Genomic DNA, 229597 nt, shown 5'->3' on the forward strand with positions numbered 1-229597 from the left:
CGGTTTCGTCTTAGCAGCATTGCTTGTTCGTCTTTACTGGTCAGTGATTACTGGTTCGGCATTACGGGTCAGTGATTACTGGTTCGGCATTACGGATTTCTTATCTGGTCTGTGAGCGCATTGCTCGTCTCGTAGGTGCCCGCAATCGCCTTCCGGGTACGCTCTTGGCTCGACGGCATGAGGTGCGCGTAGACCCGAAGCGTCAGCCCTGGATCCGAGTGGCCGCGGTACTCGGCCAGGGCCTTGATGTTCTCCCCGGCGTCCAGGAGCACCGACGCGTAGAAGTGCCGGAGCGCGTGCATGCCGTTCTCGCGGGACTCGGCGTGCGGCTGTCCACGCTCGGGGGCCGGGATTACTCCGGCGCCGGCCAGCGCCCGCTTCCACGCCTCCTCGTTGAGCGACGTGCGCCAGACATGACCCCCGCGCGGTCCGGTGAAGATCAGCCGCTTGGTCACCGGAGGACCATCCGCGACCTTCCACGGCAACGTGACCTCGACCGGCGGGAACTCCTTCATGTGCGCCCGGAGAGCGTCAGCGACCGGCCCAGGGAGCGGAACGTCCCGAAGCTTGCCGCCCTTCGGCGGGGCGAACACGGCCTTGCTACGGCTCAGCTTCAGTTGCTGGACCACATGAAGCGTGTCCGACTCGAAGTCGATCGCGTCGACGGCGACACCGAGGATTTCGCCCTGGCGGAGCCCGCAGCCACCGCCCAGATCGACCATCGCTCGGAAGCGTTCAGGCATGGCGGCGCGAACAGCGAAGACCCGTTCCGGCGTCCACGGCTTGACGCGCTTGGTGTCGACAACCGGCGGCCGGACCGAGCGAGCCGCACATGGATTGCGGGGGAGATGCCCGTCATCCACGGCCGCGCTCAACGCAGCGCGCACGTTGGAGTAGATCGTCCGGGCGTACGAGCCCCGGACGCCGTTCTTCTGAAGCTGTCGCACCCAGTCGCGGATGTGGGTGGGTTGGAAGGACCCGAGGGGGCGCGTACCCAGGTACGGGAAGGCATGCAGTCGAAGCTGCGACTCCATCGAGGCTTGCGTGTTCGGGTCAGCGCCCTGGGCCTCCACCCAGCGTTCGGCGTACTGCTGGAAGGTGATCCGGGCCGCGCGAGGGTCGATGTACTGCCCGCGCGCCATGTCCGCCTCGATGTGAGCGAGCCATTGGTCGGCAAGCCGCTTCTGCCGGTCCGGGAAGCTCTTGGCTTTCTCGGTGCCATCCGGGCCGATGTAGCGCGCCCGGTAGCGAAGTCCAGAGCCGTAGCGATCGCTCTTGACCTTGCGGACCTTGCCGTCCGGACCCGTCTCACTCTTGTACCAGCGGTCTTGGATGTGTCCGGCCATCAGGCAACGGCCCCTTCCATCAGGGACTCGACCCAGGCCCGGACGTCATTGGGGTCGTAGCGCAGGTGCCGGCCGACCCGGAAGCCGCGGGGGCCGGTGCGCTTCCGGCGCCATTGGTAGACCGTCTCGATCGGCACGCCCAGAAGTTCGGCGACGTCCAACGGAGTGAGGTACCGCGCTGGAAGAGGGCGCGGCTCGTCGGGAACCCGCGCCACGGTAAGGCGCCGCTCAGCCATGGGTGGGTTCTCCTTCTGTTCCGGGGGCGGGTTCGAGGGATGCGGCGAGCCAGGCTTCGGCGGCGGACAGGCCGGTTCCGGCGAAGACCCAGTGCGAGACGACGAGGGTCGTCGTGTCGGTGTCGCCCGCGGTGGCTGCTGCGGCTTGTGCTCGGCGCCATTCGGCGCGGGCGGTGCGGAGGGCACCGAGGGTGGTGGAGTAGCGGCGGGACTTGGTGGAGAAGTGGCCGCGGAAGCCGAGCATGTGGGCCCAGGCCCGGAGTCGGAGATCTTCTAACTCCTTGCGCATGCCGAGCGTCCAGGCCGTTCGGATCAGCCGGCGGGCGTGGTCGCTGATGTCGAGTTGGGCGAGTTCGGCGAGGAACTTGAGCGGGCGGTCGAGAGCTCCCGTGGCGGTCTCGGCGCCCTTGGTGGCGTACTTGGCGATGTACGAGGCGACAGCCCGCTCGGTCAGTTCCTGGCCGCCGTCGAAGTCGGCGGAGCGGATCGTGCGGACGTCGAGCTGACGGCCGAAGGTGAAGATGTGCGCGCGTCCGTCGATGACCGGGCCGTCCACGCGGACGTGAGCAGCAGCGGCGCCGATGGCGTCGGTGAGCAGTTCGGCGGTGACCCAGGCCGGAGGTGGGGTGTCGCCGCCCTCGGGGCCGTCGATGCGGATGACCGCGTGGAAGTGGACGGCGCCGCGCTTCTGGTACTCGGCGACCTTGGCGAAGGAGACGCGGGCGTACTGGCGGAACGTGCGCTGTGAGAGTCCGGCGCGCTTGGCGACCTCGCGGCGCAGGTAGGTGGAGAAGCGACGCCACAGCGGACCGGCGTGGGCGTTCCAGAGGACGGCGGCTTCGTAGTCGTACGTGTCCGGGTCGAGCGGGGTGCCGGGTGCGGCGTCCTCCTGGTCGTGGCGGATGCCGCAGCGGCAGCGGCGGATCGAACCGGTTGGGCCGGTGGGGCGGTTGTGGACGGGGCCGAAGCTGGGGGCGGTGAAGGTGGCGAAGACGCGGGGGTGCGCGGCGACGCGTTCCGTGATGCCCTTGCCGCCGCGCAGGCCGCTGGTGATCAGGTGGAAGGTGTCGCGGCGGTAGACCTCGGCGCAGGCTTCGCAGCGGGTCACGCGGCGGTTGTTGCAGCGGACCAGGAGGTGACCGGCCGGGAGGCCAGCGGAGTCGAGTCGGTGGAGGACGTCACCGATCTCGCCGGTACGGGTGTTCACGTCGTACTCGGTGCGGTGGCCGTCGAGGCGGATCGGATGGGTGCAGCCACCGAGGCCGGAGAGTTGCCGCAGCAGTTCGGGCATGGTGCCGAGCGAGGCCAGTTCGGCGAGTTCGGGCAGCGGGGGTGGTGTGGAGCGGGTGATGATGGCGTTCTCCTTCTGGCTTCGGCTAGGAGGGGTAGGGCCCCCGGGGCGGCGGATGCTTGGCGGTATCGAGGCCGTCCCGGGGATCTGTTGTGCAGCGGCTTTCAGCGGCGGTGCTGGTCGCGGAGCATCGATCGCAGGACCACGGCGGCTATGGCCACGGAGATGGCCGTGACGGCGACGGCGGCCAGGAGCGCGGTGAGGACGACTCCACCGACGAGGACGGCCGCAACCGCTCCGGTGCTGATGGAGATCTGCGGGACCGCACGTCGTACGGGTGCCGGATCGGCCGGGGTGTGGGTGTGCGCGGGCGGCGGTGTCGGGTTCTCGGGGTACTTGGGCAGGAACACGGCGAACCTCTCCTTGCCTACTCGTCTAGTCGTGTGAGCCGTTTATGACGTCCACGCCGGAGCGCGTGCCGGAGTCGATGGCCGGGGCCAGGAAGGTGCGCGAGAGCAGGAAGCCGAAGAGGGCGATCACGACGACGACCCAGGTACGGACGCCGAGGAACTTGATCGCTCCCCAAGCGATGAGCCCGAGGACGAGGACAAGCGGCAGGCTGACGGTCACGGGAGTCAGGTCCTTTCAGCGGACGGGGCAGCGGTGGGTACGTGCGGCCAGTTCGGCGGCCGCACGACTGTCGTAGTCGGCGGAGAAGCCGCAACGCGGAGCGGTGCAGGCGGCGGTGTGCTTCTCGCGACCTCGGGCGTCGTAGGACGTGCCGACCTGGACCGCGCCGATGCGGGTGACGGAGCGGAAACGGCGGTTGGCGGTCACGCGGATCTCCTTTCAGAGCTGAGCGGCGATGGCGTCGGCCATGGGGGCAGGGACGCCGAGTCGGGCGCGGAGGGTCGGGTTGTCGATGGCCGCGCCCGTACGGGTCTGGTGTTCGGCGGCGACCTTGCGCGCGTGCTCGACCAGGGCGGCCGGGACGGACACGACGGGCGGAGCTGGAGTCGGTTCGGGTGCCGGTTGCGCGGGGAGCTCCGGTACGACTTCGGGCGCGCCCTCGGCGTCCTCGGTCTCCTCGTGCGGTGCTTGCGGCGAGTGGGCGAGGAGCGTGCCGCCGAGGAAGGCGACCGCGGGCCAGCCCGCGACGAGGATGCGGAGCCAGGCCGGCACCTGGTCCAGGTCGAGGAGCCCGGCGGTGGCGACGTTCGCGCCGAGGGACGCTACGAGCGCGATGACGAACCAGCACCACCCAGCCGCTTTCGCGTCACCGGTCCGCAGCCGACGCCAGGCGGCGACGAGCAGCAGGTCGACCGAGACGGGATACGCCCACGCCTTCCACCCGTCCTGACCGGCCGCCGAGGCGACGTCGTGCAGGTGGGCCAAGGACAGCGCGGCGGCGATGACCGCTTGGACGAGGACCGCGTCGACACGGGCCAGTTGGGCACGCATGCTGCGGCTCCTTCCGGATTCAGGCATGGCAGGGGTAGGGACATGGCGCGAGACGGTCACGCCGGCCGAGAGGGAGCGGGAAAGCTCAGTCGGTCACAGGGCGAGGCTGGACAACCGGGGCCGCAGACTCGACGGGCCGTACGGGCACGTCGGGCCGGAAGGGCTTGAGCGCGGGCAGGTCGGGCACCAGGTGCGCCGACTCCCGACAGATCTCGGCGGCATCGCCGAGGGAGAGGTACGGCGTACGGATGCGGGACCAGCCGCCGGAGGAGTCGCCCGCGACGGCGAGGCCGGGCCGCTCAGGGGCGATGGCGCAGGCGGCGGAGACCGCTTCAGGCGCGATGTCACCGAGGGCCATTTTGGCGGAGGCTTCGTCGTTGACGCGGTGGCAGACGCGGCCGGTCAACTGGGCCCGGAGCATGGTCGCTCCCTTGCCGAGTTCGGCGCCGAAGCGCTGTCCGCAGACTTCCAGGTAGATCCCGGCAGCACGGCCGAGCTGGGCGAGGCGGATGAGCTGGGTGACCATCTCGTCCCGCCGTTCCTCGTCCTTGCGGGTGGCGACGAGGAAGAGTTCGGCCACCTCGTCGACGAACAGCACGATGGGAACAGGGCGTTCGTCCTCGGGGAGCCCCCAGACATCCGAGGTGATCTCCTCGTCGGGAGTACCCGGGGCGAGACCCTGACGGGCCTTGATCAGTTCGTAGCGCTTCTCCATCTCCTGGATGAGCACGGGCAGCAGTTGGGCCGCCTGCTCGGGGTCGGTGGCGAGCGCGGAGAGCCTTGCCGCGAAGGGGGACAGTTCCACTCCGCGCTTGCAGTCGATGCCGACCAGGGCGACGGGTTGTGGGGCGAGACCGGCGACGAGGTGGCGCAGGTACATGGACTTGCCGGAGAGCGTTGCGCCGAGGGTGAGTTGGTGAGGGATTGCGCGGTAGTCGCGTACGAACGGGGTGGCGTCCTCCCGTAGGGCCACGGGCACTTTGAGAAGCCCGGACGTGACCTTGCGAGGCATTCGCACGCTTCGCAGGACGTCGAAGCCGACGAGCCGCAGTTCGACCACGCCCGACTTGACCGTGCTGACGTACACGGCGTGAACTCCCCAGGCGTGCCGCAGCCGTTCGGCCGATGCGGCCACGTCGGCCGGCTCCTGTCCTGGGGCGAGCCGAAGACGCAGGCGTAACCCGGTCGAGGTGGGGCGGATGATGCCCCGGCGGGGCGGTACCGGCCGAACCTCACGTCGAGTGGTGGCCTTGACCGCCAGGACCCGCAGCCGGGACGGAGCCACGGTCAGCCCGCACGCCTCCATGACCGAGCTGTACGAGCCGAGCAGCCGTGCCGTGGATATCGGCAGGCCGACCGTGGACCAGTAGACGCCGGGGTGCTTGGCTCGGGCGTAGGCAGCCCCGCCGCCGAGGGCGGCGACAGGACCACCCACCTCCAGGAGCGTTGTCAGGTCGGTCATCAGGCCGTGGCCCCCATGGCGGCCGGGAACACGGCCGGAGTGACGGCGGCGGAGCGGTAGGCGATGCCGTGCCGCTGCTGCCCGTTGAACACGCTCTCCCACGGCCGGGCCACCAGCCCCGGCAGCGACACCGGCGCCCCGAGCGCGAGCCCTTCGGACACCCCGCTCTCCGGAATGGTGACCTTGATCAGGGACGACTCTCCCTCCTCGATGTAGACGACGCCGATCGTCATCAGTGCCTCCCCGCTGACTGTGTCCTTCGCGATCTCGCCGGTCTGACGGTCACGGACCTTGGGCTCGGGCGCCTCGGTCAGGAGGATCGTCGCGGCCGAGGTCTCCACACGGATGGTGCGCAAGATTTCTTCCCATCTACTCGTCTAGACAAGATGCTCTTCAGGCCCGATCACTTCGGGAACGCCAACCACCCTGTCACGCAGCTTGGCCACTCGTCTATACGAGTAGGCCTGTTGAGGTGTACGAGTCCGAAAAGTGGCCTCGCGCACCGCCGATCAGGTCGCCGGAAGCTGGTAGGAGAGGACGTACGCGTCCGCCGCCATGACGGTGTCGCAGACTTCGACGGCCCGCCCCTCGGTGTCGTACGCCGTACGGACGAGGTGGATCACCGGCACACCGGAGGCAAGCCGGAGCGTCTTGACCTCGGTCGGCGAGGGCATTCGGGCGCGGATCTCCTCCTCGAAGTGGTCGAGGTGATGGCCCAGCTCCTCAAGACGGGCGTAGATGCCGCCGGGGCCGGGGTTGGGTTCGGCGATCTGCGTACCCCGCGCGATGTCGAGCGGGAGATACGAGGTGGCGAACTCGACCGGACGGCCGTCGAGCAGGTATCGGCGACGCCGGGCGAGCACGCGGCGTACGGACCCGAGCCGGGTGGAGATGTCCTGACTGGCCTTCTCCTCCTTGACCTCAAGGCTGTCGACCTGGGGGTGACTGCCCGCGGCGTCCGCTTCGACGATGAACGCGGACTTTCCCTGCTCGCGGTGGCGCCGGGCGAAGCGGTCGGAGGCCAGCCGGCGGACGGGCGGTCGCGGCCGGACGAAGACACCCTTGCCGTGTTCGGCGGCGACCAGGCCCTCGCCCTGGAGGATGGAGAAGGAGTTGCGGACAGTCATCCGGGATACGCCGTAGTGCTCGACAAGTTCGGCTTCCGAGGGGAGCTTTTCGCCCTCCTTGAATCGCCCACGGTCGATGGCCTCGCGCAGCTGGTCGGCGATCTGTCGGAACACCGCACGATCGCTGGTGGGGTCCAGAGCGCCGAGCAGAGACGGAAGTGAGGTCACGAGTGCTCCTTTAGGTATCTAGACGAGTGGGCGAGTGTTGTTGCTACGGTGGAGAGCCTAGCCATCCGAGAGGGCCGAGGAACGTGACCACTGACCGTCCGCACTCCGTGAGCGTTGCCGGAGTCATCGTCGACGACCAGGGCCGGGCCCTCTTGATCCAGCGACGCGACAACGGACGGTGGGAACCTCCGGGTGGCGTTGTCGAGCGGGAGGAAACCCTCCCCGAGGCACTTCAGCGTGAAGTCCTCGAAGAAACCGGCATCAAGATCGCGCTTCCGGCGACCCTCACCGGCGTCTACAAGAACATGACGGGCCTGATCGTCTCGCTGGTCTTCCGCTGCCAAGCTGCCGACGGCTCGCCCACCACCGGGGACGAGACCCGCGCACTGCGTTGGGCCACCCGCGAAGAAGTCACCGACCTCGCCGACGAGGCGTACGCGATCCGCGTCCTGGACGCACTCGACGCGGCATCCCCGCCGGCCATCCGCGCCCACGACGGCGTGAAACTCGTCTAGCCCGAACCCGCTGCACATGGCGGCCTACCAGCACGAAGGAACTTGTATGCACGAGTATACGAGCACTGCGCGGGTCTGGGGACTCACTTGCCCAGGATTTCCGGAAGAGGTGAGCAGGGCCCGCCGTTGGACGCGCGACATCCTGCGCGACTCGCCACTAGCGGAGGACGCGGAACTGATCGTGAGCGAGCTGAGCGCGAACGCGATCCTCCACACGGCCAGCGGCAAGGAATCGGGCAGCTTCCATCTCGCGCTCGCGGTCTCCTCGCAGGTAATCGCCCTGTCGGTCACGGACGACGGAGGCACGGGATCGGCCCCGGCCATCGAGCACCAGGACCAGGAAGCCGAGCACGGCCGGGGGTTGGGCATGGTCAGCGTGATCGCGCACCGCGTCGTCGTCCACGACAGCGACGGCGGCCACACGGTCACCGCGGAGCTCTTCACCGGGGCCCGCAGGGGAGGCCACCCGTGCTGATGGACAAGCCGCTGCGCGGTTACTGGTGCGAGTGCTGGACAGAAGAACTCGCTGGAGGCGAACCGCCAGAGCTCCGGGCGTCCTTCGACGCCTACACAGCACCCCAGGCCGACAGATGGGTCGCGGTCGCACTCCGCACCATCTCCCCGGCACTCGACGCCGATGCCTCGGACGAAGCGTGGGCCTGGCTCTATGAGGGACGCATCCGGACCCGGAGAGCCCTCGCACGCATGGAGCCCTGCACAGTCTCAGTGACCCACGTCGGCACACGCATCACTTGGACGATCCGCCCAGTCCTCTACGTGCCGCTCGCCCACCGCCAGGGCATCGAACTCCCGCCCTGCGCATATGACTTCAAGCCCCAACAGATCTACTGAGTTACAACTTTCTCTACTGGTTCAAGTGCTCGCTTCGCTCGCTCCAGGTGGGCGGAGCCCAGGGGGAAAGAGCACATCGACGGCGGCGGGGCCACCTGACGATTCCCGGCACCTCAAGGACTGATCAGTCTTCTCACGTCGTTCGAAAAGGGGCCGCGCGCAGCGCGGCGGCGCCCGCGCCCGCAAGGGGGCGAAATACATGCCGGGGCTACAAGGGGACAGCTACACGGCTCGCCCACCAGGCACAGGCAAGGACACATGCCTCCGGCGGGGGCGCTCAGGCTCCAGGATGGCGGGGGCACCGTTCGCGAGATCTGGGTCATGGATGCGGCATTTCGGCGCCGTAGCGGCTGGGAGCTGCTCGACGTAGTGCCCCTGACCCACGAGGAACAGACCGTGGTCCATCTGTTCAGCAAACAAGATCCGCTCAGCGCCGGCATCACCGTCTATCACTCAGATCCGGTCACCGGAGCTAGCAGTGAATCACCCGCGACGCTTGAAGAGTGCCAGAAGCTGGAGCGCGCTGCCGTCTGGAGCCCCGAGCACATCGAAGATCGGCTACGGGACCATTTTGACGGCCGCCCGAACAAATGGGTGGAATCTTTGCGCCTGAAGCCGTGATGCCAGGACCCACTTCTGTGCGCAGGCGGTCGCCGAGTACGACCTTGGGCCAGCCGCGTGATCAAGGCCACCGCCCCGTGCCACGAGCGTGCCAGATCGAGGGGGAAACCGCGGGGGAATCACGGAGACTCGCGGTAGCCGTAGACGAGATCAGCCCCCGACCAAACTTGCTGGTCAGGGGCCGATTCCCGTTACAGTGGCGGCGCCAGGATTCGAACCTGGGAAGGCGAAGCCGGCAGATTTACAGTCCTCTCACGATCGCCTGGATACACGTCCTCTGACCTGCGGCTTCTCGCGCATCGAAAGCCGGGTAATGGGTCATCGTCCGCGACTCGTCCACATCCAGGGGATCATGCGATGACCCACGGCAGCATGACGCACCTGAAGGGCACGGTCTATGCAATGGCCGCAGCCTGAGATCCTGGGCTTGAACCACTGGGGGAATCTCCCCGTCGGCGGGCCCCGGGCGGGGGGTCCCCTGGCCCACGCACATCTTCCAGCACCGCTTGCCCGCGCCGGTCAACGAATTTCGTGAACAGCTCCTGCGAGTACCCGAAGATGATGGCCCAGGCGATGATCTGCGCGGATGAGTCGAGCGCACTGAGACCTGGAACAAATCCACCGCGCATGAGGAGAAGACCTCCGACAGCCGTCAGAGCGCCCGCTGGCAGCTTCAATGCTGCCAGAGCGACTGGTACCCCATAGGGGGTGGCTGTACCTCTGATCTTCCGCAACGCTGAGGCTGAGGCGAGGCCAGCCGCTACAAGGCCAGCGACTTCAACAACGAAATAGTCTCGGCGTATGGCGGTCTTCTCGAAGTTGACGTCCAGATCTGGGGAGGAAGGCAAAGGATCGCTTCCTGTAGGGCAGACCACCTCGTACATCACTGGTGACTTTGCCCCCGGCTTCTCCGATTCTGCTGAAAGGGCTTCCATCGACTTCGTTGGGTTAAAACAGAGTGGTACTGCCTCCGGCCAGATGGCACTGAGCGTGCAGATACTCACCGCCAGAACAAACAAGAACCCAGCCACCACCCATACGATGCGCACAAAGCTCTTGGCGCGCAGTTTTTCACGGAGGCTAACCGCCTGAGCAGCTTCAACCGCCTCGATGATCATTACCACGTCGATATCGCTCAGGGAATCGACGCGCCGGACATTCTCGACGGATTTCCTGCGCTCGTCGCCCGAGGGAAGATGCTCCTTGACGACTGCCAGCAAGCTAGGCAGATATGGCTTAATGGCCTCCGGAGACGACAGGAAGGACTTTACCCAGAGCAGTCGAGCAGCACTAAGGTGGATCTGAGCAGCAGTTACATGTGACCCCAGCGGCATCCTGTGATGTTTCTCAAAGTCGAGCAACTGGTCTGCGGAATCCAATTCAGCACGGGCCGCTGCGAGTAGCTTCTTACCAGCATCAGGATCAGAAAGGCTGTCATCTTTAGCCTCTACGAGAGCTCTCATCGTGCGAATAGTGGCGCGAGCCTCTTCACCAAGTTCCCAAGAGCGGCGCTCCCGCCACCACTCAGGGAAGCGCCCAAAATACCTATCGGCCAACTTTGCCATGCCGCTCTACCTACCCCGACATGCGATTGAAATCGCCCTAATTGACCTATCCGGCGCATTCCTTTCGTTCATCTTGGTGACGGCTATTACAACCGTAAGCCAGGAAAAGACATCGTCCGAGCTGCTACCGACAGGACGTCCCGATGCTTCGTGCGCGGCTAGCCTCTGGCGAGTACGCCCCTGGTGACAAGTTCCCTTCCGAGCGGACGCTGGATCAGGAACTTGGCATCCGCCGGACGGCGCTACGTCAAGTCGATCCAGATCGGCGAGGGCTACTACCTCGCCCCCGACGGGCAGGTCGCGGCGAAGCCGTACAAGTTGTTGGTGCAGGTGCTGAGTCGATCGTCGAAGGTGGCGGTCGCGAAGTACGCGTGGAGTGGGCGCGAACGGCTCGGCCTGCTGCGGATCCGCGATGACGTGATCGTGCTGCATGCGATGCGTTGGCCGGACGAGATCCGCGCCCCAGGCGTCGTCGACCCGCCGCACGAGACGGTGTCGGAGGAGGAGATCGCAGGGGCGCTCGCCTTGATGGAGTCGAAGGCGCGCGACGACCTTGACGGCTACGAGTGCGCAGACGGATGGCCATCAGACTCCATTGGCCGCCAAGGAGCCTGCAGCCATCACGGGGGCGTTGTCTCCGTATTTGAAGGAGACGACGGCACAATCCTCAGGTGCGGAGACAACGAGCACCCACCTCGCCCGGACGAACTACAGCAGCAGATCGAAGACTATGAACGCGTCGCCTGTGTGTTCAGGTGACACCGGGTCTACCACGGGTGATCACGGACGCACCACAAGCGCACCAGATCGAGCGGGGAACAACGGGGAACCACGGTAAATGCCGCCGAGGCCAGCGGGGCAGCACCCATACCGTTCGCGCAGGTCAGCAAACGAACCCGTTATAGATGCACGCAGCTTCCCAAGCTGAGAGCGTGACGGGTGCACATCGAGTGGCCGCATCGCCCTTTTTCCAAGGCGTGTTGCCTTCGGTGTGTCAGCAACGGCCATCTGCACGGGTGCAGCCTGTCGTCACCGTTCCGTCACAAGTAGTCGCCGCACGGAACCCTGCCGTTCTCCCGCCCTATCTGCACTCACGCACCACGACCACGCGTACCGCGGGGCAACAACCGACGACCGAAACCCGCGGACGAGACGACTCAGGGGGACGACAACATGCGTCACAGCAACGGCATTCGCAGGGCGGCTCTGGCGACGACGGCGGTCACGGCCGTCGCGGCGGCGGTGACCGGCATCCTGCCCGGCACCGCCATGGCGGCGAGCACCACCACTACCTCTACCCCGCCGCCCGCCTGCCCGGCCTCCGCCCTCCAGGTCAGCGCCTGGCAGGCCGCCCACCCGCCCGTCGGGACCGGGACCGGGGCGGCGGTCGTGCAGTTCACCAACGTCTCCCGGAAGACGTGCGTCCTGAAGGGCCATCCGACGGTCTCGGGCGCCGGCAACGGCTCCCCCGCCCACAACACCCCGCTCAAGGTCACCCCCACCGGCAGGGCGGCCACCGTGACGGTCCGGCCGCACGGGAAGGCGTGGGTGAAGCTGACCTTCGTCCAGGTCCAGGGGGAGGGCGACGGCTACTGCGTGTCGGGCAAGACCCCGGCGGCGTATCCGACGATGGTCATCGGGCTGCCGCACTCCGGGAGGCACCAGGTCGCCCTGAACGACGGGTGGTGGGCCGAGTGCGACAACAAGGTGACCGTCACCCCGGTCTCGGCGGTCAAGCCTTCCTGACCCCCCGTCCCCACAAATCGAGGAGCCTGCATGACGATCGCAAGGCTCTGACCTACATGTTTACGAGGAACTGCACATAAGTGCAGGTCAGCGACTCAATGCACCTTCGGTGCGCTGAGTCGCTGACCTGCGGTGATCAAACTCCGATGACACAAACTCGCGTCCGTCAAAGTCCGATGGCAAACGGTCAAGATCCGGTGGCGCAGGACAACCCAGACGCACCTTCGGCGGCACGCCTCGCCCCCAACCCGCGCCGAAGCCGAGACCGCGTTGGCGAGCCATCTCTGAGCGCTCACCTGGGCAGGAGCACGCGACCGGCCAATCGCCACCGTCTCAGTTTCCGTCTCATTCACCACCGTTCACGGATGTTCAGACGAGACCACAAGCCCACTCCCCCGAGCCGACCAGCCGCGCATGAACGCAGGTGAACGTCCCCGAACGCGGCCCAAGACCCCATCAACACAGTTGGAAAGCGTGTTGGCATCGGAGTTGGGTTACGGCCCGCGGGAGGGCGGCGATGCGTGATCAGCTTGGGGCGTGGAGACCATCATCGCCAGCGGCATAGCCGTCCTGGGAACGCTGCTCGGGTCGGGGATCACTCTGGCGTTCCAGCAGCGCACCGCCGACAGGAGCCATCAGTTCACCCGTCGCGAGAAGCAGCGGCAGGAGCGACTCGATGCCTACTCTGCCTACGCCGGCGCGTTGGTCAACTACCGTCGCTGCCTGGTGCACCTCTGGTTCTGCGAGCACGAACAGCCACCACCGGAGGATCCTGACACGGTGCGGATCCGTGCCTACGACCTACGCTCCAACGCCCAGGAAGCGCTGTTCCGAGTGCAGATGCTCACCGATGACGAAACGCTGAGCCGGTCCGCGGAGGACGTACTCGCAGGCGTTACGGCGCTGTCCAAGACAGACAGCAGAACAGAACTCGACAACGCCAGGGTACGGACCCGCGACGACATCAGCCGACTGGTCAGAGCAGTCAAGCAGCACCTCTGAGGCACTTGCAGACGTGCTGGTTCGTAGACCCTCACACTGGCAGCGGCCGCACCGCAAGCGCACCAGATCGAGCGGGGAACAGCGGGGAATCACGGTGAACGCAGCCGGGCCCAACGAGGCTACATCGCGGCCGTTCGCCCAGGTCAGCGGCCGAGTCGACCCCAAATGCCCGCAGCTTCCCAAGCTGATGTCACCGCAGCTACGCAGGCGAGGGACGTTCTGTCAGCGGCGACCAGTAGCCTGCGACGATCAGCCGTCGCGCGCCTGGAGATGCCGTGGAAGCTACCGCTCTCGTCAGTCCCGATCAGTTGTGGTCGGCGCAGGAGGTCTTGGTGCGTCCGAGTCCTGTACCGGCGGCGGCAGGGGTCTACGGGTGGCACTTCGAGCAGCCGCCCCACCCCGACCTGGACGCTGGTCGCCTGCTGTACGTCGGTATAGCCCCGCGGTTCATGGCGAACCGGACCAGCACGCAGAACCTTCGCAAGCGGGTGCGCTACCACTACCGGGGCAACGCGGCCGGCTCGACGCTGCGGCTCACCCTCGGATGCCTGCTCGGCCTTGAGCTGCGTCGCGTGGGCAGCGGCAAGCGGATGACCTTCGGCAAGGCCGGCGAAGCCACCCTGAGCCAGTGGATGGCGGACAACGCGCGGGTGTGCTGGATTGAGCAGAGCGAACCATGGGACCTGGAGTCACAGCTCATCTCCCAGCTCGACCTCCCGCTGAACCTCGACCAGAACCGCCACAACGCGTTCCACGGTCGCCTGAAGGAGATACGAGCCCAAGCACGCCAGCGAGCACGAGAGTTGCCCATTAGCTCGTAGGCCGCCGAACGGGCCGTTGCCTGGGCCGTCTCTGGGCCGTCCGAGGCCGCTGAACAGTGGCCAATGACGACCAACGACGACCACCAGGCGCACATGCCCACCGCTCCTGAGCAGCGAAAACGCAGGTCACCAAGGTCTCTGACAAGACCCAGGGCAAGAAGAAGTAACTTTTGTGATCATGACTCTCACCTGTGCGTATGGCGCGGGTGGGAGGCATTTTCGTGACTCTTTCATTTGCCGCGCCGCCTGGAGTGTCGGCGGACCCGCTGGGCATCAACGGCCGAGTTGCTCCTGCGCTACGCCACGGTGGACTTCGCTGGCGCGGTCTTCGCGTACCCCCTCACGATCGCCACGGAGGCCGCCCCTTTCGTGCTCCTGGGGGTCGGTGGAAGAGCAGACTTTTGCCGACACACCCGACGCCACGGTGCACATGGCTTCGCTGCGTGGGGTGGACGCGGCCCATCCGGTCCTCCTCGACGTCGACCTGTCAGGGTGCCTGTTCACCGGGACCGTGCACCTGGACCAGCTGCGGCTGGAGGGCACTTGTTCCTTCGGCGGAGTCCCGCCCCGAACGCAGACTGCTGCACGGCTACTGGCTGCTGTCCGGTTACGGCCTGCGCGCTTCCCGGACCCCCGGGCTTCAGGGGCCCGGCCGCACGGTTACGAAGCCATGACATCGGGGCGTACAACCGGTGCGCCCCAGCCCGGGTCGAACACATGGACGCGGCGCATCCGCGGTCCTGACGACCGACTCGAAAGGCTCTCGCATGTCCCGTGCACGACGCAGAACCCGCAGCGCCCGGCTCACGGCGCCCCTGGCCGCCGCCGCGCTGCTGGCCGGAGGGGCCGGCGCCTGGGTGTTCACCGGGGCCACCGCTCAGGCCGCCACCGGATCGGCGGACGCCCGGGACGACTTCAACGGGGACGGGTACGCGGACCTGGTCGTCGGGGCCCCGGACGCGACCGTTTCGAGCAAGGCCCGCGCAGGCTACGTGGCCGTCATGTACGGCTCCGCCGACGGGCTCTCCACGGCGAAGAAGAAGATCGTCAGCCGCTCCACCACCGGGGTTCCCGGCGCCGCCACGGCGAACCAGCGCTTCGGGGCCACCTTCACCAAGGGCGACCTGGACCGCGACGGATTCAGCGACCTCGTGATCGGGGGCGGCACGGCCGGCTCGGTCGTCCTGTGGGGCTCCGCCTCCGGGCTCACCGGCGGCACGGCCCTCGCCGGGTACGGCGCCTCTCCGCAAGCCGGCGACTTCGACGGCGACGGGAAGACGGACCTCGCCCTGTTCTCCGCGCAGAACGTCGGCGGCGACGACCCCGCGGGCGCTCCGGCCGCCCTGTGGAAGGGCCCGGTGTCGCGCGCCGGCAAGCCGGCCGCCGTTCTGAACCTGCTCGACACATCCCTGTGGTGGGGCTACGAGGCGGACGACGAGACCTGCGCCACCAACGGCGGCTGCGAGGACGGCCCGTCCTCGATCACCGGCCCCGTCACCTCCGGCGAGGTCGGCGACGTCAACGGCGACGGCAAGGACGACATCGTCCAGTGGAGCTACGCGGGCGACGGCGAGTGGGCCAACCGCCTGCTGTACGGCGGCAGCGCGGGCTTCACGCGCGGCCAGGTACCCGGGGCGGACACCAACCACACCGGCACGGGCACGGGCATCGGTGACGTCAACGGCGACGGCTTCGACGACGTGGTGGTCGGCGCCGACAGTTGGAACAAGAAGGTGAGGGTCGCCTTCGGCTCGGCCTCCGGCCTGTCCGACGCGAACGTGCAGTCCTTCGACCAGGACCTGCCGGGCTTCCCGGGTGCCCAGGAGCAGGGCGACGCGCTCGGCACCGCCGTCTCCGTCGGCGACGTCACCGGCGACGGCTACGCGGACATCGCGCTCGGCATCCCCGGCGAGGACTTCGACGGCCTGAAGGACGCCGGTTCGATCGCCCTGCTGCACGGCAGCGCCTCCGGGGTCACCGGCACCGGCGCGCAGACCTTCCACCAGAACACGGCCGGGATCTCCGGGGCCGCAGAGAAGAACGACAGGTTCGGCGTGAGCACCGCGCTCCTGGACGTCAACGGCAACGGCCGCCTGGACCTCGCCGCCGGCTCGATCGCCGAGAACAGCGACAACGGGGCCGTCTGGGTGCTGCGCGGCACGTCGACCGGCCTCACCGCCAAGTCGTCCCTCGCGTTCGGCGGCGGAACCCTGGGCGCGCCGGCCACGGACGCCCGGTTCGGCACCGACCTGCGCTGAACGGTCCGGCGGGAGGCGGGGCGGCCCACCCGGGGCCGCCCCGCCTCTGTCGTCTCCGGCCCGGGTTCGTCAGTCCAGGTGTGTCGGCGGGCGGATCGGCTCCCTGCCGGGCAGGCCCGTCCTCCGCGGCGGCGGACGGCGCGCCGGAACAAGATCAGCACGCACCCCGGACACCCTGCCGACCAAGAAACGATCAGTTAGAGGACCCGTATGGCCACGCCGGAGCAAGTGAGGGAAGCACTCACCCAAAGGCTTTCAGGACTCCAGGGGCAAGGGGGAGAAACCTCTCTTGAGGTCCTTGAGGTGAAGGTGCCCTCCGTCTTCCCGGAACTGCTTCTGAAGATCCGGGTCCGTGTCTCAGGGCAGCTCTGGGAAGTCTCACTCGACTACCAGGGCCATGAAGCGAGCCTGGTGAGCGGAGACCTCGCCGAGGACACCCTGAACTACCTCGGGTTCCTCGTACGCACCCACCTCTTCGAGTGGTGGCACACGAAGGACACGGAGAAGTTTTCGGCGCGCATGGGGAAGAGACTGGACTGAGACGCCTTCCGATCAGTGATCACTGCTCACTGATCACCGCTCGGCGGCCAAGCCTCATGTTCAGGTCCCGGGCCGGTCCCGGGCAGGCCTAGCAGTCCCTTCCCGGGGCGAGGTCCGGCAGAGCCGTGCGGAGCCAGTCGGCGAGCACGGAGAAGTCGTCGTCCTTGAGGCCCTCGGCCGGGTCGACGCGGTGAAGCAGTGAAGGGCCTCAGGTCCGGAGAGTACGAGCCCTCGGCCGCCGTGTCGCCCCGATTCCGCCGCCGGGACGATCTGCGCGGAAGTGTCGGCAGATGTCTGATCGAGCCCTCTGGCCTGCGCGTTCTCCAGGAGTGGGCGCGCTTGTCGGGAGAGACGGGGCCGTGGCTGCCGGGTGGGGGGCTCGTGCGTACACTGCGCGCAATCATGGCGGCCTGCCGGGGGGCATCGACAGGTCAGTCCTTGAGTGATCTCACTTTCGCTGTGGACAACCGCGTTCGCCGTGGGTCCTTCCCCTGCCCGGCCCCCTCGACCCGGCTGACTGTTTCTGGAGAAAAATGCGCATACGTACTGCCGCGGCCGCCACCGTCGGCACCTTCGCGCTGCTGTCGTTTCTGACGCCTGCGGCGCATGCGGACACGAAGAAGGGGGACACCACCTTCACCTCGCTGTCCTTCAGCAGGACGACCGTCAACGTCGGCGTCAGCGCGACGCAGAAGCTGACGGTCACCGCCACCGCCAAGGACGGATCCGGGATCAAGGAGATCTACGGCGCCAAGCTGCTGAGCCCCGACAGCCGGATCATCCACACCGGCTCCAGCACCTGCACACGGCCGTCGTCGACGACCAGGAAGTGTGTGTACACGTACAACCTGGACCCCGACCGCACCGACTACTACGACCTCAAGAACAGCTCGGCCGGTACCTGGCACTTCACCGCGGAAGCCTCCTCCATGGACGGGGACTTCTACGACCTCCAGGACAGCGCTCCGTTCAAGGTCAAGCGGTACGCCCGGCTGGCGAGCACGCAGGCGTCGCCCGAGCCTGTCGTCAAGGGCCACACCCTCACCGTCACCGGGACGCTGACCCGGGCCAACTGGGACACCAACGCGTACGCGGGGTACAGCGGCCAGTCGGTGGCGCTCCAGTTCAAGAAGTCCGGCTCCTCGACGTACACCACGGTCAAGACCGTCAGCACGGACAGCAGCGGCAAGCTCAGGACGACGGTCACCGCGAATGCGACCGGCACCTGGCGCTGGAAGTTCGCCGGCACCGGTACCACCAGCGGCGCGACCGCCTACGGCGACAGCGTCACGGCGCGCTAGACCGACCCTCCGGGGGCGCTGTCCCCGAACCCGCCGGATTCGCTCCGGGCCCTGCCCTCGTCGCGTCGCGGCCGAGCCGTCGAGCGCGAAGGGCCCCGTCGTGATGACGGGGCCCTTCTGTACGTACGTAGCTCAGCCGCACTGGCAGGGATTGCCCGACTGGCAGCCGCAGCCGCAGCCGGAGCCGCAGCCGCAGGCGCCGAACAAAGGGAGACTTTTGATCTCGGCGGGCTGTTGGGTGTCGCGGTCCCGTGTCGGGTCGGGCGTGCTGGGGGATTCGGCCATGGGTCCCTCCTTCAGGCACGGAAGCGTGCGAGGCACGCTGCGCCGCACAGTTCCTGTCGCCCATCTCATGCCCACCCGGACGGGCGCATCAACGGCGCACTGAGGCGTCCCGCGCGCCCGGGAGGCGAATCCCACGCGGGGCGGGCCGGGAACCGAACCCGTCCCCTCCCCCTCGCCGGGGAGAGGACGGGGACGGGAGGAGGGGAGAGGAGAAGGGAAGGGAAGGGAAGGGAAGGGGAGGCGAGCCCGGGCTCGGGCTCGGGTGCGCCCGTCGGGTGGAGAGAGCTACGCCCCCTCCACCCCCGTGACCGGCTGGATGTCCTGCTGGAGTTCGTCGGCGTGCTCGCCGGTGACCAGGTAGACCACGCGCTTGGCGACCGAGACGGCGTGGTCGGCGAAGCGCTCGTAGTAGCGGCCGAGCAGGGTGACGTCGACGGCGGTCTCGATGCCGTGCTGCCACTTGTCGTCCAGCAGGTGCTGGAAGAGCGTGCGGTGCAGGAGGTCCATCTCGTCGTCGTCCTGCTCCAGCTGCATCGCCAGGTCGACGTCCTTGGTGATGATGACCTCGGCGGCCTTGGCCATCAGGCGCTGGGCGAGCTGGCCCATCTCCAGGATCGTCGCGTGCAGGTCGTGCGGGACGGCACGGTCCGGGAAGCGCAGCCGGGCCAGCTTGGCCACGTGCTGGGCCAGGTCGCCGGAGCGCTCCAGGTCGGCCGACATACGGAGCGAGGTGACGACGATACGGAGATCCGTCGCCACCGGCTGCTGGCGGGCCAGCAGGGCTATCGCCCGCGCCTCCAGCTCGTGCTGAAGATCGTCGACCCTCTGGTCGGCAGCGATCACGCTCTCGGCCAGCTTCAGGTCGGAGTCGAGGATCGCCGTCGTGGCGCGCCCGATCGCCGACCCGACGAGCCGGGCCATCTCGACCAGGCCGTCTCCGATCGAGTCAAGTTCCTCGTGATACGCGTCACGCATGTGGTTGTCCCTCTCCTACGTCAACTTCGGGGTCCGGGGTCCGGGACCTGGCTGTTCCGGCCGCCGTACCGCCGCCGGACGGACCCGTGAACCCCACGTTCCCACGGTCGGGCCCCTACGCGTCCGTTTCCGGCACCACAAATGAACCACTACTGGCTCCTGGGTGAACTCTGGGCGACGAGTGTTCGAGGTCCCACTCGGATGGCTGTGGCCAGGAGCGACGGCATGCCTAACCTGGGTGCATGGACGTGAACGCGGCGGTCGCCGCAGCGGCAGCGATCGCCGGAGTACTTACCGGTGTCATCGCCATGCTGGCGTTCCGCTGGAGCGAGCGCGACCAGAAACGCCCGACCCGCACTTCTCTGCACACGGACGCGGTGCTTCCACCGGGTGTCGACACCGTGCTGTCCGTGCTCAGGTCCTCGGCGGTCGTACTCGACGAAGCGGATGCCGTGGTCAAGGCCAGTTCGGCGGCGTACGCCCTCGGACTGGTTCGCGGCGGCAAACTGGCTGTCGAACCGATGCTCCACATGGCGCGTGACACCCGTCGTGACGGGGAGATACGTCAGGTGGAGCTGGACCTGCCGAGAAGGGGGACGGGGAGGGGTGAAGCCCTCGCCGTCTCCGCGCGTGTGGCGCCCCTCGGATCGCGGCTCGTCCTCCTGCTCGTGGAGGACCTGACGGAGGCGCGCCGCATCGAAGCGGTCCGGCGCGACTTCGTGGCGAACGTGAGTCATGAGCTCAAGACTCCCGTCGGAGCGCTCTCCCTGCTCTCCGAGGCCGTCATGGACGCCTCGGACGACCCGGAGGCCGTCGAGCGTTTCGCCGGGCGCATGCAGATAGAGGCCACCCGGCTCACCAACCTCGTCCAGGAGCTCATCGACCTGTCGAGGGTGCAGAACGACGATCCCCTCGAGGACGCCGAGCCGGTCCGGGTCGACGAGCTGGTCGCCGAGGCGATCGACCGCTGCCGCCACCAGGCCGGCACGAAGCAGATCACCATGGCGGCCGGCGGCACCGCCGACCTGAGCCTGTGGGGGAACCGGGGCCAGCTGGCCGCCGCCCTGGGCAACCTCGTCGAGAACGCCGTCAACTACTCGCCCGCCCGCACCCGCGTCGGGATAGCCGCCCGCCGGGTGACGGCGCCCGGTGGGGAACACATCGAGATCGCCGTGACCGACCAGGGCATCGGCATCTCCGACAAGGACAAGGAGCGCATCTTCGAGCGCTTCTACCGCGTCGACCCGGCCCGCTCCCGTGCCACCGGCGGTACGGGCCTCGGGCTGGCCATCGTCAAACACGTGGCCGCCTCGCACGGCGGGGAGGTCACGGTGTGGAGCTCCGAGGGTCAGGGCTCCACGTTCACCCTGCGGCTGCCGGAGGCGAGTGCGGCCCGCGAACGCGTGACCGATCACCACATGCCCGGACTCGACGAAGAGGACGAGTCCGTGCAGCCCGACGGGACGACCACCGTCACATCCCCGTACGAACCGCTTCCTGCCCCGGAGGTCCTTCCGTGACCCGTGTGCTCGTCGTCGAGGACGAGGAGTCCTTCTCCGACGCCCTGTCGTACATGCTCCGCAAGGAGGGCTTCGAGGTCGCCATCGCGACCACCGGGCCCGACGGACTCGACGAGTTCGAGCGCAACGGCGCCGACCTCGTCCTCCTCGACCTGATGCTGCCGGGCCTGCCCGGCACGGAGGTGTGCCGCCAGCTGCGCGGCCGCTCCAACGTCCCGGTGATCATGGTCACCGCCAAGGACAGCGAGATCGACAAGGTTGTCGGGCTCGAAATAGGAGCCGACGACTACGTCACCAAGCCCTTCTCCTCGCGGGAGCTGGTCGCCCGCATCCGGGCCGTCCTGCGCCGCCGCGGGGAGCCGGAGGAGGTCGCCCCGGCGGCTCTCGAGGCCGGTCCCGTCCGGATGGACGTCGACCGTCACGTGGTCACCGTCTCCGGCTCCAAGGTCGACCTCCCGCTGAAGGAGTTCGACCTCCTGGAGATGCTGCTGCGCAACGCGGGCCGCGTGCTGACCCGGATGCAGCTCATCGACCGGGTCTGGGGTGCCGACTACGTCGGTGACACCAAGACCCTCGACGTCCACGTCAAGCGGCTGCGCGCGAAGATCGAGCCGGACCCGGGCGCGCCCCGGTACCTGGTGACGGTGCGCGGTCTCGGCTACAAGTTCGAGCCGTAGACCGGCCCCACCTCCACGCGCGTGTCTGAGAGCGCCCCACAGAGCGCGACACGGAACGCGACGTAGAGCACGACGTAGAGCAACGGCCTAGAGCAACGGCCTAGAGCAACGGCGTAGAGCAACGGCGTAGAGCAACGGCGTAGAGCGCGACGAAGGGCGGGACCCCTGGCCAGGGGTCCCGCCCTTCGGTGCTTACGGATCGATGCGGCCGGTACGCCGACTGCCACCGGTACGCCCGCCGACGACCGCCGGGAGCGCGTACGGGCCCTGTGCAGGTCCGCCGCCTCACGTCACTGGTCGGCGGACTCCGACGCCGACGCCGTGGCGGTGCCGGTCGCGCTCGACGACGCGGTGGTGCCCGGCTCGCCCGACGCGGACGCGGACGGAGAGCCCGTGGCCGACTCGGAGGGCGAGGTGGACGCGGCCTCGGACGGCGCCGCCGGGATGTCGCTCGGACCCCACTTGGTGAAGTAGCTCTCCGCCGGGACGACGAAGGCGCTCAGACTCACGTCACCGGTCTTGCTGAGGCCGAAGGTGACCTTCTGGACGCTGCCGTTCAGGACGGTCTCGGAGGGGCTGGCCAGCGCCGCGGAGGCGTTGCCCTTGCCGCCGATGACGACCGAGCCGCCGGCCGGGACGGTCAGCTTGCCCTTGCCGCCGGCGGGCGTGATCTGGGCGGTGCCCTCACCCTCGACCTTGATCGAGTCCACGGTCTGCGCGGTGGTGCCGCTGTTGAACAGCGTCGCGGAGATCACCGCCGGACCGGTGGCCTCCACGTCGGGCTGGGTGATGACGAGGGCGTTCTGGACCTTGATGTCGCCCACGGAGGTGGCCGCGTTGTCCGGCTTGACCTCCAGCGTCTGGGCGTTGTTGCCGGCACCGCACGCGGCGAGCGAGGCGATCGAGAACGCGATGACGGCGGCGGCGAGAGCGCCGCGTCGAAGGCTGCTGCTCACGGCGGCGGCAACTCCTTGAACGTGGGCGAAGCAGGACGACTTCTGAGTAAAGCCGCCCTAAGGGTCTGTCAGCGGCCTTAGGTTACCGATCCGTTCCCGCGCGACCGCACCCGACCCTCCCCAACCGCCGACTTTGCTCGTACGAGGGGTGACGGACGAAGGAGCGCTCCGGCCGCTCCGGCCGCTCCAGGGACCCGGGGTGCCCAGGGTGCTCGGAGTGCCCAGGGTGCCCGGAGTGCTCCGGGCACCCCGGAACGGCCGGAGTGCTCGGGGCACTCGGGGCGCTCGGGGTGGGGACGGGCCGGAGCGGGGCATGCGACCGCGGACTCCCTTGCGCCGGGTGTGCGCCCCGCTCTACGCACCCTGCTCGCGGAGCCCTTCCGCTACTTTGATCGCGCGCTCGTCCGTCATTCACATAAGTTCCGGAGTCTTAGGCTTGCGCATTTCGTGGAATGAATGCCCGGCTCTCAGGGAAATGGATCACGAGGCCATCGGGAGTGGATCAACGGGTGATCATCGAACGTCTTGATCAATTCCGGATTCGTCTCGTACTCGGCTCCGTCCGTCGAACGGAGTAGCGGAAGTCGCGCTCCTGGAGCCGGACAAAACGGGATGTTCGGACCTTGGTCACGGCCTCCGGGTGTGTGTAACGTACGCGTTTCACTCCGCAGGGACAGCCGCTCCGACCTGCGAATACCCTCTTCCGCTCGCCCCTCGCAGCACGTTCCTGTTGCGGTTGTCAAGCCCCGAGATATGCCCTGACCTGCGAAAACGCCATTCAGAAGACGCCGTTTCCGTGTTACTCTGGATAGCCACGGAAGGGGTACCTGTCACATGACGTTCAAGGTTGGCGACACCGTGGTCTATCCCCATCACGGGGCCGCGCTGATCGAGGCCATCGAAACTCGCCAGATCAAAGGCGTGGACAAGACCTACTTGGTGCTGAAGGTCGCCCAGGGTGACCTGACGGTACGTGTGCCAGCGGACAATGCGGAGTTCGTCGGCGTACGTGATGTGGTCGGTCAGGACGGGCTGGACCGGGTCTTCGAGGTGCTGCGCGCGCCGTACGCCGAGGAGCCCACGAACTGGTCGCGTCGCTACAAGGCAAATCTGGAGAAGCTCGCCTCCGGCGATGTCATCAAGGTCGCGGAAGTCGTGCGTGACCTGTGGCGTCGTGAGCGCGAGCGCGGACTCTCCGCAGGTGAGAAGCGCATGCTCGCCAAGGCGCGCCAGATTCTGGTGAGCGAGCTCGCCCTCGCGGAGAACACCAACGAGGACAAGGCCGAGGCCCTGCTCGACGAGGTTCTCGCGTCCTGACGCCGGCTCAGTCGCCGAGACGCCCGCCGTCTTGACGTACGTACAAGCCCGCGCAGTTGCGCAATGAAATGCCGCGGTGCCCGATGACGCAATTGCTGTCGCCGGGCGCTGCGGCATGTTCGTACCCGCGCCATTCGGTAAACCGGACGTTCACCCGGCATCGGCTTTCACGCGGTATACCGGCGTATCCGATACTTGGCGTGCCGACCCGGGCAGTCGGCTCGACCGGATGTCACGGAAGGGTCCGGTCAAGGCGTCGCGCCCGGCACTCCCCCAGCTCGCCGAGCAGGGGGTACCCCCAGGCCATACCCATACCGGTCGAGCACACAAACCTGACAGGAACCGATGTCTGACGTTTCGCTCCCTTCGCCGTCGGGGGCCCGTACCGCCGCCGTGATTCCGGCCGCCGGACGAGGTGTGCGCCTCGGTCCGGGCGCCCCCAAAGCGCTCCGCGCGCTGAACGGCACGCCCATGCTCATCCACGCGGTCCGCGCGATGGCCGCGTCCCGAGCCGTCTCCCTGGTCGTCGTCGTGGCTCCGCCGGACGGCGCGGCCGAGGTGAAGACGCTGCTCGACGCGCACGCGCTGCCCGACCGCACCGACTTCCTCGTCGTCCCGGGCGGTGACAGCCGCCAGGAGTCCGTGAAGTACGGGCTCGACGCGCTGCCGCCCGGTATCGACATCGTCCTCGTGCACGACGCGGCCCGGCCGCTCGTCCCCGTCGACACCGTGGACGCCGTCATCGAGGCCGTACGGGACGGCGCGCCCGCCGTCGTACCGGCGCTGCCGCTCGCCGACACCGTCAAGGAGGTCGAGCCCGCGGCCGTCGCCGGGGAGCCCGAGCCGGTCGTGGCCACGCCCGAGCGCGCACGGCTGCGTGCCGTGCAGACGCCCCAGGGCTTCGACCGCGAGACTCTGCTGCGGGCCCACGAGACGGTCACCGACAACGTGACCGACGACGCGAGCATGGTCGAGCAGCTGGGTGTGCCGGTCGTGGTCGTGCCCGGGCACGAAGAGGCGTTCAAGGTGACGCGGCCGCTGGATCTGGTGCTGGCGGAGGCGGTTCTCGCACGGCGGAGGCTGAACGATGGGTTCTGAGACTCCGGCGCGGACGGCCGGCCAGGGCCCGGCTCAGGTCCCGGCGCAGGGTCCGGCTCAGGGTCCGGTGATCCCGCTCGTCGGGATCGGCACCGACATCCACGCCTTCGAGGAAGGGCGGGAGCTGTGGTGTGCCGGCCTGAAGTGGGAGGGGGAGGGGCCCGGACTCGCCGGGCACTCCGACGCGGACGTCGTCGCGCACGCCGCCTGCAACGCGCTGTTCTCGGCGGCGGGCCTCGGTGACCTCGGGGCCCATTTCGGCACCGGGCGCCCGGAGTGGTCCGGGGCGTCGGGGGTCGTGCTGCTGACGGAGGCGGCGCGGATCGTCCGCGAGGCCGGCTTCACCGTCGGCAATGTCGCGGTCCAGGTCGTCGGACCCCGCCCGAAGATCGGCAAGCGGCGGGACGAGGCCCAGAAGATCCTGTCGGACGCGGCGGGGGCGCCGGTGTCGGTGTCGGGCGCCACCACGGACGGGCTCGGTTTCCCGGGCCGGGACGAGGGGTTGATGGCGGTCGCCACGGCACTGGTCGTCCGTACGGGCTGACACCGGGGAGGGTCCGTTCGCCCGGAAGGCTCGTTCTCGAAGGCCGGACGGGGCGGGCGGTCCCCCGTTTGTCACGAATACGTGGCCTAGCGGGGGAAGGGTCGCGGGGCACTACCCAGGGCCCACTACCCTGGAGTGGTGACCATTCGCCTGTACGACACCAGCGCCCGGCAGATCCGTGACTTCACCCCGCTCGTGCCGGGTTGCGTCTCGATCTACCTCTGTGGCGCGACCGTGCAGGCCGCACCGCACATCGGGCACATCCGCTCGGGCCTCAACTTCGACATCATGCGCCGCTGGTTCGAGTACCGCGGCTACGACGTGACGTTCATCCGGAACGTCACGGACATCGACGACAAGATCATCGAAAAGTCGGCCGAGCAGGGCCGCCCCTGGTGGTCCATCGGCTACGACAACGAGCGCGCCTTCAACGACGGTTACGACGTGCTCGGCTGCCTGCCGCCCACGTACGAACCCCGTGCCACCGGCCACATCCCCGAGATGATCGAGATGATGCGCGGCCTCATCGAGCGCGGTCACGCGTACGCGGCCGACGGGAACGTCTACTTCGACGTGCGGTCGTACGACGGCTATCTCCAGCTCTCCAACCAGGAGCTCGACAACCTGCTCCAGCCGTCGGGCGAGGGCGAGACCGGCAAGCGGGACCCGCGTGACTTCGCCATGTGGAAGGCCGTGAAGCCGGGCGAGCCGAGCTGGGAGACGCCCTGGGGCCGCGGCCGTCCGGGCTGGCACCTGGAGTGCTCGGCCATGGCCCACAAGTACCTGGGCAGCGCCTTCGACATCCACGGCGGCGGGATCGACCTGATCTTCCCGCACCACGAGAACGAGATCGCGCAGGCCAAGGCCTTCGGGGACGAGTTCGCGAAGTACTGGGTGCACAACGCCTGGGTCACGCTGAGCGGCGAGAAGATGTCGAAGTCCCTCGGGAACTCGGTCCTCGTCTCCGAGATGACCAAGGTGTGGCGTCCCATCGTGCTGCGCTACTACCTCGGCACCCCGCACTACCGCTCGATGATCGAGTACAGCGAAGGCGCCCTGCGCGATGCCGAGTCGGCGTTCGCGCGCATCGAGGGCTTCGTGCAGCGGGTCGTGGAGAAGGCGGGGGGCGTCGTCGAGCCCTCCACCGAGGTGCCGCCCGCGTTCGCCGAGGCGATGGACGACGACCTGGGCGTCCCGCAGGCGCTGGCCATCGTGCACACGACGGTCCGGCAGGGGAACTCCGCGCTGGCCGCCGACGACAAGGAAGCCGCCGTGGCGCGCCTCGCCGAGGTGCGGGCCATGCTCGGCGTCCTCGGACTCGACCCGCTCGACCCGCAGTGGGCCGGCGAGGGCGACCGCGGCGAGGATCTGCACGGCGTCGTCGACACCCTCGTCCGGATGGTCCTCGACCAGCGCGAGGCCGCCCGCACCCGTAAGGACTGGGCCACCGCGGACGCCATCCGCGACCAGCTCAACCAGTCGGGACTGGCGATCGAGGACGGCCCGCAGGGGCCGCGCTGGACGCTCGGACCGCGCTGAGAGGCCGCTCCGGCGGCCCCGGCCGACCTCCGTCGGCCTTGATCGATTGTGCCGCCCGGACCTCCGGGCGGCACACTTCATATACGTACGTACGCACGCCTCACACAGACAGGTAGGTCATGGCTGCTAACAACCGCCGCATGTCCGGCAAGAAGGGCGCGCAGGTCGGCAGTGGCGGCCAGCGACGCCGGGGCCTGGAAGGCAAGGGTCCGACCCCGCCCGCCGAGGCGCGCAAGGGCCACAAGAAGAACCGCGTCGCCAACGCCAAGGCGAAGCAGATCGTCCGCCGCCCCGCCCACCCCAAGGGCCGTGGCGGCAAGGGCACGTCCGAGATGGTCGTCGGGCGCAACTCCGTCGTCGAGGCGCTGCGCGAGGGCGTCCCCGCGATGACGCTGTACGTGCAGCAGTTCATCGACAACGACGAGCGGGTCCGCGAGGCGCTCCAGCTCGTCGCCGAGCGCGGTGGCATCCACCTGATGGAGGCCCCGCGTCCCGAGCTCGACCGCATGACCAACGGGCTCAACCACCAGGGCCTCGTCCTCCAGGTCCCGCCGTACGAGTACGCGCACCCCGAGGACCTCGCCGCCGCCGCGTACGACGAGGGCCAGGACCCGCTGATCGTCGCCCTCGACGGGGTGACCGACCCGCGCAACCTCGGTGCCGTCGTCCGTTCCGCCTCCGCCTTCGGCGGCCACGGCGTCGTCGTGCCCGAGCGGCGCGCGGCCGGCATGACCGCCGGCGCCTGGAAGACGTCGGCCGGTGCCGCCGCCCGTACGCCCGTCGCCCGCGCCGCCAACCTGACGCGGGCCCTCGAGTCGTACAAGAAGGCCGGCCTCGTCGTGGTCGGACTCGCCGCGGACGGCGAGGTCGAGGTCGGTGAACTGGAGGCCCTGGGCGGCCCCGTCGTCATCGTCGTCGGCAGTGAGGGCAAGGGCCTGTCCCGACTGGTCGGCGAGACCTGCGACTTCCGCGTGCGGATTCCGATGCCCGGTGGCGCGGAGTCGCTGAACGCCGGTGTGGCGGCGGGAGTTGTGCTCTACGAGGCCGCGCGGCGACGCGCCTGAACAAACGTCCTGGCGATCACCCCCGTGGGGTAATCGGGAAGTTCTGAACGATCTTGACGCGGTCCGGACAGTTCGGCGCGGTCAAAGCAGTGTCCTAACCACACGTCACTCGGTTAGATGAGTGTGGACACCAGAACACCCCGCACACCCACGGGGGACCGCTCGTCGGGATTCGACGACGCTCCCGCGCTGAGCATGGTGAAGGTGCCGAGCGATCCGGCGCAGGTCATCGTCAATCATGCGAGCTTCCGCGTTCAGCTGGGGGGCGCGTCGCGTGGCCAGTCCCCGCGCATCGCACGGCACTTGAGCTCCGGCGACCCCTCGCGGATTCCCGTCGCGGGTGCGCCGGGCAGAGCGGGCGGGGCCCGCCGCCGCGCCCCCGTCGTCTGGAGCGGGAAGTCCGCGCCGGACGACACCGGCGCCCACCGCCTGCTCCAGGCCGTACGGAGCGCGGGTGTGGCCCACGGCCCCGCCGGGCCGACGGCCGACGCCGGCTCGACCCAGGTCATCCCGCGCATCGGCGAACAGCCCGGCTACGCGGGCGATCTGACCGTCGACACGGTCGAGACGCCCCTCGTCGGCAGCCAGCGCAACCCCGTCGCCGAAGAGCAGCGACTGCTGCCGCAGATGCGCAGCGTTGGCAGCGCCTACGACGAACCGGCCTACACGGACGCCGACTTCGAGGACGACGACCTCGACGAGCCGGAGGACGACGCCCCCGTCAGGCGGAGTTCCGATCCGGTCCGGCACGCGTACCACCCGGGCCGCCGGATGAACCTCGGTGTCGTGCTGCTCCCGCTGCGCGTCTTCCTCGGCTTCATCTCCATCTACGCCGGCATGGGCAAGCTCTGCGACCCCGTCTACTTCGACGGCGGCAAGCGCGGCTCCATGGTGAAGTGGCTCAACACGCTGCACCCGTGGGAAGTCGCCGAGCCGCTGCGGCAGTTCGCGCTCCAGCACCCCGTCGGCTCCGGCCTCGTCATCGCCTTCTTCCAGGTCATCGTCGGCGTCCTGACCGTTCTCGGGCTGTGGCAGCGGGTGGCCGCCGTCGTCGGCGCGATGCTGTCGGCGGCGCTCCTCGTCACGGTCAGCTGGAAGACGGTGCCCGCGTACGACGCGCCCGACATCATCTACCTCGCCGCCTGGTCCCCGCTGATCATCGCGGGCGCCCCGGTCTACTCCGCCGACGGGCGGCTGGCCAGTGAGGCCTGGCGCAGGCTCGGACCGCGCGCCGACATCTGGGACCTGCGCGCGCGGGTGCTGCGCCGCGGCGCGCTGGCCACGGCCATCGTCGTCGGACTCACCCTGCTCGTCGGTTCGGTCCTCGGCGGCGCCGTCCGCGACTCCGGCCGGGTCGTCGTCCCCGGCCCCGGAGAGGCCCCGCGCAACGAACTGCCCGGCTCCCCGCTCCCCGAGACGCCCGGCAAGCGGCACCAGAAGGCCACCCCTTCGGCCTCTCAGACGCCCACCCGGAGCGCTTCCGCGACCCCGTCGCAGGCGGCCACCACGCCGGGAGTGACCCAGGAGACCGGCCAGGTCGGCGGCGGGCAGCCCAGCCAGACCCAGGGCAGCGGCCAGGCCCCGCCCCAGCAGTCCTCGCCGGTCGACCAGGCCCCGAGCACCAGCGCGGGCCCCACCAGCAGCGGCGGCACGTCGGCCGGCGGCACCGGAGGCACGGGCGGCGCCGGTTCCACGGGCGGCACCTCCACCGGCGGGAGCTCGTCCACCGGCGGCCAGCCGGGCCTGGTGGGCGGCCTGCTGGGCTGACGGGCCACGCGACCCCGCACGACGACGGCAGGGCCCCGCACGAAGGCGTGCGGGGCCCTGCCGTCGTGCGTGGGCTGTCCCGTAGGGCGGTCTCGTAGGGCCGGGAGGGCGTGCGGCCGGGAGAGCGTCCCTAGCGGCCCAGGGCCGCGAGTTCCTTCGCCGCCTCCGTGAGGTCCTTGGCGGTGTCGATGGCGCGCCAGTAGGCGCCATGCGGGATCGGGAAGCCCGCCAGCTGCCGTTCGCGGGCCAGGCGGGGGAAGGTCGTGCGCTCGTGGTCGCCGCGCTCGGGGAGCATCTCGGTGAACTCGGGGGAGAAGACGTAGACGCCCGCGTTGATCTCGAACGTGGAGGGCGGGGCCTCGATGAAGTCCGTGATGTGACCGAAGCCGTCCGTCTGCACGGCGCCCCAGGGGATGCGGGGGCGGGCGAGCGCGAGCGTCGCGACCGCGTCGCGCTCGGCGTGGAAGTCCGCCATGTCGCGCAGCGAGAAACGGGTCCAGATGTCGCCGTTCGTCGCGTACCAGGGCCTGTCGGGGTGCGGGAGGTGCGCCGCGGCGTACTTGAGGCCGCCGCCGCGTCCGAGGGGCTCCGACTCGACGACCGTCGTGACATTGACCGGGAGGTCGGCCGAGTCCAGCCACTTCTGCAGGACCTCGGCGAGGTGCCCGCAGGAGACGACGACGTCGGTGACGCCCTCCTCGGCGAGCCAGGTCAGCTGGTGGCCGATGATCGGTGTCCCGGTGCCGGGGATCTCGACCATCGGCTTCGGCCGGTCGTCGGTGTAGGGACGCAGCCGGGAACCCTGGCCGCCGGCCAGGACAACGGCTTGAACGGGGCGCGACGCGGCGTTCGGATCGGTCATGCCCGAACTGTACGTGGCGCCCCGCCCGCGGCTTCCTGTGGCAACCGTTCCTTAATCAGCTGTTGCCGGGCGGCCCGCAATCGGGTGATTCGTGCCGCCGTGGGGGACGGCCGCGGAAAGGTGTGCCCCTCGGAGGGAGCTGTGGCCTCCGAGGGGAGCGTGTCCCGGGAAGGGGGCAGTGGCCTCAGAAGTGGGTGGCCGCGACCCCCGAGGCGAACGATGTGTCGCAGACGGGGCGGGCGAAGGACTGCGCGCGGGTCGGGCCGTACGCGCGGACCGCGGCGCGGCCGAGGGCACGGGCGATGGACACGCAGTGCTTCGCCAGCGACGGGCGGCCGTTCACCGCTTGCTGGAGGTGGGTGAGGGCGACGCCCGGGTTCTTCTCCTGGAGCTCCAGGAGCAGCTTGTCGCGCAGGAGGTCCTGCGGGGCACGGGAGACGGCTCGTGTCGAGACGTCTTCGGAGGACGCGGTGAGCACCGAGCTCGAGGGGTTCCCCGACCAGTTGACTCGGGTGACCGCGAGAGTCCCGGAGAGCACCAGGACGACAGGCAGAACGAGGGCGAGGGTGCGGCCGATCCGGCGGGCGGGGCCACGGCCACGCCGGGTCCGTTGGTTAGTGGTGGAGTGCTTCACGCGAGTGAGGGTAGCGCGGGGTAATGATTTGGCGACATTTAGTCACCGGTTCGGGGGACGGGGAAGCGGTGTTTTCTGGGTAGTGCGTTGACGTACAGATATCGAAATGCCCGGTCTGCCGGGGTATTTGTCGACAACGAAGAGGGCCCCGCAGCAGGCTGCGGGGCCCTCTTCGTCAACTTGGGTGAATTCCACCCCTACGGGGTGTGCGTTCGGCCCGGATGACGCTGACGTCAGTCGGACAGGCGCTCGCCCGTCGAGGTGGAGAACACGTGGATCTCGCCCGGGCGCGGCACGACGTGCAGCGTGGCGCCCTTGTCCGGGACGGCGCGGCCGCTGACGCGGACGACGAGGTCCTTGAGGTCGTCGTCGACCTTGGCGGAGCCGTAGACGTAACCGTCGGCGCCGAGCTCCTCGACGACGTTCACGGAGACGGCCAGGCCGGCCGGTGCGTCCTCGGTGTCCTTGGTGAGCGACTTGGCAGCCTCGCCGTTGTGCTCGACGACGTCGAAGTGCTCGGGGCGGACGCCGACGGTGACCGTGCGGTCGCCCTTGTCGGCGGCGGCCGAGAGGGCCTCGCGGCTGACCGGGACGACGCTGTTGCCGAACTTCACGCCGCCGTCGGTGATCGGGACCTCGACCAGGTTCATGGCCGGGGAGCCGATGAAGCCGGCGACGAAGAGGTTGGCCGGGCGGTCGTACATGTTGCGCGGCGAGTCGACCTGCTGGAGCAGACCGTCCTTGAGCACGGCCACGCGGTCGCCCATGGTCATGGCCTCGACCTGGTCGTGGGTGACGTACACCGTGGTGATGCCGAGGCGGCGCTGGAGCGAGGCGATCTGCGTACGGGTGGAGACGCGGAGCTTGGCGTCGAGGTTCGACAGCGGCTCGTCCATGAGGAAGACCTGGGGCTCACGCACGATGGCGCGGCCCATGGCGACACGCTGGCGCTGACCGCCGGAGAGGGCCTTCGGCTTGCGGCCGAGGTACTCGGTGAGGTCGAGGATCTTCGCCGCGTCCTCGACCTTCTGGCGGATCTCGGTCTTGTTGACGCCGGCGATCTTGAGCGCGAAGCCCATGTTGTCGGCGACCGTCATGTGCGGGTACAGCGCGTAGTTCTGGAACACCATGGCGATGTCCCGGTCCTTGGGCGGCAGGTGCGTGACGTCGCGGTCGCCGATGTGGATCGAGCCGCCGTTGACGTCCTCGAGACCCGCGAGCATGCGCAGGGAGGTGGACTTTCCGCAGCCGGAGGGACCGACGAGGACGAGGAACTCGCCGTCCGCGACGTCGAGCTCGAGCTGGTCGACGGCGGGCTTGTCGCCACCCGGGTAGATGCGGGTCGCCTTGTTGAACGAGACAGTGGCCATGGTGATGGGCCCCCTTCACCGGCAGGAACGTGCCGGACGATCCGTTGTAAAGGTGGTGATCCACTATGGAAACGCCCATAGTGGTGTAGTCCACATGAGTGAACCGACTCAGGACGCTACCTGGCGTTCATGCGTTCTGTCAGTACCCCGAGACCGGTGAAGTTCGCGGAAACTTTCGACAGGGGCCCGCCGCGACGTGGGTACACTGCACGGGCACGTACGCCGCGCGCGCGGCAGGCCTCCTTAGCTCAGATGGCCAGAGCAACGCACTTGTAATGCGTAGGTCGTCGGTTCGAATCCGACAGGGGGCTCCCTTGCAAGCCCAGCTCAGACGGTGTCTGAGCTGGGCTTTTGCGTTCAGTGGACCGAGTCCGGCGACCGCGACCGCGCAGTGCGAGGGGAAGGCCCGCACGCTCTGGGTGCAGCCGTCGCCGATGCACCGGGAGTGACGCCGGTTGCCGCGCTGTCAGGCGCGTCCGAACCGCCCTTGTGCTCTGGGGTGTCGAGGTCGACGACCAGGAGCCCGGAGGGGCCGGTGGCGATGCCGAGTTGAACGGTCAGTCCATGCGACCAGGTGGCACGGATGCGGTCGGGGTCGGTCGTGGCGCGTTGCTCCCACTTCCGGTGCCCGTTCTCGCACGGGCCCGTGCCGGTGTACGTCCGCTCCCCGTGCAGAGCTGGGAGCTTGAATGCCGGGGCGCAGGGGGAAGACGTGCCAGCCGCGTTCAGCGGCCGTCAGAGCTGCGGCGAGTAAGGACCCTCGCCGAATGTCGGTCGGTTGCGTCATTCTGGGAGACCTCCAACAGGTCTGTAGCGGGCTGGTTGGAAGGGGCGGCCCGGGTCTTTGGCGAGATGGGCCCCCCTTTGACGCTTCGGGGGAGTCGGTGGACATGACCGGAAGGCAACCGCGCAAGGGCGGGACGGATCGCGGTTGGAGGAGTCGCCCGTGGTCGCGTTATTTGGCGGGGCTCTGTGTGTGGGCACCGCTGTACGGGCTGTATGTGCTGGCGTCCCACGTTGTGTTCGGCAGGCCGTGGGGCTCTGCTCTGCCGGTGGCCATAGGGATGACAGTGGCCTTGCCCGCGTACACCGTGTGGTCCGAAAGGCGAGGCCACGGCAGGCGAGAGGACGACGAGAGGTCGGCGGTCCCGGCGAAGGTGCCACCGCCTCCGCCACCCCCACCGCCGTTGGGTCCGTAGCTCAGCCGTGGAAGTGGTTGCGCTTGATCAGGCTTTGCGGATGTTGACCGTGGTCCCGGTCTTGGAGCCGGAAGCGGAGAAGATCTGGACGGCGATCCAGCCGCCGAAGATGACGGCGGCGAGGGTGATCAGTTGCGCGGTGAGTGCGGCCGAGAGCGCCCGTCCACGTACCGCAGCGTCTGTCGTGCCGTGAGGACGACGGGCTGAGGTTGGACCGGCCTGCCTTCTCATCCCTCTGCCTTGCTCGGCGTGCCCACCCCGAGTGGTGAACGTAGCGTGCCGATATGAGCGCGATACGTGGCAGTCAGGTCGTGGCTGGAGGCGTCGACCGTAGGCCTGGGCTGCCGCTTCGACGCGAGCCCAGTCGGCCTGTGGGCACTTTGGTCTGCGTGCTCGGCATGGGACGGGTGGCGTTCCCATGATGAAGAAGATCTTGGTTGCGCTCGGGATCGTGCTGGTCCTGCAAAGCCTCTTCGCGCTCTGTCTGGTCAGTTCGCTGCAACTGCTGGTGCTGCGCAACGCCCCGATCGGTGTGACCGGCTCGTCCCCGGTCGTGAACGCGGTGCGATCGAAGGTGTCGCTGCAGACGATCAACTATGCGGACGAGTCCGCGGTGCTCGATGCGATCGGCCAGAGCAAGCTCTATGGCGCCTACCTGCCGGGCCCCAGGAGCGACACCCTGATCGTGGTCCCGACCAAGAGCTTCTTCGGCCGTGTGGAGCTGGAAGCCGCTTTCGGTGACGCGTCCAAGAAGCTCGGCAAGCCCATGACGGTGAAGACCGTCAAGCCGCTCCCGAAGAGCGACCGACTCGGCGGTGTCGTCGGGTTGCTCCTGATCCCCTTGCTCATCGGCGGATATCTGGCCGCCGTCCTGGTGCTCAAGGCGACCAGGACGGCCGCCGCTCCGTGGCATGTGGCGATGCTCGTCGGCTACTCAGCGGCTGGAGCTCTGCTGACCGACCTGATCGCCGGGCCCGGCATCGGCGCGTACGCGAACAGCCACTTCTGGCCGCTCCTGCCGTGCTTCATCCTGATCACCGCCTCCGTCACCCTCGCCGCCGCGGCCTTCCAACGCCTGGTCGGACCGCTGGGCACTCTCCTGGTGGCGACCCTGTTCATCATCGTGGGTGGCTCCGCCGCCGGCGGGATCGGGCTCTTCCTCCTCCCCGTCTACTGGCAGCACATCGGCGCCATCTTCCCGCCCCAGCAAGCCGTCACCCTGCTGCGCAACGTCATCTACTTCGACGGCAACAACATCACCACGCCGCTCATCGTCCTCGGCCTGTACACACTGGCCGGAGGCGTCATCATCGGCTACCTGGGCCGCTGGCGACCGGTCAAGAAGGTCGGTGGGGCAGCTCCTTCCCACCGAGCGGGCTCCACGCCCGAGCCGTCCTCCGGGCGCCCCGTCGTGGCGGCCCTGGCCGCTCTGGCCGTCGTCGCCGTGATGCAGTGCCTGTTCACCGCGAACTACATGAGCTCCGGGCACGAGCCCGTCGCGACCGACCTCCCGATCGGCTCCACCGGCGCGTCCCCGATCCTGAACGCGGCCCAGAGGAACCTCTCCCTCAAGGTCACCCAGTACCCCGACGAAACCGCCGTGAAGGACGCGATCGACCAGGCCAAGATCTACGGCGCGCTCATCCCCGGACCGACATCGACCACGCTCCTCGTCGTCCCCACCCTCAGCGACGTCGCCCCCCTCGACCTGGCCGGTAACTTCGAGGAAGCCGCGAAGAAGCTCCGGCAGCCGCTCCACGTCGAGCAGTACGCACCCCATCCCCTGGCGAAGAAGGACCCCTTCGGCCTGGTCTCGTCGCTGATGCTGGTCCCGCTACTCGTCGGCGGCTACATGGGCGCCACGATGCTCCGAGCAACGACCGGAACCTCGGTCGGACGCTGGCGCCTGCCCGCACTCGCCGGGTTCGCCGTCCTCGCCGCCCTGCTGGTCAACGTCGTCGTCTGTACCTGGCTCAAGGGCTACCCCGCGCCCAAGTTCTGGATCGTCTGGCCGATCCTCGCCCTGGTCATCGCGGCCGTCGCCCTCGTCGCCGCCGTCCTGCAAAAACTCCTCGGCGCCGCCGGAACCCTCGTGACCGTCGTCGTGGTCATGCTCTTCGGCAATCCGTCCTCCGGCGGAGCGAACGGAGTCCCCTACCTGCCGGCCTTCTGGCGAGCCATCGGCCCCTACCTGCCACCCCGCAACGCCTACATCCTGCTCCGCAACACGATCTACTTCGACGGCCACGGAACCACCCAGGCCCTCATCGTCCTGCTCCTCTACCTCGTCATCCCCGCCGTGGCCCTCGTCCTGCTCTACCGCTTCCGCACACCCGACAGCCCCGTGACCCCGGAGACCGAGGCCGAGGCGACCGCGATGACCGCCCCTGTAGGCGGCCTGCCGTAGGGCAGCGGCGTGGGGCTTCCGGGTCAGGGGCTCAGGCCTGGTTCCCCAGGGCTTCCAGTGGCTCGTCCGTCAGCCGGTACATCGTCCACTCGTCCTGCGGGCGCGCGCCCAGCGACTCGTAGAAGTCGATCGAGGGCCGGTTCCAGTTCAGGACGGACCACTCCAGACGCTGGTAGCCGCGTTCCCGGCAGATCCGCGCGAGTTCCGTGAGCAGCGCCTTGCCGTGGCCCGCGCCGCGCGCCGTGGGGCGTACGTACAGGTCCTCCAGGTAGATGCCGTGGACGCCGCGCCAGGTCGAGAAGTTCAGGAACCACAGCGAGAAGCCGACCGGCTCGCCCGTGGTGTCGTCCTCCGCCATGTGCGCGTACGCGGCCGGGTTCTCCCCGAACAGTGCCTCGCGCAGCTGCTCCGGTGTCGCCCTCGCCTCCTCCAAGACCTTCTCGTACTCCGCGAGTTCACGGACCAGGGCATGGATGACGGGGATGTCGTCGGGGGTCGCGGTACGGATCATGCGGCGAGACTAGCTCCGGCGGTCCCGCAGCCGCCGTCCGATCTCCAGGTGGTCCGGAACGCCCGCTTCGGCAACCTCGCGACGAAGTCCCGGCCCGCCGCTCCACCGGACCTCTCCTGCCGCGGCCGGACCGTCCGGAATGTCGATCGCGTCAGGGACACTGCCGGCATGGGTGAATCGGGTCATGCGTTTTGACCGGGGCTTCCACAGGGTGTGGATGTACGTGCGCGGCGCCCCGGGCACGTACGTCTGGCTGACGATTCTGTTCATCACCACCGTGGCCATGCACCACATGTCTCCGGATTTCGAAGAGGACTTCCTGCGGCAGCGTTCGACGAACATCCATGAGCTGTCGAACAACCCGGTGCGGGTGCTGTTCGCCAGCGCGATGTGGATCGACGGCGGGCACTGGCTGCCGTACGCCGTCCTCTACACCGTCTTCCAGGCGCCGGCCGAACGCTGGCTGGGAACCGCGCGCTGGCTCGTGGTGTGCGTGGCCGCGCATGTGCTGTCGACGCTGATCAGCGAGGGTGCGCTGCTCTGGGCGATCCGGCACGGCATGGCCCCGCACTCCGCGGTCGACACCCTCGACATCGGGGTGAGCTACGCCCTGGCGGGGGTGATCGGCGTGCTCACGTACCGGATCGCGACGCCCTGGCGGTACCCGTATCTGGTGGTCGTGCTGGCGGTGTACGGGGTTCCGTTCGCGACCGCGCGCACCTTCACCGATCTCGGGCATTTCACCTCCGTTCTGATCGGTCTCGCCTGCTATCCGCTGGTCAGAGGGCGGGGAAAAGCATGGAATCCGAAGGAGACAGTGACCGCTCATCGGGGTTAACGTCCCGCTCATGAGCAGTTCGACGAGCAACGTCGTGAACGGCGGCATCTCCTTCTGGTACGCGGACGACGGCCTCCCCGCCCCCCGGGAGCCCCTGCCCGGCGACGCCACCGCCGATGTCGTGGTGGTCGGCGGCGGCTACACGGGACTGTGGACCGCGTACTACCTGAAGAAGGCGGCCCCCTTCCTGCGCGTCACCGTCCTGGAGCAGAAGTTCTGCGGCTACGGCGCCTCGGGGCGCAACGGAGGCTGGCTCTACAACGGCATCGCGGGCCGCGACCGGTACGCGAAGCTGCACGGCCAGGAGGCTGCCGTACGCCTTCAGCAGGCCATGAACGACACCGTGGACGAGGTCGTCCGGGTGGCCGCCGAGGAGGGCATCGAGGCCGACATCCACCAGGGCGGCGTCCTCGAAGTGGCGTACACGCCCGCCCAGCTGGCCCGGCTCAAGGCCTTCCACGCGCACGAGCTGTCGTACGGCGAGAAGGACCGCGAGCTGTACGGCGCGAAGGAGACCGCCGGGCGGATCCGGGTCGCCGACGCGGTGGGCTCGACCTGGACCCCGCACGGGGCCCGGCTGCACCCGGTGAAGCTGGTCAAGGGCCTCGCCGCGGCCGTCGAGGCGCTCGGCGTCACCATCCACGAGCAGACGCCGGTGACCGAGATCCGCCCGAAGCACGCGGTGACGCCGTACGGCACCGTCCGCGCCCCCTACATCCTGCGCTGCACCGAGGGCTTCACCGCGAACCTCAAGGGCCAGCGGCGGACCTGGCTGCCCATGAACTCCTCCATGATCGCGACGGAGCCGCTGACCGCCGAGCAGTGGGCGGAGATCGGCTGGGAGGGCCGCGAGACGCTCGGCGACATGGCGCACGCGTACATGTACGCGCAGCGCACCGCCGACGACCGCATCGCGCTCGGCGGCCGGGGTGTCCCGTACCGCTTCGGCTCGCGCACCGACAACGACGGCCGCACCCAGCAGGCGACCGTCGACGCCCTGTACGAGATCCTCGTCCGCTTCTTCCCCTCGCTGACCGGCGTCCGGGTCTCCCACGCCTGGTCGGGCGTCCTCGGCGTCCCGCGCGACTGGTGTGCCACCGTCACCCTGGACCGCTCGACGGGCCTCGGCTGGGCCGGCGGCTACGTCGGCTCGGGCGTCGCCACCACCAACCTCGCCGCCCGCACGCTGCGCGACCTCGTGCAGTGGGACTCCGGCCAGGCGGGCGCGACGGACCTGACCGCCCTGCCCTGGGTCGACCACAAGGTCCGCAAGTGGGAACCGGAGCCGTTCCGCTGGATCGGCGTCCACGGCATGTACGCGACCTACCGCACGGCCGACCGCCGCGAACTGACCACTCACAGCGCGGAGTCGTCGCGGCTGGCGCAGCTCGCGGACCGGCTGGCCGGACGGCACTGACCGGGCCCGGCGGCCGGGAGAACGGGCTCGGCGGTGAGGGGACGGGCTCTGCGGGCGAGGGGACGGGCTCGGAGGTGAGGGGACGGGCTCGGCGGCCGGGAGCATGGTTCCCGGCGGCCGAGGGGGCCCCCTGGTGGAACCGGCCGGTGCCGTCAGACGGCGGATTCCGGGACGGTCGCCTTCGAAGGTGTGTGCCGCGGGGCCTTGGCCGTGACCATGAGGCCGGCGACCAGGCCCGCCAGCAGCATGATGCCGGTGGCCCACCAGATGGCCACGGTGTAGCCGTGGACGACGCCCTCGCTGACGACCTGTGCCTTCTGCGCGGGGTTGCGGAGATGGGCGGCGATGTAGGTCGCGCTGGTGGTGGTGGCGATGGTGTTCAGCAGGGCCGTGCCGATGGAGCCGCCCACCTGCTGCGAGGTGTTGACCGTCGCGGAGGTCACGCCCGCGTCCTGCGGGGCGACTCCGGCGGTGGCCGTGGCGAAGACCGGCATGAACGTCAGGCCCATGCCGAGGCCCAGCAGGAGCAGCCCCGGCAGCAGCTCGCCGGCGTAGTCGGATTCGACGGTGAGCTGGGTGAAGAACAGCATGCCGCCGGCCGCGAGGATCATGCCCGGGACCATCAGCATGCGCGGCGCCACACGGGGCAGCAGCCGTGCCGAGATCTGCGTCGAACCGATGATGATCGCGACGGTGAGCGGCAGGAACGCGAGACCGGTCTTCACCGGTGAGTACCCGAGGATGACCTGGAGGTAGTAGGTCATGAACAGGAAGACGCCGAACATGCCGATGACCGCCAGACCCATCGTCAGGAAGCAGCCTGCGCGGTTGCGCTCCTTGACGATGTGCAGCGGCAGCAGCGGGCTCGGCGCCCTGTTCTGCCACCACACGAACGCGACCAGCAGCGCGACTCCGCCCGCGACGAGGCCCAGCACCAGCGGGTCCGTCCAGCCGCGCGACTCCGCCTCGCTGAACCCGTAGACGATCGCCACCAGCCCGCCGCAGCCCAGCACCGCGCCGGGCACGTCGAGCCGGACGTTCTTGTGGCCGGGCCGGTCGCGCAGCAGCCCGAACGCGCCGATCACCGCGATGACCGCGATGGGGATGTTGACGTACAGGCACCAGCGCCAGTTCAGATACTCCGTCAGCAGGCCGCCGACGATGAAGCCGATCGCCGCCCCCGAGCCCGCCAGCGCCCCGTAGATGCCGAAGGCCTTCCCGCGTTCCTTCGGGTCGATGAAGGTCGTGGTCAGCAGGGACAGCGCGGAGGGGGCGAGCAGGGCGGCGAAGGCGCCCTGGAGGGCGCGGGCGGCGAAGAGCATGCCGGACGTGGTGGCCGCGCCGCCGATCCCGGACGCGACGGCGAAGCCGATCAGCCCGATGACGAACGTGCGTTTGCGGCCGACGAGGTCGGCGATCCGGCCGCCGAGCAGCAGCAGCCCGCCGAAGGCCAGCGTGTAGGCGGTGATGACCCACTGCCGGTTGCCGTCGGATATGCCGAGATCGTGCTGCGCGGACGGGAGTGCGATGTTCACGATGGTCGCGTCCAGCACGACCATCAGCTGGGCCAGCGCGATGATCACCAGCGCCCACCAGCGGTGAGGGTCGGGACCCACGGGCGCCTCTTGTTCACCTGTCCGGGTGACACTCATTCGCTCAGAAGACCATGAAACGGGATGAGTCGCATCTTCGGGTGGGACGGCGTCGCGGGACGCGTTCCTCGGGTTCGTGGTCATGGTTCCAGCACCACCTTTCCGATCGTGGCCCTGTTCTCCAGGGCCCGGTGCGCGGCGGCCGCCTCGGCCAGCGGGAAGCGGGTGACGGCCGGGGTGAGGCGCCCGGCCGCGGCCTCGGCCAGGGCCCGAAGTTCCAGGGTCCGTACGGGGTCGGGGCCGCCCGCCTTCCGCATCATCACGGGGCCGAGCACCTGCTCGGACACCCCGTCCACGAGGTACGGGGAGCCGTCGCGGATGCCCTCGCCCGACCAGCCGAAGACGATGTGCCGGCCACCGGGTCCGAGCAGGGCGACGGCGTCCCGGGCGACATCGCCGCCGACGCCGTCGAGCACGACGGTCGCCGCCCGGCCGCCGAGGTGCGCGCGGACCTTCTCCGGCCAGCCGGGGTCGGTGTAGTCGACGGCCGGATCGGCGCCGTTCGCGCGGGCCCGCGCCACCTTCTCCGGGCCGCCCGCGAGGCCGACCACCGTCGCTCCCGCGTGGTGCGCGTACTGCACGAGGAGTGTGCCGATGCCCCCCGCGGCCGCGGGCACGACGACCACGGAGGAGGGGCCGAACTCGGCGAACTGCACGATCCCCATGGCCGTACGTCCTGTTCCGATCATCGCGACGGCCTGCGCGAAGTCGAGGTTCTCGGGGATGTCGTGGAGGCGCTCGACATCCGTGACGGCCAGCTCGGCGTAGCCTCCGGGGGCGAAACCGAGGTGGGCGACGACACGCCTGCCGAGCCAGAGTTCGGCGACGCCCTCGCCGAGGGAGTCGACGGTTCCGGCGACCTCGCGGCCGGGGACGGTCGGCAGGGCGGCGGGCGCGGGGGCCGGGCCGCCCCGCATTCCCTCGCGCAGGGCGGCGTCCAGGAGATGGACGCCGGCGGCGGCCACGGCGATACGGACCTGGCCGGGGCCCGGCTCGGGGTCCTCGGTCCGCTCGTGGACGAGGTTCTCGGCGGGACCGAAGGCGTGCAGGCGGATCGCGTACATCGGGGGCTCCTCAAAATCTACGAGGTCCGCGAGGACCGCGGGTCTGTGAGGCTCGCGCGACCGCGAAGCCTGCGAAGTCTGCGGGACCGCGAGACGCGGGAGGTCCGCGGGAACACCTCGTGAGGTCGGTGGAATGCCCACTCTTCAACCTCAAGCTCGCTTGAGGTCAAGGCGCTCCCGGATCCGCAGGGCCAGGGCCACGGCCTCCATCGCGCTGTTGAAGGAGACCTCCGAGAGCACCCCGGGAGCGGCGACCTGGTCGCCCACGAGGTAGACGCCGTCGCCGCGGTCGATGCGGGGGCGGTCCCGCCAGCTGGTGCCGGGCAGATCGACCGCGCCCGTACGGCCGTTCGCGACGCTCTCGCGCCGCCAGGTGACCCGCTCGCGCCAGCCCTCGAAAGCGAGGTCGAGCAGACGCTCGGCGCGCGCGACGCCATCGGCCCCGGACTCTCCCGGCGCGATCGGGATCTGCCCCTGGAGCAACTGCTCCCCGGCCGGAGCGAGGGTGCGGTCCCGCGCGGTGAACCGCTCGATCCAGCCCGGCGCGTCCAGGTCGGAGACGGCGAACGCGTCGCCGCGCCGGCTCCGCAGCCAGGTCGACGAGGGCGGTACGGCCGCTCGTCCAGGTCAGCGACGCGTCCTTGAGCAGGCGGCGGGCGGAGTCGAGCGAGGTGGCGACGACGACCGGGCCCCGGTCCAGCGGGAGCGTGTCCACCCGGGCCAGCGTCTCCATCCGTACGCCGAGGTTCCAGGCCCGCGCCGCCATCCGGTCGATGACGTTCGCCCAGCCGCCCCGGGGACAGTGCGCCTCCGGCGGCAGTTTCATGGCCCGGCGCAGCCGCTCCTGCACGAACGCCGCGGACAGCGACCCGGGATCGTGATGGAAGAGGGCGACGGCGGAGTAGTGGGCGGCGGCCCGCGCGCCCTCCGCTCCGGCCTGTCCGGTCGCCCAGGTCATGAAGTCGACGTCAGCGGGAGCCTGTTGGCAGGAGCGCCGGAGCAGCTTGAGCATCGCGAAGGGCGGGGTGCGGCGCAGCACGCCCTTGTGGCGCAGCCGCAGCCGCGCGGCCTCCAGGGGCGGGATCGGGGCGAGCGCCCCGATCAGGTCGCGCTGTTTGAGCCAGGTCCAGTGCGGGCCGGCGCTGTAGAGGGCGTGCGGTCCCTCGTTCGTCCGGTACGGGCCCTCGGCGGTCCGGGCGCGCCCGCCGAGGGTGTGGTGCGCTTCGTACACGGTGACCTCGGCCCCCGCTTCGGCGGCGGTGATCGCGGCGGTGAGTCCGGCGAAGCCGCCGCCGACGACGGTGATGCGGTACATGGCTGGAGGTCTCCTCTGCTCGGGGTCCGACGGGGTCTGACTGCGGGCCTTCCTGTGAGTACGACTGGTTGGGGCGCCGGAATGTGACATGCGGGGAGTTCTCGCAGGCCAGGGGCGGTTGTCAGTGGGGGCGGGCAGGATGGGGGCATGGCGAGGAGAGTGGCGGGCGGGCAGGGTGGGACGGCTGCGAAAGCGCTGGGGCCGAAGGCGGCACGGCGGCCGGAGGTGCGGCTGCCCGCGCTGGAGCCGTACGCCGGCGCGGAGTTGGAGCCGGACGGTGATTACGACGGGCTGGAGTTCCGGGACCAGGGCTTCGCCGGGCAGGACGGCGGGGGAGCCCGCTTCATGGACTGCGCGCTGACGGGCTGCGCGCTGGACGAGACGCGCCTGCACCGCGCGCGTGTGCTGGACTCGGTCCTGACGGGCATACGGGGTGTGGGCACCGATCTGGCCGAGTCGACGCTGCGCGATGTCGAGGTCGTCGACGCCCGCCTCGGCGGCGTGCAGCTGCACGGCTCCGTCCTGGAGCGGGTGCTCGTGCGCGGCGGGAAGATCGACTATCTGAATCTGCGCAAGGCGCGGCTCAAGGACGTCGTCTTCGAGGGCTGCGTCCTGGTCGAACCGGACTTCGGGGGCGCCCGCCTGGAGCGGGTGGAGTTCGTGGACTGCGTCCTGAAGGGGGCGGACCTCACCGGGGCCACCCTCACGGACGTGGACCTGCGCGCGGCGGCGGAGCTGGACATCGCGCGGGGCGTGGACCGGCTCGCGGGCGCGGTCATCAGCACGGCCCAGCTCCTGGATCTGGCACCGGTGATGGCGGCGGCGCTGGGGGTGCGGGTGGACGGCGGCCCGGAGGGGGACTGAAGCTCCCGCCCGGACGGGGCGGCGCTGGGAGCACGGGGGCCCCGAGCCGTGGGCCCGGGGCCCACCGGTGAAGGCCGCCGGAGCGCGGGGCGGGCCCCGCGACGCGGAGGGAGTCTCCGGGACGTGGAGGAGGTCTCCGCGACGTGGAGGGAGTCTGCGGGACGCGGAGGGGGTCTCCGGGGCGGCCGCCATCGCCTGCCCGTGCCGTTCAGCAAGGGAGCGAAGGAGGTCTCCGGGGTGTGCGGCCGACAGGACCGTGGCGTGATGGGAGGCCGGGTCCGGCGTTTGCCGGACGGGGTCTAGGAGATGCGCGGGAAGCGGGCCTGGAGGGTCCAGATCGCCGGGTTCTCGGCGAGGTCGTCGTGCAGGTCGGTGAGGTCCGCGAGCAGGTCGTGCAGGAAGTCGCGGGCCTCGCGGCGGAGCTCGGTGTGGGAGAACGTCAGCGGCTTCTCGTCGCCCGGCATCCAGTCGGCCTCGATGTCCACCCAGCCGAAGCGGCGCTCGAAGAGCATGCGGTCGGTCGACTCGGTGAAGTCCAGCTCCGCTTGCTGGGGGCGGGAGGCCCGGCTGCCGAGCGGGTCGCGGTCGAGCTGCTCCACGATGTCGCACAGCGCCCACGCGAAGTCGAGTACCGGCACCCATCCCCAGCCTGTGGACACCTCCCGGTCCGCCTTGGTGTCGGCGAGGTAGACGTCACCGCAGAACAGGTCGTGCCGCAGCGCGTGGACGTCCGCGCGGCGGTAGTCGGTCTGCGGGGGGTCCGGGAAGCGGTTGGAGAGGGCGTAGCCGATGTCGAGCACGTAGGTGATGGTGTCACGCCGGGGGTACCGCTTCCCGCTCGGCGGTTTCCTGTCGCCGGCCAGGGGTGCGGGGCCCCCGCGCCGCGGGGCCGAGGGGGCCCGGGGCCGTCTCGCGGGTGCGCGAGGTGCGGGGCCGGGGGGTTCGCCGGCTCGGCGGCACAGGGGCGGCGGCGGCTTCCGGTCGGGTCGGGGGCCTCCGGCCGGTGGGTGCCCGCTCGCCCCGCGGCCGGGGCGTGCGGCCGCCTAGGATCGCGGATGTGCCCCGATCTTCCGTCACCGTCCCCTTTGCCCTGGCCCTCTCGCTCGTCCTCGGCGTCAGCGCCTGCGGCGGGGACGACGTGCACGGGAAGCCCGGCGCGTCCGGTGTCGGCGACCCGGTATTCCCGAGGATGGGCAACGGCGGGTACGACGTCACGCACTACGGACTGACCCTGGCCTACGAGCCGCGGGGCAAGCGGCTGAAGGGGACGGCCGAGATCACCGCGCGGGCCCTGCAGGACCTCAGCGCCTTCCATCTGGACCTGCTGGGGCTGAAGGTCTCCGACGTCACCGTCCAGGGCCGCGACGCCGGCTGGAGCCGGGCGGGTCAGGAGCTGACCGTGCGCCCGCACGACGACCTCGACAAGGGGGAGACGTTCCGTGTGACGGTCCGCTACTCCGGAACCCCCAAGACGATCACCGACCCCGACACCTCCGAAGAGGGCTGGCTGCGCACGGCCGACGGCGCCCTCGCGCTCGGGGAGCCCACGGGGTCGATGACCTGGTTCCCCGGCAACCACCACCCCTCGGACAAGGCGGCGTACGACGTCAGGATCACCGTCCCGGAGGACCTCCAGGCCGTCTCCAACGGCGAGTTGAAGAGCGAGACGACCGCGAAGGGCCGTACGACGTACTCCTGGCACACGGCCGAACCGATGGCGAGCTATGTGGCGACGCTCGCGATCGGCCGGTACGACATCACCCGCTCCACGACGAAGAACGGGCTGCCGGTGTACGTGGCGGTGGACCCGACCCAGGCGGAGGCGAGCAAGAAGGTGCTCGGGGGGATTCCCGGGATCATGGACTGGGCGGAGGGCAACTTCGGCCCCTATCCGTTCTCCTCCACCGGGGCGATCGTGGACCGCGGCGAGGACGCGGGTTACGCCCTGGAGACCCAGACGCGCCCCGTTTTCCCCGGTGCCCCCGACACCGCGACCCTGGTCCACGAACTGGCCCACCAGTGGTTCGGCGACTCGGTCACCCCGAAGTCCTGGCGGGACATGTGGCTCAACGAGGGGTTCGCCACCTACGCGGAGTGGCTGTGGCAGGAGGACCACGACGGCGACACGGCCGACGAGATCTTCAACTCCCTCTACCAGGGCGACTATCGCGAACCGGCCGACAACAGCGAGATCTGGGCCTACCCGCCCGCCGAGCCGCCCGGGGCCGCGCAGATCTCCGACCCGCCGGTCTACTACCGGGGCGCGATGGTCCTGCACAAGATCCGTGAACTGGTGGGCGACGACACCTTCTACGACATCGTCCAGGGCTGGGCCGCCACCCACCGCCACGCGAGCGCGGACACGGCCGACTTCACCGCCTACGTCGAGAAGGCCGCGCCGGACAAGGACTTCAGCGGGATCTGGAAGGACTGGCTGTACGGGGAGGGCAAGCCGGACCACCCGTGAGCCGCCGGGCTCCGGGCGCGGTATGTCTTCCGGGCCGCACGAGAGGAGCCCCCGGCCGAAGTCCGGGGGCTCCTCTCGATGGTGCGTGTGCTCAGGATCAGACGCTGACGCCGAAGTCCTGCGCGATGCCCACGAGGCCCGAGGCGTAGCCCTGGCCGACCGCGCGGAACTTCCACTCCGCGCCGTTGCGGTAGAGCTCGCCGAAGACCATGGCGGTCTCGGTGGCGGCGTCCTCGGAGAGGTCGTAGCGGGCGATCTCGGCGCCGCCGGCCTGGTTCACGATGCGGATGTAGGCGTTGCGGACCTGGCCGAAGTTCTGCGAGCGGTTCTCCGCGTCGTAGATGGAGACCGGGAAGACGATCTTCTCGACGTCGGCGGGGAGGCCCGCCAGGTTGACGTTGATCGCCTCGTCGTCGCCGGCGCCCTCACCGGTCCGGTTGTCGCCGGTGTGGACGATCGTCTGGTCCGGCGTCTGCTTGTTGTTGAAGAAGACGAAGTGGCCGTCCGAGTAGACCTTGCCCTGGGGGTTGACCGCGATGGCCGAAGCGTCCAGGTCGAAGTCGGTGCCGGTGGTGGTGCGGACGTCCCAGCCGAGGCCCACCGTGACGGCGGTCAGGCCCGGAGCCTCCTTGGTGAGCGAGACGTTGCCACCCTTGGACAGGCTTACAGCCATTGTTGGGAGTCCCTTCCCTCGTTGACGTACGGGCTTCGTACTGGGGACGAAGCTACCGTCACCCCTATGAACGCCGAGGGGGGTCCCCGAGGTTCCGCCTGTCTTTACTTTCTTTACCTGGAGGCGCATCTTCACCCGGAGGGACGCCGAAAACCGGGTGACGCGGACCGGACGGACACGGGACCATGAACACATGTCCGGTCCCTATGTCATCCGCGGCTCCGTCTCCCTGCCCGAGGCCGAGCTCATGTGGCGCTTCTCGCGCTCGGGCGGGCCGGGCGGGCAGCACGTCAACACCAGCGACACGCAGGTCGAGCTCCGGTTCGATCTCGCGAACACCGAGGCGCTGCCGCCCGTGTGGAAGGACCGCGCCCTCGCGAAGCTGGAGGGCCGGCTCGTCGACGGGGTCATCAGCGTCCGGTCCTCCGAGCACCGCTCCCAGTGGCGCAACCGCGAGACGGCGGCCGTACGGCTGGCCTCCCTGCTCGCCGAGGCCACCGCGCCGCCGCCCAAGCCGCGCCGTGCCACCCGCATCCCCCGGGGCATCAACGAACGCCGCCTGCGCGAGAAGAAGCAGCGCTCCGACACCAAGCGCGGCCGTACCGGACGCGACTGGTAGACCCCGCTCCGGGCCGGGCTGTCACATCCTCGGCCCGCGATCCGTCACCCTCATGACGGCCCGCGACGAGGAGTGGTGACCAACGATGAGCGACAGCGCCCACGAGGGCCTCCCGGAAGACGTCCCGGAGGACGCGCGGACTACGCCCGACGCCGGGGGAGCGCACGCGCAGGACGGCACCGACTTCCTCGCCGCGCGGTTCGAGAGCCACCGCGGTCATCTGCGGGCGGTCGCCTACCGCATGCTCGGCTCGCTCACCGAGGCCGACGACGCCGTGCAGGAGGCGTGGTTGAAGCTGAGCCGCGCCGACTCGAGCCGGGTCGACAATCTCGGGGGCTGGCTGACGACCGTGGTGGGGCGGGTCTGCCTGGACATGTTGCGTTCGCGCAGGACCCGCGGCGAGGAGCCGCTGGAGCCGTCGGCGGAGCGGCAGGGGGTGCGGATGCCCGAGCCGGTGGTCAGTTCGGCCGGCGGTGTCGACCCGGAGCAGGAGGCGCTGCTCGCCGACTCGGTCGGTCTCGCCCTGCTCGTCGTCCTGGAGACGCTGACACCCGCCGAGCGGCTCTCCTTCGTACTCCACGACCTGTTCGCCGTGCCGTTCGACGAGATCGCGGCCGTCCTGGGCCGTACGCCCGCGGCGTCCCGTCAGCTGGCCAGCCGGGCCCGCCGCCGGGTACAGGGCGGCGCGCCGGTGTCGGACGCCGATCCGGGCCTGCAGCGGGAGGTCGTCGAGGCGTTTCTCGCGGCGGCCCGCGAAGGCGACTTCGAGGCGCTCGTCGCCGTCCTGGACCCGGATGTCGTGGCCCGCTCGGAGAGCGGCGTGACGGCCGGCGCGATCGCCGTGGCGTCCGGCGCGAGCAGCTTCGCGCGCCTGGCCCGCATCGCGCGGCCCGCCCTCGTCAACGGCGTCGCGGGTGTCGTGGTGGTCGCCGAGGGACGCCCGGCCGGGGTTCTCGCCTTCACAGTCGTACACGGCAGGATCGCCGTGATCGACATCGTCAACGACCCGGAGCGGCTGGCGGGCCTCGACGTCACCGTCCTGGACCACTGAGCCGGTCGGTTCGGCTGCCGGGCGGGTCGCGCGGGCCAGGCGGATCGGGCGGGGCGGGGTCAGCCCAGCTGCCGGTAGCGGCCCTTGAAGTACGCCAGCGGGCCGCCGTCCGCGCTCGGCACGTGGGCCGTCAGGACGCGGCCGATGACGAGGGTGTGGTCGCCCGCGGGGATCCGCTGCTCGGTCCGGCACTCCAGGGTCGCCAGGGCACCGCCCATCAGGAGCGTTCCGGTCGCCTCGCCGCGGACGTACGGGATGTCCTCGAAGAGGAGCCGGTCGCTGATGCGGCCCTTCATGGAGAAGCGGCCCGCGATGTGGCGCTGGCTCTCCGAGAGCACGGAGACGCCCCACAGGGGCTGTTCGTCGAGCAGGTCGTCCATCCGGGAGCCCTCGCGCAGGCTGACCAGGACCAGCGGCGGGTCCAGGGAGACGGACATGAAGGCCGTCGCGGTCATGCCGACGTCCTCGCCCGCCGGTCCGCCCGGGGCCAGCGCGGGCTCGTGCGCGGTCACCAGGACCACACCCGCGGTCAGCCGGGACATGGCGGCGCGGAACTCGTCGTTGCTCACCCCCTCAGCATGCACGGACGGGGTGAGGGGAACGGCGGCGGGAGTCGTGAGCACGCCGAAACGCTAGTCCCCGCTCCCGGGGCGGCACATCGGACCTCGGCCCTAGCCGGGACCTAGGTCCGGGGGCGGAGAGAAGGCGGCGGGAAGGCGAAGGACGGGGTGGACGGAGGCGGGGGGCGGGACGGCCGTACTCTCATCCGTACGCATTCGGCGGGCACAAGGGCGCACAGGTTCTGCACAGTCGCCCCATAATGCGTTCAGTAAACGCACGGTGAAATGCAGAAACTCCACTCAATTGCTCATCTTCCGCTGTGACTTGAGTCACAGGGGCCATATTTTGTTGACCCTGTGTACCGAGTGGGCAGCGCGCTGTGATTCAGTGGCGGGGGCGTTGCACAGGAAGCTACCCAGCAGTACGGCGTGAGGCGGTTCAGGGGGAGCGCCGAGCAGCCGGCACGGAACGGAAGAGCACCTAGTACGCCGAGAGAACCCTGGAGTTGCTGCGAGGTCTCGAGGGGAGGGCGAATGGAGACCGAGTCGGAGCCCTACGTCCGTCTTGCGACCCTGCGGCAGCTGCATCAGGTGATGGCGGACATGAACACGGCCCGCAGCCTGGCCGACACGCTGCAGACCGTCGCCGACGGTGTGGTCACCGGGCTCGGCTACGAGCTGGCGTGCGTGAACCTCGTACGCCCCGACGGCGACCTCGTCGTCGCCGCCTTCGCCGGCAACTCCGCCGCCGAGGCCCTCATCACCGGCCGGGTCGGCTCCCGCACCTCCTGGGACCGCCGGCTGACCATGGGCGAGGCCTGGGGCGACCTCCGGTTCATACCGCACACCGAGGGCTGGGTCCTCGACGAGGACGACGTGCCGCAGTGGTACACCGACGGTCCCGCGCCCCGCTTCGAGGACGAGTGGCACCCCTCCGACCGCCTCTTCGCGCCGATGTACACCCCGAGCGTCTCCGGCGGCGGCAGCGGCCACGGCGAGCTGATCGGCGTGCTGTCGGTGGACCGGCCGCGCAACGGCCGCAAGCCGGGAGCCTGGGGCCGCGAGGCGCTCCAGATGTACGCCTTCCAGGCCGCCATCGCGATCAGCAACGCGCGTCTACGCGCGAATATGCAGCGTGCACTGGTCCGCCTGGAGCGTGAGCAGCAGGCCCTGCGCGCCAGCGAGGAGTCGTTCCGGCAGGCCTTCGAGTACGCCCCCTCCGGCATGGCGATCGCCGAGATGGGCGGCGACCAGCACGGCCGCATCCTGCGCACCAACGACGCCCTGTGCCGGCTCCTCGGCCGGCCCGCGTCGGCGATGCGCCGCTACTCCTTCTCCGATCTCGTGCACCCCGAGGACATCGGCACCCTGCTGCGGACCTCCGCCGAGGGCGGCCGGGCCGAGCTGCGGCTCGGGCGCCGCGACGGCACCTACGTCTGGGTCCATCTGCGCAACTCCGTCGTCGCGGACGCCGCCGACGGCCCCCGCTTCCTGCTCACCCATGTCGAGGACATCGAGGAGCGCAAGCGCCGTGAGCTCCAGCTCGCGCACCGCGCCTCGCACGACGCCCTCACCGGCCTGCCCAACTCCGCCGAGCTGCGCTCGCGGCTCAGCGCCCGTCTCTGCCAGCGCCCGCAGTCCCTGCCGCCCGGCGCGGTCGCCTCGCTGGACGCGGCGTACGGGCACGCGGACTTCGCGGAGCTGCCGGGCGCCGAGTACGACGGCGGCGGCCACCCCGCCTACGACGGGAACGGGCACGGCTTCGACTTCCACTCCGGCTCCGAGGCGTTCGACGCCTTCGACCACCATGTGCACACCATCGCGCCCGAGGGCGAGACGGACGACGGCACCAAGGGGCTCGCGGTGCTCTTCTGCGACCTCGACGGCTTCAAGTCGATCAACGACCGGTTCGGGCACAACGCGGGTGACGAGGTTCTCATCGAGGTCGCCCGGCGCCTCACCCACGGTGTCCGGGACGGCGACACGGTGGCCCGGCTCGGCGGCGACGAGTTCGTGGTGCTCGCCGACGGTCTCGGCCGGGCGGACGCCCAGGACCTCGCCGTACGCCTGCGGAACGCGATCATTCCGCCCATCAGGGTCGATGGACGAGCCGTCCGCGTGGGCGCGAGTTTCGGCATCGGGTGGGCCCACTGCGGCATGACGGCGGACGAGGTGTTGAAATCCGCTGACGAGCGGATGTACGTCGAGAAACGGTCTCGTCCCAAACAGCACAGGCGTGCGGGATAAGGCGCAGGTCACTAGGTTGATGCGGTGAAGGCCCCCCGTTCGGCCCAGCCGGACCGGGTAGGCTCGCCATTCATTCGTGTACCGCATCTGTACCGCACCCGCTGAGGAGACCAAGGGATGACGCCCGGCAACAACGGCGCGAGCACGCCCGAGGAGGACGACCCGTTCGGCTATCTGTACGCCGACGGTCAGGCCAACGGAGCCACGCCGCCCTCTGGAGGCGGTGGCTACGGCTACCCGGGCTCGGTCAACCGGGTGCGGGCGGTCGGCGAGCGCAAGTACGGCCAGCAGGCGGCTCAGGGCGCCTACGGCCAGCAGGCTCCCACCGCCCCGTACGGCCAGGTGCCGCAGCAGACCGGCCCCGGCCAGCCGAACGCGCACTACGCGGCCCCCGAGACCGTCCCCGGCGGCGCCCAGACGACGCGGTCGCCGATGCCCGGTCACGGTGACGGCGGTGGTCGCGGTCGCGGCCCCAACACCAAGGGCCTGCTCATCGGCGCGATCGCCGTGGTCGCGGCCGTCGTCATCGGCATCGGCATCGCGATGATGGGCGGCGGCGGGGACGACGACAAGGGCGACAACCAGGCGAGCACGACCCCGACGGCCTCCCAGAGCGCGTCCCCGAGCCAGGAGCCGACCAAGGGCTCCGAGGACGTCGTGGAGCTCCCGAAGGTCGACGCGAAGGCCCTGAAGCTGGGCACCGGCGTGACGACGGCCTCGGACGTCAAGGGCGCCAAGGCGGACGGCGGCGTCTACGTCACGGGGTTCAATCACGCCGGCGCGTCGGTCACCTGGAACGTCAGCGGCATCAAGAAGGCCGGCAAGTACACGCTGTACGTCAACTACGGAGTGCCCGGCAAGGACGCCAACGCCACCCTCACCGTCAATGCGAAGGCCCAGGACCGCCCCCTCAACCTGGAGAACTTCGCCAGGGCCGCGGAGGGCGACTACGCGAAGGGCTGGACCAACACCTGGGGGGACATCATCCTCAACAAGGGCACCAACACGATCGAGATCTCCTGCGGGGACGGCAACCAGTGCGACGTGAACTTCGACCAGCTCTGGTTGGAATCGGGCTGGAGGTAGTCCGTAGCCGGTAGGCGATCGCCGAGGGGCGTCATGGCAGCGCGGCTGCCATGACGCCCCTCGGCCTGTCGGGTCAGATCCAGTTCGTGCACGAGTTCAGGAGGGTGTCACCCTCGTACCTGGCCACCTGGACACCCCAGTCGAAGATGCCCGAGCTGTTGATGGCGTAGGAGTTCAGGTCGAGGCTGGTGTTGTTGCCGCCGTAGTTGGCGTGCCACGGCCAGTTCTTCCGCACGCCGTTGACGTCCTTGGTGATGAGCCGGGCCCTGACGTGGTGCCCGTCGGCCAACGAGTCGAAGACGGTCATCGAGAAGTCGAGCCGGGTGTCGGCTCCGTAGAAGTCCGAGTAGACGTACCCGTACGCGCCAGTGGTCGCGCATTCCGCCTGCGTGGGGTTGGCCTGGGCGACGTTGGATGTCGCCACCGTCAGAATCAGGGCTCCCAGGGCAGTGCCCCCAAGCTGAACGGTGCGTCGCAGATTCGACTTAGATATAGACATGCTCATGACATTAATGGATCTTGAGTCGGTTCGGCGGGGATTTATCTCACGCCCGGCGGGCCGGGTCACGCCGCCGTCGCGTCCTCGGTGACCGCGATCTGGTTCACCAGCGTCTCGTAGGCCGACCGGTCGAACTCGCCCGCCGTAGGGGCCAGTACGGTCGCCATGGACAGGGCCGCGGCCCGGGCCAGCCGCTCCGGCCAGGGCAGCCCCTCGGCCAGGCCCGACAGCAGGCCCGCCACGGCCGAGTCGCCCGCGCCCGTGGGGTTGCCGGGGACCCGGCGCGGCGGGGTGGCGCGCCAGTGGCCGTCGGGGGTGTGGGCGAGCAGCCCGTCCGGGCCGAGCGAGGCGACCACCGCGTGGGCGCCGCGGCGCCGGGCGTTGCGGGTGGCCTGCAACGGGTCGTGGGTGCCGGTGAGTTCGGCGAGTTCCTCGGCGTTCGGCTTGATGATGTCGGGGCGGGCGGCGACGCCCCGGCGCAGCGGCTCGCCGCTGGTGTCCAGCAGGACCGGGACGGCCAGGGTGCGGGCGGTGCGGACGAGTTGGGCGTAGGCGCCGACCGGTACCCCCGGGGGCAGGCTGCCGCACAGGGCCACCGCCGAGGCGGAGCGCAGCAGATGCTCGTACGTCTCCTGGAAGGCCGACCACTCGGCGGCGGTTATCGCCGGTCCCGGTTCGTTGAGCTGGGTCGTGTCACCGGTGCCGGTGTCGACCACGGCTATGGTGCGGCGCGTCGATCCCTCCACCGGGACGAGCGCGTCCACCACCCCGGCCGTCCCGGTGAGCTGGTCCCGCACCGTGCGGCCCGTCGCGCCGCCGGTGAAACCGGTGATCGTCACCTCGTGCCCGAGCGCGGCGAGCACCCGCCCCACGTTCAGGCCCTTGCCGCCCGGACGTTCGGTCACTTCGGTCACCCGGTGCGCGCTGTGCGGCCGCAGTGCCCGCACGCGATAGGTGATGTCGAGAGCGGTGTTCAGCGTGACCGTGAGGATCACCTGGGCCGACCTCCCCCGAAGAGTTGTGTGACGTGCGCGCCGGTCCGGCGCCCGCCGATGGTTGCGGAGGTCTGATCATGCCAAAGACAACGGCGGTCGGCCCAGTCCCCCCGGGCCAACCGCCGTACGGCAACAAAGGGGTGAATCACCCCAGTTGGGGATCGACCACCCAGGCGCCCTTGCGCATCACGCCCTTGAGCGCGAAGCCGGCGTCGAGGACCACGAGGTCCGCGTCCTTGCCCGGCTCCAGGGAGCCCACCCGGTCGTACACGCCGAGCAGACGGGCGGGGTTGGCGGAGATGGCCGCCACGATGTCCTCGACCGGCAGCCTGTCGACCGTGACGGCGCGCTGGAAGGCGCGGTCGAGGGTGAGCGTGGAGCCGGCGATCGAACCGCCCTCCACCAGGCGGGCGACACCGTCCGCGACCTCGACCTCGAGCGGGCCGAGCATGTAGCGGCCGTCGCCGAAGCCCGCCGCGTCCATCGCGTCGGTGATGAACGCGACCCGGCCCGGACCCGCGTGATGGAACGCCAGCTCCAGCGAGGCGGGGTGCAGATGCGTGCCGTCGTTGATCAGCTCGACGGTGATCCGCTCGTCCTCCAGGAGGGCGGCGATGGGGCCCGGCGCCCGGTGCCCGAGCGCCGGCATCGCGTTGAACAGATGCGTCGCCACGGTCGCGCCCGCGTCGATGGCCGCCTGCGTCTGCTCGTACGTCGCGTCGGTGTGCCCGATCGCGGCGATCACCCCGTGTTCGGCGAGCAGCCGCACGGAGTCGAGGCCGCCCGGCAGTTCGGGGGCGAGCGTGACCATGCTGGCCCGGCCGCGCGCCGCGTCCACGAGCTTGCGGACCTCGGCCGGGTCCGGGTCGCGCAGCAGTTCCTCGGAGTGCGCGCCCTTGCGGCACGGCGAGATGAACGGGCCCTCGAAGTGGATGCCCGCGAGGTCGCCCTGTTCGGCCAGCTCGGAGAGCATCCCGGCGCGCTCGGCGAGGCCGTGCATGTCACCGGTGACGGTCGAGGCGACGACGGTCGTGGTGCCGTGCAGACGGTGGGTGTGGATGCCCCGGAGGACGTCCTCGACCGTTCCCGAGGTGAAGGACGCGCCGCCACCACCGTGGTTGTGGATGTCGACGAAACCGGGGACCAGCCAGTGGCCGGACAGGTCGGTCACGGGCGCGTCCGCGGGAGCCTCCCCGCCGGAGATCCGCGCACCGTCGATGATCACGCGGCCGTCGTGCACGATCCCGGTGGGCAGTACCACCCGGGCGCCGGCGAGAACCTTGCTAGGGGCCATCGGGTGGTTACCTCCGGGGAGTCGTAGAAGTGGTGTTCAGGAGGTCCCGGGCGAGCAGCCCGGCACCGAGGCATCCGGCGGTGTCCCCGAGAGCGGCGGGGACGATGGACGGCAGCTTCTGGAAGGTGACGCGTCGCTCGACCGCGGCCCGCAGGGGTGTGAACAAGGTTTCCCCCGCCTCGGCGAGCCCGCCACCGATGATCAGTGTGCGCGGGTCCAGGAGGGTGAGCGCGGTGACCAGCCCGTCGGCGAGCGCGTCGACGGCCTCCTGCCAGACGGCCCGCGCCCTCGGGTCGCCCGACGCGACGGCCTTGGCGCAGTCCGCCGCGTCCGCCTCCGGGTCGCCGGACGCCTCGGCCCAGGCCTGGCTGACGGCCGCCGCGGAGGCGAACCGTTCCAGACAGCCGCGCTGCCCGCACGGGCACGGGGCCCCGCCGGGCCGTACGACGATGTGGCCGATCTCGCCCGCGAAGCCGTGCGCGCCCTCCTCGACGCTGCCGTTGATGCCGATGGCGCCCGCGATCCCGGTGCCCAGCGGGACGAAGAGGAAGCGGTCCGCTCCCTGTCCGGCGCCGACGCGGCCCTCCGCGAGCCCACCGGTGCGCACGTCGTGCCCGAGCGCGACGGGTATGCCGCCGAGCCGCTCGCCGAGCAGCCGGCGCAGCGGGACGTCGCGCCAGCCGAGGTTGGCGGCGTAGACCGCGATGCCGTGCCGGGCGTCGACGATGCCGGGGACGGCGACGCCGGCGGCCAGGGCGCTCTCGCCGAAGTGCTTCTCGCCGTGGGCGCGCAGTTCGGCGGCGAAGTCGAGGATGTCTTCGACGACGGCGTCGGGCCCGCGCTCGCGGCCGGTCGCCCGGCGGGCCTGGTGCAGCAGCGCGGGGGGCCCGGAGGTCCGCTGCGGCGGCACGTCGGGGCGGTCCGCGGAAGGCTCGGCGTCCACCCCGACGAGGGCTGCCTTCATCCCGGTGCCGCCCACATCGAGGGCGATGACATGTCTCACGGGGGACAGTGTCGCCCCTTACCCCTAGAGAGGTCTAGTCCACTCACGTGGTGTAGACCTTGTATCCGCATTCCGAGACGGGTGCAACGGACGCAGAAGCAAAGAAGCAGCCGATACGGCTCAGGGGTTGGGGAGTGCAAGCGGTGCAGCGGCGCAGGACAGGAACGATCGCGGCGATCTCGGTTCTCGGCATGACGGCGGCCCTCGCGGCCTGCGGCGGCCCGAGCGGCGGTTCCTCGGACGTGACCCTGAGACTCGTGGCCGCCGACTACGGCGCGTCCAGGGCCAACAGCTCCCAGAAGTACTGGGACGACCTGGCCGAGGACTACGAGGCCGGTCACCCGGGGATCAAGGTCGAGGTCAGCGTCTACCCCTGGACCGACGTGGACCGCAAGGTCAAGGAGATGGTCGCGGCGGGCCACGCCCCGGACGTGGCGCAGATCGGCGCCTACGCCGACTACGCCGCGCAGGGCCGGCTCTACAAGGTCGAGGACCTGCTCTCCATACCTGTTCAGGCCGACTTGGTCCCGGAACTCGCCGACGCGGGGAAGACGGACCGGACGCAGTACGGCATGCCGTTCGCCGCGTCCACGCGCCTGCTCTTCTTCAACAAGACCCTGTTCTCCGAGGCCGGCATCACCCCGCCCACGACCTGGAGCGAGCTCGCGGCCGACGCGAGGGCGCTCAAGGCCAGGGGCGTGAAGTTCCCCTACGCGCTGCCGCTCGGCCCCGAGGAGGCTCAGGCGGAGACCATGCAGTGGCTGCTGAGCGGAGGGAACGGCTACACGGACGACGTCGACTCGTACTCCATCGACTCTCCGCAGAACATCCACACGGTCACCTGGCTGAAGGACGAACTGGTGGGCAAGGGGCTCACCGGACCCGTCGCACCTGCCAAGCTGAACCGTGCGGCCGCCTTCTCGGCGTTCACCCGGGGTGAGGTCGGGATGCTCGTCGGGCACCCCACCCTGATGAAGCAGGCCGCCGCCGAGGGCGTGAAGTTCGGGATGGTGCCGATGCCCGGCGTCGAGGGCAGGTCCAAGGCCACCATGGGGGTCGCCGACTGGATGATGGCCTTCAAGAAGAACGGCCACGGCGAGCAGGTCGGCGACTTCCTCGACTTCGTCTACCAGGACAAGAACGTCCTCGCCTTCTCCCGCGAGTACGACCTGCTGCCGGTCACCTCCTCCGCGTCCGACGCGATGGTGTCCGACCCGGACGACGCGGACCTGGAGCCCTTCCTCGCCGAGCTGCCCTCCTCGGTGCTCTACCCGGTCGGCAAGACCTCCTGGGCCGAGGTCAGCGCCGACGTGAAGAGCGAGATCGCCAAGGCCGTGAGCCAGGACGGCGACCCGGCCGAGATCCTCGGCTCCCTGCAGACCAACGCCACCATGGCGGAAAGCGGCTACTAGGACAGGCCCGGTCCCGCCCGCCGGCTCCGGTCCCGCTCTCCGGCTCCGCTCCCGGTCCCGGCTCCGTCTCCGGCTCGGCACTGTCGGTGCCGGGGGCTACCGTGCTGTCCATGGAAGAGCTGCCCGCCCGCGAACGGAGCATCCTCGCCCTGGAGCGCCGCGGCTTCCCCGGCCCCGGCGCCAAGGAGCGCGCCGTACGAGAACGGCTGGGCCTGGCCCCGGTCCGCTACTACCAGCTGCTCAACGCGCTGCTGGACGACCCGAGGGCCCTGGCGCACGACCCGGTGACGGTGAACAGGCTGCGCCGGGTACGGGAGGCCCGCCGGGCGGAGCGCTGAGACGAGCCTCCGGGCCGGGGATTCGGCTCGGTGGAGTTGTCGGGGCGTGGCATTCCGGCCGGGTGGGTAGCCCGCTCGGCCATGAGCCATGGGTGTGTCCGCCCCCACCCGGATAGGGTCGCCCCATGGGCAGCCATCCCGAATCCAAGGACTCCTTGCCGGCCCCGGTCACCCCCGCCGGGCGCGACGCTCTGGACGCGATCCTCACCCGCCCCACCCGGACGGTCGTCGCACTCGACTTCGACGGGACCCTCGCCCCCATCGTCCCCGACCCCGACCAAGCCCGTGCGCACCCCGACGCGGTGCCCGCCCTCGCGGCACTCGCCCCCAAGGTCGCCTCGATCGCCGTGGTCACCGGCCGCCCGGCCGGTGTGGCCGTACGTCACGGCGGCTTCGCGGGCGTCCCCGGACTGGAGCACCTCGTCGTCCTCGGCCACTACGGCGCCGAGCGCTGGGACGCGGTGAGCGGCACGGTCACCGCCCCCGCCCCGCACCCCGGTGTGGCCGCCGTCCGCGCCGAACTGCCGGGATTCCTCGACAGGATCGGCGCCTGGCAGGGCACCTGGATCGAGGAGAAGGGCCGTGCGGTCGCCGTGCACACGCGCCGCGCCGCGGACCCGCAGGCCGCCTTCGAGGCGCTCCGCGAGCCGCTGGCCGATCTGGCCACCCGGCACGGCCTGATCGTCGAGCCCGGCCGCATGGTCCTGGAGCTGCGCCCGCCGGGCATGGACAAGGGTGTCGCCCTCCTGGAGTACGTCCGGGAGGTCGGCGCCGAGGCCGTCCTCTACGCGGGTGACGACCTGGGCGACCTGCCCGCCTTCGCCGCCGTCGACAAGCTCCGCTCCGACGGCGTCCCCGGACTCCTGGTGTGCAGCGGCAGCTCCGAGGTCGGCGAACTCGCCGAACGCGCCGACCTGGTGGTCGACGGCCCGTCCGGGGTCGTACGCCTGCTCGCTTCTCTCGCGGCCGAACTCGCCTGACCGGCCGCTCGTCGCCCGCGCGGGCGGGGGCGGCGGAAGGCTTGCTTCGCCCCCTCCGCCCCTACCCGTCCGGTACCTGGGGCTCCGCCCCGGACCCCGCTCCTCAAGCGCCGGAGGGGCTGAAATCCCTTCCCCGGCCGGAGGGGCTGGAGTGTGTTCAGGTCTCCAGCGCCCGGAGTTGGTCCAGGAACCACTGGGCCGGCGGCAGAGCGGTGGCCGCGGCGGCCAGCCGCTTGGTGCGCTCGGCCCGTTCGCCCGGCTGCATGGTCAACGCCTCGTGCAGCGCCCGTGCCGTACCGATCACGTCGTACGGGTTCACGGAGATCGCGTCCTCGCCCAGTTCCTCGTACGCCCCGGCCTCCCGCGAGAGCACCAGCACGCAGCCCTCGTCGGAGACGACCGGGACCTCCTTGGCGACGAGGTTCATGCCGTCCCTGATGGGGTTGACGAGGGCGACGTCGGCCAGCCGGTACGCGGCGAGCGAGCGCGCGAAGTCGTCCTTGACGTGCAGCACCACCGGGGTCCAACCGGGCGTTCCGTAGCGGGAGTTGATCTCGTCGGCCACGCGCTGCACCTCGGCCGTGTACTCCCGGTACACCGCGAGGTCCTGCCGCGAGGGGTAGGCGAAGGCCACGTGGACCACCCGCTCGCGCCACTCCGGGTGGTCGTCGAGCAGCTGCCGGTACGCCAGCAGTCCGCGCACGATGTTCTTGGACAGCTCGGTCCGGTCGACGCGCACGATCGCCCTGCGGTCCTCGCCGATCTCCGCGCGCAGCGCGGCCATCCGCTCCTCGACGTCCTCCCGGTGGGAGCGTTCGCGCAGGAACTCGGCGTCCGCGCCGAGGCCGTGCACGCCGACGAGGGTCTCGCGCACGGGCGGCCGGGCGCCGTCCAGGTGCTCGATCGCCCTGGGGGCGCCCGAGGGCCGGGTCGCGGAGTAGCGCTCGGGGTCGGCCTCCTCCGCGCAGCGCATGAAGGCCGTCGCCCACCGCCAGGTCAGGAACGCCACCCGGTCCGCGCCGAGCATGCCTCCCACCAGTTCCGCGCGGATGTCGTCGGGGAGCATCCGGAAGTAGTCCTCGGGCGCCCACGGCGTGTGGGAGAAGTGGCCGATGCGCAGGTCGGGGCGCAGCTCGCGGAGCATCCCCGGCACCAGGCACAGGTGGTAGTCCTGGACCAGCACCGCCGCGCCCTCGGCGGCCTCTTCGGCCAGCGCCTCGGCGAAGGCGCGGTTGTAGGTCCGGTACGACTCCCACTGGCGCCGGAACTCCGCGTCGAAGACCGGCTCCAGCGGGGTCTGGTACAGCATGTGGTGGACGAACCACAGGACGGAGTTGGCGATGCCGTTGTAGGCGTCGGCGTGCACGTCGGCGTCGATGGCCAGCATGCGCACGCCGTCCTCGCCGGCTCCGCGCGCGACGGCCTCCCGGTCGCCGCCGCCGAGGGCCGAGCACACCCATAGGGCGCCCGCGTCGGGCCCGATCGCCGAGAGGCCCGAGACGAGGCCGCCGCCGCCGCGCCGGGCGTGCAGAGAACCGTCCTCCCGTACCTCGTAGGTGATCGGGCCGCGGTTGGAGGCGACCAGAATCCGGTGGGCACCGTGCGTTGAAGCCATGCCTCGAAACCTAGCCCCGTGTCGAAACGCTCAAACGTTCCCTTCGGCCGTATGCGATCGCGGGCCGGGAGGGCTGGTCTACGCGGCTCTGCGCCGCTGGTACTCGGAGATTTCGCTCATCGGGGGCCTTTCCTCCGTGTCCACCGAGTACGTGCGCGGCTGGAAACCGTCCCGGCCGCGCTCGAACTGGGTGAGGGCGGGGCGGATCAGGTGGCCGCGGGCCAGCCGGAGCTGGGCGGTGCGGTAGATCGCGGCGGCCATACGGCCCAGGGCCTGGCCGTCCTGGTGGCGGTGCTTGCGCACGCCGACGTCGACCTGGGCGAGGGCGTCCAGGCCCACCAGGTGCAGGGCGTCGACGAGCATGCCCAGCTCCACGCCGTAGCCGACGGGGAACGGGAGCTGTTCGAGCAGGGAGCGACGGGCCGCGTACTCGCCGCCGAGCGGCTGGACGAAGCCCGCCAGCTGCGGCCAGTGCATGTTCAGCAGGGGGCGGGCCATCAGCTCGGTGACCCTGCCGCCCTGTCCCGAGGCGCCGCCCAGCGGGCGGTCGTACATGGCCTTGACCAGATCGACCCCGGGGTCGGTGAGCAGCGGGCCCACGATCCCGGTGACGAAGTCGGACGAGAACTCCTTGAGGTCCGCGTCGATGAAACAGACGATGTCCCCGCTCGTCACGAGCAGCGACCGCCACAGCACCTCGCCCTTGCCGGGCACCGCGGGAATCCGCGGGAGGATGTCGTCGCGGTGCACGACTCTCGCGCCCGCGGCGGCGGCGACCGCCGAGGTGCGATCGGTCGAGCCCGAGTCGACGACGACGATCTCGTCGACGAGGGGCACCTGCTGCATCAGGTCGTGGCGGATGATCGCCACGATCTCGCCGACCGTCTCCTCCTCGTTGAGCGCGGGCAGTACGACGCTGACCGTCGATCCGGTGGAACGTTTCGCGGCCATGAGCTTGTGGAGCGGGCGGTCGGTCAGGGACCAGGAGCGTGTGCTCAGCCAGCTTTCGACATCTTTCAGCACGGTCTGCGGCTCCTCACTGTCTGATCACACGCTCTCATCAGCGTGCCCGCTGCGGCCAGCGGCAGATCGATTGCCGTCGTCTCGCGGTTCGGACGACTATCTCAACTGTCCTGGCCTTCGGTTACAGTCTTGAACAACGCGGATGACCATCGCATGTCCTGGATCATCGGCGCGTATCGTGTTCAACAGTTCAACAATCAAATACCGCTCATCCAGAGGGGCAGAGGGATACGGCCCGATGAAGCCCCGGCAACCCTCCAGCCGGTCTCGTACCGATCGATGTCGATCGCGTCGCGAGGCTCCCGGCTAGGGAAGGTGCCAAATCCGTCTCACGGCGAAGTGCGTCGTGAGGAAGATGAGGAGAAAGGGCCTCGCCTCCATGGCTGCGCAGACAGTTGAAAGCACCACGAACTCCGTGAACTCCGCCGACGCGGTGGACCTCGGCCCGGCAGCGGCGCTTTCCTGCCGCGAGTGCGGGCACCGCGTCCCGCTCGGCCCGGTCTTCGCCTGCGAGGAGTGTTTCGGCCCGCTGGAGATCGCCTACGACTTCTCGGCCTACGAGACCGAAGAGCTCCGCAAGCGCATCGAAGCGGGACCCGCGAACATCTGGCGCTACGCGCCCCTCCTGCCCGTCCCCGCGGACGTGGCGCAGAAGCCGAACATCAACCCCGGCTGGACCAAGCTCGTCCAGGCCGACAACCTGGCCCGCGAGCTCGGTGTCGACGCCGGCAAGCTCTTCGTCAAGGACGACTCCGGCAACCCGACGCACTCCTTCAAGGACCGCGTCGTCGCCCAGGCCATCGAAGCGGCCCGCGTCTTCGGCTTCACCACCCTCTCCTGCTCCTCCACGGGCAACCTCGCCGGTGCCGTGGGCGCCGCGGCGGCCCGTGCCGGCTTCCGCTCCTGCGTGTTCATCCCGCACGACCTGGAGCAGGGCAAGGTCGTCATGGCCGCGGTCTACGGCGGCGAGCTCGTCGGCATCCAGGGCAACTACGACGATGTGAACCGCTTCTGCTCCGAGCTGATCGGCGACCCGGCCGGCGAGGGCTGGGGCTTCGTCAACGTCAACCTGCGGCCGTACTACGCCGAGGGCTCCAAGACGCTGGCGTACGAGATCTGCGAGCAGCTCGGCTGGCAGCTGCCGGACCAGCTGGTCGTGCCGATCGCCTCCGGCTCCCAGCTCACGAAGATCGACAAGGGCCTGCAGGAACTGATCAAGCTCGGGCTCGTCGAGGACAGGCCGTACAAGATCTTCGGCGCCCAGGCCGAGGGCTGCTCCCCGGTGTCCGTCGCCTACAAGGCCGGTCACGACGTCGTGCGCCCGCAGAAGCCGGACACCATCGCCAAGTCGCTCGCCATCGGCAACCCCGCGGACGGGCCGTACGTGCTCGACATCGCGCGCCGCACCGGCGGTGCCGTGGAGGACGTGAACGACGAGCAGATCGTCGACGCGATCAAGCTGCTCGCGCGCACCGAGGGCATCTTCGCGGAGACGGCCGGCGGCGTGACCGTCGGTGTCACCCGCAAGCTGATCGAGAACGGTCTCCTCGACCCGACCCTGACCACGGTCGTGCTGAACACCGGCGACGGCCTCAAGACTCTGGACGCGGTGGCCTCGGACACCGGGCTGACCGCGACCATCCGCCCGAACCTCGACTCCTTCCGAGAGGCAGGCCTCGCATCATGAGCGTCAACGTCCGCATCCCCACCATCCTGCGCACCTACACCGGGGGCGTCGCCGAGGTGACGGCCGAGGGTACGACCCTCGCCGAGGTCATCGCCGACCTGGAGAAGAACCACACGGGCATCGCCGCGCGCGTTCTGGACGACCAGGGCAAGCTGCGCCGCTTCGTCAACGTGTACGTCAACGACGACGACGTCCGGTTCGAGCAGGGCCTGGAGACGGCGACCCCGGACGGTGTGGGCGTCTCGATCATTCCGGCCGTCGCCGGAGGCTGATCGTTACCCTCGGTAATGCCGAACACGCTGAGTTCATCGAATTGCCCCCTCCGTGAGAGAAACGGAGGGGGCAATTCTGTAGGGTTGAGCGCGCTACAGTTGGGGAAGTCGCTTCGCTTTCGATGTTGGTTTCATGCCGGACGCATATGAGTCCTCGCCCGGCATCCGACAAGAAGTAGCCAAAGTGCCCCGCCTTTTTGAGCCGTTTATGGCATTTACGGGGCCCGACTTGCCCTGAATCCTTGCAAATCCTCCGCATATCAACGATCAGCCATGCCCAGAATTCTCGTCCGATTGACCTGTTGCAGACGGCAGTTGGACAGATACATTCAGCCGCGGTCGACGCGTTCCGGCGCACACCCCCAACCATTGGGGGGTGAGGTCTGACCCGGATCCGCGAAGTGTGGATCTGTGCAAGGGCCAGTAATAGGGGAGTTAGGCATGGCTCAGGGCACCGTCAAGTGGTTCAACGCGGAGAAGGGGTACGGCTTCATCGCGGTCGACGGTGGTGCGGACGTCTTCGTGCACTACAGCGCGATTCAGATGGACGGCTACCGCACCCTTGAAGAGGGTCAGCGAGTGGAGTTCGAAATCTCGCAGGGCCAGAAGGGTCCGCAGGCGGACATGGTCAAACTCGCCGTCTGATCCGGGCGCGAACGGCCACCGACGCACTCACGCCGAGGGGCCCGCATCCCACCAGGGATGCGGGCCCCTCGTGCGTCCCCGGCCACCCTCCGGGGTGCCCTGTTCCGTCTCGCGCGCGCCCGCGGGCGCGCTCCGTCCGGGCGCCGTGCGTGCGCTCCGCCAGGGGCCCGTTTTCATGAGAGGCGCTCGCGCCCGCCCGTCGCCCGACCGCCACCCCTCAATGAGCTCGCTTCGCGAGCGCACCTTGCACTCGACGGGGTCGAGTGCTAATCATTGGCGTTAGCACTCTCCCAGTGAGAGTGACAGAACTTGGATCGGGCCGGCGAGGCCCGCGGGCCTGTGGGGCAAGGAACCACAAGGCTTGCAGGCCGTCCGTCGCGGGCGCGGGCACGATCCGGAGCAATCCACCCCGTCCGGGAGGACCACTTCACATGGCCAAGATCATCGCGTTCGACGAGGAGGCACGGCGCGGTCTCGAGCGCGGGATGAACCAGCTCGCCGACGCCGTCAAGGTCACCCTCGGCCCCAAGGGCCGTAACGTCGTCCTCGAGAAGAAGTGGGGCGCGCCCACGATCACCAACGATGGTGTTTCCATCGCCAAGGAGATCGAGCTCGAGGACCCGTACGAGAAGATCGGCGCCGAGCTGGTCAAGGAAGTCGCCAAGAAGACGGACGACGTCGCCGGTGACGGTACGACCACGGCGACCGTGCTGGCCCAGGCGCTCGTGCGCGAGGGTCTGCGCAACGTCGCCGCCGGCGCCAACCCGATGGCCCTCAAGCGCGGTATCGAGAAGGCCGTCGAGGCCGTCTCCGGTGCCCTGCTCGAGCAGGCCAAGGATGTCGAGACCAAGGAGCAGATCGCTTCCACGGCCTCCATCTCCGCCGCCGACACCCAGATCGGCGAGCTCATCGCCGAGGCGATGGACAAGGTCGGCAAGGAAGGCGTCATCACCGTCGAGGAGTCCCAGACCTTCGGTCTGGAGCTTGAGCTCACCGAGGGTATGCGCTTCGACAAGGGCTACATCTCGGCGTACTTCGCCACCGACATGGAGCGTATGGAGGCCGTCCTCGACGACCCGTACATCCTGATCGCGAACTCCAAGATCGCGAACGTCAAGGACCTGCTTCCGCTCCTCGAGAAGGTCATGCAGGGCGGCAAGCCGCTGCTGATCATCGCCGAGGACGTCGAGGGCGAGGCCCTGTCGACCCTGGTCGTCAACAAGATCCGTGGCACCTTCAAGTCCGTCGCCGTCAAGGCTCCGGGCTTCGGTGACCGCCGCAAGGCCATGCTCGGCGACATCGCCATCCTCACGGGCGGCGAGGTCATCTCCGAGGAGGTCGGCCTCAAGCTGGAGAACGCGGGTCTGGACCTGCTGGGCCGTGCCCGCAAGGTCGTCATCACCAAGGACGAGACCACGATCGTCGACGGCTCCGGCTCTGCCGACCAGGTCGCCGGCCGGGTCAACCAGATCCGTGCCGAGATCGAGAACTCGGACTCGGACTACGACCGCGAGAAGCTCCAGGAGCGTCTGGCGAAGCTGGCCGGCGGCGTGGCCGTCATCAAGGCCGGTGCCGCCACCGAGGTCGAGCTCAAGGAGCGCAAGCACCGCATCGAGGACGCCGTTCGCAACGCGAAGGCGGCCGTCGAGGAGGGCATCGTCGCCGGTGGTGGCGTGGCTCTGCTCCAGGCTTCCTCGGTCTTCGAGAAGCTCGAGCTCACGGGTGACGAGGCGACCGGCGCGAACGCCGTGAAGCTCGCCCTGGAGGCCCCGCTCAAGCAGATCGCCGTCAACGGTGGTCTCGAGGGTGGCGTCATCGTCGAGAAGGTGCGCAACCTGCCCGTCGGTCACGGCCTGAACGCCGCGACCGGTGAGTACGTCGACATGATCGCCGAAGGCATCATCGACCCGGCGAAGGTCACGCGCTCTGCTCTGCAGAACGCCGCCTCCATCGCCGCGCTGTTCCTCACCACCGAGGCCGTCATCGCCGACAAGCCGGAGAAGGCCGCTGCCGGCGGCGCTCCGGGCGGCATGCCGGGCGGTGACATGGACTTCTGATCCCTTCGCGGATCAGCGGTTCGTCGCAGTACGAGACCGAGGGCGGCACTCCCACTTGGGGGTGCCGCCCTCGGGCGTTCACGCTCTCCCGCCGCGGCTGTCCGGGCCGCGGCGGGAGAGGCGATCAGGAGTTGCCGAACGCGTCGCGCAGCCGCATCTCGTTGAAGCCGTTGCCGTCGTAGTCGTCCGAGTACGTCAGCGCGAGCCGGCCGTTCGAGGCGACGGCCACGGCAGGGCCGCCCTGGCCGCCGCCGGTCACCACGTTCATCCGGGTGGCGGGGAACCTGCCGGTCGTCGTGCCGTCGGCGTTGAAGCCGCGGGCCCACACGTCGTCCTGGCCCGCGTACAGGGTGGCCGGGTTGCCGACGAGCACGTCGAAGGCCTCCTTCCACGCGACGACGAAGGTGCCGTCGTCGGCGACCGTGACATCGGCGTCCGCCTGGTCGGAGATCGGTCGCTTGCCGTCGACGTAGGGGCCGGGGCCCGTGTCAGCGGTGCCGTCCTCGGTGGTCCGCCGGTCCGCCGCCGCGGGAGTTCCGGTCGCCGAGAAGAAGCGCTGGTTGATCCGCTGCGGCCGCACCAGTGTGCCGGTGCCCGTGGTGTACTCGTCCGTCCAGGCCACGACGAACCGACCGTCGCCCGTGGATGCCACGGCGGGCTTGGTCTGCTGTCCGTCGGTGAGGGAGTTGCCCACCTTGCGGGCCACGGAGAAGCCGCCCGAGGTGTTCAGCTTGGCTACACCGATGTTGAGGCCGCCGTTGCCGTCCGCGTCCTCCTCCCAGGCGATCACGGTGTTCCCGGCGTCGTCGATCGCCGCGTCGGGTCGGCGGTTCGATCCGGCGGCACCGGAGTTGATCGTGCTGACCTGGACATCCTGGTAGCGCAGCGCACCGGTCGGGGACCAGCTGCTCGCGTACACCTGGTTGAGGGTCGAGCCGTCGGCCGTGCTCTCCCAGGCGACGCTGTAGGAACCGTCGCCGGCCACCGCGACCGTCGGCCGCAGCTGGTCTCCGTCACCGGAGGCGTGCGGGCGCGGCAGGGTGGTGACCGTGCCGTCCGGGGTCACCTTGCGCACCGCGATGTCGGCGTACTTGTTGCCGTCGTCGTCCTTGGCCCACACGACGATCGCGTTGCCCTGGTCGTCCACGCCGACGTCGGGCTTCTGGTGCGACCAGGTCGTGCCGGTACCGGTGTTGCCGTTGCTCAGCAGCTTCTCGTCCCACAGCGGCGCACCGTCCTTGTACAGGCGCAGGTACACGTCGGTGCCCAGCTCGCTGTCCGAGGAGTCGTGCCGGTCGCCCTGCTCGTAGGCCACCGCGGTGTAGACGGACGAGGTGCCGCCGGAGGCGATGGCGCTGTAGTGCTGGTCGCCGTTCGCGTTCACGTTGACCCGGGAGTAGTGCTGGGACGTCGAGCCGTACTTCGCGGCGTCGAGGTCGACCGCGCTCGCGCGTATTTTGTTGAAGTTGGCGACGTAGGCCTGGTAGGTGCCCGCGTCGTCGATGCGCAGAATCGTCTCGTCGTTCGTCTTCAGCGAGCCCGCGGTCCAGTTGTGGGAGCCCGTGTACACGTGCTGGACCTGGGTGCCGTCGCTCTTCTTCCACTCCGTCAGCAGGTACTTGGAGTGGGTGGTGCCGTGGTTGCAGGAGGACCCTGCCGCGGTCTTGTAGCGGCAGCCGCCGGGGCGGTTGCCGTAGGCCGCGATGTCGAGGGCGGTCAGGTCGTTGATGCCGTCGTTGCCGCCGCCGTCACTGAGGTCGCGGGCGTTCGCGTCGACGCTGCATCCCTGGGACCGCTTCGTCGCCAGGGCGTCGTAGACGGCCGGGCGGGTGGTCCGCTGGTCGAGTTCGGCGGCCGAGATCCTGATCTTTCCGTCGATCGAGCAGTCGACCTGGTCGATGAACGAGGCGAGGATGTCGGCGTTGCCGTAGTGGGAGGCGTCCGAGGCGGTGTCGCGCGGGGAGAAGTACGCCTCGACCGGGGAGGTCGGGTCGCCGGTGGTGTAGTCGTACGTCGTGTGCAGGCTGTCGCCGGCGTGCCTGACCTGGTCGTTGAAGTGCGCGCGGTACCGGGAGGCGAGGGTCGCGTTGCCGGACACGACGACCGCGTTGTTGATCTCGCCGTCCTGGCCGCCCGCGAGGTTCTGAGAGCCCTGCCAGACGACGTTCTTGCGTCCGTCGGTGAGCGAGTCGAACACGAGGTACTTGTCGTGGTCGATCGCCTTCGTGTCGCCCGAGCCGTTGCCCAGGCAGCCGCGGGAGCACCAGGTGAGGGTGGAGTCGCCGGTCAGCGCGAGGCTGTCCAGGTCGCTGCTGGGCTGGTTCGCCGACTCCGAGATGATGCGCAGCGTGACCCCGCGGCTCTGGGCGGCGGTGAGCTTCGCCCGCAGGCCCGAGCTGTTGAACCAGTACATGCCCATGTACAGGGTCGAGCCGGGGGCCGCGAGGTCGATCAGGTCGCCGACCGAGGTGTTGATCGAGGAGTCGTAGGTCGTGGGCTTGGGATACGTGAAGACCGAGGTGTAGTTCCCGGACACCACGGTCTCCGCCTGGGCGGTGGCCGGAGCGAGCAGGGTCGCGCCGAGAGCCAGGGGCGCGGCGAGCGCTGCTATCCGTCTCAAGTTTCTGCCCATCAGTTTCCTTTTGTTCGGGGCCTGTTCGAATCGATCACACCCTATAGACAGGCGTGGACCGCTCTTCGCTCGATGTCTGGCACGCATGGCCTCTCGGCCCGGTCGGTCATGGCCGTGCGGGCCGCGGCGGCGTGGGCGCGGATCGCCGCGGATGCGGGGACTCCCCCGGGTACGTCGCTCCGGACGCCCCCTCCGCGGGCCACCGCCCTCCCCCGGTCCGTCCGCCCCCGGACCACCGGCACGAGAGCCCCGTGGCGCCGGGCGCCCTCCGCGGGCGTGGCCCGGATCACAGCGTCAGGTGCGGGAGCGGCGGAATGCGGCGCCCGGCGAGGCGGTTGAAGCGGGCAGGCAGTCGATGCATGTGCACATACCGCACGGGATCTCCTGCCCCGCCGACCGCACGACGTCATACCGACCACCCCTCCGAGGAGCCCCCACGTGACGACTGACGCCGCGTCCCGCGCAGCCGAGATCCTTGCCCGTCCCGTCTCCCTGAACGGCCTGACCGTCCCGAACCGGATCGCGATGGCGCCGATGACCCGGCAGTTCTCGCCGGGCGGCGTACCGGGGGAGGACGTGGTCGGTTACTACTCCCGCCGCGCCGCCGCGGGCGTGGGCCTCATCGTGACCGAGGGCACCTACGTCGGCCACGACTCGGCCGGGCAGAGCGACCGGGTGCCGCGTTTCCACGGTGAGGACCAGCTGGCCGGATGGGCGAAGGTCGCCGACGCCGTGCACGCGGCGGGCGGCACGATCGTGCCCCAGCTCTGGCACATCGGCATGGTGCGCAGCGCGGGCGAGCCGCCGTTCGCGGACGCCCCGCCGGTCGGCCCCTCCGGCATCGGCTCCGAGGGTGCCGAGGTCACCGGCAGGGCCATGACCCAGCAGGACCTCGACGACGTCATCGAGGCGTTCGCGAAGGCCGCGGCGGACGCGGAGCGCATAGGCTTCGACGGTGTCGAACTGCACGGCGCCCACGGCTACTTGATCGACCAGTTCCTGTGGTCCGGCACCAACCGGCGCGAGGACGCGTACGGTGGCGACCCGGTGGCCCGTACGAAGTTCGCGGCGGAGATCGTCGCGGCGGTGCGTGCCGCCGTCTCGCCCGAGTTCCCCGTCCTCTTCCGCTACTCGCAGTGGAAGCAGCAGGCCTACGACGCCCGCCTCGCCGAGACCCCGGAAGAGCTGGACGCGATCCTCGCCCCGCTGGCGGCGGCCGGAGTGGACGCCTTCCACGCCTCCACGCGCCGCTACTGGCTGCCCGAGTTCGACGGTTCCGACCTCAACCTCGCCGGCTGGACGAAGAAGCTGACGGGCAAGCCCTCCATCACCGTCGGCTCGGTCGGCCTGGACGGCGACTTCATCAAGGCCTTCCAGGGTGAGGGTTCCGCAGTCAAGGGCATCGACGACCTGCTCGACCGCATGGAGCGCGACGAGTTCGACCTCGTCGCCATCGGCCGCGCGCTGCTCCAGGACCCCGAGTGGGCGGCGAAGGTCCTGGCCGGACGTTTCGAGGACCTGGCCCCCTACGACGCGGCGGCGCTGCGCTCGCTCAGCTGACCGGCTCCCCCGTACGGGGGCAGGGGGGAGGGACGGCGCCCGCTACTCCGCGGGCGCCGTCCCTTTTCGCTGCCCCGCGCCGGTCAGCCGGTGGTGCGGAGATGGCCGACGAAGGCGGCCCAGGCTTCGGCCCCGAAGGTGATCGCGGGGCCGGGGTTCTTGGAGTCCCGGACGGGGACGAGCGTGGGGTGGCCTTCGGCGACCTCCAGGCAATCGCCGCCGCTCGCTCCGCTGTATGTGGACTTGCGCCAGCGAGCGACCTCCAGGCAGTTTCCGCCGTCCCCGCCGCTGTAGCTGGACTTGTACCAAGCTGCGGCGCTCAGATCGTGCTCATGGGCCTTGTTCTCCATGCTCGCAATCCTCCGCCACGGATTCGATCAGAGCCAGGGAATCGTGCGGGGAAAGCGCCGAAGCCTGGAGGAGGTTGAACGTGAGGATGTGGCGGGTGACGGTCGCCGGGTCGTCCAGCAGCTTCCCCATGTTTGGCGCATCCACGAAGGACAGCGGGGGCGCGTCAAGGAACTCCATGAGCTTCAGGGATCCGTGCATCGACGCGTGAGCCCCCGTGCCGAACGGCAGCACCTGCACGATGATCCGGTGTGCCTTGGCCAGGCCCGTCACATGGCGGAGCGCCTCCGCCATCACCGGCCCGCCCCCGACCCGTCGCTGTAACACGGCCTCGTCTACAACCACCCACAACAACGGCGTTGTTGGATCGTCGATGAGATGCGCACGCTCCAAGCGTGCTGCCACCAGTGCGGCGATCTCCGCATCGGGCGCTGTCGGCGAGTACGCGCGGAAGACCGCTTCCGCGTACCCCTCGGTCTGCAAGAGCCCCGGGATCAGCAGCGTCGAGTACTCCCTGATCGCCGAAGCGACCGCCTCCGCCTCCGCCGCCTCGGCGAAGTGGTCCGGGTACTTGGACCTGGCCAGGGCCTTGCAGTTGCGCTCGAAGAACCCGTTGGTCCCCAGGATCTCGTCCAGCTGGACGGCGTATTCGAGGTGCAGGCGGCGGGTCCCGGACTCCAGTTGGCCGATGAACGAACCGCTGACGAAGAGCGGTTCGCCCAACTCGGCCTGGCTGAGGCCGGCGTTCTCGCGGGCGTGCCGCAGCTCCGCACCGATCATGGCGCGCGGCGAGGAGGACGGATCGAGGTCCTTCGGTCCGGGCATGGCAACTCCCTGTCACACAGGTGGGGTTGTTGGAGCGCCGTCTCTGGCCAGGTTAGAGGGGTGATGGCCACGCTGGGTGGTGAATGCGAACACTCAGCGTGGAGGGATCGGTGCGATGGAGATGACGTCGAGTAAGCGCGTACGGCCGACGGAGGAGATCGTGGAGGAGCTGCGGGCGGCGCTGACCGGAGTCGGTGTGGTGCTGCCGTCCCTGCGGGTCGATCCGGTGACCGGCGCGAGCGACGAGCCGTTCGCCCTGGTGGCGCTCGGCCGCTGCAACGTGGGCACCGCGCGGCGGCTGACCGAGGTGCTGCGCGGGTGCGACGTGCGGGACGGCGGTGGCGACGCGTGAGCGAGGAGTACGCGATCGACGTGCGGGACGGCCGGCTCGGCCAGGTGATGGGGCGCGAGGGCGGCTACGTACGACTGCGGGCGCCCGGCGGCGGATGCGAGTGGGACTGTCCTCCCGAGGCCCTGGGGGAGGCGCCGCCGGGGGAGGTGCTGCGGGCGCGGGTGAGGCGGCTCAACGCGGAGGGGCGCCTGCCGTGACCGCGGGGCGGGGGAACGGCCCGCCCCGGGGCCCTTCCCGGGCCTGCCCCGCCGATTCCCCCTACAGGTTGCCCATCGGCTCGATGTCGACCTTGACGGGTGTGCCCCAGATGCGGAGCACCTCGTAGTCGGTGAACTCGTGGACGAGGCGGTAGGCCATGCCGGGGCGGGGGGTCCTGCGCTCGGCGGCGAGGTAGCGCTCGGCTTCGTGGCGGTCGCGGCGGGGGGTGCCGCACAGGTGCCACTCCTGGCCGGTCCAGACTTCCGGGAGCCAGCGCTGCTGGGGCTGGGGGCGGTCTCCCCGCACCCCGTAGCGGGACATCGCGCGGTCGGGGAGCTCGTCCGGGGCGGGCGCCCGGCCGTGCGTGTACGCGTCGTTGACCTCGGTGCGGCGGGCGGTGCGGCGGCGGGTCTCGCAGAGCAGGCAGCGGTCCGGGGCGCTCTCGTCCACCGGGCCGTTCGGATGCTCGGCGCAGCGAGTGGTCGGCGCCGCGGTCGTCACCGTCTCGTCGAGCAGGTCCAGGGCCCGCTTCAGGTCCGCCTTGACCTCGTGCAGCTTGGCGTCGGGGGTGTCGGCGTTCAGAGCGTCGCCGTGCTCCCCGAGCAGCCGCAGGGCGCGGCCTAGGGCGGTCAGCTGTGCGTGGTTCATGGAACCAGCCTCGCACGCGCCACCGACAGTCCGGCCAGGACAGGTCCTAAACGGCGGCCTGTTCCGTGGCCTGTTCCGCCCGGCGGGCCGGTGTCACGCCGCCGAGGCCGAAGAAGTAGGTGGCCGTGAATCCGACGGCGTACCCCGTGAGCAGGCCGCCCGCGTAGATCGCCGCGGTCAGGGCGAGGCCCCGGTTGCCGGACAGCAGCGGGAACAGGGCCCAGCCCGAGGGTCCGATGGCCGTCGAGCCCACCTGGTCGCCCAGCATCGAGAAGAAGCCGATGAAGGCGCCGCCCGCCGCTCCGCCCGCGCACGCCGTGAGGAAGGGGCGGCCGAGCGGGAGGGAGACGCCGTAGATCAGAGGTTCGCCGACGCCGAGGAGACCGGCCGGGAGCGCCGACCTGATCGTCGTCCGCAGCGAGGTGTCGTGGCGCAGCCGGACGTACACCGCGAGGGCGGCGCCGACCTGGCCCGCGCCCGCCATGGCGAGGACGGGCAGCAGGACGGTGTAGCCCTGCTGCTCGATGAGCGTGGTGTGGATGGGGATGAGCGCCTGGTGCAGGCCGAGCATCACCAGGGGCAGGAACAGCGCGCCCAGGACGAGCCCGGCGAAGGCGCCCGTGGTGGAGAGCAGCCAGTCCGCGGCCGTGCCGATGGCGGAGGACAGCTCACCGGCCACGTACATCAGGGCGTACAGCGTCACCAGGCCGGTCAGCAGCACGGTGACGGTCGGGGTGACCAGGACGTCCAGGGTCGGCGGGACCCGGCGGCGGCACCACTTCTCCACGTACGTCCCGAGGACGGCGGCGGCCAGGGCGCCCAGGACGCCGCCCTGGCCCGGGGCGAGGGTCACGCCGAGGACCGTCACCTTGGCGACTCCCGCGTACACGACGACCGAGGCCACCGCGCCGCCCAGGATCGGTGTGCCGCCGAACTCCTTGGCCGTGTTGTAGCCGACGAAGACGGCGATCAGCGCCATGAATCCGGAGGCGATCGCGGTCAGCGCGGGGGTGAGGCCGGTCAGCAGGCCGAGGTTGATGAGCAGGCCGTTGAGGCCCGCGATCACCCCGCAGCCGATCAGGGCGGGGATCAGCGGCACGAAGATGTCCGCGATCCGCCGCAGGAGCAGTTTGAGCGGGGTGGCGTTGCGCCGGCTCCGGTCGGCCTTCAGCTCGGCGCCGCGCAGGGCGAGCCGGTCGGCCGTGGTCGTCAGCAGCGCCTCGAACTCCGGCGTGACGCGGGCGACCGTGCCGGGGCCCAGCACGATCTGGTAGGTGCCGTCGTCCGCGACCAGGCCGAGGACGGCGGGCAGGGCCCGCAGGCCGCCCTCGTCCACCAGGCTCCGGTCCCGCAGACCCAGCCGGAGCCGGGTCATGCAGTGGGCGACGGAGAGGACGTTCGCGGGGCCGCCCACGAGGGGGAGGATCGCCGCTGCTGTGAGGGAGTCCGGTGTGCGCACTCCCCGAGCGTGCTGGTCAGCCGGCCGCCGCCGCCAGCGCGGCGCGCAGATGGCCCTCGGACTCCTCCAGAAGGCGGGCGGCCGTCGGGCCGTCCACGTCGCCGAGGATCGTCAGGATGGCGTTCTTCACCTCGCCGTCCGTGGCGGCCAGCGCGCGCTCGATCTCCTCGTCGGAGGCGCCGGTGGCGAGCGCGACGATCCGGCGGGAGCGGGCCCGCAGCTTTTCGTTCGAGGCGCGTACGTCGACCATCAGGTTCCCGTACGTCTTGCCGAGGCGGATCATCGTGATCGTCGAGAGCATGTTCAGGACGAGTTTCTGCGCCGTGCCGGACTTCAGCCGGGTGGAGCCGGTGAGCAGTTCGGGGCCCACCACGACCTCGATGCCGTGGTCGGCCGCCGCCGCGAGCGCGCTGTGCGCGTTGCAGGACAGGCCGATCGTGAGCGCGCCCTGCTTCCGGGCGTGCTCGACCGCGCCGACGGCGTACGGGGTGCGGCCCGAGGCGGAGACACCGACCACGGTGTCGTCGGCCGTCAGCGCGAGGGCGTCCAGGTCGGCCGCCGCCAGCTCCCTGGAGTCCTCGGCGCCCTCGATCGAGGTGACCATGGCGGTCGGGCCGCCCGCGATCATGCCCACGACCTGGGAGGGATCGGTGTTGAAGGTGGGCGGGCACTCGGAGGCGTCCAGGACGCCGAGGCGCCCGGCGGTGCCCGCGCCCGCGTAGACGAGGCGCCCGCCGCGGGACATGCGCTCCGCGATGTCGTCGATCGCGGCGGCGATGAGCGGGAGCTGCGCGGCGACGGCCGTCGGGACCGTCGCGTCCTCCCCGTTCATGAGCTTCGCGATCTCCAGCGTGGGCAACCGGTCGATCTCGGACAGCTCAGGGCGGAACGCCTCGGTGGTCAGCGTCTCCAACTCTGCTCGAAGATCGCCGTAGTTGGACATGGAGGTCATGACGGAGCGGCTCTTTCCGGTGAGGTGTTACCGCGCCCCGGGGGCGGGACGCGGGCGGGGGCGACGTGCGGCACCGCCCCGCGGGCGCGACCAGCCACCCGCGGACCGCGGTCTGCCCGCTGAATCAGGTCCCCCGGTCGGTCGTGTGCCGCGGCTATCGGCCGCTGCGCGGGGAGTGGCGGTGCGCCAGGGCCTCGTACGAGGCGGACAGCGCCGGTGCCGCCGTCTCGTAGGTGCGCTGGGCGACCCCCACGAACAGACAGTCCACCACCAGCAGCTGGCTGGTGCGCGACGACATGGCCGCCGGACGCAGCTCGCTCTCGCGGGCGGTCGAGGTGGTGAGGATGTGGTCGGCGTACTGCGCGACCGGTCCACTCGGTCGGCCGGTGATCGCCACCGTCGTCGCCCCGTGCTCGAAGGCGACCCGCAGGGGTTCGATGACGTCGCCGGTCGAGCCGGAGTGCGTGATGGCTATCGCCACGTCCTTGGCGCGCAGCTGCACCGCGTTGGTCACCGCGAGGTGCGGGTCGCTGTGCGCGTGGGCTATGAGCCCGATCCGCATGAGCTTCTGCAGGAGGTCCTGGGCGACCAGGCCGGACGCGCCGACGCCGTAGATGTCGATGCGGCGGGCGGTCGCTATGGCGGTGACGGCGGCGCCGAGCTGGACCATGTCGAGCGCGGCGGCGGTGTCGGCGAGGGTCTGCTGCTCGTCGTAGGCGAGCTTCGCCACGACGTCGGCGATGGGGTCGTCGACCGCGATGTCGGCGGTGACGGCGGGGGCCCGCCCCGACTGCTGCTGGGCGGCGAGCCCGGCGAGCGCGAGACGCAGGTCGCGGTATCCGGGATAGCCGAGGAGCCGGGCCGTCCGCACGACCGTGGCCTCGCTGGTGCCGGTGAGCTCGGCGAGGCCGGTGACCGTGAGGGCCGCGCAGCCGGCCGGGTCGCCGGCGACGGCCTCGGCGACCCGCTGCATGGAGCGCGTCATCGAGGGGGCGAGGGTCCGCACCTTGGCCGCGAGGGCGGCGGGGGCGGGGGGCGCCTCACCCGCGAAAATTTCCTTCACGTCATGGGTCACACATTGAAAGATATTTTCCTTTGGGGCATACGGTCAAGGGTGCGCACAATAGGGGACATGGACCCCACCGGCAGCCCCCTCAGTCCCCTGGAGCAGGCGTTGCACGCGGCGCGCGCCCGTGTGCTCGCCGACCTGATCGCGGGCCAGGTGGCCGAGGCGGACGTGGTCTCCCTCGTCGAGGACTCGGTGGTGCAGCGCCGTTGGTGGGTCGAGCAGTGGCCGGAGGGCGCCGGATTCGTCGCCGGGCTCGTCGCCCAGGACGTACAGGACGCGCTCCTGGAGCGGCACGGGCGGTGGCCGCTCTGTCCGGTGTGCGGCAGCGGCGACCCGCACGCCCTCGACGTCGAGCCCGAGTTGGGCCCCGACCCGCACTGGGTCTGCCACCAGGCGGGCGTGAAGGTCGCCTCGGTGGGTTCCCTGCACTCGGCGACCGGCGGAAACCCTCCCTCGTGACCGTCTACATCGATCCTCCCGCCTGGCCGGGGCACGGCCGTGTGTGGTCACACCTGATCAGCGATGTCTCCTACGACGAACTGCACGCGTTCGCCGAGGAGCTGGGCGCGCCCCCGCGCGCCTTCGAGCGCGACCACTACGACATTCCCTCGCACCGCTACGCCGACGCGGTCGCCGCGGGGGCGGTGGAGGTCAGCAGCCGCGAGGTCGTACGGCTGCTGCACGGGGCGGGGCTGCGCCGCCGCAAGCGCGCGGGCTGACCCCGCGCGCGGCGCTCTCACGGCGTGCTCAGCTCTCGCGGGACGCTCAGCTCTCACGGGCGTACAGCCGCAATGACCTCTCCAGGCCGTGCAGTTCGTAGGCGGCCCGCTCCTGGTCCTCGCTCACGCGAGTGAAGCCGGCGCGGGCGATCACGCGCTGGGACGGAGCGTTGTCCCGGTCGATGGCGGCGAACAGGAGCTTGACGTCGTCGCGGGCGAGGGCCCGCTCGGAGAGGGCGCGCAGGGCCTCGGTCGCGTAGCCGTGGCCGCGGGCGTTCTCCGCGAGGTCGTAGCCGACCTCGGCGCGTCCTTCCTCGTCGGGCACGCCGTGGAAGCCCATCCCGCCGACCGCCGTCCCGTCCTCGCGCCGTACGAGGACGAACATGCCCCACTCCGGCCGGTGCACCCCCTCCTCGTACGCGCTCACGATCATCCCGGCCGCGGCCCGGGTGCCTTCGAACGGGCCGCCGTCGATCCACTCGAAGCCGCCCGTGCCGCCCGCGCTCAGATCGGCGGCGGCGGCCGGGGTGACCCCCTGGAGCGTGAGCCGCTCGGTGTCGATCACCAGGTTGTTGCTCCAGTGCCACTCGGTGAGCGGGGCGCGGCCGGGCAGTTCACCGCGCCCGGTGGCCCACAGGAGCGTGCTCCACGGGGCGTCGGGCTCGGGCCGGACGTGCGGGAAGATCCGGGTGAGGACCCAGGTGCACAGCTCGGCCGGCGGCCGGTACGGCAGGCCGAGTCCCTCGGCGATGTCGTGGGTGTGCAGCAGGACCTCGGCGACCCCCATCGCGGCGAAGCCCTCGCGGTTCGCGCTGCGGAACGGGTACGGATGGAAGGCGCGCACCTCGCGCGGCGTCGTCCGGACGGCGGCGGCGAGCAGCCCGCCGGTCGCCTCGATCACGTCGACGACCCCCGCGTTGCCGGTGCCTTCGTCCAGCGCGATCTCGAACGGGACGTACGCCGTGGTGGCCCGCCCGGCCAACTGCCCCGCGTACGCGATGAGATCACTGGCGATGTGCTCGGCGGTCCGCCGGCAGCTCCACTCCAGCCGTCCCGCCCGGACACCGTTCCAGTCCCGCCCGGCCGCCGGCCGGAGCAGCGCGGCACAGTCCGCGACGGCTTCCTCCACCTGATCCCCACCCATGTCTGCCATGCGGCCGAGAATAGGACGGATCACGCCTGGGAACGTACGGGATTTTTCGCCGCGCCCGCCTTCCTCACGACCCGCGAGCCCGGCGTGCGCCGGTGCAGCCGCAGCGAGACGGCGGCCAGGCCGATGGCCGCGGCCGTCAGCACCGCGCCCGCCCAGGCGGTGGCCGTGTACCCGAGCCCCGCGTCGATGACGGCGCCGCCGAGCCAGGGACCGGCGGTGTTGCCCAGGTTGAAGGCGGCGGTGGTGGTGGCCGCGGCCAGCGTGGGGGCGGCCGCGGCGACGTTGAACATCCGGGCGTTCAGGGCCGGGGCGGTGCAGAAGCAGGCGACCCCGAGGAGGAAGGAGAGCAGGACGGCCGCGACGGCGTACCGCCCGAGGAGGGCGAACGCGACGAGGATGACGGTGTCCGCCGCCATGCCGATGATCAGCACCCCGAACAGGTGCGCGTCGGCGAACCGCCCGCCGATGGTCGTCCCGATGAGCGCGCCCACGCCGAACAGCGCCAGCACGGTCGGGACCCAGCCGTCGTCGAGGTGGGCGACATCGGTGAGCAGCGGGGCGAGATAGCTGAACGCGCAGAAGACACCGGCCGCGGCGAGCGCGATCGTGCCGATGGACAGCCAGACCTGCCGGTCACGGTAGATGAGCACTTCCCTGCCGAGCCGCGGCCGTTCGTCCGGGGGCGGAATGCGCGGGACGAGGGTCACGATGCCGACGAGCGCGACCGCGGACGCCGCTCCGACGGCCCAGAACGCGGACCGCCAGCCGAGCCCTTCGCCGAGGAAGGCACCGGCGGGCACGCCCAGCACGTTCGCGATCGACAGGCCGCCGATCATCACGGCCAGCGCCCGGGCCCGCGAGGTCACCGGCACCATCGCGATGGCCACGGCGGCTCCGACCGCCCAGAAGCCCGCGCAGGCGAATGCGCTGACCACGCGTGACGCGAAGAGCACGGCGTACCCGGGCGCGAGGGCTCCGGCCACCTGGCCGAGCCCGAAGACCGCGATCAGGGCGACGAGGGTGGTCCGCCTCGGCAGGCGCAGCGTCGCCACGGCGAGCAGCGGCGCCCCGACGACCATGCCGATCGCGAACGCCGAGATCAGCAGGCCCGCTCGCGGGATCGTCACGCCCATGTCGTCGGCGATGGGCGGCAGCAGCCCGGACAGCATGAACTCGCTGGTGCCGAGGGCGAAGACGGAGAGGGCGAGGATGTAGACGGACAGGGGCATCCGGGGCCGGTCGTCGGCGGAGGCGGTCGCGGGTATGTCCGGCTTCAGGGGGCCGGGGCTCGGGGGCATGTCTCCTTCGTACGTGCTCCGGCGCCCGCCGTCGAACGCGTTTTCCCCTGTGCCCCCCGGCCGACGCTCGGCGCCGCCCGTCATGCCTGTGCCAGAGCCGCGAGCTCGTCCCCCATGTTCCGGCGGGCCGGCCGCGCCCACTCGCGTTCCCCGTACGGCGTCCTGAACAGCCTGGGCAGGTCGAGGAGTTGGCGCAGCACGGCCGCCCGGCCCGCGCGGAAGGCGTCCTCGGGGACGAAGGCGTACTCCTCGCGGACGGCGGCGGTGTAGGCGGCGTACGCGGCCGGGGGCGACGCCAGGACCGCCAGGTCGGCGTCGCACAGGACGGCGCCGTTCGTGTCGTCGTCCGCGGGGTCGTGGGAGACGGTGAGCCGGACGAGCCGGGCGACCTCGGCCGTGCGGTCCGCGCCGACGCCCAGCTCGGTCAGGGCGCGTTCGGCGAGACGGGCGGAGCGCTCCTCGTTCTCCGAGCGGTCCGGGAGGTACACGGCGTCGTGGAACCAGGCCGCCAGGCGCACGGCGGCCGGGTCCTCGGCACGCTCTCCGTGCGCTTCCAGCACGTCGATGTGGTCGAGGACCGCGAGGAGGTGGTCGGTGGTGTGGTACCGGCGCCGGGGTTCGGCCCAGCGGTCCAGGAGGTTCGCCGCGTAGGGGAGCGGTGAGGGGCCGGACCCGTCCTCGCCGCCACGGGCGTCCCGGACGGTGTCCGCCCAGCGCTTCGTCAGGTCCTCTTGGGCCGGGTGGCGGGTGCTCTCTGCTGCCATGACGCCATTGTCCTCGCCGCGCGGCCTTCGCCTTCCTACGGTGGAGTCATGATTCCTGGAGACGCACACGATGTACGGGACCCGGAACTGCCCGGTCTGCTCCTGCGCACCGAGCGCGACGCGCTGATCCCGCTGTTGCGGGCCAGGCCGGAGGGCGACTTCGCGCGTCCGACGGCCGGGTGTCCGGCGTGGACGGTGCGGGAGCTGCTGGCGCACTGCTCGGCCGCGCTGATGCGGGTCGTCGAGAGCCGTTTCGAGCCAGGGGTGTTCAGCCCCGAGGCCAACGACCGCGACATCGCCGAGCGCGGCGACTGGCCGACGGAGCGGGTCATCGACGAGCTGGAGCGCGGGATGACCGAGGCGGGACCCGTGATCGCCCGGGCCGGCGGTGTCCTCGACGCGGTCGCGCTCGGCGAGTGGGTCCACGCCGGGGACCTGCGCGAGGCGTTCGCGGAAGCGGGCGCCTACGAGGGCGCGGGACTTCCGCACGCCCTCACGCTCCTGGTCCGCGTCAGCCGCGAACGCGACCATGTGCCGCTGCACGCGGACCTCGACGACCTGGACGACCCCCTGCGCCTGGGCGGCGTTCCGGGCGACCGGCCGCCGGCCCGCTACATCGGCGGGGCCGCGACCCTCGTACGGCTCTACTCGGGGCGGCCGGTCGCGGAGGCGACGCAGTACGAGCTGGTGGGTGCGAAGGAGGAAGAGCTGAATCTCTTCGGGTGAACGGCGGGGGTGGGGGAGGGGCCGCGGGGGGAAAACCCTCGACGGCCCCTCCGCCCGCCGTGATCTTCTCGCGCCGCCGCTCCCGCGCGCGTACTCTTGGATTGGACTAGACCTGTAGCCGCCCAAGGGAAGAGGTCCGATGAGCGAGCGGAAGAGCGCAGTCCTGGAGGTGATCGCCCTCGGCGTGGAGGACGCGGTCGCCGCTCAGGCCGGCGGTGCGGACCGGCTGGAGCTGGTCACCGACATGGCCGCCGACGGGCTGACCCCGTCGGTGGAGACCTTCGCCGGGATCCGCGCCTCCGTCGACATCGCGCTGCGCGTGATGCTGCGCCTCTCGGACGGCTTCGCGGCGGGTGGCGCGAAGGGTGTCGACGCTCTCGTACGGGTCGCGGGCGAACTGCGGGACGCGGGCGCGGACGAGTTCGTGCTCGGCTTCCTCGACGAGCACGGCGGCCCCGACCTGGCCGCCGTGGAGCGGGTCGTGGCCGAACTGGACGGCTGCCGCTGGACGTTCCACCGCGCGATCGACCGCGCCGCCGACCGTGACGCCCTGCGCAAGCAGCTCGCGGACCTGCCGGGCCTCGACGCGTATCTGACCGCCGGGTCCCCGGCGGGCGTCGACGACGGGCTCTCCACCCTCGTGACCGAGGCCGCCCGCCACGGCGAACCGGGATACGAGCCGACGATCATGGTCGGCGGCGGTCTGCGCCTCGACCATGTGCCGCGGCTGCGCGCCGCGGGCCTCGACGCCTTCCACATCGGCGGCGCCGCCCGTCCGGAAGGCTGGACGGGACCGGTCTCGGCGGAGGCGGTACGGGAGTGGCGGGCGGCCCTCGACGCGTAGGACGTGCCCGCAGGGTCCTGTCTCGCAGGGCCCTGCCGTGCGGCGCTCACCCCGCGATGCCTGCCGTGCGGCGCTCACCCCGCCACGCTCGCCCCGCCATGTCTGGCACCCGCCCCCCGGGCTCTCTGGTTCGCTCGGGCAGGGATGCTCCCGCGGCACCGCGGGATCCGTACCTCGGGTGGGCGACGGGACTTCGCGGACACGTTCCGGGCCCGGTCCCGTCCTCCCGTCGTCCGGCCGGAGGGGCCGGGCCGTCAGGTCACGGATCCATCTCCGCCAGGTAGTTGTTGTGTTGTGAGAGTCGCGCGGCGATCACCGTCCGCCCCCGTACGTGCATATTGGGGATGCCCCGATCGGCCGGGGCATGACAATCACACGGATGTGCGGGCCGGTACGAGAGGCGCCGCAGTACAGCAGCATCAGGGGGACAAGGCTCCATGCCATCCATACGCAGCCGCACGCTCGCGACCGCCGCGGCCGTGATCGCGGCGGTCATGATCACCAGCACGGCCTGTGACAGCGAGAAGGGCGACGAAGGGGCCACCGCCCGGCCCTCGGCGTCCGCCCAGGCGGACAAGGGTGTCGACACCGGTCAGGACGACGACGGCTCCACCACGGTCGGCGGCTACAAGCTGCCCGCCGGCATTCCCACCGACCTCAGCGGCGACGCCCTGGACAAGTGGAAGAACGGGGGGTGGAAGGACTACGGCGACTGGGCGTCCAAGGCGGAGGACTTCGCCAACCCGTACCTCAAGGACTTCTGGTCGCCGGAGAAGATGGCCGAGGCGAAGGCCCGGATCCCGGTCGCCCAGGCGGGCAGCACCAGTTCGGGCTCGGGCAGCGGCGCCACCTCCTACCTGCCCGACGGCACGGTGAGGAAGCAGGTCGCCGCCAAGGTCAAGGCGACCTACCACCACTACGCGCCGCCCGTCGGCAAGCTGTTCTTCTCCTCGCCCGAGGGCAACATGGTCTGCTCGGCCGCCGTCGTCACCGACCCGGCGCACCCCGGCAAGTCCAACCTCGTGTGGACCGCGGGCCACTGCGTGCACGCCGGCAAGGGCGGCGGCTGGTACCGCAACATCGCCTTCGTCCCCTCGTACAACAACGGCGGGAAGCTGAGCAACCGTCAGATCGCCGACCCGCGCGCCAAGGCCGTCTCCCCGTACGGCATCTGGTGGGCCAACTGGGCCACCACCTCCGGCCAGTGGATCAAGGGCGGATCGCACCAGGGCAACGCGGCCTCCGGATACGACTACGCCGTGCTCCACGTCAAGCCCGAGAGCGGGAGCAAGTCCCTTCAGGAGCGGCTCGGTTCGGCCCTGCCGGTATGGTTCGACGCGCCGGCCGCCAACAAGGTCAAGTCCATGAGGTCCGCGGCTACCCGGCCGAGGCGCCCTACGACGGTTCGAAGATGTACGACTGCCACGGCGCCACCAAGCGGTTCGTGCTCGCGAAGAGCGTCCCCGCCCAGTTCATGATCGGCTGCACGATGAACGGCGGTGCCTCCGGCGGCCCCTGGTTCATGAGCCACAGCGGCCGGACCTATCTGGTCTCCAACAACTCCCTGAGCGACCGCAAGACGTTCATCACCGGGCCGCGGCTCGGGAGCAACGCCAAGCAGGTCTATCTGGCGACCAGCAACAAGTTCAAGTAAGGCCCCTCGCCGAGCGGTCGGCGGCCCCCGGCGCGTACGCGGGGGCCGCCGCCGGTCAGCCCAGCTCGGCCGGGAGCGGCGCCGTGTGCGTCACGATCAGCCCGGACACCGCACGGGTGAGGGCCACGTACAGACGGCGCAGGCCGGTGCGCTCGTCCGGTTCGCCGTCCACGACGGCCCGCGGCTCGTCCAGGACCACGTAGTCGTACTCCAGGCCCTTGGCGAGCGAGGCCGGCACCAGGGTCAGCCGGGTCTCGGCCGTCGTCTCCTCGCCCGGACCGAGGTACGTCCGCCCGGCCGCCGCCAGCGCCTCGGCGAGCACCGGGATCCGGGCGTCGGCGGCGATCAGCCCGACCGACCCCTCCTGGCCCAGCAACTCCTCCACCGCACCCACGACATCGGCGTCCGCCGTGCTCGCGCGCACCTCGAAGAAGCCCGGGTTCTCCCGCACCGACGCGACCGGTGCGAGACCGGGCGCGATGTGCGGCAGCAGCCGGGACGCGTAGGTGATGACGTCCGTGGGGACGCGGAAGCCGGCGGTCAGCTCCTCCACCACGGCGTCCCCCTTGCCCAGATGGCCAAGGGCCTCCTCCCAGCTCCGGGTCGCCCACGGGGTCGTCCCCTGCGCCAGGTCCCCGAGCACGGTCGCCGAACCCGTCGTGCAGCGCCGCCCCACCGCGCGGTACTGCATCGGCGACAGGTCCTGCGCCTCGTCGAGCACCACGTGCCCCAGCGAGTGCGTGCGCTGGACCAGGTCCGTGGCCTCGTCGATCAGCACGGCGTCGGCCGCCGACCACTTGGCGGACTTCACGCTGCGCACCGGCTTCGCCCAGAGGATCTCCTTCTGCTCGGCCTCGTCGAGCAGCCCCTCCGCGTGCGCGGCGAGGAAGTCCGCGTCGGTCAGCAGCCGGAGCACGAGCTTCGCGGGGTCGACCTGCGGCCAGACCGCCTTGACGGCGGCCTTCACGGCGGTGTTGCGGGCGACGGCGTCCTGCACCCGGTCGTCGGGTGCCTCTCCCGAGCGCTCCATCTGGACCAGCACGGCATGCGCGATCCGCTGCGGAAGGGCCTGGTGCGCGGCGCCGTAGCGGATGTCGCGGTCGAGCAACTCCCGGACGATCTGCTCGAGTTCGTACGCCGGGACGCGCCAGCGCCGTGATCCCCTGACCACCACCACCGGCTCGGTCGGCAGGGTCACGTGCGAGCGGACGGCCCGGCGCAGCACCTGGGCCATCCGGGCGTCGCCCTTGATCACGGCCGCGGTCGCGTCGTCGCCGCCCCGCACCTCGACATGCGCGACGAGATCGTCGACGGTCGCCTGCTTGACCTCCAACTCGCCGAGGGCGGGCAGGACTTGCTCGATGTAGTGCAGGAAGGACTTGTTCGGCCCGATGACCAGGGTGCCGGTGCGGGCGAGCCGCTCGCGGTGCGTGTACAGCAGATACGCGACCCGGTGCAGGCCGACGGCGGTCTTCCCGGTGCCGGGACCTCCCTGCACACAGACCGAGCCGGACAGCCCGGACCGGACGATCTCGTCCTGTTCCGGCTGGATGGTCGCCACGATGTCGCGCATCGGGCCGACGCGCGGGCGCTCGATCTCCTGCTGGAGCAGCTTGCTGGTGGCCGCGGCCTCGGCCGGGTCGGAGAGGTGCTCGTCCTCGTAGGCCGTGAGGTCGCCGCCGGTGTAGCCGAAGCGGCGGCGCAGCCCGACATCCATCGGGTCCTTCTTCGAGGCCCGGTAGAACGGCTGCGACACCGGCGCGCGCCAGTCGATCACCATCGGGTCGCCGCCGGCATCGTGCACATGCCGCCGCCCGATGTAGAACCGCTCGCCCTCCGCGCCCTCCGCCAGGTCGACGCCCGGCGCGTGCAGATAGTCGAGGCGTCCGAAGAAGAGCGGGGTGTGGCTGAGGTCGGCGAGGGCCTTGATGCGCTCGCCGATCTGCCGGTGCAGCACCTCGGCGTTCACCCAGTTCGCGGTGACATCGCGGATGTCGAGGTTCTCCGCGTCCTCGCGCATCGCGCGGAGCGCCGAACGGGAGTGGGCGAGGTGGGCGCGCTCGCGGGACAGGGGGTCGTCTGACGCGGAAGGGGGGCCGGACGGATCGTCGGACAGGGTGGACACGGGGAATTGCCTCCGGGGGCCTGCTGCGGGAGTGATTCAGGCGGTGAATCTCTGCGGAACCGGTGCGGAATCCGTGCGGAATCCGTGCGGAGTCCGCGGGAAATTCCAGGTGCCGTCCGGTTTCCGGCCGGGCGGCGGCACTCCGTGAAGGGAGGCGGGCAAGACGGAAGATTCTAGGTGAGGGACGGATGCCGGTGCCAATGGGTTTTCCGGTGCGGTTCCGCACAGCGCGGGCATGAGCCGCCGTCTCAGTGCCGTCTCAGGGTCGGGCTCCGGGGCCCGTAGGGGGTGGTGTCCGTCGTGAGGTGGAGGGCGGGCGGGCCTGGAGGTGGACTCGCGGGTTGCCGAGGTTCGGTCGGAAGACCGACGCCGTTCGGGGACGGGGGGCCGCACCATGGAGGTATGAGTGCAGCCACTTTCACCCCAGGCCCTGCCCGTCCCGGCGCCGCCGCCCGCGGGGCGACGGCCGTCACCTCCGTCCACCACCGCCACCGCCTCGGCGACGCCCTGCGCGCCGTGAAGGTCTTCGCGACGGCCGCGTTCGACGTCGTCGTGCTCGGCGAATACGGCGAGGAAGCAGGCGTACGCCGCCACTGACGTGTACGCCCGCTTCCCACCCCGCTGAACCGCACCCCCGCCTCACCCGCCGGGCCGCACCCCCGCCCGCCTCACGCGCCGGGCTGTACGCCCGCCTCACGCGCCGGGCTGTACGTCCGCCTCACGCGCCGGGCTGTACGTCCGCCTCACGCGCCGGGCTGTATGCCCGCCTCACGCGCTGGGGCTGAACGCCCGCCTCACACGGTGGGCTGTACCCCCGCCCGCCTCACGCGGTGAGCTGCACCCCCGCCCGCCTCACGCGGTGAGCTGCACCCCCGCCTCACGCGCGCCGGCCGCACCCCCTGCCGCACTCGGTGGGCTGCACCCCCGCCTCACGCGGTGGGCTGCACCCCCGGCTCACGCGGTGGGCTGCACCCCCGGCTCACGCGGTGGGCTGCACCCCCGGCTCACGCGGTGGGCTGCACCCCCGCCTCACGCGCCGGGCTGCACCCCGCCCGCCTCACGCGGTGAGCTGCACCCCCGCCTCACGCGCGCCGGCCGCACCCCCTGCCGCACTCGGTGGGCTGCACCCCCGGATCACGCGGTGGGTTGTGCACCTGGCTTACGCGGTGATCTGTACGCCGGGCTCACGTGGTGGGCCGCACCCCGCCTCATGCGGTGGGTTGTACGCCCGGCTCACGCGCCGAGCTGTACGCCCGCCGGGCTGTAGGCCCGTTCTGGTCCGTTGGGCCGTTCGCCCCGTCGGCCGGTCCCCGTGCCTCGCGCGACGCCCTGTGCGCCCCGCGCGGCACCCTCACCGGGGAAGTTCACTCGCTGTCGCTCAGCAGTTCGTCCGCGTCCATGATCCGGTAGGCGTAGCCCTGTTCCGCCAGGAAGCGCTGGCGGTGGGCGGCGAAGTCCTGGTCGATGGTGTCGCGGGCGACCACCGAGTAGAAGTGGGCCTGGTGGCCGTCGGCCTTCGGGCGCAGGACGCGGCCCAGCCGCTGGGCCTCCTCCTGGCGCGAGCCGAAGGTGCCCGAGACCTGGATGGCCACCGTGGCCTCCGGCAGGTCGATGGAGAAGTTGGCGACCTTGGACACGACGAGCACGCTGATCTCGCCCTCCCGGAAGGCGCCGAACAGCTTCTCCCGCTGGGCATTGCTGGTCTCGCCCTTGATGACGGGCGCGTTCAGATGCTCGCCCAGCTCGTCGAGCTGGTCGATGTACTGGCCGATCACCAGGATCTGCTGACCCGCGAACTTCCGGACCAGCGCCTCGGTCACCTTCCGCTTGGTCGCGGTCGTGGCGCAGAAGCGGTACTTCTCCTCGGTCTCGGCGGTGGCGTACGCGAGCCGCTCGGAGTCCGTGAGGTTCACCCGCACCTCGACACAGTCGGCGGGCGCGATGTAACCCTGCGCCTCGATCTCCTTCCAGGGCGCGTCGAACCGCTTGGGCCCGATGAGCGAGAAGACGTCCGACTCACGCCCGTCCTCGCGCACGAGCGTGGCGGTCAGCCCCAGCCGGCGCCGGGCCTGGAGGTCGGCGGTGAACTTGAAGACGGGAGCGGGCAGCAGATGGACCTCGTCGTAGAGGATGAGGCCCCAGTCGCGGGAGTCGAAGAGCTCGAGGTGCGGGTAGACGCCCTTCCGCCGGGTCGTCAGCACCTGGTAGGTGGCGATGGTGACCGGGCGGATCTCCTTGCGCGTCCCGCTGTACTCACCGATCTCGTCCTCGGTCAGCGAGGTCCGCTTCACCAGCTCGTGCTTCCACTGCCGGGCGGAGACGGTGTTGGTGACGAGGATGAGGGTGGTCGCCTTGGCCTGCGCCATGGCACCGGCCCCGACGAGTGTCTTGCCCGCGCCGCAGGGGAGCACGACCACACCGGACCCGCCGTGCCAGAAGTTCTCCACGGCCTGCTTCTGGTAGGGCCGCAGCGCCCAGCCGTCCTCCACGAGGTCGATGGCGTGCGCCTCGCCGTCGACGTAACCGGCGAGGTCCTCGGCCGGCCAGCCGAGCTTCAGCAGGGTCTGCTTGATCTGGCCGCGCTCGGAGGGGTGCACGGCCACGGTGTCGGGGTCGATCCGGTTGCCGACGAGCGGCGCGACGCGCTTGGAGCGCAGCACCTCCTCGAGGACGGGCCGGTCGGTGGTGGTGAGGACGAGTCCGTGGGCCGGGTGCTTGCTCAGGGTGAGGCGTCCGTAGCGGTCCATCGTCTCGGCGATGTCCACGAGCAGCGCGTGCGGGACCGGATAGCGGCTGAACTCGACGAGCGCGTCCACGACCTGTTCGGCGTCGTGCCCGGCGGCGCGCGCGTTCCACAGGCCGAGCGGCGTGATCCGGTAGGTGTGGATGTGCTCGGGCGCCCGCTCCAGCTCGGCGAAGGGGGCGATGACGCGACGGCAGGCGTCGGCCCGCTCGTGATCGACTTCGAGCAGGAGCGTCTTGTCGGACTGGACGATGAGGGGTCCGTTCACACCCGATCCCTTTCTGCGTGGCGGCATCCGGCGCGGATGCTCGGCCAAACCTCCAGTGTGCCCTACCGGCGGGTGATCACGGCTGGTCGTCCGCCAGCTCCGCGACCCCCGTGACCCGGTGCAGCGGATAGGTCCGGACCTCGTCCGCCGTGTGGTCGTACGCCGTGACGAAGCCGCCCTCGACCCGGATGGGGGCGATGACGCGCTGGCTGGCGGCGCCCTCGGCGTTGACGTAGCCGATCCACACCGCCTCACCGGTCATGACGGCGGCCTGCATGGTGGCCAGGGTCTCGGCGGAGCTGGTGCGGGGCAGCTCGCCGTTGCCGGGGCGGTCGCCCGCCGGGTCCGCCTTGCGCGGGGTGGTCGAGGCGAGGTCACCGGCCCGGATGGCGCGGATCGCGGCGCCGAGAAGGGTGGCGTCCGGGACCGGCGGGCCCTCCGGGACGGGCTCCGGGGCGGTGCGGGGCGGGGTGCGGTGGGCGTGCGCCCGGGTGATCAGGACGTCGCCCTCCGCGGACTCGGCGGCGGGTGCGAAGCCCATCGACCGGAGGCCCGCGAGCAGGGCCGCCGGGTCGGCCTGCGCGGCCAGCACCGTGGGCGCGAGCCGCCGGAGCCCGAGCCCCTGCGAGCGCTTGTCGGCGAGGATCTCGCTGAGAACCGCGTCGTCGTCGCAGCGGACGTACGCCGACGCCGCCCCGATCCGCAGATGGCCGTGCCGGCGCGCCACGTCGTCGATCAGATAGGTGAGCGGCTGCGGGATCGGCGTACGGGAGTGGGCGGTGAGGAAGGCGTGCAGGTCGGACGCCGAACGGCCCGCGTCGAGCGCCCGGCGCACCGAGCCCGGGGTGAAGCGGTAGACGGTCGCCCCGCCCTTGGACTCGACGTCCGCGAGCACACCGAGGGTGTCGGCCAGGGGGCGCTCCAGGGGGCCGGGCGCGACCGCCGTCAGGTCCGCCTGGAGCAGGACGTGGTCGAGCGGTTCGGGCAGCAGCGGGGCGAGGAGCCGGGCGGCCCGGGCCGCGGCGGCGGCCCGCTCGGCGGGGGAGTGCGGCGCCGGGGCGGTCACCGGGTGGTGCCGCTTGTGGGCGGGGAGCTTGTCGCCGGGACCCGACGGCTCCGCCTCCTTGGCGCCCGTCGCCTCCGGCAGACCCAGCAGGGCCCGGCCCTGCGCGGACAGCGCGCCCCGGCCGGTGACCCCGAGCAGCTCCGCCTCGGACAGCGTCCACCGGGCGAGCCGGGCGCGCAGGTCCTCCGGAGAGGGCCGGGCACCGCGCTGCGGGCGTTCCCAGTACAGCCGGGCCAGGACGGAGTCCGCGGCGGGCGTGGCGCCCTCGGGGAGCGCGGCGAGGAGGGTGAGGACGCGGTGGCGGACCTCGGGCGCCGCGGAGCGGTCGAGTCCGGGGCCGAGCGCCGAGAGCGTGCGGTCCTTCGTGTCCCGTCCGCCGACCAGCCCCGCCGTGCGGGTCGCCGCGAGCCACGCCGAGGCGAGCCGGGTCCAGCGTTCGGCGGCGGGCAGCTCCAGCCACTCGTCGTAGGCCGGCGTCGCCGCGTACCGCTCCTCCGCCTCGCCGTCCGACGCGACCAGGCCCGCCGCGTGGGCGAGTTCCACCCAGAACGCGGCGACGGGCTCGGCGACGTCGAGCGCCACCGCCGTCCGCTTCAGGTCGCGCACACTGAGCCCGCCCGCGCGCAGCACCGCCGGACCGCCCTCGTGCCAGTCCTTCAGCAGTTCCTCGACGGTCGCCAGCGTCGTGTACGCCTGGCCGGCCGCGGCGGCGTCCACAACCTGTGGACGGTGTGTCGTCGCGGCCTCGACCGCGGGCGCCACCGGCTCCGTCACCCGGTGCGCGCGGCCCGCGCGCAGATGCAGGGCGACCTCCCGGGGCAGCACGACCGTGCCGGGCCCCGTCGGCAGCAGCAGCCCCCGGCCGATCAGCCAGCGCAGATGCGCCGCCGGTTCGGCCGTCACCTGCCCGTACGGCGGCCCCCACACCAGCCGTGAGAGCACCTCCACCGCCTCGGCGGGCGCTTCGTCCAGCAGCGCCGACATCCGGGGCCGGTCGCTGAACAGGGCACTCAGCGACGCCACCGCCGACACGGAGTCATGGGTGCTCGGCAGCCCGGCCGCGGCCACGATCTCCTGGATGCGCCCCGGCGACATGCCCGCCGTGGACTCACCGACCGTCGGCCCGAGCCCCGTCGGGGACGGGTGCTGCGGCGACGGCGCGAGCAGCTCGCGTGCCGTCCGCACGAGCCGGAGGCGGTCGTCGCCGCCCCAGACGAGGGCCTGCTCGCGGAGCGTCCCGAGAACGTGCGGGTAGGCCGCCGTGACCGTGGGGTCGCCGTCGTCGCCCGCGAGCAGCCCGAGCAGTTCGTCGTACGTCGCCGGTTCCGGCGCCACCGCCAGCGCCTCCGCCGTCTGGAGCGCGAAACGGTCCAGGCGCTCCAGGGCGCGGACGACCGACGCACGGGTGCCCGCCCGGGTGGCCAGCTGGGTGAGATCCGTGGGGACGGGCGTGATCAGGTCCGGACGGGACCGCAGGAGGGCGGACAGCGAGGCGTCGTCCCGCGCGCGGAGGGCTTCCGCCAGGGACCGCGGAGCGGTCGTCTCGGGGCTCATCCTGTCAACGGTAGCGGGTGGCGGGCCCCCGGGGCCCGGCCCCCGGCCCGTGGATCGTCCACCGGCCGCGCGGTTCCGGCGGAGAGCGGAACGTCGTACGGCTGCCCGAGCCCTCGGCGGGGCGCTCCCGCGCACGGAAAAACCGGTACCTTCGTCACCACGGGGTATCCAACGCACCGGCCCCGGAGGGGACTTCGTGGGGATCGAGAGCGACCAGCTGGTCTTCGACTATCTGAGCCGGGTCGGCGACCTGGCCCAGCAGCGGCAGTTGCCGTCGGGGACCCGGATGCGCCTGGTCTCGGAACTGCGCAACGAGATCGACCGCCGCAGGGCGAAGGGCACCCCCGACAGCCCCGCCGCCGTCCGCCGCATCCTCGACCGCCTCGGCACCCCCGACGAGATCGTCGCGGCGGTCGGACAGGGCACCGAAGGCCCCGGACCCGGTACGCGGAGCCGGACCGCCGTGCCCACCCAGCGCGCCGCCGCCGAACCCGAGGAGCGCCCCAAGCGGCTGCGCCGCGTCGTCCCCCGCCCGCGCCCCGCGGAGGCGCGCCCCGCCGAGAGCGCCGGGGCCGACGCCCCGTCCCCGCCCCACCTGGCGAGCGCGCAGGAACTGGGCGACAGCGTGGGCCGGCCGGACTGGTGGCGCGTGGACAACAGCCCCTTCGGGCTCGGCGATAGCGTGCCGGGGTTCGTCGGCGGTGTGGAGATCCCCGACCTGCTCAAGCCGCCCCCGGGCGAGAGGGACCGAGGAGCCGAAGAGGGCGAGGCGGAGCCGAAACCGGCCAAGGAGAAGGCGGCGGCACCGGGCCCCGAGGACGAACCGGACGCCGAGGGCGCCGTGGCGCGCCGCCGCTTCGCACGCCTCAGCGGCTACACCAACCCCCTGCTCCTGCTCGCCGCCGCCCTCCTCGTCGCCGGCGCCCTGCTCGGCAACTGGTTCGCGCTCGGCCTCGGCTGGCTGATCGCCTACGGCTCGCGCCGGCTGACCCCCGCCGAGTCGAAGTGGGCCGTCCTCGTCCTGCCGGGACTGTCTGCCACGGCCGGCATCGTCTGGATCTGGGGCCGTACGACCGGCCGCTGGGGCACCCCCATCGCCGAGGGCCAGATGAACGACGCGATGACCGAGACCTGGCCCTGGATCGTCCGCGGCGCGGCCGTCGCCTCGGCCCTGTACCTGGTCTGGCGCTCCCAGCGCCGCACCTGACCGCCGAAAAGGCCTGGACCGGCTCCCCGGCGGCCTGGGCACAATGGTCGATATGACTTCCCCCGCGCTGACCGTCGGCTTCGACCTCGACATGACCCTGATCGACTCCCGCCCCGGGATCCACGCCTGCTACGAGGCGATCTCGGCGCGGACCGGGACGTACATCGACTCGGATCTCGTGGTCACGCGGCTCGGCCCGCCGCTGGAGGACGAACTCGCCAACTGGTTCCCGGCCGGGGAGATCGCGGCCATGGCCGACCTCTACCGCGAGATGTATCCCGCGCACGCCATCACCGGCACGCTCGCGATGGCCGGCGCGCGCGAGGCCGTCGAGGCGGTGCGGGCGGCGGGCGGGCGCACGGTCGTCGTCACCGCGAAGTGGGAGCCCAACGCCCGGCTGCACCTGGAACACCTGGGCATAGGCGCGGACGAACTCGTCGGCAACCTGTGGGCCGAGCAGAAGGCGGTGGCGCTGCGCGAGCACGGCGCGAGCGTGTACGTCGGCGACCACACCGGCGACGTACGCGGCGCGCACACGGCGCGGGCGTACTCCGTGGCCGTGGCGACCGGGCCGTGCGACGCCGAGGAACTCCGCGCGGCGGGCGCGGACGTCGTCCTCGGCGATCTCACGGAGTTCCCGGCCTGGCTGGAGAACTACCGCTAAGGGCTGTCCCGTAATCCCCGGTGGATCAGCGCACGGCGTCAGATGCGGTGCATCGCAAGGCGGAGGGTCGTCCTCATACTGGGTGTATTCGGGCGATCCGACAACGCGGCGAGGTGCCGTAGCTGGCGTCGTGCGCCCGCCGGGGATTACGGGACAGCCCTTAGACGTCGAGCGGAGCCACCACGGGGCCGTCGGCACGACCGCCGTCAGGTACGGGCGGCACGGGCCCGGCGGCGGCCTTCCGCGGCCGAACGGAACACGCCCGCGGCGGCCAGCAGGAATCCGACGCCCATGAGCATGCTCAAGCCGAACATGTAGGTCGGAAATGGATTCGTGCCGAGCAGCAGTGGTGCCACGGTGACCAGTGTGGCCAACGCGCCGATGAAGAAGACGATGGCACCGGCACGGATCAGCCGGTCGCCGGCTTCGAGGGAATTCGCTTGGGTTTTGTCACGCACCCGACCAGGGTAGTTCCCTGCGCGAAGGAACAATCCAGCGACGTCTTGTCACCAGCCGACGGACCATTAGCCTTGGTACCGGCGGGTCGGCTGACCCGCTGTAGTGCTATCCAGAGGCGTTTACGGGCGGTTGCCCCTGCAACCACCCGCGCGGTTTCCAGAGCAGTTTCCGACGAGTACGAGGACGAGGACAGACGTGCCCACCGGCAAAGTCAAGTGGTTCAACACTGAGAAGGGCTTCGGCTTTCTCTCCCGCGACGACGGCGGCGACGTCTTCGTCCATTCCTCGGTCCTGCCCGCCGGAGTCGATGCCCTCAAGCCCGGCCAGCGCGTCGAGTTCGGCGTCGTCGCCGGTCAGCGCGGTGACCAGGCGCTCTCGGTGACCATCCTGGACCCGACCCCCTCGGTCGCGGCGGCCCAGCGCCGCAAGCCGGACGAACTGGCCTCCATCGTCCAGGACCTGACGACCCTCCTCGAGAACATCACGCCGAGCCTGGAGAAGGGCCGCTACCCCGACAAGGCGTCCGGCCACAAGATCGCGGGCCTGCTGCGCGCGGTCGCCGACCAGCTCGACGTATGACCCGCGTTTAGCGCCCTGCCGCCGGTTTCCGAGGAGATTCCGGAGAGGCCGCGGGAGACATCAGGGGAAGGCGAGAGCGTTCGGCCCGAGGGGCGGCACCAGCCCCTCGGCCGCCGCGCGCGTGAGCAGTCCGCGGATCGCCGCGTAGCCGTCCTCGCCCAGATCGGCCGTGAACTCGTTGACGTACAGGCCGATGTGCTGGTCCGCGACCTTCGGGTCCATCTCCTGGGCGTGTTCCAGGACGTAGGCGCGGGACGCCTCGGGGTCGTCCCAGGCGGCGCGGACCGAGGCGCGGGTGGCGTCGGCGAGCGCCTGGAGCCGCTCCGCTCCCAGCGACCGCCTGGCGATGATCGCGCCCAGCGGGATCGGCAGCCCGGTGGTGCGCTCCCAGTGCTCGCCCATGTCGGCGAGTTTGTGCAGCCCGTAGTTCTGGTAGGTGAAACGCGCCTCGTGGATGACGAGCCCCGCGTCGACCTTCCCGTCCCGCACCGCCGGCATGATCTCGTGGAACGGCATGACCACGATCTCGCCGACCCCGCCGGGCACCGTTTCCGCGGCCCACAGCCGGAACAGCAGATACGCCGTCGACCTCTCGCTGGGCACGGCGACGGTGCGGCCCTTCAGGTCGGCACCCGCCTCCCGCGTCAGCACCAGCGGCCCGCAGCCCCGCCCCAGCGCCCCGCCGCACGGCAGCAGCGCGTAGGTGTCCAGGACGTACGGCAGCACGGCGTACGACACCTTAAGCGCGTCGAACTCGCCGCGCTCGGCCATGCCGTTGGTGATGTCGATGTCCGCGAACGTCACGTCGAGCGCGGGCGCTCCCGGGATCCGGCCGTGCGCCCAGGCGTCGAAGACGAAGGTGTCGTTCGGGCAGGGCGAGTAGGCGATCCGCAGGTCTTCGGCGGGTTCAGTGCGTACGGTCATGTCGGTTCCAACTCTCCAGGAGGGGCGTCAGCTTCCCGAAAGCCTCGGTGAGTGCGGCGAGAGCGTCCCCGATGCGCCACGCGGCGCGGTCACGCGGGCCGACGGCATTGGACACCGCGCGGATCTCCAGCACCGGCACCCCGTGCGCGCCGGCCGCCTCGGCGACCCCGAATCCCTCCATCGCCTCGGCGAGGGCTCGTGGATGCCGGGCCCGCAGTTCGGCGGCGCGAGCGGCGCTGCCGGTCACGGTCGACACGGTGAGCACGGTTCCGACGCGTCCACCCGTGACGGTCGCGGCCTCTCGTACGAGTGATTCCGGTGGCCGGTGGCTGACGGTTCCGAAGCCGAGTTCGGTGACCGGGAGGAACCCCTCCGGCGCCTCCGCGCCCAGGTCCGCCGCGACGATGTCGTCGGCGATCACGAGCGATCCCACGGGCGCGTCGGGCTGGAAGCCGCCGGCGACACCCGCGCAGACGACGAGGCCGTAGGGCGCGCCCTCGAGGGCCGCGGCGGTCAGCGCGGAGGAGACCGAGGCGGCGGCGAGGGCGGGGCCGACACCGGCGGCGAGCAGATCGTGCCCACCGACCCGGTGGAGCGTCGCCCCCGGAAGCCGTATCTCACGCCCCGCGCCGGACGACACCCCGGCCACCGCGTCCCGCTCGGCGGGGACGGCGGTGGCCACGAGCACCCTCGGCCCGGCGGCAGCGATCAGGCGTCCTTCTTGAGCTTGAAGGTCCACAGACCGGTCACGGTCTTCTCGCCCTCCTTGATGGAGACGAGCGTCGAGTTGCCCGTGGCCCCGTACTGCTCGTTGAAGAAGACGCTGCCGGGAATCGTCCGGTACGTCTTCGTGCTGGCGTCGGTCAGCGGCTGACCGTTCATCAGGATCGTCCAGCCCTTGTCCGCGATATCCGGGTCCACACCGAACCGGACGGTCTCGTCGGGGTCGACCTTGATGGACTTGATGTCCTTGTCCTTCAGGCACTTCGCCAGGTCTGCGGTCTTCACCGCGTCGCCGTCGTTGTAGCAGTCGGTCTCGGAACTCACCGAGTTGTCGCCGACCGTGATGGTGGCGATCGGCGTCGGCTTGTCACAGGCGGACAGGACGAGGAGTCCGGCGGAAACGGCGCCGACGGTGGCGACGGCGCGGCGGCGGCGCGCAGCGCGTTGTCCATTAGCGGCTCTGCCGCGGGGCAGGGAGGTCATGGCCGAAGGCTATCGGGCACGCCCACCCGAGCCCCCACGTGGGGTGCGGCGTGCCGTGCGTGGCCCCCGCGCGGCTCAGGAGACCCGCTGCCGGGCCGATCCGCCGCGGCGCGCCACGGAGAGCAGCCCCCGCACGGTCGTCAGCCACCCCACGGCGACGATCCCGGCGGCCACGGAGAGGCCGAGCGAGCCGTTGAGCGGCATCGCGATGCCGATGGCTCCGCCGAGGACCCAGGCCATCTGGAGCAGTGTCTCGGAGCGGGCGAAGGCCGAACTCCGGACGAGTTCGGGGACGTCGCGCTGGATCAGCGCGTCCAGGGACAGCTTGGCGAGGGCCTGCGCGAACCCGGCGACCGCGGCGAGACACGCCACGAAGAAAGTGCCGAAGAAGATCGCCGCCGCGATCGCGACGGCCAGCACGAACGCCACCACCGTCACGATGATGATCTCCGGAGCGCGCTGTTTCAGCCAGGCTCCGACGGCCGTGCCGAGCGCGTTGCCCACGCCCGCCGAGACGACCACCAGACCGAGCGAGACCGCCGCGCTCTTGCCGCTGAGCGGCTGCTGGCGCAGCAGGAAGGCGAGGAAGAAGATCAGGAAGCCGGACAGGCAGCGCAGCGAGGCGTTGGCGCCGAGCGCGTGGGTGACGGCCGTTCCCACGGTCCGCAGTCCGGGGCGCGGCGGTTTCTTCAGGTGCGGGCCGTGCAGATGCTCCGGGTCGGCGGCGAGCAGCGCCTTGTCCTCGCCCTTGGCGGAGTCCACCTTGGGCGGCAGCGAGAACGACAGGAACGTGCCCGCGATGAAGATCACGAAGGCGCCGTAGAGCGGATAGCGCGCTCCCAGCGACTGGAGCAGGGCGGCGATGGGCCCGGCCACACCGGTGGCGAGGAGCCCGCCCAGAGTGACCCGGGAATTAGCTTTGACCAGGGAGAACGTCGGTGGCAGCAGTCGGGGCACGACGGCACTGCGCACCACGCCGTACGCCTTCGAGGCGACGAGCACGCCGAGCGCGGCGGGATACAGCTCGAAGGTGCCGGTGACGACCGCGCCCGACAGCATCAGCGCGAGCATCGCCCGGGCGAGCATCGAGCCCGCCATCGCGGCCCGCCGTCCGTGCGGCAGCCGGTCCAGCAGCGGGCCGATCACGGGGGCGAGGAGCGCGAAGGGCGCCATCGTGATGCCCAGGTAGAGGGCGACCCGGCCGCGGGCCTCGTCGGTCGGCACGGAGAAGAAGACGGTGGACGCGAGCGCCACCGTGATCATGACATCGCCCGCGCCGTTCACCGCGTGCAGTTCGATCAGTTTTCCGAGGCCCGACTCGCCCGCCCCGTGCGCGTGCGTCGCCTTGCGGATGCCGCGCGCCGTCCGGGTCACCGGGAAGTGCAGGGCACGCCCCACCGCGCGGACGGACCCGGTCACCCGGCCCGATCCGCCATTCCCGTTGCTCCCTTTGGCGCCACCGATACCGGTTGCTCCCTGGGGCGACCTTGCGGATGCCACTCCGTCATAGTGCCCCGACTTCGGGGTGCGTAGTGCGGTTACCGCGCGGATGAGGGCCGAGTGGGGGGCGGGCGGAGACGATCAGGGGGCGCCGGCCGGCCGTGGGCGGATCGGTTTCCGACGGGGCGAGACAGGTGGGGCGGGTGGGAAACTTTCGGCGCCGAGCGCCCGGGGATGGCGCCGCGGAGCGGGAAAGATCCCGGCGCGGAGCGCCGAAGACGCCCGCCGGTGTGGGCCCAGGGGCCAGGAGAAGGTAGCGTGCGTAACGCGCATGCGGCGATTGTTCTCGGCCGCGCGCCTCTCGGCCATCCCGCAGAATGGATGGCGTAGGTGCGCCCGAGTGCGATCGGGCGCGGACGTCGACGCGGCCCACCGGTCCGCTCCGTCCGCACCCCCGCCGGAGGAATGGCGCACCCGTGAGACGGCGTAGGAGAGAAGCGATACCTGTGAGCGCAGCGACAACGCGAAGCCGCACCCCTGACCGCCTGTGCGCCGAGGCCGTCGACCTCGCCCGCGCGGCCGCCGAGGAAGCCGCCCACCCCGGCGTCGTCGGCGAGCACCTCGGGCTGGTCTCCGAGGGAGACCGCGTTGTCACGCACTTCTTCGAGTGCAAGGAACCGGGATACCGCGGCTGGCGCTGGGCGTCGACCGTGGCCCGTGCCTCCCGGGCGAAGATCGTCACCCTCGACGAGACGGTGCTGCTGCCCGGCACGGACGCGCTGCTGGCCCCGGAGTGGGTGCCGTGGAGCGAGCGGCTCCGTCCCGGTGACATGGGCCCCGGGGACCTGCTGCCCACGGACGCCGAGGATCTCCGGCTGGAGCCGGGCTACTCCGGCGAGGACGAGCCCGCGCCGAACTCCGCGGTCTCGGAGGACATGTTCGAGCTGGTGGAGGCGGAGGACGCGGAGGTGACCGCGGGGACGCCCGCGAACCTGCCGATGGCTCCGCGCCGGGGCTCTATCGCGGCCGTGGCCGAGGAACTGGGGCTGCGGCGGGCCCGGGTGCTCTCCCGGTACGGGCTGCATGTCGCGGCCGACCGCTGGGAGGAGTCGTACGGGCCCAAGACGGCGATGGCGCAGGCCGCGCCCGCGTCGTGCGTCAGCTGTGGCTTCCTGAACCGCATCGGGGGCTCGCTCGGACAGGCGTTCGGTGTCTGTGCGAATGAGTTCTCGCCGGCCGATGGGCGTGTGGTGTCTCTCGCTTACGGGTGTGGTGGGCACTCCGAGGCTGCGGTCATGCCGAAGCCTCCGCGGCCGCCGGCTCCGGTGATCGACGAGACCCAGGTGGACCCGTTCCCGCTGCGTCCGTCCCCCGACTCGGGCTCGGTACCCGCGACGTCCGACGACTCCACCGCAGAACTGGGCCACTCCTAGCCCTCGCTCTCCCCTCGGGGGGATACTCTCCCCCCGCCCCCGGGACACCCGGCGTTCCCGCCACTCCCGGGGGTCCGGAAGACCGGCGTCCCCCACCCCCTCCCGGCACGGGCGCCTGCCCCCAACCTTCTTTCGCCCCTCCGCCCCTACCCGTCCCACCCTGGGGCTCCGCCCCAGACCCCGCTCCTCAAACGCCGGAGGGGCTGAAACTTTCCCCGGCCGGGGCTGAAACCGGAGGGGCTGAAGTTTGCCCCGGCCGGGACTGAAACCGGAGGGGCTGAAGTTTGCCCCGGCCGGGACTGAAACCGGAGGGGCTGGAGCTTTCCCCGGTCGGGGCTGAAGCCGGAGGGGCTGAAATTTGCCCCGGGGCCTGGGGCTCCGCCCCGGACCCCGCTCCTCAATCGCCGGAGGGGCTGGATCTTCGCCACGTGCGACCCGCAGCCGGGATGCGGCGGGAGGGGCCGTGCCGGTACATCCCTATGTCCGTCGCTTACGTTCGGATCGAGCAGCAGTTCGCACAGATAGCCCACGTCTGATCCAGCGGCGACGGACTGGGATGTACCGGCACGGCCCCGACCCACCCACCTACCCACCGGCCCGCACGCACCCCGGCAGACGCCCCGGCGGGAGCAGGAGGGAGCGCGCGGTACCTTCATGCCGCGACCCGGCGCTGCATTCGCGGTCGCGCCAGGCGAGAGGGAGAGTGAACCCGTGAGTAAGTTCGTGCGGCCGGCTGCCGAGGGTGCGGACCCGTTCGGCACGGCGCGGCTGCGCCGCGGTGTGCTGGACGCCTGGGCGACCAGCCCGGCCCGGTTCCGCGAGGACGCCAACGCCGAGGAGGACCTCGTCCTGGGCGGGTACCGCGACCGGCTCGTCGTGGAACTGGCCCAGAACGCCGCCGACGCGTCCGCCCGCGCGGGCACCCCCGGCCGCCTGCGCCTCACCCTCCGCGACGGCGTCCTGGTGGCGGCCAACACCGGCGCCCCCCTCGACGAGGCCGGCGTCGAGTCGCTCGCCACCCTCCGCGCCTCCGCGAAGCGGGACGCGCACGACACGGCCGTGGGCCGTTTCGGCGTCGGTTTCGCCGCGGTCCTCGCCGTCACGGACGAGCCCGCCGTCGTCGGGCGGCAGGGCGGCGTCCGCTGGGCGCTCGCCGAGGCCCGCGATCTCGCCGCCGGCACCGCCGGGAACAGCCCCGGCCTCGGTGACGAGATCCGCCGCCGGGACGGCCATGTCCCGCTGCTGCGGCTGCCGTTCGCGGCCGAGGGCACCGCCCCGGACCCGTACGACACCGCCGTGATCCTGCCGCTGCGCGACACCGCCGCCGAGGACCTCGCCGAGCGCCTCCTGCGGAACATCGACGACGCCCTCCTGCTGGCCCTTCCCGGCCTGGAGGAAGTGGTCGTCGAGATCGGGGACGCCGAGGTCCGCACCCTGCGCCGCGACAGCGCCGAGCACGGGGCCGTCATCGACGACTCCCGCGACGGCACGACCCGCTACCGCACCGTCGCCCACCACGGCCCCCTCGACCCCGCCCTGCTCGCCGACCGCCCGGTCGAGGAGCGGCTGCGCCCGCACTGGTCGGTGACCTGGGCCGTCCCGGTCGACGCCGACGGAGCCCCGGCCCGCCCGCGGACGAGCCCCGTCGTGCACGCGCCGACGCCGAGCGACGAAGCCCTCGGGGTACCGGCGCTCCTCATCGCCTCCCTCCCGCTCGACACCACCCGGCGCCACGCGTCCCCCGGCCCGCTCACCGACTTCCTGGTGGAGCGCGCGGCGGACGCCTACGCCGAACTCCTCGCCGCCTGGCGGCCGGTGGGCACCGGGATCATCGACCTGGTGCCCGGTCCGCTCGGCAAGGGCGAGCTGGACGGCGCCCTGCGCCAGGCGATCCTGGACCGGCTGCCGCGCACCGCGTTCCTGCCGCCCGCCGCCCCGCCCGCCCGGGCCCCGGCCGCCGACGACACCCCTGCCGACTGGCCCGAGAGCAGCCCCGCGGAGAACCCCACCGCCCTGCGGCCGCGCGACGCCGAGGTGGTGGAGGGCGCGGGCGCCGAGACCGTCCGGGTACTCGCCGAGGTGCTGACCGGCCTGCTGCCCGCCGGGCTGGAACGGCGTGTGGAACTGCGCACGCTGGGCGTGGCCCGGGTCCCGCTCACCGAGGCCGTGGACCGGCTGGCCGGTCTGGAGAAGGACCCGGACTGGTGGCACCGCCTGTACGAAAGCCTCGCCGGGGTCGACCCGGACCGGCTGTCCGGACTGCCGGTGCCGCTGGCCGACGGCCGTACGACGATCGGGCCCCGCCAGATCCTGCTGCCCACTGCCGACGCGTCGCCGGTGGCCCCCGACACGCTCGCCCGCCTCGGCCTCAAGGTCGCGCACCCGGACGCCGCCCACCCGCTCCTGGAGAAGCTGGGCGCCCTTCCGGCCACGCCCCGCGCGGTGCTCACCACCCCGCAGGTGCGGGCCGCCGTGGCCGCCTCGCTCGACGACGAGGGCGGAGCGTGGGACGAGGACACCCCGGACGCGGAGGAGCTGGCGGACACCGTCCTCGCGCTGGTCCGTGACGCGGCCCTCGAACCCGGGGACGAGCCCTGGCTCGGCGCCCTCGCGCTGCCGGACGACGAGGGGGAACTCATGCCCGCCGGCGAACTCGTGCTGCCCGGCAGCCCGTTCGCCCAGGTCATGCGTGAGGACGAACTCGCCTTCGTCGACTCCGAGCTGGCCGACCGCTGGGGCGAACAGCCGCTCGCCGCCTGTGGCGTGCTCGCGGGCTTCGCCCTGGTGCGGGCCACTGACGTCGTCCTCGATCCGGACGAACTGGAGCCGCGGGACGCGGACTTCGCCGAACCCGACGACGCGGGCCTGCTGGACGCGGTGGACGTGTGGTGCGAGGACGTCCTGGACCGGCTGCCCGACTCGCCGGTGCCGCCCGTCGCGACCGAGATCGTCGCCGTACGGGATCTGGACCTGGTGGACGACGAGCGGTGGCCGCAGGCCCTCGCCCTGCTCGCCCAGCCGCCGCTGCGGGACGCGATCACCCAGCAGGTGCGTGTTCTGCTGCCGGACGGTACGCACGAGATCGTCCGGCCGTACACGGCCTGGTGGCTGCGCGGGCATCCGGTGCTCGACGGGCGCCGCCCGGCCGGTCTGCGGGCCGCCGGCGGCGATCCGCTGCTGCGCGGCCTCTACGACGAGGCCGACGCGACCGGCTTCGACGACGAACAGGTGCTGCGGGCGCTCGGCGTCCGTACGTCGGTGGCCGCCCTGCTCGCCGAGCCGGGCGGTGCCGCCGAGCTGCTCGACCGGCTCGCCGACCCGGACCGTGAGGTCTCCGGATCCCAACTGCACGCTCTCTACGGCATGTTGGCCGAACTCGACCCGGAGCAGGTGACGCTGCCGGACGAGCTGCGGGCCGTCGTGGACGGCGAGGTGCGGGTCGTGGACGCCGCCGACGCGGTGGTCGTGGACTCGCCGGATCTGCTGGCCTTCACCGACGGGGTGCCGCTGCTGCCGGTGCCGCCGTCGCGGGCCGCCGAGCTCGCCGAGCTGTTCCAGGTGCGGCGGCTGAGCGAGTCCGTCACCGGCGAGGTGACCTCCGAGGGCGCCGAACACGACGTACCGGAGTCCGTACGGGTCCTGCTGGGCCCCGCGACCCCCGCCATGTACGTCGAGCACGAGGAGCTCGTGGTCGACGGCACCGAACTCGACTGGCGCCGCACCCGGGACGGGGTGCTGCACGCCGCCACGCTGGAGGGTGTCGCCGCCGGACTCGCCTGGTCGGCGGGCCAGTGGCCGCGCCGCTTCGAGGTCGCCGCCCTGCTGGAGGACCCGTCCCGCACCGAGGAACTGGCCCGGGACCGCTGGTTCGACTGAGGCCGGGGCCGAGCCCCGGGGTCGTACACGCCGAGGGTGTGCGACCCCTTGGGCGGGCCTGCGCTGTGACCTTGGTCATACATGCATAAAGGTTTTCTCACTCGTACAACCATTCGCTCCCGTCACGGATCTGAGCACCGGAGTCAACAGATTCCATGATCGTTCGGCCCCGTACGTGACCGCGAGTCGTGAGACGAGGAGCGTCGGGGCCCTTCTCGACCTGGGGAATACATGCGCATGCGTGCCACCCTCGGCGTTGTCACCGGCGCCCTGGCCCTCTCCGCTCTCGCCGTGCCTGCCGCGCAGGCCGACGAGGTCCACGGAGACACCACGATCTCGAACGTCGTGGTGAACGGCGGCAAGGCGGTCGTCGTCGGCGCGACCGCCACGAAGACCATCACGGTCAGCTTCACCGTCAAGGACGCCTCGGGCGTCGACTGGGCGCAGGCGATCCTGTACCACGGCACGGACATCGAGTCGTCCGACAGCGGTGCCGTCGCCAACGGCAGCGACGGCCGTGCCACCTGCACCGTGGTCAGCGCCACGACGTCGACCTGCAAGTCGACCTTCGACCTGGCGCCGGGCTCCAACCTGGTCAACTCGGTGGCCGGCAGCTGGAAGGTCTGGGCGATCGCCGCAGGCAATGACGCCGACTACACGCAGAAGGACAACGCCAAGAGCTTCCAGGTCCAGCGCCTGTCGAAGCTGACGGTCAACGCCTCGCCGGAGCCGGTGAAGAAGGGCAAGACCATCACGGTCACCGGCACGCTGACGCGCGCCAACTGGGACACCCGCAAGTACGCGGGCTACACCGTCCAGCCGGTGCAGCTGCAGTTCCGCAAGAAGACCACCGCCACCTACACCGGCAGCCTCAAGACGGTGAAGACGGACAGCGCCGGCAACCTGAAGACCACCACGACGGCCACCGTCGACGGTTACTTCCGCTACAACTTCGCGGGCACCTCGACCACTCCGGCCGTCAAGGCCGCGGGTGACTACGTCGACGTGCAGTAACCCTTGAAGTAGCCCCTACGCGGGAACGCGGCGGTCGACCCACCTCCACAGGAGTTCCAGGACGGCCGCCGCCACCACCGAGATCAGCACCGCGATCCACGGCATCGTCGCGCCGACCAGCTTCAGCGCGAAGAAGTGCTGCAGCTTCGGCACGACGAGCACCAGCACGAACGCCCCGCCCATCGCGGCGACGAGGCAGATCCGCCACCAGGTGTACGGCCGGGCGATGATCGCCAGCACCCACATCGAGATCAGGAAGAGCGTCAGCGTCGCGGCGCTCGTCTCCGCGTCCAGCGAACCTTCCCCCGTGTAGTAGTGGCGCGCGATCAGGTACGTCACGAAGGTGGCCACCCCCGCGACGACCCCGCCCGGGATCGAATACCGCATCACCCGCCGCACGAAGTGGGGCTGGGCGCGCTCCTTGTTGGGGGCGAGGGCGAGGAAGAACGCCGGGACACCGATCGTCAGGGTGGACAGCAGGGTCAGGTGGCGCGGCAGGAAGGGGTATTCGACCTGCCAGCACACCACCAGAATGGCCAGCAGCACCGAGTAGACCGTCTTCACCAGGAAGAGCGTCGCGACCCGGGTGATGTTCCCGATGACCCGGCGACCCTCCCCGACCACCGAGGGCAGCGTCGAGAAGCTGTTGTTGAGCAGCACGATCTGGGCCACCGCGCGGGTCGCCTCGGACCCCGAGCCCATGCTCACGCCGATGTCGGCGTCCTTCAGGGCGAGGACGTCGTTCACGCCGTCGCCGGTCATCGCCACCGTGTGCCCGCGCGACTGCAGGGCGGCGACCATGTCCCGCTTCTGCTGCGGGGTGACCCGCCCGAAGACGGTGCCCTTCTCCAGGGACTTCGCCATCTCCTCCCGCTCGTCCGGCAGCCGGCGCGCGTCCACGACCTCACCGGTGAGCCCGAGCTTGCCGGCGACCGCGCCCACCGACACCGCGTTGTCGCCGGAGATGACCTTGGCCTTGACGTCCTGGTCGGCGAAGTAGCGCAGGGTGTCGGCCGCGTCGGGCCGCAGCCGCTGCTCCAGGACGACCAGCGCCGCGGGCCGCGCGGCCTCCGCGACGCCGGGGTCGTCGAGATCCTTGGTGGTCCGCGCGAGCAGCAGCACCCGCAGCCCCGCCTCGTTCAGCCGCTCGGTCTCGGCGAGCGCCGCGTCGTCGGCGGGCAGCAGCACGTCGGGGGCGCCGAGCAGCCAGGTGCTCGACTCGCCGTTGCCCTCGCTGAAGCCGGCCCCGCTGTATTTGCGGGCGGAGGAAAAGGGCAGCGACTGGGTGCAGCGCCACTCCTCGCTGTCCGGGTACGCGGAGATGATCGCCTGGAGGGAGGCGTTCGGCCGTGGATCGGACTCGCCGAGCGCGCCGAGGACCTTGCGCAGGTACGACTCGTCGCTGCCCCCCAGCGGCCGCAGTTCGGTGACGTCCATGCCTCCCTCGGTGAGGGTGCCGGTCTTGTCGAGGCAGACGGTGTCGATCCGGGCGAGGCCCTCGATGGCGGGGAGTTCCTGCACGAGGCACTGTTTTCGGCCAAGTCGGATGACTCCGATCGCGAAGGCGACGGAGGTGAGCAGGACCAGCCCCTCGGGGACCATCGGCACGATCCCGCCGACGGTCCGCGCGACGGAGTCCTTGAAGCCGTGCTGCTTGACGACGAGCTGGCTGATGACCAGGCCGATGGCGGTCGGGATCATCATCCACGTCACGTACTTGAGGATGGTGGAGATACCGCTGCGCAGCTCGGAGTGGACCAGCGTGAACCGTGAGGCCTCCTCCGCCAGTTGTGCCGCGTACGCCTCCCGTCCCACCTTCGTCGCCGTGAAGGCGCCGGAGCCCGCGACCACGAAGCTGCCCGACATCACCGGATCGCCGGCCTGCTTGACGACCGGATCGGCCTCGCCGGTGAGCAGCGACTCGTCGATCTCCAGCCCGTCGGCCTCCGCGCAGGTGCCGTCGACGACGACCTTGTCGCCCGGGCCGATCTCGATGAGATCCCCGAGCACGATCTCCGACGTACTGACCTCGGCGGCGATGCCGTCCCTGCGCACGGTCGGTTTCGCCTCGCCGATCACCGCGAGCGAGTCCAGGGTCTTCTTGGCCCGCCACTCCTGGATGATGCCGATCCCGGTGTTGGCGATGATCACGTAGCCGAACAGGCTGTCCTGGAACGGCGCCACGATCAGCATGATCAGCCAGAGCACCCCGATGATCGCGTTGAACCGGGTGAAGACGTTCGCCCGGACGATCTCGCCCACGGAGCGGCTGCTGCGCACCGGGACGTCGTTCACCTCACCGCGCGCGACCCGCTCGGCCACCTCGGCGGCGGACAGCCCCTCCGACCGCCGGGTGGCGGGTATGGGCACGGGGTGCACGGGATCGAGTTCGGCGCCCGCGTCGATGTGGGTCATGCAAACGACGGTACGTGCGGATTTGCGGCTTCACCCGCCGAGTGCGCCAAAGATCCGACCTGGGAAGGAGGGGGGGGCCGCGGGGAATGCTGCCGTGGGTGTAGGGAGAAGCCCTGGGGGAAGCCCTGTTACTCCGTCGCGGGGGCCGGGGAGGGGCCGGCGGCCTGGGCGCGCTTGATCGCGGCGTCGCGCTTGCGGACGTACCAGATGCCGATCAGTCCGAGACCGGCGCCGGCCAGGCAGGTCCAGAGCCACCACAGGTGTCCGTGGTCGTCGAACCAGCCGTAGAACGGCAGCTGCACCAGGAAGAGGACGAACCAGAGGATCGTGCCGCCCGTGATGGTGGCGACGACGGGGCCCTCCAGGGGCTCCGGCGCCTCGTGCTTGGGGGTCCACTTCGCCATGTGCACAGCTTACGAGGATCCGCGCCCGGTATCGCTCGCCCCCTCGCTCCCCTTGCGCGACAAGGGTCTACGCGCGGAGATAGCGATTTCCGACTCATATGTTCATACTGAAACCGTCCGAGTCTGGCCAGTTGTGTTCGTATGAATCACCAACAGAGATCAGGGGGAAACCTGTTGGTGATCGACCGCTGACCAGACTCGATCATGTTCACCGTCCCCCTGCACGTTTGAGGACCCGCATGTCCACCTCGGCCGCCACCAAGGCCCCCGCCCCGCAGGAGCCGGAGTCCCGGCCCGCGCAGAGCGCCCTCGACCGCTACTTCAAGATCTCCGAGCGGGGCTCCAGCCTCCCGCGCGAGATCCGCGGCGGTTTCGCCACCTTCTTCGCGATGGCGTACATCATCGTGCTGAACCCGATCATCCTGGGCAGCGCGAAGGACATGTACGGGCACCACCTGGACAACGGGCAGCTGGTCACCGCGACCGCGCTGACCGCGGCCTTCACCACCCTCCTCATGGGCGTCATCGGCAATGTGCCGATCGCGCTGGCGGCGGGCCTCGGCGTGAACACGGTCGTCGCCCTCCAGCTCGCGCCCCGCATGTCCTGGCCGGACGCCATGGGCATGGTGGTCCTCGCGGGCTTCATCGTGATGCTCCTGGTCGCCACCGGACTGCGCGAGCGCGTCATGAACGCGGTGCCGCTCGGCCTGCGCAAGGGCATCGCCATCGGCATCGGCCTGTTCATCATGCTGATCGGCCTGGTCGACTCGGGCTTCGTCACGCGCATCCCGGACGTCGCCCAGACGACCGTCCCGCTCCAGCTCGGCACCGACGGTCACCTGCACGGCTGGCCCGTGCTGGTCTTCGTCCTCGGCACCCTGCTCACCCTCGCGCTGATCGTGCGCAAGGTGCCCGGCGCCATCCTCATCTCGATCGTCACCATGACGGTTGCCGCGGTGATCATCAACGCCGTCACCACCGTCCCGTCCTGGGGACTGACCACCCCGAAGTGGCCCGGCAACCCGGTCGCCAGCCCGGACTTCGGGCTCGTCGGCCAGGTCAGCCTCTTCGGCGGCTTCGGCAAGGTCGGCGTGCTGACCGGCATCCTCTTCGTCTTCACCGTGCTGCTGTCGTGCTTCTTCGACGCGATGGGCACGATCATGGGCATCAGCGACGAGGCCAAGCTGACGGACGCGCAGGGCAACATGCCCGGCATCAACAAGGTCCTCTTCGTCGACGGCATCGCCGTCGCCGCGGGCGGAGCCACCTCCTCCTCGGCCACCACGTGCTTCGTGGAGTCCACGGCCGGTGTCGGTGAGGGCGCCCGCACGGGCTTCGCGAACGTGGTCACCGGCGCGCTCTTCGCCGTGGCCCTCTTCCTGACCCCCGTCGCCACGATGGTCCCGTCCCAGGCCGCCACCCCCGCGCTGATCGCGGTCGGCTTCCTGATCATGTCCCACTCGATCAAGGAGATCGACTGGGCGGACTACACGATCGCCATCCCGGCCTTCGTGACCATGATGATGATGCCGTTCACCTACTCGATCACGAACGGCATCGGGATGGGCTTCATCACCTTCGTCGTGCTGCGCCTGGCGGCGGGCCGCGGCCGTGACATCCCGGTCGCCATGTACGTGGTGTCGGCGGTGTTCACGTTCTACTACCTGATGCCGGCCCTCGGTCTGACCTGAGCGGCGGCAGCCGTACGGGGTCTCACGTGACCCCGTAGAACTTCTCCGTCTCCTCAACCGCGGTCTGGAACCGCTCGTCGAAGTCGTCGCGAATGAGCGTCCGGACCACATAGTCCTGGACGCTCATTCCGCGTTTGGCGGCATGTTGTCGGAGCCGGTCGAGCAGCTCCCCGTCCATCCGCAGGCTGAGCACGCTGGTCCCCATGGAGTCGAGGGTCGCCGCTTTCCGGCCGGATCCGGGTCACTTTCCGGAGCGATCTCACTCATATGAGTGATCCCGTGGTTCGGTTGCTCGCTTCACGGGCATCCCGTTGGTCTTTAGCGAGAGTAATGAGTTACGCTAAAGAACATGCCTGACCTCACCCATGGCGACGACGAGGCCGCCGTGAACGCCTTGCGCTCCGCAGTGATGCGGTTGTCGCGTCGACTCAAGCACCAGAGGGTCGACGAGTCGCTGAGCCCCACCGAGATGTCGGTGCTCGGCACCCTCGCCCGTTGCGGCACCGCCACGCCCGGCGAGCTCGCCCGCAAGGAACACGTGCAGCCGCCGTCGATGACCCGCATCGTCGCGCTGCTCGAAGGCAAGGGTCTCGTCAGGCTGGAGCCGCACCCCGAGGACCGGCGCCAGAAGGTCGTGACGCAGACCGACAAGGCTGAGGCCATGCTCGAAGAGAGCCGCAGCAAGCGGAACGCGTTCCTGGCCGGACTGGTCGAGGCCCTCGACGAGGACGAATGGGCCAAGCTCCGCGAAGCCGCCCCCGTTCTGGAGAAGCTCGCCCACATCTGACCACCGGCGGCCCTCAGTCGATCCCCGATCCGCGAGGGCCACCCCCTTCCCCGCAAGCGCCGGCCCCCCCCACACAACGCCGACGTCCACGACTGCCCTGGAGGCGAGCCCTTTTGAGTTCGGGACCCGGAGCACACTCCGCCCCCGCACCAGCCACCCACGACTCCGAAGCCGCCCACGACTCCCCCCGTTCGTCCTCGATGTTCAGCTCGCTGAAGATCCGGAACTACCGCCTGTTCTTCCTCGGGCAGGTCGTCTCCAACACCGGCACCTGGATGCAGCGCATCGCCCAGGACTGGCTGGTCCTGAGCCTGACCGGCTCCTCCGCCGCCGTCGGCATCACCACCGCGCTCCAGTTCCTGCCGATGCTGCTCTTCGGGCTGTACGGCGGTGTCCTCGTCGACCGCCTGCCCAAGCGCCCCACGCTGCTGGTCACCCAGACGGCGATGGCCCTCACCGGCCTCGCGCTCGCCTTCCTCACCCTCTCCGGCCATGTCCAGGTCTGGCACGTCTACCTCGCCGCCTTCGCCGTCGGTCTCGCCACCGTCGTCGACAACCCGGCACGCCAGTCCTTCGTCTCCGAGATGGTCGGCCCCGGCCAGCTGCAGAACGCGGTCAGCCTGAACTCCGCCAACTTCCAGTCCGCGCGCCTGGTCGGCCCCGCCGTCGCCGGCCTGCTGATCACCGGCGTCGGCACCGGCTGGGCCTTCCTCCTGAACGGCCTGTCGTTCGTGGCCCCCATCGCGGGCCTGCTGCTGATGCGCGCCCGCGAACTGCACGTCGTCGAGCGGGCACCGCGCGCCAAGGGCCAGCTCCGCGAAGGCCTCCAGTACGTCGCCGGGCGCCCCGAACTGATCTGGCCGATCGTCCTCGTCGGCTTCATCGGCACCTTCGGCTTCAACTTCCCCGTCTGGCTGTCGGCGTACGCGGACGACACCTTCCACGCGGGCGCCGGGGCCTACAGCCTCTTCAACACCCTGATGGCGGTCGGCTCGCTGGCCGGCGCGCTGCTCGCCGCCCGGCGCGGCACGGCCCGGCTGCGCGTGCTGATCGCGGCGGCGATGGCCTTCGGCGCGCTCGAGGTGGTGGCGGCGACGGCACCCTCGCTCTGGCTGTTCTCGCTCCTGATGGTGCCGATCGGCATCTTCGGCCTGACGGTGAACGTCACCGCGAACACCTCGGTCCAGATGGCCACCGACCCGGCCATGCGCGGCCGCGTCATGGCGCTGTTCATGATGGTCTTCATGGGCGGCTCGCCCCTGGGCGCGCCGCTGGTCGGCTGGGTCACCGACGCCTACGGTCCCCGGGTGGGCTTCGCGCTCGGCGGACTGGTCTCGATGACCGCGGCGACGGCGATCGGCCTGGTCCTGGCCCGCCTCGGCGGTCTGCGGGTCTCCCTCGGCTGGCACCACGGCCACCCCCGGGTCCGCTTCGTCCCCCGCGAGCGGAGCGAGGAGCAGCTGGCCACCGCGGTGTGAGAGACGCCCTGGAGGCGGTCGGTCCGCTCGCGCGGCCGGCCGCCTCCCGCGTACCCGGCCGGCCGGGCCGCCGGCCGCCTCGCCCGCTCCCGTGTGCTGATCGCCGTTCCCTGGAAGGCTGGCCGCATGAGACTCTTCGCGGCGGTACTTCCCCCGGCCGATGCGGTGCGTGAACTCGCCCCGGAAGTGGACGCGTTGCGGCGGATGGCGGGCGCGGACGCGCTGCGCTGGACGGGCCGCCCCGGCTGGCACTTCACCCTCGCGTTCTACGGAGAGGTGGCCGAGGACACCGCCGAGGACCTCACGGAGCGCCTGACCCGGGCCGCCCGTCGCACCGGCCCGTTCCCGCTGTCCCTGCGCGGCGGCGGGCACTTCGGCGGGCGCGCCCTGTGGGTGGGGGCGGCGGGGGACACGGACACCATGCGGCTGCTGGCCGGCCGGGCGGAGGCGGCGGGCCGCAAGGCGGGCGTCGAGATGGAGGAGCACCGCCGCTACCGGCCCCACCTGACGGTGGCCCGCAGCCGCGACTCCGCCGACTTCAAGCCGTACGTCGCCGCCCTGGACACCTTTGCCGGGCGGCCCTGGACGGTGGGTGAGTTGTGTCTCGTCCGCAGCAACCTGCCGACGTCGGGGATCCCCGGTGAGCAGCCACGTTACGAGACCCTGGTGAGCATGCCGCTGGGGGCGGGCGACGGGACCGGCCGGGCAGCCGGTTAACCTCGGTGGCGTGAACCCGAAGACCCGTAACCGGATCATGGCCGGTGTGCTCGTGCTGATGTTCGTCGTCGTGGCCCTGGCGGCGGCGGTCGGCTAGCGACCGCCACCGCCGGTGGCCGGACGCGTCGCCCTGCTACCAGGCGAACGCCTCGGGGGACGGCCCCGGCCCCGGGAAGATCTCGTCGAGACCCTCCAGGACCTCCTCCGACAGCTCCAGCTCCACGGCGCGCAGCGCCGACTCCAGCTGCTCCGCCGTGCGCGGGCCCACGATGGGGCCGGTGACACCGGGACGGGTCAGCAGCCAGGCCAGCGCGGCCTCTCCGGGCTCCAGACCGTGCTTCTCGAGCAGGTCCTCGTACGCCTGGATCTGTGTGCGTACGGCCGTGTTGGCGAGGGCGTCGGCGGACCGGCCGCTCGCCCGGCGGCCGCCCTCGACCTCCTTCTTGATCACGCCGCCCAGCAGTCCGCCGTGCAGCGGCGACCAGGGGATGACACCGAGCCCGTACTCCCGCGCTGCCGGGACGACCTCCATCTCGGCGCGCCGCTCGGCCAGGTTGTAGAGGCACTGCTCACTGACCAGGCCGATGGTGCCGTGGCGGCGGGCGGCGATCTCGTTGGCCTGGGCGATCTTGTAGCCGGGGAAGTTGCTGGACCCCACGTAGAGGATCTTTCCCTGCTGCACCAGGACGTCGACCGCCTGCCAGATCTCCTCGAAGGGAGTGGACCGGTCGACGTGGTGGAACTGGTAGACGTCGATGTAGTCGGTCTGGAGCCGCTTGAGGCTCGCCTCGACCGCCCGCCGGATGTTCAGGGCGGAGAGCTTGTCGTGGTTGGGCCACGCGTCGCCCTCGGCGCCCATGTTCCCGTACACCTTGGTGGCGAGCACCGTCCGGTCGCGACGGTCGCCGCCCTGGGCGAACCAGTTCCCGATGATCGATTCCGTACGGCCCTTGTTCTCACCCCAGCCGTACACGTTCGCCGTGTCGAAGTAGTTGATGCCCGAGTCGAGCGCCGCGTCCATGATGGCGTGGCTGTCGGCCTCGTCGGTCTGCGGTCCGAAGTTCATGGTGCCGAGGACGAGCCGGCTGACCTTGAGCCCCGTGCGTCCGAGCTGTGTGTACTTCATGACTCACCAGCCAACGGGGTGGAGTGCGCTCTAGGCAAGAGCGGAGCGCCCGGCGGCGCGCGGGAACGGACTCCCGGAGGAACGTTCTCCGGGCTCCGGATTTGCATTTGCCTGGAAAATGTGGACCCATATCCCGGCTTTTTCGGTGGGGCGAGAAGTTTTGTGCTCACACCCTCGACGCATTCGTCAAGCGCGAGAACCGCCACACGGGTGCGGCGGATTTACCGGCCCTCGGACGGGTGTTGCGGCTGTTAGGGTGAAGGCTCGTCCCGGGGCCGGGTTGTGCCGTTCAGGCACCTCGCCCCGGATTGCAAGTGCGTGGGCGTTCCGTTTCGGATGATTTCCAGGATTCCGTTCGCCCGGCTTTCCGCTCGGAATGCGAATTGACTTATCGAGTCGCCTTCGCTCTCCGGGGAAATGTTTCCAGCCCACCTTTTGGAGTATTTCCATGTCTGCGTCTGTCGGCAGTACGGCTGCCGTCGCCCCCGCCGGGTCGGGCACCTCCGGAGCCGGGTCCGGCCCCGCCCCGGCGCCCCGGGGACGCCACCTCGGTCTCGCCCTCGTCGTCATCGCCGCAGCCCAGCTGATGGTCGTCCTCGACGCCACGATCACCAACATCGCGCTGCCCGCCATCCAGACCGACCTGGGGGTCTCGGACGCCGATCTGGCCTGGGTCGTGAACGCGTACGCCCTCGCCTTCGGCGGTCTGCTGCTGCTCGGCGGCAAGGCCGGGGACCTGTTCGGACGGCGCCTGATGTTCCAGGCGGGCATCGGCGTCTTCACGCTCGCCTCGCTGCTCGGCGGGCTCGCCCCGAACGAGGGGCTGCTCGTCGCCGCCCGCATCCTCCAGGGCGTCGGGGCCGCGCTGGCCGCGCCCAACGCGCTCGCGCTGATCACCACGACCTTTCCCGGGGGCAGGCCGCGCAACACGGCCATGGGCGTGTACGCGGCGATGGGCGGCCTCGGCGCGACGGTCGGGCTGCTGCTGGGAGGTGTCCTGACGGACGTACTGGACTGGCGGTGGGTGTTCTTCGTCAACATTCCCATCGGACTCGCCGTGCTGGCCGGGACCCGCACCCTCGTCGAGGCGGAGCGGCACCCCGGCCGGCTGGACGTGCCCGGTGCCGTCACCGGCACCGGCGGGCTGATCGCGCTCGTGTACGGGATCACGCGGGGCGGTGAGCACGGATGGACCGACGGGCTCACCCTGGCGTCGTTCGTGGTGGCGGCCGTGCTGCTGGCCGGCTTCCTTCTGCTCCAGGCGCGGACCGCCTCCCCGATGATGCCGCCGCGCCTGCTCAAGGACCGCAGCCGGTCGGGCAGTTACGCCACGATGCTCTTCATCGGCGCGGGCATGTTCGCCACCTTCTACTTCCTGACGCTCTACACGCAGCTGATCCTGGGCTACAGCCCGATCAGGACCGGCTTCGCGTTTCTGCCGTTCAGTTTCGGCATGGCCGTCGCGGCGGGGGTCAGTTCGAAGCTGGTCACCCATGTCGCTCCGCGGCTGATCGCCGGGCCGGGGCTGCTGGTCGCGGCCGCCGGCATGTGCTGGTTCGCGACGCTCGCCCCGGACTCCTCGTACGCCGGGCATCTGATGCCCGCCATGTTCGTCACCGCGCTCGGCCTCGGCATGAGCTTCGTGCCGATGACCCTCGGCGCGGTGAGCGGTGTCTCGCACGAGGACACCGGGATCGCCTCCGCGCTGCTCAACACCGCCCAGCAGATCGGCGGCGCGCTCGGTCTGGCTTTCCTGTCGACGGTGTCCACGTCGGCGGCCGACGACCGGCTGCCCGGTGCCGCCGGGGCGCTCTACCGGGGTCTCGCCGCCCACGACTCCGCCCTGGTCGCCCAGGCCGGTGACGCCCTGACCCACGGCTACACGACGGCCTTCGCCGCGGCCGCCGTCCTGTTCCTGGCGGGCCTCGTCGTCACCGGCGTCGCGATCACCGCGGGCAGGCAGCACCAGGGCGAGGGAGCGGCCCCGGTCCACATGGGCTGAGGCCTGGCCACCGGGGCCGGCGGCGTGCGCGGGGCGACCGAACTTCCCTTCGGGGAAATCCAGTTGCTCCGCGCCCGGCGATCCGCTTGGCTCGTCGCCCGTGACCCGACCCGCCGCGCTCGACGCGCTCGTCCGCCCGGACCGCTACCCCCGCTCCTCCGCCTACGACCCCGGCTGGCTGCTCGGTCTCGACATGGGGCCGAACCCGCTGTGGCTGCTGGAGGACCTGGCGCGCGATCTGGACCTCCGGCCGGGCATGCGCGTGCTCGACCTGGGATCGGGGAAGGGGGCGACCTCGGTGTTCCTCGCGCGGGAGTACGGGGTGCGGGTGGTCGCGGCCGACTGGTGGGTCGCGCCGGAGGAGGTCGAACCGGTCCTCGCGGCGGCGGGTGTCGCCGGGGAGGTGACGGCCGTCCGCGCCGAGGCCCATCAACTGCCCTTCGACGAGGAGAGTTTCGACGCGATCGTGAGCGTCGACGCGTTCGAGTACTTCGGCACCGCGGACAGCTATCTGCCGTACCTGGTGAAGTTCCTGCGGCCCGGCGGTCAACTGGGCGTGGCCACGCCCGCGTTGACGCGGGAGATCAGGGAACTCGGTTCGATCCCGGCGCACATCAAGGACGTGGTCGGCTGGGAGGCCATGGCATGGCACACGCCCGACTGGTGGCGGTTCCAGTGGGAGATCACCGAACTCGTGACGGTGACGTCGGCGCGCCTCCAGGAGGACGCCTGGCGCGACTGGCTGCTGTGGACCCGTGCCTGCGCCGAGCACCGGCCGGACGGCCGCGCCGCCCAGCAGCCGGTCATCGACATGCTCACCGCCGACGCGGGAGCCTTCCTGTCCTTCGCCCTGCTGACCGCCCGCAGGCCGGTCGGTCCCTGAGCCCGGACGGCTGCGCGCACGGTGACCGGGAGGCGCCCGGAACCGGTCAGGCGGTCACGGCGGTATAGGGCTCGCCCAGGTCCCAGGCCTGGTACATCGCCTCCGCGAAACCTTCCGCGATCTTGTGCTCGCCGCTCGCGTTCGGGTGGGTGCCGTCGTACGTGTCGAAGGTGATGTCGTACGAGAGGGGCGGGGACGCGAGGAGCAGCGGCGAGCGCGGTTCGTCGAGGTCGGCGACCGTCTTGGCGAGCAGCTCGTTGAAGGAGGCGACCTCGGCGGCGAAGGGGGCGTCGGACTCGGCGCGGACGTTCGGTATCACCGGGAGCAGGACCATGCGGACGCGCGGGTTCGCGGCGCGGGCCTCCTCGACGAAGGTGCGGGCGTTCGCGGCGGTCTGGACGGCGTTCGTGTAGAAGCCGAGGTCGATGAGGCCGAGGGAGACCAGCAGGACGTCGGCGCGCTGCGCGCGGACCGTCTCGCGGATCAGCGGCGCCATGTGCAGCCAGCCCTCGCCCCAGCCGGCCAGGTGGGCGCGGGGGAACTCCGGGTCCGCGTACTCGTGCGAGTCGGGGGAGTTCGTCGCCTTGTCGTAGAGCGTCTCGCGCGGGCCGACGATCTTGAACGGGCCCCCGTACGTCGCGCGCAGGTGCTGCCACATTCGGTAACGCCATGTGTGTTCGCCCGCGCTACCGATCGTCATGGAGTCGCCGACGGGCATGAACCTGAGCATCCGCTCATCATGGACGATCGGTCCGGGTGCCATGCGCCGTCACGGTGTGAGGCTGGACACGCCGTCGTGGGCCCGGGTGGGGCCGGATCGGGCCGGGTGGGGCCGGGTGGGTGCGCCGGGGCCGGTCGGCGTGGCGTGCGGAGGACGGGGCCGACGTGAACGGGCCGGTGGGATGGCAGGCTTGGGCCATGCGCCGATCGCCCTCGTTCCTCTCCGGAGCCGCCGCCGGAGCCGTTGCCGGAGCCGCCCTTGTCCTCGCCCTGGCGGCGCCCGCCCTCGCCGACGACGGGGACGGGGGATTCACCGTCAAGGACCCCCGGATCACCGAGTCCAGCGGTCTCGCCGCCTCGCGCGCCCACCCCGGCATCTACTGGACCCACAACGACAGCGACGACGGGGCCTACCTGTACGCCGTCGACAGCGGGACCGGCCGGACCGTCGCGACGATCACCATGAGCGGGGTCGGCGCGCCCCGGGACGTCGAGGCGATCTCCCTCGGACCCGACGGCGATCTCTATGTCGGCGACATCGGCGACAACCTCGGCGGCACCTGGAACCACGTGTGGATCTACAAGCTGCCCGAGCCCAAGGTGCTCAAGGACCAGACGATCCGTGCCACCCAGTACGTCGTGAAGTACTCCGACGGCCCCCGCAACGCGGAGGCGCTGATGGTGCACCCCAAGACGGGGCGCGTCTACATCGCCGACAAGAACGAGGACGGCGGCCACCTCTACGAGGGGCCCGCCGAGCTCTCCGCCTCCGCCACCAACGTCTTCAAGCCCGTCGCCACCATCGACCTGTGGGTCACCGACGGCGCCTTCTCTCCCGACGGCCGGCAGCTCGCCGTACGCGGCTACTTCGGCGGCATCGCCTACGACTGGAACGGCGGCCGGATCAAGAAGACGGGCCGCCTGAACGTCCCCCTCCAGGGCCAGGGCGAGTCCGTCACCTACACCACCGACGGATCGAAGCTCATGTACGGCAGCGAGGGCGCGGACAGCGCCGTGGAGCCGGAGAGCGCGCCCGGGGCCGGCGGCTCGGACTCCAAGTCGCCCTCCAAGGACGGCGGTTCCGGAGCCGAGGGCGGAAGCGGCGACACCATGAGCGGTGGGGTGAAGATCGGCGCCATCGCGGTCGCCGCCCTCTTCGCCGTGGTCTTCGGGTTCAAGAGGCTGCTGCGCCGCGACTGAGGGACGTCCGCCCGGCCGCTCCTCGACGGAAAAGGGGCGCCCGGCACGTTCACGCGCCGGACGCCCCTGATCTCGTAGGAACGGTTACAGCTTCTCGATCACGTAGTCGATGCAGCGGGTCAGCGCCTCGACGTCCGCCGGGTCGATCGCCGGGAACATGGCGACGCGCAGCTGGTTGCGGCCGAGCTTGCGGTAGGGCTCGGTGTCGACGATGCCGTTGGCGCGCAGGGCCTTGGCGACGGCGGCGGCGTCGATCTCGTCGGCGAAGTCGATGGTGCCGATGACCTGCGAGCGCTTGGCCGCGTCCGTCACGAACGGGGTGGCGTACTTGCTGTCCTCGGCCCAGCGGTAGAGGCGGCTCGAGGAGTCCTTCGTCCGGGCCGCCGACCAGGCGAGGCCGCCCTGGCCGTTGATCCACTCCAGCTGCTCGTTGAGCAGGAAGAGGGTGGCGAGGGCCGGGGTGTTGTACGTCTGGTTCTTGCGGGAGTTGTCGATCGCCGTGGGCAGCGAGAAGAACTCCGGGATGTGGCGGCCGGAGGCGTGGATACGCTCGGCGCGCTCGATCGCGGCCGGGGAGAACACGGCGATCCACAGGCCGCCGTCGGAGGCGAAGGACTTCTGCGGGGCGAAGTAGTAGACGTCGGTCTCGGCGATGTCGACGGGCAGGCCGCCCGCGCCGGAGGTGGCGTCCACCAGGACGAGGGAGCCCTCGTCGGCGCCCTGCACCCGCTTGATCGGGGCGGCGACACCGGTCGAGGTCTCGTTGTGGGTGAAGGCGTAGGCGTCGACGCCCGCCTCGGCGACCGGCTCGGGGTGCGTGCCCGGGTCGGAGGAGACCACGGTCGGCTCGGCGAGCCACGGGGCGAGCTTGGCCGCCTTCGCGAACTTGGAGGAGAACTCGCCGAACGTGAGGTGCTGCGACTTGTTCTCGATCAGGCCGTGCGTCGCGACGTCCCAGAACGCGGTGGAGCCGCCGTTGCCGAGGACCACCTCGTACCCGTCGGGCAGGGAGAACAGCTCGCGCACGCCCTCGCGCACCTTGCCGACCAGGTTCTTGACCGGGGCCTGGCGGTGGGACGTGCCGAGCAGAGAGCTACCGGTCGCGGCCAGCGCGTCCAGAGCCTCCGTCCGCACCTTGGAGGGGCCAGCGCCGAATCGTCCGTCGGCGGGCTTGATGTCAGCGGGGATCTGGATATCAGCCACGCCGGGAGCCTAGCCGTTCCGGGAAACCTCGTCGAAACGTCGTCCGGCGGCTGAGACGGGGCGGGTTGACGGCCGCCGCCGGAGGGGCCGTGACGGGCCCCTCCGGCGGCGCGGCTCATTCGGCGATCAGCCGCACCGGCAGTTCGAACAGGTCGTTCTGGGTCACCACCGGCTTGTTGCGGAGCTCCGCCACCGGGACGGCCAGGTCCAGGGACGGGAAGCGCTCGTACAGGGCGGGGAGGGCGACGCCGGCCTCCAGGCGGGACAGGGCCGCGCCGGGGCAGACGTGGGGTCCGTGGCCGAAGGAGATGTGCCGGTTCTTGCTGGTGCGGCTGACGTCGAAGTCGCCCGCCGTCGGACCGTGGGCGTTCTCGTCGCGGCCGATCGCGCCGTACGACACGATCAGCGCGTCGCCCGCCGGGATCACCTTGTCGCCGACCGGGACGTCCTCCGTCGCGAAGCGGATGAGGACGTGCGAGGTCGGCGTGGCGTAGCGCAGGGTCTCCTCGACGACCGCGGACCAGTCGGCCTCGCCGGCGAGGACGAGGGCGCGCTGGTCGGGGTGGGCGGAGAGGTTGACCACCGCGTTGACGATCAGGGAGATCGTCGTCTCGTGGCCCGCCGCGACCATCAGCTGGAGGGTGGAGACGATCTCGGCGTCGGTGAGGTGGTCGCCGTCCTCGGAGGCCAGGATCAGCGCGCTGGTCAGGTCGTCGCCCGGCTCGGCGCGCTTGGCCGCCACCGTCTCCGCCATGATCCCGGCCAGCTCGGTGAGGGTCGCGATGACCTCCGCGGGCGGGGTCTGCGTCGAGAAGAACTTCTCGAAGAGCTCCTTCAGACGCGGCAGCCGGGACTCCTCGATGCCCATGAGGTCGGCGATGACGTACATGGGCAGGGGGTAGGCGAAGTCGGCCTTCAGGTCGACGACCTCGCCCGTGAGGTTGTCGAGCAGACTCTCCGTCAGCTTCGAGATCCGCTCCCGCATCTGCTCCACCCGTCGCGGCGTCAGCGCCTGTGCCACCAGGGTGCGCATCCGCCGGTGGTCCGCGCCGTCCACCGTGAGCATGGAGCGGCCGGGGTTGGCGAGCCCGATCAGCGGCCAGTCGGGGGCGATCTCGCCACGCTGCCAGGCGCCCCAGACGTTGATGTCCTTCACCAGACGGGGGTCCGTGAGCAGGGCGCGCGCCTCGGCGTGGTGGGTGACCGCCCACACCGGCACACCGCCGGGCAGTTCGACGGCGGCGAGCGGCCCCGCTGCGCGCAGCGCGGCGCTCTCGCCGTCGAGGTCGGTGACGAAGGGGTCCAGGACTATGCGGGTCTCTTCGGTACCGGTGGTCATGCGGGGGTGCCTCCAGGGGCTGAAGTGGGAGTAATGCGTCTTCCCGGGGCAGGGGAGAGCCCCGGACCCCGGCCGGACAGCGTGCCGGCCGGGCGCAACGGCGTCTCAGAGGACAGGTACGGGCGTGAACCGCACGGGCAGTTCGGTCAGGCCCCGCAGCCAGGGGGAGGGGCGCCGGGCCAGTGACTCGGCGGGCACGGCCAGGTCGATGTCCGGCAGCCGGTCCAGGACGACCTCGATCCCGGTGCGCGCGATGACCTCGGCGACCTCCTGTGCCGGGAACGGGCAGCGGTGCTCTCCGTGACCGAAGGAGAAGTGGGCGTTGTTGCCGCCGGTGAGGGCGGAACTGTCGGTGCGGACCTGGGGGTCGGAGTTGGCGCCCTGCAGGCCGAGCAGCAGCAGATCGCCGGCGCGGACCCGGCGGCCGCCGAGCTGGGTGTCGCGGGAGGCCCAGCGCCCGGCCACGTTCTGGGTGGGGGTGTCCTCCCACAGCACCTCGTTCATGGCCTCGGGGACGCTGTGCCGGCCGCCGAACAGCGAGGCCGCGAACCGGTCGTCGGTGAGCATCAGACGCAGCGAGTTGCCGATCCAGTCGGCGGTCGGCTGGTGACCGGCGGCCATCATGACCATCAGGTCCTGGGCGATCTCCTCGTCGCTGAAGCCCGAGGCGTCCGCGAGCATCCGGGAGACGACGTCGTTCGCCGGTGTCTCCTTGCGGTCGGCGAGCAACTGCGCCATGGAGGCGGCGAGATGCTGCTGTCCGGCCAGCGCGCCCTCGCGCCCGTTGATCATGTCGTTCAGGGCGGTCACCAGGCCCGGACCCTGCTCGTCCGCGAAGCCGTAGAGCGTGGCGAGGACCCGTACGGGGAGCAGTGCCGCGTAGTCGCCGATGATGTCCGTCTCACCCTTGGCGCAGACCGCGTCGATCAGCTCGTCGGCGAACTTCTCGGCCTGGGAGCGCAGTTCGGAGGGGTCCACGGCTTCGAGGGCGTTGCTGATCATCGCGGCGCGCTCGCGGTGGCGCTCGCCGACGGTGTACAGGATGGAGGGCTGCTTGCGGCCGATCATCGGCAGCAGCGGCCAGTCGTCGGGGATGCGGTCCCACTGGCTCCACAGGTCCGAGTCCCGGCTGAACAGCTGAGGATCGCCGGTGACCTGGTGCAGCTCGCGGTAGCCCAGCACCAGCCAGGCCGGAATGTCGCCGTCGAGGACGACCGGTACGACGGAACCGTGCTCGCGCCGCATCTCCCGGTACAGCTCGGCGGGTTCGGTCTGGAACCGTGGCCCGCTCAGGGGTACGGGCGCGGGTGCGGGTGTGGGGGTCACAGCGCCAACTCCGGGGATTGAAGGGCGCCTTCCTCGGCCGGGGCGCCGGGACGGACGTAGAGGGACTGGATGTGCTCCACCAGCGTGATCAGCACCCGCTTGCTGGACTCCCGGGAGCGGGCGTCGCAGTCGATCAGCGGCACGTGCGGGTCGAGGTCGAGGGCCTCGCGGATCTGCGCCGGGGTGTGCGGGGGGCCGCCGAAGTCGTTGCAGGCCACGATGAACGGCGTGCCGTGGTGCTCCAGCCGGTCGATGGCGTACCAGGAGTCGTCGATACGGCGTGTGTCGACCAGGACGATCGCTCCGAGCGTGCCGGAGAACAGCCGGTCCCACAGGAACCAGAACCGTTCCTGACCGGGCGCGCCGAACAGGTACAGGACGTTGTGGGCGTCCAGCGTGATGCGCCCGAAGTCGAAGGCGACGGTGGTCGCGGTCTTGCCGCGCACCTCGCTGATGTCGTCGACGGCCGCGCCGGCCTGCGTCATGGTCTCCTCGGTGTTGAGGGGACGTATCTCGCTGACCGAGCGGACCAGGGTCGTCTTGCCGACGCCGAAGCCGCCCACGATCACGATCTTGAGGCCGTTGTCGGCCGACGCCGACAGGGGCGCACGGGCGTCAGAGGTTACGGAGTCCAACGAGCACCTGCTCCAGAATGTCGGGATCGGGAAGACCTGAAGGAACAGTGGTGTGCGGGTGACGGGCGCTGACGCGGCCCGCGGAGAGCAGGTCGGAGAGCAGGATGCGGGTGATCGACACCGGCAGGTTCAGCTCCGCCGCGATCTCCACGACCGCCGTCGGCCGCTCGCACATCCGCAGGATCGCGGCGTGCTCGGACTGCATGCCCACCACCGGATCGCACTCGGCGACCACCAGTGTCACCAGGTCGAAGGGGGTGTCGGGCCCGGACCGGCTACGTCCTCCGGTGAGGGTGTACAGCCGGTCGGGCGCGTCGTCCCTGCCGGGACGGCTCATGACGTCCGCGGCGGCGCGCTGAGGTACTCGCCGAGCTGTTCCACGAGTTCGCTCATGTTGTGCCCGACGAGTCCGGCGTCGGCGTCCTCGGCGGTGACGACGGCGAGGTGCGCGCCGTCGCCGGCCTCCACGATGAACAGCACCCCTCCGTAGAACTCGGCCATCGCCGAGCGCACGCCCCCGCTGCCGTCGCCGAACTCCACGGACGCGCCGTGGGACAGCGACTGGATGCCGGCGGCGATCGCGGCGAGCTGGTCGGCCTGGTCGACCGACAGCTCCGGAGTGCGGCACAGCTTCAGGCCGTCGCGGGAGAGCACGAGCGCGTGCCGTGCGCCCGGGGTGCGCTCAAGGAGGCCCTCGATGAGCCAGGTGAGCTTCTCGTCGGCGGTGATGGTGCCGGTCATGGGGTGGTGTCGCCTTCCGGGAACGAATGCTGGGTGGGGGTGGTGGAAGTGGCGGGGGCGGCGTCCCGTACGGCGGCTTCGTCGCGGGGGTCGTCCGTGCCGCGCTCGTCGTCGGCGGCGCGTCCGGGCCGCGGGTCCGGACCGGGCTCCTCGGCCCGCACCCGGTTCCCGGCCGGTGCGGGACCTTCGGCCCGTGCGGCTTCGGGGGCGCCCGGTGCCGTGCCGCGTACCGCCTGGCGGAAGCTGCCGAAGCGGGCGGCCGACCGGGTCTTGGGGTCTTCGCCGGTACGCGGTTCGGGGGCGGCCGGGGGTGTCGCGTGCGAGCGGCTGCGCTCGGCGTGGGCGAGGGTGCGTCCGCGACGGCGCTTGGGCAGGCCGCCGGTGGCCGCGGGGCCCTGCTCGTGCCGGGGCGAGTCGTGGGTCGGGACGGGGTCCGGGTCGAGGTCGTCGCCCGCGCGGGCGGCGGCGTACGACACGGGGGTCGCCGGGGATTCCCGGGGCGGCCGGGTCTCCTGCGCGCCCTGCGGCCGCTCGGGCTCCGGCGATCCCTGGTCGGTCCGGGACCGTGGCGCGGAGCTGTGGCCGTCGACGGCCGTCGGGGCCGGCAGGGCGGGCTCCTCCGGGACCGGGGCCGTGCCGAGCGGGAGGTTCGGCAGGGTGAGGAGGTCCTGCGGGATCAGGACGAGGACGCCGGTGCCGCCGCGGGCGGAGGGCCGGAAGGAGACCTTCAGGCCGTACTTGCGGGCCAGTCGGCCGACCACCGAGAGACCGAGACGGGTGCCGGTGAGGCCGCCGAGCCCGGACCGGGGCCCGACGATGCCGGTGACGGCGCGTTCGGCGCGGCGCAGCTGGACTTCGCCCATCACCAGGCCGCTGTCCTCGACGGAGACGATGACGCCCGCCGGGACCTCCTCGACGTACACGTGGACTTCGGCGGTCGGGGGCGAGAAGTTGGCTGCGTTGTCGAGGAGTTCGGCGAGTGCGTGCATCACGCCCTCGGCGGCGTGTCCGGCGACGGCGGCCTCGCTGGCGGAGTGGACGCGCACGCGCTGGTAGCCGCCGATGCGGCCCATGGCGCCGCGCAGGATCGACTCCATGACGATCGGGCGGGCCCAGCGGCGTCCCGAGCGCGCGCCCGTCAGGACGGCGACGGAGTCGGCGAGGCGGCCCGCCTGGGCGGTGCGGTGGTCGAGGTGGAGGAGGTCGGCGAGGACGTCCTCGTCGGAGTGCCTCTCCTCCATGGCCCGCAGGTCGGCGAGCATGCCGGTGGACAGCGCCTGCATGCGTCCGGCCGCGTTGGCGGTCGCCGAGATCGCGGCGGCGCGGTCGCCGACGGCCTGCCGGGCGCGCTCGGAGAGTTCGGCGTTGCGCTCGGTGAGCCGGTCGCGGTCGCCGGTGAGCAGTTCCCGCTCCTCGGCGAACTCCTCGGTGAGGCGGGCGCGTTCGCGTGCGGCGGCCTCGGTCAGGCGGATCCGGTCCTGGGCGGCGGCCTCGGCCGCGCGGGCGCGTTCGCGGGCGGCGTCGTCGAGCAGCCGGGCCCGCTCCTGGTTGAACTCCTCGGTCAGCCGGGCCCGTTCCTGCAGGAGCCGGCCGGCGTCCTGGGTCACGTTGTCGAGGCGACGGCGTACCAGTCGTGTGGTCTGCACGGCGCGGGCGGCCACGATCACGGCCACGCACAGCAGTACCGCGGCGGTGCCCGTTCCCCAGGCGAGGGGGACGCGCGCCGGTTCGGGGGCCAGCAGGACGGCGGCCACCACCGCGATCGCGGCCGGGACGGCGGCGGTCAGCGCGGCGGGTGCGGTGGCGCGCAGGGCGGGTCGTTCGCCGGAGGGCAGGGGCGGGGTCATCAATCGGTCCTCGGTCGTGTTCCTGGGGGGAGAACGTGTCCTCGGTCGTGTCCTCGGTCGGTCCTGGGCGAGAAGCGACACCTGGTGCTCAACTCGCGGTCACTATATGGGAGTTCGTGATCGGATTGGGAAGGTTCGGGAAGCGGTTTCATGATCGCCCCCGCATATCGGGGCCTTTCGGGTGCGCGGCCGGGCGGCCGGTACCCGTGCCCGGCGGCATCCTGGAGACATGACGGATCTGGGTGGACGGCCGGACGGACTGCCGGAGGGGCGACCCGGGGGGAGGCCTCCGGGACGGACCCGGGGACGGACCGGTGGACGGCTCGGCGGACCACCCGGGCTCGATCCGGACGGGCTTCCCGAGGGGGCACCGAAAGGGCTCCCGGAGAAACTGCGGTCCGAGCTGGTGAAGGCCGTGCGCGGCGAGGTCTCCTTCGACGCCACGGCACGGGCGCTGACCACCATGGACGCCTCCAACTACCGGCGCGTACCGCTCGGCGTCGTGGCCCCGCGCGACGCCGACGACGTGACCGCGGCCCTCGCCGTGTGCCGCGCCCACGGGGTGCCCGTCGTGCCGCGCGGCGGCGGCACCTCGATCGCCGGACAGGCCACGGGCACCGGAGTCGTCCTGGACTTCACCCGCCACATGAACCGGATCGTCGCGCTCGACCCGGACGCCCGTACGGCCGTCGTCCAGCCCGGTGCCGTCCTCGACCGCCTCCAGGAAGCCGCCGCCCCGCACGGCCTGCGCTTCGGCCCCGACCCCTCCACCCACAGCCGCTGCACCCTCGGCGGAATGATCGGCAACAACTCCTGCGGCTCCCACTCGGTCGCCTGGGGCACCACGGCGGACAACGTGCGGGAACTGTCGGTCGTCGGCGCGCGCGGGCGGTCGTTCCGCCTCGGCCGGGACGGGCAGGGCGCCCCGGACGGCCTCCAGGCCCTGGTCGAGAGCGAGTTGGCGCTGCTGAGGACCGGCTTCCCGGACCTCCCGCGACGGATCTCCGGGTACGCCCTCGACGCGCTCCTGCCCGAGCGGGGCGCGGACGTGGCCCGCGCCTTCTGCGGCTCCGAGGGCACCTGGGGCGTTCTCACCGAAGCGGTCGTACGACTGGTCGAGGCCCCCCGCGCGCGGGCCCTGGCCGTCCTCGCCTACCCCGACGAGAGCGCGGCGGCCGACGCCGCCGCCGGTCTGCTGCCGCACCGGCCGCTGACCGTGGAGGGGATGGCCGCCGATCTCGTACGCGCCGACGCGGGACTGCCGCGCGGCGGGGCCTGGCTGTTCGTGGAGACGGGCGGCGGGTCACCGGCGGAGGCACGCGCGCGTGCGGACGCGATCGTGCGGGCGGCGGACGTACGGGACTCCCTGGTGGTCACCGATCCGGCGGGGCAGCGGGCGCTGTGGCGGCTGCGGGAGGACGCGAGCGGCACGGCGACCCGGATGCCGGACCCCGGGAACGGCTCCCCGCCCGGCCGGGGCCGCGGCCCCGGCGGCGAGGCATGGCCCGGCTGGGAGGACTGCGCCGTGCCGCCCGCCCGGCTGGGCGCCTATCTCCGGGACTTCCGGCGACTGCTCGCGGAGCACGGGCTGCGCGGCACGCCGTACGGGCACTTCGGCGACGGCTGCATCCACGTCCGGATCGACTTCGACCTGATCTCCACGGCGGGCGTCGCCCGCTTCCGCCGCTTCTCGGAGGAGGTCGCCCGCCTCGTCGTCTCCCACGGCGGCTCCCTGTCCGGCGAGCACGGGGACGGGCAGGCCCGCGCGGAACTGCTGCCGGAGATGTACGGCGCCGAGATGGTCGGCCTCTTCGAACGGGCGAAGGACCTCTGGGACCCGGACGGCCTGCTCAACCCCGGCATGCTCGTCCGCCCGCACCGGCTGGACGAGAACCTGCGGTTCGCGGTGCTGCCGCACCGCCCGGTGGACGTGGAGTTCGGCTACCCGGCGGACGGCGGCGACTTCTCGGCGGCGGTGCGCCGCTGCGTGGGCGTCGCCAAGTGCCGTACGGCCTCCGTGCCGGGCGGCGCGGAGGTCATGTGTCCCTCCTTCCGCGCGACCGGCGAGGAGGCGCACTCCACGCGCGGGCGGGCCCGGCTGCTGCACGAGATGCTGGCCGGCGAGATCGTCACCGGCGGATGGCGTTCGACGGAGGTCCGCGACGCGCTGGACCTGTGCCTGTCGTGCAAGGGATGCCGGTCCGACTGCCCGGTCGGCGTCGACATGGCCACCTACAAGGCGGAGTTCCTCCACCACCACTACGCGGGCCGCCGCCGCCCCGCCGCGCACTACGCCATGGGCCGGCTCCCGGCCTGGCTCGCGGCGGTCACCCGCACCCGCTCGGCACGGCTCGTCAACTCCCTCGCGTCCCTGCGCCCGTTGGCCGCCCTCGCCAAGCGCCTGGGCGGGATCGCGCCCGAACGGGAGATCCCGCGCCTGGCGCCGGAGACGTTCAGCCAGTGGTGGTCGAGACGGTTCCGGGACCGGGTACGGGCGTACGTGCGCCGGGGACGCGAGGGCGGGGCCGGGGCGCGGCGGGACGCGGACGAGCTGTTCCCGGGCTTCGGCGGGAGGACGGTCCTCGTATGGCCGGACACCTTCACCGAACACCTGGCACCCTCCGTCGGACGCGCGGCCGTACGGGTACTGGAGGCCGCGGGACTGACCGTGCTGCTGCCCCCGCGGACGGTGATGCGGCACGGGCCCATCGGCGACGGGGTCACCCGGGGTCCCCTCCGCCTCACCACACTGCTGCCGCGCCGCCGCCGGCGCGTCTGCTGCGGACTGACGTACGTCTCGACCGGCCAGCTCGACCGCGCCCGCACCGTGCTGCGCCGCACCCTCGACCTCATGGAGCCCTACCTCGACCTGGAGGACCTCTCGGTCGTCGTCCTGGAACCGAGCTGCGCCGCCGCGCTGCGCACGGACCTCCCCGAGCTGCTGCACGACGACCCGCGCGCGGCGCGGCTGGCGGCGGCCGTGGTGACCTTCGCGGAGGCACTGGAACGGCACGCGCCGGGCTGGACACCGCCCCGCATCGACCGCCCGGCCGTCGGCCAGACGCACTGCCACCAGCACGCGGTCCTCGGCGACGCCGCCGAACGGCGCCTGCGCGACGCGGCCGGCCTGACCGGCACTCTCGCCGGGGGCTGCTGCGGTCTCGCGGGCAACTTCGGCTTCGAGAAGGGCCATGAGGAGGTGTCGAAGGCCTGCGCCGAGGAACAGCTGCTCCCGGCCGTCCGGGCGGCCGACGACACCGCGGTGATCCTCGCCGACGGCTACTCCTGCCGCACCCAGCTGGCCCACCTGACCGACCGGCGCGGCCGCCACCTGGCGGAGGTGCTGGCGGAAGCCCTGGAGAACGGTTCGCGGGGCGACGAGCCGGCGGGATCCGCGTAAGTACGCTGGCGATTCCACCGACCCGAGGACTTCGAGGAGCCGTGCGCATGAGCCTCCGCCTGCAGGCGATCACCCGTGACGAACATCTGGCGTTCGTCCGCTCGCGGCCCTCGGCCAGCCATATGCAGGTGCCGTCCTGGGGCGACGTGAAGCCCGACTGGCGCGCGGAGAGCCTCGGCTGGTTCGACGAGGACGGACGGCTCCAGGGGGCCGGCCTCGTGCTGCTGCGGCCCCTGCCGAAGGTCAAGCGGTACCTCGCGTATCTGCCCGAGGGCCCGGTCATCGACTGGCACGCCCCGGACCTTGCCGAACGCTGGCTCCGGCCGATGCTGGCGCATCTCAAGTCACGCGGCGCGTTCAGCGTGAAGATGGGCCCGCCCGTGGTCGCGCGCCGCTGGAGCGCCGACGCGGTCAAGACGGCCATCGCCGATCCGGCCGCCCGGCGGCTGGGCGAGGTGACGGCGACCTCGCGGGAGCCGGGGGCCGCCGAGATCGCCGAGCGGCTGCGGGGCATGGGCTGGCAGCGGACCGAGCCGGGCGGCGAGGACGGTTTCGCGGCGGGGCAGCCCCGCTACGTCTTCCAGGTCCCCTTCGCCGGACGGTCCCTGGAGGAGATCCACAAAGGCCTCAACCAGCAGTGGCGGCGCAACATCAAGAAGGCCGACAAGGCCGGGGTCCAGGTGGTCCGGGGCGGCTACGACGACCTGCCCGCCTTCTACGAGCTGTACGCGGAGACGGCGGAGCGCGACCGTTTCATCCCGCGCCCGCTCGGCTACTTCCAGCGGATGTGGACCGCGCTGACGGCCGAGGACCCCGACCGCATGCGGCTCTATCTCGCCCAGCACGAGGGTGACGTCCTCGCCGCGGCCACCATGCTGACCGTCGGCACCCACGTCTGGTACTCCTACGGCGCCTCCACCGGCCGCAAGCGTGAGGTCCAGCCCAACAACGCCATCCAGTGGCGCATGATGACCGACGCCCACGCGCTCGGCGCCGCCGTCTACGACTTCCGCGGCATCACCGACACCCTGGACGAGACCGACCACCTCGTCGGCCTCCTCCGCTTCAAGGCGGGCGCGGGCGGCGAGGCGGCGGAGTACCTCGGAGAGTGGGACTTCCCCATCAACCGGCTCCTGCACAAGGCCCTCGACCTGTACATGACCCGCCGCTGACCACCGGGCCGGGGCCGGGGTGCGGCCCCCGGTCCCGCTATCCGTCCAGGTTCGTCTCGAGGCCCTTGGCCTTCCCGCGGCCCACCTGGGTGCGCACCGCGCCCATGCTCGCCGCGATGACCAGGGCGATGGCGAGGGACTCGGTGAGGGAGAGGGCCTGGTCCAGGACGAGGAAGCCGGCGGTGGCGGCCACGGCCGGTTCCAGGCTCATCAGGATGGCGAAGGTGGAGGCGGGGAGGCGGCGCAGGGCGAGGAGCTCGAGGGTGTAGGGGAGGACCGAGGAGAGCATGGCCACCGCGGCTCCCAGGGCGACCGTCGTCGGGACGAGGAGCTTCGAGCCCGACTCGACGATCCCGAGCGGCAGGAACACCACCGCCGCGACCACCATGGCCAGGGCGAGGCCGTCGGCCTGGGGGAAGCGTCTGCCCGTCCGCGCGCTGAAGATGATGTACGCCGCCCACATGGCGCCCGCGCCCAGGGCGAAGGCGACACCCGCGGGGTCGAGGCTGCTGAAGCCTCCGCCGCCGCCGAGCAGGAACACGCCGCCGAGGGCGAGGCCCGCCCAGAGCAGGTTCACGGCGCGGCGGGAGGTGAGGACGGAGAGGGCGAGCGGGCCGAGGACTTCGAGCGTGACGGCCGTGCCGAGCGGGATGCGGGCGACCGCCTGGTAGAAGAGGCCGTTCATCGCGGCCATGGTGAAGCCGAAGACGACCACCGTGTTCCAGTCGGCGCGCGAGTGTCCGCGCACCTTCGGGCGGCAGACCAGCAGCAGCACGATCGCGGCCACCACCAGTCGCAGCGTCACCACGCCGAGGGCGCCCACCCTGGGCATCAGGCTCACCGCGAGAGCCCCGCCGAACTGCACGGAGATCCCTCCGGCGAGCACCAGGCCCACGGGCCCGAGGGCGCCACGCCGACCGGAACCGCCCGCCGTGGGCGCACCGGCCGCGGGCGCGGGCGCCAGGGCGGGGGCGGCCGAGGCCGGGGAGGACGGGGCGGCGCTGGGGGTGTTCACGGGACCTTCCAGGGGATCGACGCGTTCGTTCATCATACTGCACCTGCGGGTCCAGAGTAATGGACTCGGTCAGGCGTGTGAACTCGTTATGCAACTGTCTCAAAGAATCGCCCGGGCCGCCCGAGGGGGCGCGCGCCCGCGCCAGGTGTCCGAGTGCGGGTGTCCGGGCCCCGTCCGGCACGCCGCGCGTAGCGTCGCCGGGCGGAACCGCTCGTCGGTAGCTTCCGTGCCGGACCTCGCCCCGGCATCGGCCTGAATTAATGCAAGCATGCTTGCTTGTTTATTCCGGCGCTGCCATGCTCCGTGCCACACACCGTCGTGTCCCGAGGGGAGCGCATCGTGTCCGACGCGTCGTCCGTGGTCTCCGTGATCGACGATCTGCACCGGGAGAGCGAGGAACTCGACCGGCTGGTAGGGGAGTTGGGTGAGGGGCAGTGGGCCCTCGGCACGCCTGCCGAGGGCTGGACCGTCGCCCACCAGATCGCGCATCTCGCCTGGACCGACCGGTCCGCCCTGCTCGCCGTCACCGACGCCGAGGCCTTCGCGAAGGAGGTCGAGAAGGCGCTCGCCTCTCCCGACGGCTTCGTGGACGAGGGCGCGGACGAGGGCGCCGCACAGCCGCCTGCCCGGCTGCTCGCCGGCTGGCGCGAAGGACGGACCGCCCTGGAGACGGCCCTGCGCGCGGCACCCGCCGGAACCCGGTTCCCCTGGTACGGCCCGCCCATGTCGGTCGCCTCCATGGCCACCGGGCGCCTCATGGAGACCTGGGCCCACGGACAGGACGTGGCCGATGCGCTGGGTGTGGTGCGCCCACCCACCGACCGGCTCAAGCATGTGGTTCGAATCGGCGTGCGCGCCCGTGACTTCGCCTTCGCCGTGCACGGCCTCACCGCACCCGCCGACGAGTTCCGCGTGGAACTCGAGGGCCCCTCCGGCGAGATGTGGACCTACGGCCCGGCCGGCGCCCCGCAGCGCGTCACCGGCCCCGCCCTCGACTTCTGCCTGCTGGTGACCCAGCGCGCCCACCGCGCAGACCTCGCCGTGCGGGCGGAGGGCCCCGACGCCGACCGCTGGCTGGACATCGCGCAGGCCTTCGCCGGTCCGCCGGGTGCCGGGCGGGAGCCCAAGGAGGCCGGCCGGTGACCGAGGGAGCCGCGACCCCGGCCCGCCCCCTGCGCATCGGCAACGCCTCCGGCTTCTACGGCGACCGCTTCGACGCGCTGCGCGAGATGCTCACCGGCGGCCCGCTCGACGTCCTGACCGGCGACTACCTCGCCGAACTGACCATGCTCATCCTCGGCCGCGACCGGCTGAAGGACCCCGGGCGCGGCTACGCCAAGACCTTCCTGCGCCAGCTGGAGGAGTGCCTCGGCCTCGCCCACGAGCGCGGCGTACGCCTCGTCACGAACGCGGGCGGCCTGAACCCGGCCGGACTCGCCGACGCCGTGCGGGAGCTGGCCGGCCGGCTCGGCATCCCGGTGCGCGTCGCCCACGTCGAGGGCGACGACCTCACCGGCCGCCCCCGAATTCTCGACTCCGCTCGGCCAGGGGGGACCCCCATCGGCAGCCTCGCCGCGCACGCCTACCTGGGCGGTGCGGGCATCGCCGCCTGTCTGCGCGAGGGCGCGGACATCGTCGTCACCGGGCGCGTCACCGACGCCGCGCTGGTCACCGGGCCCGCCGTCGCCCACTTCGGCTGGGGGCCGGACGACCACGACCGGCTCGCGGGCGCCGTCGTCGCCGGGCACGTCCTGGAGTGCGGCACCCAGGCCACCGGCGGCAACTACGCCTTCTTCACCGACCACGACCCGGCCCGGCTGCGCCACCCCGGCTTCCCGCTCGCCGAACTCCACGAGGACGGGTCGAGCGTCATCACCAAGCACGACGGCACCGGCGGCCTCGTCGACGTCGGCACGGTCACCGCGCAGCTCCTGTACGAGACGCAGGGCGCCCGGTACGCGGGGCCCGACGTCACCGCCCGGCTCGACACGGTCGCGCTCACCCAGGAGGGTCCGGACCGGGTAAGGATCGACGGCGTGCGCGGGGAGGCCCCGCCGCCCACCCTCAAGGTCGGCCTCAACCGGCTCGGCGGCTTCCGCAACGAGGTCGTCTTCGTCCTGACGGGGCTCGACATCGAGCGCAAGGCGGAGCTCGTGCGGGCCCAGCTGGAGGCCGCCTTCGACACCGCCAGGTCCCGCCCGGCGGAGGTCCGCTGGGACCTCTCCCGCACCGACCACCCCGACGCCCCCACCGAGGAGACCGCGAGCGCCCTGCTCCGCCTCGTCGTGCGCGACCAGGACCAGAGGGCGGTCGGACGGGCGCTGAGCGGAGCCGCCGTGGAACTGGCGCTGGCGAGCTACCCCGGATTCCATGTGATGGCGCCACCCGGCCCGGGCTCGCCCTACGGGGTCTTCGAGGACGTGTACGTCCCCCAGGACACCGTGGATCATGCGGCGGTCCTCCACGACGGCCGCCGGGTCGCCGTGCCCCCGGCCCACGACACCCTCGTACTGGAAACCCCCGAAGAGCCGCCCCTGCCCGAGCCGTTGCCCGCGGGGCCGACCCGGCGGGCGCCGCTCGGACGGGTCGCGGGGGCGCGCAGCGGGGACAAGGGCGGGAACGCCAATGTCGGCGTCTGGGCGCGTACGGACGACGCCTGGCGGTGGCTGGCCCATGCCCTGACGACGGACACGTTCCGGAGTCTGCTGCCGGAGACCCGTGATCTGAAGGTCGTCCGTCACGTCCTTCCCAACCTCCGCGCCCTCAACTTCGTGGTCGAGGGGATCCTCGGCGAGGGCGTCGCCTCCCAGGCCCGCTTCGACCCCCAGGCCAAGGCCCTCGGCGAATGGCTCCGCTCCCGTCACCTGGACATCCCGGAGGCCCTGCTATGACCGTGCTTTCCTCCACGCTCGACGTCAAGAGTCCCGAGTACGCGGCCCATCGCGAGGCCATGGTCGGCAAGCTCGCCGATCTGGAGTCCGAGCATGCCAAGGCGCTCGCGGGCGGCGGTGAGAAGTACGTCGCCCGGCACCGCGGACGCGGCAAGCTCCTGGCCCGTGAGCGGATCGAGCTGCTGCTCGACCCGGACACGCCCTTCCTGGAGCTGTCGCCGCTCGCGGCCTGGGGCAGCGACTACGCGGTGGGCGCCTCGCTCGTCACCGGGATCGGCGTCGTCGAGGGCGTCGAGTGCCTGATCACGGCGAACGACCCGACGGTGCGCGGCGGCGCGAGCAACCCGTGGAGCCTGAAGAAGGCGCTGCGGGCGAACGACATCGCGCTCGCGAACCGGCTGCCCTGCATCAGCCTGGTCGAGTCGGGCGGCGCGGATCTGCCGTCGCAGAAGGAGATCTTCATCCCCGGGGGTGCGATCTTCCGTGACATCACCCGGCTGTCGGCGGCGGGCATCCCCACGGTGGCCGTGGTCTTCGGGAACTCGACGGCCGGGGGCGCGTACGTCCCCGGGATGTCCGATCACGTGATCATGGTCAAGGAACGGGCGAAGGTCTTTCTCGGCGGGCCGCCGCTGGTGAAGATGGCCACGGGCGAGGAGAGCGACGACGAGTCGCTGGGCGGCGCCGAGATGCACGCGCGTGTGTCGGGTCTCGCGGACCACTTCGCCGTCGACGAGCGGGACGCGCTCCGGCAGGCCCGGCGGGTGGTCGCCCGTCTCAACCACCGCAAGGCGTACGGCGATCCCGCTCCGGCGGAGCCCCCGAAGTACGACGAGGACGAACTCCTGGGGATCGTCCCGGGCGATCTCAAGCATCCGTTCGATCCGCGTGAGGTCATCGCCCGGATCGTCGACGGCTCGGACTTCGACGAGTTCAAGCCGCTGTACGGGACGAGCCTGACCACCGGCTGGGCGAGCCTGCACGGCTATCCGGTCGGCATCCTCGCCAACGCCCAGGGCGTGCTGTTCAGCGCCGAGTCCCAGAAGGCCGCCCAGTTCATCCAGCTGGCCAACCAGCGCGACATCCCGCTGCTCTTCCTGCACAACACCACCGGCTACATGGTCGGCAAGGAGTACGAGCAGGGCGGCATCATCAAGCACGGCGCGATGATGATCAACGCGGTGAGCAACTCGCGGGTCCCGCATCTGTCGGTGCTGATGGGCGCCTCCTACGGCGCAGGCCACTACGGGATGTGCGGGCGCGCCTACGACCCCCGCTTCCTGTTCGCGTGGCCCAGCGCCAAGTCGGCCGTGATGGGACCGCAGCAGCTCGCGGGCGTCCTGTCGATCGTCGCCCGGCAGTCGGCCGCCGCGAAGGGGCAGCCCTACGACGACGACGCGGACGCGGCGCTGCGCGCCATGGTCGAGCAGCAGATCGAGTCCGAGTCGCTGCCGATGTTCCTGTCCGGGCGGCTGTACGACGACGGGGTCATCGACCCGCGCGACACCCGCACCGTCCTCGGCCTGTGCCTGTCCGCGATCCACACGGCGCCCTTCGAGGGCGCGCGCGGTGGCTTCGGCGTCTTCCGGATGTGAGGAACCACGTGATTTCGAGTCTGCTGGTCGCCAACCGGGGCGAGATCGCCTGCCGGGTCTTCCGTACCTGCCGCGAGGCGGGGGTGCGCACGGTCGCGGTGTATTCCGACGCCGACGAGAACGCCCTGCACGCGCGGGTGGCGGACGCGGCGGTGCGGTTGCCGGGCGCGGCGCCCTCGGAGACGTATCTGCGGGGCGATCTGATCGTGCGGGCCGCGCTGGACGCGGGCGCGGACGCCGTGCACCCGGGGTACGGGTTCCTGTCGGAGAACGCCGGTTTCGCGCGGGCGGTGATCGACGCGGGGCTGGTGTGGGTCGGTCCGTCGCCGGAGGCGATCGAGGCGATGGCCTCCAAGACCCGTGCGAAGAAGCTGATGGGACTCGCCCCGCTGGAGCGGGTCACCGCGGCGGACCTGCCGGTGCTGGTCAAGGCGGCCGCGGGCGGCGGCGGGCGCGGGATGCGGATCGTCCGTGACCTCGCCGACCTCGACGCCGAGCTGGAGGCGGCCCGAGCGGAGGCCCTGAGCGCCTTCGGGGACGGGGAGGTGTTCGTCGAGCCGTACGTGGAGGGCGGCCGGCACGTCGAGGTGCAGATCCTGGCCGACGCGCACGGCACGGTCTGGCCGCTGGGCACGCGTGACTGTTCCCTCCAGCGGCGTCATCAGAAGGTCATCGAGGAGGCGCCGGCTCCCGGGCTCGGCGACGAGCTCACGCGGACGCTGTACGACCTGTCCGTGCGGGCCGCCCGCGCGGTGGACTACGTCGGCGCCGGCACGGTCGAGTTCCTGGTCGCCGACGGCACGGCGCACTTCCTGGAGATGAACACGCGTCTCCAGGTCGAGCACCCGGTGACGGAGGCGGTGTTCGGGGTCGATCTGGTGGCCCTGCAGCTCCGGGTCGCGGAGGGGGAGCGGCTGGAGAGCGACCCCCCGCGCCCGCGGGGCCACGCGGTGGAGGCCCGGCTGTACGCGGAGGACCCGGCGGGCGCGTGGGCGCCGCAGACGGGCACGCTGCACCGGATCTCCGTCCCGGACGGCGTCCGGCTGGACACGGGTTTCACCGACGGGGACGGCGTCGGTATCCACTACGATCCGATGCTCGCGAAGGTCGTCGCGCACGCCGGTACACGCGCGGAGGCCCTGCGGAAACTGTCCGGCGCGCTGGAGCGGGCCACGATCCACGGACCTGTCACCAACAGGGATCTCCTCGTGCGGTCGCTGCGGCACGAGGAGTTCGCCGGGGCCCGGATGGACACGGGCTTCTACGACCGTCACCTCGCCGCGCTGACCGGGCCCGTTCCCGATCCGTACGCCCCGCTGGCCGCCGCTCTGGCCGACGCGCACGGCCGTTCGCGGTTCGGCGGCTGGCGGAACCTGGCGTCGCAGCCGCAGACCAAGCGCTATCTGATGCACGGCGCCGAGCACGAGGTCACCTACCGGCACACGCGGGCGGGACTCGCGGCCGACGGGGTGCGGGTGGCGCACGCCGACGCGGACCGTGTCGTCCTCGAAGTGGACGGCGTACGGCGGACGTTCGAGGTCGCGCGGTACGCCGACGGGCAGGTCTTCGTGAACGCCGCCGCGCTGACCGCGCTGCCCCGCTTCCCCGACCCTGCCGCGGACCGGGCTCCCGGTTCGCTGCTCGCGCCGATGCCCGGCACCGTGGTCCGGGTCGCCGAGGGGCTGGCCGAGGGCGCCGTCGTGCGGGCGGGCGAACCCCTGCTGTGGCTGGAGGCGATGAAGATGGAGCACAGGATCTCCGCGCCGACGACAGGAACACTCGGCGCCCTGCACGTCGTCGTCGGACAGCAGGTCGAGGTGGGCGCGCTGCTGGCCGTCGTACAGGAGGCGGCAGCGCAGGAACAGGCAGCGCAGGAACAGGCAGCGCAGGAGCAGGCACCGCGGGACGACGCCCGGTGAGCACGCGCCCGGTGCCGGGACGCCGGGCAGCACCACCGCGCGGACCTGAGCCGCGCGGGCGCGAACAGCTAGGTACAGGCCGCACATTCCGTTCCGAACCTCCGAACCTCCGTACCGAGGAGCCGTCATGAGCCCTGTCACAGAGACCGACGAACACAAGGCGCTGCGTTCCGCGGTCGCCGCTCTCGGCAAGCGCTACGGCCGCGAGTACCTCACCAAGGCCGTCGCCGAGGGCGGCCACCCCGACGAGCTCTGGTCCGAGGCGGGCAAGCTCGGCTACCTGGGGGTGAACCTCCCGGAGGAGTACGGCGGCGGAGGCGGCGGCATCGCGGAACTGTCGATCGTGCTGGAGGAGTTGGGTGCGGCGGGCTGCCCGCTGCTGATGCTCGTCGTCTCGCCCGCCATCTGCGGCACGGTCATCGCCCGCTTCGGCACCGAGGAGCAGAAGCGGACGTGGCTGCCGGGCCTGTCGGACGGCACCCGCACCATGGCGTTCGGCATCACCGAGCCCGACGCCGGTTCCAACTCGCACCGGATCACCACCACGGCCCGCCGTGACGGCACCGACTGGGTCCTGAACGGCCGCAAGGTGTTCATCTCCGGCGTCGACATCGCCGACGCGACGCTCATCGTGGGCCGCACGGAGGACGCGCGCACGGGCAGTCTCAAGCCCTGCCTGTTCATCGTCCCGCGCGACACCGAGGGTTTCGGGCGGCGGCAGATCGACATGGAACTGGCCAGTGCCGAGAAGCAGTTCGAGCTGACCCTGGACGACGTACGGCTGCCGGCCGACGCGCTCGTCGGTGGGGGCCCCTCCCACGCTTTCGGCAGTGGGGGAGAGGACGCGGGGCTGCTGCAACTGTTCGCCGGGCTCAACCCGGAGCGGGTGATGACGGCCGCGTTCGCGATCGGCATGGGCCGTTTCGCGCTCGCCAAGGCCGTCGAGTACGCGCGTGAGCGCACCGTCTGGAAGGCGCCGATCGGCGCCCACCAGGCCATCGCGCACCCGCTGGCGCAGGCCCACATCGAACTCGAACTGGCCCGGCTGATGATGCAGAAGGCGGCCTTCCTGTACGACTCGGGGGACGACATCGGGGCCGGAGAGGCCGCCAACATGGCCAAATACGCTGCCGGGGAGGCCTGCGTACGGGCCGTCGACCAGGCCGTGCACACCCTCGGCGGCAACGGCCTCACGCGGGAGTTCGGCCTCGCTTCGCTGATTACGGCGGCGCGCGTGTCTCGTATCGCGCCGGTGAGCAGGGAGATGATTCTCAACTACGTCTCCCACCAGACCCTGGGTCTGCCCAAGTCGTACTGACCGCTCTAGGAGGAACCGTGTTCCGCAGCGAGTACGCCGATGTACCGGCCGTCGAGGAGCCCATCCACGACGCCGTCCTGGGCCACGCCGCCGAGCGCGGCGACGCACCCGCGCTCGTCGACGGCGTCGACGGCACCACGCTCACCTACGCCCAACTCGACCTGTTCCACCGGCGACTGGCCGCCGCGCTGGCCGAGGCGGGGCTGCGCAAGGGCGATGTGCTGGCGCTGCACAGCCCGAACACCATCGCCTTCCCGACGGTCTTCTACGGGGCCACGCGCGCGGGGGCGTCGGTCACGACGGTGCACCCGCTCGCCACCCCGGAGGAGTTCGCCAAACAGCTGCGGGACTCCTCGGCCCGCTGGATCGTGACCGTCTCGCCCCTGCTGGACGCGGCCCGGCAGGCCGCCGAACTCGCGGGCGGCGTACGGGAGATCTTCGTGTGCGACCAGGCACCCGGACATCGCTCGCTGGCCGACCTGCTCAGCGGTTCCGCCCCCGAACCGCAGGTCGACATCGACCCCGTCGAGGACGTGGCGGCGCTCCCGTACTCCTCGGGCACCACCGGCGTCCCCAAGGGCGTGATGCTCACCCACCGCTCCATAGCCACCAATCTCGCGCAGCTCTCACCGGCCATGCCGATGGGCCCGGGCGACCGCATCCTCGCCGTGCTGCCGTTCTTCCACATCTACGGGCTGACGGCTCTGATGAACGCGCCCCTGAGGCAGGGCGCCACCGTCGTCGTCCTGCCCCGCTTCGAACTCGACACCTTCCTGGCCGCCATCCAGGAACACCGCATCACCGGCCTGTACGTGGCGCCGCCGATCGTCCTCGCGCTCGCCAAGCATCCGGCGGTCGCCGAGTACGACCTGTCGTCCCTGGAATACATCATCTGCTCGGCCGCGCCCCTGGACGCGTCGCTCGCCGCCGCGTGCTCGGCACGGCTGGGGCTGCCGCCGGTGGGCCAGGCGTACGGCATGACGGAGCTGTCGCCCGGCACCCACGTCGTCCCGCTGAGCGCCCAGGACGCGCCCCCGGGGACCGTCGGCAAGCTCGTGGCGGGCACCGAGATGCGCATCGTCTCCCTCGACGACCCGGGCAAGGACCTGGGCGTCGGAGAGCCCGGCGAGATCGTCGTCCGGGGTCCCCAGGTCATGAAGGGCTATCTGGGCCGCCCCGACGCGACCGCCGCGATGATCGACCCGGACGGCTGGCTGCACACCGGGGACGTCGGGCACGTGGACGCGGACGGCTGGCTGTTCGTCGTGGACCGGGTCAAGGAACTCATCAAGTACAAGGGCTTCCAGGTCGCCCCCGCCGAGCTGGAGGCGCTGCTGCTCACCCACCCCGGCATCGCCGACGCCGCCGTCATCGGGGCCTACAACGAGGACCACAACGAAGTCCCGCACGCCTTCGTGGTGCGCCAGCCCTCCGCCGCCGGCCTGTCCGAGGGAGAGGTGATGATGCACGTCGCCGAGCGCGTCGCCCCGTACAAGCGGGTCCGTCTCGTCACCTTCATCGACGCCGTCCCGAGGGCGGCCTCCGGGAAGATCCTGCGCCGGGAACTGCGAGGCCTCTCATGACCGTCGTCCGTACGGCGCGGGATCGCGCCGTCACCACCCTCACCCTCGACTCACCAACCAACCGCAACGCCCTGTCTGCCGCCCTCGTGGGCGAGCTGGCCGACGCGCTCACCCGCTGCGGCAAGGACGACGAGACCCGCGCGGTCGTCCTGACCCACACGGGGAACACCTTCTGCGCGGGCGCCGACCTGCGCGAACCGCCGCACCCGGACGCCTTCGTCGGGCTGCTGCGGCAGATCGTCGAGCTGCGCAGACCCGTCGTGGCCCGGGTGACCGGGCACGTCCGGGCTGGCGGCCTCGGCCTGCTCGGGGCCTGCGACATCGCGGTGGCCGGCCCGGAGGCGAGCTTCGCCTTCACGGAGGTACGCATCGGGGTCGCCCCCGCCGTGATCTCGCTCCCGCTGCTGCCGCGCACGGACCCGCGCGCCCTCGCCCGCTACTACCTCACGGGCGAGCGCTTCGACGCCTCCGAGGCGGTCCGCACGGGGCTCCTGACGGCGTCCGGCGAGGACGTGGACGCCGTACTCGCACCCGTTCTGGACGGGCTGCGCCGATCGTCCCCGCAAGGCCTCGCCGAGACGAAGGAGCTGCTCACGGCTAAGGTGCTGGAGGCCTTCGACCGGGACGCGGCGGACCTGACCGCGCTCTCGGCCCGGCTGTTCTCCTCCGCGCAGGCCCGCGAGGGGATGACGGCCTTCCTCGAACGACGGGATCCCGCATGGGTGGTGTGAGCGCGACGGAGCACGCGGCACGTACTCCGCACGTCCCCAAACAGGACCGCAGCCGGGCCACCCGGCAGCGGCTCCTGGCCGCCGCCGTGGCCTGTCTCGCCGAACACGGCTGGGCGGGCTCCACGGTCTCCGTCGTCGCCGAGCGCGCCGGTGTCTCCCGGGGCGCCGCCCAGCACCACTTCCCCACCCGCGAGGACCTCTTCACGGCGGCGGTCGAGTACGTCGCCGAGGAACGCTCCACCGCCCTGCGCGCCCTCTTCCCCGACGGCCCCGCCGACCGGCGTGTCGTCGTCACCGCCCTCGTCGGCCTCTACACCGGGCCGCTGTTCCGCGCGGCACTCCACCTGTGGGTCGCGGCCTCCAACGAGGACCAGCTCCGCTCGCGCGTGACCGAGCTCGAGGCCCGTGTCGGACGCGAGAGCCACCGCATCGCGGTGGACCTGCTGGGCGCGGACGAGTCCCGCCCCGGCGTGCGCGAGACGGTGCAGGGCCTGCTCGACATGGCGCGCGGGCTCGGCCTCGCGAACCTGCTCACCGATGACGCGGCGCGCCGGGAGCGGGTCGTGGCGCAGTGGGGCGCGATCGTGGAGGAGGCGCTGGGCTGACCGCGCCGGGAGCCGGACACCCGGGGGGCGGGCGGTTGCCTCGCCGGTCAGGGGCTGAGCCGCTCGATCCGCCAGCTGCCGTCCGGCTCGGCCGCGTAGCGGAGCCGGTCGTGGAGGCGGTTCTCGCGGCCCTGCCAGAACTCGACCGACTGCGGGGCGATCCGGAAGCCTCCCCAGTGCGGCGGCACCGGCACCTGTTCGCCCTCCGGATAGCGCTCGCTCAGCTCCGCGTACGAGGCGTCCAGCTCGGTGCGCGAGGAGATGACCGTGGACTGCGTGCTCGCCCAGGCGCCGAGCTGGGAGCCGTGCGGGCGGGTGCGGAAGTACGCGGCGGTCTCGTCCCGGCCGGTGCGTCGCGCCGTCCCGGTGACGATGACCTGCCGGGCCATCGGGTGCCACGGGAAGAGCAGCGAGATGTACGGGTTGCGGGCCAGCTCGAGGGCCTTGCGCGAGTCGTAGTTGGTGTAGAAGACGAAGCCCTGCTCGTCGTACTGCTTGAGCAGCACCGTGCGCGAGCTGGGCCGGCCCTCGGCGTCCGCCGTGGAGACGACCATCGCGTTCGGCTCGTGCAGGAAGCCGTGCACCGCGGCCTGCGCCGCCTGCTTGAACCAGCGGGAGAACTGGTCCATGGGGTGCGCGGCGAGATCGCCCTCGTCGAGGCCCTCGGCGCGGTAGTGGGCCCGCATGGCGGCGGGGTCGGCGGCGATTTCCTCGTCCGCGGCCTCGGCGGCCTCGGCCGCGCGCCGGATGAGGGGCTCGGTCGTGGATTCGTCCGGGAAGCGATCGGTCACGCCGTCATCCTGCCGTATCCGTGCCCGCTCCCGCGGGCGGGTGTCCTTCGTCACGCGGTGGCACTCAGTGCCGCGTACTCTCCCCAAAGGTGGCACTCGGAGATATCGTGCTGCTGCCGTTCCGGTTGGATGACCGGCCGCACGGGGCATCACCGGAGTGACCGTTTCGGACCGCGAGTCGGCGGAGATCTTTCGAAGACCATTCGAGAGTCTTCGTAAAACGACCGTGGAACCGGCTCGCGAACCGCACGATCGTCGACCGTCACCCGTGATAGGGCACAGGGTCACAGAGATCCCACAACATCATTTGTCGTACACATCACGAGGAGCCGCCTGATGTCCGACTTCGTACCCGGACTCGAAGGAGTCGTCGCGTTCGAGACGGAGATCGCCGAACCGGATAAGGAGGGCGGCGCTCTCCGGTACCGGGGCGTCGACATCGAGGACCTCGTCGGCCATGTCTCCTTCGGCAATGTCTGGGGACTCCTCGTCGACGGCGCCTTCAATCCCGGCCTGCCGCCCGCCGAGCCGTTCCCGATCCCCGTCCACTCCGGTGACATCCGTGTCGACGTGCAGTCCGCGCTCGCCATGCTCGCCCCGGTCTGGGGCCTCAAACCCCTCCTCGACATCGACGAGCGGCAGGCCCGCGAGGACCTCGCGCGCGCCGCCGTCATGGCCCTGTCGTACGTCGCCCAGTCCGCCCGCGGCCAGGGCCGGCCGATGGTTCCGCAGAACGAGATCGACAAGGCCCAGTCCGTCGTCGAACGGTTCATGATCCGCTGGCGGGGCGAGCCCGACCCCAAGCATGTCGCCGCCGTCGACGCCTACTGGACCTCGGCCGCCGAGCACGGCATGAACGCCTCCACGTTCACCGCGCGCGTGATCGCCTCGACGGGCGCGGACGTCGCCGCCGCGCTCTCCGGCGCCGTGGGAGCCATGTCGGGTCCGCTGCACGGAGGCGCCCCCTCCCGCGTCCTCGGCATGATCGAGGAGATCGAGCGCACCGGGGACGCCGACGCCTACGTCCGCCACGCCCTCGACAAGGGCGAACGCCTGATGGGCTTCGGCCACCGCGTCTACCGCGCCGAGGACCCGCGCGCGCGGGTGCTGCGCCGCACCGCGCGCGAGCTCGGCGCCCCCCGCTTCGAGATCGCCGAAGCCCTGGAGAAGGCCGCTCTCGCCGAGCTCCACGCCCGCCGCCCGGACCGTGTCCTGGCGACGAACGTCGAGTTCTGGGCGGCCATCGTCCTCGACTTCGCCGAGGTCCCGGCCCACATGTTCACGTCCATGTTCACGTGCGCCCGTACCGCGGGCTGGTCGGCGCACATCCTGGAGCAGAAGCGCACGGGCCGCCTGGTGCGTCCCTCCGCGCACTACGTGGGCCCCGGCTCGCGGGGCCCCCAGGAGATCGAGGGATACGGGGACATCGCCCGCTGACCCCCGTACGCCGGTCATCACGCGGGAGTGAGCAGCTCCGCGTGATGACGGGCGGCGACCAGCGGGTGCGCCCGCAGCTTGCCCTTCAGCTCGTTGAAGCCGTACTCGGCGAAGAGCGGATTCGACGGATCGTCGGTGACGCCGGGCGCGGCGGAGGCGTGCGGGAACGGCAGCGGCTCGATCCGGGCGTCGAGGCGGGGGTTGTAGAAGAACGGCACCGAGAACCGCTCGGTGGCCCCGGCCGGGCTCACCACCCGGTGGTTGGTCGCCACGAGATAGCCGTTGGTGGCGACCTCCAGGAGCTCACCCAGGTTGACCACGAAGGCGCCCGGCAGCGGCGGCACGTCGTGGAAGCGGCCGTCCTCGCGTTGCACCTGCAGCCCGCCGACCTGATCCTGGAGCAGCAGCGTCAGGAATCCGTAGTCCTTGTGCGCTCCCACGCCCTGGTCGGCGCCGTCGCCCGCGCTCCCCGGATACCGCACCAGCTTCAGATGCGGGTGGGCCCGCTCGCCGAAGACCGGGTCGTAGAAGCCGGCGGGGGCTCCGATCGCGGTCAGCAGCTCGCGCAGCAGCCGTGCCGCGACCGAGCTCAGCCGTTCGATCCAGGCCAGCGCGGCCGTCCGCAGTTCCGGCAGCGCGGCCGGCCACTGGTTCGGTCCCTCCAGCCACCAGTACGCGGGCTCGCCGGGACCGGGTGTCCGCGCGGCCCGCTCGGCCCCGATGTCGAGCTGGTCCCGCCAGTCCCGGCTGCCGCCGGTCCGCTCGTCACCCGTCCGCGTGTACCCGCGGAAGTGCGGCGAGCCGATGTTGTCGATGGCCAGCCGGTCGGCCTCGGGGAGCGCGAAGAACCGGTGCATGGCCCGCAGCAGCGCGCCGGTCTCGGCCTCGGTCACCCCGTGCCCGGTGAGCTGGAAGAAGCCCACGTCGTGGGCGGCGCTGTGCAACTGCGCGTGCAGCAGCGCTCGCGCCTGGGGGCCGCGGTCGGCGGCGGAGAGATCGATGATCGGAAGCTGCTGGTACGAGGGGAACCGCTGCCCGTTCGAGGCAGGCGTGAAAGACGTGTTCGTCGTCATGAGATGCGTCCGCGGGGTGTACGGGTGCCCGGGCGGCCGCCAGGGGTGGGGCGGGGGCCGCGGGTGCCAGGTGGAGGAGAGAAGCGGTGCGAAGGGGGCCGGTCAGGCAGAGCGCCGACAGCCCATGCTCGTGACGCGCACGAAATCCACGTGGCGGCGTCGGACGAGCATCGGAGGCATGGCCACAGGATACTGCCGCCCCCGCGATCCTCCTGTGGCCCGGGTCACTCCGGCCGAACGCTCCCCCGGGCCCCGGCGCTCGCCCCCGCCGGACACGCGTCCGTGCCGAAACGCAGACGACCCGCGAGCTCGGGTCCCTCCGCCGTGCGGCGAAGGAGCCGGCCGGACGCACCGGCGAGCTCGCGGGTCGGGTGACTGCGTTGGATTGGGCCGGCTGCACGCGCATCACGCATGCTGGTCCGGCGCCGAACCGAGTCCGACAACGGGCCGCTAGCCCGCAGCCACCTCGTATGTCCGGGTTTCCGTCATGAGCCGAACCACCTCCTCTCCTACGTGGGCAGCACTCTAGGAAGACATCCGGGGAGCCTCAAGCGATTTACGGAGAACTGGCGGGACGGGTGCTCCTGGGACGGACGGGGCGAAAATCCGGCGTACAACGATTTCGCCCAATCTTCGGGGAACGGGTGTGGGCTGGGTCACGTTCGAGTTGAATGGTGACGAGTGAGCGAACTGTCGCGCCGTACACGCGGACGCAGCCTGCAGGGGGTCCAGGTGAGTGCTTCCCGGCGTAGTGGGACCACCGAGCTGGGGCCGGACGAGCCCGAGCCGGATGGTTCCGACCTGCTTGCCGCGCTGCTGGACGGCATGGACGCGGCCCTGTGCGCCTTCGACGCCGACGGAACCGTGACGCACTGGAACCGCGAGGCCGAGCGCATTCTCGGGTGGACGGCGGCCGAGGCCGTGGGGCGGCACGGCTTCGCCGGCTGGGCCGTGCGGACCGCGGACGCCGAAGAGGTCGAGACCCGGCTGATGTCCGCGATGGAGGCCCCCGGCCGCCAGGTGCACGAGTTCGCGCTCCTGACCAAGGACGGCGGCCGCGTGCTCGTCCGCACCCAGTCCGCCGCGGTCCGCGGCCCGGACGGCAAGCCAGCCGGGGTGTACTGCGCCTTCAGCGAGGTGCACGCCCAGATCGACCTCGAACGGTCCATAGCCCTGAGCGAGGCGCTGTTCGAGGACGCCAGCTGGGGCGTGGTGCTGGTCGACGCCGACCTGCGGCCCGCCGTGGTCAACGCGCACGCCGCGAAGGCGCTCGGGACCGGACGCACCTCCGTTCTCGGCCGCCCCCTGGGGGAGCTGCTCTCCCAGGGCGTCGAGGAACTGGAGAGCGCCTTCACCCACGTACTGTCCGAGGGTGCGCCGCCCGCGCCCGCGGAGTTGTGGGTGAGCGTGCGCACGCCGGAGGGCGAGAGGCGCCGGTGCTGGCGCAGCGGGTTCCTGCGGCTCGCCTCGCCGCTCGCGGAGGAGCCCGTACCCCTGGGTGTCGGCTGGCTCTTCCAGGACGTGACCGAGGCCAAGCAGACCGAGCAGGAAGCGGCGCTGCTGCGCTTCCGCGCCAACCAGCTGCACCGTGCGGCGCGGGCCGCCGCGGAGTGCGAGGACCCGGGCGAGGCCGCCACCGTCCACCTCGACTTCGCCCTCGCGGGCTTCGCCGACCACGCCCTGGTCGACCGGGTGACCGGGGGCCGGCTCGTGGACGGGGAGGAGGGGCCCGTGCGGCTCGTCCGGACCGTCGCCACACCCGCCGGGGCGCCCGGACCGAGCATCCTCACCGGCAAGGCCGGGCTGCCCGTGCGCTACGCCGAGGGGCACCCCGCGCTGCAGTGCGTGGAACGCGCCGGGTCGGTACGGGCCGACGCGGGCGCCGCCGACGCCGAGCGGGCGCGCGAGTGGGCTCTCGCCCGCCAGTGGCCCCGCGACGCCGTGCACGCCCTGTGCGCGGTGCTGCGCAGCCGCGGGCGGACGCTGGGAGTCGTGACGTTCCTGCGGAGCGCGGGGCGCAGCCGGTTCGAGCGCGCGGACGCGATGTACGCGGAGGACGTGGCGGTACGGATCGCGATGGCGCTGGACCTGGAGGAGCTGACGCGACGGCCCTGAGGCCGCCCCGGGACGCGAACTCCCCGCGGCCTCCACCCGGGGCCGCCGGACCTGGGCCCGCCGGGGTGCGTACCTCTGGGCGCACCCCCTCCGGTACGTCCTCTCAGCGGCGGTAGAAGATCCGGTCCCCGTACTCCGTCATGATCCGTCCGTTCCACTCGTGGCCGCCGTCGACGTTGCCCGAGCGGAGCAGGGGCGGTTCGATGCCGCGGTCGGCGAGGGCGCCGGCGGCGGTGGCCATGACGGCCTGCAGGAGGGCCGAGGTGACGACGGTCGAGGCGGGGGCGAAGGGTGCTTCGATGGAGTCCACGGTGAGTTCCGCGTCGCCGACCGGGATCCTCGAGTCGAGGACGAGGTCGCAGTGGTCCTTGAGGTAGGTGCCCGACACGTGCCGGGACGTCGTCTCGGTGGCGTAGGCGACGGAGGTGACGCCGATGACCTTCACGCCCAGGGCGCGGGCGTTCATGGCCATTTCCACGGGGAGCGCGTTGCGGCCGGAGAGCGAGATGATCACCAGCAGGTCGCCGGCACGGAGCGGGCTGGAGTCGAGGACCGCGCTCGCCAGACCGTCGACCCGCTCCAGGGCGGAGCCCAGCGTCGCGGGCATGACGTCGACGCCCACGACTCCCGGCACGGCGAGCAGATTCATCAGGGCGAGGCCGCCCGCGCGGTAGACGATGTCCTGCGCGGCGAGCGAGGAGTGCCCGGCGCCGAAGGCGAAGAGCCGGCCGCCGTCGGTGACGGTGTCGGCGATCAGGGTCCCGGCCGCCTCGATCTCCCCGGCGTCCTCGTCCCGTACCTGCCGCAGCAGGCCGATCGCGGCGTCGAAGAACTGCCCGGCCAGCTTGCTGTCGCTCATCGGCGAAGCCCCTTTGAAGTCTCGTCGCTTGGACGTCTCGTCGGCGTCGGGGTCGGCACGCGGCGGACGGGCGGCTGAACCGGTTCCCCGGTGCGGCCGTACTCCCCTCGTGTCGCGGATCACGTTGCGGTCTGGACCACTGCCCTGTCAATACGACCCTCGGGCGCGGTCCACGACCGTCGAGGGTGGTCCGGGGCGCCCCTGCCGCGGCCCGCGCGGGCGGTCCGCGGCCCGTGTCCGCACGTTTTCGGGGCACTCGGCAGCATGCGGTTCGGACGGCGAGGCACGGTTGTCAGTGCTATGCGTCAGAATTGAGTTCAGGGCCAGCGCACACGCCGGTGGACCATCGAGTCTCCGGCAGAGCTAATCGAGGGGCACGAATGTCCGGACTGATCGACACCACGGAGATGTATCTCCGCACCATCCTCGAGCTGGAGGAGGAAGGCGTTGTCCCCATGCGCGCCCGGATCGCGGAGCGGCTCGACCAGAGCGGCCCGACGGTGAGCCAGACGGTGGCGCGGATGGAGCGCGACGGTCTGGTGGCGGTCGCCAGCGACCGGCATCTTGAACTCACCGACGAGGGACGGCGGCTGGCCACACGCGTCATGCGCAAGCACCGCCTCGCGGAGTGTCTCCTCGTCGACGTGATCGGTCTGGAGTGGGAGCAGGTGCACGCGGAGGCGTGCCGCTGGGAGCACGTGATGAGCGAGGCGGTGGAGCGGCGCGTGCTGGAGCTGCTGCGCCACCCGACCGAGTCGCCGTACGGGAACCCGATCCCGGGCCTGGAGGAGCTGGGCGAGAAGGACGGCGCCGACCCGTTCCTGGACGAGGGCATGGTGTCGCTGGCCGAGCTCGACCCGGGTCTGGACGGCAAGACCGTGGTCGTACGGCGGATCGGTGAGCCGATCCAGACCGACGCGCAGCTGATGTACACGCTGCGACGGGCGGGCGTGCAGCCCGGCTCCGTGGTCAGCGTGACCGAGTCGGCGGGCGGGGTCCTCGTGGGCAGCGGCGGCGAGGCCGCGGAGCTGGAGGCCGACGTTGCCTCCCATGTGTTCGTCGCCAAGCGCTGACGCCGTCGGCGGGCGTACCGGCTCCCCGGTGCCCGCGCCTTCCGCGCCCGAGCGCCCGGTCCCCGGAACGGGTGCGCGCCCTGCCCGCGCCCGCGCCTCGGCGGACCGTGCCCGCGGTGTCCGGTCCTGCGTTGTCCGGACCTCCCGGAGCGTCCTGACGTCCGGTGCCGATGCTTCCGGTGCCCGGGATTCCGGTATCCCGGATTCCGGTGGCCGGAATTCCGGCACCCGCCCGGCCGGTATCCGTGGTTCCGGATATCGGCCTTTTCCCCGCCCGAGTTTCCGGTGCCCGCGAGGGGCAGCTCCCGGGCGTCGACGCAGGGGCCGGCAGCCGCTGACCTCCACGTCGGCGCCCGGGCGCACGCCGGACACCGTGGGGCGCATGTCGTCCGGCGCACCCCTGGGTGTGTCAACTGCTGTGGCTGTAGGGGCAGTTGTGGTGTTTTCGCGACCTGGCCGAAACCAAGATTCAGTGTGCGGAATCGCAGCGCCGGGACCATTTGCGTGCGAGGCTGTCGCGTGAGGCATATGACCTGAGGGCTCTTGACCGTGTCCGAGAGCGATGGTGTGCGGTCGGGGAGGGGGCGTAAGGATGTGCCGCAGATGTGGAGAGGGCCCCGGCGCCGTAAGGCGCCGGGGCCTGTCCTCCCCTGTGCTGACCCGGAGCCCCGAGCTCTCAAGGTCATTCCCCTCGGACCGTTTTCCCCGAGCGGTCCGCCTCCCGCTGAAGATCTCCCCGCAGCGGCGGCGGTCAATCCTCGCGGGTGGTCACTCGAACGAGGGGTGTTGCGGCCAGAAAGGCCATTCTCGAAACCCCATTCGATAACGTGACGGTGTGGCGGGAGTACACATACGGACACCGAGCAGCAGAGCAGCAGGAGCAGCGGCAGGAAGCGGTACGAGTGGACCAGCCGGATCGAGCGGGAGCGGGCGGGTCCGAGCGAGCTAGGGGGGTGCCATTACCGATGGTGCGGCGCATCGACGTGACGGGAGCGGGCGGCGTACGCCTCGCCGCCTGGGAGTTCGCCGATCCTCCCAAGAGCGACCAGCCGAGGGCCTCCGAGGCGCCCGGCGTGCTGTTACTGCACGGCCTCATGGGCCGTGCCTCGCACTGGGCGTCCACCGCCCGCTGGCTCTCCGAGCGGCACCGCGCCATCGCCCTCGACCAACGGGGCCACGGCCAGAGCGACAAGGGCCCGGAGGCCGAGTACACCCGTGAGGCCTACGTCGAGGACGCCGAAGCCGCCCTCGACCAGCTCGGCCTCGGACCGGCCGTCCTCATCGGCCATGCGATGGGCGCCCTGACCGGCTGGCAGCTCGCCGCCAAGCGCCCCGATCTCGTCCGCGCCCTGATCATCTGCGACATGCGGGCCTCGGCACTGGGTGCCGCCTCGCAGCGCGAGTGGGAGGACTGGTTCAAGGCCTGGCCCGTTCCCTTCGCCACGCTCGCCGACGTACGGAAGTGGTTCGGCGAGGACGACCCCTGGGTGGAGCGCCGCAACCCCTCCCGCGGCGAGTTCTACGCCGAGGTGATGCACGAGTGCCCCGACGGCTGGCGCCCGGTCTTCGAACCGGAGCAGATGCTCAAGTCCCGCCAGACATGGGTGTACGACGCCCACTGGGAGGAGCTCGCGCAGGTCCAGTGCCCCGCCCTGGTCGTAAGGGGCCTCGACGGCGAGCTCGGCCGGGCCGAGTCCCAGGAGATGGTCCGGGTCCTGCCGCGCGGCCAGTACGCGGAGGTCGCCGACGCCGGCCATCTGGTGCACTACGACCAGCCGGAGGCGTGGCGAGCCGCCATCGAGCCGTTCCTCGACGGTGTACTCACCAGCTAGCACCGCCCCTGTCCCCGGCGGCCGGGACGGCCGGAGCGGCGCCGGAACGTGACCCGGCCTGCGCCGCCCGGCGCAGGCTCACCCCTTGCTGACCGCAGCCAGGATCTCCGGCAGGCGCCGGGCCGTCCGGGGCGCCGCCAGCCGGAGCCCGAGCAGTGTGATCAGCGCCCCGTAGACGGCCCCCACGGGCAGCAGCAGCCAGCTCCACCGGTCCCCGTCCGCGCTCACGTTCAGCCAGATCGTGAGGGCGATGACGGGGGCGGCCAGCAGAGCGGCCGCGACCATGCCGCCGAAGATGGAGATCCAGGCGAGTCCGGCCTGACCGGGGGCCACGTTCTTGTAGCCCTCCTGGGGGATGGAGTACGGAAAGCGGGCCGAGGACCAGGCGCCGGTCGCCAGCATCGCGCCGAGCAGTGCGAAGGACAGGCCGAGCACCTCGGGCAGCTGGCGCCAGGCATCGAGCAGCGAGGTCGTCAGGACGGTCACGAGCGTCGCGTACGGCAGGGTGATCACCAGCAGGGCCAGCGCACGCCCGCGCAGTTCGACGTACGCGTCACGGGTCGAGGAGATCGTCATCGCGACCATCCAGAACGCGGACGTGTCCTGCCCGAACTGGTTGTACATCTGGATCCCGAGCATCCCCGCCGCGAAGCACGCGAAGTAGACCGTGCCGGTCCCCTGAAGGGCGTTGAACACCGGCACGATCAGCCCGATGGCCAGTGAGGTCACCCACGCCGCCTTGGTCTTCGGATCGCGCCACACGTACCGCAGACTGCGCTCCATGACCGTGCCGGTGCGTCCGGCCGGCAGCAGCCGCCCGATCCCCGACGAGCCCCGGTCCCGTGCGGCGGGCTCCGCCGACTGGAGCGTGGACCCGTCGGGCGAGGTCATCAGCCGTGTCAGATGGCGGGACCAGAGAGCCAGCAACCCCGCCAGGGCGGCCGCGCACAGCGCGAGTTGGGCGATCCCGCTGCCGTACGATCCGTCGCTCACCGAGTCCACCGCGCCGATCGCCGACGCGGGCGGCACCCAGCGCAGCACGTCCGCCGCCGGGTCCAGCGTCGACAGCCCGCCCGCCGAACCGAGGCGCTGCGCGCCGAAGTTGACCAGCTGCACGCCGACCGCGACGACCAGTCCGCTGAGCACCGCCAGATCGCGGCCCTTGCGGCTGGACAGCAGCCGGATGTTGGCGGCCGCGACGGCCCGGGCGAGGGCCACACAGACCAGCAGGGCGAGCGCCAGGGCGACGGCCGCCGTCACGTACGCCGCCGTCCCGTGCGCGACCGAGATCACCGAGCCGACCAGCAGGCAGAGGGTGAAGAGCGGCCCGATGCCGACCAGCGAGGCGGCCAGCAGCGCCCGGACGAGCGGCTGCGGCCGCAGCGGCAGCATCACCAGCCGCGTCGGATCGAGCGTCTCGTCGCCGCCGGGGAAGAACAGCGGCATCACGGCCCAGCCGAGCGCCGTCACCGTCACGAGCGCCACGGCGACGGTGGTGGCGTGCGCGTTGCCGCGCAGCGCGATCAGCCCGATCAGCTGGAGCGCGGCGACGAACAGGACGAGCACCAGGGAGACGAGGTAGGCGGCCCGCCGCCCGGCGGACTGCCGCAGCCCGTTGCGCAGGAGCGACAGCTTCAGACGGACGACGACGGGCGTGATCGACGCGGCGGAGACGCCGCTGCCGGCGCTCACCGGGGAGCCCCGCCGCCCAGCCAGTCCAGGTCAGTCGCGGTGCCGCGGCCGTGCGCGCCGACCAGTTCCAGGAAAGCCTGCTGGAGCGAGGGCGCGCTGCCGCGCACCTCCGCGAGAGGGCCGTACGCGCGGATGCGCCCGGCGGCCATGACGGCGACCCAGTCGCACAGCGACTCGACCAGCTCCATCACGTGGGAGGAGAAGACGACGGTGGCGCCGGAAGCGGTGTACCGCTCCAGGACACCGCGGATGATCTGCGCGGAGACCGGGTCGACGCCCTCGAACGGCTCGTCGAGGAAGAGGACTTCGGGGTTGTGGAGGAGGGCGCAGGCCAGACCGATCTTCTTGCGCATGCCGGTCGAGTAGTCGACGACGAGTTTGTGCTGCGCGCCCGCGAGGTCGAGGACGTCGAGGAGCTGGGTGGCGCGCTTGTCGACCTCGGCACCGGGCAGGCCGCGCAACCGGCCGGTGTACCCGAGCAGTTCCCGCCCGGAGAGCCGCTCGAAGAGCCGGAGCCCCTCGGGCAGCACGCCGATCCGCGCCTTCACCTCCACCGGGTCGCGCCACACGTCGTGACCGACCACCTCGACGGTGCCCTGATCGGGCCTGAGCAGCCCGGTCACCATCGACAGGGTGGTGGTCTTGCCGGCCCCGTTGGGACCGACGAGCCCGATGAACCGGCCCGCGGGCAGCTCCAGATCGATCCCGGCGACGGCGACCTGTTCCCCGAACCGCTTCCAGAGCCCTCGCACGCGTACGGCGGGCACGCCGTCGTCCTTCGCTCCCTCGGTCATGTAGGCACCCTAAGGGCCGACGGGCCGGCCCGGGGGTGTGGAGTACGGCGCGACCAGCCACGACGGAGCCCGGCCGCCGGGCCATCGCTCCGGCGGCGCGGATCGCGCCGTTACCGATCCCGTCCGCAGGCGTAGGCCAGCGGCGAGATCAGCTCCTCCGCGTCCGGCAGCCAGCGGTTCGCGTGCGTCGGCCGGCAGGCCCACTGCACGGCACCCCGGGAGCCGAACCGGGTGGGCGGCGCGGCCACATAGGTCCCCTCGCCGAGCGCGGCCAGGTCGAGCGAGGCCGGCGGCCAGCCCAGCTTCCGTACGAGATCGGGGACCTTCGCCGCGGCGCCGGGAAGCACGAAGAAGTGCATGCGCCGGTCCGGTGTGCAGGTCACAGGACCGAGGGTGAGCTCCATCCGCTCCATGCGGGCGAGCGCCAGGAACCCGGCCGTCTCGGGCACGTCGATCGCGTCGAACGTACGCCCCGTGGGCAGCAGGATCGACGCCGTCGGCTGCTTCGACCAGAGCCGGCGCGCGACGGTCGCACTGCCCGTCGCCTGAGTCGCCCAGTCCTCGCGCGCCGGATGCGCTCCGGGCACGGCACAGGCCGGCTCTCCGCAGGAGCAGCGCTGCACTCCGCCGGCCGCTTCCAGCCAAGTGCCGGGGAACACGTCCCAGTGGCGTTCCTCGGCATAGCGCACGGCGGCTTCCTGCAGCGATTCGCCACGCTGCTTCGGGATCTGTGCGGACTCGGTGCCTGCGATGGTCTCTTCCACGTGGGACTCAACTCCCGGGTCCACCTCGGGTTACGGGGGACACGCGCGCGGGGGAGGGGCATCGATTCCGCGCCTGGGGCGCATGGATGCACGTGTGGGGGCGCGCAGGGGGAACGGCAGCCGGTAGTGGGTAATCAGGGGTGGGGTCGGGCAACCGCCCTTACCCCGGCAATCCTCACATGTCTCGCATCTTCGGTATGTCTGCGGGGCATTGATCTTCCTGGCCGACTTCTTTCGACGGGTCGGCCCGTGAAGACACGTCAACTCGGTGCGTGGGCAGGCACCGCAGCCACAGGGGGTACGCCATGGCCGCAAGGCCACTCATCGCCAGGCAGCCGAACGAACGACTGCAGGCACTCATCCAGGAAGCGGGCTGCTCGAACGCCGGGCTGGCCCGCCGGGTCAACATGTGCGGGGCGGAACACGGACTCGATCTGCGCTACGACAAGACGTCCGTCGCACGCTGGCTGCGTGGCCAGCAGCCGCGCGGACGAGCTCCGGCGATCATCGCCGAGGCGCTCGGCCGCAAGCTCGGCCGGACGGTCACGATCGACGAGATCGGCATGGCCAACGGCAAGAACCTCGCGTCCGGCGTCGGTCTCCAGTTCTCGCCGACGATACTGGGCGCGATCGAGCAGGTCTGCGAACTGTGGCGCAGCGACGTGGGGCGGCGGGACTTCCTGTCCGGCTCGTCCGTCGCCTCCTCCGCGCTCGTCGAGCCGAGCCGCGACTGGCTGATCTCGGCACCGGACTCGCAGGTCGCCCGCTCGGCGGGCCCGCGCGTCGGGATCTCGGACGTGGCGGCGGTCCGCGCGATGACCCAGGCCCTGGTCGAGCTCGACCACCAGTACGGCAGCGGGCATGTGCGCCCGGTCGTCGTGCACTACCTGAACAGCGTGGTCTCCGGGCTGCTCGCCGGCTCCTACCGGGAGGCCGTCGGACGCGAACTGTTCGCCGCCGTGTCCCGGTTGACGGAGCTCGCCGGCTACATGGCCATCGACACGGGCCAACCCGGGCTCGCCCAGCGCTACTACATCCAGGCGCTGCGGCTCGCCCAGGCGGCCGGGGACCGCGGCTACGGCGGGTACGTCCTCGCCGCGTCCATGAGCCACCTGGCCGCCCAGCTCGGCAACCCGCGCGAGATCGCGCAGTTGGCGCGTGCGGCGCAGGAGGGGGCACGCGGGCGGGTGACACCGCGGGCGGAGTCGATGTTCCACGCGGCCGAGGCGCGCGGGCACGCGCTGATGGGCGACGCACGTGCCGCGCAGGTGGCGTCCGGGCGGGCCGTGACCGCTCTGGAGGGCGCCGACCCGGCCTCCGGGGACGACCCGACGTGGATCGCGCACTTCGACGAGGCCTATCTGGCCGACGAGTTGGCCCACTGCCACCGGGACCTCGGCCAGGCCGAGGCCGCCGCGCGGTGCGCCGAGGAGTCTCTCGCCGGACATCCCGAGTCGCGTGCCCGCCGCCGCGCCATCGGCTATGTCCTGCTGGCCACGGCACAGGTCCAGCAGCGCGAGGTGGAGCAGGCCTGCAACACCGGTCTGCGCGCCGTCGAACTGCTCGGCACGCTCCGTTCCAACCGGGGTGCCGAGTATCTGGAGGACCTGCAGCAGCGCCTGGAACCGTTCCGGGACGAGGCGGTGGTACGGGAGTTCGGGGCGCGCATGGAGTTGCAGGCGGCGGCGTGAACGCACGGGTGGGGCACGTGGGTTGAGTGTCGGCGTCCCGGCGCGGACGGACCGGTGCGTGCCCCGGCGGGGGCGCACGCCGCGTGCGCCCCACGGGAACTGCGGCGTGCGGAGTACGGCCGGGCCGTATCGGCGAGGGGTGCGGTAGCGCGATCGCCGGGTCCGGTGCGGGCGTGATCATTTATCTCACGCTCCCCCGCCGCCGCGCACGTGACCATATGGCCTGTACCGGCGTGAACGCCGGGAAAACGAGGGCGCTGTGAGCGGAGGATGTGAAATACAGCGCTTTCGGGGGCGGTTTCGTTACCCGTGTCACAGGGTGCGGGGGTCGGGTCCCGTGCTGCGTGGCACCGGGCTGCGGGGACCCGGTAGCGTGAGCCGACGATCCCGAAGGTCCCCCATTCGTAGGAGTCCCGGTGACGCAGAGTGGACAGGGCGAGGAGCCCTCGGCGCGGCCCGCGCGCGAAGGCATCGTGCTGCCCTCCGACGGCAGCGAGCCGCTGCTGCCGGGTACGACGGGTGACAGTGCCACCCCGGCGGGTGGTCAGGCCTGGGGCAGGCCGTGGGGCCCCGACCAGTCGGCCGCCCCGGCGCCGCAGCCCGGTGACGGCTGGGGAGCGCCGGTGAACGGCACCCAGGCGTGGGGCGCCGCCGAGCCGTCCCCGCCGACGCCCTCCACCCCGGAGTGGGGCGCCTCCGCGTCCTCCGGGTCCCAGGGCTGGCCTGCTTCGGACCCGCACGGCTCCCAGCAGGCGCAGGGCTTCGCCCAGCCGCAGGCGTCCGGCGCCGGACCGCTGCCGCCCGAGGCCGCGCAGGCGTCGTCGTACGGCGCGCAGAACGGCTATGCGCCGGGGGCGCACGGCTCGCAGGCGGCGGCCGGCTACGACGGCTATGACGGCTACGGGGCCCAAGGCCAGCAGGGTCAGCAGGGCGGGCACACCGGACAGTCCGTGCCGCTTCCGCCCGGCGGCGATGACGGGGCGACCCAATACATTCCATACATTCCGGCCGCCCCGGGTGGCGACGAGGGCGCGACGCAGTTCATCCCGCCCGTCTCCGCCGCGCCGGACGGCGCCACCCAGTACATACCGCCGGTGGGACCGGGCGCGCTGCCGCCGGAGGTCCAGGCCGACGCGACGCGGTTCCTCGGGCGGACGCCGCAGGGCGGCCCCGGCGCCGGAGCCATGCCGCCCGCGGCCGGTTCGGACGCCGACGCCACGCAGTACATCGCTCCCGTGCCCGCGCAGTCGGCCGGGTCCTACGGAATACCCTCCGGCGGGCCGGAGGAGCGACAGCCCCCCGCCGAGTTCGACAACCTCTTCCGCAGTGAGCCGGAGGCGCACGGGTCGACGCAGATGATGCCGCGCATCGACGCGTCCGCACCGCAGGCCCCGCACGACACGTACGGCGCGCAGACCGCGCCCGGCGCACCCGGTGGCCGGGCCGCCGCACGGCGTGGCGGCGCGTCCGACGGCGACGGAGCGGGCGGCGGTGGCGGCGGCCGTTCGCGCGTCCCGGTGATCGCGGCCGTCGGCATCGGCATCATCGTGCTCGGCATCGGCGCCGGAGCGGCGCTCAGCGGCGGCGGAGGCGACGACGGCAAGGAAGACACCGGCAAGCCGGTGTCCGCGACGGCGCCCGCCACGCAGGGCTCGTCGGCACCCGCCGCCGACCCGGCGAAGGCACAGGCCGTCGAACTGGACAAGCTCCTCGCCGACAGCAGCGACAGCCGTGACGCGGTGATCAACGCCGTGGCCGACGTGAAGGTGTGCAACAACCTCGACCAGGCGGCCAGTGATCTGCGGGACGCGGCCGAGCAGCGGGGCGAGCTGGTGACCCGGCTCTCCGCCCTCGCGGTCGACAAGCTGCCGAACCACGCCGAGCTGTCCGCCGCCCTCACCAACGGCTGGAAGGCCTCCGCGGCCGCCGACAACCACTACGCGGCCTGGGCCGACCAGGTCAAGGACAAGAAGGGCTGCCGCAAGGGCCACGCCCGCACCACCGGCCAGACCCTGGCGGCCAACCAGGCCAGCGGTACGGCCTCCACCGAGAAGGAGAAGGCCGCGAGGCTGTGGAACTCCATCGCCTCCAAGTACGGCCTGACGCAGCGGGCCCGCACCCAGCTCTGACCCCTCCGGGTGGCCGGGGCGGGAGCCGCCCCGGCCGAGGACGACGTCCGTCCGGAGTGTTTCGCGCTAGTCCGCGTTCTCCAGCGTCTTCGACATGTTGACGAACCCGCGCCGTGCCGCCGTCAGCTGACCGTTGCGTACGACCTGGAACGTCACGTCGGAGTTGATGAGACGCGGGAAGTCGACGGCCGCGATCATGTCCTCGAAGCGCCAGCTGAGCGTCGGCGTGAGCCCGCCGGTGCTCACCTTCAGGCCGTTGTCGAGCGTGCGCCGGATGGTGAGCGACGAGACCTCGCCCGCGCCGATGGACTCGATGACCTTCTTCAGCACGGTGTACGCGATCCAGGTGGTCTGCACCCCGGCGTCATCCGGCACGATCCGGTTGTCGCCGAAGGCCTGCTCCTTGATCACCTTGCGCATCTGGTCCCAGCGAGGGTCGCTCGCCGTCGGGTACCAGCCGGTGATGTACGAGCCCTCGTAGGGGCCCGACCTGCCGCCGGTGGCGTCGATCTGCGACTGGTCGACGCTGCCGATGACGGTGCCGGTGCGTACCTTCGGGTAGCTCGTGCTGTCGCGCCGGAACGAGTCCATGAAGGTGTTGGTGCGGTCGCCGAGCGCGGGGACCACACAGCCCCGCACGGCCGCGTCGGAGGTCGCGTGCCGGAGCGCCTGCTGCGTCGGCACGGAGTACTCGGTGGCGTCCTCGGCCGCCCGCTGGTCCGCGGCCTCCGCGTGTCCCTGCTTCTTCAGGCCGGAGTTGAGCAGCACCGGGAGCTCGTCACCGGCGATGGTGTCGGGGCGGATGAGCGAGACCGGGCCGCAGTTCTTGCCGAGCTGCTCGCCGAGGCCGGCCAGCAGGGCCGGCTGGCCGCCGTTGACGGGGTACGAGAGGGGGCTGGTGAACTCGTCGTCGGTGACGCCGTAGCCCCCTATGTAGGGGATGCCCGCGCTTTCCAGCGGGGCGAGGAACGATTGGCTGTGCTGGCTGTAGGAACCGACGACCGCGACGACGTTCTCGTCGGCGGCCCGCACGGCGCAGTCCGCGGCGGAGACCGACTCGTTGTGGTCGTTGCAGGTGAGGACCTCGAGCTCCCGGCCGTTGATGCCGCCGTGGGCGTTGACCCAGCGTGCGTAGGCCTTCGCCAGCGCCGGCATGCCGGGCTTGTTGGTCGCGTTGGTCTTCTCCGGGGCCCAGGTCATCACCTTGATGGGGCCATCCCCGGAGCCCCCCGTGGCACCAGGGATGGCCCCGCACCCGACGGCGACCGACGCGCACGCCACCAGCGCGCTCGCGTACAGCAGCATGGCCTTTAAGGGCCGGGGCGGAACGGGGGAGGTGGTGCGAGTACGTCGCCTACCGGTCATGGACAGGCACGATTCCCTCACACCGAGAACCCTTGTGTGACCTTGGGTCGACACGGGGTGACGTAGAGGTGAATTGCGGGGGCCGATGAACTGCTTTTCACAGGGAACGTACGATCGGTGACCGTGCAAGGTTCGGAGAACTCTTCCCGTCGCGGCCGTCGCTCATCCACCATGGGCGGCATGCCACTGAACGACATGCCGTGGTGGCGCTGGCGCAGCAATGTGCGCTCCGCGCTGCACATGCTTTCCGACCCCGCCTTCCAGCGAGACGTCTGGCTCGCCGGTGTCGACGGATACGGGGACGTCACCGACGCCGTGTACCGCCTGGTCGAGGACACCTGGCTGGACAACTGGTCGGCCGAGAAATACGTCGGCACGATCTTCCGCGACTCCCAGGAGGCGGCCCTCGTGGACAGCGCCGTCCTGCGGGTGCTGCGGATCATGCACCAGGTCGGACCCGACGCGCCCGTCTCCGCCTATCTCGACCACCAGGCGTGGCCGGAGGCCCTGCAGGCCGCGCGCGCCGCGCACGTACGGCTGGCCGCGAGCGACGGCGAGGACCCGGACGCGCCTCCGCGCACGCTGGAGGTCCTGCGCATCATGACGCGGTCGGCCTAGCGGTCGGCCCTGCGGGTCGGACAGTAGCGGGCGCCCGCGGGGTGTCCGCGGGGCGTCCGTGTGGCGGGACGACACTCCGCCCCGGGCGCCTGGTATGGGACGCTGTCCCGCATGAATGAGCCGTCCGTCCGCGGGGCCGCCCCCGCCGCCGAGCAGTACGTCCTGACCCTCTCGTGCCCCGACAAGCAGGGCATCGTGCACGCCGTGTCGAGCTACTTGTTCATGACAGGCTGCAACATCGAGGACAGTCAGCAGTTCGGCGACCACGACACGGGCCTGTTCTTCATGCGGGTCCACTTCTCGGCGGAGTCGCCGGTGACGGTGGAGAAGCTGCGCGCGAGCTTCACGGCCATCGGTGACGCCTTCCACATGGACTGGCAGATCCACCGGGCCGAGGACCGGATGCGGGTCGTCCTCATGGTCAGCAAGTTCGGCCACTGCCTGAACGACCTGCTCTTCCGCGCGCGGATCGGCGCGCTGCCCGTCGAGATCGCCGCCGTGGTCTCCAACCACACGGACTTCGCGGAGCTCGTGGGGTCGTACGACCTTCCCTTCCACCACATCGCGGTGACGAAGGACACCAAGGCCGAGGCCGAGGCGCAGCTGCTGGAGCTGGTGCGCGAGAAGGAGGTCGAGCTGGTCGTCCTCGCCCGCTACATGCAGGTCCTCTCCGACGACCTCTGCAAGCAGCTCAGCGGCCGCATCATCAACATCCATCACTCCTTCCTGCCGAGCTTCAAGGGCGCGAAGCCGTACCACCAGGCACACACCCGCGGGGTCAAGCTCATCGGCGCCACCGCGCACTACGTCACCGCCGACCTCGACGAGGGCCCGATCATCGAGCAGGAGGTCGAGCGGGTCGGCCACGACGTCACCCCCGACCAGCTGGTCGCCATCGGCCGTGACGTGGAGTGCCAGGCGCTGGCCCGCGCGGTGAAGTGGCACGCGGAGCGCCGCATCCTGCTGAACGGCCGCCGGACGGTCGTTTTCGCGTAAGGGCGTAAGGGCGTAAGGGCGTAAGGGACGGGTGCTCTGCCCACCGGTGCGCGGGCCGCTCCTGCGCACCGGCATACGGGCGTACCGGCATACGGGCGTGACGGCGCACCGGCGTGAGGCGCTGAGGCCTGGGCGGCCGGGGACATGCGGTCCCGGTCCGCGGCTCCGCCCGGCGCCCCGGCTACATCCGGCTCAGTGACGCCGCCGCGAACAGCACGTCCCTGATGGCCTCACGGTCGCCGTCCTGTCCGGCGGCGGCCTCCTCCGGGGACACATGGCCCGCGGCCAGGCGGCAGAACTCCACCCCGTCCAGCGCGACATGGGCGACCTCGCGCTCGGCGGAGCCGACGGCTCCGGGCGAGTCGAGCGGGATGAGCCACTCACCGCCGCCGGAGCCCTCGATCTCGAGGCGCAGGCTGCGCCCCGGAGCACCCGCGGTGACGAGATGCCGGGCCGGCGGGGCCGACAGCCCCGCCCGGCGCCGCTCGGCGAGCGACACGGGCAGCATCCGCGCGGCCAGGTCGATCATCCGGTGGAGGTGCCGGGGAGCGGGCGGCTCGTACGGGTAGTCCACCGCGTCGGCGATGTCCCCCGCGTGCACCCAGCACTCGAAGGCCCGGTCCAGCAGCGAGTCGCTGAGCGGCAGTTCGAAGCCGCCGTACGCCACGGTGAGCAGTCCGGAGCCCGCCCCGCGCTCGACCGCGCGGGCGTGGGAGGCGCCTCCCTCCACGAACGACGCGGTCCGCACGATGGTGTGGCTCTGCTCCCGCCAGGGCCGGCGCACGGACCGGGTGGGCGGGACGTCCGACGCCCGCCAGTACGCCTCGGTGCGCTCCTGCGGCGTCGGCCGCTCGGCTCCGGCGACGCCGAGCGGGTCGTCCAGGCCCAGCGCGACGGCGACCAGTCCGTCGACGCTCAGCAGATGGGCGATGACCCCGGCGACCGTCGTCCGGCGGCTCGTGGGCCCGTCGCCCTCGAACCAGCGCAGCCGCACGGGCGCGTGCCACTCTGAACCGCCGATGTCCTGGAGCAGGGCGTCGAGCCGGGCGGTCTCGGCGTCGTACGGAGCGGCCCACTCGGGTACCGGGATGCGCGGCGGGCGCCGGTCGAGGCAGCTCGTCAGGACGCGGGTGCGCAGCGTCGGGTCCAGGTCCAGGCTCTCCGCGGGATGCAGCAGCCCTACCGCCTCGCGCAGCCGCAGCGCCTCGTCCGCGCACGAGCCGCAGTGCCCGAGGTGGTCCTCGACGGCCGTCGTCTCGTCCGCCGAGCAGGCGGCCAGCGCCCACGCGCCGAGCAGTGACTTCAGGACCCGGTGTTCGAGGACGAGCGGCGCCGGGCCGGGCGTGGCGGCCGGTTCGGGCAGTGCCCGTCCGGTGTCCTCGACGGAGGTGCGCGGCGGCGGTATGCGCGGGGGCCCGCCCGGGCCCGGCCCGGCGTCGCCGCTCCCGGGGAGGCCGGGGTCACGGGGCTCCCGGGAGCCCCGGGGGTCTTCGTACCCGTCCTCGTACGGGTCCTCGTGCCCGTCCTCGTACGTGTTCTCGTACGTGTTCTCGTACTTGTCCTGGTTCCCGCCCTCGTCGTCGAACGACTCGAACCGGTCATTTCCTTCGGTCACCTCGCACCCCCGAATTCGGGCGGGGCGCCGGCGGGTCCGGTGTCGTGGGCGGTGGACAGGAGCTGGAGGCCGAGGCGGAGCCGGCGGCGGGCCTCGTCCTCGGTGACGCCGAGGTCGGCGGCGGCCTGGCGGTAGTCGCGGCGCTGGAAGTACGCGAGCTCCAGGGCGGCCCGCAGCGGGGTGGGCATGGAGGTGACGATGTAGTCGGCGCGGGCGGCGACGGACGCGCTGCGCACTTTGCGCTCCAGCTCCTCGGTGGTGCCCTGGCCGCCCTGGGCGAGCGCGGCGGTCTCGGTGGCGCGCAGGCGCTGCACGGCGAGACGGTGGGTCAGCGCGGCGACCCAGGAGCGCAGGGGGCCCTGCTTGGGGTCGTACGTGTCGGGGTTCTCCCAGACGTGGGCGAAGACCTCGCGGGTGATCCCGTCGGCGGCCCGCTCGTCTCCGAGCACGCGATGGGCGAGGCCGTGCACCAGCGACGCGAACCGGTCGTAGAGCTCACCGAGCGCGGCCGCCTCCCCGCGGGAGAGCCGCTGCTGCATCTTGCGGTCCCAGCGGGGCGGTGCGTCCTGCTTCGCCATGCGGCCCCCTCACCTCTGGTAGTGCCCGGCGCCCGTCCGTGTGTCCGGCCGGTGTCCCGGCCGTGTCCCCTGTCGCTGTCCAGCCATGCAGTGCCGCTGTCCAGACTGTGTGCAACTGCTGTCCTGAATGTAGTCGGCACGTCCGACAGCGCACGCCCCTTTGCGCCAATGTGCGCCCCTGGACTGGCCATAGATGGTAGAGGCGTGGCGTTTCCGTCCCCAGAGATGGCTGCAACGGACCGTACGCGACCGAAAGTGACCCCTCCTGAAGGATTTTCGACCGTAGACAGGCGTTTCTTCCTGTGGGGATCCGTGTTTCATGGAACTGCGGGTGGGCAGCCGCACTGGAAGGAAGCGTACGGAGTGCTTCCGTTTCTGCTGGACGAGGCGAGCGAGAGGCGTGGCGGTGACGCTCAAGGTGACCGACGTGACCGACGGCGAGGGCGGCGCGGGCGGCACAGCGAGTACGGGCGGCCCGGGTGCCGTGAGCCGTGAAGTGGGCGAGTGGGCCGTGCTGCGGGTGTCGGGCGAGCTCGACCTCGTGACGTCGCCGGCGCTGCGCCAGAGCGTGCACGACGTGGTGGCCGAGGGCCGGCACAGCATCGTGCTGGACCTCTCCGGGGTCGTGTTCTGCGACTCCAGCGGTGTCGGCGTCCTGATCGCCGCGCGTCGCCTCATGCGCTCCTGCCGCGGCCGCCTGCGGCTGATCCTGCCCGCCCAGGGAGCGGCCGACGGCTCGCACGTCAACCGCGTCCTCGCGGCTCTCGGTGTGCGCCGCCTCTTCGACGTGTACCCCGACGTCGACGCGGCCGTCGACGAGGAGTCCCGCCCGCTGTCGGCCTGACACCACCCGCAGGGCACCGTGCCCGCGCCTTCGCCCGGAGTGACGCCCCCTGCTCACTGTGCGACGCACCGCCACGCGGTTGTTCCAGAATTCCCGCGGTCTTGGTGCAACAGTCGTTTTCCCGCTCCCTGGGCGGCCCGGTCGTCGTACTCTCCGTTCCAGATGAACCGCAGTCCGGCCGAGGCCGGCTGAGAAGTGAGGCGGTCCGAAGACACCATGGTCAGCACCGAGTACGAGCGCAGGATTGCCGCCCGGTTCGCCGGCTTCGACCAGGACGGCAACGGCTACATCGACCGCGAGGACTTCAACGTCGCGACCAAGGCGGTGCTCGCCGAGTTCGGTACGACGGCGCGGTCGGACAAGGGCCAGGCCCTGTACATCGGAGCCGAGGCGTTCTGGCAGGGCATGGCCGGGATAGCGGACCGGGACGGCGATCAGCGGATCACCCGCGAGGAGTTCGTCAGCGGCGCGGTGAAGCGGCTGCGCGACAACCCCGAGCGGTTCGCCGAGATCGCCCGCCCCTTCCTGCACGCGGCCCTCGCGGTGGCGGACACCGACGGGGACGGCGCGGCCACGGTCGAGGAGACCACGCGCGTCCTCAGGGCTCTCGGAGTCGGCGACGACCTCGCCACCGCGGCCGCCGCCGCCCTGGACGCGGACGCCGACGGACGGATCGGCGAGAGGGAGGTCGTGAGCGCGTTCGCCCGCTACTTCACGGTGCCGGAGTAGCGCGGGCCGGGTCCGATGGGGTTCCGCCCGGGAGAGCCCGTGGCCCGGGCCGACCCGGCTCGGGCTCTCCCGGGGACGGCCGGCCGCCGAGCCCGCCCGGCCCACGGCTGACCCCGGGACGGCCGACCGCTCACCCGAGAAGTTCGCGCCACCCGGGGCCTCAGCCGGAAAAGCGTTCCCTGAGCCGGTACTTGAGCACCTTCCGCAGCGCCTCGTTGCGCGGAAGGGCGTCCACGACCTCCAGCTGTTCCGGCAGCTTGTGCACGGACATCCCTTCCCCGCGCAGATACGAGGTCATCGCGGCCAAGGTCAACTCCTCCGCTCCCGGCGGCTGTTCGACCACCGCGCAGACGCGTTCCCCGCGCTCGGCGTCGGGCAGTCCGATCACGGCGACGTCCCCGACCGCCGGGTGCCGGTGCAGCAGGTCCTCGATCTCCTTCGCGGAGATGTTCTCGCCCTTGCGGATGATGATGTCCTTGACCCGGCCGGTGAGGACGAGATGCCCGCTCCCGGTCAGATGCCCGACGTCCCCGGTGATCAGGAACCCGTCCCCGTCGAACGCCTCCGCCGTCTGCGCCGGGTTCAGATACCCCTGGCACACGGCCTCCCCCCTGAGCCGTACGTCGCCGTCGACGCCACAGGGCCGGGAGGCTCCCGCCGCGTCCACGATCCGTATCTCCATGCCCTCCGGGGGCCTGCCCTCCGTGGTCGCGAGGTTCTCGGCCGTGTCGTCCGGCGCGCCCATCGTGATCATCGGGACCTCGGTCATCCCGTACCCGTGGGTGAGCTGCACGCCCATCTCCCGGACGACGGAGTGATAGACCTCCGGCGGCTTCGGGGCTCCGCCGCCCGCGAGCAGCCGCAGTGTGGGAATGACGGGCTCCCCGGGCCGCTTGCGCTGTTCGGCGAGGAACATCGAGTAGAACGCGGTCGACCCGCCCGCCACCGTCACGCCGTGCTCGCGGTAGCCCTCCAGCGCGGCGGGCAGCGCGAAGTGCTCGAACATCACGGCCGGGAAGCCGTACAGCAGCAGCATCACCGTGTAGTCGGGCCCGGCGATGTGCGCGTACGGGAAGGCCATCGAGCCCACGTCGTCGGCGGACAGACGCAGCGCGTGGGCGAGGCAGGAGCCGCCGGCGATCAGTGAACGGTCGGTGTGCAGCACGCCCTTGGGGTCCGAGGTGGTGCCCGAGGTCCAGTAGATCCAGCGGACGGAGGTGCCGTCGGAGGGCGGGGCGGGCAGCACGGCGGGATCACCCTCCGGCAGCGCGTCGTACGCCTCGAAGACGTTCTTCGCGCCGAGCCGGTGCGCCATCGCGGTGTGGTCGAAGCCGCGCCACTCGCCCGGCACGGCGAAGTACTCCGCCTTCGACTCCCGCAGCGCGAAGCCGACCTCGCGGTCGCGGTAGAAGGGGATCACCGGCGACTGGACGGCGCCGACGCGGGCCAGCGCGAAGGACAGCAGGGCGGTCTCGATGCGGGTGGGCAGCTGCCAGGCGACCACCGTGCCGGGACGTACGCCCCGGTCGTGCAGGCCCGCCGCCACCCGCTCGGCGCGGTCGCGCAGCTCGCCGAAGGTCAGGGAGCGGTCGTCCTGGAGCAGGACGGGCCGGTCGGGGGTGAGGTCGGCTCGGCGGGCGACCAGCTCCCACAGTGTGCGCGCGGAACTCAGGGCGTGTGCGGTGTCGTTCACTTCGACCCCCTGCGGTTCGTTCACTTCGACACCCGTAGCTGACGGGCAGTCAGATCGTGCGCAGAGCGTAGGGCTCGCCGCCTTGTCGGTCCATAGGTGCGGGGCTAGCCTGCTTGTGAACAGAGATCTGACGACCCATCAGATAATGGAATGCGTCCCGGGGGGACACCCTCGGACGGACCCGTACGCCCGGCGGAGGGGACCATGACCGAACTGCCCCGCATCATCAGCGTCGACGACCATGTGATCGAGCCCGCGCACCTCTTCGAGACCTGGCTGCCGCGGAAGTACCGGGAGCGCGGTCCGCGGCCGCTCACCGCCGGGATCGGTGAACTCGCCTACGTCGCGGGCAAGTACCAGATCACCATGGACCCGGACGGACCGCCGACCGACTGGTGGATCTACGAGGACCTCAAGTTCCCGTACAAGCGCAACATCGCCGCCGTCGGCTTCGACCGCGACGAGATGACGCTGGAGGGCATCACCCGCGCGGAGATGCGGCGCGGCTGCTGGGACCCCGCCGAGCGCCTCAAGGACATGGACCTCAACCATGTCGAGGCCAGCCTCTGCTTCCCCACCTTCCCGCGCTTCTGCGGCCAGACCTTCGCCGAGGCGCACGACAAGGAAGTGGCCCTGGCCTGTGTGCGGGCGTACAACGACTGGATGGTCGAGGAATGGTGCGGCGACAGCGGCGGCCGGCTGATCCCGCTGTGCCTGATCCCCCTGTGGGACATCGACCTCGCGGTCGCCGAGATCCGCCGCAACGCCGCGCGGGGCGTGAAGGCCGTCACCTTCTCCGAGATCCCCACCTATCTGGGGCTGCCCTCGATCCACTCCGGCTACTGGGACCCGTTCTTCGCGGTCTGCCAGGAGACCGGGACGGTCGTGAACATGCACATCGGCTCGTCGTCCCAGATGCCCGCCGCCTCCCCCGACGCGCCCCCCGCCGTCCAGGCCTCGCTGTCCTTCAACAACGCGATGGCCTCCATGATGGACTTCCTGTTCAGCGGCGTCCTGGTGAAGTTCCCGCGCCTCAAACTCGCCTACTCCGAAGGCCAGATGGGCTGGATCCCGTACGCCCTGGAGCGCGCCGACGACGTCTGGTCGGAGCACCGCGCCTGGGGCGGGGTCAGGGACCTGATCCCGGAACCCCCCTCGACGTACTACTACCGGCAGATCTTCTGCTGCTTCTTCCGCGACAAGCACGGCGTCGCGTCCCTGGACGTGGTGGGCCGCGACAACGCCACCTTCGAGACCGACTACCCGCACGTCGACTCGACCTTCCCGCACACCAAGGAGGTCGCCCTCGACCATGTGAAGGGCCTCGACGACGAGACGATCCACAAGCTGATGCGCGGCAACGCCATCCGCATGCTGGACCTGGATCTGTAGTGGATCTCGCCTGCACGCCCGAGGAGGAGGACTTCCGCGCCCGCCTGCGAACGTGGCTCGCCGGGGTCCTCCCGGCGCTGCCGCCGAAACCGTCCCCGGACGACTGGCCCGCGCGACGGGCGTACGACCTCGGCTGGCAGCGGATGCTGTACGACGCCGGGTACGCCGGGCTGCACTGGCCCGTCGACGCGGGCGGCCGGGGTGCCACGCCGACGCAGCACCTCATCTACCTGGAGGAGACGGAGAAGGCGGGCGCTCCCTACGTGGGGGCCAACTTCGTCGGGCTGCTGCACGCCGGGCCGACCATCGCCTCCGAGGGGAGCGCCGAGCAGCGGGCGCGCTGGCTGCCGCCCGTGCTGCGCGGCGAGGAGGTCTGGTGCCAGGGCTTCAGTGAGCCGGACGCCGGCTCGGACCTCGCGGCGCTGCGCACGCGCGCCCGGCGGGACGGCGACGACTACGTGGTGAGCGGGTCCAAGATCTGGACCTCCCACGCCGAGGTGGCCGACTGGTGCGAGCTGCTGGTGCGGACGGACCCCGCCGCGCGCAAGCACCGGGGCATCACCTGGCTCGCGATGCCCATGGACGCGCCCGGGATCACCGTCCGGCCGCTGCGGACCCTCGCGGGCTCCACCGAGTTCGCGGAGGTCTTCCTCGACGAGGTGCGTGTCCCGGTCGCCAACCGCGTCGGAGCCGAGAACGACGGCTGGCGCGTGACCATGGTGACCCTGTCGTACGAGCGCGGCACCGCCTTCGTCGGTGAAGTGGTCGCCTGTCGGCGCGTGTTGGCCGAGCTCGCGCGCGAGTCCCGCAAGAACGGGCGCTGGGACGACGCCGTGCTGCGACGCCGTCTCGGCCGGCTCAACGCGGAGTTCCGCGCACTGTGGCGGCTCACCCAGTGGAACGTCAGCGAGGCACAGGGGACGGGGGGAGTGCCCGGCGTCGGCGGTTCGGTCTTCAAACTGAGCTACTCGCACGCCCGCCAGGAGCTGTTCGACGCCGCCGCCGAGGTCCTCGGCCCCGAGGCCCTGGACCTGGGACAGGAGTGGACCCTGGACCGGCTGTCCTCGCTCTCGTACACCATCGCGGCCGGCACCTCGCAGATCCAGCGGAACATCGTGGCCGAGCGGATCCTCGGCCTTCCCAAGGGGAGGTGAGTTCGGACCATGGACTTCAGGCTCACCGACGATCAACGGGCCTTGCGGCAGGGCGTACGGGAACTGCTGGAGGGCCGGTTCGGCCGGGCGGCCCTGCGCGCGGCCGTGGACCGGGGGGAGGGGGAGCGCGGGGGTGTCCTCGACCGGGAGCTGTGGCGTGAGCTCGGTGCGGCGGGGTTCTTCGCGCTGCGCCTGCCCGAGGCCGACGGCGGCGTCGGGCAGGGGCTTCCGGAGGCCGTGCTGGCCTTCGAGGAGGCGGGGCGGGTCCTGCTGCCGGGCCCGCTGATCGCCACGCATCTCGCCGCGGGCGCCGTGGCCGGGGCGGCCACCGGCGAGGTGGTCGTGACCTCCGTCGACGAGGGGCTCGTGGAATGGCTGGACGAGGCCGACGTCGTCCGCGGGGACACCACCGGAGCCGAGCCGCTGGCCTCGGTGGACCCGCTGACCCCCCTGCACCGGCTCCCCGCCTCCGCCGCCCCGCGCCCCGCGAGCGGCGCACTCCGGCGCCCCCGGACAACGGGCGGTCCCGGCGGCCCGCCGATGTCGGACGGGCCTGGCGGCTTCCCTGTGTCGGACGGACCCGGCGGCTTCCGGGTGTCGGACGGGCCCGGCGGCTTCCGCGTGTCGGACGGGCCTGGTGGCCCCCCGGCACCGGACGGGCCCGGAGGCTCCTCGGTGTCCGACGGGTCCGGCGGCCTCCCGGTGCCGGATGCGCTCGGCAGCCCCGCGTCTCCGCCGGCCGGGGACGCGCTCCTCACGTCTCTCCTCACCGCCGCCGAGCAGCTGGGCAGTGCCGCCCGGACCTGCGAGGCGGCCGTGCAACACGCCCGGACCCGCGAGCAGTTCGGGCAGCCGATCGGGGCCTTCCAGGCGGTGCAGCATCTGTGCGCGGGCATGCTCGTGCGGGTCGAGATGGCTCGCGCGGCCGTCTACGCCGCCTCGGTCACCGCCGACCCGGTGGACATCGCGGCGGCCCGGCTGCTCGCCGACGAGGCCGCCGTGCGCGGCGCCCGCGACTGCCTCCAGGTGCACGGCGGCATGGGCTTCACCTGGGAGTCCGACATCCATCTGCACCTGAAGAGGGCGTGGATACGGACGCACCGTGCGGGTGGCACCACGCGGAGCGAGGAGGAGCTGGCGGACGATCTGCCGGCCGGGACGGCCTAGAGGGCCTCTGTCCTGGGGTGCTGCGGGACACGGGCGAGCGGATGTCGCGGATCGTGGCGGAGCGGAATCACAGAGCGTTGAGACCTGGTTGTGTCCTAGGCGTGACTTGTCACGGCCTGGAGTCGGCGCCGGGCTCCGGTACCTTGTGTGGGATGCGAGTGGTTCTGAGGCTGAGCCATCCCGGTGTTGCCCCTGAGGCCGCGCCGAACCCGGCGATGCACGCCGCTCGCGAGGCAGGGCGGACCCCCGTACCTGCCTGTTCGACTCCCCGTGGCGAGCGTCGCACAGTATGCCGCACGCGTACTCCTTCGCGCTGGAATATGCCCGAAGCGCTTGTTGGGGTGACTGTACGTCAACCATGCTGTCTCGCAAGGGAATCACGTTCCGTGATCCTTGTTCTGGCCATGCAGAAAATGGCTACGATCGTGGCCCTTGTGAGGCGCGAGGCGATGTGTCCGCCGGTTCGGATGGTGTGAGCGGTGCAGGTGCTTCAAGTGCAGCTGGAGATCCGGCCCGACCCCGCAGAGGTGGGGCGAGCCCGGCGGTGGGCCCGTTCCAGGCTCGCGGGGTCCGGGATAGAGGCCGATGAACCGCTCGCCGAGACGCTGATCCTGCTCGTCTCGGAGCTTGTCACGAACGCCGTGGTGCACACCGGGTGTCCGGCCGTCCTGCGCCTCTGTCTGCCGGGCGGTGCCGGGGCCGCCACCGTGCGCCTCGAGGTGGCCGACACCAGCGCCCGGCCGCCGATTCCCCGGCATGCCGACGGCGACGAGACCAACGGCCGCGGCCTGGAGCTCGTCGACGGCCTCGCGGACCGCTGGGGCTGGAGCCCCGAGGGCGCCGGCAAACGTATCTGGTGCGAGGTGGACCGCTGCGCCACGGGCGCCTCGGCGAGAACCGTGTACCCGGGCTACGAGGGCTTCGCGTACGAGGCGGTCTAGTTCCGTTCCTCGTGCGCGTGCCGTGCGGGGCGGTCCGGCCTCCGAGCTGGTTCCGTCCTCCTCGTGCGCGTGCCGTGCGGGGCGGTCCGGTTCTCCCGTGCGTGGGTGTGCCGGAGCGCGGACGACGGGCGCGCTTTCGTGCATCTATGCACGAAACGTCTGTACACGGCCGCCGTAGTGGCCGAATGCGCCGGGCCGTGCTTCCGTACGCGCTGTCTCAAAAGGGATGTAGCGCAATAAATCGCCGAGCGGGTGTTGACGTGGCGTGTCCGTTTGATCACGCTTGTGTTCAGCGATTCGCCGCGAGGGGACGGCGAGGGTTCCGGTGACGGGGGCCCTCGGCGAGTGTGGGTCGCGATTCGGCGCCGGCACCTCCAGGGCCAAGGGGGGCGGGGTGGGCGCGCCGGAGGCGGATGGCGGCGCGCGCTGCCGTGCCCGGGGTGAGGTGGGGGACCTCCCGGTCGGGCGCAGTCGAGAGTGGGGGAAGCGCGCCGCCAGCCGGCCCTCTGCCGGCTAGAGCACTGCCACCGGTGCCACCGGTGTGCCCGTGCCGCCGACGAAGGGTTCCGGCATCGCCGACAGCAGGAACGCGTAGCGGTTTTCTTGTCCACAGGCTGTGGACAACTCTTCGAGATTCCAGTTCTGGCCTTGCAGCATCCCCATCTCGACCAGGTCGAGCGCGTGCACGGGCAGCCACAGGTCGTCGATCTCGGGCGGGAAGATCTCGAAGGTCAGCGTGTCGTTGGCGACCGCCGCGACATCGCGCGCGTGGAACCATTCCGGGGTGCGTACCGACAGGCCCGGCGACGGATATCCGTACCCGTGCTTGTCGCTCGCCAGATACACCTGGATCTGCCCCGTCCGTACGAGCACGATGTCGCCCGCCCGTACCCGCGTGCCGGCCAACTCCTCCGCGGCTTCGAGGTCTTCGGGGGTGACCGCGTGCCCGCCGGCCAGCCGGTGTTCGCCGCGCGCCCGCGCCACGTCGAGCAGGACGCCGCGCGAGACGATGTGCCGCGGCTTGTCGATCCCGCTGAACTCGGCGCCGCCGTGCGGCGTGACGGTGCCGGCCGGGCGGCCGTTGTAGAGCCTGCCGGAGTGCGAGACATGGGTCAGCGCGTCCCAGTGGGTGGCCGCCTGGAGCCCCATGGTGACGGCGTCGTCGCTGCACGCCACCGTGCCGGGGCCGAAGATCTCCTGGTTGATCTGCACCATCGTGTGCAGCGGATTGACCCGCCCCGGAATCATCCCGGTCTGTACGCCGTCCTGTTGGAGGGGAAGGGCGAGCGGCACGCGGCGCCCGGTCCGTACCGTCGCGGCGGCCTCTCGTACGACCTCGTCGGTGATGAGGTTCAGCGTTCCGATCTCGTCGTCGGCCCCCCAGCGCCCCCAGTTGTTCACGCGCTTGGCGATCTCGTGGAACTCGGCCGGCAGTGACATGAGTCCTCCCCGGGGCTTGTCTCCAGGTATCCGACGGGTCGTAGAATCCGAGTTGAATCTAACGGACCGTCAGAAACTGCGGGAAGGGGCCGGGCGTGGGGAACTTCTTGGCGGGCAGGGTCATCGCCGTCACGGGCGCGGGGCGGGGGATAGGCCGGGCGGTCGCCCTCGCCGCGGCGGCCGAGGGCGCGCGCGTCGTCGTCAACGACTACGGCGTGTCCGTCGAGGGCGCCGAGCCCACGAGTTCGGTCGCCGACACCGTCGTCAAGGAGATCGAGGCGGCGGGCGGCGAGGCGGTCGCGGTGGCCGACGACATCTCGACGATGGCGGGCGGGCAGCACGTCGTCGACACCGCGCTCGCGTCGTACGGACGGATCGACGGAGTGGTGTGCGTGGCCGGCATCCTGCGCGAACGGATGCTCTTCAACATGTCCGAGCAGGAGTGGGACCCGGTGGTCGCCACCCACCTCAAGGGCACGTTCACCCTCTTCCGGGCCGCCTCGGCGGTGATGCGTAAGCAGGGCTCGGGCACGCTGATCGGTTTCACCAGCGGCAACCACCAGGGCTCGGTCGCGCAGGCCAACTACAGCGCGGCGAAGGGCGGAATCATCTCGCTGGTGCGCAGCGCGGCCCTCGGACTCCACAAGTACGGGGTCACCGCGAACGCGGTCGCGCCCGTCGCCCGAACCCGCATGTCGGCGAACGTCCCGATGGAGCTGAAGGAGATCGGCGAACCGGAGGACGTGGCCGCGCTCGTGGTCTACCTGCTGTCGGACCGGGCCCGCGCGGAGCGCATCACCGGGCAGGTCTACACGATCGCCGGACCCAAGATCGCCGTATGGGCCCAGCCCCGCGAACTGCGCGCCGGATACGCCGAGGGAGCCTGGACCCCGGAGAAGATCGCCGACTTCCTTCCGGGGACGGTCGGCGTGGATCCGATGCCGCTGCTGGAACAACTGGAGGCGATGGCCCGGGCCGCGGCGGAGAAGACGCGCCCCAACGCGTGAGTCCGGCTTCGGCCCCGTGGGAGGAGAGCGCGTGGATTTCGCATTCGGTCCGCAGGACGAGGCCTTCCGGCGCGAGGTGCGGAGCTGGCTGGAGGAGCACCTGGCCGGCGCTCCCGCGCGCCGCGCGTGGGAGCGGGAACTCGGCCGGGGCGGCTGGATCGGGCTCGGCTGGGACGAGGACGGGTACGGGAACCGGCGCGCCGACCTGACCCAACAGGTCGTGTGGGCCGAGGAGTACGCCCGCTCGAAGGCACCGGCGCGGTCCGGGCACATCGGCGAGAACCTGCTGGCGCCGACGCTCCTCGCCCATGGGACGCCGGAGCAGAAGCGGCGCTTCCTGCCGCCGATCGCCCAGGGCCGTGAGCTGTGGTGCCAGGGGTACAGCGAACCCGGCGCGGGCTCGGACCTGGCAGGCATCCGGACGATTGCCGAACGGACGGCAGAGGCCGGGACGGCCGCGGTAGGGGCGACTGCCGCGGGGACGGCCGGCGCGGGGACGGCTGCCTCAGGGGCGACCGCCTCAGGGGCGACCGGCGCACGGGTGACTGCCGAGCGGGTGGCGGACGCGGGCGTGGTCGGCGCACGGGTGCCCGCCGAACGGGCTGTGGATGTGGGCGCGGCCGGCGCGGGGGTGACCGCCGTGCGGGACCAGGGGGCGGCGCCGTCGGGGGCCTTCCGTGTCACGGGGCAGAAGATCTGGACCTCGCTCGCCCACGAGGCCGACTGGTGCTTCGTGCTCGCCCGTACGGAGCCGGGGTCCACCCGCCACCACGGCCTGTCCTTCCTCCTCGTTCCCATGGACCAGCCCGGCCGCGTCGAGGTCCGTCCGATCCGCCAGATGACCGGCACCAGTGAGTTCAACGAGGTGTTCTTCGACGGGGCGGTGGCGCGGGCCGAGCACGTGGTCGGCGGGGAGGGGAACGGCTGGCGGGTCGCCATGAGCCTGCTCGGATTCGAGCGCGGCGTCTCCACCCTCGCCCAGCAGATCGGGTTCGCCGAGGAGTTGGGGCGCGTGCTGCGGGCGGCTGTCGCCACGGGCGCGGCCACGGATCCCGTCGTACGCGACCGGCTCGTGCGGCTGTGGGCCGAGTTGCGCACGATGCGATGGAACGCCCTGCGCACGCTGGGGAGTTCGGGGAGCCCCGGGGACGCGGGGGCGCCGAGCGTGGCGAAGCTGCTGTGGGGTGGCTGGCACCGGCGGCTCGGTGAGCTCGCGGTGCAGGTGCGGGGGGCCGGCGCGGCGGTGGGCCCGGCGGACTGGTCGGCGGAGCGGCCGTACGAACTGGACGCCGCCCAGCACCTGTTCCTCTTCAGCCGGGCCGACACGATCTACGGCGGCTCGGACGAGATCCAGCGCACGATCATCGCCGAGCGCGCGCTCGGCCTGCCCAAGGAACCCCGGGGATAGCCACGGCCCACCCCGGTACGGCCAGGAACAGCCCGGTACGGCCCAGGAACAGCCCGGGGTGCCCCGGGAAGAGGGGAGCTGGCGCGATGCGAGGCGTGATCTTCGACGGAAAGCGGACCCAGGTCGTGGACGATCTGGAGATACGGGACCCGGGACCAGGAGAGGTCCAGGTGGCGATCTCCGCCGCCGGCCTCTGTCACAGCGACCTGTCCGTGGTGGACGGGACCATCCCCTTCCCCGTCCCCGTGGTGCTCGGCCATGAGGGTGCGGGCGTGGTGGAGGCCGTGGGCACGGGCGTCACCCATGTCGGGCCCGGCGACCATGTGGCGCTGTCCACGCTCGCCAACTGCGGGGCCTGCGCCGAGTGCGACCGGGGGCGGCCCACGATGTGCCGCAAGGCGATCGGCATGCCCCAGCGGCCGTTCGCGCGAGCCGGGCAGCCGCTCTACCAGTTCGCCGCCAACTCGGCCTTCGCGGAACGCACGGTCGTGAAGGCCGTGCAGGCGGTCCGGATTCCGAAGGACATCCCGCTGACGTCCGCCGCGCTGATCGGCTGCGGGGTTCTCACGGGCGTCGGAGCGGTCCTGAACCGGGCCCGGGTCGACCGGGGCGACAGCGTCCTCGTCATCGGCACGGGAGGCATCGGCCTGAACGTCATCCAGGGCGCACGGCTCGCGGGCGCCCTGAGGATCGTCGCGGTCGATTCCAACCCGGCCAAGGAAGCCGTCGCCCGCCAGTTCGGCGCGACGCACTTCCTGACCTCGACGGACGGGGTGAAGGACATCCTCCCCACCGGCGCCCAGCACGCCTTCGAATGCGTCGGGCGCGTCGAGCTCATCCGTCAGGCGGTCGACCTGCTCGACCGCCACGGGCAGGCGATCCTCCTCGGCGTCCCCCCGGCGACGGCCGAGGCGTCCTTCCTCGTCTCCTCGATGTATCTCGACAAGTCCATCCTCGGCTGCCGCTACGGCTCCTCCCGCCCCCAGCGGGACATCGCCCTGTACGCCGAGCTGTATCGCGAAGGCCGGTTGCTCCTCGACGAGTTGGTGACGGCGACGTACCCGGTCGAGGACTTCGAGAGGGCGGCCGAGGACGCGCACGCGGGGAAGGTGGCGAGGGCGGTGCTGACGTTCCGCAACGACTGATGCGACGTCATGGGTGCGTGGAAGCGAGGGAGTTGCCGCCCTCGGTCCCGTCGGTCCCGTCGGCTCCGGAGCCCGACCTGAAGGTGCGCCGGTAGGTGGTGGGTGTGACGCCGAGGGTGGCCTGCAGGTGCTGGCGCATCGACTGGGCCGTGCCGAAGCCGGCGTCGCGGGCGACCTGGTCGATGGACAGGTCGCTGGACTCCAGGAGATGGCGGGCGTGTTCGACGCGCTGCCGGGTGAGCCACTGGCCCGGGCTGACGCCGACCTCCTCCCGGAAGCGGCGGGTGAAGGTGCGTACCGACATGGACTCCTGCTCGGCCATGTCCCGCAGCTGGATGGGCTCGTGGAGACGGCCGAGCGCCCAGGCGCGGGCGGCGGTCGTGCCGGCCGACTGCGCCTCCGGCACCGGGCGCTGGATGTACTGCGCCTGGCCGCCGTCGCGGTGCGGCGGTACGACGGTGCGGCGGGCCACCTCGTTGGCGACGGCGGCGCCGTGGTCGCGGCGTACGAGATGGAGGCACAGGTCGATCCCGGCCGCGACACCGGCGGAGGTGAGGACGTCGCCGTCGTCGACGAAGAGCACGTCCGCGTCGACGCGGATCTGCGGGAAGAGCTCCTGGAAGTGCTCGGCGTGCATCCAGTGTGTGGTGGCCGGGCGGCCGTCGAGATACCCGGCGGCGGCGAGGACGTAGCTGCCGGTGCAGATGGAGACGAGGCGGGTGCCGGGGCGGACGAGCGTGAGGGCGGCGGCCAGCTCCGGGGTCAGGATGCCCTCCTGCTGGACGGGCCCGAGTTCGTACGAGGCCGGGACGACGACCGTGTCGGCGCCGGCCAGCGCCTCGGGGCCGTTGGCGACGAGGACGGAGAAGTCGGCGTCCGTCTCGACGGGGCCGGGCGGCCGGACCGAGCAGGTGACCACCTCGTACAGCGGCCGTCCGTCGGTGTCCCGTGCCTTGCCGAAGATGCGCTGCGGAATGCCCAGCTCGAACGGGAGCAGCCCGTCCAGGGCGAGCACGACGACACGGTGGCGGCGGAACGAACCCGAAATGGCCATGGCCCGATCCTAGCGAATGCTGTCCTTCAGGCCAGTGGTTCGCCAGGCCCGCCCTCCCCGAAGATCTGTGACGTGACCCAGACAAGCGAAGCCGCTCCCGCCCCGGAGGACTCCCGGCCCACCCGTCCCGCCGCCGCTCACCGCATCCACCGTGCCTGGTTCGTCGCCGCCGTCGCCTTCGTGACGATCATCGGCGCCGCCGCCTTCCGGTCGCTGCCCGGTCTGCTGATCGACCCGCTCCACCAGGAGTTCCACTGGTCGCGCGGCACGATCAGCGCGGCGGTCTCCATCAACCTCGCGCTCTACGGGCTCACGGCGCCGTTCGCCGCGGCGCTCATGGACCGGTTCGGCATCCGGCGCGTGGTGGCGGTCGCCCTGACCGTGATCGCGGTCGGCTCGGGGCTGACCGTGTGGATGACGGCGGCCTGGCAGCTGCTGCTCTGCTGGGGCCTGCTCGTGGGCCTCGGCTCCGGTTCGATGGCGCTCGCCTTCGCGGCGACGGTCACCAACCGCTGGTTCACCGAGCGCAAGGGCCTGGTGACGGGCATCCTGACGGCCGCCTCGGCCTCGGGCCAGCTGATCTTCCTGCCGCTGCTCTCCTGGATCGTCACGGAGCACAGCTGGCGCCCGGCCGCGGTGACCGTGTCCCTCGCCGCCCTCGCGGTCGTCCCCTTCGTCTGGCTGCTGCTGCGCGACCACCCGGCCGACGTGGGCCAGAAGCCGTACGGGGCGACGGAGTTCGTGCCGAAGCCCGAGCCGGTGAAGGGCGCCGCCCGGCGCGCGGTGACCGTGCTGCTCTCCGCCGTCCGCACGGGCCCCTTCTGGCTGCTGGCCGGGTCGTTCGCGATCTGCGGCGCCTCGACGAACGGCCTGATCCAGACGCACTTCGTGCCCGCGGCCCACGACCACCACATGCCCGTCACGGCGGCGGCCTCGCTCCTCGCGGTCATCGGTGTCTTCGACGTGGTCGGCACGATCGCCTCGGGCTGGTTCACCGACCGCTTCGAGCCGCGCCGCCTGCTGGCGGTGTACTACGCCCTGCGGGGTATCTCGCTGCTCTTCCTCCCGATGCTCCTCCACGCGACCGTGCACCCGCCGATGATCCTGTTCATCGTCTTCTACGGCCTCGACTGGGTCGCCACCGTGCCGCCGACCCTGGCCCTGTGCCGGGAGCAGTACGGGGAGGACAGTGCCATCGTCTTCGGTTGGGTCCTCGCCTCCCACCAGGTCGGCGCCGCCCTCGTCGCCTACCTCGGCGGCGTCGCCCGCGACCACTTCGGCAGGTACGACATGGTCTGGTACGCCTCGGGCGCCCTGTGCGCGGCGGCCACGCTGATGGTGCTGGTGATCCGGCGCCGCCGGCCGACGGCCCCCCTGGCCGTCACGGTGTCGCCCGCGACCGCCTGACGGCCCGGGTCAGGTGAGGAACCGGCCCTTGTGGAAGAGCAGCGGCGGCACGTCCTCGTCGCCGTCGCCGCTCGTGCCGAGCGCGTCCACCCGGCCCACCACGATCAGGTGGTCCCCGCCCGTGTGCACCGCGTGGATCGTGCAGTCGATCCAGGCCGCGGCGCCCGCGAGACGGGGGGAGCCGGAGACCGGAGCGGCGTCGTGGACGACCCCGGCGAACTTGTCCGCGCCGCTCACCGCGAAGCCGCGGCACAGGTCGCCCTGGTGGGCGCCGAGCACGTTGACGCAGAAGGAGCCCGCCCGGGCGATGCGCGGCCAGGTCGTCGACGTACGGCCGACCATGAAGCAGATCAGTGGGGGGTCCAGCGAGAGGGAGGCGAAGGACTGACAGGCGAAGCCGGCCGGGCCCGCCCCGTCCTCGTCGCCGGCGGCCGGTGCCGTCACCACGGTGACGCCCGTCGCGAAGTGGCCCAGCACCCGCCGGAATTCGGCCGGGTCGACCGGCGCCCGCTCGTCGTCGCCGACCGCGCGCAGATCCGGGCGCGGCAGCGCCTCGACGGGCCCCGCGACGGTGGGGGCCCCGGCCGACCTGAGGTAGCGGACGGCGGCGGCGGCCATCCCTGCGTGTCCCATCACACCGACCATTGAAGCTGACGGTGTGTCAGATGGGAAGGGGTTCGCGAGACCGGGACGGCGGCGGCGCGACAGGTCGGGGGCCGCGGTACCGGACCGCCGCCGACTCGGAGGGTGTCGGCGTGGCCGGCCCGGGCAGGGCCGCGCTGTCGCCGTCGGCAACTTGTGCGGTGCCGCGCCGTCGCCGTCGGCAGCCTGTGCGGTGTCGCGCCGTCGCCACCGGCAACCTGTGCGGTGCCGCGCTCGACGCCGCCCCGGACCTGGCCCCGTTGCCCCGTTGATCGGCCCCACCTGTACGGGGGCCCCGGCAAGGCCCGCCGGAGCGGGTGGCGGGGGCCCCTCGGAGCTGATGGCGGGCCCCCTCGGAGAGGCTCGTGATTCGCCCGCGTATCTTTCGCCCCATGGGGTGGGGAGATTCCGGGCGGCCAGCGCGCCCCCGGTCGGCCTGGGCCGGCTTCGAGGTGAGTCTCGCCGCGGCGATCTGCGCGGCACAGTTCGCGGTCGCGGTCGCCGTCTGGTGGGTCGGGACGTTCGACGACGACGACCACGGCGTGGGACTGGGCGGTGGACCCGCCGGCGTCGGCTTCCTGTGCATGCTGGTCTTCGGGCCGCCGCTGCTCGCCGTCCTCGGACTGCTGCACACGGTGACGTACACGATGCCGACGGCCACGCTCGCCCGGCTGGTGACCCGGCGCGCACCCGGTCCCGAGAGCGCCTGGCACCTGGGCTTCGTGCTGGCGCTCGGCACCCTCTGGGCCACGCTCGCGGTCGTACTCGGCGGCCTCGCGCCCACTGGTGCCACGGCCCTGCTGATCGCCGTGTCCGGTGTCCCGCCGACCCTGGGTGTCGCCCTCGTGCGGCGGCGCGAACGCGCCACCGGACACCGGCCGAGCGGCCACCGCGTCTGGTTCCGCTCGGCGCTCGCGGCCCTCGGGGCGTGCGGACTGGTCGTCGCGGCGGGCACGGTGGGCCTGGTCACCGGACTCATCCAGGAGTACGAGCCCCCGAAGCTCGGCGCCGACAGGCTCACCGGAGTCTGGCGCGGCGATCACGGGGCCGTGCTTCGGCTGCGCGCCGACGGCCGGGCCGAGCTGACGGCGGTGCCCGCCCAGCCCGAGTTCGGGGATGTGGCCACCAAGGAGTTCACGCGCTGCGACGGCACCGGCAAGTGGTTCCTCGACACCAGAGGCCGCTACGACCCGTACGCCGGCGGGGGCGCCGAGGAACGGGACGGCGTCGTCGTCCGCGTCGGGCACTGCGGCCACGACACGTACTGGACCATAGGCGGCACCGTGGCCGACCCGGAACTGTTCGTGCTGTTCGGCGACCCCGACGCGGGGGATCTGCGCATCCTGAAGCAGGACTGAACGGCACTGGACCGGACGGGACGGAACACAGGACCGGCGGGACTGGCCGGACTGAACAGTGGGACCGGCGGGGCTGAACAGTAGGACCGGCGGGGCCGGCGGGACTGAACAGCAGGACCGGCGGGGCCGGCCGGATCGAACGGGCCGTTCCTGCTCCCGCCAGGGCCGGCCGGGCTCCGCCCGCTGGAACCGGGCCCGGTCAGTGGCCCTCGTAGCGGGGGGTCCGCCGTTCCACGAAGCTCGCCACGCCCTCGTTGGCGTCCACTGTCGTCATGTTGATCTCCTGCGCCGCCGCCTCCGCCGCGAAAGCGCTGCCGCGGTCGGCGTCCAGGGAGGCGTTGACCAGCTGTTTCGTGAGGGCGAGAGCACGGGTCGGCCCGGCCGCGAGCCGCTCGGACCACTCGCGCGCCGTCTTCTCCAACGCCTCGGGCGGTACGACCCTGTTGACGAGCCCGATCCGCTCCGCGTCCGCGGCGCTCAGCGCGTCGCCGAAGAACATCAGCTCCTTGGCCCGCTGCGGACCGACGAGGCGGGGCAGCAGATAGGCCCCGCCGCCGTCCGGTACGAGTCCCCGGCGCACGAACACCTCGATGAACCTGGCCGGTTCGGCCGCGAGGACGAGGTCGCACGCGAAGGCGAGATGCGCGCCGATCCCCGCCGCCGTGCCGTTGACGGCCGCGATCACCGGCTTCTCGCAGTCGAGGACGGCGGCGATCAGGCGCTGCGCGCCCAGCCGGACGGTCCGGGCGACATCGCCGGGCACCCGCTCCCCGGCGGGCGGACCGCCCCGAAGATCCGCGCCCGCGCAGAACCCGCGGCCGGTCGCCGTGATCACCACGGCCCGCACGCCGGGGTCGGCGGACGCCGCCGCGAGCAGCGCGATCACGCGTTCCCGCTGGTCCCAGGTGAGGGCGTTCATCGCCTCGGGCCGGTCGAGGGTGATCCACGAGACGGCGTTGTCAGTGGCGTGACGTATCAATGAGTCGAGGGACTTTTCGGTTGATTCGTGAGATGCGCGGCTTCTGACCCCTGGGGTTTCGGGAGCTTCGCGGGGCGCACGGGGGGAGTCGGTCATGAGGGTGCTCCGTTTCGTACGGTGGTCGGGGGCGGGCCTGGCGCGCGGTGGGCGTGACCCGGCAGGCGCGCACCGGCCGGCCGGTGCGCGGGGCCGTGCCGACGCGCGGGGGCGTGTCGGCGCCCGCTCAGCGGCACAGCACCAGCGCGTCCAGGGCCACGGCTCCCTGCCCGCGCGGCAGCACCATCAGCGGATTGATGTCCAGCTCCGCGATGTCGTCGCCGAGTTCGAGCGCCATGCGCTGCACCCGGATGACGACCTCGACCAGCGCGTCCACGTCCACCGGCGGACCTCCGCGCACCCCGTCGAGGAGCGCCCGCCCCCGCAGCTCGGACAGCATGGCCCGCGCCTGGTCCTCACCGAACGGCGGCACGCGTACGGCGGCGTCGCGCAGCACCTCGACGAGGACCCCGCCGAGCCCGACGGTCACCGTCGGCCCGAAGAGCGGGTCGTGCGTGACGCCGACGACCATCTCGACGCCCCGTTCGACCATCTGGCACACGAGGACGCCGTCGAGGGAGATGCCTTCGTAGCGGGCGATGTCGGTGAGCTCGCGGTAGGCGTCGCGGACCTGGCTGGCGGAGGTCAACCCGATCTTGACCAGGCCGAGTTCGGTCTTGTGGGCGATCTGCGCGCCGGAGGCCTTCATGACCACCGGGTAGCCGACCTGGCTCGCCGCCCGCACGGCCGCCGCCGCGCTGGTCACCAACTGCTCGCGCGGTACGCGGATCCCGTACGCGCGCAGCAGCTGCTTGGCCGCGTGCTCGCTCAGCTGCTGGCCCGGGCGCATCAGGGCCTGGGCCTTGCGGAAGGAGGGCGACGGGGTGCGCGGGGCCTCGTCGAAGGGCGAGCGGTAGGCGGCGGTGAACCGCGCGTGGCCGAGGTGGGCGCGGACGGCGGTGATGCAGTTGGCGAACGTACGGAAGGTGGCGACCCGGGACGATCCGAGCAGGGTCTCGCGGTAGGCCGCCTCCGTGCCGACCGGCGATCCCCACACCACGCACACCAGCTTGTCCGTCTGTTCCGCCGCGTCCACCAGGTCCTGCGCCAGCTTGTCGCTCATCGGCGGGAAGGGTCCGGTGATCGGGCAGATCAGCACGCCGACGGCGGGGTCGGCGAGGATCGCGTCGATGATCTTCCGCCCACGCCAGTCGCCGACCGGGTGGCCCCCGTTGTCGACCGGGTTCGCGACGTTCAGGTAGTCGGGTATCCACGTGTGCAGCTCGGCCTGTTTGGCGTCGGAGAGGACCGGCAGACTCAGCCCCGCCTCGCTCGCCAGGTCCGCGAAGTGCGCGCCCGTACCGCCCGAGATCGAATAGACGACGACCCCTTCGGCCTGCGGTGCGCGGGCCCGCGCCAACAGGGCTGCGGTGTCCTGGAGTTCGTCGAGTCCGTCGACGCGGATCACGCCGTACTGCCGCATCGCCGCGTCCACCACGGTGTCGGCGCCGGTCAGCTTGCCGGTGTGCGATGCGGCGGTGCGGGCGCCGGTCTCGGTGCGGCCGACCTTGACCGCGACGACGGGCACCCCGCGCCGGGCGGCGCGGTCGGCGGCCAGCAGAAAGGAGCGGCCGTCCTTGAGCCCCTCGACGTAGCAGGCGATGGCGCCGACCTCGGGCCGCTCGGAGAAGTAGGAGATGAAGTCGGCGGTCTCCAGGTCGGCCTCGTTGCCCGTGGGCGCCCAGTGGGAGAGGCGGACGCCCAGTTGCTGCATCGCGAACACCGGCCGCCCCTGGTGACCGGACTGGGTGATGAGGGCGATCGCGGGGCCGTCGAGGTCGTCGCGGAAGTCCTCGAAGGCGTTGAGGTTGGTGTTGGGTCCGAGCAGCCGCAGACCGGAGCGGCGCACGGCGGCGGCGAGCCGGGTCTGCGCGGCGGCGCCCTCGGCCCCGGTCTCCGCGAACCCTGAGGCGAAGGCGACGGCGAACTTCACCTTGGCCTCGGCCAGTTCCTCGATCACCGGAAGGGGGTCGCCGACGAGGAGCACGGCCAGATCCACCTGCTCCGGCAGGTCCGCGACGGAAGGGAGGCACGGCAGGCCGAAGACGGTCCGGCGGGTGGGGTGCACCGGGTGCAGCCGGGCGCCGACCCGCTCGGCCCAGCCGATCAGCTGCCGGGTGATCCCGGTGTTCGGCCGTCCCTCGGTGTCCGAGGCGCCGATCACGGCCACGGACTCGGGACGGAAGAAGCGGTCCAGGTCGGGTGCGTCGGCGTACAGCGGGCGACCGCTGACGTCCAGGTCGTCGATCTCGGCCGGCCGTCCGTGCACGACCGGCGAAGGTTGCTCGCCGCAGGCGATGACCCGGGCCCGGCGGGAGTCGGTGGTGAGGGTGCCGTGGGTTGATCCAAGCATCGGTCCGCCCGCTCCTGTGTGACAGCCAACTGTTAACTGACGCAGTGTCAGATTAACTAACTGACGCCGTGTCAGGAACCGTTGTGCAGGCAAAGGCTGCGAAGGGGGAGTGCGGGTGCGTGGAACGCCCGGTGCGCGAGGGCGCGCGGCGGGCACCCGGTACGTACCCGCCCCGCGCGGCGGGGGAACCCGTCGGCGAGCGGCCGACGGCCGACGGCAACGGGCGCCGGTCACCCCGGGGGCCGACGGTCACCCGGGGGCGGGCGGTCGGGGGCGACCTGTCCGCCGGTGTCCGACGCGGGACAGGCGGGACGCGCCCATCCGCCGGGGTGCGTCGCCAGGTGATGGATGCCGAGCCCGTCCGTCGGGGTGTGGCGCCAGCTGGTGGGTGCCGCGTCCGTCTGTCGAGGTGTGTCGCCAGTGGGTGGGTGCCGCGTCCGTCTGCCGAGGTGTGTCGCCAGTGGGTGGGTGCCGCGTCCGTCTGTCGGGGTGCGTCAGGGGGTCGCGGGGGTCTTGGCCCGGGTCTTGGAGGTGTGTCGGGCGACCGCCTTCGCGATCTTCACGGCGTCGAGGGCGAGCTCGCGGAACATGCCGCTGATGGGGTTGGTGAAGCCGGTGAAGTACAGGCCGGGCGCGTTCTTCGGGGTGCGTCCGCCGTGCACGACCGGACGGCCGCGGCCGTCGAGCACGTCGAGGTGTCCGACGACGTCTTCCAGGGCGCGCGCGTATCCCGTCGCGGCGATCACGACGTCCGGGCCGATCCGGCTTCCGTCGGCGAGCACGGCCTTGCCGTCCTCGAAGCTCTCCACCGCGGCCACGATCTCGACCTTCCCCTTGCGGACGGCGTCGATGAGGCCGACGTCCTGGACGGGGATGGAGCCCTCTTTGACGCGGGAGTAGAGGCCGGTGGCGGGGCGGGGCAGACCCTGCGCCGCCAGGTCGGGCACGCTCAGCCGCGCCATCGGCCCGGCCAGCCCGTCCACCAGGCGCACCGGCAGCCGTCGTACGAGAATGCCCGTGAACTGCGCGGCCCAGCCTGCCGTCGAGCGGCGCACGATGTGCGGCGCGGTGCGCACGGACAGCCTGACGCGCGAGGCGCCGCCCTCGATCAGGTCCACGGCGATCTCGGCGCCCGTGTTGCCGACGCCGACGACGAGGACGTCACGGCCCTCGTAGGGGGCGGGGTTGCGGTACTCGCCGGCGTGCAGCAGCACGCCGGTGTAGCCGTCGCGGCCGGGCCAGTCGGGGATGCGCGGGGTGTGGTTGTAGCCGGTCGCCACGACCACCGCGCTGCCGGTGAGCTCGCGGCCGCCGGTGGCGTGCAGCAGCCAGCCGTCGCCGCCCGGGGCGGGCTCGACGCGCGAGACCTCGACGCCCGTGACGATCTCCAGCTCATGGTGCTCGGCGTACTTCTCCAGATAGCGCACCACGTCGTCGCGCGACACCCACCGCCCGAACGAGCGGGGCATCGGCAGCCCCGGCAGCGCGGACAGCCGCCGGGTGGTGTGCAGGTGCAGCCGGTCGTAGTGGCGCCGCCAGGACGCGCCGACCTGGTCCGACTTCTCGAGCACGACAGCCCGTACACCCCGGGCGCGCAGCGCGTACGCCGCCGCGAGCCCTCCGGGGCCGCCTCCGATCACGTACACGGGACGGTCCTCGTGGGACGGCACCGTGCGGGAGGTCGTGGAAGCAGTCGAGTCGGCCATGAGCGCGAGCGTAATCACGACTTTGGTTGATAGGTCTCGGTCAAGACCGGAATCGGTTGCGAACTGGTCACGGCTGTGGGAGGAGTGCGTGCGACTGGTGGCGTAGATCACTCGGGCGTGGTCGGGGTGTGCGAAAAGTGGGGTGTTGCCGCAGGTGGGCGCCGGGGCGCGCGCCCTTCGCGGGAGCGCGGGATCGGCTCCGAGCGCCTCCTTGGGGAGGGCGGGAACGGGCGTGGGATCGGTGGCGTGCCGGCCGCCGGGGGTGCGTACTCCTCGCCCGGGGATACCGGCCTCTTGCGCCCGCGCCCCGGTGCATCGAAACTGACGTTCCGTCAGATCCGGCGCGCTGCGGGAGGTTCGGCCATGGACACGATCTGGCTCGGCGGGGCGGAATGGCTGGCCGTGCTCCGTATCGGGCTCGGGCTGTGGTGGCTGGAGAGCTGGCGGCACAAGGACAAGCAGGGCTGGTTCGAGCGGGGGACCGGGATCGCGTGGGCGTCGGAGGTCGCGGCCAAGCACCGGTGGAACGCCGTGCGGTCCGGTTTCGACACCGTCGTCGCCCCGCGCCCGCGGACGATGGCGTACGTCGTCGTGTACGCGGAGCTGGCCCTCGGCCTTGGGCTGGTGGCCGGACTGCTGACGCCCGTCGCCCTGATCGGAGGGCTGCTCCTCAATGTCCTCTACTTCACGCTCATGATCCACGACTGGGCGGAGCAGGGGCAGAACGCGATGATGGCGCTCGTCTCGGCCGTCGGGCTGTTCGGGATGTCCTGGCAGACGTGGTCGCTGGACAACGCGCTGGGGCTCTTCCGGTGACCGGGGCCTCGGGGCGCGGGGGTGCGGTGGGCCCGGCGAGTGAACCGGGCTCCGGGGGAGCGCCGGGAGCACCAGGTCAGGCCGGTGCGGCGGGTTCCGCGGGGGTGCCGGGCGCGGCGGGTTCCGCGGGGGTGTCCGGAGCGGCGGGCTCTGCGGGGGTGCCGGGCGCGGCGGGTTCCGCAGGGGTGTCCGGAGCGGCGCGGTCCGCGGGCGCGGGGGGTTCCGGCGGTGGGTTCGACGTGCCCGAGGTGGACGCCTTCACCCGGCCGTACTGGGACGCGGCGGCCGAGGGACGGCTGCTGATCCGGCACTGCGCGGCCTGCGGCCGGCCTCATCACTACCCCCGGGAATTCTGCCCGCACTGCTGGAGCGAGGACGTGAGCTGGCGGGCCGCGAGCGGCCGCGCCACGCTCTACACCTGGTCCGTCGTGCACCGCAACGACCTGCCGCCGTTCGGCGGGCGCGTGCCGTACGTCGCCGCCGTCGTCGACCTGACGGAGGGTCCCCGGATGATGACCGAGGTGGTCGGGTGCGAGGAGGCGGCACTGCGGATCGGGATGAGCCTGGAGGTCGCGTTCCGTGCCGGGGTCCCCGTGTTCCGGCCGGCGTCAAGCGGCGGAGGCCGACCCTCTCCGGTGCCGGAGGCGGGGCTGCTCCGGGGGTCTTCCGGGAGCCCCGGTCCGCTCAGGGAGTGACCCGTGGGCCGGGAGGGGTTTGAATGGCTGGATGTCCGACGTCCATGAGCAATTCGCCGTCCATCCCTTCCCCGAGCTGACGGGCCTCGGTCTGCGGCTGCGTCCCTGGGACCTGGAGTCCGACGCCGACGTCTCGGCGTATCTGCGGGGGCTGGCCGACCCCGAGTTCCAGCGCTGGAACACCCCGCTCAGGTTCGTCCGGGACATCGACACCGCCCGTGAGTCACTCCGGTCGCGCGTCGCCGCCGCGACGAACGGCACCGGGGTCTCCTTCTGCGTCACCGACGCGGAGACCGGCGAGACACTGGGCCACATCGGCGTCAATGAGATCGACCACGTCATGAGCTGCGCACGCGTCGGCTACTGGGTCCTCCCGGAGGCCCGCGGCCGCCAGGTCGCCACCCGGGCCCTCACCCTCGCGGCCCGCTACGCCTTCATCGACCTCGCCCTGCACCGCCTCGACCTCGGCCACGCCGTGGGCCACGAAGTGTCGTGCCGCGTCGCCGAACGCTGCGGATTCCGGCCCGAGGGGACGCTGCGCGGCGCGATGTTCGAGGCGGGCCGCCACGACGCGTTCCGCGACGTACACCTGCACGGCCGGCTGGCCACGGATCCGGAACCCACGCCGCCGGGGTGAGGGCCGGGAGTCCGTGCCGACGTGGTGAGGCTCGGGAGCCCGCTGCGCGACGGCGGGGGATCGCTCCGGAACCCGAGCCCGCACGGTGAGGGTGAGCCGGTGCCCGCACGGTGAGCCCGTGCCCGCACGGTGGGGGTGAGCCGGTGCCGCCCACTCGGGGAGGTGGGGCGCGTGCCCCCGAAAATCGGAGGCAGGGCGCCGTGGCCCCACGGGATCATCGGGCATGACCTCCGTGGCGTACGACTGGCAGCTCACCCATGACCTCGACGCGTTTCTCGGCCGGGCCGGGGACTTTCTCCGGTCGCGACCCGCGCAGCACACCGTCGCGCTGACCGTGACGGACGCGCTGCGGAGACGGGGGCCGCGTGGGGTCGGCGGGGCCGCGCCGGTCTTCGGAGCGCTGGAGCGGGACGGGGCGGTCACGGCGGCCCTCTTCCGTACGCCGCCGTACCGGCTGAACCTCACCTCTCTGGACGAGCGGGACGCGGACACGCTCGCCGCGCTGCTCGTGCACGCGGAGATCGAGGTCCCCGGTGTCTCCGCCGACACGGACACCGCCGCGGCCTTCGCCGAGGCCTGGCGGCGGCGGGCCGGAGCGACGCCGGTGCTGCTGCGGGGGGAGCGGCTGTACCGGCTCGGCGACCTGACGGTGCCCGAGCCGGCGCCGCCCGGCCGGGCCAGGGTCGCGGGCGAGGCCGACCGTGAGCTGCTCGCCCGCTGGTACACGGAGTTCGCCGAGGCCATCGGCGAGGGAGGGTACCGCGACGCCGGAGCCTGGGCCGACGACCGGATCTCCTACGGAGGGCTCACCGTCTGGGAGGACCCCGACGGCGCTCCCGTCGCCATGGCGGGCGGATCGGCCCCGATCGCCGGGCAGGTGCGCGTGGGCCCCGTCTACACTCCGGCCCACCTGCGCGGCCGTGGTTACGCGGGTGCCGTCACCGCCGAAGTGAGCCGCGCCGCGGTCGCCGCCGGCCTCCAGGACGTGCTCCTCTTCACCGACCTCGCCAACCCGACCAGCAACGGTCTCTACCAGCGCATCGGCTACCGGCCCGTCTCGGATTTCGCGACGTACGACTTCACGTACGACGTCGCGCGCACGACGTGATGGACGACGTGGCGTACGGCCGCGGGCAGGTCGGCCCGCCGGGTGACGCGCAGGGCGATGCGCGGGACCGGCGTGCCCGTGTTCGGCGTGGGTGTCGGTGTCACGGCCACAGCAGCTCTGTGGTCCAGCCGGTGTCCGTGCGGCGGTAGACGAGCCGTGCGTGGCGTCGGCGGGTGTCCCCCTGGAAGAACTCCACCTCGTCCGGGCGCAGGCGGTAGAGGGTCCAGGTGGGGGCGGGGGAGTCCGGGGAGCTCTCGGCCCGTTCCCAGGCGGCTTCCGACGCCCGGTCCAACTCCGCGCGCGAGGGCAGGACTTCGCTCTGGCGGCCCACGAGCGCGGCGGCCAGCGCCCCCGTGGACCGGGCGTGCAGGTCCGCCTGGCTCTCCTCGGGCGGCGCGACGGTGACGGGGCCGCGGAGCCGGATCTGGCGTCCCTGGGCGGGCCAGTAGAAGTCGAGCGCCGCGTACGGACGGGCGGCGAGCTGCCGTCCCTTGCGGCTGGTGGCATGGCTGGCGAAGGCCCACCCGTCCGCGTCCGCGCCGTGCAGCATCACGATCCGGACGTCCGGCAGTCCGTCCTCGTCCGCCGTCGCCAGCGACATCGTGTGGGGCTCGGTCTGCCCGGCCGCCACCGCCTCCGCGAACCACCTGGTGAACAGGGCCAGCGGGTCCGCCGGTGCCTCTTCCGGCGCGAAGCCGGGCAGCTCCGTGTCCCACACCCGCAGCGATCTCAGCAGCTCATGAAGATCCGGTTCCATGCCACCGAGTATCACTCGGGGCGGGTCGGCACCGCCGCGCCGCCCGTGCCGACCAGGTGAGCGCGGGACAGGTGCCGGGCCTCCCCGGGCCGCTCATCCCCGCCCCAGCACCACCGTCCCCGAGGAACAGAACCAGCCTCCCGTCCCGGAGGCCACCGCCAGCTGGGGCGGCGTGCCGTCGGGGCGGCGCACCTGGCGTTCCTCCGGCAGCTCGCCGCGCAACTGTCGTACGGCCTCCACCAGCAGGAACAGGCCGCGCATTCCCGGGTGTTGGGCCGACAGCCCGCCCCCGTCGGTGTTCACGGGCAGTTCCCCGCCCACCAGCAGCCGCCCCTTCGCGGCGTCCACGAAGGATCCGCCCTCGCCCTTGGGACAGAAGCCGAGGTCCTCCAGGGTCACCAGGGTCATGTAGGTGAAGGCGTCGTAGATCTCTGCGAAGTCGATCTCGTCCGGGCGGATCCCGGCCCGCTCGAAGGCGAGCCGGCCGCTCACCGCCGCCGGGGAGACGGTGAAGTCCGCCCACTCGGACATGGTGGTGTGGGAGACGTGCTCGCCGGTGCCGAGCACCCACACCGGGGCCGTACGGCAGTCGCGTACGTACTCCTCGGCCGCCAGCAGCACCGCCGCGCCGCCGTCGGAGCGGATGCAGCAGTGCAGCTTGGTGAAGGGGTCCGCGATCATCGGCCCCGCCAGGACCTCGTCGACGGTCACCGGGTCGCGGAACATCGCCTCCGGGTTGCGGGCGGCGTTCGCGCGGGCCTGGACGGCGACCGAGGCGAGCTGTTCGAGCGTGGTGCCGTAGGTGTGCATATGGCGGCGCGCGGCCATCGCGTACTTGGCGATGAGGGTGTGGCCGTAGGGGACCTCGAACTGGAGCGGGCCCCGGGCGCCGAACGACAGGTTGCCGGTGCGGCGGCCCGCCCTGATGTCGGCGCGGGCCGTGGAGCCGTAGACGAGCAGGACGGCCTCGGCGTGGCCCGCCGCGATCGCGTCGGCCGCGTGGGCCGCCATGACCTCCCAGGTGGACCCTCCGACCGAGGTCGAGTCGACCCATGTGGGGCGCAGCCCCAGGTATTCGGCCACTTCGGCGGGAGCGAGGGTGCCGAGGCCCGCCGACGCGAAACCGTCGATCACCGAGCGGTCCAGGCCGGAGTCGGCCAGCGCGCGGCGCGCGGCCTGGGCGTGCAGCGCGTACGGGGTCGCCTCGTCCACGCGGCCGCAGTCGGACAGGGATATACCGACGACGGCGACCTTGCGACGGCTGTGGCCCGGGGTGGCATGCGTCATGAATCTGACGGTACATCAGATAACTGTCCCACCGGGAGGTGGTCGCACCCCTGTGCATCTGGAACCCTCCGCCCTAACATGACGGCCCGTCAGATCTGGGATGTCCGCCGTCCAGCTGTCCCGCTGCCCGACGAGGGAGGAGCCCGCCCATGGATGTCCATCTCACCGCGGAGCAGGAGGAGATACGCCGCACGCTGCGGGAGTTGCTGGTCAAACGGTGCGGCCCGGAGGAGCTGAGGGCCGCCGAGGGGACCCCCGCCGGCTATGACCCGGCGCTCTGGGAAGCCCTCGCGCGGCAGCTCGGGCTGCCCGGACTCGCCCTCCCCGAGGCATACGGCGGTGTCGGCTGCTCGGTGACCGAACTCGCCCTCGCCTGCGAGGAGTCGGGCCGCGCCCTCGCCCCCTCGCCGCTGCTGGCCACCGCTGTTCTCGCCGCCCCGCTGATCCTGGCCCTCGGTACCGAGGACCAGCGCCTCGCCCTGTTGCCGCGGCTGGCCTCGGGTGCGCTCACCGCCGCCCTCGCGGTACCGGGCGCGGGCCTGGCCACCGCCCTCGGGCTGGTCGGTGACAACCGTGGCGACTGGGCCGGCGGCGGTCGCGCCGGGGGTGTGCAGGCGCGCCGGGCGGACGGCGTGTGGCGGCTCTACGGGCAGGCGGCGCAGGTGCTCGACGGGCACAGCGCCGGGCTGCTGGTGGTGGCCGCGCACACCGGAGGGTTCGCGCGGTCGCGGACGCTGCTGTTCCTGGTGAGGGCCGGTGCCGAGGGGCTCGTGCGCGCGAGGCAGACGTCCTTGGACGGGACACGGCCGCAGGCCCGGCTCGAACTGCGCGATGTCGAAGCCGAGTTGCTGGGCGACGAACAGGCCGACGTGCCCGCCGCGCTGGCCGCCGTCGGGGACACCGCCGCCGCCGTGCTCGCCGTCGAGGCCGTGGGCGCCGCCGACCGCACGCTGGAACGCACCGTCGAATACGTGCGCCGGCGTGAGCAGTTCGGGCGGGCGATCGGCTCCTTCCAGGCGGTCAAGCACCGGCTCGCGGATGTGTACGTGGGCGTGCGGTCGGCACGCTCGGCGGCGTACTACGCGGCGTGGGCCGCCGGGACGGGCGGCGAGCGGGTGGGCGGACTCGCGCTCGCCCAGGCGCTGGAGTCGCTGCGCACCGCCGCCTCCGAGGGCATCCAGTTGCACGGCGGCATCGGCTTCACCTGGGAGCACGACGCCCATCTCTCCTTCAAGCGCGCGTCCGGCGACGAACTGCTCTTCGGCCCCGTGCACCGGCTGCGCGCGCACGCCGCCGACGCCGCGCGTCTCTTCGACGGCGGGGAGGTGACGGTCTGATGGCGGCGGCCAGGGGTTCGCGTCCGGGGACCGGCTCGGGAAGCGGTGCTGAGGGGAGGGCGGGCACGGGGACCGGGGCGAGGCGGATTCCCGGTGTGCGGCTGGTGCAGCGGGTCTCCTCGACCCGGACCTTCGCCAGGGTGGCCCCCCACCTCATTCCGGCTCTCGACCGTGCCGTGCACCGGCTGACGCGCGGCAAGGTGCTGCTCAGCGCCCAGATGCTGCCGGGGGTCGTCCTGACCGTGCGGGGCGCCAAGAGCGGTCTGGAGCGCCGTACCCCACTGGCCTGCATGCCGGAGAGCGACGCGTCGGGTGCCGCCGCGGGGGCCGGCTGGCTCCTCATCGGCTCCAACTTCGGCCGTACGGACCATCCCGCCTGGACCGCGAACCTGCTCGCCGGTCCCGACGCCGTCATCAACTGGAAGGGCGAGGACATCCCCGTGACCGCCCGGCTCCTCACGGGTGAGGAACGGGCCGCCGCGTGGAAGACGGTGCTCGCGTTCTGGCCGCCGTACGCCACCTATCAGGCCCGGGTGGACCGGGAGATACGGCTCTTCAGGATCGTGCGCCGACCTGTGCCCGCGGGCACCGCGGAAGGTGAGGAACGGTCCGGCTGAACGAACCCTCCGCCCGGTCCGGTTGAACGAACCCGGCACCCGGTCCGGCCGAACCGGCCGCCCGGCCGGGAGCCTTCGCGCACGGCGACGGTCGGCTCCCCGCCCATCGGCCGGCTCCCCGCCCGTACAGCGCAGCGGGCGGCAGCCCACCGGAATGTTCCTCCGGGATGAACTGCCGCCCGCATGACAGGAACTGGGGCGATGAGGAGCGGGAATCTACTTCGTCGGCTTCTTCCCGGTCACGCCCAGATACACCAACAGCGCGAGGTTCGGCTTGAGTTCAGCCTGCTTGACGCCCCACGTCTGGAAGCCCTTCTGATGCGAGGCGACCGCCGCGAGCATGGCGACGAGGGAACCGGCCATCGCGGCCGGGTTCACGTCCTTGTCGACCTTGCCCTTGGCCTGGAGGTCGGTGACCGAGTCCGTAAGGGAGTTGTTCACCGAGTTCAGGATCTTCATGCGGATCTTGTAGAACCGCTTGTCGCCCTCGGCGGCACCGAGGTCGACGACTCGGAGGATCGCGTCGTTCCTGCGCCAGAACTCCAGGAAGCCGTCGACGAGTTCCTGCGCGGTCTGCCAGCCGGCCTTGCCGACCCAGGACCGCCCTTCGAGCAACTGGGTCAACCCGGCGCCCTCGGCAGCCATTTGCTCGGCAATCTCCAGGACGGCGCCTTCGACGTCCGGGAAGTACTGGTAGAAGGTCGCCGGTGAAGTGCCTGCCTTCCGGGCGACGTCAATGACTTTGACATCCCGGTAGGGCGAGGAGCTGAGCATCTCGCTGAGGCAGTCGAGCAGCTTCTGCCGGGTCGCCTGCCCACGTCGTCCGGCCACGCGGCCGTCGACGGTACGCACTTGTCCTGTCATGCCGTCAGCTTACCGAGGGGTGATCGGAGCGCGATTCGGCCGACTGCAAATGGGGTGCGGCCGTACATCGCGGGGGTTCAAAGGGGGTTCGGCGCGGGGTTCACCGCCGGGCCCGATGCCGCGCGCAGGGGCCTTGAGCAGCGGCGGAGCGTCACCGGAGCGGCTGCGCCTGCTCTGCGGGATGCGGAAAGGGCCGTTAGCTTGGCCGCATGGCCGAATCAGCCGTTGTCGCCGGGTTCTCCGAGGGTGTGCCCTGCTGGGTCGACGCACAGCTCCCCGACGTGGAGGCGGGCAAGCGCTTCTACGGCGAGCTGTTCGGCTGGACGTTCCCCGAGGAGTCCGGCCTGTCGGGCTGGGCCGAGCTGGACGGCGAGCCGGTGGCCGGGCTCACGCCCAAGCGGGACGGCCGGATGCCGACGGTGTGGACCGTGTACTTCGCGACGCCGGACGCCGTGGCGCTCGCCCGGCGGATCACCGAGGCGGGCGGCCGGATCATCACCGCCCCCGCGGAGGTCGGCGCCTCGGGCGAGCTGGGCAGGGAGGCCCTCGCCACCGACCCGGAGGGCGCCGTCTTCGGCCTGTGGCAGCCCGGCACCCATCCCGGCTTCGGCAGGCGTCACGAGCGGCGCACCTTCTGCTGGGCCGAGCTGTACGCGCGCGACACCGCGACCGTCGACCGCTTCTACGGCGCACTCTTCCGTGACGCGCTGTTCGGGCCCGACGCGACCCCCGACTTCGGCCGTGTTCCCGTCTCGGGCGTCTTTCCGGCCGAGATGCCACCCCACTTCGTCGTCCACTTCGGGGTCGAGGACTGCGAGGAGGCACTCGGGACGGTGAACCGGCTGGGCGGCCGGGTTCAGGTGACACCCTTCGACACGTCGTACGGGCGGGTGGCCGTCGTCACGGACAACCAGGGCGCGTCGTTCGCGGTACTTGAAAGATGAAGGGCCCCCGACCAGCCGTGACGCCGCTTCAGCGGTGACGGTGGTGCAAAGTTGAACATGCCTCAGCTCTGCGGGCGGAACGCTTCTGCGGCGAGGGGCGCGGTATTTCGACGTGAGGGACGGCACTTCCGGGGTGCCGGGCGGGGTACTTCTGGGGTGAGGAGCGCATTTCGGCCTTGAACCGTCGCGCCCCGGCGGCCGTACTCCTGCGCGGGCGGTTGTTTTGTCGTGAGACACCCCGATCCGCCCCCGGGTTCGCAACCTGTGGCTCGGCCAGGAAGAATCGGGGTGCGTGCCGCCATGGCGGTGCGGTGGTGAGACGCTGCACTGGGCCGCGTTCATACGTGGATGACGTGACCCGTACGGGGAGGTGGCAGGCAAGTGGTGGATCAGCTGACGCAGCACGATCCGCGGCGGATCGGGCCGTTCGAGGTGCTGGGACGGCTGGGTGCCGGCGGCATGGGGCTGGTCTATCTCGCGCGCTCGGCTTCCGGCCGACGCGTGGCGATCAAGACGGTCAGGACGGAGCTCGCCGAGGACCAGCTGTTCCGGGTCCGCTTCTCGCGCGAGGTCGAGGCGGCCCGCGCCGTGTCCGGCTTCTACACGGCGGCGGTGGTCGACGCCGACGCCCGTGCCGCGGTGCCGTGGCTGGCCACCGCCTACGTGCCCGCGCCCTCGCTCGAGGAAATAGTGAACGAGTGCGGGCCGCTCCCGGCCCAGGCGGTGCGCTGGCTCGCGGCGGGCGTCGCGGAGGCGCTCCAGTCGATCCACGGCGCGGGACTCGTCCACCGCGACCTGAAGCCGTCGAACGTCCTGGTGGTCGAGGACGGGCCGCGCGTGATCGACTTCGGTATCGCGTCCGGCGTCTCGAACACCCGTCTGACCATGACCAATGTCGCCGTCGGTACACCCGCCTACATGTCGCCCGAGCAGGCGAAGGACTCGCGCAGCGTGACCGGTGCGAGCGACGTCTTCTCGCTCGGCTCGATGCTCGTCTTCGCGGCGACCGGACACGCCCCCTTCCACGGTGCCAACCCGGTCGAGACGGTCTTCATGCTGCTCCGCGAGGGCCCGGACCTCGAAGGCCTCCCCGATGAGCTGCGCCCGCTCATCGAGTCCTGCATGCAGATGGACGCCACGGCCCGCCCCAACCCCGCCGACCTCCAGGCCCAGCTCGCACCCCATCTCTTCGGCTCCGGCTCCGACGACAGCGGTACGGCGTCGGCGTGGCTGCCCGAGCGGGCGGTGGGCCTGATCGAGACGCGCCGCGGGGGCCGTCCGCCGGTGAAGCAGCCGGCCGCGGGAAGCGGACGCAGTGGCGGGGGGCGCGCGGTCGTGCCGCCGCCTCCCTCGCACGCCCCGGTGCCCGTGGGGGCGCCCGACACCGGCCCGGTGCGCCTCGCGGGCGCCAAGGTGCCCATCGGTCCCGGCCCGCGCGTCGCGGACGCCCGCGCGGCCGCCGTGAAGGCGCCGCCCCCGGAAGCCGGGCTCGCGGCGTCCTGGTCCCGGCCGCGCATCGGCGTGAACGGCGCCGACCCGGCACCCGCGCCCACGGTCGCGCCCCCCGCGCCCGACTCGCCCTCCGGCTGGCGCCCCTGGCGCTTCCGTATGTCGAACGACGTCTGGGGCACTCCCTCCGTCGCCGACGACCTCGTCTACGTCACCTCCTTCGAGGTCCACGCCCTCGACGTCGCGACCGGCCGCCGCCGATTCAAGACCCGTGACGTGGCCTGGTCGATGGCGGTGGCGGACGGCCGTATCCACGCGTCCGACGGGCCGACGCTGTTCGCGCTCGAGGCCAGGGAGGGCGCGGATCTCTGGCGCCTGTCCACGGACGCCTGGGTCTACTCACTGCAGGCCGACCGCGGAACGGTCGTCACCGGCACCCGCGGGGGCGGCATCCAGGCCTGGGAGGCCTCGAACGGCCAGAAGCTCTGGGAGATCAGCGGCGGCCAGACGGACTTCGAGTCCCCGGAGGCCGGTCCGGCGCTCCACGACGGCACGGTGTTCGTCTGGAAGGACGCGCGGCTGCGCGCGCTGGAGGCCCGTACGGGTGAGGAGCGGTGGTCGTACCCGATCGGTGACGCGGCCTCCTGCGGCGGCGTACCGGTCCGCATCACGTACGCGCCCGACGGCTACGCCTATGTCTCCGCCGGCACCCGGGTCCTCGCCGTCGACGTGGCGAGCGGTCACGTCCGCTGGCACTTCGAGGCCCCGGCCGTCTTCCTCTGCCCGCCCACTTTCGCTCCGGGCCCGGCGGTGACGGGCGGTGGCGTCTACCTGGCCGACTACCTCGGCACGGTGTACGCCCTCGACGCGACCGACGGCCGCGACCGCTGGCGGATCGCCACCGAGTCCCGCTCCTCCACCGAGCCGGTCCTCGTCGCCGCGGGCCACGTCCACGTGGGCAGCGGCAAGGGCCTGTACACACTGGACGCCGTCACCGGCACCCCGAAGTGGCGCTTCCAGGCCGGGGGCGACCTCGTCGGCGCCCCGGCGGTGGCCGAGGGCCGCATCCACTTCGGCTCGACGGACCACCTGCTGTACACCCTGAAGGCCGACGACGGCCGGCTGCGCTGGAAGCTGGCGACCGGGGGCGAGATCACCGGCGCCCCCGTGGTCAAGGACGGCGTCGTGTACGCGTGCAGCAAGGACCGCTGTGTGTACGCGCTGGACGCGGAGAAGGGGACCGGGACGGCCCGCACCACGTGAGGCCCCTCGCCGGGTGCGTCCCTCACCGGAGTGGCTGCGACCGCCCTGGGTAGGGTGACGGCATGTACATGCGGGGGCGCACACTCAGATTCACAGCGGTGTCGGCGATGGTGGTACTGGCTCTGACCGGGTTCTCGACAGGCCGCCACGGGGGCCGCAACCATGGCAGCGGCGGCGGGGGTTGCAGCAGCTCCCGCCAGGACCACGACAGTTCGTCGTCGTCCACGTCGGGCGGCGGTGGCTCGTACGGCAGCGGTTCGTCCAGCGGCGACCCGTACGGTGGCTCGTCCGGCGACGCGTACGGCTCCGGGACGAGCACCGGTGGCAGCGGCGGCGGTACGTACCGTTCGCGGCCCACCCACCGTTCCACCCCCACGGCGTCCTCCTCCGGCACCGCCCGGGCCCTGAAGGACGGGACGGCGGTGCTCGTGCACTGCGCGAGCGAGGAGGACCCGTACACGACCGTCGAGGTCAGGAATCCGAACGGGCGCGAGGTCCTCTTCACCGTGAAGGTCGGCTACAAGGACGCGACCGCCTTCACCATGGCCGACTCCAGCAGCCAGGTGTCGGTGCCCGCGAAGGGCAAGGCGACCGTCCGGATGGCCGCTGCCAGCACGGGGGCCGTGGACCGGATCGATCACTGCAAGGTCGATCCCCGGGCCACTGCCGACCGGTGACCTTCCGCGGGGCTCACCGCGTCCGGAAACCGCCCGGGCGCCGTGCGGAGAACAGCTCCGCCTGCCGTTCGCCCGGCAGGTTGCCGAGGGAGACGAGCTGCGGGGCGTGCGCGAGGGCTGCCGCTCGGGTGGCCTCCTGCGCCTGCCAGAGCGCCCGTACGGTGCCCTGGACGGCGTCCGCCGGATAGGACGCGATGACGGTCGCGCACGCCACGGCGGCCGCCGACGCCCCTCCCGGAGGCGTGAGTTCGGAGACCAGGCCGACCTCGTACGCGCGCCGGGCGGAGATCCGTTCGGCGGTGCCCATCAGTGCCATCCGGGCCACCTCCCCGAACGGCATGCGCTGGGCGAGGTAGACGGACTCGTACGCGCTGACCATCCCGTACGTGGTGTGCGGGTCGAAGAAGGCGGCCTCCTCGTCGGCGACCACGAACTCCGCCTCGCCGAGCAGGTAGAAGGCGCCGCCGCACGCCATCCCGTTCACGGCGGCGATCACCGGCTTCCACAGGCCGTTCGCCTTCGGCCCGATCACGGCGAGCGGATCGTCCACCATGTACGGGGAGTTGGGCTGCGGCACGTCGACGCTCCGGTCGATGCCGGTGCAGAAGGCCCGCGTCCCGGCGCCGGTGACGACGATCGCCCGTACGGTGTCGTCGAACCGGAACTCTCGCCAGGCGGCGACCAGTTCGGCCACCAAGCCGAGATCGATGGCGTTGAGCCTGCCGGGCCGGTCGAGCGTCAGGACGGCGACACCGGTGTCCTTGTCGACGGCCACCTTGAGCCCGCCATCCCCGGCGTCAGCCTGGCCCGGTGCGTTCCCGGCGCCGGCGCCTTCCCCGCCGAGGCCGCTGCCCGCCCTGCTCGTGCCGGCTCCCGCACCACCGGTGCTCACCGGGTCCGCCCCCGCCCCTCCCGCGTTCTTGCCCGCCCCGTCCCCGCTCACGCCCGCTCCAGGACCCAGCGCGGAACGGTCATGCCGTTCACCTCGGTGAACACCGCCTGGACCCGTGCGCCGATCCGGATCCGTTCCGGCGGGACCGAGTTGAGGGGCTCGTCCGGTCCGCTCACCAGGTTCCCGACCAGCCGGATCCGGGGGGCGTCCGCCAGTTCCACGACGATCGCGTTGTACCCGGCGAGCTCCGCGTAGGCGGGCAGAAGCGGCGGATGCGGGACGACGTACGACCAGATCCGGCCCCGCCCGCTCATCCTTCGCCACTCGCTCGCGAAGGAGTGGCAGTGCGGGCAGCAGGGCCGGGGCGGGAAGCGGAGCTCGTCGCAGTCGGCGCAGGACTGGACGCGGAGTTCGCCCCGGGCCGCGTACTGCCAGAAGGGCGCGCCGTCGTCGTCGAGGACGGGGGACAGCAGGGACTCGTTCATCTCGGCTCCTCAGCTTCTCAGCAGGAGTGCGGAGGTCGGGACCCCTTCCCCCGCTGTGACCAGGCAGGTCGCCGCCCCCGGCACCTGTGCCGTACTCGTGCCGCGCAGCTGCTTCACGCCCTCGTTGATGAGGTTGAAGCCGTGCACGTAGGCCTCGCTGAGCCCGCCGCCCCCGGTGTTCACGGGCAGCCGTCCGCCGATCTCCAGCGCACCGCCCTCCGTGAAGGCCGCGCCCTCGCCGCGCCCGCAGAAGCCGTAGCCCTCCAGGGAGAGCGGGATCAGCGGCGTGAACGCGTCGTAGATCTGGGCCACGTCGACGTCCTCGGGTGTGAAGTCGGCGTGCTTCCAAAGGTGTCGGGCGGCGGTCCAGGCGGGTCCGGTGAGCGGGTCGTCGTTCCAGTAGTTGACCATGCCGTGGTGCTGGGCGGGCAGGCCCTGGGCGGCGGAGTGGACGTACACGGGCCGCTGCCGGCAGTCGCGGGCCCGCTCGGCGGAGACGATCACACAGGCCAGCGCGCCGTCCGTCTCCAGGCAGTTGTCGAAGAGGCAGAGGGGCTCGCTGATCCAGCGGGAGGTCATGTACATCTCGCGGGTCAGCGGGCGCTCGTACATCATCGCGGCCGGGTTCTGGTTGGCGCGGTTCCGGCAGGCCAGCGCCACGTTGAACAGGTGGTCGCGGGTCGCGCCGTACTCGTGCAGGTAGCGGCGCGCGAGCATCCCGATCTCGTCGGCGGGCCGCAGCAGCCCGAAGGGCCGGGTCCACTGGGCCGGGGTGGGGAGCTGGACGGCCGTGTTCTTCCAGGGCCGGGGCCCGCTGCCCCGTTTGCGCGAGCGCCAGGCCACCCCCACCGTCGCCTGGCCCGCGGCGACGGCGGCGGCGAGATGCGCGACGGTGGCGCAGGAACCGCCGCCTCCGAAGCCCACCTTGCTGAAGAAGGTGAGGTCACCGAGCCCGACGGCCTTGGCGATCTCCACCTCGTCGGTCTCCTCCATCGTGTAGGAGGCGAGCCCGTCGACCTCGGCGGGTGCGATGCCGGCGTCGTCGAGGGCGGCGAGGATCGCACGGCAGGCCAAGGCCTTCTCGGACTCGGGGAGTTGTCTGGCGAACGGGGTCTGTCCGATCCCGACGACGGCTGTGGCGTCCTTGATCCCCGGCATGGGTGCACCTCCGCAGACGGTCCCGGCTGCTGACAGGCCGTCAGGCTACAGCTAATCTGACGGTCAGTCAGCTAGTGGTGCTTCAGCGGGAGGTGCGCGATGCGCGGTGACCTGGAGTGGGGCGGCGTCCCGGGACTGGTGCGGTCGGCGGCGACCCGTTTCGCGGACCGCGAGGCGATCGTCGAGGGCCGGACGCGCATCTCCTACGAGGAGTTGGGCGCCCGGGTGGAGCGTGCCGCGGCGGCCTGCATGGCGAGCGGCGTACGTCTCGGCGACCGAGTCGCCATCTGGGCCCCGAACACGCTCGACTGGATCGTCTCCGCCCTCGGCGCGGTGTCCGCGGGCGCGGTCCTCGTCCCCCTCAACACCCGCTTCAAGGGCGCCGAGGCCGCGTACGTACTGTCCCGGAGCCGGGCGAAGCTGCTGTTCGTGACGGGTACGTTCCTCGGCACCTCGTACGTGGCGTCGCTGCGGAGGGCGTCCGGCGAGGGCCCCGGACCCGGCCCGCTGCCCGGTCTCCCGCACCTGGAACAGGTGGTGGTCCTCGCGGACGACGCCCCCGCCGACTTCCGCGCCTGGAAGGACTTCCTCGCGGGCGGGGAGGGCGTGGGTACGGACGAGGTGCGTCGGCGCGGCGCGGCCGTGTCCGGCGCGTCGGCCTCGGACATCATCTTCACCTCGGGCACCACGGGCCGCCCGAAGGGCGCCCTGATCACCCACGCCCAGACCCTGCGCTGCTACGAGATCTGGAGCGACCTCGCCGGCCTGCGCGAGGGCGACCGCTACCTGATCGTGAACCCGTTCTTCCACACCTTCGGCTACAAGGCCGGGATCATCGCCTGTCTGATGCGCGGGGCGACGATGATCCCGCAGCCGGTGTTCAACGTGGACACCGTCCTCGCGAACGTGGCCGCGGAACGCGTCTCGGTCCTCCCCGGCCCGCCCACCCTCCACCAGTCGCTGCTGGACCACCCGTCCCGGGCCGCGTACGACCTTTCGGCCCTGCGCCTGGTGGTCACGGGCGCGGCGGTGGTGCCGCTGCGCCTCGTCGAGCGTCTGCGCACGGAACTCGGCGTGGACACGGTGCTCACGGCGTACGGCCTCTCCGAGGCGAGCGGGATCGTCACGATGTGCCGCAGGGGAGACGCGCCGGCGGTGATCGCCTCCACCTCGGGCCGGGCGATCCCGGACACCGAGGTGCGGGTGGTGGACTCCTCGGGGACCCCGGTGGCCCCCGGCTCTCCCGGCGAGGTCCTGGTCCGCGGCTTCAACGTCATGCGCGGCTACTTCGAGGACCCCGAGGCCACGGCGGCGGTTCTGTCCGGGGACGGCTGGCTGCGCACGGGCGACGTGGGCGTCCTCGACCCCGAGGGCAACCTCCGCATCACCGACCGCATCAAGGACATGTACATCGTCGGCGGCTTCAACGCCTACCCCGCGGAGATAGAGCAGCTGCTCGGCCTGCACCCCGACGTCGCCGACGTGGCGGTCATCGGCATCCCGGACAGCCGCCTGGGGGAGGTGGGCAAGGCCTACGTCGTGCGCCGCCCGCACTCCGTCCTCACCGCCGACGACCTCATCGCCTGGTCCCGCCGGGAGATGGCCAACTACAAGGTCCCGCGCACGATCGAATTCCTCACCGAACTGCCACGGAACGCGAGCGGCAAGGTGGTGAAGGGGGAGCTGCGGTCGGGGAGTCGGTGAAGCCGGCCGTTCCCCCGGATGCGGCCGGGCCGACGCGGCGCGGACCGGGCTTCTCGCCATCGTCCGATGACTGGATCCGCCCCCGGACACACGGCGGCCGCGGCGGCTCCCCTCCGCGCCGCCGCGGCCGATCCCCGTGTGGTGTGGCTCTGGTCAGGCAGGCTCGTCCGTGGCGTGCACGTTGTCCGTGGACGCGTCGCCGGTGTCCTCGCCCGGTGCGATCGGGTTCTTGCCCTTGAGCGGCTCGTCCGTGGCGTGGACGTTGTCCGTCGAGGCCGTCGGCTCGCCGGTGGCGTGGACGTTGTCGGTGCTGAGGTCGTCACTCATGACTGGCTCCCCTGGCAGTTCTGTTCGTTGCGATTGCGGTAGTCGGGATGGGCCCGCCCGGCAACTCCCCCGAGGGTCGCCGGACGGGCACTTCCGGGCCGGTTCACCTTAAAGGTGTTGGCCGGATGTCGTCCCGTCTGCCCCCCGACGCGACGGATCGACAACCAGAGAGTGGCGCGCGGCGATAAACGAACGATGAACGCGCAGGCGTGGGGGACTCAGGCGACGGCGAGCGGCTTCAGAAATGCGCGCACCTCGGCAGCCTCCGGTGCGCCCAACCCCTCGAAGATGTCCAGGGCTTCGCGCCAGCAGACCTGCGCGCGGCCGATCTGCCCGATGCCGCTCAGGGCCCTGCCGAGCACCGTGAGCACGTTGCCGCGCCGCCAGTCGCCGCCGATCCCCCGCAGGACGGTCAGCGCCAACTCCGCGTTCGCGGCGGCCTGTGCGGGCCGCCGGGCCGCGAGGTCGGCCTCGGCGAGACGGAACAACGTCATTCCCTCCCACAGCCGTTGGCGGCTGTCCTGGAACACCTCGAGGGCTTCCTGGAGGCGGTCGACGGCCTGGGAGAGCTGGCCGCTCTGCGTGAGTGCGAGCCCCAGCGCGTACCGGCCGTTCGCGCCCTTCAGCGCGTGGCCCATGTCGTCGTACATCTCCGTGCCCTGCTGGGCGAGTGCCACCGCGCTCGCGGTCCGTCCGGTGGCGAGGTGGATGCGGGAGAGGTTGCACAGCGCGCTCGCCTCGCCCGGACGGTCCTCGCACGCACGGAAGTTCTCGATGGCGCGGCCCAGATGCGCCTCTCCGTCGGCGTGACGGTTCTGGTAGAGGGCGATCACGCCGAGGATGTTGGACGACCAGCAGCTCGTCAACGGGTCACCGGTGGCGAGGGCCCGTTCGAGGGCGCGGGTGGCAGCCGCGTCGGCCGAGTCGAACCGGCCGGTGATGTGGTGCACGAAGGAGAGCGTCGTGAGCGCCCGGGCCTCGGCGCGCGGTGCCGCGTGTGTCTGTGCGGCGGCGCCCGCGGCCTCGGCGATGGCCTCGTACTCCTTGGAGTTGGCTCCCGATTCGGCCAGGTCGCAGGCCGCCCACAGGAGGTCGACGGCCCGTGCCAACGTTTCCGGGCCCATCGACTGCCGCACGCAGGCCAGCGTGCAGACCGCCTCCGCGTACAGCCAGTCCTGGGCCTGATGGCGGTCCTCGAACACCAGGCCCGGATACTCCGTGGGCTCGAGGTGCTCCACCAGTTTGTCGCCGGGACGGTCGAGGACGTACACCCCCGCCGCCGTGGCCAGATAGAAGTCCAGCAACCGCGACAGGGCCGCCGTCCGCTCGCTCGGGGGCTGTTCGTCGCGCTCCGCGCACGCACGCGCGTAGAGCCGCACCAGGTCGTGGTACCGGTACCGGCCGGGCGCCGCGGACTCCAGCAGTGACGTGTCGACGAGGGACTCCAGGAGGTCCTCGGTGTCCTCGACCGGGAGGTCGAGCACCGCCGCGGCCGCCGCCAGGGAGATGTCGGGGCCGTCGGCCAGTCCGAGCAGCCGGAACGCCCGTGCCTGGGCCGGCTCCAGCTGGCCGTAGCCGAGTTCGAAGGTGGCCTTGACGGCCAGGTCGCCCGCCTGGAGCTCGTCCAGGCGGCGGCGCTCGTCGCCGAGCTTCGCGGCGAGCACCGAGACCGTCCAGGTGCGCCGGGCGGCGAGCCGTGACGCCGCGATGCGGATGGCGAGAGGGAGGAAGCCGCAGGCCGCGACCACGTCGAGGGCGGCCTCCCGCTCGGAGGCGACCCGCTCCCGGCCCACGATCTTCGTGAAGAGCTGCAACGCCTCCTCGGGAGACATCACGTCGAGGTCCACCAGATGGGCGCCCGCCAGGTCCACCATCCGTATGCGCGAGGTCACCAGGGCGGCACAGCCCTCGGTGCCGGGCAGCAGGGGGCGCACCTGGGCGGCGTCACGGGCGTTGTCCAGGAGGACCAGGACGCGGCGGCCGTCGAGGACCGAGCGGTAGAGGGCCGAGCGTTCCTCCAGCGAGTCCGGGATCGCCGAGTCCGCCGTGCCGAGGGCCCGCAGGAAGGCGCCCAGGACCGTCTCCGGCTCGGCCGCCCGCGATCCGGCGCCCTGCAGGTCGACGTACAGCTGCCCGTCCGGGAAGGCCCCGCGGGACTGGTGCGCCACGTGCACCGCGAGCGTCGTCTTGCCCACGCCCCCGATGCCCGCCAGCGCCGAGACGGCCATGACCCGGCCTTCGTCGGAGGACGCCGCGGCGAGGACGTCGCTCAGTTCCTGCACGAAGGAAGCCCGGCCCGTGAAGTCGGTGACGGTGGCGGGGAGTTGGGCCGGGCGGACGGGGGCGATGGAGGGCTCCGCCGCCGGGGCGGAGGGCTCCGCGAGGCCCGGGTCCGCCTGGAGTATGCGCTGCTGGAGCTCCTTCAGGCCCTGCCGCGGGTCCACCCCGAGCTCGTCGGCGAGCAGCCGCCGGGTGTCCGCGTACACCGCGAGGGCTTCCGCCTGGCGGCCGGAGCGGTACAGCGCCAGCATCAGGAGTTCACGCAGGCGCTCGCGCAGCGGATGCGCCGCGGTGAGTGCCGTGAGTTCGGAGACCGCCTCCGCGTGGCAGCCCTGCTCCAGGTCCATGTCGAGCCGGGATTCGAGGAGTTGCAGGCGCCACTCCTCCAGGCGGGCCCGCTGGGTCTCCGCGTAGGGGCCGGGGATGCTCGCGAGCGGTTCGCCGTCCCACAGGGCGAGGGTGTCGCGCAGCAGGTCACGGGCCCGGGACAGGTCGCCCGCGGCACGCGCCTTGTCGGCGTCGGCGGCGAGCTCCTGGGCGCGTACGTGGTCGAGCGCGCCCTCGCCGAGGGAGCGGATCGCGTAGCCGCCGGACTCGCTCACCAGGACCTCGGGGCCGAGCGCCTTGCGCAGGCGCGAGGCGTACGTCCGCAGGGCGGCCAGAGCCTGGGACGGGGGTTCGTCGCCCCACAGGGCGTCGATGAGTTCGGATGCCGTGGCCGTGCGGCCGTCACGGAGCAGCAGCGCGGCCAGCAGGGCGCGTTGCTGCGGTGACCCGGCCGGCAGCGGGTCGTCGCCGAGCCAGGCGCGTACCGGGCCGAGCACGCTGAAGCGCAACGCCGCGGGCTCCCCGGAGCCCGAACGCCACTGCTTCGGTACCCGCGGCACACCGTCCATCGCTGTCCCCCTGCCGAACCGTCAGTACAACGAGGCCAGTTTGCCTTGTTCATGGCGGATGCGTCAGCCGTGCGAGACAGCGATCACAGAGCGCCGCACGGTACACCACAGGGTCCTCACACGGCCTCCCCACACATCCCCGCGAATTCACCCGGGTCGTACCGCGGGGAGCGGCCCCCGGCAGGCAACTGACGGATCGTCAGATCAGCGCTACCGTGGGCCGTATGGAGACCACGGAAACCCAGCAGAGCCCCTCGGCGAGCGGCCCGGCCGCCTTCCCGAGGATCATCTCGGTGGACGACCACACGGTCGAACCCCCCGACGTCTGGCGGGACCGGCTGCCCGCGAAGTACCAGGACACCGGGCCCCGCATCGTCCGCGCGCCCCTGAAGGAAATGACCTTCCTGGGCGGGAAGTTCGCTCCCGTCATGGGCGCCCCGGGCGACGACGGTCCCATCGGCGACTGGTGGGTCTACGAAGACCTGCACCGGCCCCTCACCCGCCTCGACACGGCCGTCGGCTACGACCGTGACGAGATCAAGCTCGAGATCATCACGTACGAGCAGATGCGTCCCGGCTCGTACGACGTGCCCCAGCGACTGGCCGACATGGACGTCAACCACGTCCAGTCCGCCCTCTGCTTCCCCACCTTCCCCCGCTTCTGCGGGCAGACGTTCACCGAGGCGACCGACCGTGAGCTGGGCCTTCTCGGGGTGCGGGCCTACAACGACTGGATGGTGGAGGAGTGGTGCGGGCCCAAGGCCCAGGGGCGCCTGATACCGCTGACGCTCGTGCCGCTCTGGGACGCCCGGCTTGCGGCGGACGAAGTACGGCGCAATGCCGCCCGTGGCGTACGCGCGGTGGCCTTCTCCGAGATCCCGCCTCATCTGGGGCTCCCGTCCGTGCACACCGACGACTGGGACCCCTTCCTCGCCGCGTGCGACGAGACGGGCACCGTCATCGCGATGCACATCGGCTCCAGCAGCAGGATGCCGTCGACCTCGGCCGACGCGCCGCCCGCGGTCGGGTCCACGATCACCTTCGCCAACTGCTGCTTCTCGATGGTCGACTGGCTGATGAGCGGCAAGTTCGAGCGCTTTCCCAACCTCAAGGTGATGTACGCGGAGGGCCAGATCGGCTGGATCCCCTACATCCTGGAACGCGCCGACGTGGTGTGGGAGGAGAACCGCGGCTGGGGCGGCGTCGCCGACAAGGTCCACCGGCCGCCGTCCGAGCTCTTCGCCGACCACGTGTACGGCTGCTTCTTCGACGACGCTTTCGGGCTGAAGAACCTCGACGCGATCGGTGTCGGCAACGTCCTCTACGAGACCGACTATCCGCACTCCGACTCGACCTGGCCGAAGTCCCGGGAGGTCGGCGAGTCCCAGATGGGCCACCTCGACGCCGACGTGGTCGACCGGATCGTGCGGCGCAACGCGATCGAACTGCTGGGACTGACGCCGGACGGCCTCTGGGCGGGCTGAATCCCGGCCGTCCGCGGCCGGGCCGGGCACCGGCCGTCGCCGAAACCCGCCGACCCCTTGTCTGACGGTTCGTCAGCTACGACTATGGCAGCGGTACTCGATAAGTGACGGACCGTCAGATAAGAGGTGTGTGCCCATGCAGGTACTGCCCGAAGGGCGGCTGGCCTACGGGATGCAGCTCCCGGTCCAGTCGCAGAGCACGATCTACGCGGAGCCGTGGGAGGCGGACGCGGGCCCCGACGACCTGGTCGAGATAGCCCGCGCCGCCGACCGCGCCGGTTTCGCGTATGTCGCGAGCTGCGACCACGTCGCCATCCCGCGCCGGCTCGCGGGCGCGATGAGCACCGTCTGGTACGACCCGGTCGCCACGCTCGCCTTCCTCGCGGGGGTGACCGAGCGCGTGCGGCTGCTCAGCCATGTCGCGATCGTCGGGCTCCGGCACCCGCTCGTCACGGCCAAGCAGTACGCGACCCTCGACCATCTGTCGGGCGGCCGTCTGGTCCTCGGGGTGGGCGCCGGGCACGTGGAGGAGGAGTTCGCGGCGGTCGGGGCCGACTTCGAGCGCCGGGGCGCCGTCCTCGACGAGACGATCGACGCGCTGCGCGCCGCGCTGGGGCCGGACGAGTTCCCCGTCCATCACGGCAAGACGTACGACTTCGAAGGGCTCGGGCAACGGCCGCGGCCCGCGCAGGAGCGGGTGCCCGTGTGGGTGGGCGGATCCTCGCCCGCCGCGGTGCGCCGGGCCGCGCTGCGCGGTGACGGCTGGCTGCCGCAGGGCGATCCGCGCGACCGGCTGCCGGGACAGATCGCCCGGATCGGGAGCCTGCGCGCCGAGGCCGGGATCGAGGAGCCGCTGACGATCGGCGCGATCACCGAGCCGCTGTACGTCGGTGCGCCCGGCTGGGAGGTCGGGCGGCGCACGCTGAGCGGGACGCCGGAGGCGCTGGCCGAGTCGCTGCGGGCGTACCGCGCGATGGGCGTGCACCAGATCCAGGTGCGGTTCCGCAGCCGGAGCCGCGGTGAACTCCTCGACCAGATAACGGCGTTCGGCGCGGACGTCGCGCCCCATCTCAGCTAGGGAGTCAGGGCATGGGAAAGCTGGACGGGCGGGTCGTCCTCATCACGGGCGCGGCGCGCGGGCAGGGCGAGCAGGAGGCGCGGCTCTTCGTGGCGGAGGGCGCGCGGGTGGTCGTCGCGGACGTGCTCGACGACCAGGGGGAGGCGCTCGCCAAGGAGATCGGCGCGCACTACGTCCACCTGGACGTGAGCCGGGAGGAGGACTGGAGCGCGGCGGTGCGGTCCGCGCGGGCGGCGTACGGGCGGATCGACGGGCTGGTCAACAACGCCGGCATCCTGCGCTTCAACGAACTGGTCGACACCCCGCTGGCCGAGTTCATGCAGATCGTGCAGGTCAACCAGGTCGGGGTGTTCCTCGGGATCAAGACCCTCGCGCCCGAGCTCGCGGCCGCGGGCGGCGGCACGATCGTGAACACGGCCTCGTACACGGGGCTCACGGGCATGGCGTACGTCGGCGCCTACGCGGCGACCAAGCACGCGATCGTCGGCCTCACACGGGTGGCGGCGCTCGAACTCGCGGCCAAGAAGATCCGCGTCAACGCCGTCTGCCCGGGGGCCGTCGACACGGCGATGAGCAACCCGGCGCAGCTCGATCCGGGCGCGAACACCGAGGAGGCCTCGGAGGCGCTCGACGAGCTGTACCGGAAGCTGGTGCCGCTCGGCCGGATCGGGCGTCCGGAGGAGGTGGCCCGGCTGGCCCTGTTCCTGACCGGTGAGGACTCCTCGTACATCACCGGGCAGCCCTTCGTGATCGACGGCGGCTGGCTCGCGGGCGTGAGCGTTCTCTGACGCCGTATCAGCTATTGACGGTGCATGCGCGCGGTGGAACAGTCGGCTCAACGAATCTGACGGTACGTCAGATACTTGATGGGGACGGTGAACCTCCTTGGAATTCGGGCTCTTTGTACAGGGATACGTGGGCAAGCGGGCCGAGACCGATCCGCTCGCGGAGCACAAGGCGCTGATGGAGGAGACCGAGTACGTCATCCAGGCGGACACATCCGGCTTCAAGTACGCCTGGGCGTCCGAGCACCACTTCCTGGAGGAGTACTCGCACCTCTCGGCCAACGACGTCTATCTGGGCTACCTGGCGCACGCCACGGACCGCATCCATCTCGGCTCCGGCATCTTCAACCCGCTCGCCCAGGTCAACCACCCGGTGAAGGTCGCCGAGAAGGTCGCCATGCTCGACCATCTCACCGAGAACCGCTTCGAGTTCGGGTCCGGGCGCGGCGCCGGCTCGCACGAGATCCTCGGGTTCCTCCCCGGCATCACCGACATGAACTACACGAAGGAGATCTGGGAGGAGACCATCGCGGAGTTCCCGAAGATGTGGCTCCAGGACGAGTACGTCGGGTTCCAGGGCAAGCACTGGTCGCTCCCGCCGCGCAAGATCCTGCCCAAGCCGTACGGGAAGTCGCACCCCGCGATGTGGTACGCCGCCGGGTCGCCGCCCTCGTACTCCATGGCCGCCCGCAAGGGGCTCGGCGTGCTCGGCTTCAGCGTGCAGAAGGTCTCCGACATGGAGTGGGTCCTCGAGCAGTACAAGACCGCCGTCGTGAACGCCGAACCCATCGGGGACTTCGTCAACGACAACGTGATGGTCACCACCACGGCCATCTGCGCGCCCACCCACGACGAGGCGATCCGGATCGCCGTCGGGGGCGGGCTGCACTACCTGCCCTCCCTCGTCTTCCGCTACCACGACACCTTCCCGCGCCCCGAGGGGTTCCCCGTCTGGCCCGAGACGCTCCCCGAGTACAACGCGGAGTTCGTCGAACTCCTCATCGAGGAAGAGCTGTTGATCTGCGGAGACCCCGGCGAGGTGCTCACCCAGTGCAAGCGCTGGGAGCAGGCCGGTGCCGACCAGCTGAGCTTCGGACTGCCCGTCGGGGTCCCCAAGGAGGAGACCCTCCAGACGATCCGGCTGATCGGCGAGCACGTGATTCCGAAGATCGACACGGACCCGGTGCACCGCACGACCCGGTTCCGCCAAGCCGTCTAGGGGGTACTTCCGCGATGCTCGACCACCTGATCAAGGGCGCGACCGTCGTGGACGGGACGGGCGCGCCCGCGTACACCGCGGACGTGGGGATACGGGACGGCCGCATCGCCGTGATCGGCACGGTCACCGAGCCGTCCCGGACGAGCGAGGACGCGCACGGACTCGTCCTCGCCCCCGGCTTCGTGGACCCGCACACGCACTATGACGCCCAGCTGTTCTGGGACCCGTACGCGACCCCGTCCCTCAACCACGGGGTCACCACCGTCGCGGGCGGCAACTGCGGGTTCACCCTCGCGCCGCTGCACCCCGACCGCCCCGAGGACGCCGACTACACCCGCCGCATGATGTCCAAGGTCGAGGGCATGTCCCTGGTCGCCCTGGAGGAGGGCGCGCCCTGGACGTGGCACAGCTTCGGCGAGTACCTCGACGCCCTGGAGGGGCGGATCGCCGTCAACGCCGGCTTCATGGTGGGGCACTGCGCGCTGCGGCGGTACGTGATGGGCCCCGACGCGGTGGGCGGACAGCCCACCCCTGAACAACTCGCGGATATGCTGCGGCTCTTCCACGAGGCCATGGACGCCGGAGCCTGGGGACTGTCCACCACCCAGTCCTCCACCCACTCCGACGGCGACGGCCGGCCGGTGGCCTCCCGGCACGCCGGGCCCGCCGAACTGCTGGCCCTCGCAGGGGCCGTGGGGGAGCACGAGGGCACCCAGATCGAGGCGATCGTGGCCGGCTGCCTGGACCAGTTCAGCGACTCCGAGATCGATCTGTTCGTGGAGATGAGCGCGGTGGCCGGCCGCCCGCTCAACTGGAACGTCCTGACGATCGACGCCGCCGTGCCCGAGCGCGTCCCGCGCCAGCTGGAGGCGAGCGAGCGCGCCCGCAAGTCCGGCGGCCGGGTCGTCGCGCTCACCATGCCGATCCTCACCCCGATGAACATGTCGCTCGGCACCTTCTGCGCGCTGAACCTGATCCCGGGCTGGGGCCCGATTCTCGGACTGCCCGTCCCGGAGCGCATCGCGAAGCTCGGTGACCCGGAGGTCCGCGCCGAGATGCTGCGCCGCGCGGACAGCAAGGAGGCCGGCGTCTTCCGGCGGCTCGCCGACTTCGGCCGGTACGTCATCGGCGACACCTACAGCGCGGCGAACGAGGGCCTGACCGGGCGCGTGGTGCGGGACATCGCCGCCGAGCGCGGCCAGGAGCCCTTCGCGTGCCTGGTGGAGATCTGCGCGGCCGACGAGCTGCGCACGGTCCTGTGGCCCATGCCGACCGACAACGACCCGGACTCCTGGGCGCTGCGCGCCGAGACCTGGCAGCACCAGGACGTCCTGCTCGGCGGCTCCGACGCGGGCGCCCATCTGGACCGCATGTGCGGGGCCCCGTACACCACCCGGTTCCTCGGCGACTGTCTGCGCGGCCGCGGGCTCGCTTCCCTGGAGCAGGCGGTGAAGATGCTGACGGACGATCCGGCGCGGCTCTTCGGGCTGCGCGACCGCGGGCGCGTCGAGGTCGGGTTCCACGCCGACCTGGTGCTGTTCGACCCGGAGCGGATCGACGCGGGCAAGGCCACCCTGGTGCACGACCTCCCGGGTGACAGTCCCCGGCTCGACTCGCGGGCGATCGGGGTGAAGGCCGTGTGGGTCAACGGCGTCGAGTCGATCCGGGAGGACGTGGTGACGGGCGCCGTGCCGGGCAGGGTGCTGCGGTCGGGCCGCGACACCCGGACGGTGAGCACCCGGTGACGGGCGGGACCGGGAGGCCCGAGGAGCAGCGCCTGTTCATCGGCGGATCGTGGGTGGCGCCCGACAACGGGTTCTACGAGGTGATCGACCCGGCGACCGAGGGTGTCGTCGGACTGGCCCCCGAGGCCTCGCGGAACCAGGTGCACGCGGCGGCCGCGGCGGCCCGTGAGGCGTTCGGGGCGTGGTCGCGCACGCCCGCCGAGGAGCGGGCCGCCGTCCTCGCGCGCGCGGCGGACGTCATCCAGCGCAACTTCGTGCCCTACGCCGAGCTCGCGCAGGCGGAGAGCGGCGCCACCACCGGGACGGCGCGCGGGATGCAGGTGGGGGTCGGGGTGGCCCGATTCCGGCGCTACGCGCGGCCCGAACCGGTCGAGCGGCCGCTGCCGCCGCAGATCAACGAGGCGGGGCCGTTCGGAGGGGCGGCCGTGATGGGCGCGCTCGCCGTGCGCCAGCCGGTCGGCGTGGTCACCTGCATCACCTCGTACAACAATCCGTGGGCCAACCCGGCGGGCAAGATCGCCCCGGCCCTCGCGATGGGCAACACCGTGCTGGTGAAGCCGGCCCCGCAGGACCCGCTCTCCGTGTACCGGATGGCCGAGGCGCTCGAGGCGGCGGGCGTGCCGCCGGGCGTGGTGAACGTGATCAGCGGTTCGACGGCGGAGTCCGGCGAGGCGGCGGTCGACTCCCCGGACGTCGACATGGTCAGTTTCACCGGCTCGACGGCGGTCGGGCAGCGGATCGCCGAGGTGTGCGGGCGCGGCATGAAGCGCCAGCTGATGGAACTGGGCGGCAAGGGCGCGGCGATCGTGTTCGACGACGCGGATCTGGGTTCGGCGGTGTCGGGCATCGGCACGACCTTCTCCTTCTACAGCGGGCAGATCTGCACGGCGCCGACGCGGGTGCTGGTCCAGCGGGGTGTGCACGACCTGCTGGTACAGCAACTGGCCGCCTACGCGGGGCACTTGAAGGTGGGAGACCCGCGGGAGCAGGGCACGGTGGTCGGCCCGGTCGTCTCGGCGGCCCACCGCGACCGCGTCGAGTCCTATGTCGAACTCGGGCGCAAGGAAGGCGCCCGGGTGGTGGCGGGCGGTGAACGGCCCTCCCTGCCCAGCGGGTTCTATGTCGCGCCCACGCTTCTCGCCGACTGCACACCGGACATGCGGGTCGTCCGGGAGGAGATCTTCGGTCCGGTCGTCGTCGTCCTGCCCTTCGACGACGAGGAGGAGGCGATCGCCCTCGCCAACGACTCCGACTACGGCCTGATCGACTACGTCTGGTCCGGGGACGTGGCCCGCGCCTTCCGCGTGGCCCGCCGGCTGCGCGCGGGCGGCGTCGGCGTCAACACCGTCGGCCGCAACATGGAGGCGCCCTTCGGCGGCTTCAAGAAGAGCGGCGTCGGACGGGACGTGGGGTCGTACGCCCTGCACGCGTACAGCGAGACACAGGCGATCGTCTGGCCGGGGTGAATCCCGCGGTGCGGGACGGACGCGGCCGGGCCAGGTGCTTCGGCCGTGTCTTTCCGGCGTGAGCACCTGGCCCCGGGATCGGGGCGCGCTTCTTTCCGGCGGGAGCGCCTGGCTCAGGGCTCCGGTCGCGTGTCTTTCCGGCGGGCGTAGCGGTGTTACGGGGCGGGGTACCGCGTCGCGTAGCGTCGCTATCGATTGAGTGTTAGCGTTGCTCCTATCGGGAAGCGGACCCCGCTGCCCCGGCCGGGACAAGGAGCAACGCCATGAGTGAGCAGCCGAGCACCTCCCCGCGCGTCGCGATCGTCACCGGCGGATCCCGCGGCATCGGCCGCGAGACCGCCGAGCGGCTGGCCCGCGAGGGATACGCCGTCGTCGTGAACTACGCGGGCAACGCCGCCGAGGCCGACAAGGCGGTCGCGGCGATCGGCGAGGCGGGCGGGCAGGCCGTCGCCTTCCGGGCCGACGTCGCCGAGGAGGCGGAGGTCGCCGCCCTCTTCGACTCGGCCGAGAAGGCCTTCGGCGGCGTGGACGTCGTCGTCCACGCGGCCGGCGTCATGACCCTGGCCCCGCTCGTCGACCTCGACCTCGACGCCCTGGACCGGATGCACCGCACCAACATCCGCGGCACCTTCGTCGTCGACCAGCAGGCAGCGCGCCGGCTGCGCGCGGGCGGCGCGATCATCAACTTCTCCAGCTCCGTGCTGGCCCTCGCCATCCCCGGCTACACCGCCTACGCCGCCACCAAGGGTGCCGTCGAGGCGATGACCCTGATCCTCGCCCGCGAGCTGCGCGGCCGGGACATCACCGTCAACGCCGTGGCCCCCGGCCCGACCGCCACCGCCCTCTTCCTGGACGGCAAGGACGAGGAGACCATCGCGCGGATGGCCGCCCAGCCGCCCCTGGAGCGCCTCGGCACCCCCGAGGACATCGCCTCCGTCGTCGCCTTCCTCGCGGGCCCCGGGGGCCGCTGGGTCAACGGCCAGGTCCTGCGCGCCAACGGCGGCATCGCCTGACCCCGTCCGTTCCGCCCGCCACCCCGACGACGTCAGGAACTCCGCGTTGAGCGACCGTACGAACCCCGGCAAGGCCGCCCCCGTCACCGGCGGCCCCGTGGGGACCAAGGCGCGCATCCTCGCCGTGGCCGCCGAGCTGGTCGCGCGGTCCCCGGACGGGGACGTCTCGACCCGGGCCGTGTGCGAGGCCGCCGGAGTCGGCGCCCCGGCGCTCTACCGCCACTTCGGTGACAAGGAAGGCCTCCTGTCGGCCGTCGTCGACCACGGCTGGGAGCGGTACCTGGCGGCCAAGCGGGAACGCCACCCCGGCACGGACCCGGTCCAGGACCTGCGCGACGGCTGGGACGGCCACACCGAGTTCGCCCTGCGGAACCCGAACCTCTACCGCCTGATGCACTCCCCGGCGATGCGCACCCCGCCCGCCGCGGCGCTGGAGGCCCACCGGATCCTCACCGGCGACCTGCGCCGCGCCGCCGAGCAGGGCAAGCTGCGGCTCGCCCCCGGACTCGCCGCGCAGATGATCATGTCCGCCAACGTCGGCGTCTGCCTGATGCTGGTCTCCCGCCCGGCGACCTTCACGGACGAGACCCTGTCCCGCCGGGTACGGGACGCGGTGCACGCCGTGGTCTTCACCCCGGACGTGACCACCCCCGGAGCGCGGCCGGCCACCCCCGACACCCCCGACACCCCCGGCGTCCCGGCCACCGCGGCCCGCCTCGGCGCACAGCTCCGGCAGAACCCGAGCCCCGCCTTCACCCCCGCCGAGACGGCCCTGTTCACCGAGTGGCTGGACCGTCTGTCCAACACGGGTTGAGGTCCGGGCGGGGCCCGTCACTTCGTCACTTCGACATGATGAAGTCCAGTGCGTAGCCGGAAGCGGTCGTCCAGTAGGTGACACGCTGAAAGTCGTTGGCGTACAACGTGTCGACGGGCATGGGGACGTCGATCGGCTTGCCCGCGCTGCTGCCGGGCTTGGAACCCTGGAGGCTGAGGGTGATGCTCTCCGCCTCGTACTCGTCCATGGGGCCGCTGACGAGCAGAGCGGCATATCCCTCCTGACCCGGAGCGAGGGTGACGGGTACCCCCGGGGTCGCGTCGCTCTCCTTGATCACGGGCGCCGTGGTCCGACCGTCACCGAGCCGCACGAGGGGGTAGCGGTAGAGGTTGCACTTCTTCGTGCCGGCGTTCTGGACGGTGAGGACGAGGTGCCTGGCGTCCCTCTCCTTCACCGCGGACACCCCGAGCTCCGTCTGGGAGCACGCGGCGATCGTCTCCTTGCCACCACCGCCGGTGCCGGCACCACCCCCCGCGGTGCCACCACTGCTGCCGGTGCCACCGCCGCTCGTGGCGCCGGCGCTGCTCGTGCCCCCACCGCTGCCCTTGCTGCCACCGCTCCCCGCGGTGCTGCCACTGCTCTCGGCGCTGCTGCCACCGGTCCCCGCGGTGCCGGCACCGCTCCCGGCCCCGTCGCCGTCCTTGCTGCCCGAAGCACCGCCCGGCTTCGCCGAAGCCGTCGCACTCGGCTGGGCCGAGGACTTGGAGCTGTCCGAACCTTCGGCCGCGCCCGGCTCGCACGCCGTGGTCGCGAGCAGCGCCGCGGCCGCCGCGGCCCCGAGGGCGTAGGACTTCCAGTTCCTCGGGCTCTTGTGGTTCCTGCGGGCAGGCGTGTTCATGGGTCCCCGTTTCCTTTTCCGATCCGTATGGAGGTCGCATGCGCCGGCGGCCGGGCACCCACTCTGGGAATCCGCCCCGGGCATCCGCCCGTCCTGAGTGCATGAGGACATGGGTGTCCCGTGGACGGGCGGGCCGGGTGTCGGCGCTGCCGAGCGGACGACGTGCCCAGCCGGTGCGACATCCACAGCATCGGACCCCTCGTGGGCCTGGGACAACAGCCGCCCGCCAACCTGGGACGGTGGAACCATCCCACCCCAGATGACCTGCGGAGACGCGGAAGCCTGGGATGCCTCGCCGGGATGCGAGGCCCCCCGGCCGCCCCTCACCCGAGCAGGTCCACCCGCACCGTCAGCAGCCCCGTACCGATCAGCCGTACCGCCGTGCTGTTGCCCCGGGGCAGGGTGTGCAGCCGGGCCACCGGGTCGTCGTCCGGGAGGAGGTGCGCCGTGCCCTCGTGCCAGCGGCCGCGGAGCCGCACCCGCACCCTCGGGTCCGCCTGGATGTTGCGTATGTACTGCGACCGTTCCCCGAACTCCGAGACCAGCCAGAAGGCGTCACCGACGCGGCGGCCGCCGAGCGGGGTGCGCCGGGGCAGGCCGGAGACACGGCCGGTGGTCTCCAGGAGCGCCTGGAACGGCATCCGGCGCGCGAGCGGGTTGACGAGGTGCCGCTGGAAGGCGGTCGTGGTGCGGAACCTGAGGTCGGTGAGGCGGGCCATGGTCGGTGGGGCTCCTGTCCGGGCTGGTGTGTGGCACAAGGGAGTTGTTTCAATGGTCCCCGATGTCGCGCGAAGAAGCAGGTGGCTGCGGATGCGGGTTGTGACCTGGAACCTCTGGTGGCGGTTCGGGCCCTGGGAAGAGCGGCAGAAAGCCATCCTGGCGGTGCTGCGCGAACTGCGGCCCGACGTCGTCGGGTTGCAGGAGGTCTGGGAGTGCGGCGGCCAGAACCTCGCCGGGTGGCTCGCGGACGAGCTCGGAATGCACTGGACCTGGGCGGCTTCCGATGCCTCGGACCGCTGGCAGCGGCGGATCGGGGACACCACGGTCGACGTAGGCAACGCCGTGCTGAGCCGCTGGCCGGTGGTGGCGCAGGAGGTGCTGCGGCTGCCCGCCCCCGAAGAGCTGTACGACGGACGGCTCGCCCTTCACGCCCGCCTGGCCACGCCCACCCACGAGGTGCCCTTCTTCACCACCCACCTCACCTCGGCCATCCACGCCTCGGGTGTACGCCGTGAACAGGTCACCGCCCTCGCGGAGTTCGTCGCCGCGCACCGGAGCGGAACCGACTTCCCCCCGGTCGTCACGGGCGACTTCAACGCCTGGCCGGACTCCGACGAGATCCGGTTGTTCGGGGGGTACAAGACGTCCCCCGCGGTTCCCGGACAGGTCTTCCTCGACGCCTGGGAGTACGCCGACCCGACGGCACCCTCGGCCACCTGGGACCCGGCGAACGCCCATATCGGCCCGCACAGCCCCGCCGTACGCATCGACTACGTCCACGTCGGCCCGCCCGGCCCCGGTGGCCTCGGGCACGTCCGGTCCGTACGGCGGGCCGGGGACGGGCCGGTCGGCGGGGTATGGCCCTCGGACCACGCGGCCGTCGTGGCCGACCTGTCCCTCCCCCCGGGCGGTCAGGACACGCCCTGAGGTCCTGAAGCCCGGGTTGGGCGGGGGCCCGGTGAATCGAAGAGAAGGCCGCTTACCGGTGTCCGGCCGGTTATGACAGGGGAATCATGGTCGGCTGCGGGATTCGAGCGGGATTCCGCCCAAAGACGGTCTTGTACGGCGGGAAGTCGTGCGGCGGCAGGTACTCCCAGGGAATGCCGGTGCGGTTGACGTAGAGGATCGCGTTGACGATCTCCCGTAAGTCGTGGACCCGGGCCGCCGCGCCGGGGCCGGTCCGGTCGGCTCGCCAGGCCGTGAAGACCGGTTCGATCAAGGCCCAGCGGGCGTCGGAGACATCACTTCGATACGGGCGACGTCCACTCACGCCTCACCCAACGACCACCAACGCCAGCAGTCACAAAATCATCCCTAACTACCAACTACTCGGATCAGGTGCCCTCTAAGTCCGAACGCTCAACCCAGCCGCTCAGCCCATGCGCAAGCGTCGTCCGCATCAGTACCTACCTCTTCAGTCACGCACGGGATCAGTTCCTAGCGCAGTCGGCTCGCTCCACCCGACGGAGCGGGGAGACGCAATGGCTCCCGGGCGCAACAGACGCGAGCGGAAACCGCCCGCTCCCCCTCTCTTCATCTCAAGTTATTACGAAACGGACGCCCGCCGACTACGACGAAGCCCTGGTCCTCACCCTGGAGGGACAACGCTGAAGACGCTCATTATTTCGAGTTAACCATCACTACCTTCGACCGCGTTATCCGTGGTGACCGCAGGTCTCATCCTATGGTTCCGGCATATTGACCTCGACCCCTACGAGGCGGTTGGTCCGGGAGACTTGCATGAGTTCAGTTGAAGCCGTCCGAGCGGTACGGTCGGCCGCACGAAATCGACAGGCCCTTGAGCGGCATCCCTGCGGATTGAGCAACTCGGACCTGTTGCCGCTACCGCCGTCGGATTTCGAGAAGTATTCCTATGTCGGCCGCCGCCTAAGGGTGTTGACAGTTGCGTCGCTGGTGAGCATCAGCTGCCTCGCCTTGAGCCAGTTCCGACTCTTCTCCTCGGCGCCACTCCTGCGGTTCTTCTATCCGCTTCTGGCATTCACGGTCCTCTACTACTTGATCTCGCTTTGGGTGAACCTGTTCAGCCGTGATTTCGACCTCTCACGCCACCAAAAGCTCGTGGGTGCCTGGCGCCCCGATGTCTACCCGTCGGTCGATGTCTTCCTGCCGGTGTGCGGCGAGCCGGTCGAGATCCTGCACAACACCTGGACCCATGTCCGTGCGCTGGCAGCCCACTACCCGGGGGTCTGCGAGCCGTTCGTCCTGGATGACTCGGCCAGTCCTGAACTGCATTCCATGGCTGATGAGTTCGGATTCCGCTATGCCACCCGCAGCAACCTGGGTTGGTTCAAGAAGGCCGGCAATCTGCACTTCGGGTTCAAGCAGACCCAGGGCACGTACATCCTTATCCTCGACGCCGATTTCGCCCCGCGCGCGGATCTGCTCCACGAACTTCTTCCGTATCTGGCGGAAGACGAGCGTCTCGCCATCGTCCAGTCCCCTCAGTACTTCCGTGTGCTGGACGCCCAGAACTGGATCGAACGGGGTGCCGGCGCCGTCCAGGAGCTTTTCTACCGGGCTGTCCAAGTCTCCCGGCAGAGCAACGACGGGGCCATCTGCGTCGGAAGCTGCGCCGTCTACCGACGGGCGGCACTGCATGAAAACGGCGGCACTACGCTCATCGAGCACTCGGAGGATGTCCACACAGGCTTCGACCTGCGGAGTCTCGGGTGGGATCTGCGCTACGTCCCGATCGCACTGTCGGCAGGCGTGTGCCCCGATAACGCGGATTCCTTCTTCCGTCAGCAATACCGCTGGTGCGCCGGCTCGATGAGCATGCTGTGCAGCTCCAAGTTCTGGCGGGCAAAGATGCGGATCTCAAGCAGGCTTTGCTACCTGTCGGGGTTCCTCTACTACATCCACACGGCCCTGTTCACATTCGTCGCTCCCCTCATTCCGATTCTGCTCCTGCTGGCGTTCCCGGAGAAGCCCACCGCGGAGACCCTGTGGCTGGTCTTGCCCAGCGTCTTGTACACGACCACTGTTTTCCCTCTGTGGCACAAGGTTCCCTACCGCCTCGAGGCCTGGGCCGCGCGGATGATGTACGGCTGGGCGCACACCTTCGCGATCTGGGACATCCTGCGTAGGCAGCATGTGGGCTGGCAGGCAACCGGTTCTTGCAGCGCGAAGCTCAGCGGCACCAAGCGGCATCGGATCGGCATGTGGTCGTGGGGCGGCGGGACCGCCCTGCTGTGGGTCGGATCCGCCGCATGGCGCACACTCACCCTCGACCCCGTCGATTTCGTCATTCTCCTCTCGTCCGGACTCTTCTACGCTGTGGTCGTCGCGAGAGCCCTGCTGCAGCCTCGTGCGATGGGAACCCCATGACACGCGCCCTTGCCGTCGTCGCGCTGATGTCTCTCACAGCCTTCGTGCCCGCAGCATCCGCCTGCGCCCCAACCGCAGCAGGCCGCCATGGCGGTGCCGTGGCGGCTGCCGATGCCTCGCCCTACGACGTAGGCCCGCTGTTGCGCCCGTCGAAGAAGTACTTCGGAGTGTCCCGGCCCAAAGCCCCGCATTCCATGGAGCCGGTGCTCGACTGGGCTCGGAAGGTCGGCAAACAGCCAAACTTGATCGTCTATTACGCGGGCTGGGGCGACAGTTTCGACGCCTCGGGCACGCGCAACGCCTGGAACTCGGGGGCGATGACAGTCGTCTCCTGGGAGCCGCACGGAACGACGCTCACCCGCATTGCCGACGGTGCGTCCGACAGCTATCTCCGGGAATACGCGAAGGCGGTCCGGAGACTGAACATCCCGATCGCCATCAGCTTCGCGGACGAGATGAACGGCGACTGGGAGGAGTGGGGGACCACCGAGACCAGGCCACAGGAGTACGTCAGGGCCTGGCGTCACGTCCACGATGTCTTCGAGGCTGCCGGGGCCACCAACGTGATCTGGACCTGGTCACCGAACATCGTTCAGCCAGGCACACACAAGGATTTGAGCCCCCTTTACCCCGGCGACGCGTACGTCGACTGGGTCGGTCTGATCGGCTACTTCACCGACTGGGACCCTCGCTCCTTCGACGGCCTGTTCGAAACGACCCTGACGGAGATCGCACGCTTCAGCCGAAAGCCGCAGCTCCTCCTGGAGACCGCCGCCATGCCTGGCCGACACCGCGCTCAAGACGTGCGTGCCCTGTTCCACGGAGTCGCCGCCTCCCCCGGCCTCGTCGGGTTCGCCTGGTTCGACCACAAGGCGCGCGCCGACTGGCGGCTGGACGCGAGCCCGGAGGGCGCCGCAGAGTTCCGGCGTCTGAGCGCCGATGACCTCTACGGCTTCGACGTGCGGAAGGTCCGATGACACCCACGCAGCACGGTTCCCAAACCTTCTCCTCCACCCCCGCACAGGTCGACGACCACCACGCGCCGGCTCACCACCTGCCGAAGGTGCCCACGGTCGCATGGAGCTCGGCCGGATGCCGACGGCGCACCTGGATCAGCCGGACCGTCCTGCTGACGATCCTGGCTTTCCAGGCGGCACTCTCACTGAGACTGTCGAACACGGCGTTCCAGGACGAGGCTCTCTACCTCACAGCCGGTCGGGCCGAAGTGAGCCACCTGCTCCACGGGACAGCGGTGCAGACCAACTACGCCGCGTACTTCTCCGGCTCGCCACGTCTGTACCCGGTACTCGCGGCCGTCGTGGACAGCCGATTCGGACTGTCCGGCGCGCGCATGCTCAGCCTGTTCTTCATGCTGGGCACCACTGCGCTGCTGTACTCGTTCACGCGGCGGCTCTTCAGTGAGCGGGCGGGGCTGGCCGCCGCAGGTCTGTTCTCCGTGGTGCAGTCGACCATCGTCATGGGGCACTTGGCCACCTACGACGCACCCGCCGTGTTCCTCCTGGCATCGGCCACCTGGATCGTCGTGCGCACCGCTGGGATGTCCGCTCCGAGTGTGCTCCTCGCCGCGCCCGTCGCCGTCCTGGCTGTCGGTGTGAAGTATGCGGCCGCCCTCTACCTGCCCACCATCGTCGCACTGGCCCTGCTCACCGCACTGCCGCATCGGCGCCGCAGCGCGTTCCTTCGGGCTTTGCTGCTTGTGCTCGGTATGAGTGCTCTGCTTGTGCTCGGCATGTACAGCACCGATCTGTCGGCAGGAGTGCGCCAGACCACGACCAACCGTGAACATGGTTCCGACGGGGCCATGTTCCTGCTTGAGCAGTCGATCGCGTGGGGCGGACCACTGTTCCTCGCAGCAGTCGCGGGCGGGATCTCGTACGCCCGGCGCTATCGCTTGCACGAGTCACCGCTCGCTCCTGGGTCGAGCGGCCCGGGACGCGTACAGCGGTCGTTGCTCGGGGCGCTGATGTGCGCCACAGCGCTGCTCGCGCCCGCGTATCAAATGCACCTGGGGACGGTCGTGGCGCTGTTCAAGCATGTCGGCTTCGGTCTCCTCTTCGCCGCCCCGATGGCGGGCGTGGGCGTGACGCGACTGGTGGGCGCGCACTTTCGCCACACCCACCTCGGCATTGCTCTGTGGTCGGCAACGCTGTGCATCGGTATCTCGCAGGCAGACTGGCGCTTCGCAAGCTGGCCCGACTCCTCGACGATGATCCGAACGATCTCCTCCCACGTGAACCGCAAGGGCCACTACCTCAGTTCAACGCCCGAGGTACCCGTCTACTACCTGCGTGACAGGACGGCTCACCGCCAGTGGCAGAGCGTTTTCGGTATGGAGTACACGGACGGGCACGGCGTCCGCCACACCGGCACCGATGCCTACTGGAAGGCGCTGCGAAACGGCGAATTCGACCTGGTCGTCCTCGACGGGTTCACCAACCCACGGGTGAACGGCGTTATCACGGACGCGCTGAAAGGGAATCCGCACTACCGTCTTCTCGCCGCCCTGCCTTTCCACAGCGCCAGTAACGACGTCCGGTCCCACCTGCTGCGAACCGTGCCTTTCGTCGAGCACAACGGCCACTACCGGATCTGGTTGAAGCGATGAGTCACTTGACCTGGCACCGAAGGGCCGGGTTCGGCGACAGCACTCCCGACCATGGCAGTGAACGCAACGGCACACTCGGCCTGGTCCTGGCCGTCCCGATCACCGCCACGAACGTGCACGACACCGCCGGCGGCAAGCTCCTGCTCGACGACCTGGCGGCAGCCCATCCCGGCGTGTCCAAGGTCTGGGCCGACGGCGGATACCAGAGCAGCATCCTCAACCACGGCGCCTCGCTCGGCATTGACGTGGAAGTGGTCCAGCGACCACTGCAGCACCGCCGACTCGCACGGGACTACGAAGCCCTCCCACAGAGATCCCGCACGGTGATCCACTGGGCAATGGCTAACCAAATGTCCCGCGAACTGACGGGAGAATCCACGCCAACGTGGCGAATCGAAACGGACACCCAGCACTCATCGGCCTGAACGCAGATCAGATGCCCTCTTAGAGCCGCCAGGGGTGGGCGTGAGGGAGCACGGTCTCCCTCACGCTCCCCTTGGGCTACGCCCCCAGGAAGATCGGGTTGGTGAACCCCGCCAAAGCCCCCGGCACCGGCCCCGCCGCCGTCTCGTGGCGCAGCTCCGCTCGGACGTACGCCGCGTAGGACGCCGTCGTACGCCACTCCACCGTGCCGGAGCCCGCGACCGGCAGCGGGGCACTGGTGAACAGCACGCCCTGGTCCGTGACGAAGCGGACGGTGCAGCGCGGGGCGCCGGTGGCCTCCAGACGGACGGTGACCGGCGTGTCCGGATCGACCCGCAACCGCTCTCCGATCCCAGCGTGTTGACCCTTGGCGCCGGACGCCGTGAAGGCGAGGGAGACCAATTTCGACTCGGCGACGTAGGAGCGGCCCGCGCGGATGCCCTCCTGGACGGCCTCGCGGGTCAGGTCGTCGGCGAGGACCACCGTCTGCGGGGAGCCGACCGGGTCGGGGTCGCGGTGCGCGTCGCTGTTGCCCATCGCGGGGAGCCAGTCGTGACCCCCGCGCACGGACGCGACCAGCATGCTGTCCCAGTCGGCGAGGGCGATCTCGTCGTCGGGGGTGTACGGGCCGTTCCACACCTCGACCGCGTCCGCCTCCCCGAAGCCGAACTTCCAGCCGCAGCCGACGCAGGTGGCGTGCGGATGGGCGGGCACGACGAGCCCGCCGGCGCCTCGGACGCGGCGCGCGAACCGGCCGAAGCGGTTGTCGCGGGCCCGGTAGCGCCAGTCGACGAAAGTGCCCGGGTCCGTGCCGAGCGCCAGCACGTGCCCGTTGCGCGTGGTGACCTCCTCGCCCAGCATGATCAGTAGATCGTCGCCCGCCTGGTCCGCCCAGTGCGGATGCGCGGCATGCGTGTTGTGGTCCGAGGAGTTGATGAAGTCCAGGCCCGCCGCCCGCGCCAGTGCCGCGATCTCGGCGGGGGTGCGGCGGCCGTCCGAGTACCAGGAGTGCAGATGGCAGTCGCCGCGGTACCAGGCGCGGCCGCGGCCTTTGGCGCGCGAGGGCGGATACACCGGTTCCGGAGCCGGAGCGGGCTTCCCGTACGTGAGGGTGATCGTGACCTCGTACGTCAGTCCCTGCGGCGCCACCGTGTACGGGCCGAGCGCGATGTGCCAGGTGCCGGGGCGGACCGGGCCGGGGATGTAGCCGGGGGTCGCGTCGTCCGAGCGGATGAAGAACTCCGTGCGCGCGCCGCCCGACCAGCCCCGGAAGCCACGGCCGCCCAGCTCCGTGCCGTGCTCGTCGAAGATGCCGATGTCCAGGGCGTTGCCCGCCGTGCCGGCCGGGACGGACGGCCTCTCGTAGGTGTAGGAGACCTTGATCTCCGCGACCCCGTCCGGCACCTCGACCGGGAGGTACACGAAGTCGGGGGAGCCGGTGGGGAGGGTGCCGCGCACCGTCCTCGTCTCCTGGTTGTCCGCCGCTTCCGCGTCCGCACCGCTGGGGAAGGTCACGCTTCCCAACGTAAGCGCGGCCGCCGCTCCCGTCACGAACAGAGCGCGTCTGCCTATGCCGTGGTCGTCCTCACACATACTGCTGCTCCCCAAGGTGTCGAGCGTGACAGTGAGATGAGTGATGCGAAGTGTCACTTACCACTGTCGGAGCAGGCTGTGAACAGAGGTGCACGCCCAGGGAATCGGCGGCTTTCGGGGAGACCGCCAGATGCCGTGCGGCCCGAATGGGGTCAGGCCCGGCGATACCTGATCACCTCGACCGTATGCTCGAAGGATGACGACCTCCGCAACGGGCGCGACTCCCGGATCCGGGCCGACGGCGAACTCCATGCGGCGCGCACTCAAGCGCGCGCGGGACGGCGTCGCGCTCGATGTGACCGAGGCGGCGGTGCTGCTCCAGGCCCGCGGCGCGGACCTCGACGACCTGACCGCCTCCGCCGCGCGGGTGCGGGACGCGGGCCTGGAAGCGGCCGGCCGCACCGGTGTCATCACGTATTCCAAGAGCGTCTTCATCCCGCTGACCCGGCTGTGCCGCGACAAGTGCCACTACTGCACCTTCGTCACCGTCCCCGGCAAGCTGCGCCGGGCCGGCCACGGGATGTTCATGTCCCCGGACGAGGTCCTGGACATCGCCCGCCGGGGCGCCGAACTCGGCTGCAAGGAAGCGCTGATCACCCTCGGCGACAAGCCGGAGGACCGCTGGCCCGAGGCCCGCGAGTGGCTGGACGCGCACGGCTACGACGACACGATCGCGTACGTACGGGCCATCTCGATCCGCATCCTGGAGGAGACGGGCCTGCTGCCGCACCTCAACCCGGGTGTGATGTCGTGGACCGACTTCCAGCGGCTGAAGCCGGTCGCCCCGTCGATGGGCATGATGCTGGAGACGACCGCGACCCGGCTGTGGTCCGAGCCCGGCGGCCCGCACCACGGCTCCCCGGACAAGGAGCCCGCCGTCCGGCTGCGGGTCCTGGAGGACGCGGGCCGCTCCTCCGTCCCCTTCACCAGCGGGCTGCTGATCGGCATCGGCGAGACGTACGAGGAGCGCGCCGACTCCCTGTTCGCGCTGCGCCGGATCTCCCGGGCCTACCACGGCATCCAGGAACTGATCATCCAGAACTTCCGCGCCAAGCCGGACACCGCGATGCGCGGGATGCCGGACGCGGAGCTGGACGAGCTGGTCGCCACCGTCGCCGTCGCCCGGCACATCATGGGCCCGGCCGCCTGTCTCCAGGCCCCGCCCAACCTGGTCGACAGCGAGTACGGGCGGCTCATCGGCGCCGGGATCGACGACTGGGGCGGGGTCTCGCCCCTGACCATCGACCACGTCAACCCCGAGCGCCCCTGGCCGCAGATCGAGCTGCTGCGCGAGCAGTCGGCCGAGGCGGGCTTCGAACTCCGTGAACGCCTGTGTGTCTACCCGGAGTTCGTGCAGCGCGGCGAGCCCTGGCTGGACCCGCGTCTGCTGCCGCACGTCCGGGCCCTGGCGGACCCGGAGACCGGCCTCGCGGTGCCGGACGCGGTGGTCGAGGGCCACCCCTGGCAGGAGCCCGAGGAGGCCTTCACGTCCTCGGGGCGCACCGACCTGCACCACACCATCGACACCGAGGGCCGCACCGGCGACCGCCGCGACGACTTCGACGCGGTGTACGGCGACTGGGAGGCGCTGCGGGAGGCCGCGGCCCCCGGCATGGTGCCGTCCCGGATCGACACGGACGTACGGGCCGCGCTCGCGACCGCCGCCGACGACCCGACGAAGCTGACCGACGACGAGGCCCTCGCGCTGCTGCACGCCGACGGCCCGGCGCTGGACGCCCTGTGCCGGATCGCCGACGACGTGCGCAAGGCGGCGGTCGGCGACGACGTCACGTACATCGTCACCCGCAACATCAACTTCACCAACGTCTGTTACACCGGCTGCCGCTTCTGCGCCTTCGCCCAGCGCCGCACGGACGCCGACGCCTACACGCTCTCCCTGGACCAGGTCGCGGACCGCGCCGCCCAGGCCTGGGACGTCGGCGCGGTCGAGGTGTGCATGCAGGGCGGCATCCACCCGGACCTGCCCGGCACCGCCTACTTCGACATCGCGAAGGCGGTGAAGGAACGCGTCCCCGGCATGCACGTCCACGCCTTCTCCCCGATGGAGGTGGTGAACGGCGCCACCCGCACCGGCCTGTCCATCCGTGAATGGCTGACGGCGGCCAAGGAAGCGGGCCTGGACACCATCCCCGGCACGGCCGCGGAGATCCTGGACGACGAGGTCCGCTGGGTCCTGACGAAGGGCAAGCTGCCCGCGGCGACCTGGATCGAGGTGGTCACGACGGCCCACGAACTCGGCATCCGCTCGTCCTCCACGATGATGTACGGCCATGTCGACCAGCCCCGGCACTGGCTCGGCCACTTCCGCACGCTCTCCCGCATCCAGCAGCAGACCGGCGGCTTCACGGAGTTCGTGACGCTCCCCTTCATCCACACCAACGCCCCCGTCTACCTGGCCGGCATCGCCCGGCCCGGCCCGACGACCCGCGACAACCGCGCGGTCATGGCGATGGCCCGCCTCCTGCTGCACCCGCACATCCCCAACATCCAGACCAGCTGGGTCAAGCTGGGCACCGAGGGCGCGGCCGAGATGCTCCGCTCCGGCGCCAACGACCTGGGCGGAACCCTGATGGAGGAGACCATCTCCCGGATGGCGGGCTCCAGTTACGGCTCCTACAAGTCGGTCAAGGAGCTCGTCGCGGTCGCCGAGGCGGCGGGCCGCCCGGCCAGGCCCCGCACCACCCTCTACGGCGAGGTCCCGCAGGAGCGGCAGCGCGCGGCGGCGGCCTCGGACGGGCATCTGCCGGAGCTGCTGCCGGTGCTCGACTGAGGGAAATCCCTTTCCGTCCTGTCGGTGCTCCCTGTTACCTTCATGCGGCTCACTTGATCAACGAGCCTCAAATGCCAACAGGAGAGGGCGACTTGAAGGATTCCAGAAGAGCGGTCGGGCGAGGACTGCTGGCGGTGGGGTGTTGCACGGTGGCGCTGCTGACCACCGCGGCCGGCACCGCGTACGCACTCGAGAACCTGCCGCCGAAGCAGCCGCTCGTCGCGGATCTGGCGACCCAGGGCAGGGCGTGCGCGACGGGCGCCGACACGGTGTACGTGTCCTCGGCGCCGACGCTCGACGCGGTGCTGTACGACCCGGAGGAGGACAACCAGCCCTACGAGGTCAACCGGGTCAAGGGCGATTTCGAGGCCTGGTGGACGGACGCGGCCGGCGCCGAGCAGCGTCGTACGTTCACCACCAACGACGGCCATTCCGGGAGCCGACGGAGCTGGCAGCTGCCCTCCGACATCCCCGCGAACACGGTCGTCTCCTGGCACGTCCGCGCGAACGACGGCCAGGCCACCTCGGCGTGGAGCGACGAGGGCGCCGGATCGGTCTGCTCGTTCGTGTACGACGACGCGAGCCCCGACAAGGCGGTCGTCACCTCACCCGACTATCCGGAGGACCAGCTCCAGGACGGCGTCGGTGTCTACGGCACGTTCACGATGGACTCCCCCTCCCCGGACGTGGTCGGGTACCGCTACAACTTCATCGGTGGCCCGCAGACGACCGTGCGTCCGGACGAGCCGGGCGGTCCCGCCACCATCCGCTTCCTGCCGGTGCGGTCGGGCCCGGACTACCTCAGCGTCCAGGCGGTCGACCGCTCCGGTCGCGTCAGCGGAGTCACCACCTACTGGATCGTCGTGCACTCCGGCCGCGCCTCCGTCGCCCACTGGAAGCTGACCGACCCGGCGGGCTCCCGTACCGCCGCCGCCGAGACGGGCACCGCCGCCCGCGCCGGCACCGGCGTGACCTTCGGCGGCCCCGCGCCCTCGGGCACCGCCCTCACCTCCTCCGTCGCGCTGGACGGCGGCGGACACGGCTTCCTCACCCCGGACGCCCCCGCCACCGACCTCCGCGAGTCCTTCGCCGTCAGCGCCTGGGTACGGCCCGCCGAGACCGGCCGGACCATGACGGTCGCCTCCCAGGACGCGGACGGCGCGCCCGGCTTCTCGCTCGGCCTGCGCACCGAGGACTCCGGCCCGGCCTGGTCGTTCGCGATCGGTGACGCGCGGGCCTCCGGAGGCTCGCCCGAGACCGGCGAATGGGCCCACCTGCTGGGGCTGTACGACGCGGAGACCGGCAAGGCGCGGCTGTACGTCAACGGCCGTGAGACCGGCACCGCGGCGGACGCGACTCCCGCCGAGGCGGCCGGCGCGTTCCAGATCGGCCGCGCGCGCGGCGCCTCGGGCTACCGCGACCGCTGGCACGGCGACCTCGGTGACGTACAGGTCCACGACCGGGTCGTCGTACCGGACGAGGTCACCGCACTCGTGCACCGCACGCCCAAGCGGCTCGGCCACTGGTCGCTGGACAACGCGACGGACGGCGCGAGCCCCGAGCAGGCGGGCGGCTCCCCGCTGCGGCTCGGCCCCGGGGCGACCATCTACCGGTACTCCGACGCCTCCTGCCTTCCGGAGCTCGACCCGGACTGCCCCTACGTGCCCGAGGCGCTGGTCGGCGACGGGCATCTGCACCTGGACGGTGAGAGCGGCCACGCCGCCCTCGACGGACCGGCCGTGGACACCGGGGACAGCTTCACCGTCGGCGCCGTCGTGCGGCTCGCCGACTCCGAGCCCGCGCACCCCATGACCGTGCTCTCCCAGGCCGGCGAGCACACCGACGCCTTCAAGGTGCGCTACGAGCCGTCCTCGCACGCCTGGCAGCTCGTGATGCCCGAGAAGGACGAGGCCGGAGCCCCGGAGAAGGTGGTGTCCGAGGTCGAGAGCGCCGACGGCGGCGAGGGCCTCGGACATCGCCTCGCCGTGGTCTACGACGACGGGGCCGACACGATCAAGCTGTACGTCGACGGCCAGCTCGGTGCCGGGGACACGGCCGACTTCCCGAACGGCCGGCACAGCAGCGGCGCCCTCCAGGTCGGCAGGGCCAAGGCCGGTGACGGCTGGGGCGAGTACCTGCACGGCGACGTGGACGAGGTGCAGGCCTACCAGGGGGTCCTGAGCGAGACGCAGATCAGGCAGCTCGGCGCGGGCGCGGGCATCGACCCGTGATCCCGCCGGTCCCCAGGCACTGACCACCGTCGAAGCGGGCGGCCGGAGGCGCGGTCCGGC

The 229597-nt window shown here is 71.4% G+C and carries 197 protein-coding genes, 1 tRNA gene, 5 pseudogenes and 1 riboswitch; of the genes and pseudogenes, 113 read left to right on the forward strand and 90 right to left on the reverse strand.

What is annotated here, in order from left to right:
* Positions 1-89: 89 nt before the first annotated feature.
* From OOK38_RS15100 to OOK38_RS15145, 10 genes are all read right to left on the reverse strand, one after another.
* The gene (locus tag OOK38_RS15100; RefSeq protein WP_266760103.1) at positions 90-1346 is read right to left on the reverse strand and encodes a site-specific integrase; all 1257 of its coding nucleotides are present in this window, start codon (positions 1344-1346) and stop codon (positions 90-92) included.
* The gene (locus OOK38_RS15105; RefSeq protein ID WP_266760101.1) at positions 1346-1582 is read right to left on the reverse strand and encodes an AlpA family transcriptional regulator; all 237 of its coding nucleotides are present in this window, start codon (positions 1580-1582) and stop codon (positions 1346-1348) included. Before OOK38_RS15105 ends, OOK38_RS15100 begins: the two co-directional genes overlap by 1 nt.
* Positions 1575-2873: a replication initiator gene (locus OOK38_RS15110; RefSeq protein WP_266848497.1), complete on the reverse strand. Its 1299-nt coding sequence runs from the start codon at positions 2871-2873 to the stop codon at positions 1575-1577. The genes OOK38_RS15105 and OOK38_RS15110 overlap by 8 nt, the downstream gene beginning before the upstream one ends.
* A gap of 164 nt (positions 2874-3037) precedes the next feature.
* Positions 3038-3283 carry a SpdD protein gene (locus tag OOK38_RS15115; RefSeq protein WP_266760098.1) on the reverse strand — a complete coding sequence of 82 codons (246 nt, stop codon included), beginning with the start codon at positions 3281-3283 and terminating at the stop codon, positions 3038-3040.
* 25 nt (positions 3284-3308) lie between these two features.
* On the reverse strand, positions 3309-3503 hold the full coding sequence (locus tag OOK38_RS15120; RefSeq protein WP_266760096.1) for a hypothetical protein: 195 nt from the start codon (positions 3501-3503) through the stop codon (positions 3309-3311).
* A 15-nt stretch (positions 3504-3518) separates the two neighbouring features.
* A complete protein-coding gene (locus OOK38_RS15125; RefSeq protein ID WP_266760094.1) occupies positions 3519-3710 on the reverse strand; it encodes a mobile element transfer protein in 192 nt (63 codons plus the stop codon).
* Positions 3711-3722: 12 nt separating this feature from the next.
* Positions 3723-4334 (reverse strand): DUF2637 domain-containing protein, encoded by a 612-nt coding sequence (locus OOK38_RS15130; RefSeq protein WP_266760092.1) that lies wholly within the window; start codon positions 4332-4334, stop codon positions 3723-3725.
* A gap of 85 nt (positions 4335-4419) precedes the next feature.
* Positions 4420-5796 (reverse strand): FtsK/SpoIIIE domain-containing protein, encoded by a 1377-nt coding sequence (locus OOK38_RS15135; RefSeq protein ID WP_266760090.1) that lies wholly within the window; start codon positions 5794-5796, stop codon positions 4420-4422.
* Positions 5796-6152 (reverse strand): hypothetical protein, encoded by a 357-nt coding sequence (locus OOK38_RS15140; protein WP_266760088.1) that lies wholly within the window; start codon positions 6150-6152, stop codon positions 5796-5798. Before OOK38_RS15140 ends, OOK38_RS15135 begins: the two co-directional genes overlap by 1 nt.
* Before the next feature lie 153 nt (positions 6153-6305).
* Positions 6306-7091: a GntR family transcriptional regulator gene (locus tag OOK38_RS15145; RefSeq protein ID WP_266760086.1), complete on the reverse strand. Its 786-nt coding sequence runs from the start codon at positions 7089-7091 to the stop codon at positions 6306-6308.
* Positions 7092-7198: 107 nt separating this feature from the next.
* On the opposite strand from OOK38_RS15145, the gene OOK38_RS15150 reads away from it, so the two are divergent.
* From OOK38_RS15150 to OOK38_RS15165, 4 genes are all read left to right on the forward strand, one after another.
* Positions 7199-7606, forward strand: a complete 408-nt coding sequence (locus OOK38_RS15150; RefSeq protein ID WP_266765744.1) for an NUDIX hydrolase — start codon at positions 7199-7201, stop codon at positions 7604-7606.
* A gap of 46 nt (positions 7607-7652) precedes the next feature.
* On the forward strand, positions 7653-8081 hold the full coding sequence (locus OOK38_RS15155; RefSeq protein ID WP_266760084.1) for an ATP-binding protein: 429 nt from the start codon (positions 7653-7655) through the stop codon (positions 8079-8081).
* Positions 8081-8458, forward strand: a complete 378-nt coding sequence (locus OOK38_RS15160) for a hypothetical protein (protein ID WP_266765743.1) — start codon at positions 8081-8083, stop codon at positions 8456-8458. The genes OOK38_RS15155 and OOK38_RS15160 overlap by 1 nt, the downstream gene beginning before the upstream one ends.
* A gap of 321 nt (positions 8459-8779) precedes the next feature.
* Complete coding sequence (locus tag OOK38_RS15165) at positions 8780-9079, forward strand: hypothetical protein (protein WP_266760082.1); 300 nt, start codon at positions 8780-8782, stop codon at positions 9077-9079.
* Positions 9080-9474: 395 nt separating this feature from the next.
* Here the strand turns inward: OOK38_RS15165 and OOK38_RS15170 are convergent, their stop codons facing one another.
* Positions 9475-10542 (reverse strand): hypothetical protein, encoded by a 1068-nt coding sequence (locus tag OOK38_RS15170; protein ID WP_266760080.1) that lies wholly within the window; start codon positions 10540-10542, stop codon positions 9475-9477.
* A 245-nt stretch (positions 10543-10787) separates the two neighbouring features.
* Here OOK38_RS15170 and OOK38_RS15175 point away from each other — a divergent pair.
* The 8 genes and pseudogenes from OOK38_RS15175 to OOK38_RS15210 all read left to right on the forward strand — a co-directional run.
* Positions 10788-10898 (forward strand): annotated as a pseudogene (locus tag OOK38_RS15175) (GntR family transcriptional regulator); the annotation flags it as partial.
* A gap of 70 nt (positions 10899-10968) precedes the next feature.
* A complete protein-coding gene (locus OOK38_RS15180; RefSeq protein ID WP_266760078.1) occupies positions 10969-11403 on the forward strand; it encodes a Ku protein in 435 nt (144 codons plus the stop codon).
* Positions 11404-11817: 414 nt separating this feature from the next.
* Entirely contained in the window at positions 11818-12390 is a 573-nt protein-coding gene (locus OOK38_RS15185) for a DUF4232 domain-containing protein (RefSeq protein WP_266848499.1), read from the forward strand.
* Between the two features lie 537 nt (positions 12391-12927).
* The gene (locus OOK38_RS15190) at positions 12928-13392 is read left to right on the forward strand and encodes a hypothetical protein (RefSeq protein WP_266760074.1); all 465 of its coding nucleotides are present in this window, start codon (positions 12928-12930) and stop codon (positions 13390-13392) included.
* Between the two features lie 332 nt (positions 13393-13724).
* Positions 13725-14213: a GIY-YIG nuclease family protein gene (locus OOK38_RS15195; protein ID WP_266760072.1), complete on the forward strand. Its 489-nt coding sequence runs from the start codon at positions 13725-13727 to the stop codon at positions 14211-14213.
* A gap of 767 nt (positions 14214-14980) precedes the next feature.
* The gene (locus OOK38_RS15200) at positions 14981-16471 is read left to right on the forward strand and encodes an FG-GAP-like repeat-containing protein (RefSeq protein WP_266760071.1); all 1491 of its coding nucleotides are present in this window, start codon (positions 14981-14983) and stop codon (positions 16469-16471) included.
* 210 nt (positions 16472-16681) lie between these two features.
* Positions 16682-17011, forward strand: coding sequence for a hypothetical protein (locus OOK38_RS15205; RefSeq protein WP_266760069.1), 330 nt, complete (start codon positions 16682-16684; stop codon positions 17009-17011).
* A 533-nt stretch (positions 17012-17544) separates the two neighbouring features.
* Entirely contained in the window at positions 17545-18312 is a 768-nt protein-coding gene (locus tag OOK38_RS15210; protein ID WP_266760067.1) for a calcium-binding protein, read from the forward strand.
* A gap of 570 nt (positions 18313-18882) precedes the next feature.
* On the opposite strand, the gene phoU is transcribed toward OOK38_RS15210, so the two are convergent.
* Positions 18883-19572, reverse strand: coding sequence for a phosphate signaling complex protein PhoU (gene phoU, locus OOK38_RS15215; protein ID WP_266760065.1), 690 nt, complete (start codon positions 19570-19572; stop codon positions 18883-18885).
* A gap of 242 nt (positions 19573-19814) precedes the next feature.
* Here phoU and OOK38_RS15220 point away from each other — a divergent pair, with 242 nt between their 5' ends.
* Together OOK38_RS15220 and OOK38_RS15225 are read left to right on the forward strand one after the other, a co-directional pair.
* Positions 19815-21092 (forward strand): cell wall metabolism sensor histidine kinase WalK, encoded by a 1278-nt coding sequence (locus OOK38_RS15220; protein ID WP_266760063.1) that lies wholly within the window; start codon positions 19815-19817, stop codon positions 21090-21092.
* The gene (locus OOK38_RS15225) at positions 21089-21769 is read left to right on the forward strand and encodes a response regulator transcription factor (RefSeq protein ID WP_043441515.1); all 681 of its coding nucleotides are present in this window, start codon (positions 21089-21091) and stop codon (positions 21767-21769) included. Before OOK38_RS15220 ends, OOK38_RS15225 begins: the two co-directional genes overlap by 4 nt.
* Before the next feature lie 290 nt (positions 21770-22059).
* On the opposite strand, the gene OOK38_RS15230 is transcribed toward OOK38_RS15225, so the two are convergent.
* Entirely contained in the window at positions 22060-22725 is a 666-nt protein-coding gene (locus OOK38_RS15230) for a DUF461 domain-containing protein (protein WP_266760059.1), read from the reverse strand.
* An 834-nt stretch (positions 22726-23559) separates the two neighbouring features.
* On the opposite strand from OOK38_RS15230, the gene OOK38_RS15235 reads away from it, so the two are divergent.
* The 6 genes from OOK38_RS15235 to OOK38_RS15260 all read left to right on the forward strand — a co-directional run bounded on the left by OOK38_RS15235 (position 23560) and on the right by OOK38_RS15260 (position 30054).
* Entirely contained in the window at positions 23560-24042 is a 483-nt protein-coding gene (locus tag OOK38_RS15235) for a CarD family transcriptional regulator (protein ID WP_003953493.1), read from the forward strand.
* Between the two features lie 345 nt (positions 24043-24387).
* A complete protein-coding gene (gene ispD / locus OOK38_RS15240) occupies positions 24388-25140 on the forward strand; it encodes a 2-C-methyl-D-erythritol 4-phosphate cytidylyltransferase (RefSeq protein ID WP_266760057.1) in 753 nt (250 codons plus the stop codon).
* Complete coding sequence (ispF, locus tag OOK38_RS15245; RefSeq protein ID WP_266760056.1) at positions 25130-25684, forward strand: 2-C-methyl-D-erythritol 2,4-cyclodiphosphate synthase; 555 nt, start codon at positions 25130-25132, stop codon at positions 25682-25684. The genes ispD and ispF overlap by 11 nt, the downstream gene beginning before the upstream one ends.
* A gap of 138 nt (positions 25685-25822) precedes the next feature.
* Positions 25823-27223, forward strand: a complete 1401-nt coding sequence (gene cysS, locus OOK38_RS15250) for a cysteine--tRNA ligase (RefSeq protein WP_266760054.1) — start codon at positions 25823-25825, stop codon at positions 27221-27223.
* Between the two features lie 119 nt (positions 27224-27342).
* Complete coding sequence (gene rlmB, locus OOK38_RS15255) at positions 27343-28287, forward strand: 23S rRNA (guanosine(2251)-2'-O)-methyltransferase RlmB (RefSeq protein ID WP_266760052.1); 945 nt, start codon at positions 27343-27345, stop codon at positions 28285-28287.
* A gap of 117 nt (positions 28288-28404) precedes the next feature.
* A complete protein-coding gene (locus tag OOK38_RS15260; protein ID WP_266760050.1) occupies positions 28405-30054 on the forward strand; it encodes a DoxX family protein in 1650 nt (549 codons plus the stop codon).
* A gap of 130 nt (positions 30055-30184) precedes the next feature.
* Here OOK38_RS15260 and OOK38_RS15265 read toward each other — a convergent pair whose 3' ends face one another.
* From OOK38_RS15265 to OOK38_RS15275, 3 genes are all read right to left on the reverse strand, one after another.
* Positions 30185-30916: a nucleotidyltransferase family protein gene (locus OOK38_RS15265; RefSeq protein ID WP_266760049.1), complete on the reverse strand. Its 732-nt coding sequence runs from the start codon at positions 30914-30916 to the stop codon at positions 30185-30187.
* 184 nt (positions 30917-31100) lie between these two features.
* A complete protein-coding gene (locus OOK38_RS15270) occupies positions 31101-31550 on the reverse strand; it encodes a hypothetical protein (protein WP_266760047.1) in 450 nt (149 codons plus the stop codon).
* 233 nt (positions 31551-31783) lie between these two features.
* Positions 31784-32920 (reverse strand): ABC transporter ATP-binding protein, encoded by a 1137-nt coding sequence (locus OOK38_RS15275; RefSeq protein ID WP_266760046.1) that lies wholly within the window; start codon positions 32918-32920, stop codon positions 31784-31786.
* A gap of 237 nt (positions 32921-33157) precedes the next feature.
* Here OOK38_RS15275 and OOK38_RS15280 point away from each other — a divergent pair.
* Positions 33158-33231, forward strand: a tRNA-Thr gene (locus OOK38_RS15280).
* A 145-nt stretch (positions 33232-33376) separates the two neighbouring features.
* Here the strand turns inward: OOK38_RS15280 and OOK38_RS15285 are convergent.
* Both OOK38_RS15285 and OOK38_RS15290 read right to left on the reverse strand, forming a co-directional pair.
* A pseudogene (locus OOK38_RS15285) lies at positions 33377-33707 on the reverse strand (bifunctional DNA primase/polymerase); the annotation flags it as partial.
* A 439-nt stretch (positions 33708-34146) separates the two neighbouring features.
* On the reverse strand, positions 34147-34350 hold the full coding sequence (locus OOK38_RS15290) for a hypothetical protein (RefSeq protein WP_266766038.1): 204 nt from the start codon (positions 34348-34350) through the stop codon (positions 34147-34149).
* Positions 34351-34537: 187 nt separating this feature from the next.
* Between OOK38_RS15290 and OOK38_RS15295 the strand changes: the two genes are divergently transcribed.
* Positions 34538-36526: a hypothetical protein gene (locus OOK38_RS15295; RefSeq protein WP_266760044.1), complete on the forward strand. Its 1989-nt coding sequence runs from the start codon at positions 34538-34540 to the stop codon at positions 36524-36526.
* Between the two features lie 31 nt (positions 36527-36557).
* Here the strand turns inward: OOK38_RS15295 and OOK38_RS15300 are convergent, their stop codons facing one another.
* Positions 36558-37037, reverse strand: coding sequence for a GNAT family N-acetyltransferase (locus OOK38_RS15300; protein WP_266760042.1), 480 nt, complete (start codon positions 37035-37037; stop codon positions 36558-36560).
* Positions 37038-37221: 184 nt separating this feature from the next.
* Here OOK38_RS15300 and OOK38_RS15305 point away from each other — a divergent pair, with 184 nt between their 5' ends.
* Together OOK38_RS15305 and OOK38_RS15310 are read left to right on the forward strand one after the other, a co-directional pair.
* The gene (locus tag OOK38_RS15305; RefSeq protein WP_266760040.1) at positions 37222-37875 is read left to right on the forward strand and encodes a rhomboid-like protein; all 654 of its coding nucleotides are present in this window, start codon (positions 37222-37224) and stop codon (positions 37873-37875) included.
* 10 nt (positions 37876-37885) lie between these two features.
* On the forward strand, positions 37886-39292 hold the full coding sequence (locus tag OOK38_RS15310; RefSeq protein ID WP_266760038.1) for an FAD-binding oxidoreductase: 1407 nt from the start codon (positions 37886-37888) through the stop codon (positions 39290-39292).
* Positions 39293-39444: 152 nt separating this feature from the next.
* On the opposite strand, the gene OOK38_RS15315 is transcribed toward OOK38_RS15310, so the two are convergent.
* The 3 genes and pseudogenes from OOK38_RS15315 to OOK38_RS15325 all read right to left on the reverse strand — a co-directional run bounded on the left by OOK38_RS15315 (position 39445) and on the right by OOK38_RS15325 (position 43323).
* A complete protein-coding gene (locus tag OOK38_RS15315) occupies positions 39445-40944 on the reverse strand; it encodes an MFS transporter (protein WP_266760036.1) in 1500 nt (499 codons plus the stop codon).
* A gap of 80 nt (positions 40945-41024) precedes the next feature.
* On the reverse strand, positions 41025-42008 hold the full coding sequence (locus OOK38_RS15320) for a zinc-binding dehydrogenase (protein WP_266760035.1): 984 nt from the start codon (positions 42006-42008) through the stop codon (positions 41025-41027).
* A 150-nt stretch (positions 42009-42158) separates the two neighbouring features.
* Positions 42159-43323, reverse strand: a pseudogene (locus OOK38_RS15325) (NAD(P)-binding protein).
* 147 nt (positions 43324-43470) lie between these two features.
* Here OOK38_RS15325 and OOK38_RS15330 point away from each other — a divergent pair.
* Positions 43471-44187, forward strand: coding sequence for a pentapeptide repeat-containing protein (locus OOK38_RS15330; protein WP_266760033.1), 717 nt, complete (start codon positions 43471-43473; stop codon positions 44185-44187).
* Positions 44188-44486: 299 nt separating this feature from the next.
* Here OOK38_RS15330 and OOK38_RS15335 read toward each other — a convergent pair whose 3' ends face one another.
* Positions 44487-44987 carry a hypothetical protein gene (locus tag OOK38_RS15335; RefSeq protein ID WP_266760032.1) on the reverse strand — a complete coding sequence of 167 codons (501 nt, stop codon included), beginning with the start codon at positions 44985-44987 and terminating at the stop codon, positions 44487-44489.
* A 257-nt stretch (positions 44988-45244) separates the two neighbouring features.
* Between OOK38_RS15335 and OOK38_RS15340 the strand changes: the two genes are divergently transcribed.
* Entirely contained in the window at positions 45245-46654 is a 1410-nt protein-coding gene (locus OOK38_RS15340; protein ID WP_266760031.1) for a M1 family metallopeptidase, read from the forward strand.
* A gap of 97 nt (positions 46655-46751) precedes the next feature.
* On the opposite strand, the gene OOK38_RS15345 is transcribed toward OOK38_RS15340, so the two are convergent.
* A complete protein-coding gene (locus OOK38_RS15345) occupies positions 46752-47327 on the reverse strand; it encodes a TerD family protein (protein ID WP_121402233.1) in 576 nt (191 codons plus the stop codon).
* A 193-nt stretch (positions 47328-47520) separates the two neighbouring features.
* Between OOK38_RS15345 and arfB the strand changes: the two genes are divergently transcribed.
* Positions 47521-47946, forward strand: coding sequence for an alternative ribosome rescue aminoacyl-tRNA hydrolase ArfB (gene arfB / locus OOK38_RS15350; RefSeq protein ID WP_266760030.1), 426 nt, complete (start codon positions 47521-47523; stop codon positions 47944-47946).
* A gap of 85 nt (positions 47947-48031) precedes the next feature.
* Positions 48032-48997 (forward strand): sigma-70 family RNA polymerase sigma factor, encoded by a 966-nt coding sequence (locus tag OOK38_RS15355; protein WP_266760029.1) that lies wholly within the window; start codon positions 48032-48034, stop codon positions 48995-48997.
* A gap of 59 nt (positions 48998-49056) precedes the next feature.
* Here OOK38_RS15355 and OOK38_RS15360 read toward each other — a convergent pair whose 3' ends face one another.
* Entirely contained in the window at positions 49057-49566 is a 510-nt protein-coding gene (locus tag OOK38_RS15360) for a flavin reductase family protein (RefSeq protein WP_266760028.1), read from the reverse strand.
* Positions 49567-50091: 525 nt separating this feature from the next.
* Between OOK38_RS15360 and cdgB the strand changes: the two genes are divergently transcribed.
* Together cdgB and OOK38_RS15370 are read left to right on the forward strand one after the other, a co-directional pair.
* Positions 50092-51804: a diguanylate cyclase CdgB gene (gene cdgB, locus OOK38_RS15365; RefSeq protein WP_266760027.1), complete on the forward strand. Its 1713-nt coding sequence runs from the start codon at positions 50092-50094 to the stop codon at positions 51802-51804.
* Between the two features lie 117 nt (positions 51805-51921).
* The gene (locus OOK38_RS15370; RefSeq protein ID WP_266848501.1) at positions 51922-52890 is read left to right on the forward strand and encodes a carbohydrate-binding protein; all 969 of its coding nucleotides are present in this window, start codon (positions 51922-51924) and stop codon (positions 52888-52890) included.
* Between the two features lie 73 nt (positions 52891-52963).
* On the opposite strand, the gene OOK38_RS15375 is transcribed toward OOK38_RS15370, so the two are convergent.
* The 4 genes from OOK38_RS15375 to OOK38_RS15390 form a co-directional block, all read right to left on the reverse strand.
* Positions 52964-53314, reverse strand: coding sequence for a hypothetical protein (locus tag OOK38_RS15375; RefSeq protein ID WP_266760025.1), 351 nt, complete (start codon positions 53312-53314; stop codon positions 52964-52966).
* 140 nt (positions 53315-53454) lie between these two features.
* Entirely contained in the window at positions 53455-54384 is a 930-nt protein-coding gene (locus tag OOK38_RS15380) for a 1-phosphofructokinase family hexose kinase (RefSeq protein ID WP_266760024.1), read from the reverse strand.
* A 145-nt stretch (positions 54385-54529) separates the two neighbouring features.
* Entirely contained in the window at positions 54530-55678 is a 1149-nt protein-coding gene (gene nagA / locus OOK38_RS15385; protein ID WP_266760023.1) for an N-acetylglucosamine-6-phosphate deacetylase, read from the reverse strand.
* 7 nt (positions 55679-55685) lie between these two features.
* Entirely contained in the window at positions 55686-56681 is a 996-nt protein-coding gene (locus OOK38_RS15390) for an ROK family protein (protein WP_266760022.1), read from the reverse strand.
* Between the two features lie 143 nt (positions 56682-56824).
* Between OOK38_RS15390 and OOK38_RS15395 the strand changes: the two genes are divergently transcribed.
* From OOK38_RS15395 to otsB, 3 genes are all read left to right on the forward strand, one after another.
* Complete coding sequence (locus tag OOK38_RS15395; RefSeq protein ID WP_266848514.1) at positions 56825-58093, forward strand: extracellular solute-binding protein; 1269 nt, start codon at positions 56825-56827, stop codon at positions 58091-58093.
* A gap of 110 nt (positions 58094-58203) precedes the next feature.
* Positions 58204-58431 carry a DUF3263 domain-containing protein gene (locus OOK38_RS15400; RefSeq protein ID WP_266760020.1) on the forward strand — a complete coding sequence of 76 codons (228 nt, stop codon included), beginning with the start codon at positions 58204-58206 and terminating at the stop codon, positions 58429-58431.
* A 125-nt stretch (positions 58432-58556) separates the two neighbouring features.
* On the forward strand, positions 58557-59411 hold the full coding sequence (gene otsB, locus OOK38_RS15405) for a trehalose-phosphatase (protein ID WP_266760019.1): 855 nt from the start codon (positions 58557-58559) through the stop codon (positions 59409-59411).
* A 157-nt stretch (positions 59412-59568) separates the two neighbouring features.
* Here the strand turns inward: otsB and OOK38_RS15410 are convergent, their stop codons facing one another.
* Both OOK38_RS15410 and OOK38_RS15415 read right to left on the reverse strand, forming a co-directional pair.
* A complete protein-coding gene (locus OOK38_RS15410; protein WP_266848516.1) occupies positions 59569-61026 on the reverse strand; it encodes a trehalose-6-phosphate synthase in 1458 nt (485 codons plus the stop codon).
* A 78-nt stretch (positions 61027-61104) separates the two neighbouring features.
* Positions 61105-62049: a glucosyl-3-phosphoglycerate synthase gene (locus OOK38_RS15415; protein WP_266760016.1), complete on the reverse strand. Its 945-nt coding sequence runs from the start codon at positions 62047-62049 to the stop codon at positions 61105-61107.
* Between the two features lie 205 nt (positions 62050-62254).
* A riboswitch (SAM riboswitch) is annotated at positions 62255-62411 on the forward strand.
* Positions 62412-62428: 17 nt separating this feature from the next.
* Between OOK38_RS15415 and thrC the strand changes: the two genes are divergently transcribed.
* The 4 genes from thrC (at position 62429) to groL (ending at position 66710) form a co-directional block, all read left to right on the forward strand.
* The gene (gene thrC, locus OOK38_RS15420; protein ID WP_266760014.1) at positions 62429-63736 is read left to right on the forward strand and encodes a threonine synthase; all 1308 of its coding nucleotides are present in this window, start codon (positions 62429-62431) and stop codon (positions 63734-63736) included.
* A complete protein-coding gene (locus OOK38_RS15425) occupies positions 63733-64008 on the forward strand; it encodes a MoaD/ThiS family protein (protein WP_266760012.1) in 276 nt (91 codons plus the stop codon). The genes thrC and OOK38_RS15425 overlap by 4 nt, the downstream gene beginning before the upstream one ends.
* Positions 64009-64449: 441 nt before the next feature.
* The gene (locus OOK38_RS15430; RefSeq protein ID WP_005315736.1) at positions 64450-64653 is read left to right on the forward strand and encodes a cold-shock protein; all 204 of its coding nucleotides are present in this window, start codon (positions 64450-64452) and stop codon (positions 64651-64653) included.
* 431 nt (positions 64654-65084) lie between these two features.
* Positions 65085-66710 carry a chaperonin GroEL gene (gene groL, locus OOK38_RS15435; protein WP_266760010.1) on the forward strand — a complete coding sequence of 542 codons (1626 nt, stop codon included), beginning with the start codon at positions 65085-65087 and terminating at the stop codon, positions 66708-66710.
* Between the two features lie 124 nt (positions 66711-66834).
* Here the strand turns inward: groL and OOK38_RS15440 are convergent, their stop codons facing one another.
* Positions 66835-69342, reverse strand: a complete 2508-nt coding sequence (locus tag OOK38_RS15440) for a phosphatidylserine/phosphatidylglycerophosphate/cardiolipin synthase family protein (RefSeq protein WP_266760008.1) — start codon at positions 69340-69342, stop codon at positions 66835-66837.
* 438 nt (positions 69343-69780) lie between these two features.
* On the opposite strand from OOK38_RS15440, the gene OOK38_RS15445 reads away from it, so the two are divergent.
* Positions 69781-70902 (forward strand): NADH:flavin oxidoreductase, encoded by a 1122-nt coding sequence (locus OOK38_RS15445; protein ID WP_266760006.1) that lies wholly within the window; start codon positions 69781-69783, stop codon positions 70900-70902.
* Positions 70903-70985: 83 nt separating this feature from the next.
* Here OOK38_RS15445 and OOK38_RS15450 read toward each other — a convergent pair whose 3' ends face one another.
* Together OOK38_RS15450 and OOK38_RS15455 are read right to left on the reverse strand one after the other, a co-directional pair.
* A complete protein-coding gene (locus OOK38_RS15450; RefSeq protein WP_266760004.1) occupies positions 70986-71252 on the reverse strand; it encodes a DUF397 domain-containing protein in 267 nt (88 codons plus the stop codon).
* Positions 71233-72075, reverse strand: coding sequence for a helix-turn-helix transcriptional regulator (locus OOK38_RS15455; protein ID WP_266760002.1), 843 nt, complete (start codon positions 72073-72075; stop codon positions 71233-71235). Before OOK38_RS15455 ends, OOK38_RS15450 begins: the two co-directional genes overlap by 20 nt.
* 121 nt (positions 72076-72196) lie before the next feature.
* Here OOK38_RS15455 and OOK38_RS15460 point away from each other — a divergent pair, with 121 nt between their 5' ends.
* On the forward strand, positions 72197-72427 hold the full coding sequence (locus tag OOK38_RS15460; RefSeq protein ID WP_266848518.1) for a hypothetical protein: 231 nt from the start codon (positions 72197-72199) through the stop codon (positions 72425-72427).
* Entirely contained in the window at positions 72424-72624 is a 201-nt protein-coding gene (locus OOK38_RS15465) for a hypothetical protein (RefSeq protein ID WP_266766037.1), read from the forward strand. Before OOK38_RS15460 ends, OOK38_RS15465 begins: the two co-directional genes overlap by 4 nt.
* A 61-nt stretch (positions 72625-72685) precedes the next feature.
* Here OOK38_RS15465 and OOK38_RS15470 read toward each other — a convergent pair whose 3' ends face one another.
* The 4 genes from OOK38_RS15470 to OOK38_RS15485 all read right to left on the reverse strand — a co-directional run bounded on the left by OOK38_RS15470 (position 72686) and on the right by OOK38_RS15485 (position 76759).
* The gene (locus OOK38_RS15470) at positions 72686-73273 is read right to left on the reverse strand and encodes a hypothetical protein (protein ID WP_266759998.1); all 588 of its coding nucleotides are present in this window, start codon (positions 73271-73273) and stop codon (positions 72686-72688) included.
* Between the two features lie 46 nt (positions 73274-73319).
* Complete coding sequence (locus OOK38_RS15475) at positions 73320-74732, reverse strand: PTS transporter subunit EIIC (RefSeq protein WP_266759996.1); 1413 nt, start codon at positions 74730-74732, stop codon at positions 73320-73322.
* A 16-nt stretch (positions 74733-74748) separates the two neighbouring features.
* Complete coding sequence (gene murQ, locus OOK38_RS15480; protein ID WP_266759994.1) at positions 74749-75684, reverse strand: N-acetylmuramic acid 6-phosphate etherase; 936 nt, start codon at positions 75682-75684, stop codon at positions 74749-74751.
* 154 nt (positions 75685-75838) lie between these two features.
* The gene (locus OOK38_RS15485) at positions 75839-76759 is read right to left on the reverse strand and encodes a MurR/RpiR family transcriptional regulator (RefSeq protein ID WP_266759992.1); all 921 of its coding nucleotides are present in this window, start codon (positions 76757-76759) and stop codon (positions 75839-75841) included.
* A 57-nt stretch (positions 76760-76816) separates the two neighbouring features.
* Between OOK38_RS15485 and OOK38_RS15490 the strand changes: the two genes are divergently transcribed.
* Together OOK38_RS15490 and OOK38_RS15495 are read left to right on the forward strand one after the other, a co-directional pair.
* Complete coding sequence (locus OOK38_RS15490) at positions 76817-77212, forward strand: hypothetical protein (protein ID WP_266759990.1); 396 nt, start codon at positions 76817-76819, stop codon at positions 77210-77212.
* The gene (locus OOK38_RS15495) at positions 77209-77472 is read left to right on the forward strand and encodes a DUF4031 domain-containing protein (protein WP_266759988.1); all 264 of its coding nucleotides are present in this window, start codon (positions 77209-77211) and stop codon (positions 77470-77472) included. The genes OOK38_RS15490 and OOK38_RS15495 overlap by 4 nt, the downstream gene beginning before the upstream one ends.
* 46 nt (positions 77473-77518) lie before the next feature.
* Here the strand turns inward: OOK38_RS15495 and OOK38_RS15500 are convergent, their stop codons facing one another.
* The 3 genes from OOK38_RS15500 to OOK38_RS15510 all read right to left on the reverse strand — a co-directional run bounded on the left by OOK38_RS15500 (position 77519) and on the right by OOK38_RS15510 (position 80687).
* Positions 77519-78625, reverse strand: a complete 1107-nt coding sequence (locus tag OOK38_RS15500) for a GNAT family N-acetyltransferase (protein ID WP_266759986.1) — start codon at positions 78623-78625, stop codon at positions 77519-77521.
* Between the two features lie 20 nt (positions 78626-78645).
* Complete coding sequence (locus OOK38_RS15505; RefSeq protein ID WP_266765742.1) at positions 78646-79854, reverse strand: Cmx/CmrA family chloramphenicol efflux MFS transporter; 1209 nt, start codon at positions 79852-79854, stop codon at positions 78646-78648.
* A gap of 149 nt (positions 79855-80003) precedes the next feature.
* Positions 80004-80687 (reverse strand): hypothetical protein, encoded by a 684-nt coding sequence (locus OOK38_RS15510; RefSeq protein ID WP_266759984.1) that lies wholly within the window; start codon positions 80685-80687, stop codon positions 80004-80006.
* 48 nt (positions 80688-80735) lie between these two features.
* On the opposite strand from OOK38_RS15510, the gene OOK38_RS15515 reads away from it, so the two are divergent.
* The 3 genes and pseudogenes from OOK38_RS15515 (at position 80736) to OOK38_RS15525 (ending at position 83911) form a co-directional block, all read left to right on the forward strand.
* Positions 80736-81413 (forward strand): maleylpyruvate isomerase family mycothiol-dependent enzyme, encoded by a 678-nt coding sequence (locus OOK38_RS15515; protein ID WP_266759982.1) that lies wholly within the window; start codon positions 80736-80738, stop codon positions 81411-81413.
* A 139-nt stretch (positions 81414-81552) separates the two neighbouring features.
* Positions 81553-82257: a copper homeostasis protein CutC gene (locus OOK38_RS15520; protein ID WP_266759980.1), complete on the forward strand. Its 705-nt coding sequence runs from the start codon at positions 81553-81555 to the stop codon at positions 82255-82257.
* Positions 82258-82694: 437 nt separating this feature from the next.
* Positions 82695-83911: pseudogene (locus OOK38_RS15525) on the forward strand (serine protease).
* Between the two features lie 55 nt (positions 83912-83966).
* On the opposite strand, the gene OOK38_RS15530 reads toward OOK38_RS15525, so the two are convergent.
* Positions 83967-86036, reverse strand: a complete 2070-nt coding sequence (locus tag OOK38_RS15530) for an ATP-binding domain-containing protein (RefSeq protein WP_266759976.1) — start codon at positions 86034-86036, stop codon at positions 83967-83969.
* Between the two features lie 402 nt (positions 86037-86438).
* On the opposite strand from OOK38_RS15530, the gene OOK38_RS15535 reads away from it, so the two are divergent.
* Positions 86439-86633, forward strand: coding sequence for a hypothetical protein (locus tag OOK38_RS15535; protein ID WP_266759975.1), 195 nt, complete (start codon positions 86439-86441; stop codon positions 86631-86633).
* Positions 86634-87400: 767 nt separating this feature from the next.
* On the opposite strand, the gene OOK38_RS15540 is transcribed toward OOK38_RS15535, so the two are convergent.
* Together OOK38_RS15540 and OOK38_RS15545 are read right to left on the reverse strand one after the other, a co-directional pair.
* Entirely contained in the window at positions 87401-89047 is a 1647-nt protein-coding gene (locus OOK38_RS15540; protein WP_266759973.1) for a DNA repair helicase XPB, read from the reverse strand.
* Between the two features lie 76 nt (positions 89048-89123).
* A complete protein-coding gene (locus OOK38_RS15545) occupies positions 89124-91667 on the reverse strand; it encodes a helicase C-terminal domain-containing protein (RefSeq protein WP_266759971.1) in 2544 nt (847 codons plus the stop codon).
* A gap of 196 nt (positions 91668-91863) precedes the next feature.
* Between OOK38_RS15545 and OOK38_RS15550 the strand changes: the two genes are divergently transcribed.
* Entirely contained in the window at positions 91864-92874 is a 1011-nt protein-coding gene (locus OOK38_RS15550; protein ID WP_266848520.1) for a hypothetical protein, read from the forward strand.
* A 43-nt stretch (positions 92875-92917) separates the two neighbouring features.
* Complete coding sequence (locus tag OOK38_RS15555) at positions 92918-93538, forward strand: HAD family hydrolase (protein WP_266848522.1); 621 nt, start codon at positions 92918-92920, stop codon at positions 93536-93538.
* A gap of 206 nt (positions 93539-93744) precedes the next feature.
* On the opposite strand, the gene OOK38_RS15560 is transcribed toward OOK38_RS15555, so the two are convergent.
* A complete protein-coding gene (locus OOK38_RS15560) occupies positions 93745-93996 on the reverse strand; it encodes a hypothetical protein (protein ID WP_266759965.1) in 252 nt (83 codons plus the stop codon).
* A gap of 196 nt (positions 93997-94192) precedes the next feature.
* Here OOK38_RS15560 and OOK38_RS34515 point away from each other — a divergent pair, with 196 nt between their 5' ends.
* Positions 94193-94576: a cold-shock protein gene (locus tag OOK38_RS34515; protein ID WP_323178805.1), complete on the forward strand. Its 384-nt coding sequence runs from the start codon at positions 94193-94195 to the stop codon at positions 94574-94576.
* A gap of 60 nt (positions 94577-94636) precedes the next feature.
* On the opposite strand, the gene OOK38_RS15570 is transcribed toward OOK38_RS34515, so the two are convergent.
* From OOK38_RS15570 to OOK38_RS15585, 4 genes are all read right to left on the reverse strand, one after another.
* A complete protein-coding gene (locus tag OOK38_RS15570; protein WP_266759963.1) occupies positions 94637-95500 on the reverse strand; it encodes a 1,4-dihydroxy-6-naphthoate synthase in 864 nt (287 codons plus the stop codon).
* Positions 95484-96182, reverse strand: coding sequence for a futalosine hydrolase (locus tag OOK38_RS15575; RefSeq protein ID WP_266759961.1), 699 nt, complete (start codon positions 96180-96182; stop codon positions 95484-95486). The genes OOK38_RS15570 and OOK38_RS15575 overlap by 17 nt, the downstream gene beginning before the upstream one ends.
* Positions 96183-96208: 26 nt before the next feature.
* Positions 96209-96706: a DUF2771 domain-containing protein gene (locus OOK38_RS15580; RefSeq protein WP_266759959.1), complete on the reverse strand. Its 498-nt coding sequence runs from the start codon at positions 96704-96706 to the stop codon at positions 96209-96211.
* A gap of 75 nt (positions 96707-96781) precedes the next feature.
* Positions 96782-98206, reverse strand: coding sequence for an MFS transporter (locus tag OOK38_RS15585; RefSeq protein ID WP_266759957.1), 1425 nt, complete (start codon positions 98204-98206; stop codon positions 96782-96784).
* Between the two features lie 446 nt (positions 98207-98652).
* Here OOK38_RS15585 and OOK38_RS15590 point away from each other — a divergent pair, with 446 nt between their 5' ends.
* The 3 genes from OOK38_RS15590 to OOK38_RS15600 all read left to right on the forward strand — a co-directional run bounded on the left by OOK38_RS15590 (position 98653) and on the right by OOK38_RS15600 (position 104469).
* Positions 98653-99579 (forward strand): DUF3027 domain-containing protein, encoded by a 927-nt coding sequence (locus OOK38_RS15590; RefSeq protein ID WP_266759955.1) that lies wholly within the window; start codon positions 98653-98655, stop codon positions 99577-99579.
* A 711-nt stretch (positions 99580-100290) separates the two neighbouring features.
* Positions 100291-103455: a sacsin N-terminal ATP-binding-like domain-containing protein gene (locus OOK38_RS15595; RefSeq protein WP_266759953.1), complete on the forward strand. Its 3165-nt coding sequence runs from the start codon at positions 100291-100293 to the stop codon at positions 103453-103455.
* A gap of 231 nt (positions 103456-103686) precedes the next feature.
* Positions 103687-104469 carry a calcium-binding protein gene (locus OOK38_RS15600; RefSeq protein WP_266759951.1) on the forward strand — a complete coding sequence of 261 codons (783 nt, stop codon included), beginning with the start codon at positions 103687-103689 and terminating at the stop codon, positions 104467-104469.
* A gap of 15 nt (positions 104470-104484) precedes the next feature.
* Here the strand turns inward: OOK38_RS15600 and OOK38_RS15605 are convergent, their stop codons facing one another.
* Positions 104485-106884 carry a cation-translocating P-type ATPase gene (locus tag OOK38_RS15605; RefSeq protein WP_266759949.1) on the reverse strand — a complete coding sequence of 800 codons (2400 nt, stop codon included), beginning with the start codon at positions 106882-106884 and terminating at the stop codon, positions 104485-104487.
* 128 nt (positions 106885-107012) lie between these two features.
* Complete coding sequence (locus OOK38_RS15610; RefSeq protein ID WP_266759947.1) at positions 107013-107288, reverse strand: DUF2530 domain-containing protein; 276 nt, start codon at positions 107286-107288, stop codon at positions 107013-107015.
* Positions 107289-107527: 239 nt separating this feature from the next.
* Between OOK38_RS15610 and OOK38_RS15615 the strand changes: the two genes are divergently transcribed.
* Positions 107528-108979, forward strand: coding sequence for an NCS2 family permease (locus OOK38_RS15615; RefSeq protein ID WP_266759945.1), 1452 nt, complete (start codon positions 107528-107530; stop codon positions 108977-108979).
* Positions 108980-109001: 22 nt separating this feature from the next.
* Here OOK38_RS15615 and OOK38_RS15620 read toward each other — a convergent pair whose 3' ends face one another.
* Positions 109002-109184: a BrnA antitoxin family protein gene (locus tag OOK38_RS15620; RefSeq protein ID WP_261701844.1), complete on the reverse strand. Its 183-nt coding sequence runs from the start codon at positions 109182-109184 to the stop codon at positions 109002-109004.
* A 144-nt stretch (positions 109185-109328) separates the two neighbouring features.
* On the opposite strand from OOK38_RS15620, the gene OOK38_RS15625 reads away from it, so the two are divergent.
* The 3 genes from OOK38_RS15625 to thpR all read left to right on the forward strand — a co-directional run bounded on the left by OOK38_RS15625 (position 109329) and on the right by thpR (position 111961).
* A complete protein-coding gene (locus tag OOK38_RS15625; RefSeq protein ID WP_266759943.1) occupies positions 109329-109766 on the forward strand; it encodes a MarR family winged helix-turn-helix transcriptional regulator in 438 nt (145 codons plus the stop codon).
* Positions 109767-109966: 200 nt separating this feature from the next.
* Entirely contained in the window at positions 109967-111244 is a 1278-nt protein-coding gene (locus OOK38_RS15630; RefSeq protein ID WP_266759941.1) for an MFS transporter, read from the forward strand.
* Positions 111245-111370: 126 nt separating this feature from the next.
* A complete protein-coding gene (gene thpR, locus OOK38_RS15635; RefSeq protein ID WP_266759939.1) occupies positions 111371-111961 on the forward strand; it encodes an RNA 2',3'-cyclic phosphodiesterase in 591 nt (196 codons plus the stop codon).
* A gap of 133 nt (positions 111962-112094) precedes the next feature.
* Here the strand turns inward: thpR and OOK38_RS15640 are convergent, their stop codons facing one another.
* Complete coding sequence (locus OOK38_RS15640; RefSeq protein ID WP_266759937.1) at positions 112095-113087, reverse strand: aldo/keto reductase; 993 nt, start codon at positions 113085-113087, stop codon at positions 112095-112097.
* A gap of 448 nt (positions 113088-113535) precedes the next feature.
* Here OOK38_RS15640 and OOK38_RS15645 point away from each other — a divergent pair, with 448 nt between their 5' ends.
* Both OOK38_RS15645 and OOK38_RS15650 read left to right on the forward strand, forming a co-directional pair.
* Positions 113536-115089, forward strand: coding sequence for an MFS transporter (locus OOK38_RS15645; RefSeq protein WP_266759935.1), 1554 nt, complete (start codon positions 113536-113538; stop codon positions 115087-115089).
* Positions 115090-115189: 100 nt separating this feature from the next.
* The gene (locus tag OOK38_RS15650; RefSeq protein WP_266759933.1) at positions 115190-115972 is read left to right on the forward strand and encodes a cyclopropane-fatty-acyl-phospholipid synthase family protein; all 783 of its coding nucleotides are present in this window, start codon (positions 115190-115192) and stop codon (positions 115970-115972) included.
* A gap of 46 nt (positions 115973-116018) precedes the next feature.
* Here the strand turns inward: OOK38_RS15650 and OOK38_RS15655 are convergent, their stop codons facing one another.
* Positions 116019-116702 (reverse strand): SGNH/GDSL hydrolase family protein, encoded by a 684-nt coding sequence (locus tag OOK38_RS15655; protein ID WP_266759931.1) that lies wholly within the window; start codon positions 116700-116702, stop codon positions 116019-116021.
* Between the two features lie 188 nt (positions 116703-116890).
* Here OOK38_RS15655 and OOK38_RS15660 point away from each other — a divergent pair, with 188 nt between their 5' ends.
* Positions 116891-117892: a WD40 repeat domain-containing protein gene (locus OOK38_RS15660; protein WP_266759929.1), complete on the forward strand. Its 1002-nt coding sequence runs from the start codon at positions 116891-116893 to the stop codon at positions 117890-117892.
* An 84-nt stretch (positions 117893-117976) separates the two neighbouring features.
* Here the strand turns inward: OOK38_RS15660 and serC are convergent, their stop codons facing one another.
* The 7 genes from serC to OOK38_RS15695 form a co-directional block, all read right to left on the reverse strand.
* Complete coding sequence (gene serC / locus OOK38_RS15665) at positions 117977-119095, reverse strand: phosphoserine transaminase (RefSeq protein WP_266759927.1); 1119 nt, start codon at positions 119093-119095, stop codon at positions 117977-117979.
* Positions 119096-119210: 115 nt separating this feature from the next.
* The gene (locus OOK38_RS15670) at positions 119211-120434 is read right to left on the reverse strand and encodes a cytochrome P450 (protein WP_266759925.1); all 1224 of its coding nucleotides are present in this window, start codon (positions 120432-120434) and stop codon (positions 119211-119213) included.
* Between the two features lie 105 nt (positions 120435-120539).
* Complete coding sequence (locus OOK38_RS15675; RefSeq protein ID WP_266759923.1) at positions 120540-121760, reverse strand: cytochrome P450; 1221 nt, start codon at positions 121758-121760, stop codon at positions 120540-120542.
* Positions 121757-122362: an ATP/GTP-binding protein gene (locus tag OOK38_RS15680; protein ID WP_266765741.1), complete on the reverse strand. Its 606-nt coding sequence runs from the start codon at positions 122360-122362 to the stop codon at positions 121757-121759. The genes OOK38_RS15675 and OOK38_RS15680 overlap by 4 nt, the downstream gene beginning before the upstream one ends.
* 13 nt (positions 122363-122375) lie before the next feature.
* Complete coding sequence (locus OOK38_RS15685; RefSeq protein ID WP_266759921.1) at positions 122376-122732, reverse strand: DUF742 domain-containing protein; 357 nt, start codon at positions 122730-122732, stop codon at positions 122376-122378.
* Positions 122729-123136 (reverse strand): roadblock/LC7 domain-containing protein, encoded by a 408-nt coding sequence (locus OOK38_RS15690; RefSeq protein ID WP_266759919.1) that lies wholly within the window; start codon positions 123134-123136, stop codon positions 122729-122731. Before OOK38_RS15690 ends, OOK38_RS15685 begins: the two co-directional genes overlap by 4 nt.
* Complete coding sequence (locus tag OOK38_RS15695) at positions 123133-124983, reverse strand: ATP-binding protein (RefSeq protein WP_266759918.1); 1851 nt, start codon at positions 124981-124983, stop codon at positions 123133-123135. Before OOK38_RS15695 ends, OOK38_RS15690 begins: the two co-directional genes overlap by 4 nt.
* A 463-nt stretch (positions 124984-125446) precedes the next feature.
* Between OOK38_RS15695 and OOK38_RS15700 the strand changes: the two genes are divergently transcribed.
* Positions 125447-128383, forward strand: coding sequence for an FAD-binding and (Fe-S)-binding domain-containing protein (locus OOK38_RS15700; protein ID WP_266849343.1), 2937 nt, complete (start codon positions 125447-125449; stop codon positions 128381-128383).
* Positions 128384-128430: 47 nt separating this feature from the next.
* Complete coding sequence (locus tag OOK38_RS15705; protein WP_266759916.1) at positions 128431-129555, forward strand: peptidoglycan bridge formation glycyltransferase FemA/FemB family protein; 1125 nt, start codon at positions 128431-128433, stop codon at positions 129553-129555.
* A 37-nt stretch (positions 129556-129592) separates the two neighbouring features.
* Here the strand turns inward: OOK38_RS15705 and OOK38_RS15710 are convergent, their stop codons facing one another.
* The gene (locus tag OOK38_RS15710; RefSeq protein WP_266759914.1) at positions 129593-130570 is read right to left on the reverse strand and encodes a DMT family transporter; all 978 of its coding nucleotides are present in this window, start codon (positions 130568-130570) and stop codon (positions 129593-129595) included.
* Positions 130571-130909: 339 nt separating this feature from the next.
* Here OOK38_RS15710 and OOK38_RS15715 point away from each other — a divergent pair, with 339 nt between their 5' ends.
* From OOK38_RS15715 to OOK38_RS15750, 8 genes are all read left to right on the forward strand, one after another.
* Complete coding sequence (locus OOK38_RS15715) at positions 130910-131713, forward strand: TIGR03084 family metal-binding protein (protein WP_266759913.1); 804 nt, start codon at positions 130910-130912, stop codon at positions 131711-131713.
* Entirely contained in the window at positions 131710-133461 is a 1752-nt protein-coding gene (locus OOK38_RS15720) for an acyclic terpene utilization AtuA family protein (RefSeq protein ID WP_266848524.1), read from the forward strand. The genes OOK38_RS15715 and OOK38_RS15720 overlap by 4 nt, the downstream gene beginning before the upstream one ends.
* Entirely contained in the window at positions 133458-135056 is a 1599-nt protein-coding gene (locus tag OOK38_RS15725; protein WP_266848525.1) for an acyl-CoA carboxylase subunit beta, read from the forward strand. The genes OOK38_RS15720 and OOK38_RS15725 overlap by 4 nt, the downstream gene beginning before the upstream one ends.
* Positions 135057-135064: 8 nt before the next feature.
* Positions 135065-136975: a biotin carboxylase N-terminal domain-containing protein gene (locus tag OOK38_RS15730; RefSeq protein WP_266848526.1), complete on the forward strand. Its 1911-nt coding sequence runs from the start codon at positions 135065-135067 to the stop codon at positions 136973-136975.
* A 127-nt stretch (positions 136976-137102) separates the two neighbouring features.
* A complete protein-coding gene (locus OOK38_RS15735) occupies positions 137103-138293 on the forward strand; it encodes an acyl-CoA dehydrogenase family protein (RefSeq protein WP_266759905.1) in 1191 nt (396 codons plus the stop codon).
* Positions 138294-138310: 17 nt separating this feature from the next.
* Positions 138311-139876 carry a 4-coumarate--CoA ligase family protein gene (locus tag OOK38_RS15740; protein ID WP_266759903.1) on the forward strand — a complete coding sequence of 522 codons (1566 nt, stop codon included), beginning with the start codon at positions 138311-138313 and terminating at the stop codon, positions 139874-139876.
* Complete coding sequence (locus OOK38_RS15745) at positions 139873-140607, forward strand: enoyl-CoA hydratase family protein (protein WP_266848528.1); 735 nt, start codon at positions 139873-139875, stop codon at positions 140605-140607. Before OOK38_RS15740 ends, OOK38_RS15745 begins: the two co-directional genes overlap by 4 nt.
* On the forward strand, positions 140595-141212 hold the full coding sequence (locus OOK38_RS15750) for a TetR/AcrR family transcriptional regulator (protein ID WP_266759901.1): 618 nt from the start codon (positions 140595-140597) through the stop codon (positions 141210-141212). The genes OOK38_RS15745 and OOK38_RS15750 overlap by 13 nt, the downstream gene beginning before the upstream one ends.
* 47 nt (positions 141213-141259) lie before the next feature.
* Here OOK38_RS15750 and pdxH read toward each other — a convergent pair whose 3' ends face one another.
* Positions 141260-141898: a pyridoxamine 5'-phosphate oxidase gene (gene pdxH, locus OOK38_RS15755; RefSeq protein WP_266849345.1), complete on the reverse strand. Its 639-nt coding sequence runs from the start codon at positions 141896-141898 to the stop codon at positions 141260-141262.
* Between the two features lie 441 nt (positions 141899-142339).
* Here pdxH and OOK38_RS15760 point away from each other — a divergent pair, with 441 nt between their 5' ends.
* Entirely contained in the window at positions 142340-143440 is a 1101-nt protein-coding gene (locus tag OOK38_RS15760; RefSeq protein WP_266759899.1) for a citrate synthase 2, read from the forward strand.
* A gap of 17 nt (positions 143441-143457) precedes the next feature.
* Here the strand turns inward: OOK38_RS15760 and OOK38_RS15765 are convergent, their stop codons facing one another.
* Positions 143458-144513, reverse strand: a complete 1056-nt coding sequence (locus OOK38_RS15765) for an isopenicillin N synthase family oxygenase (RefSeq protein ID WP_266759897.1) — start codon at positions 144511-144513, stop codon at positions 143458-143460.
* Between the two features lie 732 nt (positions 144514-145245).
* Between OOK38_RS15765 and OOK38_RS15770 the strand changes: the two genes are divergently transcribed.
* Positions 145246-146628, forward strand: a complete 1383-nt coding sequence (locus OOK38_RS15770) for a PAS domain-containing protein (RefSeq protein WP_266759896.1) — start codon at positions 145246-145248, stop codon at positions 146626-146628.
* A 103-nt stretch (positions 146629-146731) separates the two neighbouring features.
* Here OOK38_RS15770 and OOK38_RS15775 read toward each other — a convergent pair whose 3' ends face one another.
* Entirely contained in the window at positions 146732-147487 is a 756-nt protein-coding gene (locus tag OOK38_RS15775; protein WP_266759894.1) for an SIS domain-containing protein, read from the reverse strand.
* Positions 147488-147867: 380 nt separating this feature from the next.
* On the opposite strand from OOK38_RS15775, the gene OOK38_RS15780 reads away from it, so the two are divergent.
* Both OOK38_RS15780 and OOK38_RS15785 read left to right on the forward strand, forming a co-directional pair.
* Positions 147868-148560, forward strand: a complete 693-nt coding sequence (locus OOK38_RS15780) for a metal-dependent transcriptional regulator (RefSeq protein ID WP_261701816.1) — start codon at positions 147868-147870, stop codon at positions 148558-148560.
* A 965-nt stretch (positions 148561-149525) separates the two neighbouring features.
* A complete protein-coding gene (locus tag OOK38_RS15785; RefSeq protein ID WP_266759890.1) occupies positions 149526-150392 on the forward strand; it encodes an alpha/beta fold hydrolase in 867 nt (288 codons plus the stop codon).
* A gap of 78 nt (positions 150393-150470) precedes the next feature.
* Here OOK38_RS15785 and OOK38_RS15790 read toward each other — a convergent pair whose 3' ends face one another.
* The 3 genes from OOK38_RS15790 to OOK38_RS15800 form a co-directional block, all read right to left on the reverse strand.
* On the reverse strand, positions 150471-152084 hold the full coding sequence (locus tag OOK38_RS15790; RefSeq protein WP_266759888.1) for a transporter: 1614 nt from the start codon (positions 152082-152084) through the stop codon (positions 150471-150473).
* Positions 152081-152878, reverse strand: coding sequence for an ABC transporter ATP-binding protein (locus OOK38_RS15795; RefSeq protein ID WP_266759887.1), 798 nt, complete (start codon positions 152876-152878; stop codon positions 152081-152083). Before OOK38_RS15795 ends, OOK38_RS15790 begins: the two co-directional genes overlap by 4 nt.
* A 110-nt stretch (positions 152879-152988) precedes the next feature.
* Positions 152989-153642: a bifunctional DNA primase/polymerase gene (locus OOK38_RS15800; RefSeq protein ID WP_266759885.1), complete on the reverse strand. Its 654-nt coding sequence runs from the start codon at positions 153640-153642 to the stop codon at positions 152989-152991.
* A gap of 305 nt (positions 153643-153947) precedes the next feature.
* Between OOK38_RS15800 and OOK38_RS15805 the strand changes: the two genes are divergently transcribed.
* Together OOK38_RS15805 and OOK38_RS15810 are read left to right on the forward strand one after the other, a co-directional pair.
* Entirely contained in the window at positions 153948-155333 is a 1386-nt protein-coding gene (locus OOK38_RS15805) for a transcriptional regulator (protein ID WP_266759883.1), read from the forward strand.
* A gap of 416 nt (positions 155334-155749) precedes the next feature.
* Positions 155750-157462, forward strand: a complete 1713-nt coding sequence (locus OOK38_RS15810) for a hypothetical protein (protein ID WP_266759882.1) — start codon at positions 155750-155752, stop codon at positions 157460-157462.
* Between the two features lie 66 nt (positions 157463-157528).
* Here OOK38_RS15810 and OOK38_RS15815 read toward each other — a convergent pair whose 3' ends face one another.
* Positions 157529-158827 carry an ABC transporter substrate-binding protein gene (locus OOK38_RS15815; protein WP_266848530.1) on the reverse strand — a complete coding sequence of 433 codons (1299 nt, stop codon included), beginning with the start codon at positions 158825-158827 and terminating at the stop codon, positions 157529-157531.
* 117 nt (positions 158828-158944) lie between these two features.
* Between OOK38_RS15815 and OOK38_RS15820 the strand changes: the two genes are divergently transcribed.
* Both OOK38_RS15820 and purU read left to right on the forward strand, forming a co-directional pair.
* On the forward strand, positions 158945-159445 hold the full coding sequence (locus OOK38_RS15820) for a hypothetical protein (RefSeq protein ID WP_266759878.1): 501 nt from the start codon (positions 158945-158947) through the stop codon (positions 159443-159445).
* Between the two features lie 111 nt (positions 159446-159556).
* The gene (gene purU, locus OOK38_RS15825) at positions 159557-160441 is read left to right on the forward strand and encodes a formyltetrahydrofolate deformylase (RefSeq protein WP_266759876.1); all 885 of its coding nucleotides are present in this window, start codon (positions 159557-159559) and stop codon (positions 160439-160441) included.
* A 181-nt stretch (positions 160442-160622) separates the two neighbouring features.
* On the opposite strand, the gene OOK38_RS15830 is transcribed toward purU, so the two are convergent.
* Complete coding sequence (locus OOK38_RS15830) at positions 160623-162056, reverse strand: MDMPI N domain containing protein (protein WP_266848531.1); 1434 nt, start codon at positions 162054-162056, stop codon at positions 160623-160625.
* Positions 162053-162634, reverse strand: a complete 582-nt coding sequence (locus tag OOK38_RS15835) for a sigma-70 family RNA polymerase sigma factor (protein WP_266759874.1) — start codon at positions 162632-162634, stop codon at positions 162053-162055. Before OOK38_RS15835 ends, OOK38_RS15830 begins: the two co-directional genes overlap by 4 nt.
* A gap of 484 nt (positions 162635-163118) precedes the next feature.
* On the opposite strand from OOK38_RS15835, the gene OOK38_RS15840 reads away from it, so the two are divergent.
* Positions 163119-163478: an STAS domain-containing protein gene (locus OOK38_RS15840; RefSeq protein WP_266765737.1), complete on the forward strand. Its 360-nt coding sequence runs from the start codon at positions 163119-163121 to the stop codon at positions 163476-163478.
* 216 nt (positions 163479-163694) lie between these two features.
* A complete protein-coding gene (locus OOK38_RS15845; RefSeq protein WP_266759872.1) occupies positions 163695-164207 on the forward strand; it encodes an EF-hand domain-containing protein in 513 nt (170 codons plus the stop codon).
* A gap of 160 nt (positions 164208-164367) precedes the next feature.
* On the opposite strand, the gene OOK38_RS15850 is transcribed toward OOK38_RS15845, so the two are convergent.
* Positions 164368-165900, reverse strand: coding sequence for a class I adenylate-forming enzyme family protein (locus OOK38_RS15850; protein WP_266759871.1), 1533 nt, complete (start codon positions 165898-165900; stop codon positions 164368-164370).
* A 204-nt stretch (positions 165901-166104) separates the two neighbouring features.
* Here OOK38_RS15850 and OOK38_RS15855 point away from each other — a divergent pair, with 204 nt between their 5' ends.
* The 4 genes from OOK38_RS15855 to OOK38_RS15870 all read left to right on the forward strand — a co-directional run bounded on the left by OOK38_RS15855 (position 166105) and on the right by OOK38_RS15870 (position 170554).
* Complete coding sequence (locus OOK38_RS15855; RefSeq protein ID WP_266759870.1) at positions 166105-167292, forward strand: amidohydrolase family protein; 1188 nt, start codon at positions 166105-166107, stop codon at positions 167290-167292.
* Positions 167292-168446 carry an acyl-CoA dehydrogenase gene (locus tag OOK38_RS15860; protein WP_266759868.1) on the forward strand — a complete coding sequence of 385 codons (1155 nt, stop codon included), beginning with the start codon at positions 167292-167294 and terminating at the stop codon, positions 168444-168446. The genes OOK38_RS15855 and OOK38_RS15860 overlap by 1 nt, the downstream gene beginning before the upstream one ends.
* A 9-nt stretch (positions 168447-168455) precedes the next feature.
* Positions 168456-169613, forward strand: coding sequence for an acyl-CoA dehydrogenase family protein (locus tag OOK38_RS15865; protein WP_266759867.1), 1158 nt, complete (start codon positions 168456-168458; stop codon positions 169611-169613).
* 479 nt (positions 169614-170092) lie between these two features.
* The gene (locus OOK38_RS15870) at positions 170093-170554 is read left to right on the forward strand and encodes an ATP-binding protein (protein WP_266759866.1); all 462 of its coding nucleotides are present in this window, start codon (positions 170093-170095) and stop codon (positions 170552-170554) included.
* 513 nt (positions 170555-171067) lie between these two features.
* Here OOK38_RS15870 and OOK38_RS15875 read toward each other — a convergent pair.
* The gene (locus OOK38_RS15875) at positions 171068-171994 is read right to left on the reverse strand and encodes a cyclase family protein (protein WP_266759865.1); all 927 of its coding nucleotides are present in this window, start codon (positions 171992-171994) and stop codon (positions 171068-171070) included.
* Positions 171995-172089: 95 nt separating this feature from the next.
* Here OOK38_RS15875 and OOK38_RS15880 point away from each other — a divergent pair, with 95 nt between their 5' ends.
* The 3 genes from OOK38_RS15880 (at position 172090) to OOK38_RS15890 (ending at position 175554) form a co-directional block, all read left to right on the forward strand.
* The gene (locus OOK38_RS15880; protein WP_266759863.1) at positions 172090-173001 is read left to right on the forward strand and encodes an SDR family oxidoreductase; all 912 of its coding nucleotides are present in this window, start codon (positions 172090-172092) and stop codon (positions 172999-173001) included.
* 31 nt (positions 173002-173032) lie between these two features.
* Positions 173033-174409: an acyl-CoA dehydrogenase family protein gene (locus OOK38_RS15885; RefSeq protein WP_266759861.1), complete on the forward strand. Its 1377-nt coding sequence runs from the start codon at positions 173033-173035 to the stop codon at positions 174407-174409.
* A gap of 86 nt (positions 174410-174495) precedes the next feature.
* Positions 174496-175554: a Zn-dependent alcohol dehydrogenase gene (locus OOK38_RS15890; RefSeq protein WP_266759859.1), complete on the forward strand. Its 1059-nt coding sequence runs from the start codon at positions 174496-174498 to the stop codon at positions 175552-175554.
* A 7-nt stretch (positions 175555-175561) separates the two neighbouring features.
* Here OOK38_RS15890 and OOK38_RS15895 read toward each other — a convergent pair whose 3' ends face one another.
* A complete protein-coding gene (locus OOK38_RS15895; protein WP_266759857.1) occupies positions 175562-176608 on the reverse strand; it encodes a GlxA family transcriptional regulator in 1047 nt (348 codons plus the stop codon).
* Positions 176609-176680: 72 nt separating this feature from the next.
* Here OOK38_RS15895 and OOK38_RS15900 point away from each other — a divergent pair, with 72 nt between their 5' ends.
* Positions 176681-178015 carry an MFS transporter gene (locus OOK38_RS15900; RefSeq protein ID WP_266759855.1) on the forward strand — a complete coding sequence of 445 codons (1335 nt, stop codon included), beginning with the start codon at positions 176681-176683 and terminating at the stop codon, positions 178013-178015.
* A 9-nt stretch (positions 178016-178024) separates the two neighbouring features.
* Here the strand turns inward: OOK38_RS15900 and OOK38_RS15905 are convergent, their stop codons facing one another.
* Complete coding sequence (locus tag OOK38_RS15905; protein WP_266759854.1) at positions 178025-178648, reverse strand: flavin reductase family protein; 624 nt, start codon at positions 178646-178648, stop codon at positions 178025-178027.
* A gap of 401 nt (positions 178649-179049) precedes the next feature.
* On the opposite strand from OOK38_RS15905, the gene OOK38_RS15910 reads away from it, so the two are divergent.
* Positions 179050-180015 carry a hypothetical protein gene (locus tag OOK38_RS15910; protein ID WP_266759853.1) on the forward strand — a complete coding sequence of 322 codons (966 nt, stop codon included), beginning with the start codon at positions 179050-179052 and terminating at the stop codon, positions 180013-180015.
* Positions 180016-180214: 199 nt separating this feature from the next.
* Here OOK38_RS15910 and OOK38_RS15915 read toward each other — a convergent pair whose 3' ends face one another.
* The 3 genes from OOK38_RS15915 to OOK38_RS15925 all read right to left on the reverse strand — a co-directional run bounded on the left by OOK38_RS15915 (position 180215) and on the right by OOK38_RS15925 (position 185149).
* Positions 180215-181090, reverse strand: a complete 876-nt coding sequence (locus OOK38_RS15915; RefSeq protein WP_266759851.1) for an enoyl-CoA hydratase/isomerase family protein — start codon at positions 181088-181090, stop codon at positions 180215-180217.
* A 127-nt stretch (positions 181091-181217) separates the two neighbouring features.
* A complete protein-coding gene (locus OOK38_RS15920) occupies positions 181218-183443 on the reverse strand; it encodes an acetate--CoA ligase family protein (RefSeq protein WP_266759849.1) in 2226 nt (741 codons plus the stop codon).
* Between the two features lie 494 nt (positions 183444-183937).
* The gene (locus tag OOK38_RS15925) at positions 183938-185149 is read right to left on the reverse strand and encodes an NAD(P)/FAD-dependent oxidoreductase (protein ID WP_266759848.1); all 1212 of its coding nucleotides are present in this window, start codon (positions 185147-185149) and stop codon (positions 183938-183940) included.
* A gap of 363 nt (positions 185150-185512) precedes the next feature.
* On the opposite strand from OOK38_RS15925, the gene OOK38_RS15930 reads away from it, so the two are divergent.
* The 4 genes from OOK38_RS15930 to OOK38_RS15945 all read left to right on the forward strand — a co-directional run bounded on the left by OOK38_RS15930 (position 185513) and on the right by OOK38_RS15945 (position 188405).
* Positions 185513-185965, forward strand: a complete 453-nt coding sequence (locus OOK38_RS15930) for a DoxX family protein (RefSeq protein ID WP_266759846.1) — start codon at positions 185513-185515, stop codon at positions 185963-185965.
* 185 nt (positions 185966-186150) lie between these two features.
* On the forward strand, positions 186151-186660 hold the full coding sequence (locus tag OOK38_RS15935; RefSeq protein WP_266759844.1) for a Zn-ribbon domain-containing OB-fold protein: 510 nt from the start codon (positions 186151-186153) through the stop codon (positions 186658-186660).
* Positions 186661-186691: 31 nt separating this feature from the next.
* Positions 186692-187297, forward strand: a complete 606-nt coding sequence (locus OOK38_RS15940) for a GNAT family N-acetyltransferase (RefSeq protein WP_266759842.1) — start codon at positions 186692-186694, stop codon at positions 187295-187297.
* A 223-nt stretch (positions 187298-187520) separates the two neighbouring features.
* Positions 187521-188405: a GNAT family N-acetyltransferase gene (locus tag OOK38_RS15945; protein WP_266759840.1), complete on the forward strand. Its 885-nt coding sequence runs from the start codon at positions 187521-187523 to the stop codon at positions 188403-188405.
* 100 nt (positions 188406-188505) lie between these two features.
* Here OOK38_RS15945 and OOK38_RS15950 read toward each other — a convergent pair whose 3' ends face one another.
* Positions 188506-189162 (reverse strand): pyridoxal 5'-phosphate synthase, encoded by a 657-nt coding sequence (locus tag OOK38_RS15950; protein ID WP_266759838.1) that lies wholly within the window; start codon positions 189160-189162, stop codon positions 188506-188508.
* A 93-nt stretch (positions 189163-189255) separates the two neighbouring features.
* Complete coding sequence (locus tag OOK38_RS15955; protein ID WP_266759836.1) at positions 189256-190449, reverse strand: acetyl-CoA acetyltransferase; 1194 nt, start codon at positions 190447-190449, stop codon at positions 189256-189258.
* A gap of 149 nt (positions 190450-190598) precedes the next feature.
* Here OOK38_RS15955 and OOK38_RS15960 point away from each other — a divergent pair, with 149 nt between their 5' ends.
* Together OOK38_RS15960 and OOK38_RS15965 are read left to right on the forward strand one after the other, a co-directional pair.
* Complete coding sequence (locus tag OOK38_RS15960) at positions 190599-191786, forward strand: acyl-CoA dehydrogenase family protein (RefSeq protein WP_266848533.1); 1188 nt, start codon at positions 190599-190601, stop codon at positions 191784-191786.
* 86 nt (positions 191787-191872) lie between these two features.
* Positions 191873-192403, forward strand: coding sequence for a nitroreductase family deazaflavin-dependent oxidoreductase (locus tag OOK38_RS15965; protein WP_266765736.1), 531 nt, complete (start codon positions 191873-191875; stop codon positions 192401-192403).
* Between the two features lie 216 nt (positions 192404-192619).
* Here the strand turns inward: OOK38_RS15965 and OOK38_RS15970 are convergent, their stop codons facing one another.
* The gene (locus OOK38_RS15970) at positions 192620-193255 is read right to left on the reverse strand and encodes a TetR family transcriptional regulator (protein ID WP_266765735.1); all 636 of its coding nucleotides are present in this window, start codon (positions 193253-193255) and stop codon (positions 192620-192622) included.
* A 221-nt stretch (positions 193256-193476) separates the two neighbouring features.
* On the opposite strand from OOK38_RS15970, the gene OOK38_RS15975 reads away from it, so the two are divergent.
* From OOK38_RS15975 to OOK38_RS15985, 3 genes are all read left to right on the forward strand, one after another.
* Positions 193477-194211 carry a VOC family protein gene (locus OOK38_RS15975; RefSeq protein WP_266759832.1) on the forward strand — a complete coding sequence of 245 codons (735 nt, stop codon included), beginning with the start codon at positions 193477-193479 and terminating at the stop codon, positions 194209-194211.
* 381 nt (positions 194212-194592) lie between these two features.
* A complete protein-coding gene (locus OOK38_RS15980; protein WP_266759830.1) occupies positions 194593-196923 on the forward strand; it encodes a PQQ-binding-like beta-propeller repeat protein in 2331 nt (776 codons plus the stop codon).
* A 107-nt stretch (positions 196924-197030) separates the two neighbouring features.
* Positions 197031-197600, forward strand: a complete 570-nt coding sequence (locus tag OOK38_RS15985; protein ID WP_266759829.1) for a hypothetical protein — start codon at positions 197031-197033, stop codon at positions 197598-197600.
* Positions 197601-197613: 13 nt separating this feature from the next.
* On the opposite strand, the gene OOK38_RS15990 is transcribed toward OOK38_RS15985, so the two are convergent.
* The 3 genes from OOK38_RS15990 to OOK38_RS16000 form a co-directional block, all read right to left on the reverse strand.
* On the reverse strand, positions 197614-198375 hold the full coding sequence (locus OOK38_RS15990) for an enoyl-CoA hydratase/isomerase family protein (protein WP_266765734.1): 762 nt from the start codon (positions 198373-198375) through the stop codon (positions 197614-197616).
* Positions 198376-198539: 164 nt separating this feature from the next.
* Positions 198540-198965, reverse strand: a complete 426-nt coding sequence (locus OOK38_RS15995; protein ID WP_266765733.1) for a Zn-ribbon domain-containing OB-fold protein — start codon at positions 198963-198965, stop codon at positions 198540-198542.
* Positions 198966-198986: 21 nt separating this feature from the next.
* A complete protein-coding gene (locus OOK38_RS16000; protein ID WP_266759827.1) occupies positions 198987-200135 on the reverse strand; it encodes a lipid-transfer protein in 1149 nt (382 codons plus the stop codon).
* Between the two features lie 99 nt (positions 200136-200234).
* Here OOK38_RS16000 and OOK38_RS16005 point away from each other — a divergent pair, with 99 nt between their 5' ends.
* On the forward strand, positions 200235-201839 hold the full coding sequence (locus tag OOK38_RS16005) for a FadD3 family acyl-CoA ligase (RefSeq protein WP_266759825.1): 1605 nt from the start codon (positions 200235-200237) through the stop codon (positions 201837-201839).
* 153 nt (positions 201840-201992) lie between these two features.
* Here the strand turns inward: OOK38_RS16005 and OOK38_RS16010 are convergent, their stop codons facing one another.
* The gene (locus OOK38_RS16010) at positions 201993-202166 is read right to left on the reverse strand and encodes a hypothetical protein (RefSeq protein WP_266759824.1); all 174 of its coding nucleotides are present in this window, start codon (positions 202164-202166) and stop codon (positions 201993-201995) included.
* Between the two features lie 218 nt (positions 202167-202384).
* On the reverse strand, positions 202385-205342 hold the full coding sequence (locus OOK38_RS16015; protein ID WP_266759823.1) for an AfsR/SARP family transcriptional regulator: 2958 nt from the start codon (positions 205340-205342) through the stop codon (positions 202385-202387).
* Between the two features lie 224 nt (positions 205343-205566).
* Between OOK38_RS16015 and OOK38_RS16020 the strand changes: the two genes are divergently transcribed.
* From OOK38_RS16020 to OOK38_RS16055, 8 genes are all read left to right on the forward strand, one after another.
* Positions 205567-206826: an amidohydrolase family protein gene (locus tag OOK38_RS16020; RefSeq protein ID WP_266759822.1), complete on the forward strand. Its 1260-nt coding sequence runs from the start codon at positions 205567-205569 to the stop codon at positions 206824-206826.
* A 136-nt stretch (positions 206827-206962) separates the two neighbouring features.
* Complete coding sequence (locus OOK38_RS16025) at positions 206963-207904, forward strand: LLM class F420-dependent oxidoreductase (RefSeq protein ID WP_266759820.1); 942 nt, start codon at positions 206963-206965, stop codon at positions 207902-207904.
* Between the two features lie 11 nt (positions 207905-207915).
* The gene (locus OOK38_RS16030) at positions 207916-208692 is read left to right on the forward strand and encodes an SDR family NAD(P)-dependent oxidoreductase (RefSeq protein WP_266759819.1); all 777 of its coding nucleotides are present in this window, start codon (positions 207916-207918) and stop codon (positions 208690-208692) included.
* Positions 208693-208789: 97 nt separating this feature from the next.
* Positions 208790-209908, forward strand: a complete 1119-nt coding sequence (locus tag OOK38_RS16035; RefSeq protein ID WP_323178806.1) for an LLM class flavin-dependent oxidoreductase — start codon at positions 208790-208792, stop codon at positions 209906-209908.
* A gap of 14 nt (positions 209909-209922) precedes the next feature.
* Positions 209923-211653 carry an amidohydrolase family protein gene (locus OOK38_RS16040; protein WP_266848535.1) on the forward strand — a complete coding sequence of 577 codons (1731 nt, stop codon included), beginning with the start codon at positions 209923-209925 and terminating at the stop codon, positions 211651-211653.
* The gene (locus OOK38_RS16045; RefSeq protein ID WP_266848537.1) at positions 211650-213119 is read left to right on the forward strand and encodes an aldehyde dehydrogenase family protein; all 1470 of its coding nucleotides are present in this window, start codon (positions 211650-211652) and stop codon (positions 213117-213119) included. The genes OOK38_RS16040 and OOK38_RS16045 overlap by 4 nt, the downstream gene beginning before the upstream one ends.
* Before the next feature lie 263 nt (positions 213120-213382).
* Positions 213383-214132: an SDR family oxidoreductase gene (locus OOK38_RS16050; RefSeq protein ID WP_266759813.1), complete on the forward strand. Its 750-nt coding sequence runs from the start codon at positions 213383-213385 to the stop codon at positions 214130-214132.
* 97 nt (positions 214133-214229) lie between these two features.
* Positions 214230-214946 (forward strand): TetR/AcrR family transcriptional regulator, encoded by a 717-nt coding sequence (locus tag OOK38_RS16055; RefSeq protein ID WP_266849347.1) that lies wholly within the window; start codon positions 214230-214232, stop codon positions 214944-214946.
* Positions 214947-214971: 25 nt separating this feature from the next.
* Here OOK38_RS16055 and OOK38_RS16060 read toward each other — a convergent pair whose 3' ends face one another.
* Together OOK38_RS16060 and OOK38_RS16065 are read right to left on the reverse strand one after the other, a co-directional pair.
* A complete protein-coding gene (locus OOK38_RS16060; protein ID WP_266848538.1) occupies positions 214972-215805 on the reverse strand; it encodes a DUF4232 domain-containing protein in 834 nt (277 codons plus the stop codon).
* Between the two features lie 323 nt (positions 215806-216128).
* On the reverse strand, positions 216129-216524 hold the full coding sequence (locus OOK38_RS16065) for a nitroreductase/quinone reductase family protein (RefSeq protein ID WP_266848540.1): 396 nt from the start codon (positions 216522-216524) through the stop codon (positions 216129-216131).
* Between the two features lie 91 nt (positions 216525-216615).
* Here OOK38_RS16065 and OOK38_RS16070 point away from each other — a divergent pair, with 91 nt between their 5' ends.
* Complete coding sequence (locus tag OOK38_RS16070; protein ID WP_266848541.1) at positions 216616-217452, forward strand: endonuclease/exonuclease/phosphatase family protein; 837 nt, start codon at positions 216616-216618, stop codon at positions 217450-217452.
* Between the two features lie 121 nt (positions 217453-217573).
* Here the strand turns inward: OOK38_RS16070 and OOK38_RS16075 are convergent.
* Positions 217574-217795 (reverse strand): annotated as a pseudogene (locus OOK38_RS16075) (transposase); the annotation flags it as partial.
* 470 nt (positions 217796-218265) lie between these two features.
* On the opposite strand from OOK38_RS16075, the gene OOK38_RS16080 reads away from it, so the two are divergent.
* The 4 genes from OOK38_RS16080 to OOK38_RS16095 all read left to right on the forward strand — a co-directional run bounded on the left by OOK38_RS16080 (position 218266) and on the right by OOK38_RS16095 (position 222924).
* Positions 218266-219873, forward strand: a complete 1608-nt coding sequence (locus tag OOK38_RS16080; RefSeq protein WP_266848543.1) for a glycosyltransferase family 2 protein — start codon at positions 218266-218268, stop codon at positions 219871-219873.
* Between the two features lie 194 nt (positions 219874-220067).
* The gene (locus OOK38_RS16085) at positions 220068-220850 is read left to right on the forward strand and encodes a glycoside hydrolase family 26 protein (RefSeq protein WP_266848545.1); all 783 of its coding nucleotides are present in this window, start codon (positions 220068-220070) and stop codon (positions 220848-220850) included.
* Positions 220847-222499, forward strand: a complete 1653-nt coding sequence (locus OOK38_RS16090; RefSeq protein WP_266848546.1) for a glycosyltransferase family 39 protein — start codon at positions 220847-220849, stop codon at positions 222497-222499. The genes OOK38_RS16085 and OOK38_RS16090 overlap by 4 nt, the downstream gene beginning before the upstream one ends.
* Positions 222496-222924, forward strand: a complete 429-nt coding sequence (locus OOK38_RS16095; protein WP_266759799.1) for a transposase — start codon at positions 222496-222498, stop codon at positions 222922-222924. Before OOK38_RS16090 ends, OOK38_RS16095 begins: the two co-directional genes overlap by 4 nt.
* A gap of 76 nt (positions 222925-223000) precedes the next feature.
* Here OOK38_RS16095 and OOK38_RS16100 read toward each other — a convergent pair whose 3' ends face one another.
* Positions 223001-224515, reverse strand: coding sequence for a CehA/McbA family metallohydrolase (locus tag OOK38_RS16100; RefSeq protein ID WP_266759797.1), 1515 nt, complete (start codon positions 224513-224515; stop codon positions 223001-223003).
* Between the two features lie 196 nt (positions 224516-224711).
* On the opposite strand from OOK38_RS16100, the gene OOK38_RS16105 reads away from it, so the two are divergent.
* Positions 224712-227306, forward strand: a complete 2595-nt coding sequence (locus tag OOK38_RS16105; protein ID WP_266759795.1) for a bifunctional FO biosynthesis protein CofGH — start codon at positions 224712-224714, stop codon at positions 227304-227306.
* Between the two features lie 71 nt (positions 227307-227377).
* A complete protein-coding gene (locus tag OOK38_RS16110) occupies positions 227378-229537 on the forward strand; it encodes a LamG domain-containing protein (protein WP_266759793.1) in 2160 nt (719 codons plus the stop codon).
* Positions 229538-229597 lie beyond the last annotated feature (60 nt).

Origin of the sequence: Streptomyces sp. NBC_00568, assembly GCF_026341855.1 — a bacterium.
Lineage (GTDB): Bacteria > Actinomycetota > Actinomycetes > Streptomycetales > Streptomycetaceae > Streptomyces.

Coding starts and splice junctions, on each gene's coding strand:
- OOK38_RS15100 (WP_266760103.1), bottom strand. CDS start 1,346: ATGGCCGGACACATCCAAGACCGCTGGTACAAGAGTGAGACGGGTCCG.
- OOK38_RS15105 (WP_266760101.1), bottom strand. CDS start 1,582: ATGGCTGAGCGGCGCCTTACCGTGGCGCGGGTTCCCGACGAGCCGCGC.
- OOK38_RS15110 (WP_266848497.1), bottom strand. CDS start 2,873: ATGCCCGAACTGCTGCGGCAACTCTCCGGCCTCGGTGGCTGCACCCAT.
- OOK38_RS15130 (WP_266760092.1), bottom strand. CDS start 4,334: ATGCGTGCCCAACTGGCCCGTGTCGACGCGGTCCTCGTCCAAGCGGTC.
- OOK38_RS15135 (WP_266760090.1), bottom strand. CDS start 5,796: ATGACCGACCTGACAACGCTCCTGGAGGTGGGTGGTCCTGTCGCCGCC.
- OOK38_RS15155 (WP_266760084.1), top strand. CDS start 7,653: ATGCACGAGTATACGAGCACTGCGCGGGTCTGGGGACTCACTTGCCCA.
- OOK38_RS15160 (WP_266765743.1), top strand. CDS start 8,081: ATGGACAAGCCGCTGCGCGGTTACTGGTGCGAGTGCTGGACAGAAGAA.
- OOK38_RS15165 (WP_266760082.1), top strand. CDS start 8,780: ATGGATGCGGCATTTCGGCGCCGTAGCGGCTGGGAGCTGCTCGACGTA.
- OOK38_RS15170 (WP_266760080.1), bottom strand. CDS start 10,542: ATGAGAGCTCTCGTAGAGGCTAAAGATGACAGCCTTTCTGATCCTGAT.
- OOK38_RS15185 (WP_266848499.1), top strand. CDS start 11,818: ATGCGTCACAGCAACGGCATTCGCAGGGCGGCTCTGGCGACGACGGCG.
- OOK38_RS15200 (WP_266760071.1), top strand. CDS start 14,981: ATGTCCCGTGCACGACGCAGAACCCGCAGCGCCCGGCTCACGGCGCCC.
- OOK38_RS15205 (WP_266760069.1), top strand. CDS start 16,682: ATGGCCACGCCGGAGCAAGTGAGGGAAGCACTCACCCAAAGGCTTTCA.
- OOK38_RS15210 (WP_266760067.1), top strand. CDS start 17,545: ATGCGCATACGTACTGCCGCGGCCGCCACCGTCGGCACCTTCGCGCTG.
- phoU (WP_266760065.1), bottom strand. CDS start 19,572: ATGCGTGACGCGTATCACGAGGAACTTGACTCGATCGGAGACGGCCTG.
- OOK38_RS15220 (WP_266760063.1), top strand. CDS start 19,815: ATGGACGTGAACGCGGCGGTCGCCGCAGCGGCAGCGATCGCCGGAGTA.
- OOK38_RS15235 (WP_003953493.1), top strand. CDS start 23,560: ATGACGTTCAAGGTTGGCGACACCGTGGTCTATCCCCATCACGGGGCC.
- ispD (WP_266760057.1), top strand. CDS start 24,388: ATGTCTGACGTTTCGCTCCCTTCGCCGTCGGGGGCCCGTACCGCCGCC.
- ispF (WP_266760056.1), top strand. CDS start 25,130: ATGGGTTCTGAGACTCCGGCGCGGACGGCCGGCCAGGGCCCGGCTCAG.
- rlmB (WP_266760052.1), top strand. CDS start 27,343: ATGGCTGCTAACAACCGCCGCATGTCCGGCAAGAAGGGCGCGCAGGTC.
- OOK38_RS15260 (WP_266760050.1), top strand. CDS start 28,405: ATGAGTGTGGACACCAGAACACCCCGCACACCCACGGGGGACCGCTCG.
- OOK38_RS15265 (WP_266760049.1), bottom strand. CDS start 30,916: ATGACCGATCCGAACGCCGCGTCGCGCCCCGTTCAAGCCGTTGTCCTG.
- OOK38_RS15275 (WP_266760046.1), bottom strand. CDS start 32,920: ATGGCCACTGTCTCGTTCAACAAGGCGACCCGCATCTACCCGGGTGGC.
- OOK38_RS15290 (WP_266766038.1), bottom strand. CDS start 34,350: ATGAGAAGGCAGGCCGGTCCAACCTCAGCCCGTCGTCCTCACGGCACG.
- OOK38_RS15295 (WP_266760044.1), top strand. CDS start 34,538: ATGATGAAGAAGATCTTGGTTGCGCTCGGGATCGTGCTGGTCCTGCAA.
- OOK38_RS15300 (WP_266760042.1), bottom strand. CDS start 37,037: ATGATCCGTACCGCGACCCCCGACGACATCCCCGTCATCCATGCCCTG.
- OOK38_RS15305 (WP_266760040.1), top strand. CDS start 37,222: ATGCGTTTTGACCGGGGCTTCCACAGGGTGTGGATGTACGTGCGCGGC.
- OOK38_RS15310 (WP_266760038.1), top strand. CDS start 37,886: ATGAGCAGTTCGACGAGCAACGTCGTGAACGGCGGCATCTCCTTCTGG.
- OOK38_RS15315 (WP_266760036.1), bottom strand. CDS start 40,944: ATGAGTGTCACCCGGACAGGTGAACAAGAGGCGCCCGTGGGTCCCGAC.
- OOK38_RS15320 (WP_266760035.1), bottom strand. CDS start 42,008: ATGTACGCGATCCGCCTGCACGCCTTCGGTCCCGCCGAGAACCTCGTC.
- OOK38_RS15330 (WP_266760033.1), top strand. CDS start 43,471: ATGGCGAGGAGAGTGGCGGGCGGGCAGGGTGGGACGGCTGCGAAAGCG.
- OOK38_RS15345 (WP_121402233.1), bottom strand. CDS start 47,327: ATGGCTGTAAGCCTGTCCAAGGGTGGCAACGTCTCGCTCACCAAGGAG.
- arfB (WP_266760030.1), top strand. CDS start 47,521: ATGTCCGGTCCCTATGTCATCCGCGGCTCCGTCTCCCTGCCCGAGGCC.
- OOK38_RS15355 (WP_266760029.1), top strand. CDS start 48,032: ATGAGCGACAGCGCCCACGAGGGCCTCCCGGAAGACGTCCCGGAGGAC.
- cdgB (WP_266760027.1), top strand. CDS start 50,092: ATGGAGACCGAGTCGGAGCCCTACGTCCGTCTTGCGACCCTGCGGCAG.
- OOK38_RS15370 (WP_266848501.1), top strand. CDS start 51,922: ATGACGCCCGGCAACAACGGCGCGAGCACGCCCGAGGAGGACGACCCG.
- nagA (WP_266760023.1), bottom strand. CDS start 55,678: ATGGCCCCTAGCAAGGTTCTCGCCGGCGCCCGGGTGGTACTGCCCACC.
- OOK38_RS15400 (WP_266760020.1), top strand. CDS start 58,204: ATGGAAGAGCTGCCCGCCCGCGAACGGAGCATCCTCGCCCTGGAGCGC.
- otsB (WP_266760019.1), top strand. CDS start 58,557: ATGGGCAGCCATCCCGAATCCAAGGACTCCTTGCCGGCCCCGGTCACC.
- OOK38_RS15410 (WP_266848516.1), bottom strand. CDS start 61,026: ATGGCTTCAACGCACGGTGCCCACCGGATTCTGGTCGCCTCCAACCGC.
- thrC (WP_266760014.1), top strand. CDS start 62,429: ATGGCTGCGCAGACAGTTGAAAGCACCACGAACTCCGTGAACTCCGCC.
- OOK38_RS15425 (WP_266760012.1), top strand. CDS start 63,733: ATGAGCGTCAACGTCCGCATCCCCACCATCCTGCGCACCTACACCGGG.
- OOK38_RS15430 (WP_005315736.1), top strand. CDS start 64,450: ATGGCTCAGGGCACCGTCAAGTGGTTCAACGCGGAGAAGGGGTACGGC.
- groL (WP_266760010.1), top strand. CDS start 65,085: ATGGCCAAGATCATCGCGTTCGACGAGGAGGCACGGCGCGGTCTCGAG.
- OOK38_RS15440 (WP_266760008.1), bottom strand. CDS start 69,342: ATGGGCAGAAACTTGAGACGGATAGCAGCGCTCGCCGCGCCCCTGGCT.
- OOK38_RS15450 (WP_266760004.1), bottom strand. CDS start 71,252: ATGGAGAACAAGGCCCATGAGCACGATCTGAGCGCCGCAGCTTGGTAC.
- OOK38_RS15455 (WP_266760002.1), bottom strand. CDS start 72,075: ATGCCCGGACCGAAGGACCTCGATCCGTCCTCCTCGCCGCGCGCCATG.
- OOK38_RS15460 (WP_266848518.1), top strand. CDS start 72,197: ATGACGTCGAGTAAGCGCGTACGGCCGACGGAGGAGATCGTGGAGGAG.
- OOK38_RS15470 (WP_266759998.1), bottom strand. CDS start 73,273: ATGAACCACGCACAGCTGACCGCCCTAGGCCGCGCCCTGCGGCTGCTC.
- murQ (WP_266759994.1), bottom strand. CDS start 75,684: ATGACCTCCATGTCCAACTACGGCGATCTTCGAGCAGAGTTGGAGACG.
- OOK38_RS15490 (WP_266759990.1), top strand. CDS start 76,817: ATGGACCCCACCGGCAGCCCCCTCAGTCCCCTGGAGCAGGCGTTGCAC.
- OOK38_RS15500 (WP_266759986.1), bottom strand. CDS start 78,625: ATGGCAGACATGGGTGGGGATCAGGTGGAGGAAGCCGTCGCGGACTGT.
- OOK38_RS15505 (WP_266765742.1), bottom strand. CDS start 79,854: ATGCCCCTGTCCGTCTACATCCTCGCCCTCTCCGTCTTCGCCCTCGGC.
- OOK38_RS15510 (WP_266759984.1), bottom strand. CDS start 80,687: ATGGCAGCAGAGAGCACCCGCCACCCGGCCCAAGAGGACCTGACGAAG.
- OOK38_RS15515 (WP_266759982.1), top strand. CDS start 80,736: ATGATTCCTGGAGACGCACACGATGTACGGGACCCGGAACTGCCCGGT.
- OOK38_RS15520 (WP_266759980.1), top strand. CDS start 81,553: ATGAGCGAGCGGAAGAGCGCAGTCCTGGAGGTGATCGCCCTCGGCGTG.
- OOK38_RS15535 (WP_266759975.1), top strand. CDS start 86,439: ATGAGTGCAGCCACTTTCACCCCAGGCCCTGCCCGTCCCGGCGCCGCC.
- OOK38_RS15545 (WP_266759971.1), bottom strand. CDS start 91,667: ATGAGCCCCGAGACGACCGCTCCGCGGTCCCTGGCGGAAGCCCTCCGC.
- OOK38_RS15555 (WP_266848522.1), top strand. CDS start 92,918: ATGGTCGATATGACTTCCCCCGCGCTGACCGTCGGCTTCGACCTCGAC.
- OOK38_RS15570 (WP_266759963.1), bottom strand. CDS start 95,500: ATGACCGTACGCACTGAACCCGCCGAAGACCTGCGGATCGCCTACTCG.
- OOK38_RS15580 (WP_266759959.1), bottom strand. CDS start 96,706: ATGACCTCCCTGCCCCGCGGCAGAGCCGCTAATGGACAACGCGCTGCG.
- OOK38_RS15600 (WP_266759951.1), top strand. CDS start 103,687: ATGCGCATGCGTGCCACCCTCGGCGTTGTCACCGGCGCCCTGGCCCTC.
- OOK38_RS15605 (WP_266759949.1), bottom strand. CDS start 106,884: ATGACCCACATCGACGCGGGCGCCGAACTCGATCCCGTGCACCCCGTG.
- OOK38_RS15610 (WP_266759947.1), bottom strand. CDS start 107,288: ATGGCGAAGTGGACCCCCAAGCACGAGGCGCCGGAGCCCCTGGAGGGC.
- OOK38_RS15615 (WP_266759945.1), top strand. CDS start 107,528: ATGTCCACCTCGGCCGCCACCAAGGCCCCCGCCCCGCAGGAGCCGGAG.
- OOK38_RS15620 (WP_261701844.1), bottom strand. CDS start 109,184: ATGGGGACCAGCGTGCTCAGCCTGCGGATGGACGGGGAGCTGCTCGAC.
- OOK38_RS15625 (WP_266759943.1), top strand. CDS start 109,329: ATGCCTGACCTCACCCATGGCGACGACGAGGCCGCCGTGAACGCCTTG.
- OOK38_RS15630 (WP_266759941.1), top strand. CDS start 109,967: ATGTTCAGCTCGCTGAAGATCCGGAACTACCGCCTGTTCTTCCTCGGG.
- thpR (WP_266759939.1), top strand. CDS start 111,371: ATGAGACTCTTCGCGGCGGTACTTCCCCCGGCCGATGCGGTGCGTGAA.
- OOK38_RS15640 (WP_266759937.1), bottom strand. CDS start 113,087: ATGAAGTACACACAGCTCGGACGCACGGGGCTCAAGGTCAGCCGGCTC.
- OOK38_RS15645 (WP_266759935.1), top strand. CDS start 113,536: ATGTCTGCGTCTGTCGGCAGTACGGCTGCCGTCGCCCCCGCCGGGTCG.
- OOK38_RS15655 (WP_266759931.1), bottom strand. CDS start 116,702: ATGCTCAGGTTCATGCCCGTCGGCGACTCCATGACGATCGGTAGCGCG.
- OOK38_RS15660 (WP_266759929.1), top strand. CDS start 116,891: ATGCGCCGATCGCCCTCGTTCCTCTCCGGAGCCGCCGCCGGAGCCGTT.
- OOK38_RS15670 (WP_266759925.1), bottom strand. CDS start 120,434: ATGACCACCGGTACCGAAGAGACCCGCATAGTCCTGGACCCCTTCGTC.
- OOK38_RS15685 (WP_266759921.1), bottom strand. CDS start 122,732: ATGAGCCGTCCCGGCAGGGACGACGCGCCCGACCGGCTGTACACCCTC.
- OOK38_RS15690 (WP_266759919.1), bottom strand. CDS start 123,136: ATGACCGGCACCATCACCGCCGACGAGAAGCTCACCTGGCTCATCGAG.
- OOK38_RS15695 (WP_266759918.1), bottom strand. CDS start 124,983: ATGACCCCGCCCCTGCCCTCCGGCGAACGACCCGCCCTGCGCGCCACC.
- OOK38_RS15700 (WP_266849343.1), top strand. CDS start 125,447: ATGGACGCCTCCAACTACCGGCGCGTACCGCTCGGCGTCGTGGCCCCG.
- OOK38_RS15705 (WP_266759916.1), top strand. CDS start 128,431: ATGAGCCTCCGCCTGCAGGCGATCACCCGTGACGAACATCTGGCGTTC.
- OOK38_RS15725 (WP_266848525.1), top strand. CDS start 133,458: ATGACCGTGCTTTCCTCCACGCTCGACGTCAAGAGTCCCGAGTACGCG.
- OOK38_RS15735 (WP_266759905.1), top strand. CDS start 137,103: ATGAGCCCTGTCACAGAGACCGACGAACACAAGGCGCTGCGTTCCGCG.
- OOK38_RS15745 (WP_266848528.1), top strand. CDS start 139,873: ATGACCGTCGTCCGTACGGCGCGGGATCGCGCCGTCACCACCCTCACC.
- OOK38_RS15750 (WP_266759901.1), top strand. CDS start 140,595: ATGGGTGGTGTGAGCGCGACGGAGCACGCGGCACGTACTCCGCACGTC.
- pdxH (WP_266849345.1), bottom strand. CDS start 141,898: ATGCGGGCCCACTACCGCGCCGAGGGCCTCGACGAGGGCGATCTCGCC.
- OOK38_RS15760 (WP_266759899.1), top strand. CDS start 142,340: ATGTCCGACTTCGTACCCGGACTCGAAGGAGTCGTCGCGTTCGAGACG.
- OOK38_RS15765 (WP_266759897.1), bottom strand. CDS start 144,513: ATGACGACGAACACGTCTTTCACGCCTGCCTCGAACGGGCAGCGGTTC.
- OOK38_RS15775 (WP_266759894.1), bottom strand. CDS start 147,487: ATGAGCGACAGCAAGCTGGCCGGGCAGTTCTTCGACGCCGCGATCGGC.
- OOK38_RS15780 (WP_261701816.1), top strand. CDS start 147,868: ATGTCCGGACTGATCGACACCACGGAGATGTATCTCCGCACCATCCTC.
- OOK38_RS15785 (WP_266759890.1), top strand. CDS start 149,526: ATGGTGCGGCGCATCGACGTGACGGGAGCGGGCGGCGTACGCCTCGCC.
- OOK38_RS15795 (WP_266759887.1), bottom strand. CDS start 152,878: ATGACCGAGGGAGCGAAGGACGACGGCGTGCCCGCCGTACGCGTGCGA.
- OOK38_RS15805 (WP_266759883.1), top strand. CDS start 153,948: ATGGCCGCAAGGCCACTCATCGCCAGGCAGCCGAACGAACGACTGCAG.
- OOK38_RS15815 (WP_266848530.1), bottom strand. CDS start 158,827: ATGACCGGTAGGCGACGTACTCGCACCACCTCCCCCGTTCCGCCCCGG.
- purU (WP_266759876.1), top strand. CDS start 159,557: ATGAATGAGCCGTCCGTCCGCGGGGCCGCCCCCGCCGCCGAGCAGTAC.
- OOK38_RS15835 (WP_266759874.1), bottom strand. CDS start 162,634: ATGGCGAAGCAGGACGCACCGCCCCGCTGGGACCGCAAGATGCAGCAG.
- OOK38_RS15845 (WP_266759872.1), top strand. CDS start 163,695: ATGGTCAGCACCGAGTACGAGCGCAGGATTGCCGCCCGGTTCGCCGGC.
- OOK38_RS15855 (WP_266759870.1), top strand. CDS start 166,105: ATGACCGAACTGCCCCGCATCATCAGCGTCGACGACCATGTGATCGAG.
- OOK38_RS15865 (WP_266759867.1), top strand. CDS start 168,456: ATGGACTTCAGGCTCACCGACGATCAACGGGCCTTGCGGCAGGGCGTA.
- OOK38_RS15875 (WP_266759865.1), bottom strand. CDS start 171,994: ATGTCACTGCCGGCCGAGTTCCACGAGATCGCCAAGCGCGTGAACAAC.
- OOK38_RS15890 (WP_266759859.1), top strand. CDS start 174,496: ATGCGAGGCGTGATCTTCGACGGAAAGCGGACCCAGGTCGTGGACGAT.
- OOK38_RS15895 (WP_266759857.1), bottom strand. CDS start 176,608: ATGGCCATTTCGGGTTCGTTCCGCCGCCACCGTGTCGTCGTGCTCGCC.
- OOK38_RS15905 (WP_266759854.1), bottom strand. CDS start 178,648: ATGGGACACGCAGGGATGGCCGCCGCCGCCGTCCGCTACCTCAGGTCG.
- OOK38_RS15910 (WP_266759853.1), top strand. CDS start 179,050: ATGGGGTGGGGAGATTCCGGGCGGCCAGCGCGCCCCCGGTCGGCCTGG.
- OOK38_RS15915 (WP_266759851.1), bottom strand. CDS start 181,090: ATGACCGACTCCCCCCGTGCGCCCCGCGAAGCTCCCGAAACCCCAGGG.
- OOK38_RS15920 (WP_266759849.1), bottom strand. CDS start 183,443: ATGCTTGGATCAACCCACGGCACCCTCACCACCGACTCCCGCCGGGCC.
- OOK38_RS15925 (WP_266759848.1), bottom strand. CDS start 185,149: ATGGCCGACTCGACTGCTTCCACGACCTCCCGCACGGTGCCGTCCCAC.
- OOK38_RS15930 (WP_266759846.1), top strand. CDS start 185,513: ATGGACACGATCTGGCTCGGCGGGGCGGAATGGCTGGCCGTGCTCCGT.
- OOK38_RS15940 (WP_266759842.1), top strand. CDS start 186,692: ATGTCCGACGTCCATGAGCAATTCGCCGTCCATCCCTTCCCCGAGCTG.
- OOK38_RS15945 (WP_266759840.1), top strand. CDS start 187,521: ATGACCTCCGTGGCGTACGACTGGCAGCTCACCCATGACCTCGACGCG.
- OOK38_RS15950 (WP_266759838.1), bottom strand. CDS start 189,162: ATGGAACCGGATCTTCATGAGCTGCTGAGATCGCTGCGGGTGTGGGAC.
- OOK38_RS15955 (WP_266759836.1), bottom strand. CDS start 190,449: ATGACGCATGCCACCCCGGGCCACAGCCGTCGCAAGGTCGCCGTCGTC.
- OOK38_RS15960 (WP_266848533.1), top strand. CDS start 190,599: ATGGATGTCCATCTCACCGCGGAGCAGGAGGAGATACGCCGCACGCTG.
- OOK38_RS15975 (WP_266759832.1), top strand. CDS start 193,477: ATGGCCGAATCAGCCGTTGTCGCCGGGTTCTCCGAGGGTGTGCCCTGC.
- OOK38_RS15985 (WP_266759829.1), top strand. CDS start 197,031: ATGGTGGTACTGGCTCTGACCGGGTTCTCGACAGGCCGCCACGGGGGC.
- OOK38_RS16000 (WP_266759827.1), bottom strand. CDS start 200,135: ATGCCGGGGATCAAGGACGCCACAGCCGTCGTCGGGATCGGACAGACC.
- OOK38_RS16005 (WP_266759825.1), top strand. CDS start 200,235: ATGCGCGGTGACCTGGAGTGGGGCGGCGTCCCGGGACTGGTGCGGTCG.
- OOK38_RS16010 (WP_266759824.1), bottom strand. CDS start 202,166: ATGAGTGACGACCTCAGCACCGACAACGTCCACGCCACCGGCGAGCCG.
- OOK38_RS16015 (WP_266759823.1), bottom strand. CDS start 205,342: ATGGACGGTGTGCCGCGGGTACCGAAGCAGTGGCGTTCGGGCTCCGGG.
- OOK38_RS16020 (WP_266759822.1), top strand. CDS start 205,567: ATGGAGACCACGGAAACCCAGCAGAGCCCCTCGGCGAGCGGCCCGGCC.
- OOK38_RS16025 (WP_266759820.1), top strand. CDS start 206,963: ATGCAGGTACTGCCCGAAGGGCGGCTGGCCTACGGGATGCAGCTCCCG.
- OOK38_RS16030 (WP_266759819.1), top strand. CDS start 207,916: ATGGGAAAGCTGGACGGGCGGGTCGTCCTCATCACGGGCGCGGCGCGC.
- OOK38_RS16040 (WP_266848535.1), top strand. CDS start 209,923: ATGCTCGACCACCTGATCAAGGGCGCGACCGTCGTGGACGGGACGGGC.
- OOK38_RS16050 (WP_266759813.1), top strand. CDS start 213,383: ATGAGTGAGCAGCCGAGCACCTCCCCGCGCGTCGCGATCGTCACCGGC.
- OOK38_RS16060 (WP_266848538.1), bottom strand. CDS start 215,805: ATGAACACGCCTGCCCGCAGGAACCACAAGAGCCCGAGGAACTGGAAG.
- OOK38_RS16065 (WP_266848540.1), bottom strand. CDS start 216,524: ATGGCCCGCCTCACCGACCTCAGGTTCCGCACCACGACCGCCTTCCAG.
- OOK38_RS16070 (WP_266848541.1), top strand. CDS start 216,616: ATGCGGGTTGTGACCTGGAACCTCTGGTGGCGGTTCGGGCCCTGGGAA.
- OOK38_RS16080 (WP_266848543.1), top strand. CDS start 218,266: ATGAGTTCAGTTGAAGCCGTCCGAGCGGTACGGTCGGCCGCACGAAAT.
- OOK38_RS16085 (WP_266848545.1), top strand. CDS start 220,068: ATGGAGCCGGTGCTCGACTGGGCTCGGAAGGTCGGCAAACAGCCAAAC.
- OOK38_RS16090 (WP_266848546.1), top strand. CDS start 220,847: ATGACACCCACGCAGCACGGTTCCCAAACCTTCTCCTCCACCCCCGCA.
- OOK38_RS16095 (WP_266759799.1), top strand. CDS start 222,496: ATGAGTCACTTGACCTGGCACCGAAGGGCCGGGTTCGGCGACAGCACT.
- OOK38_RS16100 (WP_266759797.1), bottom strand. CDS start 224,515: ATGTGTGAGGACGACCACGGCATAGGCAGACGCGCTCTGTTCGTGACG.
- OOK38_RS16105 (WP_266759795.1), top strand. CDS start 224,712: ATGACGACCTCCGCAACGGGCGCGACTCCCGGATCCGGGCCGACGGCG.
- OOK38_RS16110 (WP_266759793.1), top strand. CDS start 227,378: ATGCCAACAGGAGAGGGCGACTTGAAGGATTCCAGAAGAGCGGTCGGG.